Consider the following 230,686-nt stretch of genomic DNA (forward strand, 5'->3'; position numbering starts at 1 on the left):
AAGAAAAATGCCGGAAAATTATACTTAGCTGTAAGCCACGGTATTTTTAATAAAGGATTTGAGGTTTTAGATTGTTTCGACAAAATATTTACCACGAATTCTTTTAAAGACTTTGATGACGAAAACGTCGAAGTCATAAAATTTGAATTATGAATAAAAATAACAGAATAGAAATAGCAGATAAGACCTTAGAAATCATAAAAAATGGTTTTTATGAATACAAAGGAAACAAGATTACACTAGAAAAAGAACTCAAAGAATCTAAAGAAAATACATTTACAATTGCACCGGACGATTGGGACACAATTTTAAAAGCACCAATTGAAAATAAGTTTGAAACAGAAATTGTTGTAAAAAATTGTTCGACAATTGAAGCAGTTGTTCAGGAGAAAAACGGAAAAATCTGTGTTTTGAACTTCGCTTCTGCAAAAAATCCCGGAGGCGGATTTTTAGGCGGCGCTTCGGCTCAGGAAGAAAGTCTGGCCAGATCTTCAAACCTTTATGAAACACAGATCAAAGATAAAACGATGTACGATTTTAACAAAAACCAATCTTCGTTTTTGTATTCAGATTACATGATTTATAGTCCGAATGTTTTGTTTTGGAATGATGATAACGGACATTATTTTGAAAAACCACTTATCGCAGATGTGATTACGGCACCTGCACCCAACAAAGGCGCAATGCTGCAGCACAACAGAAAAGAAGAAATTGCCAAAGCAGACGAGATTTTAAAAGCAAGAATAGATAAAGTATTCGCAATTGCGCTAAAACAAAAAAGTGATACATTGATTTTGGGAGCCTGGGGCTGCGGTGTTTTTAGAAATGAACCCAAAGATGTGGCTCGTTTGTTCAAAAAAGTTATCGACGAAAAATATGCAGGCGCCTTTAAAAAAATAGTGTTTGCCATATTTAGCAATTCTGAAAAGAAATCGAATTTAAAAGATTTCGAAGACGTATTTCAATAAGTTGAAATGTTTCAGGTTTCAGGTTTCAAGTTACTGTAATGAACCGGAAACAGAGAAAACCTGAAAAAAAAACTATTAACCGTTTCAAGTTTAAAACCAAATTTCAAGTTCAGTAAACAACCTGAAACTTGAAACAAGAAAAACCTGAAACAAAAATCTATTAACTGTTTCAAGTTTAAAGTTCCAGGTTTCAAGTTTGTGCACAACCTGAAACGTGAAACAAAGAAAAACGTGAAACAAAATAAACCAAAATTATGAGCGACGATTTAAAACCAAGATTTATTGAATCTTTAAAAAGAAACAATGATCAGATAAGAGAAGACAGAGCCAAAGTAATTGGTGAAGATTCTGAATTAATTTACAGAAGAAGAGTCGAAGACATCGAATTAAAAATCAAAAGACTCGAAAGAGAACAAGAAGGATTAATTGATATTAGTCCGCTGGATAAAAACAGTTTGACTTTTGCCGATTTTCAGCCGGAAGCTTTTGTTCAAAAAGACATGGAACTTTCGCTGACCATCAGAAATTTAAACATCCAGTTTGAGGTTACAAAAAAGAGATTTGAATATTTATTTGGTAAAAAATATTAATCATGGGAGGTACAAGATATGATTTCGGAGCTCGCGAAAGCAGAGCAAAAAAAGTAGGTTATGCCAGCAAATCAGCTGGTGAGATTTTTACACAGAATGCATTACGGATGGCACATGAATCTATGAATCCAAACGGAGTGCTTTTTAGAGAAGCAAGAGATTCAGATGTTCATCCAAACACCGTTCCGATTATTCTAGGACTGGACGTTACAGGAAGTATGGGGCATATTCCACACGAATTGATAAAAGACGGACTTCCAAAATTAATGGGCGGCATTATTCAGGGAGGCGTTCCGGATCCGGCACTTTTATTCTTAGGAATCGGCGATCACGAATGCGACAGATATCCGCTTCAGGTAGGCCAGTTTGAATCTGGCGACGAAGAACTGGATATGTGGTTAACAAGAACCTACATCGAAGGCGGAGGCGGAGGAAACGCAGGCGAAAGTTATCTTTTAGCGTGGTATTTTGCAGCTTTTCATACCAGAACCGATGCATTTGAAAAAAGAGGACAAAAAGGATTGTTGTTTACAGTGGGCGATGAACCAGGTTTAAAAACACTTCCAGCTTCGGCAATTAAAGAAATTATGGGTCAGGGACAACAGACTTATACGCATCTTGAATTATTAGCAGAAGCGCAAAAAAGATACGATGTATATCATATCAGTGTATTGCATTCAGGACAAGCAATCAATGCTGATGTTGAGTGGAAAGAATTACTAGGACAAAACTGTTTGTCTATCGAAGATCACAGAGAAATTCCAAACGTAATTAAAAAGATCATCTGCGATAAACATAAAGGTTCTGGTTTAGGGACAATACCAGTTTCTGGTGCAAGTGACAGCAGTTTGGATAATATAGAAATGCTTTAATTTTTAAACACATAGAGACATAGATTTTTCTTTTGATTCTGAAAGAATAAAGAAAGAAACCAGTTTCTAACACATAGTTATGTGAATTGAAACAAGTGAAACGCCTTTTTCAAGATTCCAATAAGCTATGATTCTATGTGTTAAAAATAATTGACCAACAATTTAGTAAAATGAAAACAGCGAAAATAGTTATAGGTTTAGGATTTGGTGATGAAGGAAAAGGCATAACAACAGATTTTCTGGCAAAACAAAACCCTGAATCTATAGTTATTCGCTTTTCGGGAGGACAACAAGCAGCGCACACCGTTATGATCGGCGATAGAAAACACGTGCATTCAAGTTTTGCAAGCGGTGCACTTCGTGGACTTCCGTCGTATTACAGCGAGCATTGTACGATTCATCCGCTTTTTCTTTATAACGAAAGAGAAGAATTAAAAGAAAAAGAAGCTAATCTGGATTTGTATATTCATCCTTTAGCAAAAGTTACCACTCCTTTTGATGTCTGGCACAACAGAGGAAATGTGCGAAACATTGAAAACGGAACCTGCGGAAAAGGCATTGGTTCAACTATGAAAAGAAATGAAGGTCCGTATAAATTGTTTGCCATCGATTTGATTGCGCCCCGCGAAATGCTTTTAGAAAAACTAAACCAAATCGCCTATTATTATGGTTTTTTAAACGAAAACGGAATCGACGAAGAAGTAAATCTATATCTGGAAGCAATCGACAAACTAAAATGGAATATTGTCGATTATACGTTTCTTTTAAAATACGAAAATCTCATTTTTGAAGGCAGTCAGGGAATTCTGCTCGATATGGATCACGGCGTTTTCCCGAATGTTACGTATGCTAATACCACTTCAAAAAATGCGATTGAAATTTGTAATAAACTAAAGATTGAAGATGTAGCCGTTTATTACGTAACCCGAAGTTATTCAACCCGCCACGGACACGGCTGGATGGCAAACGAAGGAGAAATTAAATTAAAAAACAACGAAGAAGAAACCTGTGTTTTTAACGAATATCAAAAACATTTACGTTTTGGAAGTCTGAATTACGAGCTTCTTAATTATGCTCTAAAACTCGATGCAGCCTACAGCCCAATGGCAAAACGAAATTTGGTTGTAACTTGTATGGATCAGCTGGAGCAGGATTATGAGTTCGAAAGTCTCACAACAGAATTCAATGAAATCTACGGATCATTTTCACCCGATTCAAAAGATTTCAAAATCATTACTTCTTTGTTTCAATAAACAGAAAAATGAAATACAATATAGATACCATAGCTACGGAAAGTAAATTTTTATTTTTCTGGGGACATCAGCCTGACAAAAGCGGTAAAATTACCAAAACCTGTTTCAGCCAATGGTGGTTAAGTTCTTTTAAAGTTGATAAAGTAACTTATAAAACCGCAGAACATTGGATGATGGCGAAGAAAGCAGAATTATTCAACGATCAGGAAATTTTAGAAAAAATCCTCGAAGCCGATTCTCCTGCAGAAGCAAAGAAATTGGGTAGAGAAGTTAAAAATTACAACGATAAAATCTGGTTAGAAAACCGATACGAAATTGTAAAACAAGGAAACTTTCACAAATTCAGTCAAAATGCTGATTTGAAAACCTTCTTACTAAACACGAAAGAACGAGTTATTGTCGAAGCAAGTCCCGTAGATCCAATCTGGGGAATTGGAATGGCGGGCGATCATAAAGATGTTTTAAACCCGGAAGCCTGGAAAGGATTAAATCTTTTAGGTTTTGCGTTGATGGAAGTTCGGGATGAATTAAGATAAATGATTATGGAAACAACAAGATTATACCGTCCGGTTGGATTGAAAGAAATGGAATTAATTGCAGATTCCGGTTACAAAGCATTTCCGCCAAGATTAGAATGGCAGCCTATTTTTTATCCGGTAACGAATCAGCAGTATGCTGACCAGATTGCTTTTGAATGGAATACCGTTGATGAATTTTCCGGATTTATTGGAATAGTGACGACTTTTGAAGTGAAAACAGATTTTCTTGAAAAATATGAAATTCAAAATGTTGGCGATAAAAACCATAATGAGCTTTGGATTCCTTCAGAAGATTTGTCTGATTTTAATTCTAATATAGTCAACGGAATTGAGATTATAAATGTTCACTTTACAGACCATTCTTTGAGAAGTGAAAATAAAGAACTTAATGACAAATTAGATAGTTTTAGAAAATGATTTTAGAATTACTAAAAGCGGATATTACAGAAATTCAGGTTGATGCAATTGTAAATGCAGCGAATACTTCTTTGCTTGGAGGCGGTGGTGTAGATGGAGCGATTCATCGTAAAGGAGGAAAAGGAATTTTGGACGAATGCATTCAAATCCGCAACAAACAAGGCGGCTGTAAAACAGGAGAAGCTGTTATTACAACAGGCGGATATCTGCCTTCTAAATATGTTATTCATACAGTTGGTCCGGTTTGGAATGGTGATAAAAATGAAAAATCGAAACTTCTGGCAGATTGTTATCAAAACAGTTTAAAACTTGCTGTCGAAAACGGAATAAAAACAATTGCTTTTCCAAATATCAGTACGGGAATTTATCATTTTCCCAAAGACAAAGCAGCAGAGATTGCGGTAAAAGCAGTAAAGGAGTTTGAAAGAATTTCAGAAATAGAAAAGGTCATATTTGTCTGCTTTGATGATGAAAATTATCAGATTTATAAAAGTATTTTGTAAATATTCCGGAGGAACGTTTGAATTAAAACAAATAAAAAAATGAAAGACATTCAATATATAAAAGGCGATGCAACATCTCCTCAAACATTACAAAACAAAATAATAGTTCACGTTTGCAATGACATTGGCGGATGGGGAAAAGGATTTGTAATGGCAATTTCAAAAAGATGGAAAGAACCAGAAAAGCAATATCGCGAATGGTTCAAATCTAAAAATGATTTCGAATTAGGAAAAGTACAGTTTGTTCAGGTTGAAGAAGATTTATGGGTGGCGAATTTAATCGGGCAGCATAAAATCAATAAAGATGAAAACGGCGGCGCTCCAATTCGTTACAATGCAATTGAAGAAGGACTAAAAGTAGTTTCTGATTTTGCAAAAACAAACAATGCATCCGTTCACATGCCCAGAATTGGATGCGGATTAGCCGGCGGAAAATGGGAAATGATCGAGCCGATTATTCTTAAAACCCTGTCTGATCAGGATATAGAAGTTGTGGTTTACGATTTTTAAACCACAAAGAAACAATTAAAGTAAACACAATCAAGTTGTTGTGTTCTAATAAAATGAAAATAGAATTAAAAAAATATGATGAGCAATTACAAGAATGGCCTCAAACGGGTTATCATATAATGGCTCAGTATGACGATGAAAAAATAATAGTATATCAGTCATACCGCAAAGAAATAGGAGAGTTTGCCGTAAAGAACCAGTTTTTTGGAGGTGCTTTCAGCCTTGACCGAATGACGTGGATAAAACCCAATTTTCTGTGGATGATGTACAGAAATGGCTGGGGAACAAAAGAAGGTCAGGAAGTTGTTCTGGCAATCCATCTCAAAAGAGAAGCATTCGAAAAATACCTTCAAAATGCCGTTTATTCCTCTTACGCTGCAGAACTGGAAGTGAGTTACGAAGAATGGCAGTCGCAGGTAAAATCGTCTTCAGTTCGATTACAATGGGATCCGGATCACGATCCTTACGGAGGAAAACTGGACAGAAGAGCCATTCAGATTGGTTTACGCGATGAATTTACAAGATCGTATGCAAAAGAAGATATTCTGTTAATCGAAGATATTTCGGATTTTGTAAAAGAACAATATGAATTTGTTCAAAAGAAAGAATTGGACAATCTGCTGATTCCGGCGGAGAAGCCTTTTCTTTTTAAAGATGAAAAATTGAATAAAAAATTAAGACTTACATAGAAAAGATGAATGAAAAAACAGCAAAAAGCGTCAGCAAATTTTTGAGTCTGGTGCTTAGACATTCGCCTGAAACTATCGGATTAAAATTAGACGAAAACGGATGGGCAGATGTTGCCGAATTAATTATAAAATGCAATAAAAAAGGAAGCCAGAATCAAATGACGGCCGAACTTTTGGATTACGTTGTAGAAAATAACGATAAAAAACGTTTTGCTTATAATGAAGATAAAAGCAAAATTCGTGCAAGTCAGGGACATTCCATTTCAGTTGAACTGAATCTGGAAGAAACTGAACCTTTAGAATATTTGTACCACGGAACGGTTGGGAAATTTATGGAAAACATTCGTAAAGAAGGTTTGAAAAAAATGAGCCGTCAGCATGTGCATTTGAGTAAAGACAAAGAAACAGCCGCAAAAGTAGGAAGCAGAAGAGGAGTGCCTCAAATTTTAACCGTTAGAAGCGGCGCTATGCACAGAGACGGGTATAAATTTTATTTATCCGAAAACAACGTCTGGCTGACAGATGAGGTTCCGGCGAAATACATTGAATTTTAAAATGAAAAGAACATTAGTTTTTGGAGATATTCACGGCGGATTAAAAGCTTTGATTCAGTTACTTACCCGAGTTACTGTATCCGCAAATGACCGGCTGATTTTTTTAGGCGATTATGTAGACGGCTGGAGCGAATCGGCACAGGTAATTGAGTTTCTTATCGCGTTATCCCAAAAGCACGAATGCATTTTCATAAAAGGAAATCACGATGCGTGGTGTCAGGAATGGTTAGAAAAAGATGTCATAAACGACATCTGGTTTTTGCACGGCGGAAAATCGACTATAGAAAGTTATCAGAATATGGAACTTTCGACAAAAGAGAAACATCTGGATTTTTTTAATCAAATGAAAGATTATTTTGTAGATGAAAACAATAATCTTTTCATTCACGCCGGATTTTCATCAATGCACGGACCGGAAAAAGAGCATTATCAAACCAATTTTTCGTGGGACAGAACGTTATGGGAAATGGCGCTGACAATGGATAAGCGAATTCAAAAAGATTCTCTTTTGTATCCAAAAAGATTATTGCTTTATAATGAAGTTTATATCGGGCATACGCCAACGCTTCATTACGATGTAGAAATCCCAATGCAGGGCTGTAATATCTGGAATATAGATACCGGAGCGGCTTTTTATGGAAAATTAACCTGTATTGAGATTGAAACAAAAGAATTCTGGCAGAGCGATGTAGTGCAGACATTGTATCCTAACGAAAATGGAAGAAATAAATGATGAAGAATAAAATAGAATCAGCTTTGTTTGGTCTTGCAATTGGTGATGCGTTAGGAGTTCCTGTTGAATTTGAGTCGAGAACTTATTTAAAGCAAAATCCGGTTACTGATATGTTTGGTTTTGGAACACATCATCAGCCAGCAGGAACGTGGAGCGACGATAGTTCACTTGCTTTTTGTCTGGCAGAAAGTTTATGTTCAGGATATGATTTAAATGACATCGCAAGGAATTTTGTGAAATGGTACAGCGGTAATTTATGGACACCACACGGAAGAGTTTTTGATATTGGAATCGCAACCCAACATGCTGTTCTTAATATTGCAAAAGGACATCAGCCTGATTTATGCGGCGGTTTTTCTGAAAGTGATAACGGAAATGGTTCTTTAATGCGTATTCTGCCTTTACTTTTTTATCTTCAAAATGAAAAAGATATTGAAGTGATTTACCAAAAAGTAAAAGAAGTTTCCTCAATAACGCACGCACATTTCAGATCGGTATTTGCCTGTTTTATTTACATGGTATATTGTTTGGAAATTTTAAAAGATAAGGATAAATTCGAAGCTTATAAAAACATGCAGTTTGTTCTTTCTGAATTTCTGCAAGGTAAAAGTTTTAATCCTCGAGAGATTGGATTGTTCGATAAGATTCTAAAAAATGATATTTCAAAATATGAAGAAACCGATATTCAATCTTCGGGTTATGTGCTTCATAGTTTAGAAGCGAGTTTTTGGTGTTTTTTAAATTCTGATTCTTACGAAGAAACCGTTTTAAAAGCAGTTAACTTAGGAGAAGATACAGATACAACCGGAGCAATTGCAGGAGGACTGGCAGGAATGTATTACGGAATTGATGCTATTCCGAAAAAATGGATTGACAAGTTAGTGAGAACAAATGATATAAAAGATTTGGCAGAACGCCTTTCAAATAGAATATAAAAACCTAAATATGAACCCACTATTATTAACCGATGGTTACAAAGTTGACCACAGAAGACAATATCCGGACGGAACGACTATCGTATATTCTAACTGGACACCAAGAAAATCGAGAATTGAAACAGTTGATGAGGTAATCTTTTTTGGGCTGCAGTATTTCATCAAAAAATATATCATTCACGACTTTGAAGAGGAATTCTTCAAAAAGCCGAAGGAAGAAGTAATAAAAAAATATTCCCGCAGAATCAACAATTATTTAGGTGAAAACCTAGTTGGAACAAAACATATCGAAGATTTACACGATTTAGGATATATTCCGATGGTGTTTAAAGCTTTGCCAGAAGGAGCGAGCGTTCCGTTGCGAGTTCCAATGTTTACGATGTACAATACGATTCCGGAATTTTTCTGGCTGACAAATTATTTTGAAACCTTACTTTCTGCGGTAATCTGGCTCCCATGTAACTCAGCAACCATTGCAAAAGAATATAGAAAAGTGCTGGATAAGTTCGCAACAGAAACTTCTTCTGTTCCGGAATTCGTAGACTGGCAGGCACACGATTTCTCAATGAGAGGAATGGGCGGAATTGAAGCTTCTTTAACTTCTGCAGCCGGACATTTATTAAGCTTTACAGGATCAGATACCATTCCGGCAATTGATTTCTTAGAAGAATATTACAATGCCAATTCAGATCAGGAATTGGTGGCAGGTTCCGTAGCAGCAACAGAACATTCTGTTATGTGCATGGGAACTACAGAAGGCGAGTACGAGACTTTCAAAAGATTAATTACAGAAGTTTATCCAAAAGGAATCGTTTCTATAGTTTCGGATACTTGGGATTTATGGAAAGTTCTAACGGATTATCTTCCAAGATTAAAAGAAGAAATCGTTTCAAGAGAAGGTAAAGTGGTAATTCGTCCTGACAGTGGTGACCCTGTAGATATTATTTGCGGAAATCCAAACGGAAAAACAGAGCAGGAGAAAAAAGGTGTTATCGAATTACTTTGGGATGTTTTCGGTGGAACTACAAATGCTAAAGGGTTTAAAGAATTGGTTCCGCAAATCGGAGCTATTTACGGAGATAGTATTACTGTAGCAAGAGCAACTCAAATCTGCGAAAGATTAAAAGAAAAAGGATTTGCTTCTACAAACGTTGTTTTAGGAATCGGATCTTTCACATATCAATACAACACCAGAGATACTTTCGGTTTTGCGATGAAAGCAACATACGGAGAAGTAAACGGAGAGGGAAGAGCCATCTTCAAAGATCCTATTACAGATGACGGAACTAAAAAATCGGCTAAAGGATTGATGAAAATTGATTTAATCAACGGGAAGTATCATTTGACAGATAATGTTTCTTGGGAAGAAGAAAAACAAGGCGAATTGAAGGAAGTTTTCAGAGATGGAAAACTTTTAGTTGATCAATCGCTGAGTGAAATTAGAACAAGAGTAAAAAGCGACGTAAATATCGAAGCTTAATTATAAATAGAAAGCCTGAATTTTAAATTCAGGCTTTTTTATTGGGTTCTTTTGTCATTTCGACGAAGGAGAAATCACACTAGGAACTCTATAAAGATTGGAAAATTCCTGTGCGGAAATTCTAGTGTGATTCCTCGTTCCTCGGAATGACAAGATTGTGTATAATTAGGATGAATTGCCTCCAGTTTTAACTGGAGGCAATTCAATTTTTTTACTTCTTATAAAAATTATTATGATCAATATATTCCCAAACCTTCGGAGGAAGTAATGGCTGAATATTTTTGCCTTCTTTAATATTGTTTCGAATAAAAGTCGAAGAAATCTCTACAATAGGCGCATCGATCACATGAATTTTTGGATGCGATTTTAACTCTACATTTTCAGGTTCATCAGAAATTCTAGGATATACATAAATATCATGATTTTCCAGAATCACTTCGTAGTTTTTCCATTTATGAAGCGTTTTCAGATTGTCTTCGCCCATAATTAACGAAAACTCATGATTTGGATATTTCTCCTGTAAATGTGCGAGCGTGATAACGGTATAACTCGGCTGAGGTAATTTAAACTCAATATCAGACGGTTTTATCTTCGGGTAATCTTCTGTTGCCAGAAAAACCATTTGCAGCCGCTGTTGATCGTCTAATAAAGTCGATTTTTTCTTTAACGGATTATGAGGCGTAACCACCATCCAAATCTGATCTAAATCGGCATATTCTGCCATGTGATTGGCAATGATTAAATGACCAACATGTATAGGATTATAAGTTCCGAAATAAAGACCTATTTTCATAGTTTTTGGTAACTAGTGATTGGTGACTAGTGATTGGTTATTAGTTTTTTAGTGTTTTTGAAAAAGCGTTAATCATTTTTGATTCTTCTTCAATTTGATTTAAAATTTCTTTATAAAGAGCTTGATTGTTTATAAAGCCAAGATCATTGGCAATTAGTAATTGTGTCTCGATTTCGAACAATGAACCTCGCGATATGTTTAGAAAATGACTAAAAGATTTATCGGTATTTCGTCCATAGCCTTCTGCTATATTCGATGGGATCGAAACAGAAGCTCTTTTTAACTGACTCGTTAAAGCATATAATTCTTCAGGAGGAAATGATTTTACTAACTGATAAACTAAAGAAACTATTTTAACTCCTTTTTGCCAAACCAATAAATCTTTATAAGACTTTATCATACTTGCCTTTTAAGCTAATGACTAATTACTATTCACCAATTACTACTTAGAAATAAAATCTTTTACCAATTGATGAGCTTCTTCAAGGGCAACTTCTAAATCATAATTTTTGATAATTACATCAAACTGAGGCGCTGTCGCCAATTCTACAGAAGCTTTTGCGATACGCATATTGATCTTGTCTTCGCTTTCTGTAGAACGTTGTTTTAATCTGCGTTTTAATTCGTCAACACTTGGAGGTTTCACGAAAACCGCTAAAGTTTCTTCAGGAAATTTATGTTTAATACGAAGACCGCCAACTACGTCAATATCAAAAATGACATTTTTTCCTAAAGCCCAGATTCTTTCAATCTCTGATTTTAAAGTTCCGTAGAAGTTATCACGATATACTTCTTCCCATTCCAGGAAATCTTCAGCTTTAATGTGTTTTTTGAATTCTTCCAACGAAATGAAATAATAATCTTTTCCGTGTACTTCTTCACCACGCGGCGCACGCGATGCTGCCGAAATCGAAAATTCAAGATTTAAATCTTCCTGACCTAATAAATGTTTTACGATAGTTGTTTTTCCTGATCCGGAAGGTGCTGAAAAAACAATTAATTTTCCTTTGTTCATTGTGTGTGCTTTAGGCTTTAGGCAATACGCCTTAAGCTTTTATTCGAAGTCTCTTTAATTGCCTATAGCTTAAAGCTTATTGCTTATAGCTATTACAAGACGTTTAATACCTGTTCTTTAATCTTCTCTAATTCATCTTTCATCAAAACCACCAATTTCTGCATTTGAGCATGATTGGATTTTGACCCCATAGTGTTGATTTCGCGACCCATTTCCTGAGTGATAAAGCCAAGTTTTCTACCGTTGGCTTCAGAACCCTTTAAAGTTTCTAGGAAATAATCTAAATGATTCGTTAAGCGTACTTTTTCTTCGGTTATATCCAGTTTTTCTAAATAATAGATCAATTCCTGCTCGAAACGATTTTCATCAACGTTAACTTGTAATTCTGAAATGGCAGTGTGCAGACGTTCTTTTATCGCCTGAACTCGTTCCGGATCCAGGGCCAGTGCGTCTGTCATATATTGGCGGATGTTGCCAATTCTTAAATTGAATTCTTTTTCCAGAGATTCGCCTTCGTCTTTTCTGAAATTTAAAATATTCTGCAAGGCTTCATCAATAATAACCTGAATCTGCTCCCAGTCATTTTCGTCGATTTCTTCGCGTTCCGTTTTTAAGGTATCCGGCATGCGAACAGCCATTTTCATTAATTCAGTTTCATCGGCATCTGCGTAAACCTCTCTTAATTGAGCGATGTAGCTTTTTACAACAGGTACGTTTACTTTGGTTGAAGTCTGCTCGGCAGTGCTTTCTACGTAAATTGCAAAATCAATTTTTCCTCTTTCGAGTCTGGTAGAAATTTGAGTTCGTAAACCTAATTCCATTTCGCGGTAAACAGACGGCATTCTTACGTTTAGATCTAAACCTTTACTGTTTAGAGATTTTACTTCAACGGTAATTTTTTTTGTAGGCAATTGCAAAGAAGCTTTGCCAAACCCTGTCATAGATTGTATCATATAATTGAGTATAAAGGCGCAAAGATAAATAAAAAGTTGCAGTGTTGCGCTGTAATTCAGTAATCTGTGAAATCTTGGTTGTTAGAAGTTTTTTTGGCCGCGAATTGCACAAATCTGCCTTTACAAAATTGCTTCACAAAGGGTTTCAGTTGAAGCTGATTGGCAGAAATTCGTGTAATTCGCAGGAAATATATTAACTCAAAGCCTCAATAACTGCTTCAACATTTTTTTGGCTGTTGCCAATGTAAATTTTTCCGTCGATAATAAAAACTGGACGGCTTAAGAAGGTATAATGTTCTAAAATGTATTTTTTAAAATCAGCTTCGGTTAAAGATTGGTCTTTAAGACCCATTGACTTATATAATTGTGCTTTTTTACTAAACAAAGCTTCGTAACTTCCAGCTAGTTTATGCATTTCTTCCAGTTCAGCTTCTGTAATAGGATTTTGCTTGATGTCGTGTAAAACAAGATTGTTTTCAGGAAGGCTTTTGATGATTTTACGGCAAGTGTCGCAAGACGATAAGTGATATATTTTATTCATTATTTTATCAATTTGTTAGAATGCAAAGAAAATCCATTTGAATCTTAAAATTGCCTAATTTTAGAAAAAAATAAATTATGAATTCAGTTTTTGATGTACAGAAAACCATTAGAGAAATTCTTTTGAAAATTTTAGACAGCCACTCACTAGAACAACTGAACAAAATTCCCGAAGGATTTAATAACAACATTATTTGGAATGCAGCACATTGTATTGCGGCACAGCAGTCCTTAGTTTACAAATTATCCGGAATTCCGGCAGTAGTTTCGGATGAATTTATTTCAAAATACCGAAAAGGAACCAAACCGGAAGCAGATGTTTCGCAGGCTGAGGTTGATGAAATAAAAGAACTTCTTTTATCAACATTAGAAAAAACAGAGAAGGATTTTGAAAGCGGTCTTTTTGTAGAGTATAACGAATACACCACAAGTATGGGATTTACACTTCGTAATGTTCAAGATGCCTTAAATTTTAATAATTATCATGAAGGAACCCATACGGGGATTATGATGGCGCTTAGGAAATTGGTATAAAAAAAAGAAATCCCGCTCACAGAGCGGGATTTCTTTTTTATTCTATTATAGTTTCAATTGTAACTTTCATAGCGCCGGCACCTTTATTTTTGGTGATGTCCATAAAAGCTCGTTTTGAAAGATCTATTTCGCGCGTTTTTACGAATGGACCGCGGTCAGTAATTTTTACAATTACAAATTTTCCGTTGGCTTCGTTAGTGACTTTAACTCTTGTTCCAAAAGGAAGTTTTTTATGTGCAGCGGTGTATTTACTGTTGTTGAAACGGCTTCCGCTTGCGGTTTTTCTACCGTTAAATTTATCTGAGTAATACGAGGCGTGTGCGTTTTTTTTGTAAGGTTTTAGTTTTAATCCTTTGTCAGTGAATATTGAATCTTCTACAGGTAAAGGTATAATGTTTGGCCTTATGATTTTTGCAGTATCCTGAATTTTAGGTTCAGTGGTAGGTTTGGTTTGGCTTGTAACTGTAAAACAACTAATTAAAATTGTTGTAAGCGTGTAGAGAATAAGGTGTTTTTTCTTTTTCATGGGTTATTTTTTTCAGACTTGGGGAGTTTGTACAAATAATATGCCATTATAAAAAAAGTCCTACAATTTTAGGACTTTTTTAGTTTTTTAGAACCAAAGGTTCCAAGGAATTCTACTTAAAATAAGTAATAATCCTAATCCGTAAAAAATAGCGAATGTTTTAAATTTAGCTTCGCTGTTGATTAGTTTTTTATGTTTAGACCATCCAATAGTAATTAAAACGATGGCAATAAGGTTAATAAGCGGGTGCTCTAAAGAAGTTAATCTTAACGCTGCGTTTGACATTTGTCCTAAAGAATCTTTTCCCAACGGAGAAACAAAATAAAGGATCAAACCAATTAGTAATTGCGTGTGTGTTCCGATTAAAGCAAACAAAGCTATTTTGCGGTCTTTAGCTGTAAACTCTTTTTTTGAAGTAAAACCGAGAATGGCATTTATAACGGCGAACGCTAAAAGAAGTAATGCTAAATACGCCCAGCCCGAATGAAACTCTTTTATAAAATTATACATAAACTGTGTTTTTTTGTTAAAAACAAATATAGCAAAAAGGACCAAAAAAAAACGGCATTGGACTTAAAAGTCAATGCCGTTTTTACTATTTATTTAGATTCTAAATTTTAGAAGTTGAATCTCATGCTGAAATTCCATGTTCTTCCGAATCCAAAGTATACCTGGTTTCCTGTTGCAATACCACGGTACATTTGTCCGTTTGAAGCATATGTTCCAAGAGCAGGGTTTGCAGCGTTTATATTATCATCTGCAAAGATGTTTGTTTTTGATTCAGAGATGTAAACCTCATTTAAAACGTTGTTTACGTTAAGTCTGAAACTTAAAGACGTTTTGTTTGAGTTTCCAATTAACCATTTGTAAGAAACACCAGCATCCATTAATCCGTAAGATGGAAGCTCTAAAGTTCCTTTGTGGTTTTCAGCTGAGAATCTTCCTGGCTCAATTGCAGCATAAAGCTGATCTGTGTATCTGTAGTTTGCATCTACACTGAAACGCTCGATAATTTCGTAAGCAGCACCTAAACTTGCAGTTGTTTGTGCAGCATCACCAACTTTTACACCATCAAGATATAAAGTTCCTGATTCTAAAGGAGCATTGTTTTGGTCGAATTTATTGTAAGTAGCATTACCTTCATATTTCCATTGTCCAACAGAAACCATTGCGTTTAAGCTTAATTGTGGAGTTGGTTTTGCATTTACCTCAAGTTCGATACCTGTATGAAGCTCATTTACTCCTAACGCATCAAAATATCCATTTCTGTTAGTACTGCTTGGATCTGTAGATCTTTGGTATCTGTCTTTCCAAGATGTGTAGTAAGCATTTAAGTTAGCGTTTACTTTAGCAGATCTAAATCCGTATCCAGCCTCAAGTCCTAAAACTTTTTCATTTGGAGTATCGAATGCAACTGATTGGTTGTTACGATAAACTGCATTGAAGAATGGTTGTTTAGAGTAGTATCCAGCGTTTACAAATACATTGTGGTATTCGTTGATGTTGTAGTTTGCACCCCCTTTAACGTTTCCTCCTGTAATGTTTTTAGTATCTGTTTTGTATAACGGATCTGATTGCAGGTAAAGGAAAGTATCTTGTCTTTGGAAAGCCTGGTTTGAGATTGCTCCCTGAACGAAAGCAGATAAGTTTTCTCCAGAATACTCTAATTGAGTAAATGCTCCGTACCAGTTAACGTAACCATTGTTATCATATTCAATTTTCTCCTGATCTTTTACGTTAGTGAAAGGGTTGAAACTTGGACTAGCAGAATATGTTTCGTATAAATATCTTCCGTCTGGTTTGTAAGTAGCACTTTTGTTATCGAAATATACATCAGCACCTAATCTGTCAGTTACATTTCTAAAGTGGTATCCTGTATATGTTCTTGCATCAATACCAAAATCAAGAGTTAATGTCTTTGATAATTTTTGGTTTAAGTTGATTACAGCACCGTACCAGTCATGAGAGTTGATAGAAGCTCTTCTTGTAAATCCTGTAGTACTGTTTACTACATATTCACCGTTAGCATTTGGAGTTAATGGTGCTCCAATTGTGTTTGGTTGTCCTGTATTGTATTTTACGAATTCATCAAAAGGAACTAAACCGTCTTCTGTTTTAAAAGCGAAAGGACTTCTTCCAATGTTTCCTGTTCCTCCACCTCTTCCCCATGAAGCGTATAATACTGATGATAATTTTGTGTTTTCAGAGATTGTGTAATCGTAGTTAAGAGACATTACAGGTTTGCTGTAGAAGTTTCTTGCCCAAGAATACTCTTCACCGTTTTTGTACCCCCAGTCTGAGTTGTATTTAATGTTTGGTTTGTTTTCAGCAGGATTACCATACTGAATGTATGAAGCTAAAGTATTAGCGAAACTTCTTTGGTGGTGCCATTGAGGAGCCCCTGTAAAAGTAAATTGGAAATCGTGTTTGTTATTTTTTGAAGCATAACCAATTCCAATAAAGTAGTTTTGACCTGAGAATTTAGTTCCGTCTACATATCCGTCACCAATAGTGTTGCTGAATAAAACAGAAGCAGAAAGACCATTGCTTAATTTTCCTGTAGAGTAAGAAACAAGGCTTTTAAAGTAATTGTCATTACCAGTTGTAAGCGCTACTGTTCCTCCTTCTTTCATATCTGCAGATCTTGTAACAACGTTAATAGTTCCACCTACAGATGATATAGCTAATTTAGAAGATCCAAGACCTCTTTGAACCTGCATTGCAGAAGTTACGTCTGATAAACCAGCCCAGTTACTCCAGTAAACAGAACTGTTTTCCATATCGTTAACAGGAACCCCGTTAATCATTACGGCAATGTTTCTTTGGTCAAATCCTCTAATGTTAATTCTTGAATCTCCAAATCCACCACCACCTTTTGTAGCGTATACCGAAGGAGTGTTAGCAAGAATTTCAGGGAATTCCTGAGATCCTAATTTTGCCTGAATTTCAGCTGCTTTAATAGTTGAAACTGCTACAGGAGTTTTTCTGTCCTTTGCAATATCGACTACTGTACTTTTAACAACTATCTCACTTAATTCATTAGAATTAGAAGATAAAGCAATAGTTCCTACGTTTGTAGATGAACCATTTGAAACTGTAAATTTTACAGTTTGGTCTTGATAACCCAAGTAAGAAATAATAATTTCTCCTGAATTTGTTGTTGAATTGAGGGTAAATTTACCATCAAAATCGGTAGAAGTTGCCGTAGACGATCCTTTGATGACTACGTTAGCGCCTGGTAGTGCTCCCGTTCCGTCGGTGATTGTACCAGTCACTTTACCTTGAGAAAATACGGTCGAAACTATCATAAAAAATAGTCCAGTCAGTAACCAATTTTTCATTTTCTTCATTTTGTTATTAAGTTTATTGTTTTTGGCAAAATTATAACATTAAAATCAGTTAATGTTATCAAAATGTTAAGAATAAATCGTTTTGCGTATAGTATTGAATATTAAAATGATTATTTGATTTTTTGTTAAACAAAATAGCGATTTGTTGATTTTTTTTGCTTCAAAATTGTTAAATATGTAATTTTATGAATTGATTTGTAGTGTAAAACCTGCAATTATCGTTAAATTTTGTAATTTTTGAGATGCGTTTATACGAAAAAACGCCTTATTTAAAGTTAAAATAAGGCGTTTTAGTCTGTTACAGAATTGTAAACTATTTATTATTTAAAAAATGATTAAGTAAAAATGAAGTTGAGCTGTCATGGTTCTTAACCTTTTTAGAATTGATTTCGTCTAAGATTGAATTTGCTAACTGCTTACCTAATTCAACTCCCCACTGGTCAAAGCTGAAAATATTCCAGATCACGCCCTGAACAAAAATCTTATGTTCGTACAAAGCAATTAACGATCCTAAACTTTTTGGAGTTAGTTTTTGGATTAAAATTGTATTGGTTGGTTTGTTTCCTGTAAATACTTTAAAAGGTAATAAATAAGAAGCTTTTTCTGCAGCAAGACCTTGTTTGTCAAATTCGGCCTGAACCTGTGCAGGTGTTTTTCCGTTCATTAAAGCTTCTGTCTGTGCGAAGAAATTTGACATTAGTTTATCATGATGATCTTCGTTTCCGTAAAGAGGTTTTACAAATCCGATAAAATCTGTCGGGATCAATTTTGTTCCCTGGTGAATTAACTGAAAGAAAGCATGTTGTGAATTCGTTCCCGGCTCTCCCCAGATAATAGTCCCGGTTTGGTAGTTTACCGGCTTCCCGTCACGGCCAACGCTTTTTCCGTTACTTTCCATCGTTGCCTGCTGTAAGTACGGAGCTAGTTTTGATAAATACTGAGTGTAAGGAATTAAAGCTTCACTTTCGGCACCATAAAAATTATTGTACCAAACACTTAGTAAAGCTAAAATTACCGGAATGTTCTGGTCAAATTCAGCCGATTTAAAATGCTCGTCCATTTCATTTGCTCCAACTAATAACTGGTTGTAATTGTCAAAACCAATTGCAAGAGCAATGCTTAAACCAACGGCGCTCCATAAAGAGAATCTTCCGCCAACCCAGTCCCACATTGGGAAAATGTTGTCAGGATTGATTCCAAATTCAGTTACTTTTTGAATGTTAGTTGAAACCGCTACGAAATGTTTTGCGATATCTTCCTGAGAAGCTGATTTTAAAAACCATTCTCTGATAGTTTCAGAATTTGAAAGTGTTTCCTGAGTAGTAAAAGTTTTAGAAACAATTAAAAATAGAGTAGTCTCCGGATTTAATTTTTTGATTATTTCGTTTACGTGATCCCCGTCAACATTAGAAACGAAATGTGTATTTAGGTGATTTTTGTAAAATTGTAAAGCTTCAACAGCCATAACCGGACCAAGATCTGAACCTCCAATTCCAATATTTACAATATCAGTAAAAGCTTTTCCTGTGTATCCTTTTCTTTCACCCGAAATCACTTCGTTTGTAAAATTCCTGATTTTGTTTTTTACTTCGTAAACTTCTTTAATTACATTTTCTCCGTCTACATTAATAACTGCCGTTTCCGGAGCACGTAAAGCGGTGTGAAGAACTGCACGGTTTTCTGTCTTGTTGATTAATTCTCCTCCAAAATAATCAGCAATTGCATTTTTTAATCCAACTGAATTAGCAAGCTCTAGTAATAAAGAAACTGTTTCCTTACTGATATTGTTTTTAGAATAATCAACTAAAAAGTCATTCCATTGTAAGTGAAATTTTTCAGCACGTGCATTATCTTGTTGAAATAATTCCTGTATAGTAGTTCCGTGATTTGCGTTAAAATGATTTTGCAGATTTTTCCACGCTTCAGTCCCGGTTGGGTTTGTAGTGTTTAAAGCCATTTTTATTTTAATTATTTGATTGTTGTTTTTAGATACACAAAAATACTGAAATAACTTTTTAAAAGCTTACAGGTTCATGATTATATAACAATAAGTTGCGAAAACGATTAAGCCTATAAGCCGGATAGATTTAAGATTTTAATTAAGACAACAAATGGAAAAATAATTGAACCGATGATAAATATAGTCTTGCCATGTTTGCGGTCATTTTCATTGTACGAATAGATGCGTTCTCCATTTGGAAGTGTTTTTTTAGATTTCCAAAGCGAATATCCTATAACAATTCCAATTCCGCCTCCCAAAAGTGAAAATAGATAACCCGCAATTATCCAAGGTTTCTGATTTTCTTCTGGTTTAGCCAGAATTTGTAAGCGTTCTTTTTTGAGGGCAGCCAACATTTCAGGATCAATAGCTTTGCCTCGTTCGGTAAGTATTTTTTGAGCTAACTTATAATCAAAAACATTCCATTCGTCAGACTTTAAAAGAACTTCGTATAATTCTTCATCTGAAAAACTCAGGAGATAGTAATCTTTGTCTATTTCGTTAAGGATATTTTCTGTGTCTTTTTCCAGAATGTTTTCGGCTTTTTCAAAATCAGCCGCTTCAATTTTTACTTCATATTGATTTTGTAAGGTGCTTCCTGAAAAAGTAACGTCAACGGGTGGTAAATTATCGGCTAAGAATGTTTTGATATTGTTTTTGTTTAATAATATTTCAAGTTCTTTTGCCTGATCTAATGTTGGAAATTTTCTAAAAGTAGTAAAGTTTTCGGTCATGTGTTTTTAGAGTTGATCGGTTCAATTGATAGAATTAAGTTTTACCAAACCTTCCACCACGGCTTTTTAACTTCCTCGGTTTTTCCTGCTTTATTGATTTCTATTCTTTTTAAAGATTCGAATTTTATTTTAGAATCATCAAAAAACAGTTCGCCTGTTTCACTCATCCCAATTGGCAGATGGGTTCTTTGTTTCCAGTCTTCTGTCTGAAGTTCCGGAATCAAAGCAGCATCGATTTTTTCGCGAAAGCGTTTTTTTGCTTTTTCAATAATTTCTTCTTCAATATTTGAAGTTGAGTTCTTAAAAAGAGGAATAGAATTTTCAGGAATATGTAAAAGAAAAATCTGTGTTTTATGGTCATCTTCCCGAATGTCCAAAACTTTAAAAAATGTATTTGAAGACAAAAGGTAATGCCCGATTTTTGCCGAGTTAGGATTGAAGACCGATAAATCTTTGGCGTCGGCACTGGCAATTAAGTATCTCAAATTACCGGAAATTCCTCCGCCCAAACGCGTCATATCTGTAAAAGCTCTTTCCTTTATTATTTGACCAACTTTGTAATTTGCGATTAAGTTTTCAGGAAGAGTCGTGTCTCTGTAAAATAATTTTAAGCCTGAAAATGTCTCATTAAAAATTGATTCAATTCTTGAATTTTTCATGACTTCTTAATTTTTAAAATTTAAAGTTTACAAATAATCTGATGCAATTAAAGATTTCCAATACTGTCTAACTCTCTTTTTAAAGGCTCCATTTGTTTTAAGAAACGGGTTTTGTCATTTCCGGTTAAAGATTCTCCGGTTGGTAAATTTAGTCGGAGTGCATCTACCTGAACGCCGTTTTTCCAGAATCGGTAACAAACGTGAGGACCGGATGCCAGACCTGTACTGCCGACTAATCCAATAGTTTGTCCTTGTGTAACACGCTGACCGCGCTTTACTAAAATTCTGGACATATGTAGATATTGGGTAGAGTAGGTTCCGTTGTGTTTTACTTTAACAAAATTTCCGTTTCCTGCCGTATATCCGGTTGTTTCTACAACTCCGGATGCTGTTGTTGAGATTGGAGTTCCTGTTGGAGCGGCATAATCTGTACCTTTGTGCGCTTTCCAGGTATGCTGCACAGGATGGAATCTGTTCATGGTAAATCTCGAAGTGATTCGGCTGAATTTAATAGGTGTTTTTAAGAAGAAATTTTTAAGTGTTTTTCCTTCATCATCATAATATTCTACTTTTCCGGAAAGTGTGTCTTTTTCAAAAGGAAAAGCGTAAACTATTTTTCCTTTATATTCAAAAAAGGCGGCTTGCAGGTCTTCAACGCCGTCATACGTTTTTCCATTTATAAACCGTTCCGTGAAAATTAATCCGTAACGATCGCCTTTTTTTAGTTTAAAGAAGTCAATAGACCACGAAAATACTTTTGTAATTCGGCTGGCCAATGCGGTTTCGACACTTTCGTTTCCTAAGGTTTCAGATAATGAACTTTTTAAAACACCTCCAATAATTTTTCTTTTTAAAGTAACCGGTTTTGTTTTTTTATAAGCTTTCGCAATACTGTCGCGCAAATCGACAACGTAATACGTTAAAGCATCCGGCTGATAAATAAAAACCTGAAGTTTATTGGTTTTGTTTTTTGAACGAAGTAAAGTGAAGGGTTTGTTGTAACGAATAGACCGAACATTAAAGGAGTCTTTAACCTGTTCTACAATATTGTGCACTTTTTTGTCTCCAATATTCTGGCTTTGTAAAATAGATCCAAATGAATCTCCTTTTGATATGGTGTCATTAACAATATTAAAATCAGCGTAATTAAAACCGAACTCTATTTTTTTGGTTTTGGGTTTGGTAATTTTGTTTTCAACTATTTTTTCTTCCTTTTTATTACATGAGAAAATAGAAAACAAGACTATTAAAATTACGACTGCTTTTTTCAAACTTTTAATTTTTTTTCTGGGGAATTAAGTGGGTTAATCATTCCCCCAATTGGACAATTCTTCTTCGGTCCACAATTTAGGAAAAAAGATGCGTCTTTGGTATTTTGGATGCATATATTTTTGCCAGTCGCTTCCGCCGGTTGCTTCGCCGTTGCCTTTTCCGCTTTCTAAAATGTATTTAATAGCGGTATTCAGGTGCTGCATAACCCATGTAATGTTCACAGTATGATCATAATGGCGCATAGCTTTGATCAATTCAGGATTTTGCTGGTCTTCAATTGGCAGTTGTGTAAATTTCTGCCAGATATTTTTTGTTTTAAAAGAAGCCATTTGCCGCAAGAACTGATCTTTGTATTTTTTTTCAAACTCATTTAATAAGTATGATTTTTCGCCGGTGTGATAATCTTTTCCGGCAGCCTGCCAGTACAAATGTTCAAAACTGGTTTCAAGATCTGTATTTTCGTCAAAATTTGCTTTGTATCTGCGGTCTGTTAAATTGATGACATCCGTCGAAGCAAATTCGATCATTCTGTATTGTGCGCTTTGAAATCCGCTTGCAGGTGTAAGGGTGTTTCTGAATTTCATGTATTGCTCAACTTCCATTCCGTTTTCCATAATACTGAATGAATTCGTCAGCATATCAAAATAGCGTGTAATTCTTGAAAGTCTTTCGCTGAAAAAATCAACCTGAATATTTTGTGTGTCTGCAATCTGGTCGATTTCCCACAAAATCATTTTAAAGAGTAATTCATTTACCTGATGATACATAATAAATACCATTTCATCAGGAAGTGTTGTGCGTTGTGTTTGTAAATTTAGAAGAGCATCAGTCTGGATATAATCCCAATAGGTAATAGGTTTTGACCAAAGCAATCCTTCTAACTGAACTTCAGTTTTTTGATTTATAGCTTTAAATTTAAGATCAATTTCATTTAAAATTGATTCTGAATGATCGGTTAGATTCATTTACTTTTAACTTTTAACGGATTTTTCAATCCTTTATATTCATCAAGGTCTGCTTTCAGGGATCCTACGGCAAGATCTGCTTTGATTCTAATAGGGACTTTGTTGTCGTCGTCTGTAATCCAAAGCGTTAAACTTTCTTTTTCTTTAAAAACCCTTCCTGTTTGTACAAGTGGTTTAAAAATCATGGTAGAAACCTTTCCAAATTTAGTTGTAATATCTTCACGACCTACATATTTTAACTTAAATTTTGTGATTTCATCGTCAAAGAACATGTCGATGGTAATGGATTCTCCTGATTTTAATTTATCGATATTTGGATGATTCCTTAAAAAGTAAAAAGACGAAACGATATCCTGTACATTATCAGTAGTTACAATTGTTTTTTCCGTCTTTCGTTTGTAATCCTTAACCAGAACTTTGTTGTCGCTTTGATTAAAAAAGCCTTCCTGATTTTTGGTATAACCGCCTTCGTCAATTTTCCTGACGAATCGGTACGGGTTTCCATTTTCTTTGTCAAAATAACTCTCGTAAAGATCTTCTACTTTAAAGAAGAATTTAGACATTCCGGTTGTGTAGCCTTTACCAACCGCATGATGAACTTTTTTGTTGTTTATAGTGGCGTCTTTAATTTCAAGTGTTGCATATCCTGCATTTACGATCCCGTAATGGATCCTGAACTTAAAATATTCTCCTGTTCCAAAGGCGTCTTCTTTCTGCGAATCGAAGCCAAAGGCCGTTAAAACTAGTATGATGAGGACAAGCTTTTTCATAGTACAATTTTTACATTTCATTATAAAGGTAAATAAATGCAAATTCTATTCCAAATGTACCTAAACAAAAAAACTCAGTCAAAGATGACTGAGTTTTTATGCTATTAACTAACCAAAAAACTATAAATTATGAAATTTATATCAATTCAGAAGGAAACCACCCCTTCTTGATTTGCGAGTGCAAAGATAGATAGAAAGTCGAGAAATAAAATAGCAAATAGTAAGTTTAACATAACATTTGCATATAAATCATCAGTTTACAGAGTTTTTTTTAGCATAATGTAAAAATATCGCATTTTTATAAAGTTCCTCTCAATTCCTGTTCTCTCTCAATTGACTCAAACAGAGCTTTAAAGTTCCCTGCTCCAAATCCTTTTGCCCCCATTCTTTGGATAATTTCAAAAAATAGAGTAGGTCTGTCCTGAACGGGTTTTGTAAATATTTGTAAAAGATAACCGTCTTCATCGGCATCTACCATAATGGCCAGTTTTTCGATTTCGTTCAAATCTTCTTTCATCATATCCATATGAACTCCCAGTCTTTCCGGAATTGCTTCATAATAAGTATGCGGAGGAGCAGATAAAAATTCTACGCCGCGTGCTCTTAGTTGAGAAACTGTTTTAATAATATCATCTGTTGCAATAGCGATATGCTGAATTCCGGGTCCGCCATAGAAATCTAAATATTCTTCGATCTGAGATTTTTTCTTTCCTTCGGCTGGTTCATTAATTGGGAATTTAATTCTTCCGTTTCCGTTTGACATTACTTTACTCATCAATGCAGAATATTCTGTGGTAATTTGTTTGTCATCAAAAGATAAAAAGTTTACAAATCCCATAACATCTTCGTAGAATTTTACCCAGGTATTCATTTCATTCCAGCCTACATTTCCAACCATGTGGTCGATGTATTTTAATCCTGTTGATTCCGGGTTAAAGTCAGATTTCCATTCTCTGTAACCTGGAAGAAAAACACCATTATAGTTTTTTCTTTCTACAAAAATGTGAACCGTTTCTCCGTAAGTGTAAATTCCGGAACGAACTACCTGACCAAATTCATCTTCCTCAACGGTTGGTTCCATAAAAGATCGTGCCCCGCGTTTCATGGTTTCTTCGTAAGACTTTGTTGCGTCTTCAACCCAAAGTGCGGCAACTTTTACTCCGTCACCATGTTTTTTTAAATGTTCGTTGATTGGAGAATCAGCCGTTAAAGGCGTTGTCAAAACAATTCTTATTTTATCTTGTTTGATAACATAAGACGCTCTGTCTTTTACTCCGGTTTCCAGCCCGGCGTATGCCAATGACTGGTATCCAAATGCAGATTTATAATAATGTGCAGCTTGTTTGGCATTACCTACATAAAATTCTACATAATCGGTTCCTAATAACGGAAGGAAATCCTGCGCTCCTTCGAATATTTTTTCTAATCCGTATTCTACTGATTTTACTTCTTTGCTCATGATTTTTTAATTAGAAAATGTGTCAATTAGATAATTATTTACGCAATGTTGAAATTGGTACATTGACAAATTATCTCATTATCTAGTTGAACTCATCTTTGATGTTGATATTATTTTATTTAAAATTTCTGATAACTGTTCTATAAGTTCTTTGCAATTAGGATATTCTTTATATGCATCATACAAAAACAACCAATATTCAGTTTCGTCTGCTTCTTTAATTGTAATTTTTAATTTATGAATAAAATCAGCTTTACTTTCTGCATTTTGAGACTCTTTTGAATTTGCTCCAATTGATGTACCGCTTTTTAATAATTGATTCGTAATAACAAACTTTTTTTGTTCTTGAAGTTCTGTTGTATAATAAATAATGTTTAATGCGAAATTGAAAGTTTTAATTAAAAGAGCGTTGTCTTTATATTTTTCGTTAAAAGTGATTTGGCTTAATTAGATAATTTGAGAATGGTGTCAATGAGATAATTTATTTTGTAAGTTTAAAATCACACATTTAGTTATTTAATTCTCAAATTGGCATATTTTCTAATTGACACATTTACTAATTAAGACTCAGTCCATGACTTGTAGTATTGACCATCATCCAATCCCATAGCTTCTTCGGTAATCATTAATGGGCGGAACGTATCCACCATTACGGCTAATTCCTGAGTTTCTTTGTGACCAATGCTTCGTTCCATTGCTCCCGGTGCTGGTCCGTGAGGAATTCCTTTTGGGTGTAAAGTAATATGTCCCTGCTCAATGTTATTACGGCTCATAAAATCGCCATCAACATAATATATGACTTCGTCAGAATCTATATTACTGTGATTGTATGGTGCTGGAATAGCTTTTGGGTGATAATCATAAAGTCTAGGGCAGAAAGAACAAACAACAAATGTTGCTGTTTCAAATGTTTGATGTACCGGAGGCGGTTGATGAACACGTCCCGTTATAGGTTCGAAATTATGAATTGAAAATCCGTATGGGAAATTATATCCGTCCCAACCCACAACGTCAAAAGGATGAGTTGCATAAACCACTTCGTGAAGCATGCCTTCTTTTTTAATTTTCATTAAAAAATCACCTTTTTCATCGTGCGTTTCCAGTTCATTTGGTAAAATAAAATCACGCTCGCAAAACGGAGAATGTTCTAAATGCTGGCCTGACTGATTTTTATATCGTTTTGGAGTATAAAAAGGAGTGTAAGATTCGACATAAAACAGACGGTTTTCTTCTGTTTCAAATTCTATCTGATAAATAATACCGCGTGGAATAATTAAATAATCACCATATTCAAATGGAATATTTCCTAACATGGTTCTTAACTTTCCTTTTCCTTTATGGATGAAAAGCATTTCATCGGCATCGGCGTTTTTGTAGAAATAACTTCTAAGGGATTCTTTTGGTGCAGCAAGACCAATAATACAGTCTTTATTGACAAGCATGGCTTTACGGCTGTCCAGAAAATCATTTTCGGGTTTTAATTCGAAACCTTTAAAAAGAAGCGATTTTATGTTTTTGCCAATTGCAATTTTGGGTTCAACCGAATATGAGTTTAAAATTTCTTTAACCTGCGTTGGTCTGTGAACGTGATAAGAAAGAGAAGAATGTCCGTGAAAACCTTCTGTCCCAAACAATTGTTCATAGTAAAATCCGCCGTTTGGTTTTTCGAACTGGGTGTGTCTTTTTTGAGGGAAATCCCCAAGTTTATGATATAGTGGCATGGCTTTTCAATTAGATAATTTGTAAATTAGATAATTCGAAAATTTGAATTGCATAGGCAGACAATCGGTTCAATTTAAATTGACCTATTTATCTCAATTCGATAGAAGCACTATTCCGGATTTCTCTTAATGAGAAATTGAAGATACTCTAATAAACCTGTCCATTTTGTTTTCATCACAGCAAATATCGTAATTTTTATTAATTAAAATTACATATCGTATTTTTTTAGCATTAAATTATTTTTAAATACTTTGAGATAAAGCCAATATACTGCGAAAAATAATTCTTTGTAAAAATAGAAAAAGTACGGGAAAGAAAGCGTTAAAATAAAAATCCGATGCTGAACCAGGTAAAACTTTTAGACATTTCCGGCGACCATGACTGCTTAATTTCAATTGGGCCAATTATAGTTTCCAGACCGTAACCCACAGCATAACCTGTATATTTAGGCATCGATAACCAGTCTACAGAACTAAAAATATCATCGCCCAGATTGGCAAAATTAGCAGAAAGGTTGATATGGTTCTTTTTGAAAATTTCGTAATCAAGCGAAATATCGGCTTTAATAAAACTATTTCCTGCAATACTTAAAAAGTCATACCCATAGAAGTAGTTGAAGTTATTGATTTTGTTATAACCATAGCCTCCTAATATAAAATCGAAAAACGGTACACTGTCGCTTCCTATATTAAAACCGGCATCGGCACCAAATTTTACTGTTGTTTTATCAAATATGGTTCTCACAAAACCAAGTTCGGCTTTGGCGATAGAAAAAGGTTTGAATTTATTGGTATAATCAGATGAAGCAAGGTACGTCTGTAGATCTGTAGAAAAATATACCCCGGAACTTGGGTAATATTTATCGTCAAACGAGTCGTATTTTAAATAAGCAAAGGCACTCATATAACTGCTTTTATCAATTATATTTTCTACGTTAGAAAGTGTAGGGGAGTTTATTTTCAGATACTTATAATCTAAACCACCGCCCATTAAGAACTTCTGAACAAAAATAGTCTGAAAGTAGGCCTGATTACTTATATCCATAAAGTCAACATTAATTAAATTGAAATTTGGATTCTGTCCGATAAGATTACTCAGACTTGTCGTTACGTTTCGGTTAAACTGATTTAATCTGGAACGGAAACCAAAACTGATATTGAAACCATTTTCGACATAATAATTAAAGTCGTATCTAAAATTATCTCCTAAAATAATATCAAGAGAAGTGACATCGTTTTTTAAAAATGTTTTGTTGTGCGTAAGATTTAGCAAAACAGCACTTTTGTATAGTCCGTCGTAATGAAGGCCCAGTTTTAAATAAGTCTGCGTTGGATTTTCCTTTAAAACCAGGTCAAGATCGTCCTTACCGCCGTCCGGCTGCAGACAATAGGAGATTGTGCTGAAATTTTTAGTAGCATCCAGATTATTAATTCCGGCTTTAAGATCATCATAAGTAATGGTGCTTCCCGGTTTAAAACGAAGTTTACCGCGAATGTATTCTTTAGTATAATTATCTAAACGGTCTGTGTTTATTTTCTGTATTTGAATCGTATCAGACGCAACTTTTAATTTTGGTTTTTTATAATAATTGTCTTCGTTTACCAGCGTTTTAATTTTTTCGTATACAGCAAAAGCGGCTTCTTCTCCTTTTCTGATGATTTCTTCTCCTTTATCAAAAGAAATTACACCGTAATCGCGAATATCCGGTTTAATATAAACATCAGTATCCTTGATTTTGCTTTTCATTTTATCGATAGACTGCAGGTTGGTAATCTGAACCAGAATTCTTGTCGCGTTTTTTAGATTTTTTCGCTTCATTAAGTCATCCTGAACGTCTACACCAATGATAATATCGGCACCCAGATTGCGGACTTCTTTTATTGGATAATTGTTTACAACGCCGCCGTCGACCAATAAATTACCGTCGATTTCAACAGGAGTAAATAAGGATGGAAAAGCGGCACTTGCCATCATGGCCTGAACCAGATTTCCTTTGTTCAGCAAAACTTCTTCGCCGGTTTCAATATTAGTTCCAATACATAAAAACGGAGTAGGAAGTTTGTTAAAATCACGAATATGACGAACATTTCGGGTCAGGCTGCTCAATAAGTTATAGTTGTACATTCCTTTTGAAAGTGCTTCAGGGATACCAACTCTGAATTTACTGAACGGTAAAACAATTGCATACAATTCGTCATTTTTCTTTCCGTAGAAGTTTTTAGACGAACGTGGAATATAATCGTTTATTAAATCGTCGAAATTGGTTTTTTTGAAAATAGAATCAATTTGAGAAGCATTGTAACCGGAAGCGTAAAGGCCGCCAATTACAGATCCCATACTTGTACCGCCAATGTAGTCGATTTTGACTCCTGCTTCTTCGAGAACTTTCAAAACCCCAATATGTGCAAAACCTTTCGCACCGCCGCCACTTAAAACCAAGCCGATTTTAGGTCTTTTTACACTGTCCTGTTTGATTTCCTGACAGAAAGATTTTTCAGGAAAAAGGACCAAAAGAGAAAAAAGCACAAATGCTTTACCCCAAACGGAACGTAGAAAAAATCCTGTTGAGAGGATATTTGAAATGGAAAGCTTAATCAGGCGCATAAAAATTTGCTAGTTGGTTTTGTAAAAGTCGACAATTTTTTTGGCTTTTGACACACCAATGACAGCAGATATTTCTTTTTCTGATGCTAATTTCAATCTTTTAACACTTTTAAAATGTTGTATTAACGTGAGCATGGTTTTTTCGCCTATTCCGGGAATGCTTTCTACAGATGAATTAAGGGCTGCTTTGCTTCGTTTATCACGGTGAAACGTGATCCCGAAACGGTGCGCTTCATTTCGCAGCTGCTGGATAACTTTAAGGGTTTCGGATTTTTTATCGAGATATAACGGGATTGAATCGCCCGGATAAAAAAGTTCTTCAAGACGTTTTGCGATTCCTATAATAGCTACTTTACCACGTAAGCCGAGTTCGTCGATGCTTTTTAAAGCAGCAGATAATTGTCCTTTCCCGCCGTCAATAATAATTAATTGCGGTAAAGGTTCATTTTCATCCAGTAATCTTTTGTAACGGCGGTATACAATTTCGGTCATCGAAGCAAAATCGTCAGGACCTTCAACCGTTTTTACATTAAAATGACGGTAATCTTTTTTGCTGGCTTTTCCGTCTTTAAAAACGACACAGGCCGCAACAGGATTTGTTCCCTGGATATTCGAGTTGTCAAAACATTCTATATGGCGAGGCTCAGCCGGAAGACGTAAATCTTTCTGCATCTGCGCCATGATTCGGTTAACGTGGCGATCCGGATCTACAATCTGCAATTGTTTCAACTGTTCGATTCGGTAGAATTTGGCATTTCGGATGGACAAATCCAATATCTGTTTTTTATCTCCAAGCTGTGGAACGGTTGTTTTTATTTTTTCGCCCAAATCAATTTCAAACGGAACAATAATTTCTTTTGATAATAAGTGAAAACGCTCGCGAAGTTCTACAATTGCCAGTTCTAATAATTCTTCGTCGCTTTCGTCCAGTTTTTTCTTCATTTCCAGAGTATGCGAACGAATGATTGAACCATGCGATATTTGTAGAAAGTTTACATAAGCGGCACTTTCATCAGATACAATCGAAAATACATCGATATTGGTAATCTTTGGATTTACAATGGTCGATCTTGACTGATAATTTTCAAGTACTTCAATTTTTTCTTTGATTTTTTGTGCCTCTTCAAAACGTAAATCTTCGGCATATTTTACCATTAAACGCTTGAAATCTTTCATGCTTTCTTTAAAATTTCCTTTCAGGATTTCGCGGATCGCATCAACCTGGCGCTGGTATTCTTCCAGTGGTTCCATGCCTTCGCACGGACCTTTGCAGTTGCCGATATGATATTCAAGGCAGACTTTAAATTTGCCCGAGTCTATATTCGATTTGCTTAAATCGTAATTGCAGGTTCGTAACGGATATAATTCTTTAATTAAATCCAGTATAGTATGCACGGTTTTGAAACTGGTGTAGGGTCCAAAATATTCAGAACCGTCTTTGACCATTCTTCGGGTTGAAAATATTCTCGAAAAAGGTTCTTTTTTGATACAAATCCAGGGATAACTTTTGTCATCGCGCAAAAGCACGTTGTACCTTGGCTGCAAAGTTTTTATTAGATTGTTTTCTAATAAAAGCGCATCACTTTCGGTAGGAACAACAATATGTTTGATGGTCACGATTTTTCGAACCAGAACATTCGTTTTTGCCGTATCGTGAATTTTATTGAAGTAGGAGGAAACCCTTTTTTTTAAATTTTTGGCCTTCCCCACATACAAGATTTTCCCGTCTTTATCGTAATACTGATATACGCCGGGATTATCCGGTAAGGTGAGAATTTGAAGATCTAAGGACGGTTTTTGCATTCTGTTTTATTTCTGAAGATAACTTGATAAGCGGTTTCAAAAACCATTCTGATTCCTGAAAAAAAAGCTTAACACTGATTTAGTTTCAAATTTACGAAATCAAAAGAATAATTTCTATATTTAGATTTTATAATTCTGCATGAAAAATAGTAAGCCCCTGGTTATTTTCGGCGAATCAATTCTGCCGGGAGAACATAAGACCATAAATGTCGAAATTGCCCGATTACACACAACAACCAAACTCAATATTCCGGTCATTGTACGTCGTTCCAAACACGAAGGTCCGGTTGTTTTATTTTCGGCAGGAATTCATGGTGATGAAATTAATGGTGTCGAAGTTGTCCGCCAGATTATCAGCAAGAAAATCAACCGCCCCGAAAGAGGAACTATTATTTGTATTCCAATTATCAATATGTATGGTTTTGTGAATAAATCCAGAGAATTTCCTGACGGTCGTGACTTAAATCGTGTTTTTCCCGGAAGTAAAAAAGGATCGCTGGCAAGCCGCTTTGCCTATCATATCGTCGAGCAGATTTTACCAATTATAGATTATGCAGTCGATTTTCATGCCGGAGGCGCCAGCCGTTTTAATGTTCCCCAGATCCGGATTACCGAAAATAACATGGAATTAAAATTGCTGGCAGATATTTTTAATGCGCCGTTTACTTTATACTCTAAAAATATTGGCGGTTCTTTTCGAAATACCTGCGAAAAAGCCAACATAAAAATGCTGCTTTTTGAAGGCGGAAAATCATTGGATATAAATGATGCGGTTGCCAATGAAGGTGTAAAAGGAGTAAAGCGGCTGCTGCATTACCTGAATATGCTGGATCCAAAACATATTGTTGAGCCTGCTTTAGAAACTTCTATTTATATTAAATATTCAGTCTGGCTTCGCGCAAAATGTTCCGGACTGCTTCATGATTACAATATGGTTGGTAAATTTGTAACCAAAGGAACTATACTGGCCATTATTACAGATCCGTTTGGAAAGTTTGAACAAAAAGTAAAAGCACCGCATGATGGGTATGTTATTAATGCCAATCATTCGCCAATTGTATACGAAGGCGATGCGATTTATCATTTATCTAAAAATTCTCCCATAAATGCCGACGAATAAAAAAGAATTACGACTTCATTATAAAAATCTTCGCGCAGCACTTTCTGAAAGTGATATCGAAGAAAAAAGTCTGGCTATTGCCAATAGTCTGATTCAGCTGCCTATTTGGGACAAAACTTATTACCATGTTTTTCTTCCAATTGTGGAGCATAAAGAAATCGACACCGAATTTATCCTGCATTTACTTTCCGGAAAAGATAAAGAAATCGTGATTTCGAAAAGCGATTTTGAAACCCGTGAAATGACGCATTTTTTATTGACCGATAATACCAAAATTAAAAAAAACGAGTATAATATTCCCGAACCAATAAACGGACTTCAGGTTCCGGTTCAAAATATTGATGTGGTTTTTGTGCCTCTTCTTGCTTTTGATATTTTTGGCAATCGCATTGGCTACGGAAAAGGTTTTTACGATAAATTTCTTGCCGGTTGTAAACCCGAAACGATAAAAATTGGACTTTCTTTCTTCGAATCTGTAAAAATGATTGATGACGTCTTTGAATCTGATGTAAAATTAGATTATTGCATTACGCCCTTGAAAATCTACACCTTCTGATTTTCTTTTTTTATAATAAAAATATTCTGATAATCAATATTTTATATATGATTCGTAATGTATCTACGCAGCTTTTGTCGATATTAATGACGTAGATGCACTGCGGTGCGTCTGTATATATATTTGCCGGAAAACCCCGTATGATATAAATTAACATTTGTGCAAATTTAACAAATGACTTAATTTTACTTATATCACTTAAATGATTCAAAAACGACTTTAAAAATTTTGGCATCAATTTTGGATTGGCGCAAATCGCAGATAATTTTCTTAGTAAATCCGGAATGCTGATTATTATTTGAGATCAAAACCAATTATTAATCCTAAAATTTTTTAAATGAAAAATACACCTTTTTATTTGCTGGCATTCCTTTTACTTGTTTTAATAAGTTGTAAAAAACAAGATGCGTCTGCCTACGAAACAGTTGATTTAACTGCTGTAGCTTCGGATGAAATTCCGGAAGAATATGTTTCAGATTCCAATACTGAAAGTTATGCCGGACTCGAAGAAAATCCTTTTGAGTCTCCAAAAAAATCTCCTCTTTCTACTTTTTCCATAGATGTTGACAATGCTTCTTATACCAATATCCGTCGTTTTATAAACGAAGGCCAGCCGGTTCCTAAAGATGCTGTTCGTGTAGAAGAAATGATGAACTTCTTTAAATATAAATATCCGCAGCCTAAAGGTGAGAATCCGTTTTCGATAAATACGGAGTTAAGCGACTGTCCGTGGAATAAAAATTCGCAGTTACTGAAAATAGGTTTACAGGGAAAGAATATTCCAATGACCAATCTTCCGGCATCTAACCTTGTTTTTTTAATTGATGTTTCGGGTTCGATGAATGATTCGAATAAACTGCCTTTGCTGAAGGAATCGATGAAAATTCTAGTGAAAGAATTACGTGCCAAGGATAAAGTTTCAATTGTAGTGTATGCCGGTTCTGCAGGTGTTGTTTTAGAGCCGACTTCCGGCGACGAAAAAGATGAAATTATGAATGCTTTTAACCAACTGAGCGCAGGCGGAAGTACAGCAGGAGGGGAAGGAATTGAACTGGCATATAAATTAGCGCAGGAAAATTTTATTAAAGAAGGAAATAACAGAGTAGTTATTGCAACCGATGGTGATTTTAATGTTGGTGCATCTTCTGATCTGGATATGGAAAAACTAATCGAAGAAAAAAGAAAATCAGGTGTGTTTTTAACTGTTTTAGGATTTGGAATGGGGAATTACAAAGACAGTAAAATGGAAATTCTGGCTGATAAAGGAAACGGAAATTATGCTTATATCGATAATATCCAGGAGGCCAATCGTTTTTTAGGAAAAGAATTTAAAGGATCAATGTTTGCCATTGCCAAAGATGTAAAAATCCAGATTGAATTTAATCCAAAACACGTTCAGGCGTATCGATTAATTGGTTATGAAAACCGAAAGTTAAAAGACGAAGATTTTAAAAATGATGCGGTCGATGCAGGAGAATTAGGAAGCGGCCATACGGTAACAGCTCTTTATGAGATTATTCCGCCGGGTGTCGAAAGTAATTATGTTCCGTCAGATTTAAAATATACCAAAGTAAAGACCGATGAAACAGCTTACAGCGATGAACTGGCCACGATTAAATTCCGTTATAAAAAACCGGATGGCGATAAAAGTATTGAAATCGTGAATACAATTGCAAACAAAAAAACAGCATTGAACAATAGTTCTGAAGATTTTAAATTTACAACTGCTGTTGCCTGGTTTGGTTTAAAATTGAGAGATTCAAAGTTTATCACAAATTCATCAAGTGCCGATATTAAGAAACTGGCCAAATCAGGATTATCATACGATGATGAAGGTTACAGAGCAGAGTTTGTCCGATTGGTAGAGGCTGTGAATTAATATTAAATTCCAGTATAGAAATTGCTTCGCCTGTTCGCTGTCGTTCAGGTACAAATTTTAAATCTCAAAATAAAAAATTCCAAATCCCAGGTCAGATAGACATTGGGATTTGGAATTTTTTTATTGAAATTTTATACCGTTATTTTACTTCCTTAATTGTTGTTCCGTCGATCCAGCCTTCGGTACCGTCTGTTAATTCGACTTTTTTCCATTTTCCAAGGCTTTCCATTACATATACTTTTGCACCTTCATGAAGTAAAATAATCGCAGCACCACCTTTTTGAGGCTCGCTTCTTACTTCGCTTAATTCGGCAAAAACAATCGCCGGACGATCGTTGTCAAAATGATCTTTTTCAGACATTCCCGCAGAAACGCTTAAAGCCAGAGCAACCAAAAAAATAAACATTGCAACAAAATAGATTCGTTTCGTAATAGTACGTTGTGAAAAGTAATACCCGATAAAACCAAGTAAAAACAAAAAAGCAATTCCAACCGAAATTTTTGCCCACATGTTGTAATCGAAAATTGAAGTAAAATTCTGGATCAGTTTTGCAAAACCTACTTTCGGTACTTCTTTTATTTCATCGATAGTTAGTTTTTTGGCAAATTTTAAGTTGTTTAGAGTCTCCGGATCGTTTGGTTTTAATACCAGAGCCTTTTCATAATTGTAAATTGAAGGAGCAACTTTGTTCAGTTTATAATAACTGTTTGCCAGATTAAAATACAATTCAGCCGACTCCAGTTTATCTTCTTTGATAATATCTTCATAAACCTGAACCGCTTCTTTATATTGTCCCTTTTGGTACAAAGCATTTCCTTTTTCAAAGCTGCTTTGAGCAAAGAAAACCTGCGAGATTAATAAAAAGAGATATAGTATGTTTTTCATTTTATTTTCTTTAAACCCGACAGTTTTTTTAATCTGCCAGGTTTGATTTATAACGTTTAAACAATCTGTTTTTCTAATTCGGAAATAATCAAAACAGCTTTATCATAATCCTGCTGAATCGAAGCACTCGATGCCGGAGCATAACGTGCAAACTCACAGTTTTCGGTTAGATTAATAAAATTTTGAACCGTTTCAGGATTTGCATTTCTTGACAGCAGCAATTCGCGGATATTGTCTTTACTCATTTCTGAGGTTTCAATATGCAGTTTTGCTTTTAAGAAATTATGCATTGCTTTTTCAAGAGCAATATAAAAGGCTTCTTTATTGCCAAGCTGTTTTTTAGCCTGCGACAGGTATTTCTTTGCCAGCTTGTTGTTCATTCTGATTCGGTTTCCTTTTACATCACTGTCAATAGCTTCTTTTTTCTTCTTAGCCAAAATAATAATCGGGATAATGGCAAATGGGAAAAATATCAAAATGTAATACAAATCAGAGCCGTAGAAATCGTTTTTAGCTGTTCCGGTTAAGATCGTTTTTGATTTATTATATTTAAACTGTTCTGCTTTTTCAACAACATTTTTAGATGCAGTCGACGGATTGGCTTCTGCTAATGTAGGGCCGTCCAGAACATCCACCATAATTTCCTTAGAGGTTATGGTTTTATAAGAACCGGAGCTCAGGTCAAAATACGAGAACGAGATTGGTTTTATTGCATATTTGCCTTTGTACTGCGGAATGATCGTGTACTTGTCGGTTATTTTTCCGGACATTCCGGATAATGTTGTATTTATTCTTTCATCATGAACCGGGTCATACATTTCCAATGCATTTGGCACAACCGGTTTTGGCAGCGTAAATAATTTTAGATTACCGCTTCCTGCAGCGCTGACAACCAAATCAAGACTTTCACCGCTTTTAAGAGTAGTTCTTGATGGTGTCACTGTAAAGTTAAAATTACCTACTGCACCTGTAAACCCTTCCGGTTTTCCTGCTTCCGGAAGTGGTCTTACGGTAATTGTTTTTGCTCCTGTTGAAACTGTTTTATTATCTTCAGCAATAATCATCTGTCCAAACATATCACGGCGATTGGTTGGCAGCTGTACGCCAATGTCTAATGAAAGCGGCTCAATAGTAAGTCTGCCGCTTTTTTGCGGATATAATATTGTTTTCTTTAAAACCACATAATAACATCTTTCGCCTCTGTAGCTTCCTTCAACGGGATTAAGCTGTTTTATTTCGATATTCTGATTCCAGAAATCATTGTATTTTGGTTTGGTAAGTTCCTTAAAACCAGTAACACCAATGTTACCAAAGTATAATTTGTAAACTACCGTAATAGGCTCATTTAAATATGGCGTTGTTTTAGAAACTTCTGCTTCCAGATGCAGCAATTCATTTGAAGACCCCTGCTGTTGTTGTCTGTCATAAGGATCTCGTTCCTGCGCTACAGCATTTGTCACGGTAATTTTTACCGGAGCCGTTTTATAAATCTGACCGTTGTATTCTATTGCAGCTGGTTTGATTGTAAAAGTCCCTTTTTTTTGCGGCTGCAAAATATAGGAATATACTTTTTGAAAAGAACTTCGTCCGTTTATCCAGGACTGGCTTATCTGCTGGCTTGGTCCGCCTACAAGCGTAAATCCTTCAAATGACGGCTGGTCAAAATTATCGCCGTCGACATTCATAACAAAATCAATACGAAATCTTTCGTTAAGTCCGAGCGTGTTTTTGCTCACTTTTGCCTCAAACTGAACCTGAGCCAAAAGGCCTTGAAAAGTGAATAATAATAGAATTAAATATCTTTTCATTACTGTGTTTAAATCGTTTTTTAATGATTAAATCGTTTAATCGTTTATTGAATATTTAAAATATACAGAATAACGATTAAACGAATCAACTTATTTTTCTACCAGTCTTTTTCTGGTTTTCTTGGACTTCCTTTTTCTTTCTGGGCGTTTACTTTATCCTGAATTTTCTTTTCTTCATTGTTTACAGCATCTAACAGATTCTGAACACGTTCTTTTGAAATACCGCCGGGCTGTGGTTTTGGTTCTCCTTTATTGTCAGACTTGTCGTCTTTTTTAGGATCATTTTTACCATCTTTTTTGTCTTTGTCTTTATCGCCCTTGTCGTCTTTTTTATCCTGATCTTTGTCTTTATTCTGATCCTTGTTTTTATCTTTGTTTTTATCCTTGTCTTTGTCCTTATCCTTATTCTTGTCTTTGTTCTGATCGTTTTTAGGAGGATTTTCTTTTAGCTTTTGTTTGGCATAAGCATAATTATAACGTGTTTCGTCATCGGCTGGATTGTTGCGTAAGGCTTCTTTATAAGCTTCAACTGCCTGCGAATAATTTTTTTCTTTCATCAAAACGTTTCCAAGATTGTGAAATGCTTTGTGCTTTTCAGGTCTAGTTTTGGCGTTTTTGATAGCATTTGCATAGGCATATTTTGCTTCCGAAACCTGATTTTGTTTGTAAATCGAGTTTCCTAAGTTATAAGAAGCAGCTGCTTTTTTTGGAAATTTTGAGGCCGAAATTCTGTAATCAGCTTCAGCATCAGTAAATTTATTCTGCTTATATTCTTCATTGGCGCCAGGCAATACTTTGTCTTTTTCCTGAGCAGAAACTGCAAAAGAAAGCGATAGTAAAATATAAAGAAGTAAATTTTTCATTCTGATTTTTATGTTTTTTATTTTACCGCAAATTCATGTAATCAGCGGGTAAATAGTATTATTTCTTTTCGTTAAATAAATTCAGCTCTTTAATCCAGTTTGTTTTCCTTTCTAAAAGGAAAATGTCAACAAATAACAACAGGAATCCAAAGCCAAGGAACCACTGAAACTGCGATTGATAATCTGCCATTTGAGTCGATTCGAATTCGGTTTTCTGAATATTGTTCAAAGCATTTTTGATATACTCTAAAACTTCTTTTGTGTTTCCGCCGTAAACATAACCGCCTTTTGTTGCTTTAGCAATCGTTCTTAAACCTTCCTGATTTAGTTTTGTGATAACGGTTTGTCCGTTTTGATCTTTTTGAAAATTTCTCACAATACCGTTTTCTTTCAGCGGAATTGTTCCTCCTTTTTCTGTACCAACTCCAATCGTGATAATTTTCATGCCTATTTTGTTGGCTTCTTCTGCAGCAACAGAAGCTCCTTCAGAGTGATCTTCTCCATCAGAAATTAGGATAAGAAGTTTGCTGGTTTTGCTTTTTTCATCAAAATATTTAGCTGATAACCGGATAGCTTCGTCAAGAGAAGTTCCCTGCGATGAAACCATATCAGGACTCATTCCTTGAAGGAACATTTTGGCCACGCTGTAATCTGACGTGATTGGCAGTACCGGAAATGCACTTCCAGCATAAGCCACAATCCCAATTCGGTCGCTTCCCAATGAGTTTATGATCTGAGAAACTAATTGTTTGCTTTTTTCAAGACGGCTTGGTGCAACATCTTCTGCAAGCATACTTTTTGAAACATCGACCGCAAAAACAATATCAATACCTTCACGTTTTACGGTTTCCATTTTGGTACCGATTTTCGGATTCACTAATCCTATAATAATAAACGCAAGTGCCAGAAGCAGGATCGATAATTTTAGTACAGGTTTAAAAACAGAACTTTCCGGACTCAGTTTTTTAACCATTTCCAAATCACCAAATTCACGCTGTTTTTTTCTTTTCCAATACATAGTGAAAAGAAAAACAGCCGCCACAATTGGCAGTAATATAAGGAGATATAAATATTTTTTTTCGTCTAATTCCATTTCTTAATTCTAGTGTTCAGTTCTCTGCCGCAGTTTTCAAGTTGTTAACTGTAAACTGTGACCGCAACTAAAATATTAAATAAAGCTTCTGTAAACTGTATTTCTTAAACCTACTTCCAGCAAGATCATAAACAGTGCAATCATGACAAAAAGCCTGTATTTTTCGTCGTAATCGTAGAATTTCAGTTCCTGTATTTCGGTTGTTTCCAGTTTATTGATCGAGTTATAGATTTCGGCTAATTTATCGTTGCTTGTTGCTCTAAAATACGTTCCGTCAGTTTTACGAGCGATATTTTTCATGAGTGTTTCATCGATTTCAACCTTCTGCATTTTGAATAAAAAACCTCCATTTGGTGCATATGCATAAGGCGATTCGGCCATTCCGTTTGTTCCAAGACCAATTGTATACACTTTTATTCCGTATTGTTTGGCAATGTCTGCTGCAGTTTCCGGTTCTATAAATCCGGCATTGTTTACACCATCTGTCAACAGAATAATTACACGGCTTTTTGCTTTACTGTCTTTTAAACGATTTACAGCAGTTGCAAGCCCCATTCCAATTCCGGTTCCATCTTGTAAAACCGTGTCGTATCGAATACCCTTTATCGCTTCCAGAATAATAGGTTTGTCACTTGTAACCGGTGTTTTGGTATAAGCCTCAGAAGCGTATAAAACCAATCCGATCCTATCGTTTGGTCTTTCTTCAACAAAGTCGGCAGCTACTCTTTTTAAAGCTTCCATACGGTTTGGCTTTAAATCTTTTGCCAGCATACTTCCTGAAACGTCGATTGCCATTACAATATCAATTCCTTTTGTTGTTTTGGTCTGATTGCTTATGTCTACTGTTCTGGGTCTTGCCAAAGCAATAATCAGGGAACTTAAAGCAATAATCCTGAAAACATATAAACTTGGTTTTAATTTCGTTAATAACGATTCGCTGTTTTTAAAACCTGCTGTCGAACTCATTTTTAAAGAAGCCGACTGCTGGTTTCTTTTCCAGAAAAACCAAATAACAGCAATTGGAATTAAAAGAAACAGCCAAAAGAATTCCGGATTTAAAAAAGAAATCTGATTATTCATTAGTTACTTGCTTTTTTAAGTTCAACAGAATTTAGGATTCGAGAGGTGATATCATTTGCATAAGTGTCGCCTTCTTCATGCAAAATCATAATTTGCTGTAATCCTTGATCTTGTTTGAAAAGAAGGATTTCATAATAGGCTTTTATACTTGTTTTATCAACTGGATTTAAAATGGTCATCGTTCCGTAACCTTTTACTCCCTGAATGCCCTGATTCGTTTGGAAATCTTCCTGTTTTACAATAATATTTTGTCCGCCCTGCAGTTCAATTATTTTTAAACTTCCTTCAAGGGCTTTTGACAAATCAATTTCGGTAGGGTTTTTAAACTGGCTGGTAGAAACTGTTATGTAAAAATTCTCAAGCATGCTTCCGTAAGCAAAAAACTGCATTTCTTTAAGTAATGCCATGGCTTCTTTTGGAAGTACTTTTTGAGTATCCATACGTTTTAAAACTTTTGGAGTTTCAATTAAAACGCCCGGATTTCCATATTCACTTTTTACCCATTCGCCTTCTAAAAGTTCTTTAGACTGGTTGCCAAAAACATTGTCGATTACAAATTTAAATCCTTTGGTTGCAATAAAGAATGTAGTTACGGCAAACACTAAAAACACAACAGAAGCTGCTGCAATAGTGATTCGTTTGTTTCTTTGTTTCTTTAACTGAAGCTGGATTTGTTTTTGTCTCTGCGCTTCGTTTAATAATTCATTTTCTTCCTCAGCTGTAACTTCCGTCGGAATTGCATTATCAAGCGTTAGAATTACTCGCTGGATTTTATTTCTGTCTTCGGTAATCTCAAATTCAAGCGGTTTCGATTTTGCAAATTTTACCAAATCGGCCTGGCGTAAAACACGCTCTAAGTTTTCAACCGTTTCCGGCGTTAAAGTCATTTTCTTTTTATTCGAAGCCGTTCTGATGGCCTGAATTAATTCAGAAGTGGTGCTTTCCATTGCCGGAATATGAATGGCTTCTTCGATATAATTACGGGCAATATCAGTAAGTTCACTATAGTATTCTTTTATTTCTCCTTTTTGAACCAGTTCTTTCTGCTCCAGGTTGTTTAAAAGACTTGTTGCTTTTTCAATAGGCGTTTTATAAACTTCTTCTTCAATTTTTTTCTTCTGATTTTTTTTGACAAACCAATAAACGCCTCCGCCAATTGCTAAAAGTACAACAACAGCCAATAGATATTTCCACCAGTCGCCAAGTCCTTCTTCGGCAGGTGTAATATCTTTAATGTCATACATTTTTTGCTGTAAAGTATCTACTTTAACATTTGCTACTTCAACTCTAATTGAATCCGTTAAGTACGGTTTTTTGTCAATTAAAATTTTAATACTTGGAATTACATATTTTCCAGAATCAAACTGGGTTAATCCATATTTCTTGATTAGTTCGTAAGTGTCGTCTTTTTTTACGGTATCAACAGGATAGGACTGAATTACCTCTAGAGCTCCAATGTTTTTAAGTTTAGGAAAAACAACTTTAGATTTTGAACTTACAACCGTTTTAAGTGTCAGCTTAAACTCGGCACCAATTTTATTTTTTGTTGTATCAATACTTGTTTCTACTTGTTTCTGCTGAGCAAAAATCATAGTAGAAAAGAGCAGTAAAAATATATAAAGTTTAAATTTCATTTGATTAACGATTGAAGATTAACGATTTTTGATTTTTGATTTTTCCAAGGATTGTCAATAGTTTTCTAAAATTGTAATCTTTAATTTTTATGAATTATTTTTTGATGTTTTAATACTGGAAACAAAGATTGAAATTAATTGATTTGCTTCTATTTTTTACTTGCATTAAACTTTCTCGGTCTGTTGATAGATTTGCTTTTTCTATTATTTTTAAGCAAACAAATGTTTCTCTTAATTCTTTCAGACAAATTCCCATTTTATGAATAAAATCCTTTTTACTCTCTGCACTTTGCGCTTCACCATAATTTAAAGCTGGTGATGTTCCTGATCTAATTATTTGTCCTGACAAATGATTTCCTGCATAATTTTTCTCAAACTTACTTGCTATAATTATAATTGTTGCAGCAAAATCAATCAATCTGTTTTCTAATTCTTGTTTAGTCATTCTAAAATATTCCCTATTAATCACAAATCTCAAACATCATAAATCAAAAATCGTTAATCAAAAATCAAAAATTTTTACCTCGATTTGAAATAGCCTAATAATTTAGTTACGTAATTCTCGTCGACTCTTGTATGTACAATTCCCGCTCCGGATTTACGAAATGTATCTTTGAAATAGTTGATTCTTTCCTGATAATGTTTTTCGTAATTCAGGCGGACTGTTTTTGAGCTGGTGTCTACTAGCTGCGTTTTGCCGGTCTCGGCATCAAGCATGGTCACCATTCCTAAATTTGGAATTTTTTCTTCACGGATGTCATACACGCGAACGCCGGTAAGGTCATGTTTTTTTGAAGCAATTTTTAAAGTCTGTTCATAATTATCAGACATAAAATCTGAAATCATAAAAACAATTGCTTTCTTTTTTTGTGTCCCCGATAAGAATTTTAAAGCCTGTGCAATATCTGTTTTGTGGCTTTTTGGTTCAAATTCGATCAATTCGCGAATGATTCTCAAAACATGCGAACGGCCTTTTTTGGGCGGAATGTATAATTCGACGTTATCAGAAAATAAGATTAACCCAATCTTATCATTGTTTTGTGTAGCCGAAAAAGCCATCGTTGCCGCGATTTCGGTTACGATGTCTTTTTTAAACTGGCTTTTTGAACCAAAACCTTCAGAACCAGAAATATCGACCATTAATACCATGGTCAATTCGCGTTCTTCTTCAAAAACTTTTACGTGAGCTTCGTTATAGCGTGCGGTTACATTCCAATCGATGTTACGAATATCATCTCCGTATTGGTATTGACGCACCTCGCTAAACGTCATTCCTCGTCCTTTAAATGAAGAGTGGTATTCTCCCGAAAAGATATGATTGCTCAGTCTTTTGGTTTTGATTTCTATTTTCCGTACTTTTTTTAAAAGCTCTTTTGTATCCATTTTTTCGGATTGCAGATTTTAGATTTTAGATTTCAGATTATTTTTAGATTGCAGAATTTAATCTAAAATCTGCAATCTAAAATCTAAAATTTTTTAAGGTACTTCAATCTCGTTTACGATTTTGTTGATAATGTCTACAGAAGTAATGTTTTCGGCTTCAGCCTCATACGTGATTCCAACTCTGTGACGTAATACATCATGTACAACAGCACGAACATCTTCTGGAATTACATAACCGCGGCGTTTGATAAAAGCATAACATTTAGCGGCATTTGCCAGGTTGATACTTCCACGCGGAGAAGCTCCGAAACTGATAAGTGGTTTTAAATCGGCTAATTTGTATTTTTCAGGATAACGTGTAGCAAAGATGATATCCAGGATATATTTCTCAATTTTTTCATCCATATAAACTTCACGAACGGCTTCCTGCGCACGTAAAATCTGATCTACAGAAACTACAGGATTTACTTTTTCGTAAGTTCCTTTTAAGTTCTGGCGTATTACGAAACGCTCTTCGTCAATTTTAGGATAATCGATAACAGTTTTCAGCATAAAACGGTCAACCTGAGCTTCAGGAAGCGCATATGTTCCTTCCTGCTCAACAGGGTTTTGAGTTGCTAATACTAAAAACGGACGGTCTAATTTGAAAGTAGAATCACCAATTGTAACCTGTTTTTCCTGCATCGCCTCAAGAAGTGCTGACTGTACTTTGGCAGGAGCACGGTTGATCTCATCAGCAAGTACGAAGTTGGCAAAAATAGGTCCTTTTTTAATAGAGAATTCGTTTGCTTTAATATTGTAAATCATGGTTCCGATAACATCGGCAGGTAATAAATCCGGCGTAAACTGGATACGGCTGAAAGAACCCTGAACTGCCTGCGATAAAGTATTAATCGCTAATGTTTTTGCTAACCCCGGAACACCTTCAAGTAAAATGTGACCCTGACCCAAAAGACCGATTAATAAACGCTCGACCATATGTTTCTGGCCCACAATAACTTTGTTCATTTCCATTGTAAGAAGGTCTATAAAAGCACTTTCTCTCTCAATTTTTTCATTTATCGCTCTAATGTCTAAAGTCGTTGTATTTTCTTCCATATAGATATTTTTATAAACCTTGATTTGTACGCCTAATTTTTGAGAGTGCAAATTGACTATTTTTTGAGAAGTAAGATGTTAAAGAATGGTTAAAACTTCGACCAATCGCTTAATTTTAAGGACGAATTGTGATTCTATTTTTATATTTTTAAGAACTTTGGTGATTATGCTTTACAAAGGCATAAATAGTATCAAAAATAATGCAATATACCATGAGCAAAACAACGTTATCGCCTGTAATTTCAGGCACTATGAATTGGGGAGTCTGGGATAAAAACCTGACGACTAAAGAAATGGAAAACCTGATACAAGTTTGTATCGAAAACAAAATTACTACTTTTGATCACGCCGATATTTACGGGGATTATACAACGGAAGCAGATTTTGGAAAAGCTTTTAAAGCAAGTAAAATTTCGCGCGAAAAATTACAATTAATTACCAAATGCGGTATCCAGCTGGTTGCCGAGGGACGTAATAACAAAATCAAACATTACGATTATTCCAAAGATTACATTATATGGTCTGTTGAAGAATCTTTGAAAAAACTTAAAACAGATTATGTTGATGTTTTTTTACTGCACAGACCAAGTCCGCTAATGCAGGCCGATGAAATTGCAGAAGCAGTTGAGAAATTAAAAACAGAAGGAAAAATTATAGATTTCGGACTTTCAAACTTTACAAGTTCACAAACCGAATTAATTCGTCAAAAAACAGAAGTAAGCTTTAACCAGGTACATTTTTCGGCAACTAATTTTGAACCAATGGTTGATGGAAGTTTAGATTATATGCAGACACACGGAATCCGTCCGTTGTCATGGAATCCGCTTGGAACTGTTTTTAGAGAAGATACAAAGCAGACACGTCGATTAAAACAATTGTTTTCGACATTGTTAGAGAAATACCATTTAGGAGCTGATACACTTTTATTATCATGGATCTTAAAACACCCGGCCGGAATTATTCCGATTGCAGGAACGGTTAACGTTGCCAGAATCCAGTCATTAGTAAAAGCGGCAGAACTGGATATGGACAAAGAAGACTGGTTTGCAATCTGGAAAGAGAGCATGGGCAATGATGTGCCTTAATTTTTAGTGTTCAGTCGCAGTCTCTGGTATTGCGTCAATGCAGGATCTTTGATGCCGATGCTTCAAATTTGCTGCAGATTATTATAAGATTAGTTTCGATTTTTTAGTTTGTTAAAATCTTGTAATCTGCGGCAAAAAATCTTAAAAAGAAAGTAGAATGAAAAAAACAGTTTTAATTACGGGCGCTACAAGCGGAATAGGAAAAGCAGCTGCTCAGATACTGGCAAAAAACAATTATAAAGTAGTTCTCTGCGGCAGACGTAAAGAACGTTTGGAAGAGCTGGAAAAAGAACTTTCTGCCTTTACGGAAATATATTCATTAGCTTTTGATGTTCGTAATAAAAATGAAGTTACTGAAAAAATAAATTCTCTTCCGGATGTATTTTCAGATATTGATATATTGATTAATAACGCCGGAAATGCCCACGGTCTTGATCCTATTCAGACAGGAGATTTAGAAGACTGGGATGCGATGATTGATATTAATGTAAAAGGACTTTTATATGTTTCGAAAGTAGTGATCCCTAAAATGACTGCAAAAAATTCCGGACATATAATCAATATTGGTTCAACGGCCGCAAAAGAAGTGTATCCAAACGGAAATGTGTACTGCGGTACCAAACATGCAGTCGATGCCATTACAGCCGGAATGCGAATTGACTTAAATCCATTCGGAATAAGAGTAGGGGCAATTCATCCCGGAATGGTGGCAACAGAATTTAGTGAAGTACGATTTAAAGGAGATGTAGAAAGAGCTTCAAATGTGTATAAAGGATTTGATCCTCTTCAGGCAGAAGATATTGCCGATATTATTCATTTTGTGGTTTCAAGACCGTATCATGTCAATATAGCCGATTTAGTTGTAATGAGTACAGCGCAGGCATCTTCGACGATTGTCAAGAGAAATATTTAAAAATAGATATATAAAGACGCACAGTTGTGCGTCTTTTTTTTTGGATTCAGGGTACGAACTTCGGAGTGTTTTAAAATTAGTGAGATTATTATAATTCGCTGCCAAATAAACAAAGCTATGATCAATAAACGCCTTTTAATAAAGAATCTCCTTGCTCATAATGACGAGAACAGTTTTTATGACAAAAAAAGACAGTTGAATCTGCATTCGCGAGAAGGAAAAGCAAAATTCCTCAAACATATCTGTGCGCTTTCTAATTCAAATCCGGCCAATAATTCCTATATCGTAGTCGGGGTCGAAGATCAGGATAATGAAATTGTAGGCGATGATTTCTTCGACGACAGCCGAATCCAGAATCTTGTGAATGCTTTTCTTGAAAACCCGCCTAAAATTCAGTACGAAAACGTGCCCTTTCCCAATCTTCCAAAAGACAGGGTAATTGGTCTGGTAACCATTAAACCCAAAAGCCAGATTTCACATTTCAAAAAAGGAATACACACTATTTTAGCGAATAGCACATTTATTAGGATAGGAAGTAATTCTGTCCCTGTTGAAGAGTGGCAGGAAATCGAAAAAAACTATCAAAATACAGAGGCTGTTATTGGTATTGAAAACAGTTCCAGAAACAGCATTCAGTATACACTCGACGGGGTTATTGATTTTATGAATTTCAGGCATAAAGACATGGCGCCAAAATACCGTGTTTTTAAGGAACTGTTTGTAATCTGTTGGGCTGGTGTTCCTAAAAAATCCCGCGAAAAAACCTTTTTATCCCGTGTTGATATTGAATTAATCAACGAACAGGTTAAGCTTTTTTATTCGGCTCAGGATGTGGTTACTATTGTATATAACGATGACAGCTTTACCATTACCGAATATGTACCGTTGGGGTTAAATGACAAAACGAGTTATTATCCTTTAGAAGAACAAACTATTCATTTTTTTGACAACGGTTATTATAAAATTGACCGACAGATACTTTTTCAGCCTCCTGAATTTAATAGAAAAATGCTGTTTCATATCTATAATTCAAACTTGGCTCTTCTTCAAAAACTGGAAAAAGGAATCGCATTGTCTGACCGTGAATTAAAAGATCTGGGTAATCTGCCTTCGACTTTTATGATTTGTTACCTGAATGGTTTCGACGATGCCAGACAAAGATTAATTGATGCTAAATTACTTTTAAAGCCTTTCGGACAGGTGTATTTGTCGTTTAAAGAAGCTTTGAGAGTTTTGCGAAAAATGAAGTATGATGTTTAGAGGAAGGTTCTGAGGTGCTAAGTTACTAAGGTTCTGAGGTTTTTTTAATCCCTATTCATTCCGGAGGAATGTCTTATTGGTAAAAAAAAATAAATTTGCGTTTTGGTTATACGTTTCGGAGAAACGTTTGATTGATGTTGTTTCTGTAGAGATGCATCGTAACATTATCGAAATTTCAAATATTTCGCGACTTTCTCATATGGAAACAAAATTTCTTTCGGGCCATCTGCATACGACGCGGCTTCATAAGAGTTGTAATATAAAAGCAAACCTTCAGAGGTGTAAAAAATATTCTGGGGCAGTTGAAACTGATCGTTTTCAAACATTAATCCGGTGGCATTGATATTGGCTTTTTGCGGAATTTTATATTTAGCCCGGAATTCCTTTTCGGCGAAAGCCTTAAATTCCTTTTCGTTTTTAAACAACTGATCGTTAAAAATGGTTTTTCCGTTTTTTTTATCAAACAATAAAGAGCGGAAACCCTGATAACCGTGAGCACCTCCTGTAAAGGTATAATGATCTAGTTTGATGTTTAAAACCTGATCCGATTCAAACTCAATATTTCCTGTTACTTTTCCTTCCCATCCAAAAGTATCGTGAGGGAATTTTTTGTGCATTTCTTCATAAGAGGCAATAAAAGCTTTCGTCAAAGACTTATAATCATTGACCTGAGTTGAATCATCACCAAAATAAAGAATATCCTTTATAACAGCAAAAACCTTTTTGTTGATACTGTCGGCGACAATTTTTTTATTTTTAGCAATTGGGACTTCTATTATGATATTCGGGCAATCATTCTTGCACGGAATTGTGGATTTTTCTTCAAACGCTTCATTGTCAAATGAAAGCTCTTTTTTGCAACTTGTAAAAATCAAACACAATAAGATTGTAAATATGTAATTTTTCATATCAAAAAGTGTTAATTATCTACAAAGGTAAGAAGTTGTATCCCGATAAAATAAATTAAAAGGTAAATTTGTAAAAGAATTAAGGATTTAAAAAATATAACTATATGAAATTCAATACAAAAGTAATACACGGTGGCCAGCATCATGATCCAAGTACAGGAGCTGTTATGCCTCCGGTGTATCAAACTTCAACTTTTATTCAGACGAGCCCGGGGAAACCTTTGGCGGATTACGAATACAGCCGCGCTTCAAATCCAACCCGTACGGCTTTAGAAAATGCTTTGGCAAGTATTGAAAACGGAACACGAGGACTGGCTTTTTCATCTGGTCTTGCGGCGACCGATTGTATCTTAAGGTCATTTAAAGCCGGCGATGAAGTAATCGCTATGGATGATTTATACGGAGGAACGTACCGTATGTTCTCAAGAATATATAAGGATTCGGGAATCAAATTCCATTTTGTTGATATGACCGATATTGCGAAACTTAAGTCGCTTATTAATGAAAATACAAAACTGGTCTGGGTCGAAACGCCTACAAATCCGTTAATGAAACTGGCTGATATAGCCGAAGTGGCTAAAATTACCAAAGAACATAAAATATGGTTTGCGGTTGATAATACTTTTGCAACACCTTATTTGCAAAAACCGCTTGATTTAGGTGCCGATATCGTAATGCACTCAGCAACAAAATATTTAGGCGGACATTCTGATGTTATTGCCGGAGCTTTAATTGTAAAAGATGAAGCACTGGGCGAACAATTACATTTTCAGCAGTTTGCAACCGGAGCGACTTTAGGTCCAATGGACAGTTTTTTAGTTTTAAGAGGAATCAAAACGCTGGCATTACGTGTACAGAGACATTGTGAAAATGGAGAAAAAGTAGTGGAGTTTTTAAATAAACATCCCAAAATTAATACAGTTTATTATCCGGGACTAGAAAATCATCCGTTTCATGAAATTGCAAAGAAACAAATGAAAGCTTTTGGCGGTATGGTTTCTTTTACTTTTAAATCGGGTAAAAAAGAAGATGCTGTAGCGTTTTTAGAAAAAGTAAAAGTGTTTACACTGGCAGAATCTTTGGGGGGAGTGGAATCATTGGCAAATCATCCGGCATTAATGACGCATGCCTCTATTCCTGCTGATAAAAGAGCCGAAGTTGGAATTACCGATGATTTAGTGAGATTAAGTGTTGGTATTGAAGATGCTGAAGATTTAATTGCAGATCTGGAACAAGCTCTGGCTTAAAGAATCCAAATATAAAAAATCCCAAATTCCAGTTTTTTCAACATTCGGAATTTGGGATTTTTTAATTGGAGTTTATTTTGTTTTAGAACTCTAAATAATGGATATATCCAAAGTTAAACCAAACCTGCCAGTCATTCGACTTATTTTCTTTGTAAAGGTCTTTGTTAGGATTTAATCCGTCAATCCAGTCAGAATTGTACATTTGGAATTTTGTTTCAAACATTAAATCACTCATTGTAGTGAGTTTGTAATGCACACCAAGACCTGCTGTTGCAGAAAGTACTACTCCGTTTTCATTAGAAAAACCGTGAGGACGTCCGTCTGATGGAGTTAAATATTTTTCAGGAATAATGGCCGGATGCAATACATTCCCCAGTCTTGACCCGATACTGGTAGAAAAATAACTAACCATAAATCCGGCACTTAAATAGGGACTTAACGACCCAACTGAATTTTCAAAATCATGTATTTTTATAAAAGAGAACTCTAACTGAGATCCTAATCCAATAATGGTAGTATTGGCGTACATGTTTTTTAGCTGCTGAGCAAATAGTCCGTTTGGTTTTCTTTCAACCCACTCTCCGTAATGTTTAAGATTAGTTCTGTTGAAAGATAGTTCAGATCTCACTTTAAAATGTTCAGCAAAGAAACGATCTCTGTTGTTAGCAGCGGAAAAATTTAACCAATGAGCGAATCCAATACCAAAACCTGCATTTCCGGAATTTGTGTCAAAGTTATTTCTTTCCCCAAAATCAGACTGTAAAGTTACCGGACCTGCAAAAATTCCAATCTCATGTGCAAGATTAGATTGGGCTGTAGCAATTGTAGAGACGCCCAGTAAGGCGAAAATTCTGATATATAGGTGTTTAAACATGTTTTGGCTTTGAAAATATTGGCAAATATATAAAAAACCTTATCCAAACAAAATATAAAATTCCTCTATTAAACAATTAGTAACAAAACACTTAATTTTCTGACTTTAAGTATACTGTTTAGATGTAATTTCGGAAGTGTGAAATTGTATTTTTAGGTTTGTTTAAAAATAACACAATTCTATCTTAAAAACAAAAAAAAATAACAAAACATATCCATTTTAATATATCTTTGCCTGTTATAACGAAAACGTTTTCTTAAGCGTATTTTCTTGTTATAATTAGTTGATTTAAAAACGATTATTTGAATAATTTATTTAAAAATGGAACAGAAAATAAATGAATTTATGGCTCTGGTTGAGTCAAAAAATCCAAACGAGCCAGAATTTCTTCAAGCAGTAAGAGAATTTGCAGAAACAGTAATTCCATTTATCGCTGAGAGAAAAAAATACGACGGAAAAAATTTACTATTGAGAATAGCCGAACCGGAAAGATCGGTGATTTTCAGAGTTCCGTGGGTAGATGATAAAGGCGAAATAGTTGTAAACAGAGGTTTTAGAATTCAAATGAATTCAGCAATTGGTCCGTACAAAGGCGGTATCAGATTTCATCATACTGTGAATTTATCAGTTTTAAAATTCCTGGCTTTCGAGCAAGTATTCAAAAATAGTTTGACAACACTGCCAATGGGAGGCGGAAAAGGAGGTTCTGATTTTGATCCTGAAGGAAAATCTGATGGAGAAATTATGCGTTTCTGCCAGTCGTTTATGACTGAATTATGCCGTCATATTGGTCCTGATCTTGACGTTCCTGCCGGAGATATCGGGGTAGGAGCCAGAGAAATCGGATACTTATTCGGGCAGTATAAAAGAATCAGAAATGAATTTACAGGAGTTTTAACCGGAAAAGGTCTTGCTTACGGTGGTTCATTAATCAGACCTGAAGCTACCGGTTACGGGGTGGTTTATTTTACAGACCAGATGCTTCGTACAATCGGACATGAAATTAAAGGCAAAAGAGTAGCGATTTCGGGATTTGGAAACGTTGCGTGGGGAGTAGCCTTAAAAGTAAATGAACTGGGAGGAAAACTTGTTACTATTTCAGGTCCTGATGGTTATATTTATGATGAAGAAGGGATCTCTGGCGAAAAAATCGATCATATGGTCGAAATGAGAGCAAGTGGAGATAACAGAGCAGAAAGATATTTAGAGAAATATCCAAATGCCGTATTCCATAAAGGAAAAAGCCCTTGGGAAGTAAAAGTAGATATCGCAATTCCGTGTGCAACTCAAAATGAGTTAAATGGAGAAGATGCAAAGAAATTAATTGATAATGGTGTTTTATGTGTAACAGAAGCCGCTAATATGCCTTCTACTCTGGATGCCATTAAATTATTCCTGGATAATAAAGTTCTTTTTGCTCCCGGAAAAGCAGCAAATGCAGGAGGTGTGGCAGCATCTGGATTAGAAATGACACAAAACTCTATTCGTTTAAACTGGACGAGCGAGGAAGTAGATCTAAGATTAAAAGAAATCATGGTTGGAATTCACAACCAGTGTAAAAAATACGGTGCAGAAGAAGATGGTTATGTTAACTACGTAAAAGGAGCGAACATTGCCGGATTTGTAAAAGTGGCCGATGCTATGCTTGCTCAGGGTGTAGTATAAGATTAATTACAATTGAAAAATGCTCTCATTTGTCTCTAAAAAGATAAATCGGGAGCATTTTTTTATTTACCACAGAACAAAAATCTATTACTTTCGTTTGTAGTATATTTGTCTATCCGAGAATGTATTTTATGATGAAGAACAACTTTTGGTTTATTACCTGCTTATTGCTTTTTCAATTTGGTTCTGCCCAAAACCAGTTGTCATGGCAGGGGCATTTTTCGTTTAATGAAATAAAAGATATTTCAGAATCTCCAACTACGGTTTTCGCAGCATCTGAAAATGCCTTGTTTTCTAAGAATGCAGCATCAAATACTTTAAAAACAATTACAACAGTCGAAGGACTTTCGGGACAAACCATATCGGCAATATATTACAGCGCCGCTTTCAAAAAAACAATTATAGGTTACGAAAATGGTTTGATGATTCTGGTGAATGATGCAGATAATGGTATTGTAAAAAAAGTAGATATTATCAATAAACAGCTGCAGCCAAGCCTGAAGAAAATAAATCATATAATGGAACATAATGGTTTCTTATATGTTTCGTGCGATTTTGGAATCGTACAGTTTAATTTGTCAACATCACAATTTGGCGATACGTACTTTATAGGCGATACCGGAAATGAAATTAGTGTACGGCAAACTGCTCTTTACAACGGATTTATTTTTGCCGCAACTTCGAGCGGGATCAAGAGAGCTGATATTACCAACGCAAACCTGAATGATTATAGTCAATGGGCGATCTTAAATACAGGTGACTGGAGAGGAATTGCAGCTTTGGATACTGAACTTGCTGCAATTAATTCAGGCGGAAATATTCATCGTTACAATTCAAATTCATTTGTGAGTATTATGCAGCTGCCAAGAGCAGCATCGGCTTTTCATGCGGCGAATCATAATTTATTTGTAACAACGGCAGAGTCGGTTTATGTTTTTAATAATCAATTGGTCCTAAGCCGTCAGGCTTCAAACTCACAGCTTCCGGAACCTGATTTAACTTTAACCTGTGCATCTGCTGCCGGCGATGTGTTTTATATCGGAACCAAAGAAAAAGGGCTTTTTTCCGGCAGTCTTTCCAATATGAGTGTTTTTGAAAATTCTACTCCGCCGGGTCCTCTTAAAAATAATATTTTTTCGATTGATGTTACGCCAAATTCACTTTGGGCTGTTTACGGAGATTATACTGCCAATTATGATCCGTACAGTTTAGACAGCTACGGCATTAGTAAATACAACGGTTCGGGCTGGTTGAATATTCCGTATTCAGAAGTTTTAGGGGCAAAATCGATTACCCGTATTTTGGTTAATCCAAATAATGAGCGACAAGTTTATGCAAGTTCTTTCTTTTCGGGATTATTAAAAATAGAAGACAATGTTCCGGGTTTATTGTACAATGATAAAAACAGCGGTTTAGAAAGTTTAACAACCAGCGATCCTAATTATGTCGACATTCGTATAAACGCAAATGCATTCGATAAAGCAGGAAATTTATGGGTAACCAACAGCCGTATCAAAAACGGGCTCAAAGTTTTAAAAACTAACGGACAATGGCAGACATATTCTATAAGCACCGTTTTAAATAATCCTACAGAACTAAATTATGCGGCTATTGTTATTGACAAAAACAACACAAAATGGATGGCAACCAGCAGCGACGGTGTAATTGCTTTTAATGAAAGTAACAATATCTTCAAAAAAATAACGGTTGGAGCAGATGCCGGAAATTTACCATTTGCAGATGTGAGATCGCTTGCGCTGGATACTAAAAATCAGTTATGGATTGGTACAACACGAGGTCTGCGTGTTTTGTCTAATGTAGGCAATTTTCAAACCGAAAGCCAGCTCAAAGCAAATCCAATTATTATTATGGATGATAATCTGGCGCAGGAATTAATGTACGAGCAGTCTGTTACTTCGATTGCAGTTGACGGCGCCAATAATAAATGGATTGGTACAGCAGATTCGGGTGTTTTTATGGTGTCGCCAAACGGACAGGAAACAAAATATCATTTTACGATCAATAATTCGCCTCTGCCAAGTAATACCATAAACGATATTAAAATTAACAGTGCCAGCGGTGAGGTTTTTATTGTGACTAACAAAGGAATGATTTCTTTTAAAGGAATTGCGACCGGAGCAAATGACAATTTGAATGATGTGTATGTATATCCAAATCCCGTCAGGCCAAATTTTACAGGAACAGTAAAAGTGGCCGGATTGTTAGATAAAGCAAATGTAAAAATAACTGATATCGAAGGAAATCTGGTTCATGAAACCACTTCAGAAGGCGGAACAATCGAATGGGATACTACAGCCTTTGGGCGTTATAAAGTCTCCTCAGGCGTGTATATGATTTTTATCTCAGCACAAGACGGCGGCGAAACGAAGGTTAAGAAAGTTATGATTATTCGTTAGTTTATTGGTATCAGTTTTAAGTTCTCGAGCTTGAAAGTTGAACCTCAAACAAAAAACACACAAATTTTGTTAGTCAAAACCAAAGCAATAGTAATTTCATCTTTAAAATTTCAAGAGAAAAGTCTTGTAGTTAAGTGTTTTACGCTTTCAAACGGATTGAAGTCTTATTTTGTAAGGGATGCTTTTTCGAGTCGGAAAGCCAGCCAGAAAATTGCTTACTTTCAGCCATTGTCGATTTTAGAGATTGAAGCCGTTCATAAAAACAAAGGCACATTAGAAAACTTTAAAGAAATTAAAACCGCAGTTCCGTTTCGGACTATTCATACCGATATTTTTAAAAGCACAATCGTAATGTTTTTGTCGGAGATGCTTCATTATTCTATACAGGAAGAAGAAAAAAACGAATCTCTTTTTTTGTTTTTAGAAACAGCACTTACCTGGCTTGATACACACAATGAAATTGCCAACTTTCATTTGATTTTACTTCTGGAAGCAACAAAGTATTTAGGCTTTTATCCGGATGTATCCGAAATAGATTTGCCGTACTTCGAAATGAAAGAAGGTATTTTTACTTTGTTCCATACTTCAACGGCTCTTTCTGAGCACGAAACCAATTTGTTAAAAAAACTAATCGATTTAAAGTTCGATACCTCGCAGAAAATCTTTCATGTAATTGAAAGGCAAATACTACTTAAGGTTTTGATTGATTTTTACAGCTCTCATTTAGAGGGTTTTAAGCGTCCTAAGTCACTCGATATTTTGAAGGAAATTTTTTCATAACCGCATTGCTATTTTTATATATTTGCTCAGTAATTTTTTATTAAAAAAGATCCCCCGTTTACCTTTTTTAGTAGGATGCAAATTCTCATAAATACGTAATAACCAACAATTAAAAAAAATCTACCATGAAGAAAATTACCTTTTCGATTATTTTACTTCTGACGGTTTCGATTTCGTCTTTTGCACAGCGAAAGTATGATGAAATAGTTACTACAGAAAACACTGTCCAGGATATGGTTCAGAATGGAATCACCGGAATTGTTGTCTTTAAAGAAGGCGGAACAATTAAAGGTCTGGATCCTGAAACCAAAAAAGTGGTTTGGACATTAACAAAAGATGATTTTGGAACAGCATCTGCAGGAGACATTTTAACAGATCCTGATTTTGGAAAAGTTTTCAAAGAAAAAAGTGCTTTGACAACCGTTCCGGGAAGCCCTTACGTTGAGGCTTATATCAACAGCAAATACATCATTATCAATACTGACAGCGGTAAAGTGGTGTACAATTCATCAAAAGAATCTTTTTGGGTAACGCAATCAGATTTTATTCCTGAAACAGATGAGTATCTGCTTACTTTGAAAAAAGACGGAGATATGGCTATCGCTTTACTGGATATGAAAACAGGTGAATTAAAATGGAATACAACTGTAGATAAAGCAAAATCATTATTCAGCTTTTCTTTCAAAGAATCTGCAAACACTAATATTGCAACCGTTCACGGATCTGTAATTTATTATTTATTGTACGGAAAACTATACTCTTTCGACAGAAATTCGGGAAAATTAAACTGGAAAGGTGAAGAAGATTATTCTAAATTCTATTTAACTCAAAACGACAAAAACATTGTTGTAGTTAATAATGCCGGAACTTTTTCAAGCAAACAATACTTAAATGTATTGAACACAGAAAACGGAAAAAGTATCTGGAAAGAATCTATCAAAACTAAAAGAGTTGTTTACCTTGAAGACTGGGGAACAAAGTTATTAGTTGCACACTACAGCGGATTTAACTTTTATGACTTAAATTCTGGAGAAAAAATCTGGAAAAAAGACGCTCGCGGGGACGGATTGAAAAGAGTTATTCCAATCGATCAGGATTTCTTATATGTTGCTGAAAACGAAATGATGTTAATCAACAAAGACGGAGAAAAACTTTGGAAAAAATTCATCGAAATTTCAGATGATAAAGAAGACCCAATCTATTACTTAGGAAAAGTTGGTGAAAAAGTAATGTATCTTACAGGTACTTACGGAAACATGGTTGACTACAAAACGGGAGTTAAACTTTGGAAACGTAACATCAATTTTGATAAAAACCGTCCGGTACTGCCAACTTACGATGAGTCTACAAACTCTTACTTAGTTTACAACGACGAGAAATTATACAAATTCGATCCAAGCATCAGCGACAAACCGGATCCGTTTGCTAAAGTAAATGTTAAAAAAGAGAAAGAATTAAACAGCATCGAATTATTCCCTTGGGGAGTTGTTCTTTCAGGACCGGTTGAGGTAATGGGAGTTAACATGGATGGAACAATTAAATACCATTTAACATACAGCCAGCCAGGTGAAACAGGAAGACGTTTACTTAAAAGTGCCGCTATTGCAGGAAGTATTGGTTTAGGTGTTGGTTCTGCAGTAAGTTCAGTTAAAGGTGCTGATCTAACTATGACATATCGCGATTCTGATGGTAACATGAGAACTGCAGTTGCAAAAGGAGATCAAACAAATAAGGATCAGGCAAAAACATACGCGGCAGGATCTGCAGCACTTGGAATCGTTGCAGCTAAGTTTAATTCTCGTTTCAACGCTATGAAACAAAACAGAGACTTCTCTTATATTTTTGCAAAAGCAGATTCAGGAGAAAAAGTTTTGGTTAAAGTAAGTAAAACGGATGGAAAAGAAATTGATAAAATCATCTTCACTAACAACCAGCCAGTTTACGAAATTGACCCGGCAACTCAGAATATTTTTTATGTTTCTGATAAGTCAATTCAGATTTTTAATAAAAAATAAAAATTTAAAAAAATCAATGGCCATCAGGATCTGATTCTGATGGCTTTTTTTTGCCTATGAAAAAAATACTACTCCTAATAGCTTTGCTTGTAGCTGCTTCAAATCAGGCACAAGAAAAAATAAGCTCCAAGAAGAAGAAATTCTATATACCGGTAATCGAATATCCGGAATTTCCTGTTCTGGATAATGTTTTAACTCAGACTGCTTTTTATCAGATAGATAAATCCCTGCAGGAAGAAGAATCGAATTTAAAAAAGCATTTTTTTGATATTAAAGGATTTATAAAAGATCCGGTAAACGGAAAGGTTAAAATTTACCTGACTTTTGCAACGCCCAGATATACAGAGATGCAGATAGACAGTACGTATGATAAAGAAAAAAGTAAGTGGAGTTACAGCGCACGTTCCAACTATATTACGAATGTAAAAGTGGATGTCAAATACGGAGACAAACTATTACTTACAAAGGATTTTGGCGGTTCAGAATCTTATTCTATGAGCGTGGGAAATAGTCTGGGAGCTGTGAAGATTGCAGCATCTGAACATGATAAAAAAATAAGAACTGCAGTTAAAAATTCTGATTACAGTGATGTAGGTCTTGGAATTGACAATGTGGTGTATAAAACCGCAGACAGAATTCAGGATTTTCTAAATTATAAACTTGGATATTCGAAACGTGAAGCAACAGTGCGGTTTCAGTTTGTAACTTCAAAGGGACATTCAGAATATGCTCAAATGCAGGCTTTTGAAAATGAAATTACGGCTCAGATGCAAAAAATAACTCTTGAAAAAGGATTAGATGAAAAACTGCTTACGCCGCATTTGCAATACTTGGAAAGTTTACTGGTAAAATATCCGCCTTCACCGCAAAACGTAAACATTCGTTTTATTGTGACCAATAATTTAGCCGAAACCTATTTTTTACTTGAAAACAAAGAAAAAGCATTAATGTACGCTAATCTGCTTATCGAAAACGATAAACAAGATTCAAGAGGCGAAGCAATTGTTCAAAAAGTAAACGAAGTTGTTTTTGCTGATAAAAGATTAAGAGCCCACAATTCGCGATTTGTAGAACTTAAAAAACTGGGACTTAAAATGGAAGAAGAAAAAGAAGAAAAAAGACTGGCCTTTTTTGAAAAAATACAACAGCAGGAAGCTGACTGGGAAATTGAAAAATCGAACCGTGAAGCAAAACTGGAAAAATCAAAAACGAACAGACATAATCTTCTGGATTCGATTCCGTACCAGTTAAACGCAAGTCTTCTGGCAAAAGTGGTGGATAATCTTGGCGGCAGCCAGGCTTTGAAAAAAGTAGAAAAAGCACATGTATTATCTAAACTTTCGATAGAAGGAACCAATATTCCGCAGACAGAAGAAAGATGGGCAACTCACACGAATTATCTTCTAAAGAAAAAAATGCCTGAAAACTATTATGAAATCGTAAACGGTGCAGAAGCATGGAATCACGATGACCGCGAAACAGGTGTAAATGCAAAATGGAACAAATTATCAGCCTATGATTACGGGAACTTATCCAAGAATGTTGATTTAGTAAACTTTTTAACCGATTTAAGACTGGATCTCTGGAATAATTTCGAAATGTTAAACGACGAAATGTACGAAGGCAGATTGTGTTATCATTTAAATTATTTTGAAAAAACATTAAGTTCAGGTAACAGAAGTATTCCGAAAACAGATTTTCATGTTTTTATTGATAAAGAGAATTTTAATATCGTTTCGACCGAAAAAACCGAATTTGATAACGGTAACAAAAGCTTTTTCGAAAGAAAACTTTTCAGCGATTATCGTCCGCTTGTCGGATTAAATTCCGGAAAGGTTCCGCATAAAATCAATTACGAAATTGAAGACTTTAACGGAGAAACGTTCTATCAGGAAATCCGTGAAAAGGTTGAAGTAAATCCGGTTTTTGGAAATAGAATTTTCATGAAAGAAGTCTATTTTGGAGGATTTAAATAAGAAATAAACTTTTTGAATAAACCATTTGAAGAATTGGTTGCTTTTTGATTTCTCAACTCAAAAAAATGAGAATAATATCAAGAAGTAACCAATTCTTCTGTTTTTGTATCTATTATCCCAACAAAAGTTTGTGAAATTTAAAGAAATTGATGGACAATAGGGCAAAATTCCTTACTTTCGCACCTCGTTTAAGAAAAGGATAAAATGAGTACAAAATTTACTGAATACAAAGGACTTGACTTACCAACAGTAGCGTCTGAAGTTCTTGATTTTTGGAAGAAAGAAAATATATTTGAAAAGAGTGTTACAACTCGCGAAGGTGCTGAGCCTTTCGTATTTTTTGAAGGTCCGCCTTCAGCAAACGGATTACCAGGAATTCACCACGTAATGGCACGTGCGATTAAAGATATTTTTTGCAGATATAAAACTCAAAAAGGTTTTCAGGTTAAAAGAAAAGCCGGATGGGATACTCACGGTTTGCCTGTAGAATTGGGTACCGAAAAAGAATTAGGAATTACAAAAGAAGATATTGGTAAAACGATTTCTATCGAAGAATATAACGAAGCGTGTAAAAAAACCGTTATGCGTTATACCGACGTATGGAATGATTTGACCGAAAAAATGGGATATTGGGTTGATATGGAAGATCCGTATGTGACTTATAAACCAAAATATATGGAGTCTGTTTGGTGGCTTTTGAAACAAATCTACGATAAAGGTTTGTTGTACAAAGGATACACAATTCAGCCATATTCTCCAAAAGCAGGAACGGGATTGTCTTCTCACGAGGTAAACCAGCCTGGAGCTTACCGTGATGTTACGGATACTACAATTGTGGCGCAGTTTAAAACGCTTCCGGAAACTTTGCCTTCATTTTTGCAAGGTTTTGGAGATATCCACATTTTAGCTTGGACGACAACTCCTTGGACACTTCCGTCAAACACCGCTTTGACAGTGGGTCCAAAAATTGATTATGTTTTAGTTAAAACTTTCAATCAATATACTTTTGAGCCAATCAATGTTGTTTTGGCTAAAAACTTAGTTGGAAAACAATTCGGAAAAGGATTTTTCTTAAGTGAAGACGACGCTGATTTTGATAATGTGAAAAATGGCGACAAAAAACTTCCGTACAAAATCTTAACCGAAGCAAAAGGAGCAGATTTAGTAGAAATCCGTTATGAGCAATTATTGCCTTACGTATTGCCTTATGAAAATGCTGAAAACGCATTTAGAGTGATCTCTGGCGATTTCGTTACAACCGAAGACGGAACCGGAATTGTGCATACAGCTCCAACTTTTGGTGCAGATGATGCTAAAGTAGCAAAAGAAGCAAAGCCAGAAGTTCCGCCAATGTTGGTTTTAGACGAAAACGGAACTCCGGTTCCATTAGTAGATTTACAAGGAAAATTCACTTCTCATTTAGGTGATTTGGCTGGTAAATATGTTAAAAATGAATATTATGATGCAGGACAAGCTCCAGAGAAATCTGTAGATGTTGAAATCGCTATTCGTTTAAAAGAAGAAAATAAAGCATTTAAAGTTGAAAAATACGTGCACAGTTATCCACACAGCTGGAGAACAGACGAGCCGTTATTATACTATCCTCTAGATTCATGGTTCATCAAAGTAACCGATGTAAAAGATAGAATGTTCGACCTGAACGAAACTATCAATTGGAAACCTAAATCTACTGGTGAAGGACGTTTTGGGAATTGGCTTAAAAATGCCAACGATTGGAACTTATCTCGTTCTAGATATTGGGGAATTCCGTTGCCAATTTGGAGAACAGAAGATAAAACAGAAGAAGTTATTATCGGTTCTGTTGAAGAATTGTACAATGCAATCGAAAAATCGATCGAAGCAGGTTTCCAAAAAGAAAATCCGTTTAAAGGATTTGAGATCGGAAACATGTCTGAGACTAATTACGATTTAATCGATTTACACAAAAATGTGGTTGATGGACTTACTTTAGTTTCGGCTTCAGGGAAACCAATGAAGCGCGAAAGTGATCTAATCGACGTTTGGTTTGATTCTGGAGCAATGCCGTATGCACAATGGCATTATCCTTTTGAAAACAAAGAAAAAATTGATGACAACAAAGATTTTCCAGCAAATTTCATTGCAGAAGGAGTAGACCAGACTCGTGGATGGTTCTATACCTTGCATGCAATCGGAACTTTGGTTTTTGATAAAATAGCATACAAAAACGTAGTTTCAAACGGTCTTGTTTTGGATAAAAATGGAATTAAAATGTCTAAGAGTAAAGGAAATACGATAGACCCATTTAAAACCATTGCAGAAAACGGTCCAGATGCTACACGCTGGTATATGATTATGAATGCAAATCCGTGGGATAACTTGAAGTTTGACCTTGAAGGAATTGCTGAGGTGAAACGGAAATTCTTCGGAACACTTTACAATACCTATTCATTCTTCTCGTTATATGCTAACATCGACGGATTTAAATACGCAGAAGCTGAAATTCCGTTAAACGAAAGACCTGAAATCGATCAGTGGATTATTTCTGAATTACATTCGCTAATAAAATTTGTTGACGAATGCTACGAAGATTACGAGCCTACAAAAGCAACAAGAGCGATTTCTGACTTCGTTCAGGAGAATTTAAGTAACTGGTACGTTCGTTTATGCCGTCGTCGTTTCTGGAAAGGCGAATATGCAAAAGATAAAATTGCCGCTTACCAAACGCTTTATACTTGTTTGCTTACAATCAGTAAATTGAGTGCTCCGGTAGCTCCATTTTTTATGGATAAATTGTACCGCGATTTAACAACTTCTACGGGAAGTGAGGATTTTGCTAGTGTTCACTTGGCAGAATTTCCAAAATTTGTCGAAAACTTTGTTAATAAAACGTTGGAAAGCAAAATGCAGAAGGCGCAAACGATCTCTTCTTTAGTTTTATCACTGCGTAAAAAAGAGATGATAAAAGTTCGTCAGCCTCTGCAAAAGGTAATGATTCCGGTACTTGACGAGAATCAGCGTGCCGAAATCGAAGCTATTTCTGACTTGGTAAAAGCGGAAGTAAACGTAAAAGAAATTGAACTTTTAGACGATGCTTCGGGTATTTTGGTAAAGCAGATTAAACCTAATTTTAAAGCATTAGGGCCACGTTTTGGAAAGGATATGGGCTTGATTTCTAAAGAGATACAAGGTTTTTCTGCAGATCAGATTAATCAGTTGGACAAGCAGGGAACGCTGGATATTGTTATTGCCGGAAATAATGTAACTTTATCATTAGAAGACGTCGAAATTACATCGCAGGATATCGAAGGATGGTTAGTTGCGAATTCAAACGGAATAACAGTTGCGCTTGATATTACACTTACCGAAGAATTAAAAAATGAAGGTATCGCAAGAGAATTAGTAAACAGAATTCAGAACATTCGTAAAGATTCAGGATTTGAAGTTACGGATAAGATTAAAGTTCAAATAAAAAGAGACGGTATTTTAGAAGAAGCTGTTTCAAAAAATGAAGACTATATTAAGTCTGAGACACTAACAGATAGCTTAACTTTTGCTGACGCTCTGGAAAACGGCACAGAAATTGAGTTTGATGATATTAAAACAATGATATTAATTTCAAAATAGTTATAAAATGATAGATGAAATTACAAGGTACTCTGATGCAGATTTAGCAGAGTTCAAAGAAATAATCCAGGCAAAAATAAAAAAAGCACAGGAAGATCTTGATTTGATCAAAAGTGCCTATATGAACGATTTGAATAACGGAACTGACGATACTTCTCCAACTTTTAAAGCTTTTGAAGAAGGAAGTGAGACCATGTCAAAAGAAGCAAACTCACAGTTGGCTATCAGACAAGAGAAATTCATTCGTGACTTAAAAAATGCCTTATTCCGTGTTGAAAATAAAACATACGGTATCTGCAAAGTAACGGGTAAATTAATCAGCAAAGAAAGGCTTAAAATCGTTCCTCATGCTACAATGAGTATCGAAGCTAAAAACTTGCAGAGATAATAAAAAAAATACTCAAAATAAGCGCTCCTTTCAGGGGCGTTTTTTTGTTTAATGTTTTAGTGATTCAGGTATTGGCGCGAACGATGCTGTTTTGGGAGAATTTGATTACAAAGTAACAGCCGTCCTGAAAAAAGAAGTTTTTCTTTTTGTAAGAAAGGTAAAAGGAGGAAATAAGTGAGAATAAAATAAATTAAATTAGAACTGCCCGTTTTCAGGCAGTTCTAATTTAAATGAAAAATTTAAGCAAGATTTTTTTCCAGATCAGCTTTGTGCTTTCTTAATACAGCTCTTGTCATTCCAAGATTTGCTTTAGCAGAATCTGCTGCAAGGTAAATCATGAATTTTTTGTTTGGCGAAATGTCAATAATGTGAATTTGATTTGAAAGCGTAATCAGGATATCTTCGATGTCCTGGTTTAAGTTCAAAGCTTTTACGGCATTCAGTTTTGCTTTTACAACTTCTAAGTTATAAGCCGCTGCCAGCTCAGGATCAAAGGCAGGATCGATGGTTATATTTCCAAAGCTCAATCCTGATTCAATTTCTGTTACTGCTACTGCTATAAAGCCGTTTACGTTTGTTTTCATTTCATTCAAAAACACGTTTAAAAAGTCGTTGCTCATAGTTTTTGGAATTAGGGTGGTTAAAAGATTATGTTATTTTAAAAGGGAATTTTTGCTGAGTTCAGTCGACAGTTCTTCTGTTGAATGCATTAGCAGGCCTAAATTACTGCCTTCTTTTGAAAAAACAATAACAAAATTAGAACCGCTTATTTTATTGCCAATTATAACACCTTCAGAACTTTTTAAATAAAGTTGTTTCAAGGAGCCTTTTTCAAGGTCAATTAAAAATTTTTCGCTCATGGATAAAATTGCGGCACTCATAGCGGCAATGCTGTCGCCGTAGTCAAGGTTCAGAGAAGTGATTAATTTTCCTTTTCCATTTAAGATTAAAGCAGCGCTTGCTTTAGTGTTGACCAAAAAGTTGTTTAGAATAGTAGTTATTTCATTCATATTTGTAGGATTAGGGAAAGTGTTAAAATTAATTCATTTTTAGCAGTGTTTCTGGGTTTTGTTGTGTTTTGCTCTAAACAAGTGTTAATTTTTATTAACAAATATAATTTAAAATATGTATTATTGTAAAAGCAAATCGTTAAATATTTAATTTTTTTACTTAAAAAACTTACACAATGGCTAAAGTATTGAAATTCAAAGATGTGAATTCTGATGTTGAACACAGAATGAAAGAATTCGAAAAATTACGCGTCAGGTTCAAAGCTGATGTAAAGAAGGCTGAAGCCAAAAGAGCAGCAGCCGGAAAAGAAAGTAAAGGCATCTTTAAATCCATTTCGGATTTCTTTTCAGACAGCCCTGCAAACGATGCCAAAAAGAAATAATTCCATAACAGCTTCAAACGAAATACATTCGCATATTTAAATTACAAAACAATTAACGCTCCCTCGGGGGCTTTTTTGTTGATTAAATTATTACTTTTGCGCATCCAAAAAAATTATAAAATGTCATTACGAAAAGCGTATCTCCTTATATTTTTAGTATTAATTATCGATCAACTCTCAAAAATCTACGTAAAAACAAATTTTGTTTTGGGTGATGAAGTTGTAATTTTTGACTGGTTTAGAATTCATTTTATCGAAAATGAAGGCATGGCCTGGGGAACAAAAATTCCGGGAGCATACGGAAAATTAATTTTGACTGTTTTTAGAATCTTTGCCGTATTCGGAATTGGGTATTGGTTGGCAGATGCTGTAAAAAAACGTCATTCAGCTTATTTGATTGTTTCAATAGCTTTGATACTCGCCGGAGCAGCAGGAAATATTATTGATTCTGTTTTTTATGGTGTAATTTTCGACGACAGTACACATAATCTTGCAACACTATTTTCTTCGGAGCCTTACGGAACATGGTTTCATGGTCTAGTTGTAGATATGTTTTACTTTCCTATCTGGGAAGGTGAGCTTCCGTCATGGATGCCCTTTTTTGGAGGAAAACATTTTATGTTCTTTAATGCTATTTTTAATGTTGCCGATATGGCAATTTCTACCGGAGTCGGAATTTTATTAGTATTTAATAAACGAGCGTTTCCAAAACATTAATAAAAATTTAGAATCGATAAAATTTTAAATTCCAAATACCAATATTCTTTGCAATAAAAGAGAAGATGCTGGTATTTGGAATTTTTATTTTTTAGAATTTGAAAGTTTCACATTATTGGGATTTGATATTATTGTACTATTTTTACAATACAAAAACCAAAGCTTATGCAAAGTCCGTCTTTCTCTATTTATGATGCTTCTGCAGGATCAGGAAAGACCTATACTCTGGTAAAAGAATATCTGAAAATTATTCTTTCGTCTCCCAAAAACGATGCGTACCGGAATATTTTAGCAATAACCTTTACCAATAAAGCGGTTCACGAAATGAAAAGCCGTATTGTGGGAAGTTTGTCTGAATTTGCCAAAGACGAACCTTCGGCAAAAGCAGTGGATTTAATGGAGGATTTGTCGCGCGATACAGGTCTTTCGGTTATACAGCTAAAAGTAAAATCCCAAAACATCATCAAGCACTTAATTCATAATTATGCAGCTTTTGATATTTCGACCATTGATAAATTTACGCATAAAGTTATCAGGGCTTTTGCTCATGATCTGAATCTTCCTATGACTTTTGACGTTACGCTGGATACTGAAAATCTTTTGGTAGAGGCCGTAGATGCTATTATTGCTCAGGCAGGCCAGGATGAAACACTGACCAAACTGCTGATCGATTTTACAATGGAGAAAACCGATGACGATAAAAGCTGGGATGTTTCGAGAGAAATCTTAGAAACAGGACGTTTGGTTTTGAATGAAAATAACCGAAATGAAATTCTTCATTTTAATGATAAAACAATTGAAGAATTTGTCGAGATAAAAAAGAAAATGCTGGTTTTGTGCAAGGACCTCGAAGCCGAAAATGAGCAGTTTGCAATTGAAGCACTTTCGTTGATAGATCAAAACGGAATTGATTTGAAATCTTTTTCGAGAGGTACATTTCCAAATCACCTGGAAAATATTCGTGACGGTAAATTTAATCCAAGAAATAAAACTTTTCATGAATTCGATGATATTGCGATAAATAAAACGGCCAAAGACCGCGCGATTATTGAAAGTATTATTCCTGAGTTACTCCAGATGTTAGTGAAGATTTATAAGAATTTTGAAAAAAGAGATTTTTATAAAGCCTTTCTCAAAAATATTACACCGCTCTCTTTATTAAATACAGTCAGCAACGAACTTGCTAAAATTCAGTCAGAACAAAATGTTCTTTCTATATCAGAGTTTAATGCTATTATTCACCGCGAAATTCAGAACCAGCCTGCACCTTTCATTTATGAGCGTCTGGGCGAGCGTTACCGGCACTTTTTTATAGATGAATTTCAGGATACGTCCGAAATGCAGTGGCATAACCTGATTCCGCTTATCGATAACTCTCTTTCAGGTTTGGATGATTTTGGAAATAAAGGAACTCTAATGATTGTAGGCGATCCAAAGCAGTCTATTTACAGATGGCGCGGCGGAAAAGCGGAGCAGTTTATCGAATTAAGCAAAGATGTGAATCCGTTTGTAAATCCGGATAAAGTCATTAAACATTTAAATACCAATTACAGAAGTTACAGTGAAGTAATTGAATTTAATAATGCGTTTTTTAAACTGATTTCTTCTGAATTTTCAAACGATGATTATAAAGATTTATACGAGAATCATAGTTTTCAGAATACCAATTCAAAAAAAGGCGGTTATGTAAATATTTCATTTCTTCCCATTATAGAAAAAAATGAAGCTGACGATGAAGATCCGGTTGAAAAATCAGATTTGTACGTTTTAGCAACGCTGAATACGATTCAAAAAGTTCTCAGGGAAGGTTTTGAATATAAAGATATCGTAATTCTGACCCGAAAAAGAGGGCAGGGAGTCGCGATCGCTAATTATTTAACCGAACAGAATATTCCGCTTTTGTCTTCAGAAACATTAATGATTCAGAATGCGACAGAAGTGCGACTTATAATTCATCTTCTGAAATATTTAAATAACGGTGCCGATTTAGAATCCAAGGCTTATTTTTTAAATTCCCTCGCTAATAGCTTAAAACCCGAAATTCCGGTACATGATTTTATTGCGCTTGGAATGTCGCATAAAATTGAAGAAGAATTTGAAAAATGGCTTCAGACTTTTGATGTTTCGCTTTCTTTTGAAAATGTCCGCAAAAAATCACTTTACGAAGCTGTTGAAATTATTATTTCAAAATTCATACTTCCGTCAGAAGGAAATGCTTATGTGCAGTTTTTTCTTGATATTGTTTTGGAGCGCGATATGAGAAACCAGGCCGGAATTGCCGACTTTTTGGTGTATTGGGATAAGAATTCGGAAAAATTCAGCATTCCGTCGCCCGAAGGCAATAATGCAGTTCGTATTATGACCATTCACAAATCAAAAGGTTTGGAATTTCCGGTTGTAATTATGCCTTTTGCAGAAGAAGATTATAATAGAAAGCCAAAAGATAAACTCTGGCTGGATACAGAAGAATCAGATCTTGGTGTTCCAAAAGCATTAATTGATAACAGCAGTGCAGTGGAAGGTTTTGGCGAAAGTGCCGCAGTTGTTTTTAATTCAAAAAAGCAGGAAGAATTACTGGATAATATAAATGTTTTATACGTAGCACTAACCCGTGCAGAAGAACAGCTTTACATTATTTCGCAAGCTTTAAAAGAAAGAAAAGATGGAGAACTGCCTAATAATATGGCTTCTTATTTTATTAAATATCTGATCCACAAAGGAAATTATGAGCCTGAAATTTTAGAATACGAATTTGGGAATAAAACCCGGCTTTCAAAATCAGAAAAAACAGTTGATCTGGTAAAAACAATTCCTGTTGTAAAAGAAGTGCTTGATCCTAAAAATATAAAAATTGCCCAGCGTGAAGCTCTTATGTGGGGAACACATCAGCAGGAGGCAATTTCGTATGGTAACATTGTGCATGAAATTCTGGCTTTTGTAAAAGATGAATCAGATGTAGATCTGGCACTCACAAAAGCATTGGAAAACGGATTGATTACTATGGAACAGTCTGAAAAAGTATTGAAAACACTCCGGGATATAGTAACACATCCTGAACTGAATATATGTTTTAATGGAAAGTATAAAATTTTGAACGAACAGACAATAGTTCAAAAAGAAGGCAAGATTCTAAAACCGGACCGGGTTGTATTGACAGATAGTAAAGAAGCTTATCTGCTGGATTATAAAACTGGTGCCATAAATCCAAAATACAAACAGCAAATTCAGGAATATCAAGATGCTGTTGAGGATTTAGGATATAAAGTGTTAAAAAGGGTTTTGGTATATATAGGATCGGAAATTGAAGTGGTAAATTTGTGAAAAAATTAATCAGATGTTAAAGGAATAACGAAGCTTTTTTATGGTTAAGTTGTTAATATTTAACGTTTTAAATAGTTAAAAATGTACGGTAAAATTAAAGAACATCTGCAAAGTGAGCTGCAGACAATTGAAGAAAATGGAATTTTCAAAAAAGAGCGAATTATAACATCAGCTCAGGGTGCCGAAATTACGATTTCGACAGGCGAAACAGTTTTAAACTTTTGTGCTAATAATTATTTAGGTCTTTCATCTCATCCTGAAGTAGTTCAGGCAGCTAAAGATGCAATGGATACACATGGCTTCGGGATGTCGTCTGTACGTTTTATCTGCGGGACTCAGGATATTCATAAAACATTAGAAAAAAAGATAGCTGACTTTTATGGTACAGAAGATACTATATTATATGCTGCAGCTTTTGACGCGAACGGAGGGGTTTTTGAACCTTTATTAGGGGAGAACGATGCCATAATTTCAGACAGTTTAAACCATGCTTCTATTATTGATGGAGTTCGTTTGTGTAAAGCAGCGCGCTACCGCTACGAAAACAGCAATATGGAAGATCTGGAACAGCAGTTGATAAAAGCTAATGAAGCCGGTGCCCGTTTTAAACTTATTGTGACAGATGGTGTATTTTCAATGGATGGTTTAGTAGCACCGTTGGATAAAATCTGTGATCTTGCTGATAAATACGATGCCATGGTGATGGTTGACGAATGCCATGCTGCTGGATTTATTGGTGCAACCGGAAAAGGAACTCTTGAGGCAAAAGGGGTTATGGGGCGTGTTGATATTATTACAGGAACTCTTGGTAAAGCTTTAGGCGGTGCAATGGGAGGATATACAACAGCCAAAAAAGAAATCATTGAAATACTTCGCCAGCGTTCAAGACCTTATTTATTTTCAAATTCACTTGCACCGTCTATTGTAGGGGCTTCTATTAAAGTTTTTGAATTGCTGGAAAAAGATACTGCTCTTAGAGATAAGTTAGAGTGGAATACGAACTACTTTAAGGAAGGAATGAAAAAAGCAGGTTTCGATATTATCGATGGAGATTCAGCTATTGTACCGGTTATGCTGTACGATGCAAAGTTGTCTCAGGTAATGGCAAATGAACTTTTAAAGCAGGGTATATACGTGATTGGATTTTTCTTTCCTGTGGTTCCAAAGGATAAAGCGAGAATCAGAGTACAGTTGTCTGCAGCCCATACCAAAGAACATTTAGACAAGGCAATCGAAGCATTTATATTAACAGGTAAAATGTTAAAAGTTATATAATTACCACGTTTAGTGCTTTTTTGTAGGTTTTTTTTAACATTTGATTTTGTATTTAAAAAATTTGGTGTTACTTTTGCTTGTAATTAACTAAATTGTAATTAAAAAAATTAAGTATGAAACATCTTAACAAACTTTTAGTTGCTGTGATGATGGCGATGGGTTTAAGTTCTCACGCGCAAGACAGTAACAATCCATGGGCGATCTCTTTTGGGGTTAATGCCGTGGATACAAGGACTAGTGCAAGTCCAGAGCATGTAGATTTTTTCCCGGCACACTTTTCTCAGCCATTTGATGTAAAAGGAAACTGGAATATCCTTCCTTCTTTATCTTACATTGGTGTGTCTAGATACGTTGGAAGCGGTTTCTCTGTAGGTTTACAGGGGTCTGTTAACAAAATCGACAAATTTGTTGTTTTTGACCCAACTGCTGCTGGTCATGATGCAAGAGGTATGGTTGTAGAGAATCCAGGTGACTTAATGTACTACGGAATTGATGCTACTATCAAATACAGCTTCAAAGAATTAATCAAATCTAAAGTGATTGATCCTTCGTTATCTGTAGGTGGTGGTTATACTTTCTTCGGAGATAGCAGCTACGGAACTGTTAACCCAGGTGCTGGATTAACTTTCTGGTTTACTGATGCTATTGGTCTTGAATTAGCTACAAGATACAAATGGTCAGTTAGTGGAGACAGAGTAGATGCAGCTGGTGTTCCAGACGCTCCATCTCACTTCCAACACACTGCTGGTTTAGTTTTCAAATTCGGAGGTAAAGATACTGACGGAGACGGAATCTATGACAAAGATGATGCTTGTCCAGATGTTGCTGGTCTAAAACAATTCAACGGATGTCCTGATACTGACGGTGACGGAATCGTTGATGCTTCAGATGCTTGTCCAAACGAATTTGGTTTAGCTGCATTAAACGGATGTCCTGATAGAGACGGAGACGGTGTTGCTGACAAAGATGACGCTTGTCCAGATGTTGCTGGTTTACCTGCTTTAAAAGGTTGTCCTGATACTGACGGTGACGGAATCGCTGACAAAGATGACAAATGTCCTACAGTTGCTGGTCCTAAAGAAAATGGTGGTTGTCCTTTCTTAGACGCTGATAAAGATGGTGTTTTAGATAAAGATGATGACTGTCCTACAGTTCCAGGTCCTGCAAGTAACAGAGGATGTCCAGAAGTAACTTCTCAAGCATTAGAAGATCTTAAAGTTCAAGCTAGAGCAATCTACTTCAACTCTGGAAAAGCTACTTTCAAAACTGGTGACAAAGAAACTCCAGCTAGATTAGACGCTATTAAAGAAATCCTTAAAAACTACCCTAACGCTAAATTCAGCATCGAAGGACACACAGATAGTACAGGTTCTGCTAAAGTAAACCAAAAACTTTCTGAAGATAGAGCTAACGCTGTATTAAACGCTTTAGTTGAAAGAGGTGTTAACGCTGAAAACTTAGAAGCTAAAGGATTTGGATCTTCTCAACCAGTTGCAAGTAACAAAACTGCTGCAGGTAAAGCACAAAACAGAAGAACTGAAATTAAACACGTAGGTTCTAAATTCCAAGGTAAACTATAATTTACTTTGTAAATAATATTGAAAAGCCATTCTTAATTGAATGGCTTTTTTTATTTTTATCAAATGATAGATAATTCTTTTTTAGGGAAAATTGCAAAAGTTGTAATCGAAAATTATTCAGAGAAACTTACTGAAACTACGATCATTCTGCCAAATAAAAGAGCAAAGGTTTTTTTAATTGAAGAGCTTAAAAAAGAAACAAATAAAACTATTATTTCTCCAAACATTATAAGTATTGAAGACTTTGTACAGGATGTTGCATCAATACGATCTATAGATTCGATTGAACTGTTGTTTGAGTTTTACGAAGTTTATTTATCTGTAACAGAAAAACAGCATCAGCAGACTTTTGAATTATTTGCCAATTGGGCAAAAACACTGCTTCAGGATTTTAATGAAATTGACCGCTATCTTCTTGAACCAAATCACGTTTTATCTTACCTGAAAGATATTGAGGATATAAAAAAATGGGGAATAGAAGTAGAAAACAAAACAAAACTTCTTGAAAATTATATCGACTTCTGGAAACTGCTTCCGCTTTATTATACTTCCTTATACGAGCATTTACTGAATAAAGGAATTGGTTATCAGGGATTAATTTACAGGGAAGCCGTAAATAACCTGAATCATTTTTCGAATACTATTTCGGGGCTGAATTTTATTTTTGCCGGATTTAATGCGTTGAATGCAGCCGAGGAAAGAATTGTGCAGCATCTTTTGGCATTGGATCAGGCTAAAATCTATTGGGATTCTGATCAGGTATTTTTAAATGACCCTTATCATGATGCGGGGCTTTTTGTACGCCGATTTAAAGAAAGCTGGAAACATTATAAATCACATCCTTTTGAGTGGATTGTAGATGATTTTTCGCAGTCAAAAAATATTCAGGTAATCGGTACGCCAAAAACCATAGGTCAGGCTAAACTTGCTGGAAGTATAATTGAAAATTTAATTAATGAAAATCCCGCAGAATCTCTGGATAAAGTTGCGGTTGTTTTAGGAGAGGAAAATTTATTAATTCCTGTTTTATATTCGCTTCCGTCTTCGGTTGGGGCACTTAATATTACGATGGGATATTCCGGAAAAAATAACCCTTCTCAAATATTGGTGGCGAAGTTTTTTAAAATGCATACCAACGCGCTTTCACGTGCGGGAGAAAGTTATGTGTTTTATTATAAAGATGTTTTGGATATTCTGACACATCCTTTGGTAGAGCCGTATGCGAACTGCAGTCATCTGGTGAGGATAATAAAAGAGAATAATTATACTTTTATTACACTGAATAAGATTTTGGAGCTTAATCCGGATCCTTCCAGAATGTTTTCTTTATTATTTCAGAAATGGGACAAAGGATCGATCGCGGTTCTTGAAACTATTTCGGCGCTTTTACTTTTAATAAAAGAAAATTTCAGCAATGATAATCAGGAAGAAAAAATAGCTAAGACTTTTGTTTATGCTGTTTTTAAAGTGATAAACAAGCTCATTAATTATTATTCACAGCACAATCATATTGATAATATTAATACACTCCATGCGATTTATAAACAAATCATAGATGTGGCCGAAGTTTCGTTTGAAGGAGAACCGTTACGGGGGCTTCAGATTATGGGGGTTCTGGAAAGCCGTGTGCTTGATTTTGAAACCGTGATTGTAACTTCGATGAATGAAGGCAAATTTCCGGCAGGAAAATCTCAGAATTCATTTATTCCGTATGATGTTAAAAAAGAATTAGGACTGCCGACTTTCAAGGAGAAGGATGCTATTTATACCTATCATTTTTATCATCTGCTGCAAAGGGCGAAAAACATTTACCTTGTTTATAACACCGAAAACGACGGGCTTGATGCCGGGGAACGAAGCCGTTTTATAACGCAGCTTGAAGTTGAAAAACAAAAAAATCACAATCTCACTTTTGATATTTATAATCCTGTTTTGCCTGCAACAGCTTATCAGCCTATGGTGATTCCGAAATCGGAGGCTGTTTTGGAAAGACTGCGCGAAATAGCGGCTGCAGGATTTTCTCCATCGGCATTAACGAGTTATATCCGAAACCCGATCGATTTTTATTTTCAAAAAATTCTCCGAATACGTGAAGTAGAGGAAGTAGAAGAAAATATTGCTTTGAATACACTCGGGACGATTATTCACGAAACATTAAAAGCTTTATATGAGCCTTTTATTGGCAGGTTTATTTCGGAAACAGATCTTTTAAATTGTTTCAAATTACTCGATGATGAAGTTTTGAAACAATTCAGGTTGGTTTACAAAGAAGGAGAAATTAAAAAAGGCCGTAATCTTTTGGCTTTTGAAGTTGCAAAACGTAACGTTTTTAACTTTTTAAAAATGGAGCTGGATTCTTTGAAAAACGGCGATGCTGTTAAAATCATTGCATTGGAACAGACTTACCAGAGAGAACTCGAACATCCCGGTCTGCCTTTTCCGGTTTTAATTAAAGGAAATGTTGACAGAATCGAACTTAGAAACGGCAGAATCAGAATTATCGATTATAAGACCGGAAAAGTCGAAAAAACAAACGTAGTTCTTAAATCCTGGACCGGATTAACTCAGGAGCTTAAAAACGACAAAATAATTCAGGTTTTAGCTTATGCTTATATGTTCGAAAATGAAGCAGGAGATGTACCTGTTGAAGTTGGAATTATTTCGTTTAAAAATCTTAAGTCAGGATTTCTTCCTTTTGGTTTTAAAGAAGAAAAAGACATGGAAGTTATTGTAAGTAAGGTAATTCTGAAAAGTTATCTGGAAGAAATTGTCTTGCTTTTAAGTGAAATATTCAATCCTGAAATTCCATTTGAAGAAAAAATCTAACCGGGATCTGCTTTTTAAAAAGCGGTAATTTTTTCACCGATAAACAAAACAGCACTTTTTTTAGTTTAAATTGGAGTATTCAATCTGTTTCAGATTAAAAAATTACCTGTTTGTTTAATGGGAAATGAAGCTCTGCAATAGCAGAAAGGATTTTTTAGATTGAAAAAAGGGAATGTTACATTGAATATTTTTACGACTTACCGATTTAACTGACTCTTGAAATTTTATCTGAATAATTGAAAAATCTTGTAGAGAATATAAAATAAGTTATCTGTTAAAATTGTAATCCTGATTTGGAAAGAATCTATTTACAGATAAAAATATAATTGGCATAACATAAAGGAAAAAGGTGCAATAATTAATCTATAATTATTGCACCTTTTTGTAAGTGGTTTTTAACTAAATATTTTTTTGAAGAAGCCTTTTTTAACTTGTTCCGGAGAATTCGGATTGTTAATTGGTCCGTTTTCAAATCGAAATCTTCTAAACTTCATCAGCTTTACATTTAAGTCAAAGCGTAATTCATCAACTGTTTTCATCGGAAAATTTTTTGCAAATTTACGAAAAACATCCAGCAAAATAAGGGAATGGCAAATGTTAATTTAAATATTGAGTTTTATGGATCAAAATGTTTGAATTTTGATAATATATCTTTTTTCTGTTAAATTTTTTTAAATATTTTCTTTTAAAAAACGGGATTAATTGTACTATAAATAAAAGTGATTCAGCTAGTTGTGTCTTGAGTTTTTTTTAACAAGTGTTTAGGGATCATTTTTATTTTTTACAAATAACTTTGATCTTTTAGAATAAAATTAATGTATATGGTTGATTTAAATACGCTGGTAGAAGAAACAGGGGCAGAGTCGGGAATTACTTTTAATATTGACGGAATTTTAATGGAATCTGTTAATTTAGAATACGATGGAAACGTGGCTGCAATGATTGGGATGATTTTGAAAATGTGTCTTGAAATGTCAGAAGATGTTAATAATGGAGATTTGAAGCAGGTAATGATCAAAAACAACGACGGAATTGTGGTGGCAAACAAAGATCAGGATGATAACTGTGTGGCGCTTCTTTCTAAAGATATTAGCAAAATGGGACTTTTGCTTAGAAAAATGGATACGATTTTTAATAATTAATTTTAAACCAAATTTTATATATAAAACATGTCAGATTTTTTACAGAATTTTCAAAATGATTTAAGAGAGAATGTTAGCGGATTTATTGCGGTTTCAGTAACTGAAGTTGAGACAGGAATGTCTTACTGTTCGCTTTCTGTAAATCCGGATTTTGACCCGGAACTAGCTTCTGCTTATAATTTAGAAGTTGTAAAAGCAAAATTAAACGCTATTAAAGCTTTGGGATTAACTCAAAAAATCAACGATATTTTAATTACATTGACAGATCAAATACATATTTTAGATGTTTCTGAAGATGGAAAATACTTTATTTATTTAGCAGTTGACAGTAATAAAGCAAATCTTGGATTAACAAGAGCTACTTTGTCTAAATTCAAAAAAGACATTATTACGAAACTATAATTTTTGCCCCCAAAATGAAGAAAAGGCTGTTCCACTTATGCGGAATGGCCTTTTCTGCTTTTATGAATTATCTTTTTATTTGAAGAATTCTAATAATACGGCTTTTAGTTCTTCTTTGTTTTCGATCTGGCTCATATGGCCGTCATCAAAAGAAGCTAATTGAACGGAAGTCCCTTTAATTTGCGGCAGACTTTCTTCGTAGTTTAAAACCGTATCTTTTTTGCCTAAAATTAAAAGTACAGGAAATAAATCTTTGCGCAGCAGTTCTTCTCTGTCTTTTCTTATTTTCATTCCTTCCAGCGAGGCTATAATTCCCTGTAAAGGTGTTTTTAAGGCTTCGGCTTTTGCTTTTTCAATTTCTGAGGCTAAACGTGTTCTGTTGTTTTCGCTGAACAAATTGCCAATAGCAAGACTCACGAAGTTTGTATAATTCTGTTTGACAGCCTTTATGGCTCTTGTTCTGTTTGTTTTTTTCTCTTCACTGTCTTCTTTAGAAGTAGAATTGAGCAGAACCAGTTTTTGGATTTTCTTCGGGAATAATTCGGCGAAAGCCAAACCAACATAACCGCCCATTGAATGCCCCAGAATGATTGCTTTTTCGATATTTAAGTTTTCCAGAACTTTGTTAACTGCTTTGGCATTGTCTTCCATTTCATGAACATAACCCAGAGAATCTGATTCGCCATGACCTAATAAATCGACGGTAATAACACGGTATTTTTTTGAAAATAAATCAACATAGTCTGTCCACATTTTTTTGTTTTCTAAAAAACCGTGCAGTAATACGATTGCTGTTCCTTCACCAGAATCGGTAAAAGATATTTTGGTGTTTTTGTAAAGTACTTGATTCAAAATGGAAAATTTAAATAACAAAAATACGCTATTTTATCAGCCAGATGAAATATAAGATAAAATTTAAGAAGGAGCTTTTTTGAGATTCTCTCAAGGATGCATACGCTCTTTTCATTTGAGTTTTTACCGTGTTTATTGAGATATTCTGGTTTTCTGCAATTTCGGCATAGCTTAATCCTTCAACAACATGGGATATAAAAATTTCTCTTCTGGCCTGCGGAATCTTTTCGACTAAAGTCTGAATTTTAGGCTTTTTGTTTTCTTCGATGTTTTCAAATGCAATTTGTTCTTCGGCTTTTGGAACAGCTATTTTTTTGGTTTGTAAACTGATGGTTTTGTTTTTTTCTACATATTGAAGGCTTAAATTTTTTACTGCTTTTGCTCCGTAAGCTTTAAATGAAACGGTAAAGTTTATGGCTTCTTCTTTTTCCCATAAATAAATAAAAAAATCCTGAACAATATCTTTCGCTGTGTGTTTGTCCTTGACTATGCTAAAGGCAGTCAAAGAAAAAAACACAAAATGCTCTTTGTATAAGGCTTCAAATATTTTTAAATCTTTATGATTTACCATCTAAAAAATAACATTTATTGTTTTGTAATGGATTGTATAGTGTCAAATGTAAAATAAAAACTTAATTTTTTTTCATAATGTGTAAAAAAAATCAAAATATATTGATTTGTTGTCACCCTAAAAAAAAGTTTTCCCAACATAATAAAAACCACTATATAAAAAACAATGATTCCAAACACAAAATTGATTAATGTTCTAAAGGAAATAACGTCCGATGGAACTTTTGATGTTTCTAAAATAGCATCATTACCTCCTGAAGATCAGGAATTAATAAAAAACCTCCAGAACAGCGGCCTGCTCGAAGAAGCACTGCTGTATGCAGAATCTGTGGATGTTGATGAAAATTGGGAAGAATTGCAGGAGAAATTAAATAGTGATGAAAAATCAATTCTGGTAAATTGGAAAAGTATTTTTCAGTATGCAGCGGTCTTTTTGTGCCTTTTGAGTTTGGTTTATCTTTTTCAATACAAAAATGATAGACACAATGAAGCAAAAATACCTTCTGATGCAATTCAGCTGATTTTAGAAAATGGAGATATTCAGGTTTTAAATGCTGAAGGAGAACAGCAAATAATAAAAAAAGACGGAGAAGTGGTTGCTTCTCAAAAGGATAACACAATTAATTATCAGTCGGATAATTTGAGAGGTAAATTGGTTTACAACGAAATTAAAATTCCCAATGGCAAAACTTTTAAAGTAACGCTGTCTGACGGGACTGTTGTAAATATTAATGCGGGATCTTCATTAAAATATCCGGTTCAATTTGTTAAAGGACACAGCAGAGAAGTTGTCTTAGAGGGCGAAGCTTTTTTTGATGTTGCAAAAGATAAAGCTCATCCGTTTATTGTAAAAACAAGAGGGGTAGATGTGAAGGTTTTAGGAACAAAGTTTAATGTGAGTTCATATAAAGAAGATTTAGATATTTATACCGTGCTGGTTGAAGGTTCGGTTAGTTTATCTGACAAGGTGAATCAAAAAGCAATACTGGTTCCCGGTGAAAAAGGAACCTGGAATAATAAAAATGCAGAAATAGCTGTAGATAAAGTCGATACTCGTTTTTATACAGAGTGGGTAAATGGCGAAATTGTTTTTAGAAAAACAGCTTTTAGAGACATCATCATAAAACTGGAGAGAACTTATGACGTTACAATTGAAAATAACAGGAAAGATATTTTAGATAAAAAATTTAATGCCAGTTTCAATAAAAATATTGAAAGCATAGAAAAGGTATTAGAAACAATGAGTAAGATTCAAGGCTTTACTTATAAGAAAGAAGGAAGGCTTATAAAAATTAACTAACTAATTTACTAACCAACTAAAAACCAATTTTTTTATGAAGTGATAATGTAATTCTTTTTGAGAAATACAAGAAAGAAAATCGGAAAATAGGACGAGTATTTCCCGATTTAGTATTGTGTTTTAAACGACGTATCGAAATTAAATCATTTAAAATCAATCCAAAATTATGAAAAAAATAATTAAGAGGAATTGGCCTGGCCGCTATATGCCTAAAATTAGTCTTAGAATGAAATTAACTACATTTTTTTTGATGCTTTCTTTGATGAAAATTCAAGCTGGTGTCTATTCGCAAAATACAAAGCTGACATTAAACTTAAATAATGTTCCTGTCGAAAAGCTGTTTAACAAAGTAGAATCTGTTTCTCAATACAGGTTTCTTTTTGAAAGCAGTGCAATTGACTTAAATAGAAAAGTAACCATTAATGTTAAGAAAAAAGGAATAGCTGAAATACTGGAAGAAGTATTTAAGAATACCGATATCTCTTATAGTATAAATGACCGCCAGATTATATTGGTCAGGAAAAAACAACAGATAAATTTAACAGAAAAACATTCTGCTGAAAAATTAGCAGTAGAACAAGGTATAGAAATTACAGGGGTAGTGACGGACTCCCAAAACATGCCTGTTCCCGGAGCTAATGTTAACGAAAAAGGAACAAAAAATGGTGTGTCGACCGACTTAGACGGAAAGTTTGCCATTCGCGTAAGCGGATCAAGCAGTGTATTGGTTTTTTCCTTTATCGGATTTGAGAATAAAGAGGTAACAGTTGGTCAGAGTAAGTCTTTAAGTGTAATTCTAAGCGAACAAAATTCGGCATTAAACGAAGTTATAGTGGTGGGTTACGGATCTGTAAAGAAAAAAGACTTGACAGGAGCTGTGGCAACAGTTAAATCATCAGATATTCTTTTGAGTCCTGTGGCTAGTCCAATGGAGGCCCTTCAAGGAAGAGTTTCAGGTATGGATATTCAGCGTGGATCTGGAAAAGCAGGCACTTCTCCAAAGGTATTAGTAAGAGGAAACAGATCTTTAACAGCAAGTCAGGACCCGTTGTATATTGTTGACGGAATTCCTTCGAGTATTGATAATTTAAATACAAATGATATTGAGAGTATTGATGTTTTAAAAGACGCTTCGTCTACAGCAATATACGGTTCTTCAGGAGCTAACGGAGTTATTATAGTTACGACTAAAAAGGCAAAAGCAGGAAAGACACAAATAGATTTTAACAGCTATTTTGGATTAAATGGTTTCTCCTCTTTTCCGGCTCCGCTTACTGGAGAGAGATGGCTGAATTATAAAAAAGACAGATTTTATCTGGACAACGGCTACGAAGCAACAAATTTAACCGATTTAGGTTTGAACGCATCGGCAGTTGCAGCAATCGAAAAAGGGCAATATGTAAATTGGATTGATGAAAGTCTGCAGGTCGGAATACAGCAAAATCATAATCTTTTTATGAGAGGAGGATCAGAAAAAGTTCAGGGTTATTTTTCTTTAGGATATGTGGGAGAAGAAGGGATTTATCAAAATGATAAAATGAACAAATTTAACTCGAGAGGAGGAATTGATCTTAAATTCAGCGATAAATTCAAGACTGGTTTTCAATTGATTTTAAATTATAGCAAAGGAAGCACAACAAATAGCAGAATTAACAAAGCCTACAGCGTTTACCCGTTAGGAGTGCCATTTGATGAAGATGGAGTTGTAAATCTTTATCCGTTAGAAGGAGATCCTAATAACATTAGCATTCTGGCAAATAATTATCCAGGGGCTTTTGCAGATGAAACTATAGGTTATAATGTGCAATTTAACCCTTATCTTGAATTTGAATTTGCCAAAAATTTTAAACTGAGATCTAATCTGGGAACTAAATTTTCTGGAAACAGAGCCGGTACTTTTCAAAATAAAAATTCATACAATTTACTGACAGAAGGAAGAACGGCAAGTGAGGCAACTTACAACATAGAACTGGCTTACAGTTATATTTGGGAAAATATATTGAATTACAATTTTAAACTTGGAAAAGATCATGAGTTTACTGCAACAGGAATCACTTCCTGGGCAGATAGCAGAGAAGAAGGATCTTATATGGGAGGGAATGGTTTAGATTACGATGATTTCTTGTTCTACAATATGGGCGCTGTAAAAAATCTTACTACGAGAATGAATACCTACAGCCAGTTTAACAGAATGTCATTTGCTGGACGTCTTAACTATAGTTTTAAAGGGAAGTATCTTTTTCAATTAACCAATAGATGGGACGGAGTTTCTCCCTTGGCAGAGGGTAACAAATGGTCCTCTTTCCCTTCGGCATCGGTAGCCTGGCGCATCAGCGATGAAGGTTTTATGCAGGGAACAAGTTCATGGCTTAATAATCTAAAACTAAGACTTGGTTATGGTGTTTCAGGATCGGCAAATATTGACCCGTATTCTAGTTTAACACGTACATCGACCAAAACCAGCAATCTTTCTCTTGGCGGTGGTACAGTTTTGCCTTTGTATGTTCCTACTGAGCATATTTCAAATCCAGATTTAACATGGGAACGCTCTACAAATACGAATTTAGGTTTAGATGTTTCTGTATTGCGTAATAAAATAGATCTTGTGGCCGAATACTACTGGACCAATACAGATGGTATTTTGTGGGATCGCCGTCTGCCTACTAGTTCAGGAGGTTATGATGCTAAAACACCTTATAAAAAGACGTCTAATATTGCGGCTTCTAAAAATGAAGGATTCGAATTGGCTATAAATACTAAAAATATCGAAACTGAAAACTTCAAATGGAGCACTTCATTTACGTATACCCACGCAAAAGAAAAGCTTACAAATATTGATTTGGGGAATTTAAGTGTCAGCCAGTTAATTTCTGAAGGTCTTTTCATCGGACAAACTCCTGCAGCAGGAGGGGTGTTTTATGATTATAAAAAAATAGGAATCTGGCAATTAGGACAAGAAGCAGAAGCGGCCTTGTACGGAGCGAAACCGGGAGATATTAAACTGCAGACTGTAGAGCAATTTGATGCCAACGGAGTATCTGATAATGGTGTGCATGTTTATTCTACAAAAGACAGAATGATTGTTGGTAACAATGTTCCGGACTATTTTTTTGGATTACAAAACACCTTAAAATATAAAAATTTTGATTTTACGGTATTTGTAAACGGAAGATACGGCGGTATGATGCGTGCGCAGGTACTTGGATATTGGAACAAAGAAGCACAGCCGTCTACATACGATTACTGGACACAAGATAACCCTACAAACGATTTTCCGAGACCCGGAGGAACTTTCAATACGCAATTTCAGTCGGCATTAGAATTGGTAGATGCATCTTATATCAAAATCAAAAATATTACGATTGGCTACTCTATGCCGGAAGATTTTCTTAAAAAAAGCGGCCTGAATTCTTTAAGGCTGTATGCAACAGCTTACAATCCTTTTGTTTTTAGCCGCAGCCATTTATTAAAAGATGTTGATCCGGAAAACGGAGGGTCAGATTCTTTCCCATTATTTAAACAAGTTATTTTCGGTCTTAATTTATCATTGTAATATGAAAAAGTATATAAAATTAAAAATAGTAATCGCAGCGTTTTTTCTGGTTGGTTTAATTCAGTCATGCAGTTTAGATGAAAAGAATTTAACCACTGTTTCTTTGGATAAATCATACGGTGAAAGAGCCGGATTTGAAGGGTTGATTAATAGTTGCTATGAGAATCTGTATTATTTGCACGGAAAAGTCGATTACATTGCGCCAACAGAAGCAGGAACTGATTCATGGGAAAATATTGGCACGAGCGGAATTGGTTATGCGCAATATGCAAGCCAGCTAAATCCGGACGACGGAAATATTAAAGTAATCTGGGGAACTTCGTATGCGACTATAAATCTTTGTAACACGGCTATTTATTACTCAAAAGATGTGAAAGGCTATTCTTCTGAAGACGAAATGAATGCGGTATTGGCAGAAGCATATTTCCTGAGAGCATTTTGCAATTTTGTTTTAGTAGAGCAATTTGGAGGTGTAGTTTTAAGAACAGAATCATCAATTATTGAAGGAGCAGACAATGCGCCGGTTCGCAGTTCTGAAAAAGAATTCTATGATTTAATTATCGGAGATTTAAAATTTGCCTGTACACATCTTCCTGTTCAGCAGACTTTACAAGGCCGAGTGGCTAAAAAAGCCGCTTACGGTTTACTGGCAAAAGTATATTTGCAAAGAACAAGATTAGGCGATGCTGCACAGTATTCTAAACTAGCTTTGGATACTGCCGAAGAATTAATTAATAATGCGGCAAAATACAATACAGCTTTATATTTGAGCGATAATACTTCATCGGGATTTAAAAAACTGTGGGACGGCAGCAATAATAAGAAAAACACAGAATTTTTGTTTACACAGGGAATTGATCCCGGAGGTCTTAACCCCGAGGGATTTAACAGAGGAAGAACAAGACAATATTATTTACCGGATTTAGCAACAAGAGGAGCCGAGTGGGGAGCCGGGGCAACCAGTATCCTGTACGGAAGAGCCAACAGCCGTATGCTGAAACCAAGTAAATATTTATTGACAGAAGTATTTTCTCCGGTACCATCGCCGGCAGATACACGTTTTGCAGAAACATTTACGTTTAAATTTTATGCGGCGGCCAATAAAACAATTACACAAGCTATGGCAGATGCTTACAAAAAAGACGCTTCGGTAGTGGGTTACACCATTAAAAACACATTAGCTCAGGCACTTCCATCGGTTAACTTTTATTCTCAAAGAATAGAAGAGCAGATTAATATGAATAATGATGAAGGTCTGGCTGTCTTTACTCCTAACTGGAATATTGATCCGGTTGTTAAAAGTAAAATGCCAGTGCTTGTTGCTGATCCAAGTGATGTTTTCGAACCCGGAACGAATAAATATAAAGATCCGGCAATGTATCCAAACGATCCAAATTTAATTAATATGTTTCCGGCCATGCGAAAATTCTCTGCCGCATTGTATTGCCAGAGCAATCAGTATTGGTTAGGCGATATTCCTATTATTCGTTTGGGCGAAATTTATCTGGTTGCAGCAGAAGCCGCTATTTTAAGCGACAATCAGGCTAAAGCTCTGGTTTATGTAAATACTTTAAGAAAAAGAGCGGCCATAACTTCGAGAGAAAATGAAATGTTAGCGACGAGCGGAGATATGAATATCGATTTTATTTTGAAAGAAAGAGCAAGGGAGTTATCTGGCGAGCACACACGATGGACGGATCTTAAACGTACCGGAAAGCTGAATAAAACCTACTTAGATCAAACAAATCCTATTGCAGGAGCTAATTTTATTAACGAGAAACATATCGTAAGGCCAATTCCGAGATCATTTTTGGATGCAATTTCAAATGCCAAAGAATTTGGTACTAATGGATATTAATTCTTTTTTGGTTAGTCATCAAAGGCAGGTCGAAAGATCTGCCTTTACTAATCTATTTCGTGTGTCTGCTTTAAATAGATTTGCTTTTAAAATCAATCGATCATACTTAAGATTACTAGAGTTTTTGTTCTTCAGAAGAGATTAAAAAATAAAAAATGAATTTGTTATTTTAAATTAGTCTTAATTACGTGTTTAATTGCTTGAAATTCTATATTTTTGCACCGTTATAATTTTATTAGAATGGCTTTAGTTAGTGATTTAACCACCACAGTATTATTTGAAACCGAAAAAGGATACAGTTATCAATGTGATTTGACCAATAGTATCGTTATCAATTTTGTTGATACAGTGTCAAGTTATAAAATTCAGGATTTTTTGATTTTTCAAAGAAAAGTCAATAACGTTGATATTCTTAATATGCTTTATGACTTATCTGATAAGTCAGATGCACAGCTGATTGAAACCACAAAAAGAAATTTTTCCAGAAATCTTACCATCTGCGAAATAGTGCAGCTGAGAGAATTATTAAACGGAACTAAATTTACTCTCAACTTACATTCTATGCTTTGTAATATTGGAAACGTAACACTTATTTAGATTCTTACTTAGATTAAATCCAAATTTTCAGACATTTAGGGCTGCTTTCTTAAGTTTTTGTAATTTTACATTCTAAAAATTACTGTTATGAAAGATTTACTAAGAACAAGCACGTCATTAACTGAAGGCGTAGAAAATATATTGAATTTACAGGCGAAATTAGAAAGTGATGCTTCTAACAAATATTTAGCTATGGCTGCATGGCTTGATAGAAATGGTTATGCAAATACAGCAGGATATTTGTATAAGCAGGCAGAAGAAGAAAGAGAGCATTTTCTAAAAATCTTCAAATTCATTACAGATATGGGAGGGATTGCTATTACGCCATCGGTTCCTGAAGTACAGCAGGAGTTTGCTTCTTTTAGAGAAGTATTCGAAATTGCTTTACAAAACGAAATTGCAGTTACTCAGGCAATCAATAAAGTAATCGCTAAATGTAGAGCTGAAAATGATTATGCTACAGAAGATTTTATGATGTGGTATGTAGCTGAGCAAAGAGAAGAAGAGAAAAATGCAAGAAGAGCATTAGAACTTTTCGAACTAATTAACGGAAACGAAGCTGACGGTAAATTCCAATTGGATGTTCAGATTTCAAAAATCGGATAATAACCGATTATAAAAATTAAAGCCCTTAATAATCCAGATTATTAAGGGCTTTTTCTATTTTACTCATTCATCAAAGTTTCAATTTCATCTGCTTCAACCGGAATGTTGCGCATTAAATTGAAAGGTTCTCCTTTTTCCTGAACCACAACGTTGTCTTCTAAACGGATTCCGAATTTTTCTCCCGGAATATAAATTCCCGGCTCAACCGTAAAAACCATGTTTGGTTTCATTGGTTCGTGAAGCAATCCGTAATCGTGCGTGTCAAGTCCCATGTGGTGAGAAGTTCCGTGCATGAAATATTTTTTGTAAGCCGGCCATTCCGGATTTTCGTTCTGAACATCGGCTTTGTCTAATAAACCTAAACCAAGTAATTCCGAAGTCATGATTTTACCCACTTCAATATGGTATTGTTTCCAAAGTGTTCCCGGAGTAAGCATTTTTGTAGCTTCGTTTTTAACTCTTAAAACAGCATTGTAAACCGCTTTTTGACGATCTGTAAAACGTCCCGAAACCGGAATTGTTCTTGTCATGTCGCTTGAATAATTGGCATATTCGGCAGCAACGTCAAGTAATAATAAATCACCTTCTTTACATTGCTGATTGTTTTCGATATAATGCAAAACATTCGCATTGTTTCCCGAAGCGATAATTGGTGTATAAGCAAAACCTTTAGAACGGTTACGAATAAATTCGTGCGCCAGTTCGGCTTCAACTTCATATTCTGTAACATTTGGTTTTACGAATCCTAATAATCTGCGGAAACCTTTCTCGGTAATATCACAGGCGTGCTGAATAAGGTCGATTTCTTCGCTTTCTTTTACAGAACGAAGTCTTTGCAGGATTGGATTACTTTTTGCAACATTGTGAGCCGGATAACGTTCTTTCCACCATTTTACAAAACGAGCTTCGCGGGTTTCTGTTTCTACAGATGCGCGGTAATGTTCGTTGGTATTAATGTACATCGTATCGGCATACGTCATCATTTCGTTCAAAACTTTATGAAAATCCTGTAACCAATAAACAGTTCTGATTCCCGAAACCTGAAAAGCACGTTCTTTAGTCAGTTTTTCACCTTCCCAAACCGCGATATGATCGTTGGTTTCTCTCAAAAAAAGAATTTCTCTCTGGCTTTCGTAAGGCGCATCCGGAAATAAAAGCAAAACACTTTCTTCCTGATCTACACCACTTAGATAAAAAATATCTCTGTGTTGTGCAAACGGCAGCGTACTGTCGGCACTAATTGGGTAAATGTCATTTGAATTGAACACGGCAACCGAATTAGGTTTCATTTCGGCCATGAATTTTCTGCGGTTTTTTACAAAAAGAGCGCTGTTTATTTGATGATATTTCATAATTATTTCGTTTTTGAACTTCGAATTTCAAAATTACGTTTTTTAACCAAACAGCATGAAATTGATTTATTAAAGTTTTCTTATTTGTTTTGAGTTTTGATTCGTATTAAGTTTAACTGCATCCCGATAGCTATCGGGAGCAAAGATTTGACACAAGTTTGTCATTTCGACGTAAGGAGAAATCACACGCGAAACTCTAAAAAAAAAGTTGATTCGTTTCACGCAGATTTTTACAGGTTTAAATTTCATAATCTTTAAAACGATTTTGTATTTTGGCTGATAATATTCTAAACCTAGAAGCGGAATGAAAAATCTTCTTATTTTTCTATTTATCTCAAATATTTCATTTTCACAGACAGCTGTCTTAAAATTGAAATTTCCAAAAGAACCAAAGATTTCTCAAAAATTCCAAAATGCAATTGATGAACAAAAAAATGAAGTTTATTGGGTTTATAAAAGCAACAAAGAAGAGATTAAAAATTATACAGTAGAATTTATTTTAGACAAAATCGACAATAATCCAGAGTATTCATATTTATTTAATGCTGAATATTGGATAGCATTTAATTATCAAAATGTAATTCTACAATTAATTGAGCGAATAACAAATAAAAAAGAAATTGGTCTTGTGAATAGTGCCGATTTAATGATATTGGAAAGAATAGAAAGTGGAGATTTAAAAAAATACGGACATGGATTTATTGTGGATGATGATTTGTTTACAATTGCAGGCAGAGCAAATAGATTGTTGACAGTAGTAACAGGAGAAAATTTTGGTTCGGTTTCAATGAAATCAACTAAAGAAGATTTAAGAATTCTTCAGGATAAATGGGTGATGTGGTTGAAGAAACTTTAAATTCTCATACTTAAAATTAATTATGCATTTTAATTCAAATAATAATTATTTAAAAATGAAGTTAGCTTTTAAAAAGAAGAAATATGAAGTTTTTTAAAGTAATTCTAATCTTGATCTTAATGGTTTCTTGTAATAAAAAGAACGAAGACAAAAGGGATGAAAGCAATAATGATGTTCTTATTGTTTATAATGTTGACGAATTCTTTAAAAACAGGGAACGAAAAAATATAAAAGTAATTGATACCTCTTGCCTAAACGAAGAGAAGAGAGCCTTACAAGATATAAAAAGAGGGAAATTGGTATATTTCTATTATATGGGAATGACAACAAGATATAGAAGTAATAAGGAAATGAAGCAGATTCTTTCAAGATATAATATTCAAATGGACTCTGCTCTAACTTACTGTATTGCTATGCCGAAAGGCTTTAGAAGAAATTGTTATTCAACTTTAATGGATAAAGAAATTGAAAAGAAATATGGAAGTAAATTTATTGATTCTCTGAGAAATATTGCAGAGAAACAATTTGTTATTAATAATCCCGATTTTGTATTTCCTTTTGATGAATGTGATACAATCTCCAGATATCCCGGAACGAAAAATTACGATGATTTTTTTAAAAAACCCGACGACGATTTTTCAAAACAGTTTATTTATCCTAAAGGGTATTATTATAAAAATGAGAAAGATTTCTCAAGTACTAATGTGAGTTTTGTTTTGAATAAAAATGGGACATTAACAGATATTGAAACTGATTGCTCATTTGCAAATTCACAAAATGAGAAATTTGAAGAATATTTTAAACTTAAGGCAGAAAATTTTGTAAAACACGTAAAATGGATTCCTGCAAAACACAACGGTATAAACGTTAATAGTGAGATGCGGTTTCTATATTTTCATAAGTAGACAGAACCAATTCCATAAAAAAAACCGAAGCTTAATTTCAGCGTCGGTTTTTTCTTTTTATATCGTAAATTCTATTTTTTATCAAGTAACTTCTCCAAATAAGCAGCTTTTTCTCTTTCAACTTGAATCAATCTTTCATAAAGATTTTCATTCTTTTCAATAGTTTCAAGAAGTTTATCTAACGGATTGAAAGTGCATCCATAACTTATTACAGAGGAGCCAGTATTATTTTCTATTTCGATAGTATTCCCAATAATATTAAAAACCGCTTCTTCAGAAAAGTTTCTTATTACTTCGGCAGGAACTCCCAAAGCTTCTGCAATTCTATTTAACTTTTCGTCGTCAACGCTTTCGCTTCCTTCAATAATAGAGATTGATTGCTGTGTTGTGCCAATTGCCTGTGCAAGCGCTTCCTGCTTCATGTCTTTCAGTTCTCTAATTCGGCTAATGTTTCTGCCGATGTGTCTGGGTTTTGGTGCTGTGCTCATAATTCAAAGATATTTAAAAATCTTTTACATTTTTAGTTTCGGTACAAAACAAGGCTTTGCTTGTGAGATACATTTCTAAAAATATTTTGATGCGGTAAAAATACAATTTTTCTGACTATCGAATTGGTTTTGAATTTAGAATTGTGTAATCTTGGAGTGAGAAAGATTGTTTTGCAAATATGAATACAGAAAATATAAAACTACTTCGAAGTAAAATCTCAATTCCTTTAGATAAAGCAATGCAACTTCTTAAAAAGAATAATGACGATGTTGCACTTTCGGAACTTGATTTTCATAACGAGAATATCATCGAAATTTGTCAAAAGACAGATTGCGAAGAAGAAACGGCAAGAAAGGAATATCAAATCTGTAATTATGATGTAACAAAAACCATTGAAAGAATCAATCAAAAAGTGGTTGTAATCGCGACAGGAAATAATCTGGATTCAAAAATTGGGTTTATTTTATGGCCTCAGAATAAAGAAGGTGAATTTTATAAAACAGAGAAAAGAAATGATGCTTTTATTTCGGCAGAAGATTTTGAGATTGTTTTAAAGGTGTTTCAATCTGTTTTTCCTTTGCAAAATCTTTGGAATAATGAAGTTGAAAATAGATTCGATGAGATTGGACATAACTTTTTCGATGCTGAAACCAGCAGATTAATTGTAGAAAAGATAAAACTTCTGCACACAAATGACGAAAAAGAAAAAGCTTTTCTTTTGCAAATAATCAACTGGTTAAACGATAAATTAATCTACGCAGATTGTATCGTCGTTTATGGAAATTTATAAATATAAAATAATATGGTCGAGAGAGAAAAAATAATCAAAAATTACCTTGAAGGTTACAATGAATTTAATGTCGATAAAATGACAACGGATTTTAACGACGCTATTATTTTCGAAAATGTAACAAATGGCGAAGTAAACCTGTCTTTAAAGGGAGTAAAAGAATTTAAAGAACAGGCTGAGCAGACTAAAAGTTATTTCTCAAGCCGAAGACAAACGATTACAGCTTTCAATCATTTAGAATCTCAAACCGAAATAGAAATCGATTATCACGCTGTTCTGGCAATGGATTTCCCAAACGGAATGAAAAAAGGAGACGAATTAAATTTAAAAGGAAAATCTGTTTTTGAATTTTTAGATAATAAAATTATAAAGCTGACTGATATTAGTTAGAAAATTTAAAACAAATTATGAAAGTAAAAAATCGCTGCTTGATAGGATTAGTATTTTTTCTAATCAGTTATTTATTCTTTTCCAAAGTTTTGCCGAGTTTAAGCGAATCGATAGATTTTGCGCATTGGTTTAATTTAATCGGAGCCTGTTTTTTATTATCGTTTAATGATGCTTTTCCAAAAACAAAGATCAATAAAGTGGCTTCTGTTTTAACAACCATAGGCGTAATTGCGCATATTGGTCTTTGTACAATCGATTTTATAATGTCAGATTACGGAAATAACGAAATCGCAAAAGAACAGTTAAGTCAGCATATCGGCAATTCACCCTTGATTTTTTATCCGTTTATAGCGGTTGGACCGTCTTTGCTTTTTCTTGGTTTGGCGTTGCATGCATTCGCTTTTATAAAGACGGAAACTGTAAAATCTTTAATGGTAATTGTTGGTTCAATTGCCGTTGGAATTTCTTTTTTTGCTTTAAAGAACGGAGTTTTGATGCTTTTGAGTTGTGTCGTTTTTGTTTTAGGATTGGGATTGTTGCTTTTTAATGAGGAAAAGAAAAGTATTAAACTATAACCACAAAGTTTGTCATTCCGAGGAACGAGGAATCACACTCGGAACTCCGCAAAGTAAATCGCCAATCTTTGTCGAATTACTAGTGTGATTCCTCGTTCCTCGGAATGACAAACCTTAAGAAATAAAAAAAAGCCGAAGCTATTTAAACTTCGGCTTTTATTGGAATTTAACTAGTCGATCCATTTATAATAACGAGCTCCAATTAAAACAGGGATTTCTTTTTCGATTCTGTCTAAAACCCATTCGTTTTTCGGAGTTCTTACGCTTTGTTTTTGTTCTTTTTTATGAAGACTTTCGTAAGTGTTGAAATCAATTTCTACACTTTCTGCTAAATTTTCAAAAAGTTTCACGTTTGCCAAAGCCGATTGCCATTCCGGTTGAATTGTTCCTTCAAAAACTTTCGATTTAGAACCGCTTCCGTAAGCTAAGAAACCAAATTTAGTTCCGGCAACTTCTTTTTTAGTATCGTAGAAATGAGCCAAAGTCGACAATAATCCCATGAAAATAGAACCTGTATAAAGGTTTCCAATTAAAGAAGATGCTAATTCAGCAGGCTGTAATTTCTCTGTTACAAATGTTTTGTAGTTATCAGATTTTGCTACTTCTTTAATTTTTGTCTGATAATCTGCAGGTGCAATATCATCGGCAATAATTTTTTCGGCACTGTCTAAAGCATAAATTTCAGACAACATTCGTCGCCCTTGAAAAGAATACGGAAGGTGCATGATAATACTTGTCCAGGTATTATATAGAGTTTCGGTAGTGTTTTTTAATTTTTTGAATGAAAAGTAAGCATTACGCGTACGATCCATATAACATTGATTCGAATATTGTCCGTCAAAAACAGGCTGGTCTTTGTGGATTTCAATTTCGGCTTCTAAATTATCAAACCAGGAATCGTTGTTGGTGTTTTTAGTGATTTCTTCTTTAGAAATAGTTCTGTATGGTTTAAAGAAATCAAAAACACCTTTTGTGCTTGTTGCCCAATTGTCATCAAAAGCAATAATTTTTGGGTTTGCAGTAATCAGCATAGCGACAGCTCCGGCACCTTGAGTGTATTCTCCGCCAGAATTTAAATCGTATTTCGCAAAATCGCTTGTTACGACAATTGCTTTTTTCGCCGGATTTATTTTTACAAAATCAAGGCAGTTTTGCATGGCATCTACGCCGCCAATACAAGCAAAAGTAAAGTCAACAACATCGCATTCTGCCAAAACGTCTTCGCCAAATTTTTGCTCCATTAAACTAATTAAATAAGAAGCAATTGGTTTTGAGCTGTCTACGCTGCTTTCGGTACCAACATAGATTCGGCTTATTTCGTTTAGGTTAATTTTATTATCAGTAATAAGTTTTGTTAAAGCATTTGCTCCAAAAACAACTGCATCCTGATGAACGTCAGGGAAAGTCATTTTAAGTAATCCAAGACCTTTTTCTAGTTTTTCTGGTTCAATATTTCTGGCAACTGCCAATGTTTTTATGGGTAAGTGTATGTTTGCGACATCAAACGCGATGGCATCAATTCCTGTTTTCATTCTTGAAATTTTAAGCCGCTAAAGGTAAAACTATGATACGGAATGACAACTTTTTGTCTAAATAAAATTTCTGACGAAATACACTTTTGAAGAAAACAAATCAAAAGTTTGAATAAAATAACAATATGATAAAAATTTAATAATAGCACTACGTACTCGATTTTGCTCAGAACCACTGTAAAGCAGTTTTTTAGATTTTTCTATAGTAAATTAATTATTACGAATTTAAATTTTATACGTAAATATACGTATACGTAGTCTATTTTAAAATCATTATAAATAAGAGCGAAATGGTTGTAGTTCTTTTGTAATTGAGTTATTTTTGTCTAATTTTTTAAAACAAACTACTTAAACACTTATGGCACAATCTGCACTATTGAATGCTTCCATCTTAAAGAAAGTAGCTATGGCTCTTTCGGGAATATTCTTAATCACGTTTTTAGCGCTGCATGTTTCCTTAAATTTTATTTCTATTTTGAGTGAAGACGTTTTCAACGAAGCTTCTCACTTTATGGGATACAATCCGCTGATTCAGTATGTAATGCAGCCAGTTTTGGCATTTGGGGTAATTTTCCACTTTGTAATGGGATTTATTCTTACGGCTCAGAACAGCGCGGCACGACCAATTGCATACGCTAAATACAACGGAGCTGCAAACGCTTCTTGGAGTTCTAGAAATATGATTATTTCTGGATTGGTTATTTTGGCTTTCTTAGGATTGCACTTTTATGATTTCTGGTTTCCTGAAGTTAGCTACAAATATATAGCTGGAACAGCACCGGATGCTACAAGATATTATGGTGAGTTAGTTCACAAATTTCAAGACCCAATTCGTACAGGTTTATACTGTATTTCTTTTATCCTTTTAGGATTTCACTTATGGCACGGGTTTGCATCTTCTCTTCAATCTGTAGGGATGCACAACAAATACTCGAGATTTTTAGCAAAAGTAGGTTACTGGTTCGCAGTTGTAGTTCCGGCTCTTTTCGTAATTATCGCCTTATTTCATCATTTCAAACAATAATTAATATCAATTATAATGGCATTAGATTCAAAAATTCCAAATGGTCCTATAGCGGACAAATGGACAAATTATAAAGATCATATTAATTTAGTAAACCCGGCTAACAAACGTAACTTAGATATTATCGTTGTTGGTACAGGTTTGGCTGGAGGTTCGGCTGCGGCTACTCTGGCAGAGTTAGGATATAACGTAAAAGCATTTTGCTTCCAGGATTCTCCACGTCGTGCGCACTCTATTGCAGCACAAGGGGGTATCAATGCGGCAAAAAACTATAAAGGAGACGGTGACTCAGTTTACAGATTGTTCTACGATACTGTAAAAGGAGGTGACTACCGTGCACGTGAGGCAAACGTTCACCGTTTGGCTGAGGTTTCTGCAAATATTATTGACCAATGTGTGGCTCAAGGGGTGCCATTGGCTCGTGAATACGGCGGATTATTAGATAACCGTTCTTTTGGAGGAACTTTGGTTTCTCGTACATTCTACGCACAAGGACAAACCGGACAACAGTTATTGTTAGGAGCTTATTCTGCAATGAACCGTCAGATTGGTCGTGGAAAAATTAAAATGTACAACCGTCACGAAATGCTGGATTTAGTAATCGTAAACGGAAAAGCGAGAGGTATTATCGCTCGTAACTTAATTACAGGAGAAATAGAAAGACATTCTGCTCACGCGGTAGTAATTGGTTCTGGAGGATACGGAAACGTATTTTTCCTTTCAACAAATGCTATGGGAAGTAACGCAACAGCAGCTTGGAAAATTCATAAAAAAGGAGCGTTTTTCGCAAATCCTTGCTATACACAAATTCACCCAACATGTATTCCGGTTTCAGGAGATCATCAGTCTAAATTGACTTTGATGTCTGAATCTTTACGTAATGACGGTCGTATTTGGGTTCCTAAAAAATTAGAAGATGCTCAGGCAATCCGTGAAGGAAAGAAAAAAGCAACTGATTTATCTGAAGACGAAAGAGATTATTTCTTAGAAAGAAGATACCCTGCTTTTGGTAACTTAGTACCTCGTGACGTTGCATCTCGTGCGGCTAAAGAAAGATGTGATGCTGGTTTTGGAGTTAACAAAACAGGAGAAGCAGTTTACTTAGATTTCGCAGCAGCAATCAAACGTTACGGAACTGAAGATGCTTACGTAAAAGGTTTAGATGATAAAGATACTGCTTTGGTAACTAAATTAGGAGCTGCAATCGTAAAAAGTAAATACGGAAACTTATTCCAGATGTACTACAAAATCGTCGATGAGGATCCTTATACGACACCAATGATGATTTACCCTGCGGTTCACTACACAATGGGTGGAACCTGGGTTGATTATAACTTAATGACTACAATTCCTGGATGTTTCTCAATTGGAGAATCTAACTTCTCTGATCACGGAGCAAACAGACTTGGAGCTTCTGCTTTAATGCAAGGTTTAGCTGATGGATATTTCGTATTACCTTATACTATTGGAGATTATTTAGCTCCGGATATTAAAATGGGACCAATTTCTACAGATTTACCAGAATTTATTGAAGCTGAAAAAGCAGTAAAAGATCAAATCGAGAAATTTATCAATAACAACGGTAAACACTCAGTAGATTACTTCCACAAAAAATTAGGAAAAATTATGTGGAATAAAGTAGGTATGGCTCGTAATGCTAAAGGTTTAACTGAAGCTATCGAAGAAATTGCTACTTTACGTGAAGAGTTTTATAAAGATGTAAAAGTACCGGGAAGCGCTAACGAATTTAATCAGGAATTAGAAAAAGCGACTCGTGTTGCCGATTTCTTAGAATTAGGAGAATTGTTCGCGAAAGATGCTTTACACCGTAATGAATCTTGTGGTGGTCACTTCCGTGAGGAATACCAGACAGAAGAAGGAGAAGCACTTCGTGACGATGATAACTTTGCATACGTTGCAGCTTGGGAATACAAAGGAAAACCAAGTGATGCAGTATTACACAAAGAACCTCTGAATTACGAAAATATTAAATTAGTTCAAAGAAGTTATAAATAAGAATTTGGTCGAAAGCCCAAAGTCTTAAAGTCAAAAGGCAAAATGTGCCAAGCGACTTTCGACTTTCGACTTTATGACTTTCAAACGAAAAAGGTATGAAACTTACATTAAAAATATGGCGTCAAAAAAACGCCCAAGATAAAGGAGGGATTGTAGAATATCCTATCGACGGAATCGAACCGGATATGTCTTTCCTTGAAATGTTAGATGTTCTTAACGAAGATCTAATTAACAAAGGAGATGAGCCTGTAGCATTTGATCACGATTGTCGTGAAGGAATCTGCGGAATGTGTTCTTTATTCATTAATGGTGAAGCACACGGACCAGACAGAGGTGTTACAACTTGTCAGTTACACATGCGTATGTTTAAAGATGGTGATACCATTTTTATCGAGCCATTTAGAGCAAAAGCTTTCCCGGTAATTAAAGATTTAGTTGTTGACAGAAGTTCTTTTGACAGAATTCAACACGCAGGAGGATTTATCTCTGTAAATACTTCAGGAAATACAATCGATGCTAATACTATTCCAGTTCCAAAAGACGATGCAGATAAATCATTTGATGCGGCTGCTTGTATTGGATGCGGAGCTTGTGTGGCAACTTGTAAAAACTCTTCAGCAATGTTATTCGTTGCTGCAAAAGTTTCTCAATACGCCTTATTGCCGCAAGGTAAAGTTGAAGCAACTGATCGTGTATTAAACATGGTTCACCAAATGGATTTGGAAGGTTTTGGAAACTGTACCAATACAGGAGCATGCGAAATTGAATGTCCAAAAGGAATTTCATTAGAAAATATTGCACGTATGAACCGTGAGTATTTAGCAGCAAGCTTGAAAGGCTAAAAAAAGAGTACAATTTAGTATATTTAAAAAACGCATCAGCCATTGGTTGATGCGTTTTTTTGTACTACTTTTATCACTAAATAATAACCAAAAAACAAAAATATTTAATGAAAAGAATTTTACTTTTTGCAATGCTTGCGTTAAGCATTCAAAATTTTGCTCAGGTTGCCGTTACCTCTTCTGATCGTGGAGCAAACGATGAATTTAAGAAAGGAGAACTGGAAAAATTTAAAAGCACTACAACTGTTTTTATACTTCCGGAATTAAATACAAAAGAAGAATATGAAAAAATCTTAAAAGATGTCTGGACTGTAACTCCGTTTAAGGTTGTAGGATATCAGGATTTTAAAGTCTTGGATTATGCAGATGGAAAGCACTCTATAGCCAATTTTATTGGAGATATAACGACATCTTCAAAAGGTACAGTTTACATTCATACTAATTTAGCTGTACGTATTTTAAATAAAGAAAAATTTGATAAAGGTCTGGCTAAGCTTAAAACAGATGATAAAAAATACAACAGCAAATTAATTGGGCTTTTTGAACAAAACCTGTCTTTTATTGCAAGAGCACCGTTAAGCGTTAATAATAAATTTTTGGTAGACGCAATGAAAGCAAAATCTGAAGAAAAAAGAGGAGATCTTTACCACAGAATGTACGCAGATGAAAGTTTTACAAATACCAATTTAGGAATGCTGAAAAACTATTTCCAACTGATAAATCAGCTTATCAGCAAAGGAGAACACTGCGGTTTGTATGATGATTTTGTAAAACCGGAAATCACAAATCTTAAAGACAACACGCTTTACATTCCGGAAGCCTATATGATGGAATACAATCCGTGGAAGGGAAGTGAAAAACTGAGAGACGAAAAAGATCTTAAAAAACTCGTTGAAGATTATAAATTCAAATATCAGTTTATTAAAGATGAAGATCTTAAAAAGAAGATTCTAAACAACGATGAAATCTATTATATGCGATATGTAAGTATGAACGGAAACAAATATATAGATGTTGTAAATGCTAAAACCGGAAATCCCGCCTATTATTTTTACGGCGCCGGATTTGCCTATAACTTAAAAGACGACGATTTTAAAAAGATCAGTAAAGCTGCAGAAGGTAAAAAATAAGCATAAAAAACGCATCCATCATAACGGATGCGTTTTTTGTATATATGCATGTATTAGATTAATTTTATATAAAGCTCAGATTTATTACCTGAAAGCCTCGGAAATGTATAATTTACGATTTCCGGCACGAAAGGGTATCTGTTGAATTTTTAACCGAAACAGGCGCTGTTTTGACTTTTAATTTTTACTGCTGATTTTCTTTTTAAAATTCTATGGAAATTAGTTTTAAAATACTAAAGTCCGAATCTGTTAAAACCTGAAATTTGATAATTAAGAGGATTTATTGTCAATGCCGCTTTTGGTTTCGGGTAATTTCTTTTGAAATGTTTATTTTTGTAAATAGAAAAAACAATCCGGATGAGTACTGAAAATGAAGTTTTAAATTACAGTAAGGAAGAGCGTAAAAATCATATCCTGAAAGAGATCAATCTGCACACTCGTGTCAGCTTTGAAACGCTTTCGGGTAAGCTGGGCGTTTCAGAAGATACTGTGCGACGTGATATTAACGAACTTGACGCCGAATCGCTTTTAATAAAAGTAAAAGGCGGCGCCATGACAAAAGGATATCACTATTCTTCGACTAACCAGACATATGCTGTCGAGGCAAAACAGGTTATTGCACAAAAAGCCGTTGGTCTTCTGCATGACGGAATGGTTTTAATTGTCGACGGCGGAACCACAATTCGCGAGTTTATACGATTAATCCCCAACGATCTCAATTTAACCGTTTTTACTATTACAGCTTTGACTGCGGTGCAGCTTTTAGATAAACCAAATATCAAAACAATCATGGTTGGCGGCAGTATTTCGTCTTACAGTCAGATGTGCGTAAGCGGCGAAGTCTTTCATCAGTTAGCCAATATTAAGGCAGATCTGTTGGTTTTGGGAACCAATGCACTGGATGTTCAGGGCGGTTATTCAGATTCTGACTGGGAAACGGTTCAGGTAAAAAAAGCAATGATTCAGGCTTCGAGAAAAACAGCTGTTTTAACTATTTCAGAAAAATTAAACACGATTCTAAAAATGAAAATAGCCGGTTTATCTGAGATTAGTTATGTAATTACAGAAGTTGAACCCTCTCACGAAAAATTGCAGCCCTATAAAAAAGAAGTTTCGGATTTGATTATTATGTAATTAGTAATAATCTTCTTTTTAATTAAAACTATTCAAATGAAAATTGCACTAATTCAGTCCAGTCTTATTTGGGAAGATGCTTTTCAAAACAGAAAAAACTTCGAATCGAAAATAAATAATATCGATCCCGAAGTAAATTTGATTGTACTTCCTGAAATGTTTTCTACTGGTTTTACCATGAATCCGTCCAGCATTGCTGAAACTATGGAAGGTGAAACCGTAAAATGGATGCAGTTTATCGCAAAACAAAAAAATAGTGCCGTTACAGGAAGTGCAGTGATAACCGAAAACGGAAAATATTACAACCGCATGCTGTTCGTTTTTCCTTCGGGAGAAATAAAGTATTATGACAAGCGTCATTTGTTTTCTCTGGCCGGGGAAGATAAATTTTACACTGCCGGAAACCAAAAAGTAATCGTTGATTATTTAGGATGGAACATCTGCCTTCAGGTTTGTTACGATTTGCGTTTTCCGGTATTTGTGCGCAATGTCGAGAATTACGATTTGCTGCTGTATGTTGCCAATTGGCCAAAAGTCCGCACAAACGCCTGGGACGCTTTGCTGAAAGCGCGTGCCATCGAAAACTTAACTTATGTTGCGGGTGTTAACAGGGTAGGACCGGATGCTCATGATTATGAACATACAGGCCATTCTCAGGTTGTTGATTTTTTAGGTAATTATATCCTCGAACCACAAGAAACAGAAGGTGTTTTTGTAGTTGAATTGGATAAAAATGAAATGCTGGAAACCCGTAAAAAGCTTGATTTTTTAAGTGATAAAGATACTTTCGAGATTAAATTTTAAAAAGCTTTCCGTTTCTTTTCGGCATCTTTTTTCTTTTTTTCGTCCATTTTCTTCTCGACTTCAGGATTAAACGGAATACTTAAATCAACAGTTTGATCCACATCCCAATTGGCCCGTACATCAAATTCCTGCTGGTTGTAGAACACTTCTTCGGCATATCGTTTTTCTAAAAAGCTTCCGGTGTCGTATTTCCTGTTTTTATTGTCGTCATAAATAACACGAACTGTAAAAGCTTCAGGTACAACCAGATTAAAATCTATTTTGGTTTCACCTTCAGAATAGGCGCTGGCCAGAACAACATCTCCTTTTTTGTTCGTTAGTTCAACAATAATCGGGAAACGTTTTATATTCTTAAGATTAAGAATAATATTTCCGTAATCAGCATGCTCTTTTGTTGTTAGTTTATACGAAAGCGTATCATTGGTTTTTTCGTAAAAATCCGTGAGCGCACCCGGGAAAAAGGTGAAATTATATTTCTCTAAAGGTTCTTTTTTAAAATCAACATACAGCTTTTGGTCAAACTCATCATATTCTGTTGTAAAATCTACCGCAACAGAATCTTTATTAACCAGCTTGATTAGTGATTTGTCAAATTTAACCAGCGGAGTTTCGGTTTCTAAAGTAAAACGATCCCTGAAGTTTATTATGCCGTTTTGAACTGCTTTAATGTTCAAAGTGTCTTTCTTTTGATCTTTTATTCTAATTGTAAAACTTTTTTCATATTTGTCATTACTCACCTTCAGCGATAAAGAATCTACTTTTAAGGGTTTGTACCAAATTTGCAGCGAATCCTTTTTTGGGAACTGTGTTACAATAGTTTCAAGAACCTCGTTATTGTTTTTCAGGACAATATTAGGTTTGTTGTTTTTAAAATTTTGTTTTCCTTCGTACGGAAGCAGTAATCGGTTTCCTGAAACTTGTATAGGTTTAAAAGTTTTTAAAGGCAGTGTTTCCTTAAATAATTCTAACTCATAAATAGTGTCAGAAGGAACCGTAACATAACTTTTTAAGAAACCAATTTTATCATCCTTCGGATTAAATTTATTGTTTGAACCTTTGTCTTTCATGGCAACCAGAAGATATTTTCCGGCCTTTAAATTTTCAAATTTAAAAGTCCTCATACTATCCAGCGTATTGGTAATATATCGCGGATAATCTTTGTAAATAGTCGAATCCTTAAAAGTATCATTTACTTCGTACAGCATGACAGACACAAAATTGTCTACGTTTTTCTCGTAAGCATCTTTAATTTTTCCGCCCAGAGTCAGTGAATCAATATACGATCCTGTCGAAAACACATATTTAAACTGGTTCAGCGCATTACCTTCATTATTATCGGTAATACTCTGTCCAAAGTTCATACTGTAAGTAGTATTGGGCTGTAAAGTATCTTTAATCTGAATCTTGATAAACCGGCTTACGTTCGTTGGGGTAATCAACGGTTCGTGTTTCATTGGAGGTGAAATAATAAGCTGTTTATTAAGGTTTTTTAGTTTAATATATTCGTCAAAGTACAACGTAATTTCATTTCCTGTAAAATTTGTGCTGAAATTTTTAGGTGTGCTTGACACTAAAACAGGAGCAAGAGTGTCTTTTAATCCGCCGGTAATACTGCCTCTTTTGGCGCAGCTCATCATTAATAAAACAAATAAAAATGAAAGATATTTCAGTGTGCTTTTAAACATAGCGGTTTTTAAATTTGATTGCACAAAATAACAATTATATTTTCTTTAATTTAAATTTTTTAGCCATTTATTAGGATTTACGCTTTTCATCAATTTTGTTGTTTTTTAAAATTTGAAAGAAACACTAAGCTATAATTTCTTACTTTTGAGTTCAATTATAATTTCCGCACTGTTTTGATTAAAAGATTTTTTTGGATTTTTCTATTTGTTTTGCTCTCAGCATGCAGTAAAACCAGCAAACCAATAATTGCTTTTTATTATTGGAAAACCAATCTAAAATTTTCCGAAACAGAAAAAGAAGCCTTAAAAGACAACGATGTCAGTAAGCTTTATGTGCGGTATTTTGACATTGGACTTCATTCTCAAACACAGGCACCGCTGCCAATAAGTCCGGTTCATTTTCAGGAAAAAGTTCAGAATTTCGAAATTGTTCCGGTAGTTTTTATTCAGAACAAAGTTATGCTGCAGTCTAATCTTGATATTCAGGATTTAGCCGAAAAAACATTGAAACTCATTTCAGAAATCAATAAAAAAAATGGTGTTTCGTGCAAAGAAATTCAAATTGACTGCGACTGGACTTTAGCGAGTAAAGATAACTACCTTAAATTTATTGAACAGATTAAGAAGCTTTCTCAGAAAAAACTTTCGGCAACCATCAGGCTTCATCAGGTAAAATATTTTAAAAGAACAAAAATCCCGAATGTCGATAATGGTGTTTTGATGTTTTATAATATGGGAAGCATCGCACCGGATTCGCTTAACTCGATTTACAGCAGAAAAATTTCTGAAAAGTATCTCGAAAGTTTAAAAAAATATCCGCTGCATCTGGATTATGCGCTGCCTGTTTATTCATGGGCGATTCATATCAGGAATCAGAAAGTTATGGGGCTTCGTTCTAAACTCAATGTCAGCGAACTAAAAAAAGATAAAAACTTTGAACAAATCAGTCCGATTTTTTTCAGAGTAAAACAATCAAATTACAAAAACGGTGTTTATTATCTGGAAAATGATCTGCTGAAAACAGAGTCAATCCAAGCAGACGATTTAAAACAAATGGCCGGAGATCTGGATAAAAATACAGCACAGCCGCCAAAAGAAATTATATTTTACGACTTAGACGAATTCAATTTAAATAATTATGAAAAGAATATTTTTAAACAAGTTATTTCTTGTTTTTAGTGTTGGTTTACTTTCGGTTTACGGAATTATTTATGCCTGTGCCGGCGGAGACGATTGGGATTTTTTTGGATATAATTCGAATTTTACTCCCGAAACGTTTGCAGATAAATCGTATTCACCGCTGTTTTTATCAGGTGGAATTTTCTACGGAATTGGTTTTGATACCCAGCATAATTCCCGTTTCAATAAAAATATAAAATCAGACTGGGCTTCATATTTAAAAGGCAAAGCAGATACTACAACGGTTAATTATTTCCTGATTGGAGATGAGCGCCCGAGATACTATTCTGACAATAAAGATGCTGTAAAAAATAAAGAAGAAATCACAAATCTTCATGTGTATTATAAAAACAAAAAAGACAATTCATCATCTTTAAAATGGGGAAAAAAGCTCAATTTGAAAGATGAAAAAGTAAAAAACTTTGTCGAGTTTTTATATCTGGCACAAAAAATAGAAACTGTTTCAATTAACGAAGATTATTGGAGTTATGATCCCGTTGTGGCAAAAACTTTTAACGATGCCAAAATGATTCAGTCAATCGAGAACGTTTACAATACCACTTCAGATCCGTTCTTAAAAAACCGTTACTGGTTTCTTACCATGAAAGCCCGTTTTTACAGCAATGACAAACAAAAAGCAATTGACTTTTTTAATAAAACAGAAAGTTCGGTTCCTAAAAATGTTTTGTATTACCGCGCACTTTCGTATGTGGCCGGAATTAATTATAAACAAAAGAAATATGCTGTTTCAAATTATTTATATGCACAGGTTTTTGACAAATGTCCGGAATTGCGTGTGGTAACAGCTTATAGTTTTAGTCCCAAAAACGAAGCAGACTGGAATAAAGCTTTGACAATGGCAAAAAATAATGACGAAAAAGCAGCACTTTGGGCTATTCACGGTTATTATAAAGATGAAAAGCAGGCTATTGAAAAAATTTATGGATTAAATCCCAAAAGCGAACATTTAAATTATCTGGCAACACGATTGGTAAACAAACTTGAACAAGACCTTAATAATTCTTTCAGTAAAAAGAATGAAGATTATACTAAGCCTGCCATTAAACAAAGTGTAAGCGAAAATAAAACACTCAACCAATCTAAAATAGATAAAAATGCTTTGGATTTAATTGCTAAAATTTCTGCAGCAGGAAATACAGACAGGCCTTATTTATGGGATTTATCTCTTGGGTATTTACAGACCTTAAAAGGAGATTATGCTAATGCAGATAAAAACTTAGATAAAGCGGTAAAAACACTTCCAAAAACAGAACTGGCAGGAATGCAGCTTCGTTTACTTCGATTTGTAAATAACCTAAGCAAAATTGATAAACTGACAGATAAAAACGAAAAAACAATTCTCGCAGATTTGAATTGGCTGTACTACGAACTTCCTAAAACTTATAAAGGACAGGAATTTCGTTATCAAAACGCTTCTTCCTGGAGCAGAAGTTATTTGTCGACTCTTTACAGAGAAAAAGGAAATTTAGTAATGGCCGAAATTTTTGGCGAATCACGTTATTATTGGAACGACGGAAATTCATTTTATGATAACGAAAAAGCTTTGCTTGACATGAAAGCGTTTTTGTCTAAGACAAATAAAACCGAAATTGAAAATATCGGAGCCGGAATTTACAGCTTAAAACTAAAAGACATCAATAACTTTCAGGCAGTTCAGGCGACTTTTAAAAATAAAATTCCGGAGGCAATTGAATTCATAAAGCAAGCAGATTCTGTTCAGTACTATAAATTTTTAGGAAATCCGTTTAACGGAAATATTAAAGACTGTCATGACTGCGATCATACGGCGTATCAAAAAAGAAAATACACGCAGCTGGATTTCCTTACTACGATAAAAGAAATGCAGGACAAACTGGCTCAAAAAGAAGATGTATATACGAATAGTTTGTTGTTAGGAAATGCATTTTACAATATTACCCATTTTGGAAACGGAAGAACTTTTTACGAAATAAGCATTGTGGGTTACGGTTCAAGTCCGTATTCGTTTAGAGACCCAATGAAAAAAATGATTACCAATTGTGATCTTCCTAAAATGTATTACCAAAAAGCGCTTGAAGCAGCCACGACAAAAGAGCAGAAAGCCAAATGTGTTTACATGATAGCCAAATGCGAACGAAACGAATATTACAATAAAAAATACAGCGATGTAAGAAGCTGGTGGGAAATTCAGGAAGGGAAAGAACATTTTATCGCCTTTAATGCGTTTAAAACACTTCAGAAATCCTATTCTGATACCCAATATTATCGGGATGTAATTGCAGAATGCGGTTATTTTAATAGTTATGTTACTCAATTAAGATAAAATCAAATGGTTAATAAAATTGAACATATCGGGATTGCGGTTAAAAACATGGAAGAATCCAATGTTTTATTCGAAAAACTATTAGGCGTTCCGTCTTATAAAGAAGAAATTGTAGAAAGCGAAGGCGTTCTGACGTCTTTTTTTCAAACCGGAACCAATAAAATTGAACTTTTGATGGCCACAAATCCCGAAAGTCCCATTGCAAAATTCTTAGAAAAGAAAGGCGAAGGCATTCATCATATCGCTTTTGATGTTGATGATATCGAAGCCGAGATTTTCCGCTTAAAAAATGAAGGTTTTGTACTGATAAATGAAGTTCCGAAGAAAGGCGCCGATAATAAACTGGTGGTTTTTCTGCATCCGAAGAACACAAATGGCGTTTTGGTCGAACTTTGTCAGGAAATAAGATAAAAAAATCAGAAAATTATTTTTGAATAAAGGGTTGAAAATCAATTTGATTTTTCGAACTTGGGTTTCAAATTAAAATTAAATCGAAATCATATCAAAAAATATTTGGTGTGAACGAAAAATAGTAGTAATATTGCAACCTCTAAACCGGTCCTATAGCTCAGCTGGTTAGAGCACCTGACTCATAATCAGGTGGTCCCTGGTTCGAGCCCAGGTGGGACCACTTCTTTAGAACAAAGCCTTTGCAGAAATGTAGAGGCTTTTTTGTTTTCTTACGACAAGAATTTGCACAATCTGTCAAAAGTTTAATTCTCTTTAAAAAACAAATCTATTTAAAATATGAATAATATCTTACAAAAGAATGTTTTGCAGGATATTTTTCTATCTTTGAAAATCAGATCCGCGTGGCTTTATCTTTGAGTCTTAAGGGAAATTAATATCATTATGGAACAGAAAATACATCAGGGAAGAAACGTAAAACGTTTTAGAGAAATGCTTAACATAAAGCAAGAAGCATTGGCTTATGATTTGGGAGAAGATTGGAATCAGAAGAAAATTTCGATGCTGGAGCAGAAAGATGTAATCGAAGATGATCTTCTGAAACAAATTTCTGCTGTATTAAAGATTCCTGTTGAAGCTTTTCAGAATTTTGATGAAGAGCAGGCGGTAAATGTAATTGCGAATACTTTTGGAAATAATGGTATTGGATATCAGAGAAATGATAATCCTATTTTTAATCCGATAGAGCAAGTTTTAAAAATGCACGAAGAGAAAATTGAGTTGTACGAACGCATGCTGAAAGAGAAAGAAGAAATGATGACAATGCTTCAAAAACTAATAAATAAATGATTTTAAAAAATCATTCATTCAAAAAATGCTCAGCTAATAAGTTGAGCTTTTTTTGATCTGCTCTTTTTATTGTAGTATTATTCTGTTATAAAATATTTACTTTTATATTTTTCTTTTAAAGATTATGAATAAAAGCAAATCATGAAATTAGATCAAAAGAACAACAGTTATTTCATCACTTCAAAAAAAGCATTTGAAGAAAAACCTGTTGGTGCCGCTTTTGTAAAACAATCTTTTGATTTTGCTTATGAAATGGTTTATGGAGAAGGATTTCACAGAATTAAAAGATCAGGCGGACAGTTAAACCGAACACCGCTGGAAATTTTCCAAAATACTTTTCAGGGAAAATTAGCAGAAATAGTTTTGTATGAAAATCTAAAACTTCATGAGATTGATGTCGAAGAACCGGATTTCAGCATTCACGGAAAAGGAGTTTGGGATGAAACCGATTTAAAAGCAAACGGGAAATTTATATGCGTAAAGTCGGCTGCTTTTTTCTCTAATCTTTTGCTTTTAGAAACCAAAGACTGGAATTCAGAAGGAATGTATATTCCAAATTATGATCTTTCAAAAACGGCAGTTTATGATTATTTTGTTTTGGTTAGAATTAAGCCTGATATAAAAAATATTTTACATGATATTTCTGAAGTTAAAGAAAATTTATGGCAGGAAATCAAAAACGCAATCTGGACTTATGATATTCCTGGCTGCTGTTCGATTAAAACGATTCAGTATATAATTAAAAATCAATATAGTATTCCTAAAAATGCTTTGCTAAATGGAAGAACCAAAATGGATGCAGAGAATTTTTATCTTCAATCTGGAGATTTGCGGGATTTAAGTATTTTGTATTCGGCTTTAAAGAAAAAATAGATTAAATTTATCCTTCAAAGACAAATTTAATCTTTAAAAACGATGGATAATTTAACTCCCGAACAAAGGAGGAAAAATATGCAGGCCATAAAAAGCACTGCTACAAAAGATGAAGTCCGACTTGCAAAAGCTTTGTGGAAATTAGGTTTTCGATACAGGAAAAACAATAAAAAAATATTCGGAAAACCGGACTTGACTTTTGCCAGTTATAAGATTGCTATTTTTATCGACAGCGAATTTTTTCACGGAAAAAATTGGGAAACACAACAGCTTCGGATTAAGTCGAACCGCGAATACTGGATTCCTAAAATCGAACGTAATATGAAACGTGATATCGAAGTCAATGAATATTTACTTTCTAACAATTGGAAAGTTTTACGGTTTTGGAGCAAAGAAATCCAAAAAGAATTAGAATCTTGCATCGAAAAAATTAGACAGGAAATCGAACTTTCAAAATAATGTTTCTAAAAACTCAAACAAATCAAAAAATCGAAAATTATACAAGCGCTTTAAAAGCAATTGGAGCATTTTCGAATTTGTTTAGTTCTTCAGATAAACCTTTTATTCAGTACCGGGCTGCAGAAAATGCCTTTTGTAAAGCATTTGATGCCGATAATCTGGCGCGCGCCGATGTGGCTTATGATGCCATAATTGACGGTTACGGAATTGGGATTAAAACTTTTGTACTGACCGGAAATTCTAAAACAGAAAAAGTCGCCGAGTTTAATTCGCTCAGTTCAGAATTGCGATTGCTGAAAGGTTTTGAACTGGCAAATAAACTGGCTGATTTTAGAAATGAAAGAATTGGATTTGCAGACCGAATCTATAATACACAAAACAGGGTGTATCATATCATTGGGCGTGATAAGTTTTTGATTAAAATTTTTGAAAGCTCTTATGATTTAATCGATAAAGCGTCAATTGAAATAATTGAAGAAACAAAGAGTTCACTAAAATTCAAAGATGCTTTAAACGAATATAATTTCAACTTTTCTAAAAGTGTTTTAATGAAACGCTTTCTGGTTCCGGACGACTGTATTGAAATTGATATCGAAATTCTCGAAGATCCAATCAATGTGCTTTTAAACGTAACCGAACCTGGATTTAAAAATGAGAAGCTTTCTGTAAATAAAAACAAACCAAAAAGTGCTGTTTCGTTATTGAGACAAGAAGAACTGATTCCGTTAATCGATTATGTAATTCTGCCGCTATATTCTCCCGAAGCCAAAAAGAAAGGATTAGAACCTATTGTACCTGTAAAAAGCCAGCTTAATCAATGGAATGCCGGAGGAAGAAAAAGAGATCCGGGAGAAGTGTATATTTCGATACCGTCAAAAATAAGAAACAACGCTCCGGATTTTTTTCCGGATAAAGATTTGCCTTTTAATCTTAAAATGCCAAATGGCGAAAATCTATCGGCAAAAGTATGTCAGGAAGGAAGTAAAGCTTTAATGACAAATCCCAATAAGGCCATGGCCGACTGGATGCTGCGCAGGGTTTTAATGCTTCAGGAAGGCGAACTCCTAACGTATGGGAAGCTTAAAGAAATAGGGTATGACAGTGTGAAAATAACAAAGTCAATAAATGAATACTTTATTGACTTTGCTAAATTGGATGAATATGAATCTTTTGTTGAAAAAATAACAGAAAATCAAAGCAGGCAGTTTAAGCTTTTTCTTTAGCTTTTTTCTTTTCCTTTGCTTCTGCTTTTTCAATTACTTTTGCGATTTCGGCAGCTAATCTTTGGATAACCGGCATACTTACCGAATTTCCGGCTTGTTTATATAAATGCGAGTTTGAAATAGCAGGCAGTTTAAAACTATCCGGAAAACCCTGAAATCTGAAACATTCTCTTGGAGTTAATTTTCTAAAACCAAAATCTGTTGTAATAATAGGAACATTATGGCCTCCAGTGCCCATGTTTGCTGTTAAAGTAGGACATACGCTGGATTTATTTTCGCGGACATATTGTCTTCTAAACTGATAAATACGATTTTTGTTTACAATAGATTCCTTCAGCATATTGTACATGTATTTATCTTCGTGATAATAAAATTTGTCGTCTACCTTTTCTTCGATAATTAAATCAGTAATAGATTTCGTTAAATCTTCTTTTTCAGGAAAATGAAATTCAAAATTGTCGTCTTTGATGAAATCTTTATCAAATGCGATAATAAAAATCCTTTCTCTGTTATGCGGAATGTTTCCAAAATCTTTGGTATTTAAAACCTGACTATCAAAAGTGTAATTTCTTTTTTTGATTTCGCTTTCGATCACTTTCATGGTGTTTCCTTTGTCGTGGCCTTTTAGGTTTTTAACATTCTCTAGAAATATAACCTTTGGTCTCATTTCGTCAATAAAATCCAGGATTTTAAAAAAATGGTTTCCTCTGCTGTCTTCAAAACCTTTGCGATATCCCGCAACCGAAAAAGGCTGGCAGGGAAATCCGCCCGTCAGGATATCTATTTTTTCAATAGCGCTTACGTCCAGCTGCATTACATCGCCCTCGATAAGGTTATGTTCGAAATTGTTTTTGTACGTTATACAAGCATTTTTGTCAAATTCATTAGCCCATTTAAGCTCAAAACCGGCTTTTTCAAAACCCATACAAATACCGCCTACACCCGCATATAAACTTCCTACTGTATATTTATTCTTCATTTTTAATTTAGTCGATATGTGTTTTTGAGTTTTCTTTTAATTATGCAAATATAAATATTAATTAGCAGTGTATTTATACTTTTGGCAGGTAATAAAAATTACAGAGCTTTCTGATTTATTGTATTTCGAATGAAATTTTTTAAATAATCTTTTTTTATTTTTTCTTCAGAATATCGATCACAAAACAGAACTTGTTTTTTTACAGATTTTTTGTGTTTTGTATGAGAAATGCCACTTACAATGTTTGTAAAGATGGTTTTTGAGTTTTTGATATAAGAAAGTTCCTTAATGCCATTTTTTAAGATAGATTTTTTTGCTCCTTTTAAAACCTTAGATTTAGAAAATGCGTATGTTGCTTAAGGCGGTCTTTTTGATTTAAAAGTTGTTTTTCTCTAAAAAACATATATTTTTGCCAAAGAATTTCTCTAAGAAAGTCGCTTTTATGAGAATTTTCTATTAAAAAAGTATTTGCCCGTAACGTATTGTATTTGTATTCAACGCATTGGAATTTATGAAAATAATAAGGATCTTTTTTTTAGCAGTTTTTTTGATTGTATCAAATGTTGTTTTAGCCGATTCACATCAGCTTCCTCCTCCAGATCAATCAAATGGAACGATGGGAACAGCAGGTGTAGATGAGGATGGAATTCCTCCGATAGCCGACGTTCCAATTAACGAAGATCTTCCTTATTTAATTTTAAGCGGGTTAATTTTAGGAACCGTAATTATATATCGAAATAAATTAAAAAAAGCTTCAGTGTAAACTGAAGCTTTTTTTTTGTGAAGTTTTATATCTTATTTGTTGATAGCGTACAATCTAGAAATGTACTTACCGACAACATCAAATTCCAGATTTATTTTAGTTCCCACTTTAAAATCCTTAAAGTTCGTGTTCTCGAAAGTGTAAGGAATGATAGAAACGCTAAATTCATTGGTTTTGGAATTTACAACTGTTAAGCTGACACCATTTACAGTAATTGATCCTTTTTCGATCGTAATATTATTAAGGCTGCTGTCGTATTCAAAAGTATAATTCCAGCTTCCGTTTGCTTCTTCAATTTTTGTGCAGACTCCTGTTTGGTCAACGTGCCCCTGTACAATATGTCCGTCAAGACGGTCACCTAGTTTCATTCCTCTTTCCAGATTAACGATGTCGTTTACTTTCCAGTCCCCAATATTGGTTTTTAAAATAGTCTCTTCTATAGCGGTTACGGTATACAACGAATCTTTAACAGCGACTACTGTAAGGCAGATTCCATTGTGCGAAACACTCTGGTCAATTTTTAATTCGTGGGTAATAGATGAATCTACAGTTACGTGCAGATTGTTTTGGTCTTTTTGTATTTCGTGAATCCTTCCAAGGGTTTCGATAATTCCTGTAAACATTGTAGTTTTATTTTACTAAATTTGCACATCAAAATTAGTAATAAATAAGCTGAGCTCATGAATAAAAAAGCAGAAAATATAATTGTTGGAATTTCAGTAGGAGATTTAAACGGTATTGGAAGCGAAGTGATACTAAAAACATTCGAAGATTCAAGAATGTTAGAATTGTGTACACCTGTTATTTTCGCAAATGCTAAAATACTTTCTTTTGTAAAAAAGAGTTTTACATCGACAGTTCAGTTTCATGGTGTAGATAAATTAGACCAGATCATTCCCGGAAAAGTAAATGTTTTTAACCTTTGGAGAGAAGGAGTTGATATTAACTTTGGTACTAATGATGAAAAAATTGGAACATATGCCATAAAATCGTTTGTTGCGGCAACCAAAGCTTTAAAAGAAGATTTAATAGATGTTTTGGTTACGGCGCCAATAAATAAATACAATATTCAGTCAGATGAATTTAAATTTCCCGGACATACAGATTATTTAGATCAGGAGCTCGAAGGAAATGCACTCATGATGATGGTTCAGGATAATTTAAGAGTAGGTCTGCTTACAGATCATGTTCCTTTAAGTGAAGTATCGTCGCATTTGACAGAAGAGTTAATTACAAGAAAAATCGAAACCATAAGGAAATCTTTAATTCAGGATTTTAGTATCGTGAAGCCAAAGATTGCCGTTTTAGGTTTAAATCCGCACTGCGGCGACGGAGGTGTGATTGGTAAAGAAGATGATTTGGTTTTAAAACCGGTTCTAAAAAAAATATTTGACAGCGGTACTATGGTTTTCGGACCTTTTTCTGCCGATGGTTTTTTTGGAAGCGGGCAGTACGAAAAATATGACGCAGTTGTGGCGGCATATCACGATCAGGGATTAATTCCGTTTAAAACCCTCTCTTTTGGTAAAGGAGTGAATTACACTGCGGGATTAAACAGAGTAAGAACTTCTCCTGATCACGGTACAGGTTATGATATCGCCGGAAAAGACATGGCAGACTTCAACTCGTTTAAGGAAGCCGTTTATCTTGCCCTGGATATTTTTCGCTCGCGTAATCAGTATGAGGAGATTAGCCAAAAACCTCTTAAAATAAAAGAAAAACAGATATAAACAAAAAAAGATAGATAAGATTATTAGATTTACAATAATTTTATATCTTTGCACCCCAATTCGAATATTGTAGTTTTGTATTCGAATTACACAAATTGATGTTGAAATGAGCAAAACAAAAGAATTTTTAATTCCTTTTATAGGATTAAAGCTGGGAAAACACCATTTTGAGTATCAAATAAATAACACGTTCTTTAAGGACTTTGAGTACGATGAGTTTCAGAGTTCAGATATTAAAGTGAATTTGCTTTTTGAAAAGAAGAGCAATATGTTAGAGTTAGAATTCAAACACAAAGGAACTGTAAATGTGCCTTGTGATTTAACCGGCGAAGATTTTGATTTACCAATTAAAGGTAAAATGAAGCTGATTGTTCGGTTTGGAGAAGAATTTAATGATGATAACGAAGAATTGTTGATTTTGCCGCATGGAGAACATGAATTAGATGTGTCACAATACATTTATGAAATGATTGTACTTTCGGTGCCCCCGAAAAGAATTCATCCGGGAGTTAAAGACGGAACATTACAAACCGAAGCTTTAACAAAACTGAATGAATTAAGCGTAAAAGAACAAAAGGAAGAGAGTAATAAAGAAGAAGATATTGACCCGCGTTGGGAAAAATTAAAGAAACTATTAACGGATAAATAATATAGTAAAATGGCACATCCTAAGAGAAAAACCTCGAAAACAAGAAGAGATAAGAGAAGAACACATTATAAAGCTACTGTAGCTCAAATCGCTACATGTCCTATTACAGGAGAGGCGCATTTATACCACAGAGCTTACTGGCACGAAGGTAAAATGTATTACAGAGGGCAAGTTGTTATCGATAAATCTGAAGCGGTTGCTTAATACGTTTTTGTAAATTATACCGGAACTCTCACATCGTGAGAGTTTTTTTTGTTGGTTATAATTTTCGATTTTTAAGAAAATATAGACAAATTCGCTTCGATTTTTTTTGTAATTTTCGAGTCTTTAAAAAAATTTTTCAAACACCAATGTTTGAAAGGAAATAATAGAATATAATGAGTACAATCACAGCCGCAATTACCGCTGTTGGAGCTTACGTTCCAGACTTTGTTCTTTCTAATAAGGTATTGGAAACAATGGTCGATACTAATGACGAATGGATTACCACTCGTACAGGTATTAAAGAAAGAAGAATTCTTAAAGATGCTGACAAAGGAACATCGTACCTTGCAATAAAAGCAGCACAGGATTTAATAGCAAAAGCTAACATTGATCCGTTAGAGATTGATATGATTATTATGGCAACTGCAACACCGGATATGCTGGTGGCTTCTACGGGAGTGTTTGTTGCAACAGAAATTGGAGCAACAAATGCATTTGCTTACGATTTACAGGCGGCCTGCTCAAGTTTTCTATACGGAATGTCAACTGCTGCGGCATATGTACAATCTGGAAGATACAAAAAAGTATTATTAATTGGTGCAGATAAAATGTCATCAATTGTAGATTATACAGACAGAGCAACCTGTATTATTTTTGGAGATGGTGCCGGAGCTGTATTATTCGAACCAAATTATGAAGGCCTTGGTTTACAAGACGAATATTTAAGAAGTGATGGTGTTGGACGCGATTTTCTTAAAATACCAGCCGGAGGATCTCTAATCCCGGCTTCTGAAGACACTGTTAAAAACAGACAGCACAATATCATGCAGGATGGTAAAACAGTATTTAAATATGCTGTTACTAATATGGCAGATGCCAGTGAACTAATTTTGCAAAGAAACAATTTAACTAATCAGGATGTTGATTGGTTAGTGCCGCATCAGGCAAACAAACGCATCATCGATGCTACTGCAGGAAGACTCGAACTTGAAGAGTCTAAAGTACTGGTAAATATCGAGAGATACGGTAATACAACTTCAGGAACATTACCTTTGGTACTTAGCGATTTTGAACATCAATTCAAAAAAGGAGATAATATTATTTTAGCAGCATTTGGAGGAGGATTCACTTGGGGATCTATTTACCTTAAATGGGCTTACGATAAAAAATAAATTAAAACTAAAAACGAATCATTATGGATTTAAAAGAAATTCAAAACCTAATCAAATTTGTAGCAAATTCGGGTGTTGCAGAGGTAAAGTTAGAAATGGATGATGTAAAAATCACGATCAGAACAACTTTAGAAGGAAATACAACAGAAACTACTTATGTACAGCAATTGCCGGCTCAGGCTGCCTTGCCACAAGTTACGGCTGCACAGCAGACAGCTCCGATTATTGTAAATACAGTTCCTGAAACTCAGGCTCCTGCTGCTGAAAATTCTAAATATGTTACTATTAAGTCTCCAATCATTGGAACATTCTATAGAAAACCATCTCCGGACAAACCTGTTTTTACAGAAGTAGGAAGCACAGTTTCTAAAGGTGACGTTCTATGTGTAATTGAAGCAATGAAATTATTCAACGAAATCGAATCAGAAGTTTCAGGTAAAATTGTAAAAATTCTTGTAGACGATATGTCTCCTGTAGAATTTGACCAGCCATTATTCTTAGTAGATCCATCATAAATAAATTTAGATTTTAGATTTTAGGTTTTAGATTGATTTGCATTATGAACTTTGTTAATCATCTAAAATTATCTAATTATCAAATTGTCTAATTATTTAATTAAAATAAGATGTTTAAAAAAATATTAATTGCGAATAGAGGAGAAATTGCACTACGTGTAATTCGTACATGTAAGGAAATGGGAATCAAAACTGTTGCAGTTTACTCTACAGCCGATGCAGAAAGTTTACATGTTAAATTTGCTGACGAAGCGGTTTGTATTGGTCCTCCTCCGAGTAACTTGTCGTATTTGAAAATGTCAAATATTATTGCCGCTGCAGAAATTACAAATGCAGATGCAATACACCCGGGATACGGTTTCCTTTCTGAGAATGCTAAATTCTCAAAAATTTGTCAGGAACACGGAATCAAATTTATTGGTGCCGCGCCTGAAATGATCGACAGAATGGGAGATAAAGCTTCTGCAAAAGCTACAATGAAAGCAGCAGGAGTACCATGCGTGCCAGGTTCAGACGGATTATTAGAATCTTACGAACATGCACAAAAAGTAGCCAAAGAAATTGGATATCCGGTTATGATGAAAGCTACTGCAGGTGGTGGTGGAAAAGGAATGCGTGCTATTTGGAAAGAAGAAGAGCTTTTAAAAGCTTGGGAAAGCGCACGTCAGGAAGCTGATGATCGCATTTGGAAACGACGGAATGTATATGGAGAAACTTATTGAAGAGCCTCGTCATATCGAAATTCAGGTTGTTGGAGATTCTTACGGAAAGGCGTGTCACCTTTCTGAAAGAGACTGTTCTGTACAGCGTCGCCACCAAAAACTTACTGAAGAAACGCCTTCGCCATTCATGACAGACGATTTACGTACAAGAATGGGTGAAGCAGCTGTAAAAGCAGCTGAGTTTATTAAATATGAAGGAGCAGGAACTGTTGAATTCTTGGTAGACAAGCACAGAAACTTCTATTTCATGGAAATGAATACACGTATTCAGGTAGAGCATCCAATTACTGAACAGGTAATTGATTACGATTTAATTCGTGAGCAGATTATGGTTGCTGCAGGAATTCCAATTTCTGGCAGAAACTACCTTCCTGAATTACACGCTATCGAATGCCGTATTAATGCCGAAGATCCTTATAACGATTTTCGTCCTTCACCGGGAAAAATTACTACGCTTCATATGCCGGGAGGTCACGGAGTACGTTTAGATACTCACGTATACTCAGGTTACAGTATTCCGCCAAACTACGATTCTATGATTGCAAAGTTAATTACAACAGCGCAGTCTCGTGAAGAAGCAATCAGTAAAATGAGAAGAGCTCTTGACGAATTTGTAATCGAAGGGGTGAAAACTACAATTCCATTCCACAGACAATTAATGGATGATCCAAAATATATTGCAGGAGATTATACAACTGCATTTATGGATACTTTCAAAATGAATAGTCCAGAATAATATAAAGGCCGTCGGAAGACGGCCTTTTTTATTGTATTAATTTAATACGAACCAGACAGGTTTTGTGAATCAGCTCTGAGACCTGTCTGACTGCAAAATCATACCTTTAGTCAATTATACTCTATTGTTTGTATGACAGTAACCGCCTTAAAGTCTCTCTTTACTCTAAAAAACAGATAGAGTCTGTTTTTGTCAATTGTTTTTTGAGGCATTTTATCAAAGTAAACACAATTTATGTATACTTTTTACACACTTGCGAAACGAATTATACACTTTTAAACTATTTCGTTTTTTTGGCACGATTGCATAAAACCTTTAATTTATAGGGTTTTACATAGATTTGATGATGATTATTTCATTTCGGCATAATAGTTTCTTTACCTAAAGCGTAAAACAAACTATTAACTATAAAAGATATATACATTATGAAAAATTTATTTTTATCAGCCGCGATCATTTTAGGAGGATTGACCTCATTTGCTTCAACTTCTCCAATTTCAAACACTATTGTAAAAATTGCTTCTGTAGAAGACGAGTACACTGAAATTAAATTAGAAGAGTTACCTGCTCCTATTACAGAGTCTTTGAAAAAAGCATATCCAACAGCAGTTATTACAAAAGCATATAAAAACGAAAAATCAGAGTATAAGCTAGACGTTACCGTAGGTGACAAAGTAGGAAATCTTTTTGCTAACGCAGACGGAACCTGGATTAAAAAGTAATTTGGTATTCCCGTGAAAATTCAGATAAAGAATACCAAGATTAAATTAACAACTTTAAAATATAATTATCATGAAAAATTTATTTCTATCAGCCGCAATCGTTTTGGGAGGTTTAACATCATTTGCTTCAACTTCGCCAATTTCAAATACAATCGTAAAAACAGTATCATTTCAAGATGATTATGCTGAAATCAATGTGACAGAAGTACCTGCCGCAGTAACAGATGCTCTTAAAAAAGCATATCCGGACGCAGTTCTTAACAAAGCTTACAAAAACAGTGCTTCTCAATACAAATTAGAAGTTACCGTTGGAGACAAAGTAGGAGCTCTTTATGCTAACGCAGACGGATCTTGGGTAAAAAAATAAGTAAAAACTAACCCTAAAAAACTATTATTATGAAAAAGCTAATATTATCGGCAGCTATTCTATTGGGTAGTTTGTCAATACAGGCAGAAAATACTGTTTTAACCACCACTACAGTAAATTCAGTTAACTATCAGGATGAGTATAAAGAAGTTGATGCCGTTCCGGCAGCAATTAAAACATCTCTTGATAATGCTTATCCTGGTGTTAAATTAGAAAAAGCATATGTAAACGACAAAAAAGAGTATAAAATTGAGATCACTGTAAGAGGTGAAAAATCAATTGTGTACACTGATGCGTCAGGAAACATTATTAAAAAATAACCATAAAAACGAAGCACTATGAAAAAGTTAATCTTATCAGCAGCGATTATTTTGGGAGGTTTGTCTGTTCATGCAGCAGTTCCTTCAGAATCAGTTTTAATGACTCAGTCAGTAAACATTCAGGATGCATATACTGAAGTTGCTGCCGATGCAGTTCCGGCTGCAGTAAAGTCTACAGTTGAGAAATCGTTTCCAGGTACAAAACTTGAAAAAGCGTACAAAAACGACAAGGACGAGTACAAACTTGAAATATCAAGTGGAGATAAAAAGTATACTGTTTTCACAGATGCTTCAGGAAATATCATTAAAAAATAAATTAAATACAGAGCAAAATGAAAAAGTCAGCCATTATCACAGCCATTCTTTTAGGCAGCATGTCAATTCCCGTAAATGCGGCGACAGCTCCAAATAAAGTAAAAACCACTATTTCTGTTCAGGCAGAATACACGGAAATTACTACAGATGCTGTACCGGCGGCTGTAAAAACTGCTCTGCAAACCGCTTATCCAAACGCAAAATTGGTGAAAGCATTTGTTAATGATAAAAAAGAATATAAACTCGAAATATCAGTTGGTGACCAAAAGGCTACTGTGTATTCAGATGTCAATGGAAACTGGTTAAAGATATAATTAGGTGAAATTAGATTTATGTTTTTGGTGAAAAAGAGATTGCATCGTGCAATCTCTTTTTTTTTACATAATTTTATGAGATTACAAGTTTAATAGTATTATTTTAGCAAAAAAGTCACAAAATCCAAATGCCAAAGATATTAGTTATAGAAGATGATATTTCGTTTTGCAAGTTATTAGAACGGTTTCTGATAAAAAATGCATTCGATGTAACCGTAGCATTCTCTGCTGCAGAAGCCAGATCAGCAATCAAAAATGAATCTTTCGATTTGATTTTGACTGACCTGCGTCTGCCTGATTCTGATGGTATTGGACTTATGTCTGAAATTAAAGATTCCTTTCCGCAGGTTCCGGTTATTCTTATGACCGGATATTCGGATGTAAATACTGCCGTAAAAGCAATTAAAAACGGTGCTGCCGATTATATCTCAAAACCCTTCAATCCGGATGAGGTGCTGCTTGTTATTACAAATGCGCTCCAGACGCCTGATACAGAAGAAGAGGAGGTTCCGGTTAAACAGAAAAAAACAGCTAAAAAACCGGTATCATCAGAAAATGAATTTGTAAAAGGAATTTCGGCAGCTTCAAAAAAACTACAAGGCCATATTCAACTGGTAAGCCCTACAGATATGTCGGTTTTAATTATCGGCGAAAGCGGAACAGGAAAAGAAATTATAGCCAAAAGTATTCATCAGCAAAGCAACAGAAAAAATAACAACTTTATTGCTGTAGACTGCGGTGCGATTCCAAAGGAATTGGCAGCAAGTGAATTCTTCGGACACTTAAAAGGATCTTTTACCGGAGCAATAAGCGATAAAATGGGCTATTTTGAAGCCGCAAACGGAGGGACGCTTTTTCTGGACGAAATAGGAAACCTTTCATATGAAAATCAAATTCAGTTATTGCGTGCGCTTCAGGAAAGAAAAATAAAACCTGTTGGAAGTAATAAAGAAATAGACGTCGATATCCGCATTATTACCGCTACAAACGAAGATTTGCGCGAAGCAGTAAAAAACGGCGATTTTAGAGAAGATTTATATCATAGAATCAACGAATTCTCGATTCAGTCTCCATCTTTAAAAGACCGTGACGAAGATTTAATGGTTTTTGCCGACTATTTCCTCGAAAAAGCCAATCAGCAGTTAAATAAAGATATTATCGGATTTTCTCCTGAAGTGGTTTCAATCTTTCAAAATTACAATTGGCCCGGAAATTTACGTGAACTTCAAAACTGCGTTAAACGATCTACACTTTTAACTCAGGGAGATTTTATAGAAAGTGATGTTCTTCCGGTTGAATTTTTTCAGGTTCAGAAACAACAGCAAAGTTTCAGCGGAAATTTTTCATTATCAGAAAATGAAAAAGAAGCTATTATTAATGCGCTGAACAGAACTCAGAATAACAAATCTGAAGCAGCCAAACTTCTTAAAATTACCAGAAAAACGCTTTACAATAAATTAAAGCAATACAATATAGATTAAACCCGCTGGGTGAAATATTTTTCAGCACATATTTAACCTAAAAGAGATTAAACGATTTCTTGCTGTAAAGCAGAAAAAAGCTGGCTCATTTTTACTTTTAAATCTGAATAAATCGCTTTTAGATCCGAAATTTGAAGATGATCCTGTTCAAGCGTTTTTAAAATCACAGCAATTTCACGAGCTTCAATTTGTCTGAACATTGGCGCAATGCGATGCGCAATCGAATTGATCTCAGGGATATTTTCTTCTGCTATCGCATTCTCGAGCAAAACTATATTTTCATTTGTGCTGCTTATAAAAGCTTTCAGGACATCGTTTAAAGCCTCATTATCATTACCCAAAAACTCTTTTAAAGTTTCCAGAGAATATAATTGGGTTGAAATGGTTTCTTCCTCATCTGTCATTTCTGTTTTAGGAAGCGCGTCATTATCAAGTATATGCTGAATGGTTTCGAGCAGCATTTTTGGCGAATACGGTTTTCTTACTACTGTTGTAAAACCGGCATCGGTGTAAACAGATGAATCAAGGTCGGTTCTTCCTGTTAAGGCAATTACGGGCTGATTGCTGAAAATGCTTTTTTCAGAATCCCGAAGGCTTTTCAAAAACATAAAACCATCCATTTCCGGCATTTGAATATCAGTAATGACAAAATCAAAGCGAGTATTTTGAATAGACTGCAACGCTTTTACTGCACTGGTGAAAGACAATACCTCGTGGCCTTCCTGTTTTAAAACGCCGCTTGTTAAGTTTAAAAGATTAATGTCGTCATCAATAACAATAAAAGTTTGTTTTCTTGTATTTCTGGCAAGATTTCTTTTGGTTTCTTCAACCGTAATCGGGCTGTAATCGAAAACCAGCGGAATTTTAATCTCAAAGGTACTTCCTTTTCCGTAGGTACTTTCCAGACTTAAATTTCCTCCCAAAAATGAAATGATTTTTTTGCAGATTGCCAGTCCTAAACCGGTTCCTCCGTATTTTTTTTCAATGTTCTCATTTGCCTGAGCAAACTCTTCAAAAACTATTTTTTGGTTGCCTTTTTCAATTCCAATTCCGGTGTCTTCAATTGTAATTACAAAGAAATTTTCATTTTCGGTAGCATACGAACTGATTTTAATATGACCTTCTTCAGTAAATTTATAAGCATTTCCAATAATGTTAGATAATATTTGTTTCAGTCGAAACGGATCGCCTACAATTCTGGTTTGTAATTTTTCGTCAATATTAATAATCAGCCTAATGTTCTTTTGCTTGTAAACCGTCTGAATGTTTTTGGCAGTGTCTTCAATAATTTCAGGCAGATAAAACGGCACTTTTTCAACTGTAATTTTTCCGGCTTCTATTCTGGAGAAATCCAATAGATCCTGAACCAGCTGTGTAATATATTCAGATGAATTCTTAATATTTTTAATAAAGTAAGATTGTTTTGTCGTAATATCAGAATTGCCCAAAAGTTCAGAATATCCTACAATCGTGCTAAGTGGTGTTTTCAAATCGTGGCTCACAGTCGAAATTAACTGTTCGCGGCTTTTTAATAAATTTTTAGTTTTAAAATTCGCAATTTCAAGCTGTTTCTTGTAAAGCTGCGATTTGGAATAATCACTTACAATTAAAACAGAGAAAAACAAAGTCAGAATCAATCCTGCAATTGCCGAAGCCGTTACAATCTCGTTGACTTTTTTAAGGGATTTTTCTTTTAATGAATTGTTCTTAATAGAGTTATTAATAATTTCGCGTTCAATAATTCGGAGTACTTTTCGAAGCTGTTCCGAAATTGCGATTTCATTTTTCAGCAGTTTGTTTTCTTCAAAATTCAGGGTTTCCTTTTTCTTTTCGGCTTTCAGTTTTACGTTGCTCAGTAATTTTTTAGAATTAGCCAGAATAGAATCTGAAGCTTTTTTACTAAGCGTATTGGTGCTGTCGTCAGGGATATTCTGATTGAGATAATCTACATATTTTTGAAGCACATTTCGCTGATAATTTCCAAGTTCATTTGGGTTCTTGGTGAAATCCTGAAGTTCCAGTTTTCTCAGGTTAAACTCCATTTTGGTAATCTCGTCAATCGCGTTGTTGACAGAAACTTCGTCTTCGGCCTGATTTTTTATGGTTTTTAATTGTCGGATATTTTCTGTTTTTTCAGACAATAAATAATTCACACTATCCAGAAGCATTTTTTGATATTCGGTAGTAACGATTTGTTTTAGGGTGTCGATTCTGGCCTTAAGAGAATCAGTTTCGGTAAGGTAATTTTTAAAATCACTTTCAGAGTTGGTCTGAATAGTTTGTCGTGCTAAACTTTCTGTTTTATACACATTCGAAAACAATTTGCTGACTCTTAAAATTTTGGTTTTTTCGTGTGCAATTTTATCTTCAAGCTTCTTGTAAACGACATTTTCGGAGTATAAAAACCATCCCACGGTAACCACAAGAGCCAACAGTGCAACATAGCTGAATAAAACTTTGAGGGCTGTGTAACTTTTTTTACTCTCCATAAATAGCGGCGGGGGTTGAGGAAGGTTCTTACTATTGAATTCAGTGCAATTTATCTAAAAAATCTATTTAAGAAAAGGAAAAACTTTTGAAATGTTTACATAATTCAAATGTCTGATAAACAAAACAGCCTCAGATTATGTAACAAATCTAAGGCTGTTTTAATATTTATATTTTAGTTATAGCGTTTCATCTAACCATTTAAAGAATTCGCCCTGCCAAACCTGAGCATTCTGTGGTTTTAAAACCCAGTGATTTTCATCAGGGAAATACACAAATCGGCTTTTGATTCCTCTTAACTGCGCAGCCTGAAAAGCTTCCTGTCCCTGCCCAATTGGCACACGGTAATCTTTTCCGCCCTGGAAAATCAAAATAGGTTTGTTCCAGTTCTGAACTAAAGTTGCCGGGTTGAAAACAGTATAAGCTTTTTGAGCCACAGCATTGTCTTTTTCCCAATATGGTCCGCCAAAGTCCCAGTTGTTAAAGAAAACCTCCTCTGTAGTTCCTAACATACTCACTGTATTGAAAACCCCATCGTGAGCGATGAAAGTTTTGAAACGGTTTTTGTGGATTCCTGCTAAGTAAAATACAGAATATCCTCCGTAACTCGCGCCAACGCATCCTAAACGACTTTTATCAACATAGCTTTCTTTAGCAACATCATCAATTGCCGAAAGGTAATCGTCCATAACCTGTCCGCCCCAGTCTTTACTAATTTGTTCGTTCCATTCAACACCATGCCCCGGCATACCGCGGCGATTTGGCGCCACTACTACGTAACCTTTCGCAGCCATTAAAGAGAAATTCCAGCGGAAAGAATACGATTGTGTCAACGGACTCTGTGGTCCTCCCTGACAAAACAATAAGGTTGGGTATTTTTTTGAAGCATCAAAATTTGGAGGAAGGATCACCCAAACCAGCATTTTTTTACCATCTGTTGTGGTAACATAACGTTTTTCTGTTTTGCTTAAAGTTAAAGTTTTATATGTATCTGTATTTACATTTGAAATTTGCTTCCAGCTGTTTTTCTTCAAATTAAAAGAATAAATTTCAGCTGCATGATTCATGTCAGTTCTGGTTACGATGATGTCGTCTCCAACAAATCCAACTAAATCATTTACGTCAAAATCTCCGCTTGTTAACTGGCGAACCGTAATTGCAATTCTCGTTACACCAGGAAAGTTAACTGTAAAAAGCTGTTTTGTTCCGTCAACCGGAGCCACAAAAAACACATTTTTTCCGTCTTTGCTCCAGATAAAATTATCTACAGTTCCGTCCCAGCCGGCAGTTAAATTTTGTTTTATCCCTTTAAACTCAACAATAATGTCATTTTTGTCTGATTCGTAACCATCACGTTTCATTTGCAGCCATGATAAATTTCCAGTTGGTGAAAACTGAGGAGCTGTATCGTAACCTAAATTATCTTCGGTTTTATTGGTTGTTTTTTGAGTTTCTAAATTATACTCATAAATATTAGTGTTGGTAGAAATCGCATAATCTGTTCCGGCTTTTTTCTTGCAGACATAAAAAATGCTTTTGCTGTCCGGCGACCAGATATAATCTTCGTCACCGCCAAAAGGTTTTTGCGGCGAGTCAAAAGTCTCACCCTTCAAAATATCGATCCCTTTTGCACCGTCTTTGTTTTCTTTATAAAAAACGTGATTGTATTTTCCTTCGTTCCAGGTATCCCAATGACGGTAATCTAAACCATCGTAAATTTGAGCATCAGATTTGTCAAGACCTGGGTAAAAATCTTTACCTAAAACTTTCTCGATCTTTACTTCATCATTGTAAACCACAAACTTCCCGTCAGGTGAAATGTTTTTGTCTTTTAAAATATCTTTTGTGTCTTTAATTTCTGTGGCTTTTCCTCCGTTTACCGGAATGGTATAAAGTTTAGAAGTCGATTTATTATCGGCTACAGAAGGCGTTGAAACCTTATAAACCACATTTTTTTCATCTTTCGAAAGTCCAAGTACAGATACTCGTCCTAATTTCCATAACAATTCCGGCGACATTACATTCTGTCCGATAGCGTTTAAACTCATCATTATTAAGGTTGTTACTACTACTTTTTTCATAATAAAAATTCTAATTATTGTGCGCTAAAAATACAACAATTAAATTCCAATTAGTTAAAATTCAAATTCCAAAAATTGTTAAAGTTCAGGTAAAAGCTTTTCTGCCGTAAATTACTTCGTCTATTCGTCCCATGTTCTCTAGTCACAAATTTCTATCTTAAAAATTGTCAAAAAAAAATGTGAATTGCTTTTGCCTATTCGCTGTCACTCGAGTCGCGGCTGTCAAAAAATCATTATTTTTATAAAAACTCTAAAAAATGGAACTAAGCTATTGGGAACTAAAAAACTGGTTTACAAATGTCGATTATACCATTGTAGGAAGCGGGATCGTAGGACTGCATACGGCATTACGCTTACGCGAAAGATTTCCTGCGTCTAAAATTCTGGTTTTAGAGCGCGGCATGTTGCCACAAGGAGCAAGTACCAAAAATGCCGGTTTTGCCTGTTTTGGAAGTATCTCTGAAATTCTGGATGATTTAAAAACACATTCAGAAGAGGATGTTACGGCACTTATCGAAAAACGTTGGAAGGGATTACAGTTACTCCGAAAAAGATTAGGTGATCAGGCCATCGATTTTAAACCTCATGGCGGGTATGAATTATTTTTGAAAGAAGATGAATTTGGTTTTAGCGAATGCGTTTCTAAAATTCCGTTTATTAATGAAGTTTTAAGACCGCTTTTTAAAGCCGATGTTTTTTCGAAAGAAGTTGACCGATTTGGGTTTGAGAATATTCAGGACTATTTGGTTTTTAATCCGTTTGAAGCTCAGATTGATACCGGAAATATGATGCAGGAACTATTGAAACAAGTGGTTTCGGCGGGTATTTTAATTTTAAATCAGCAGACAGTGACTTCTTATCTTGATTCCGGAAGTCACGTAGAAGTGGTTTTAAATGACTTTAGTTTTAAAACCAAAAAAATACTTTTTGCAACAAATGGTTTTGCGGGATCTTTGACCCATAATGCCGTTAAACCTGCAAGGGCACAAGTGTTAATTACAGAACCTATTAAAAATTTAGACATAAAAGGCACGTTTCATTTAGACCGAGGTTATTATTATTTCAGGAATATCGAAAACCGGATTTTGTTGGGCGGCGGTCGAAATCTCGATTTTGAAGGTGAAACCACGACCGAATTTGGACAGACGAAAATTATTCAAAATAAATTGGAAGAATTACTGAAAAATGTAATTTTACCAAATCAGGATTTTCAGATTGCGCATCGTTGGAGCGGCATCATGGGAATCGGGAATAGTAAGAATCCTGTTGTAACCCAACTTTCTGAAAATGTGTTCTGCGGAGTACGTTTAGGCGGTATGGGAGTTGCGATAGGAAGTTTAATAGGAACAGATTTAGCAGAATTAATATAATGGCAGTATCTAAAAAACCAGCACCAAAAAAGACAACCGCAGCAAAACCAAAAACCAAGACCTCTTCTAAAAAAGGAAATCGCTCCTTTGGCGAAAAAGTAAAATGGTTTTTTATAAAAGCAGCTTTGTGGTTTTTTGGACTTTCAATAGGATCGGTTATATTTTTTAAATATGTTCCGGTGCCTTTTACACCGCTTATGTTAATTCGTGCCATCGAAAATAAACTCGACGGAAAAGAAGTCTATTTTGACCACGATTGGGAACCAATCGAAAAAATATCCATGAACCTTCAAAAAGCCGTAATCGCAAGTGAAGACGGAACTTTTTTAACGCATAATGGTTTCGATTTTAAAGCACTTCAAAAAGCGTATAAAAGCAATGAACGCGGACGTCGAATCCGCGGGGGCAGCACCATTTCACAGCAAACAGCCAAAAATGTTTTTTTATGGCAGGGCAAAAGTTATTTCCGTAAAGGTCTTGAAGCCTATTTTACGGTTTTAATCGAGATTATCTGGGGCAAAGAGCGTATCATGGAAGTATATTTAAACAGTATCGAAATGGGAGACGGAGTTTATGGTGCGTATGCGGCAACAGAACATTGGTACAGACGCGATGCTTCGAGTTTAACGCCAATGCAGGCGGCCGGTATTGCTGCAATTCTGCCAAATCCAAGAAAATTTAAAGCAACAGGTTCGTCAAGTTATATTAACAGAAGAAAAGAAAGAATTGTGCGTGAGATGCGTTTTGTGGGAAAAATAAATTATGATGGCAAAGAAAAGTAAAAAAACGCTTTTTGCTTTTCTGATATTGACTGTTACGTTAACTTTTGGACAAGGAAAAACCACTGAAATAGGTTTTATAAGCGATAATGATTTATATACGTCGTCTAAGTACGATATGTATTATACCAATGGACTGGAACTTTTTTATCGGTTTTTATCAAAAAATGATAATCCGAAAATCAATAAAAAAATTACCGAGTTTAGAATAGGACAATATCTCTATAATCCGAGGTTTATAAACGAAGAAGCAGTTGAGGTAAACGACCGTCCTTTTGCCGGATATCTTTTTGCCGAGGCCGGAAGAGGCTTTTTCTATCAAAGCGAATCTGTTTTAAGGACGGATTTTCAGGTTGGTTTTCTGGGCCCTAATTCTCTTGGCGAACAATTGCAAAAAGGGTTTCATAATTTAATTGGTTATAAAAAAGTATATGGCTGGGAAAACCAGATTCAGAATACTTTGGGGCTGCAGGCGCATGTAATGTATTCTAAAAAAATGTTTCCTTCAAAACATAATGATTTTATAGATCTTCATTTTCAGTCAGAAGCCAATTTAGGAACTATTTTTTCTGGTGTTTCAACGGGATTTATGAGCAGAATTGGTTTTAAAAAACTGCTTCCGGTTTACGATTCGAATATGCACGAGGCCTCTGTAAGTTCTGAAATTCAAACCAATATCAGGGAGTTTTATTTCTATATTATGCCAGTTGTTAACTATCAGTTTTATGACGCCACGATCGAAGGAAGTATGTTTAGCAATTCTAGCCCTATCACATACGACTTGGTCCCGCTTCGTTTTAATGGCGAAGCAGGTTTAAAATACCGTCACAACAATTTTAATATGTCGTATTCTTTTATTTACCGGGGCAAGGAATTAAAAGGCGATGTTAACGATACAAATACCGGATATTTTTACGGCTCGATTAGAATGGGTTTTCTGCTTAAGTGATTTTGTTCCGAAGCAACTAAGAAACAAAGTTTTATGTTTTAGTGAAGATTTTTACCACTAGGATATTCACAAAATTCTTTTGAGTTTTAGTTTAATACTCCGGCAGGTTTATTTATTAGAAAATTTTCTTCTTTTACAGGATTATTATTTACGGGTTTTGTAATTATCTGCGGCGTTTGGTTAGTGATTTGATTATGAATTATTTTCTTTAATTCTTTAAGGTCAAAATCTAGTTTTGCGGTGTTTAGCCATAACAAAGTTTCTTCTTCTTTGTTGCTTAATTTGATAAATTTTTTGCGTTTGGATTTATTTGTTATTTGATCGATGTAAATTTCACGATCCTTGACATCAATAAAAAGAAAACGTTCGTTTTTCCATCCTATTTTGAAGACAGCACAAGAGTTAATATCTTTCCATTTTACAATTCCCAATTCGCTAAAGTATTTTCCGTAAAAGAAAATCCCTTCCTGATATAAACGAATGAGTGGTTTTTTCTTTTTAAGACCTGCTAAATCTTTAATTATAGTAAAAACCATAACTGTAAAACACACGATTAATAGTGTGCGGAAATGAGAATGAAATTCAACCGGAACGACTATTGTGTCAATGTTTTTCCAGATTGCCCATGCAAAAAGAGACAGTAAAAATGAGCAAAGAAGGATTCTTAAATAAGTACTTTTTTTAGTCGCGTAAATGTATTTTGGTAATTGCATTTTTTACTTCTATTAAATGTGTTTCTTAAGAAGCAAAATTATCAGGGCAGCTAAGCTAAAATGCCTTGTATAGGGTAAAAATGTATTAAAATAGGCTTAAGAGTTTTGTAATCAGGACTTTTTAAAATTTACTTTTAGAAAATTTTCTCATTTTTCTCTATGTTATAGTGATGAAAAAGAAAAATTAATTAAAACTCATTTTAAGCTTTAGCCATTATATTCTTCAATATTAAAAACCACCTGTTTTAGTTGGAGGAAAAGGAGGTGCTTACATCGAAAGGGCTTTAGCCGAGAAATGACGTTAAGTTAAAGGCATGGTTCATTCAGGTATAAATACTTAATATCTTGTGCTGGTAATATGATATTTTTGAATCGAAATGTTCATGCTTTTATAAGTATGGTTTTCCATAAAAGACTGCGTAATTAAATCAAGATATTTGTTTTTATAATCAATGTTTTATGTCGTTGATTTTTAAGATAATATTGCTTTATTTCTTAGTTTTGATTTATCTAATTGTCTAACTAACCACTAACCAAAATGACTACAAACATCCCTAAACAATCTGTTAATCAGTTAAGAAAAACACTTGAGAACTTTAAAATTAATGATGCAATTGAATTATGCACAAATGAAGCTCAAACTCGTAAATTTTTAATTGAACCCTTTTTTCATCTTCTAAATTATATTTCTAATGATTTAATTCCGGAATTCAATGCAGACTTTGGAGAAAGAGTAAGCCAGAAAATAGATTATGCTATTTTTCTAAACAAAAAAGAAACTATTTTAATCGAAGCTAAAAAATACAACAGCCGTCTTAGTGATAAAGAGGCTGGACAGCTAAACGGATATTTTAGCAATACCAAAAGTTCCAGAATTGCAGTGTTGACAAATGGTATTGAGTATCGATTTTATTCGGATATTTTATTGCCAAATGTTATCGATTCCAAACCATTTTTTGTTTTTAATTTGTCTAATTATTCAGATAAAGATCTCGAAACTTTAATCAAATTTGATAAAAGATATGTAGTCATTGCAGAAATTATAAAAACGGCACAAGATTGTGTTTTTGCAGAAGATTTTGAAGCAAGTCTGCTAAAAGAATTTATTGCACCATCAAAAGATCTGTTAAAGATTATTCATAGAAATATGAATTTTAAAACAAAATTTACCGAAGAAACACAAGGTAAAATGATATCAATGATTAATTCTGCTTTGCTAAAATCTTTGTACGATAAAAAGGTTCTTGCAGAATCGAATTCAAATACAGGCGGTATAATAACTACAGAAACCGAAATACAGGCTTATCATACTATTAGAACTTTATTGATTCAGAATAGAAAGATTCCAAGTCAGAGAATTTTCTTCAAAGATTTTAAAAGTTTTTTTAATATCAGCGTGGATGATAATTTAAAGAAAGTGATTTGTAAATTGGTATTTACAGATACAAAACTGAAAATTGTTATCGAAAATAATGAGTATTTACTAAGCAGTGTTGATGATGTTTTAAAGTATAAAAATGAATTGATAAACAGGACTTTACTTTTGCTGGAATAAAGATGTCATTTTTAATGAAGTTTAATTTTCTTCAATTGCCTCCGGCTTTAGCTGGAGGAAAAGAAGATTTTACATCGAAAAGGCTTTAGCCGAATATTCCCAAATAGTTAAATTATATCAGAAATGACAAACTTCGAGGTTAAACATAAAAAAGCCATTCCGGAAATTTTTCAGGAATGGCTTTTTTGATGAAATAGATTTTTGCTTATTCATACAATTTAAACGGGTTAATCCAAATCCATTTCTTTAGACAGATCGTCCCATTTTTTATTTAGGTATTCTGTTGTTTTGTTCATTAAATCTGGATTTACATCAGCGGTCGATTGTACTTTTGGGCTTAATAAGGCTTTTCCGTTTTCAAAATAAATATAAGCAGAAACATCATTGTCGCCCCAAAAGAAAGGAAAAACAATCGCCATGTTTTCCGGGCTTTCGGTTACGTATTTTTCAAGACTGATGATAAAAGAAAACATCGGCAGCATTTCGGTATAATTTTCACTGAAAAACATCATTCCCCAATGCCATTCTTCGGTGGTTTCATCATAATCAGAAAATGCCATTGCTTGTTTGTATTCTATCCAGCCATCTATAATTTCCTGATTAGTATTGTCGTTATATGCCCGAAGTAATTCGGAAGTTAGTTCCATTTTTGAGTACATTCTGCGGCTGTCCCACCAGTCGAGCCAGTTTTTATTTAACTGAGGTTTTTCGAGAGGACTTTTTAGAAATTCCTCAAGCTGTGATTTCTTGATTTTTACTTTGCAGTATAATGAGCTTAATTCAGACATAATTTAATGCGTGGTTTTTTATAATGAAAATGAAATATGGTATTATAGCCCCGATGGAAACGGCATCCTTTTATGCCGAGCTGATAAGCGGGGCATAAAAGATACAGTGTACAGCGGGATGGGAGTTCTTTTGAAAACGAAAATTGCTGCTCCTTATTTTAATTACTAAATTAATGACGATTGTCGCATTGAAGGTAAATTTCTTCGTTTGATTTGTCGATGATAGAAATTCCCGGGCAGCCAAAAGAAACGTATTCGAAACCAAAAACAACCGGCGGTTTGTTTTTAAAAAGTTTTCCTGTCCATTGGTTTACTACATGGTCGCCTTCTTCAAAATTTAATGGAGAAGGAGAGGTGCCTTCGCTTTGAGAATATAGTTTTTCGATGACAATTTCGTTGGTTTTTGAATTGGTTACCAAAAGACGTCTGGCATAAATTATTTTATGACTATCTAAATAATCTTGTAAAAAATAATTATAACTATTTGTTTTAAAAGAATGCGTAGTGCCTGTTAATGTGTTTTTTAGCAGTTTTTTGTGTTCGCCGCTTAATTCTTTAGCCGGAAACTCTTTTGAGGTTATTTTTTTCCATAAAATAGGAGTCAGGCGCTCTTTTGCAAATGGATTTTCCGGACCTACATAAACCAAAGCATCCTGGTAATATTCGCTGAATCCGTCTAGGTATTTTTTGTTGATTTCGAAACCAATCATGTAATCAAAATGCTGGTACGGCCAGTCTTCTGTCGAAGAATATCCGTTGATCATCGCGGCTGTTTTGAGATTTTTTACTGCCAGGGAAACCGATTTGTTTTTGGCATAATCATAAATAAAAACCGAATCGTTTTCGGAGATATTGGTTCTGGTAAAGAATCTTTTTCGGTAGGGTTTTTCAAAAGTAAAATACGCAGCCGATATGATATCCATAGTTTCAATTGGCGGTAAAGTTAGTGTGTCTTTTTCATCGGCGGGGCCATAAATATCAGAAAGGGAAACAAAAGCGACATTGCTGCTGTCTTTTGGGGTAAGGGTAAACAAATTGATGCTTTCTTTTCTTGGTGTTTGTTCTTCGCTGCCTTCTGCAATCGAATCGGCAGCTGTATTTTCGATTAAAGATTCTTCTTCTGTTTTTGTTTCCTGTTTTTTATTGCAAGATGCCAAAAAGAGAAACGAAGCGGTAAAAAGGATGTAAAATTTATGATTCATAAAATAGGGATTAGTTGAAAATGGGGGTAATCAGTTATTTTTTATCTCGATAATATTTCCTGTTTTTTTGTCGAATGTTATGGTTCTGTTTGGACCTCCGTAAAAAAGGGTCAGTGTTAAAGTGTTGTCGGTTTCATTTTGAAAAATAATATCTTTCGTTGTTCTTATTTTTAAATCAGGATTGTTATTGATGAACTGCAGATCGGTGCATTTGATTACTCTTTTCTCAAAAAGACCTTTTTTCTCGATTACTTCAAGCCAAGGGCTGGCCAATGGACCATAACTGACGATCTGTGCTCTGTAATTTTTGTTTAAATCGGAGTGAATATACAATCCTAACGAAGTAGTGGAAAGTGCTAATGCATAAAACGGTATCATCATAGGGATAATACTGAATGCTAAAGTTACCAGTAAACCTGCCAAAAGAAGTTTAGCCATAATTTTTTTCCAGAAAACCACAATTACCACAAAACTGCAGATAAGCCAGAGCCAGAATAAAACAACATCGCTGTAATAACCACGAAGACTGATCTCTGTAAAATAATATAATCCGCAGTTTATTACCAGAAAAGCGCTTATAAGCAGATATATTTGAAGGAATATTTTTTTATTTCGACTCATAATTTTTTAAGATTGAATTATTTTCTTTTCCTATATTTTTTCGGACTAGTTTTATTAATGATGTTTGTGTATTCTGATCTTGTTTTTCCAATTTTGAAACAGGAATACTGTGAGTATTTTTAATTCCTATTTCGTTTTTAAGGGGCTGTGATAGCTTTTTTTCGCATTAAGGAATAACAGATAAAATTTTGAAAAAGAAACGCGGTATTCATTGTTTTCTTTTTATGATTAACACAAAAATAAGAAAACCTTTCCTAAAGAAATATCGTTCAAAATTTATAATTAGAAAAAAGAAGGGATATCTGTTTACAGATCGTCGGGTTTGTATTTAAAAACACTTTTATAAAAAGTCTTCCTTTCCTTAATCTCACGGCGGAGAGTTAGAAGTTTTCTTGGAAGAAGAGACATGTTATTGGTGCATAAATCGTAGAGTTCTATTGCCTTATGTGTTAAACGATATTTTTGAATATACGTCCACAAAAAATAAGCCTGCACGGTTTGATTTTCGGCATCACAGATTTTTAAATAATCGCAGACAAGTTTGTGGTGTTTTTCGTCTTCCAAACCCAGGGCAAATACAGCAAAGGTGCCCGGCATGGCAGAACCTTCATTCTCCCGATCATTATAAAATGCCGATTCTTTCATGGCAAGCCGGGCATATTTTTCGATTTGTTCGTGTAAAGAGGGCCATTGAACAGCTTTTGCAAAAAAATGATTTGCATCTTTTTTAGGCAGGTTTGAAATAGGAAGGAATTTCAGTTTACGACTCTTGAAAGTAAAAGTATAAGAAGATGGAAATCCGTATTTTAATAATTGACACAAAAACAACAGTGCTTTACAAAATGCTTCTTCTTTTTCTTCTTTAAAAATAATTGTTATCTCGGCCAGCACATCATTTGCCTTGCAAGAAACGAGGCTGTCCTGGTAATACATTATTTCTTCAGGCAGGCTGCCGCTTCCGTGTTTTTGGAGTTCATTAGGAAGATCAGATCCCAAACGGGTTATCATCGAGAATATCTGATTTGCAATATGTTTTCCCTGGCTGCTTTCGTGCTTGATATGCGAAATGGCAATGTAGCAGGCAAATAGAAAATAATCTTCAGTTATGGGCTGTTTAGGTTCTCCGGGTTTTAACAGCCAGAAAGAATTTTGCTGTTGAAAAAAGTACGGATTCTGAATGAACTTTTTTATCCATAGTTGAAAAGGATGATGCATATGGAATCCCCATCCGCATAATTTATAAAATGCATCTGCAAAAATCTTAATCTTTGTATAACAGAAACCCTCATTTTCGAGCCTGAATAAATAGTATTTAAGAATGTCGTTGATGAAAATTTCCTTTCCTTTTATTTTAAAGCACTGATACGAGGGGTAGCCGGCTCCTTCTCTTGTTCTGGAAACCAGGATGTTTTGTTGTAGAACAGATTCACAACAGATAGTAAAATATTCTTCTAGGGACGGATTTAGTATAATGTCATCAAAAAGTACATAATTTCTATTGGTCAGCATGATCTCTTTTCCTTTTGGCGTTTAAACTGATTTTGATAAAAATAATTAATTAAGCCAAAATTATTTTGAAAGAATAAAATTACATAGAAAAGTCAGGCTTAACATTTTGATAATATGATGAATAGTTTTAATATTTACTTTTATTCAAAATTTAAGCTATGGAAATTAACTGGGTTGTAATAGGAATCGTCGCAGTATTGGTTATTATTTTGGTTGTACTTACTTTAAGAAAAAATCAAAAAGAGAAAAAGAAACTAACAGATCTTTTGAATAATGACTTCAGAAAAACAGAAAAAGAGGATGTCGATGCTGAGGATTCAGCAAACGAGAAATAATTATTTTTTTAAAATACGGATTTTTCCGAGTGATTTGTCATTTTGTTAAAATGATAAGACTATTGGAATCGAGATCTTAAAAAGAACAAAACCCTTGTAAAACAGAGTTTACAAGGGTTTTTATTTGTGGAGAATACCGGATTCGAACCGGTCGCCTCTACGCTGCCAGCGTAGCGCTCTAGCCAAATGAGCTAATCCCCCTTTTTTGGCGTTAAAATGCACATTCCAACTGTTGCCTTCCCGATTTTCATCGGGACGCTCCAACCAAATGAGCGAATCCCAAAGTTGCAGCAAATAAAGTCAATTAATTCTCAAAAAACAAATTTAAAGGACTTTCGACTGAATTATTTTTCAAAACCGTAACTTTACGTTTAAATCTATTTTTATGAAATTAGAAAATTCACAAGGAAGTTTAGAAACTTCTTTTCAAAATACAATTGCAACAATTCAGTTTGGGCATCCTGCAAGTAATTCATTTCCACGTCAGTTATTAGATCGTCTTACGACAGAAATTAACGAACTGAGCCGAAACGAAAATGTCTCGGTTATTATTTTAAAAAGCGAAGGAGATAAGACTTTTTGCTCCGGTGCATCTTTTGATGAACTGCTGCAAGTGCAGAATGAAGAGCAGGGAACCGAATTTTTCTCCGGTTTTGCCCATTTGCTTAATGCCATGCGAAATTGCAATAAACTTATCATTGGCAGAGTGCAGGGTAAAGCTGTTGGCGGCGGTGTGGGAATTATTTCGGCCTGCGATTATGTTTTTGCCACGCATCAAAGCGATGTGAAATTGTCTGAACTTGCAATCGGGATAGGGCCGTTTGTGATTGAACCCGCTGTTTCCCGCAAAATAGGAAAAACGGCAATGTCTGAAATGACACTGGCCGGACACGAATGGAAACCGGCAGAATGGGCATTTCAAAAAGGACTTTTTTCGGTTTTATGCGACGCTTCTTCTTTGGATGAAAATGTAGAAAGCTTTGCGCAAAAGTTAAGTTCGTATAATCCAGAAGCTTTATTCGAAATGAAAAAGATTATCTGGGAAGGAACGGAAACCTGGGAATCGCTGCTTTTTGAGCGTGCGGCAATTACAGGAAAACTGGTTTTGTCTGATTTTACAAAATCGGCATTGCTTCAGTTCAAAAAATAATTTCGCAGATTAAGAAATCTCTTTATTCCTGTAGTCTGCGGCAGAATAAATAATACTAAATACTTTTAAAATGAAACTGATTTCATTATTTCAAAATGTCGATGTTGCTGAAAAACTAAAAAATGCACCCGACAGCGGTTACCAGATTGGCGTTGTAATAGGCTCCTTTATTCCTTTTGTTATTTTAGTGGGAATTGCCTACTGGATGTATAACCGAGCTAAAAAAAGAGATGAAAACGGTTATTAATTTGTAAATTTGCAAGCTTAAAATTAAAAACCGATGAGTAATATCAGAATTACAAAACAATTTAGTTTCGAAACCGGACATGCCTTGTATGGTTACGACGGAAAATGCAAGAATGTTCACGGACACAGTTATAAATTATCGGTAACGGTTATTGGTTCGCCAATTACAGACCGATCGAATGTGAAATTCGGAATGGTGATTGATTTTTCGGATCTAAAGAAGATTGTAAAAGAAGAAATCGTCGATCAGTTTGATCATGCTACTGTTTTCAATCAGACAACACCGCATGTTGAACTGGCAAATGAACTGAAAAACCGCGGACACCACGTTATTTTAGTAGATTATCAGCCAACAAGTGAAAATATGGTGGTAGATTTTGCCGAAAGGATAGTGGCAAGACTCCCAAAAGGGATTTCGCTGTTCTCTCTTAAACTTCAGGAAACCGAATCGTCGTTTGCAGAATGGTACGCTTCTGATAACCTATAAAAAGTTAAAAGTAAAATGTGAAATGGTTTTCTGTTCAGCATTTTACATCTCACAATTCACATTCAATGAAAAAAATATATTTTGCTTCAGATCAGCATTTTGGTGCGCCGACACCGGAATTGAGTCTGCCTCGTGAAAAGAAATTCGTGGCCTGGTTAGATGAGGTAAAACAAGATGCCGAAGCTATTTTTTTGCTGGGAGATTTATTCGATTTTTGGTTTGAATACAAAACAGTTGTGCCAAAAGGTTTTGTGCGTATTCTTGGAAAACTGGCCGAAATTCGCGACAGCGGTATTCCGGTTTATTTTTTCGTGGGAAACCATGATTTATGGATGAATGATTATTTTGAAACCGAATTGGATATTCCGGTTTATCACGATAATAAAGAATTTACTTTTAACGGGAAGACTTTTTTAATTGGCCACGGCGATGGAAAAGGTCCCGGAGATAAAGGCTATAAAAGGATGAAAAAGGTTTTTACAAATCCATTTTCAAAATGGTTTTTCCGCTGGCTTCATCCGGATGTAGGGGTAAGTCTGGCTCAATATTTATCGGTTAAAAATAAACTGATTTCCGGAGATGAAGATATTAAGTTTTTAGGTGAAGAAAAAGAATGGCTTATTTTGTATGCCAAACGTAAACTCGAAAGCAAACATTATAATTATTTTGTTTTTGGGCATCGCCATCTGCCAATGATACGATCTGTTGGCGAAAATTCAGAATATGTTAATCTTGGCGACTGGATAGGGTACTTTACATATGGCGTTTTTGATGGTGAAAAATTTGAACTTAAAAAATTCGAACAATAATTTACCTTTTTTCTTTAGGATATATTCCAATTTTGTGTGTTCGCAGTGAATAACTCGTTACCGGAGCCGTATTGGACTGCTGAAATTTGATTGCTTTTGAATCTTGTTTCGGCATATGACATTCTACACAATTATTTGCCATAATTGCCTTGGATGTGCTTTTAATAGTTTCCGGACTGTGTTTTGGTTCCTTATGGCAGCTCATACAGATTTTAGAATAAACAGCCATGCTTTTATAAGAATCCTGATGCGGATTATGGCAGGACATACAATCCATTTTTTCACTTTTTATAAAACACTTGCTCTGCGAAAGTAATCCGAGCTGATTACCGTGTACATCAAAATTAAGGCTGTCTTTTAATCTGGTATTTTGTCTAAAGTAGGAATTTAAACTTTCTCCTGGTTTGTATTGAAATCTCGACTTTATCTTCATTTGATCGTTTCCGGAATGACACAAAGCACAAGCATCGATTCTTTGCTGTCGGCTCATGTTTTTAAATGAAGCAATATTCTGAGCCTGCTTTAAATCCGGAAATTTTAAATGTGTCTGAACATGCTTTTTTGCCGGAGCATGACAGCGCTCACAATCAATCCCGTAAACCAGCGTGTTTTTATTCATAAAATCTTCTACTTCCATGGTCAGGAAAGTAATGCTGTCAGAACTGGTCGTAATATAACGGCTGGCAATATTCGAACTATGACAGGCATAACATTCCTTGTCTATTTTTCGTTCGAAATTAAGCGTAGTGGCCGAGTAACCCGGACTTGTACCCCAGGTATTTATTGATTTGTAATACGATACAGGCAGTTCGTAAGTATAGTGGTTTTTCCAGTACGCACTCGTTTGTGCATGTTTTATGCCGAAAAGAATTTCAAAAGGATACGCTTCAACTTCTTTTCCGTCTTTGTACACAACTTGATAAAGAGAATCATTTCGATTTTCCATTACCAATTTGAGGTTTTTAGAATAAACAAAAGTGTTTTTTCCGTTAACAAAATGTCCCAGAATATTTTCTTTTGTTCCGGGAGAAGTCGCTTTGTAATGTGAAGTATGAACAGCCAATTCGTGTTGCGGCTGATGGCACTGAATACAGCTTTCAGAACCGGCGTAGTCTGTACCGCGCGGATCTATATAGTCATCAGATTTGCTGTTGCAGCCAGTAAAAATAAAAACTGTTACAGCAATTGTAAGAAAAACGCAGATTTTTTTCATTATTGTAAATATACTTTTTTTTGAATTGAATCAAAATATATTTAAATAATGAAAAATTGTTGTTAAAATATTTAGAATGTTTCTAGTTTAATCCCGGACCGTAAACATATTCATCAAGCTCGATTTTGAATAAAGAACCTTCTACCAAATCCTTAATCGATTTTAATTCGGTCATAGAAACAGCCAGATCAATTGATGAGCAAGGTGTTTTCAATAAAAATTTATGACAGGAATATTTCATTTCACAAGCTTCGCAACACGTATTTTCGATAATGCTGTCTTCGATTAAATCACAAAACTGATTCAATTCTGATACGGTAAAATAAAAACCGGTTTCCTTAAAAACCAGCTGTACTTTATCAAGAAGCGGTTTGCTGTTCTGCTTCCAGTAAAATGCTATGCCAAAATTGTTATGATAGATTTGTTCTATTTCTCTCATCGTAAATCCTTTTAATTCAACAAATATAAATATTATTTATATTAATTCTAAATAAATAATTCTTAAAAATTTAAAAATGTTTTAATCCATTTAGTGATAAAAGTTCATGTTAAGTCTCTCTGTATATGTTTTCTGGGAATTATGCATAAAAAAACTCCGGATTTCCGGAGCTTAATTTGTTAAATGAACTTATATTACTTATATGGTTTAATCAAAATTTAATGTTTGGTAGGATTTCGGCAGTCCCCATTTAGAATTCGCTGTTATATGAAAAAATATTACTCTAATTTATGATGTTCATCCATGTCTCTTTTCAAATCCAGATTTCTAAAAGTTGGTGATTTTAATGCCGTTACAACGACTGTCAAAAGTGTAACGCTTCCTCCAAAAATAACAGATGTTACAGCTCCCATTAATTTAGCCGTTGCACCGCTTTCAAAAGCACCTAATTCGTTTGAAGATCCAACAAAAATAGAATTTACAGCACCAACACGTCCGCGCATATGATCCGGAGTTTTTAACTGTAAAATAGTCTGACGGATTACAACTGAAATTCCATCTGCCAATCCGCTTAAAAATAACGCGAAAACCGAAAGCCAGAAATAGGTTGAGAATCCAAACAAAATGATAGATAAACCAAAAACAAAAATAGCGATCAAAAGTTTCTTTCCGGCATTTTCATACAGAGGCACATAAGCCGAAACAAGCATTGTGATAAAAGCACCCACAGCAGGAGCGGCTCTTAGAATTCCGAAACCTTCAGAACCTACTTTTAAAATGTCTTGTGCAAAGACTGGTAATAATGCTACGGCGCCTCCAAAAAGTACGGCAATCATGTCAAGCGATAATGCACCCAGAACAATTTTATTTTTAAATACAAATGTTAAACCTTCGGTAAGACTGTCTTTGATCGATTCTCCTACTTTTGGGTTTATGATTGGTTTTTTACTGATTTGTGATAAAGCTGTTAATGAAAGGACAGAGAATCCAAAAACCAGACACATAGACCAGTGAACACCAATCCAGTTGATTGAAAAACCAGCCAGCGCAGGTCCCATTACAGCTCCAATCTGCCATACAGAACTGCTCCAGGTTGCCGCATTTGGATATACTTTTTTAGGTATAATTAAAGACAAAAGTGAGAAGATTGTCGGTCCCATAAAAGAACGAACGATTCCCCCAAAAAACACTAAAGCATAAATCGAATATAAAATAACATGCGTAGACCAGCCGCCAATTACTTTTGGCCAGGTCAGTAAGAAAAGTCCAAAACTAATTACTGAAAATCCTAAGATACATTTGACCAATAATCCCTTTTTCTCTCTTTGGTCTACAATATGACCGGCAAACAATGCCATAGAAACGGCTGGAATAATTTCCATTAAACCAATAATGCCTAACGAAAGCGGGTTTTTGGTTAAGCTGTAAACTTCCCATTCAATTACAATAAACTGCATCGACCAGGCAAAAACCATGGCAAAACGTAATAATAAAAATACGTTGAATTCTTTATAGCGAAGCGCCTGATAAGGATCGGGCTTATTCGGTTTAATTTTCTCCATTTGTTCTGATGTCTTTCAGCATAAGCTGTGTTGATACCGTTCCGTTCCATTCATTTTCAGCAATACCGTAAGCGAGCTGAAACGGATTTTGATTTTTTGCTATATCTATTTTCTTTCCTAAACCAAAGCCAATAGCGGCAATTCCGTCTGAATCATGCTGTTTTACAAAAAGTCTTAAATGTTCATCTTCAGAACCTAAAGTTTTGGCGTAACCCGTATCTTTTGCATCCGAAGTCATAAAAACCGGAGTCATATTCTGCGGACCAAAAGGTTCAAATTGTTTCAGAATCCGAATGAATTTTGGGGTTATATCCGAAAAATTTATTTCGGCATCGATCTCAATTTCAGGAGTTCGCATTTCCGGTAAAATAGTTTCTTGTACACATTTTTCAAATGCATCTTTAAAATTACGATAATTTTCGGCTTTTAACGTCATTCCGGCTGCATACATATGTCCGCCAAATTGTTCTAAATGTTCTGCGCAGGCATCAAGCGCATTGTAAACATCAAATCCTTTTACAGATCGGGCAGAGGCTGCGTATTTGTCACCACTTTTAGTAAAAACCAAAGTAGGACGATAATAGGTTTCAATTAATCGTGAAGCCACAATTCCGATCACGCCTTTGTGCCAGTCTTCCTGAAAAACTACGGTCGAAAATCGTTCTTCTTCGTTATTGTCCAAAATCTGCTGAAAAGCTTCTTTTGTTATTTTTTTGTCCAGATCTTTTCTGTCTGCATTGTACTTTTCAATATCCGAAGCAAACTGCTGTGCTTGTTCAAAGTTAAATTCTGTCAATAATTCAACCGCATGATTTCCGTGTTTGATTCTTCCGGCTGCATTAATTCGCGGCGAAATGATAAAAACAACATCGCTAATATCAAGAACTTTCTTTTTTACCTGATGTACCAGTGCTTTAATTCCCGGTCTTGGTTCGCTATTAATTACCTTTAATCCAAAATAAGCCAAGACTCGATTTTCTCCTGTAATCGGCACAATATCGGCAGCAATTGCAGTAGCAACCAAATCCAGATATGGAACCAAATCTTCAATCGTTTCATTTCGATTTTTACCCAAAGCCTGAATCAGTTTAAAACCAACCCCGCAGCCGCACAATTCGTCATAAGGGTAGGAGCAGTCTTCTCTTTTTGGATCTAAAACGGCAGCAGCATCCGGAAGAACTTCTCCGGGTCTGTGGTGATCGCAAACAATGAAGTCAATGTTTTTTGCTTTTGCGTAAGCGATATGATCGATCGATTTTATACCGCAGTCAAGGGCAATAATTAACGAAATTCCGTTATCATCGGCATAATCAATTCCTTTATATGAAATTCCGTAACCTTCGTCATATCGATCCGGAATATAAGTGGCAATATGAGGATAATACGATTTTAAGTAAGAGGAAACCAATGAAACGGCAGTCGTTCCGTCAACATCATAATCGCCAAAAACCAGTATGTTTTCCTGATTTTCGATGGCTTTTTCTATTCGTGCGACAGCTTTGTCCATATCTTTCATCAGATACGGGTCGTGTAAATGTTCTAAAGACGGTCTAAAGAAGTTTTTTGCTTCTTCGAATGTTTCAATACCGCGCTGAATCAAAAGTGAGGCTACAAAATCTTCTACATTTAAAGCTTTGGCCAAATGCTTGATTTTATCTTCAGAAGGTTTAGGTTTTAATGTCCAGCGCATTTTATTGATTGTAGATTTTTGATTTTAGATTTTTGAAATCGTTTAATCAGGATGGTAATTTTTTTAAACACATAGAATCATAGCTCATAGGAAACTTTAAAAAGGCTTTTTACTTGTATCAATAAACATAGTTCTCTATGTGTTTAATTTTTCTCACACAGTTTTTTGATTTTTTTAATCTGTGGCAGAATATTCGTTTTCAACTTTGTTAAAGTTTGCTGAGTTCAGGATGTGGAGTTTGGGAATCCAAAATCTACAATCTGAAATCTAAAATTATTTTAATTCAAGTGCATTTCCTTCAAAGGTAATTCCGTCCCAGCCTAAGTTGATGAAATTTCTAATGTTTTGGTGATTTGTTCCGTTTGGATCGCCTAAAACTTCTTCAAAATAAAAAGCACCAAAACAAGCTAATGTTTCTTCTTTGCTTAAGTTTTGAAGTTTTGCAAAAGAAAATAATTTGCAAGAACCTGAATTTTCGCCTGCTGCGTTATGTTGAGTTCCGTTTTGAAAAGCCGTTGGAGTAAAGTTGTAGTTTTCTTCAATTACGGCAATAGTTTCAGGAAATGTGATTTGTGTTGGTGTTTGTTTTACTTTTTCTAAAAAGGCTTGGATGCTCATGATTATGGTTTGATTTTTTTTGCAGGCAGCTTACAGGTTTTAAAAGGATTTTTTAATCTGTATTAATCTGTGAAATCTGCGGCAAAAATTATTTTAAATTATTCTTCTTCTTCGTCTTTTGAAAATTTACTTTTCTTAGGCTCTTTTGTTATGGTTTTTCCGGCAACAACCACAACGATTTCTCCTCGGGGTGCTGTTTTTTCGAAATGGGCTAAAACTTCTTTGGCAGTTCCACGGACGTTTTCTTCGTGTAGTTTTGATAATTCACGAGAAACGCAGACTTGTCTGTCTTCGCCAAAATACTGAATAAATTCGCTTAAAGTTTTTACCAGTTTATGAGGCGAAACATATAAAATTATTGTTCTTGTTTCTTCGGCTAAAGCCAAAAAACGAGTCTGACGTCCTTTTTTATCAGGCAGGAAGCCTTCAAAAACAAATTTGTCATTTGGGAGTCCACTGTTTACCAATGCCGGGACAAAAGCTGTTGCCCCCGGAAGACATTCTACTTCTATATTATTTTCAACGCAGGCACGTGTTAATAAAAAACCGGGATCTGAAATGGCGGGAGTTCCTGCATCCGAAATCAAAGCGATGGTTTCGCCGGCTTTCAAACGAGCAATTAAGTTTTCAGTCGTTTTATGTTCGTTGTGCATATGATGGCTGTGCATGTGTGTGCCAATTTCAAAATGCTTCAACAGTTTTCCGCTGGTTCGGGTGTCCTCGGCCAAAATCAAATCGACTTCTTTCAAAACCCTTATGGCTCTAAAAGTCATGTCTTCAAGATTGCCAATTGGCGTTGGGACGATATATAATTTTGACATATTTTTTTATTCGTGAAAAAGTGAAATGTGAAAAATGAAATGTTACAGGAATTTTTTCTCGATAATTCCAAGAAAACGATCTACATATTCGTCTTTTCCTTCCCAGTTATTATAGTCGGGTTTCACCATTGTTTCAATAAATTCTTTTACTTCTGCAAAAGAGTCAAAAGTTAAAAGCTGATTCAAAACGCGGCTATAATCTTCGGTGCTGTTTCCAAAAAGATTTTTGGTAAAAGCGATTCGGTCGTTTAAGTCAATATGGAAACCTCTTGATAATTTTTCGTTTAAACTTACCGCTTTAGATTCTTTTGGAGCAGCCGGAGTTTCGAAAGTTTTTGTTTCTATCAGATCGTTTACAGATGAGGCCGAAAGAGGTTTCGAATCATCTACTGCCACAAATTGCGCATCGGCATAATTAATTCCGAAATCTTCAAACGCAATAGGAATTGGTGATGCTTTTATTTCCGGTTTAAGTTCTTCTTTTATTTCTTCTGTAATAGCTTCCTGGTCCAATTCGAAAGCAGGTTTAAAGCCCGGAATTGGTTTTAAATCACTTATGGTTGTAAACGAAAGCTCTTCCTGAGCATTTTGCGGTTCTTCTTGTTTGGCAGTTTCTTTTACAGTTTCAGGTTCAGAAGCGGCTATAATTTGTTCTGGTTCTTCTGTGGCTGGTTCTGCTGGTTCTGCTGTTTCTGCAATTGGTTCCGGTGTTTCTTCTATAATTATTTCCGGAATTTCATCTGCTATTGGTTCATCGGTAATCTCCGCAGAAGGTTCATTAATTTCTGCAGCAATTGGTTCTGTTTTTTCTTCAGTAACCGACTCAGTAATTTCAGGAGTTTCAACAGGAGTTTCTTCCGTATCAGGTTTGTAAGATTCTTCAGGAGCTGTTATTTTTTCAACAGTCGGTGCTTCTGCTTTTTGAATTTCAGGAATTTCCGTTTCTTCTTTGTTAAAAATAGTTTCTATTTCAGCGGTAATTTCGTTCTGTCCGATAGTCGGTTTCAGAGTATCGAAATTATCCTCTACAAATTTTAAAACCGTTAATTTTTCATATAGTTTCTGCGTTTCAATATATAATTGATTGATATCGGATTTATTCCTGAGCTTTAAAATTCGATGTGCAATGCTGATTAAATCAGCTTCCAATTTTTTTTTCATGACTGTTGAAATTATAGTGAATACGGTATTTTAGTGAATTTATTGTATGAATAGTTTTTGGAAAGAAATCAGACGGCTTATTTTTTTATTTCTGTTAATAAGCGTTTCCCAATTTTCGATTTGATAAAAATTGTCTACTTTTGAAAATCTAAAAAACAGCAGTTTTTAACATCAATTTATTACCAGTACAAAGTAATAAAAACTATTCATTTTAAAAGGCAGAAAAATACAAAATGTTTCTCGAAAATACAGTAAATCACAAAGAACAATTTGGTTGGATTGAAGTTATTTGTGGGTCAATGTTTTCGGGTAAAACCGAGGAATTAATCCGCAGATTAAAGCGTGCGCAGTTTGCCAAACAAAGAGTCGAAATATTTAAACCCGCTATAGATACCCGTTATCATGAAGAGATGGTAGTGTCGCACGATGCTAATGAAATTCGTTCTACACCGGTTCCTGCAGCGGCAAATATTTCTATTCTGGCACAAGGCTGTGATGTTGTAGGGATCGATGAAGCGCAGTTTTTTGATGATGAAATTGTAACTGTATGCAATGATCTTGCAAATCGCGGTGTGAGGGTAATTGTAGCCGGACTGGATATGGATTTTAAAGGGAATCCTTTTGGTCCAATGCCAGCGCTGATGGCAACTGCTGAATATGTTACTAAAGTTCATGCTGTTTGCACCAGAACTGGAAATTTAGCCAATTATAGTTTTAGAAAAACTGCCAGCGATAAATTAGTAATGCTTGGAGAAACAGAAGAATATGAGCCGCTTAGCCGCGCAGCGTATTTTAATGCCATGAAAAAAAATCAGGAAAAATAAAAAAATGAGAAAACAGAATATTCTAGTTTTAGCTTTAATTATAATTGCTTTGGGTCTGGCAGGCTGCTTTTATTTTTTTCTTGCCGAAAATGCCGAAGAAGTAAATACTGAAGTAGTTGAATTGGTTGAAAAGTACAATAAAAATTGTCCGTTAACCATTCAGGAAGGTATTCGTTTGGATAGTGTGAGTCTGCATGAAGAAAGAACGGTGAAGTATAATTTAACATTACTTAATGTAGAAAAACAAACTGCTGAGGTTGAAGTAATAAAGGAAGAAATTGAAAAGAGCTTACTGAGTACAGCAAAAGCAAATCCGGGACTTCAGGTTTTTAGAGACAATGATTATACTTTAATTTATAATTACAGCGATAAAAACAAAACGTTTTTGTTTAATGTCAAGATTTTACCAGATCAGTATAAATAAAAATTTATCAATATAAATAATAAAACCCGACAGTTTTTAAAAACTTGTCGGGTTTTGTTTTTTAACTATTAGCTTATTGAGACAGCTAAGATGTTTTTATTGTGTTTTTACTTTTTTCTCAAATACTTTAAAGCGTTTGGTATAGCAAATGGAGCTTCTCCATGAGTTCCGTTTGGGATCTGAAAAGCTGCGATTTTATTGTTAGTAATGAAGTCATTTTCGTCATTTTCTGTTGCTCCAAGAGCTTCATCTTTTCCAGATAATAAATATACCGTTTTTGGCAGCATAGGATTATTTGCCAACAAACTGATATAATTTTTCATGTGGTTCAGTTGTAGTTTAGACATTGCATTAAAATAAGGTAATTCATTGGCCGGAATTTGTGTTATAACTGGGGTTATTCCATTAGGAAATGAAAAATCATTGTTTTTAGCATATGTATCAAAAATTACCTGAACTGGTTTAAGCCTCGTTGCAGAGATAATATAAGCATCTGCTTTTGTATTATTTGTAGTCATATAATCCTGAACGATAAAACTACCATTTGAATGACCGTATAAATAAACAACTTTACGGTTAGATTTCAACCAGCTTATTACAGTTTTTAATATTTCATTTGTTTTATCGTTTACCTGCTGAGCGTTGGCATTAGTAAATGAGCTGCCGCTTCCAAATACGGTTGGGTTCATATTATGCGCTTGTCTTACTGCTACTACAGAATAATTTGGATATTCTGAAGGAGTAATAATGGATTCAAGATTTGTAAGGGCATCTGTTGAAGCGATATGTGTTGGTCCCCCTTCGATGAAAACAACTACAGTATCTTTAATGGTAGAAATCGAAACGTCTTTTAGCTTTGAATCATATATAAGTTTTTGAGGTTCAGTTGTAAGCTTAATATTTACGTAAGGAACCTGTTTTGTCAGGATAGGATAGCCCCCTTCTTTTGGATTGTTTTGATAAACAGGTAACTCATAATATTCATTCTTGTCATCATTAGTGCTGCATGATGTTAAACTGCTTAATGTAATTACAGTAATAAGTAAAATGAAATACTGCTGTATTTTAAATGTACTTTTTTTAATTTTTTTCATGGATTTTTTTCTTTCGTTTTTTTAAATTATTTTTTTGTGTTTTTACACTACATTTTAATTATCCCGAAGAAAATTTTAAGGATTTTTTACTTTTGTATACGAGATAACTAACCCTGATTTATGCCCAAATTATTTAGGATTGATCGCACTAAAATACTCTCGGAGTTTGATGTTGTCTCCGTGTATTTGCAATGAATTTAAATTTTAAAATGGGTAAAAAAGGGATTAATTTTTCGATATACAGCAAGATATAAAAAGTAGTATATTGCTTACAAAAATAGAAATAAATCTAATGAATATCCAAATTTTATATTGACAAAAAAAGATGAAAAAAGTTAAGTTCTATGTTGTTGATGTAGAGAGTGTTTTTATAAAAAATCAAATTAATAATTTTTTGAACTGATTTTTTTTTTACATAACTGAAGACTTTGCATTATTTAGAACGCTTGCTGTAAGCCATAAAAAAACCTAACAAGTTTTTTAAACATGTTAGGTTTGATATAATTTTAGATAAAAAAACTAAATTTTCTTTCTCATTCTCGCCACCGGAATATCGAGCTGCTCGCGATATTTAGCAATAGTTCTTCTGGCAATTGGATAACCTTTTTCTTTTAAGATTTCTGCCAGTTGATCGTCCGGAAGTGGTTTTTTCTTATCTTCTTCTTCAATTGTGTTTTGAAGAATTTTTTTGATTTCAAGAGTTGAAACATCTTCTCCCTGATCATTTTTCATAGCTTCAGAGAAGAATTCCTTAATCAATTTTGTTCCGTAAGGAGTTTCAACATATTTACTGTTTGCGACACGTGAGATTGTCGAAATATCCAAACCAACCATGTCGGCAATATCTTTTAAGATCATTGGTTTTAGTTTGGTTTCGTCGCCGTCTAAGAAATATTCTTCCTGATAATGCATAATGGCATTCATGGTTACAAAAAGAGTTTCCTGACGCTGTCTAATCGCATCGATAAACCATTTTGCCGAATCTAGTTTTTGTTTGATAAATTGAACTGCATCTTTCTGCGCAGTCGATTTATCACGAGAATCTTTATATGTCTGCATCATTTCCTGATAATCTTTAGAAACGTGCAGGGAAGGAGCATTTCTTCCGTTTAAAGTCAATTCCAGTTCGCCGTCAATAATTCTAATAGCAAAATCAGGAACAATATTTTCAGTAACTTTATTATTTCCTGTAAAAGAACCGCCCGGTTTTGGATTCAGGCGTTCGATTTCATGGATCGCTTTTTTAAGCTGTTCGTTCGAAACGCTGTATTTCTGTAATAATTTATCGTAATGTTTTTTGGTAAAAGCATCAAACTGATTTTCGATAATGTCAATGGCTAAATCAACATATTCGGTTGGTGTTTTGTGCTTTAATTGAAGCAATAAACATTCCTGTAAATCACGCGCGCCAACTCCCGAAGGTTCCAGTTCGTGAATCACCGTCATCATTTTTTCGACCATAGCCTCATCAGTATAAATTCCCTGAGTAAAAGCCATATCGTCTACTATATCCGGAATGCTTCTTCGGATGTAACCCATATCGTCAATACTTCCTACTAAGAATTCAGCGATTTCACGCTCTTCATCATTCAAAATAAAAGTATTCAATTGATTGATTAAATCCTGATGAAAACTAATTGGCGAAGCAAAAGGTGTTTCGCGTTCCTCGTCATCACTATAATTATTTACCTGAGTTTTGTAATCAGGAGTATCGTCGTCGCTTAAATATTCGTCAATGTTAATGTCGTCTGCTTCAATTCTGTCAGATTCATTGTCATCATAATCGTCGTAGTCGTCATTTGCGAATTCATCAGCTTCGTATTCGTCTTCTTTTCCAGCTTCCAGCGCTGGATTTTCGTTCATTTCTTCTAATAAACGCTGTTCAAAAGCTTGCGTAGGCAATTGAATTAACTTCATCAGCTGAATTTGCTGTGGAGATAATTTTTGAGATAATTTTAAATTTAAAAATTGCTTTAGCATCTGTTTTTGTTAAAAGTTTCAAGTTTCAAGTTTCAAGTTGAAGAACGAACCGCAACTTGAAACTTGAAACCTGAAACCAATATTATTATTTTAGTTCAAGTTCCAATAACTTGAAACCTGAAACTTGAAACATTTTAAACTAATCGATTAAAATTCCGCACTTCCAGGAGTTCTTGGGAAAGGAATTACGTCTCTAATGTTTGTCATTCCTGTTACAAACAATACTAAACGCTCAAATCCTAAACCGAAACCTGCGTGCGTTGCAGAACCAAATCTTCTTGTATCTAAGTACCAGTATAGTTCTTCTTTGTCAATTCCAAGTGCTTCCATTTTCTGAACCAGAACATCGTAACGCTCTTCTCTCTCAGAACCACCAACGATTTCTCCAATTCCAGGGAAAAGGATGTCCATGGCACGAACCGTTTCTCTTCCTGGTTCTGTGTTGTCGTTCAAACGCATGTAAAACGCTTTAATGTTTGCTGGGTAATCGTATAAAATTACTGGGCATTTAAAGTGTTTTTCTACTAAATAACGCTCGTGTTCTGATTGTAAATCAGCTCCCCATTCTGTAATAAGGTATTGGAATTTCTTCTTTTTATTTGGAGTTGAATCTCTTAAAATGTCAATTGCTTCAGTATAAGAAACACGTTTGAAGTTGTTTTCTAAAACAAAGTTTAGTTTTTCCAACAACGCCATTTCGCTTCTTTCTGCCTGTGGTTTTGATTTTTCCTCTTCTAAAAGTCTTCCTTCTAAGAAAGCCAAATCATCTTTACAGTTGTCTAAAGCATATTTAATTACATACTGAATAAAATCTTCAGCCAAATCCATGTTGTCATCAAGGTCGTTGAAAGCAACTTCAGGCTCGATCATCCAGAATTCTGCCAAGTGACGAGAAGTGTTTGAGTTTTCTGCTCTAAACGTTGGTCCAAAAGTATAAATCTGACCCAAAGCCATTGCAAAAGTTTCTCCTTCTAATTGTCCAGAAACGGTTAAGTTTGTATGTTTTCCGAAGAAATCTTTTTTGAAATCGATGTTTCCTTCTTCATTTTTTGGCAAGTTGTCAAGTGGTAAAGATGTTACTTGGAACATTTCTCCAGCACCTTCAGCATCTGCTCCAGTAATAATTGGCGTGTTTACATACACGAAACCTTTTTGTTGGAAATAGCTGTGAACTGCATAAGACAATACCGAACGCACACGCATAATTGCACCAAAAGCATTTGTACGTACTCGCAAGTGAGCGTTTTCACGTAAAAATTCTAAAGAGTGTTTTTTAGGCTGCATTGGGAATTTCTCTGCATCAGAATCTCCAAGAATTTCAAGTTTGTTAACCTGAATTTCGTATTTCTGACCAGCACCTTTACTTTCAACCAAAGTTCCAATTACAGAAACCGCAGCTCCAGTCGTGATTCTTTTTAAAGTTTCTTCTGGTGTATTTTCAAAATCAACAACACATTGAATATTATTAATTGTAGAACCGTCATTTAAAGCGATGAACTGATTATTTCTAAAAGTTCTCACCCAACCTTTTGCATTCACTTCCTGTAACGTCGTCGTACTGTTTAATAAGTCTCTAACTTTTGTGTGTTTCATTTTTATATATAATTGATATTAAATAATATTCGTTTTGAACAACTGCAAATATAATCGATATTAATTAATTTGAGAAGTTGAATTTTTTATAGACTTTGTATTATTCCCATTTTTGTCATTTCGACGAAGGAGAAATCTCCGTAAGAAACTCGACAAAGTTAGGAATTAGTGTGCGGAGCTACTTGCGGAGATTTCTCCTTCGTCGAAATGACATACTTTGAGATCAATTTCTATTTTTTGTATTTTTTAAGATTCTCATTTAAAATTTTCATGAGTTCAGCATGATTTATTTCCATAGAAATTGCTGAAAGGCAAAATGGAGAACCATATTCATTTAAATTGTATTGAGTCAATTTTTTTCTTATTAGATTGGTTTCATTTTCAATCCAAAAATCAGGGTTATTGACTTTAATTAACACCATTTTTTGGCTTTGTATTTTTATTTCTGAGAAGCCTTTAATATTATTCCAATTTATAATTTTAGATGAATTCTTTTTCGGATCAACATTAATTCCATAATTATCAATAATTAGAAAAAGTTTGTTTTTGATTAATTGTTTGATTGCTAAACAAAATCCTAATCCAAAGAACAAAACTGAAATAATTCCAATACCTTTTAATAACATTGGACTTCTTGATCGAAAGCCAGTTAAATTTTCGGCATCCATAAACATCCAAATTCCGCCAATAACAAAAAGTAGCGAGCCTATTAATAATAAGAATGATTTTTTCTTACTTGAATAGATTTCGATTTTATCCATTACTTTTAATTCGCGTCAATTCGTAAAATTCCTATAAAAAAAACTCTATTTCTGCAAATTCTCCAAATCCTCTTTCTTAGTTTTCTTTTTCTCGAAAGTTAAAACTAATGAAGGCAATACAACCAAATTAGCAAACATAGCAAAAACCAAAGTACAAGAAATTAATCCTCCTAAAGCAATCGTTCCGCTGAAACTTGATAAAGTAAAAGTAGCAAAACCTAAAATCAAAACTACAGAAGTATAGAAAGTACTTACTCCGGTTTCTCTTAAGGCGCTGAAAACAGATTTCTTCACTTTTCCTTTGTTCTGAATCAGGTCGTGTTTGTATTTCGCCATAAATTGAATCGCATTATCAACCGAGATTCCGAAAGCGATACTGAATACCAGAATCGTTGATGGTTTTAGCGGAATTCCGAAATAACCCATTAATCCAGAAGTAATACAAAGTGGTAAAATATTTGTAATCAAAGAAGCCATTACCATTTTGAAAGAACGGAATAAATACAACATCAAAATTGCAATAGTTGCAATTGCAAAAAGCAACGATTCGATTAAGTTGTGTGCCAAATACGTTGTTCCTTTCTGGAAAACCAATGCTTTTCCTGTAATGGTAACTTCAAAACGGTCTTTCGGAAAAATTTCATCGATTTTTTTACGAATTTTCCCTTCAACTTTCGCCATTTCATCAGTTCCGATATCTTTCATGAAAGTGGTAATTCTGGCATATTGTCCAGTCGAATCAACGTAAGCTTTCATTAAATTTTCTTTGCTGTTTTTTGTCGCATTTTTAGCATAACTCAAAATAAAAGTCTGCTCTTGCGAAGTTGGTAATTGGTAATATTCCGGGTTTCCGTTGTAGAAAGCCTGCTTAGAATATTTTACCAAATTTACTACAGAAACTGGTTTTGCCAATTCTGGAATTTCAGCAATTGTATTCTGCAATTCATCCATTTTACGAATAGTCGAAGCCTTCATAACACCTTTTTTCTTTTTGGTATCAATCATGATTTCCAATGGCATTACACCATTAAATTCTTTTTCGTAAAATAAAATATCTTTAAAGAAAGAAGCGCTTTTTGGCATTTCACCAATCAAACTTCCCGAAACTTTCATTTGTCTCACTCCATTTAAACTAACAATAAAAAGGACAGCATAAATAATATAAACTATTGTTTTTTTGCCTTTAACTATAGTAGTAACTGTGTTTAAAAGTGTAGAAATATAGGTTTTGTCTAAATGATATAAATGTTTTGCTTTTGGCAAAGGCATAAAACTGTAAATAATTGGCACGATAAAAAGTGTCAAAGTATAAACAGAAAGTACATTGATTGAAGTTACTAATCCAAATTCAAATAATAATTCGTTTCCTGTAATCATTAAGGTTGCAAAACCAATTGCTGCGGTTAAATTGGTCATTAAAGTTGACGACCCGATTTTTGAAATCACACGCTGTAATGCTTTTGCCTGATTGTTGTGTATTTTAATTTCCTGCTGGTATTTGTTAATCAGGAAAATACAGTTTGTAATTCCGATTACGATAATCAGCGGCGGAATAATGGCTGTTAAAATTGTGATTTTATATCCAAATAATCCAAGTGTTCCAAACGACCACGTTACGCCTATAATTAAAATACAAATCGAAATAAACGTAGCTCTAAACGAACGGAAAAAGAAAAAGAAAATCAATGAAACAGTCAATAAAGATGCTCCAATAAAAAGTCCGATTTCGCCTTTCATATTATCCGCATTGATCGTCCTGATGTATGGCATTCCAGAAACTTTTAAGTCAATTCCGGTTGTTTTTTCGAACTTATTGATTTTCGGAACCAGATTTTCAAGAATAAAAGTCTTTCTGTTTGCAGTGTTTACTAATTCTTTATTGATGTAAACCGCAGAACGAATACTTCCGCTTTCTTTATTGAACAATAATCCTTCGTAAAAAGGCAGATTATTAAATAATTCATTTTGAACGCCTTTTAAATATTCAGGATCCAAAACTTTAGTTTCATCGATAAATGGCGATAAAACAAATTTTTCGTTAATGGTGTCTTTTTCAAGTTTTTTTAAATCGTTTAAAGAAACGACCAAATCAACTTCTTTAGATTTTTTTAAACCAGTCATTAATTCGTTCCAGGCAGCATAATTTTTTGGAGTAAAGAATTTCTTGTCCTGAAAACCTATAACGACAAGGTTTCCTTCTTCACCAAATTTATCTAGGAATTTTTGATAATCTTTATTCGCAATATGATCTTTCGGAAGCAGGTTTGCCTCTGTATAAGTCATAGAAAGATTTTTCCACTGATAGCCAAAGAAAAGCGTTAAAGCAGAAAGTATAACCAGAATCGTAATTCTGTTTTTAAGTATGATTCGGGCTAATTTTTCCCAAAATCCAACCTGGATAGTGTTTTTCATAAAATCTTTAAAAATGGATGCAAATGTAGTGAAAAGTGCTAGAAATCATAAATATTCCATTCTATTTTACTTAATGTTAACACAAATTTGAACGCCTTGTAATTATGATAATTTTCTTGGTTTTTATAATTTAATCATTAGCTTTTCTCATATTTGTGGTAAAAATAGAAACGTAACACAAAGTCGTACTGTAAGAACTTTATTAAAAGAATGGATTCTGGAAAAAATAAAATGTTCATTATTATTTTAAGTCTATCATTGTTTGGAGCTTCCTTAACTCAAAATGCGATTACTTTTAATTACAATAATGAAATAAAAGAGGCTTCGTCTATTGATTATTTTTTCATGGGATCAATTGCTTTTTTTGGCGGGGGGCTGTTGGAACAAATTATTTGGATGGCAAATCCTTTGAGCTTATTTGCACTTATTCATTTTATTAAGAATAATGATAAAAAAGCTGTCCTTTCCAGTTTTTCAGCCTGTTGCTTAGCAATTTCTTTTTCTTTTTGGAATGAAATATTAGGAGCAGAAAGTGGCGCAATGGCTGATTTTCATTAGATTTAGGTTATTATCTTTGGTTATCTAGTTTTTTGGTTTTAACAATTGGAATTTTTATCTATTATAGAGGATCATTAAAAAAAATTTGGGAGTCTTAAAAAATGCAGCAAAACGATACACTTATTTATATTTTCTTAGCAATTCTCTTGCTTTTAATTGTCATAATTTGCTTTATGCTGTATCAATTAATGCAGACTAAAAAAGCAAAAGACAATGCTGAAAAGAGTTTTTATGCTTTAGAATCTAAGGTAAACGATTTACAGCTGGAGAATCTGGAGTCGAAACTGAACCCGCATTTGTTTAAGAATATCTTGAATTCCATTCAGTCACACGCCTATCAGACGTACTTTGCCCTGGATAAACTTGCCAATGTTCTGGATTATATTTTATACGAAAGCAAAAAGAAATTCGTGACGGCAAAGGAAGAAATTGATTTTGCACTGAATCTCATCGAAATCAATAAAATAAAAATCAGTCCGCTTTTTGAATTAAAGGTTAAAACAAATCTTAATCAGGAAGATAAATTGTATGAACAGCCTTTGCTGGCACCGCTTATTTCTATTGATTTAATCGAAAATGCATTTAAACATGCGGATCTTCAAAGTGCCGACGCTTTTATTTCGGTAGTTTTCGAATTTAAAGACAATGCGTTTTTTATGACGGTTTCGAATAAAATCTCGGATAAAAAAGTATTGAAAAAGGAGCGAAGCGGTTTTGGACATGCCACTCTGGAGCATCGTCTGCGTATTATTTACAAAAATCATTTCAAATTGGACCGTTTTATAGAAAACGATGTTTATATTGCTCATCTAAAAATAGATTTACTTGAATACAAAACTGAAATGCTTGCTTCTGGACGATGAGATTCCGGGATTAACGTACCTGAAAATGCTCTGCGAACAAATTCCGGAACTGGAAATCGTAAAAACGTACAACAATCCTGAGAAGCTTTTATCTGATGTTTCTGATCTGGATTTCGATTTACTGATTTCAGATATAGAAATGCCGGGTATTGACGGACTTCATCTGGTCGAAAAACTGCAGGATAAACTAGTGATTTTTTGTACTGCATATAAAGAATATGCCGCCGAAGCTTTTAATATTGATGCTGTTGATTATATTACAAAACCGGTAAAACTGGAACGTCTGCAAAAAGCGATTTCAAAAGCTTTTGAGCGTTTTAATAAATCAGATTCGGCTAAAAAATTCATTCAGCTTAATACAGATAAAGGAAAAACACTGTTGTATTTTAATAAAATCCAATACATAAAAACAGCTGTAAGCGACAGCCGTGACAAAACGGTTTTACTTGCCGATGGAAGTTTCCTGAACCTAAAAAACGTAAAATTTGATACCCTCCTGAATGAACTGCCAGATGCCGATTTCTGCCGTATTAATAAAAAAGAGATTGTAGCCGTAAAGGCTATCAAGTTTTTTAATCACAACGAAATTGTCCTTCATCATGTAGAGGAGAATAATAAAAATGCCTCCTTAATTTTGAGCGAAACTTACCGCGCCGATTTCCTGAAGAAAGTTAAGATCTAACTTGTTACAAAATTTTTCAGACTTATTACATACATTTAAAATTAGCTTGAGAATTACTTTTTCGCTACATTCACAGTTAAGATATTTGCTGCAATAAATCTAAAGATCGAGTTATGAATAGTATTAAGAACTCTCTGTTTTATGTTACCATTATTGGTGGTTTTACAGCACTGATATATTGGGTGATTTCAAAAGGTGTTTCGTTAGAAGCAGGACGTAATATTGTAAAGAAAAGTGTAGAAAGTAATCATTGGAAAGACTTTCTGCATTCGATGGGCGAAAACCTGCAGCATCCTTTGGCCATTTTACTGGCGCAGATCGTAACCATAATTTTAGTTGCCCGTTTGTTTGGATGGTTCTTTAGAAAAATAGGACAGCCATCAGTAATTGGCGAAATGATTGCAGGAATTGTATTAGGACCGTCTTTGGTAGGGATGTACTTTCCGGAATTTTCGGCCGCTTTGTTCCCAAAAGAATCTTTAGGAAACCTGCAGTTTTTGAGCCAGATTGGTTTAATTCTCTTCATGTTTGTTATCGGAATGGAACTGGATTTGAAAGTGCTGAAAAACAAAGCGCATGATGCTGTTGTTATCAGTCACGCCAGTATCGTAATTCCGTTTGCTTTAGGTTTATCCCTGGCTTTTTTTATTTATGAAACGTATGCTCCATTGGGTGTTGAGTTTTCTTCTTTCGGATTGTTTATGGGAATTGCCATGAGTATTACCGCTTTTCCCGTTTTGGCCAGAATTGTGCAGGAACGCGGCATGCAGAAAACCAAATTGGGAACAATTGCCATAACCTGCGCAGCGGCAGATGATATTACAGCCTGGTGTATACTGGCAGTTGTTATTGCGATTGTAAAAGCAGGTTCTCTTTCGAGTTCTTTATATGTGATCGGGATGGCAATTTTGTATGTAATAATCATGCTGAAGGTTGTTCGTCCGTTCCTGAAACGTGTCGGCGATTTAAACTCAACACGCGAAAGTTTGAATAAACCAGTAGTGGCAATTTTCTTTCTAACACTTTTGTTTTCGGCTTATGCATCAGAATTAATCGGAATTCACGCTTTATTCGGGGCTTTCCTGGCAGGAGCTATTATGCCTGAAAACAATAAATTCAGAAATATATTTATCGAAAAAGTCGAAGACGTTTCTATTATCATGTTGCTGCCGTTATTCTTCGTTTTTACGGGACTTCGCACGCAAATAGGATTGCTGAATGATCCGGACCTTTGGAAAATTACAGGTTTAATTATTCTGGTGGCTGTAGTGGGTAAATTCTTTGGGAGTGCTTTGGCAGCCAGATTTATGGGACAAAACTGGAAAGACAGTTTAGCAATAGGTGCTCTTATGAATACACGCGGTTTAATGGAACTCGTAGTATTAAATATTGGGTATGATCTGGGCGTTTTGTCTACAGAAATATTTACCATGATGGTAATTATGGCGCTGGTAACCACTTTTATGACGGGGCCTGCTTTAGACTTTATCGGATTTGTTTTTAAGGATAAAATAACCGCAATTCCTCAGGAAATAGGGAATAAAAGCAAATATAAAATCCTGCTTTCGTTTGCTGCTCCGGAAAGAGGAAAAAAACTGCTTAAAATTGCCAGCAGTTTAGTAAAAAAACAGCAGGATAATTCGATCGTAACGGCCATGCACTTGTCCTTAAGCACCGAAATACATTCGTTTGATGTAAAAGAGTATGAACGCAAAATGCTGGTTCCGGTTGTAGATGAATCGCATAAACTGAACCAGAACATGGTAAGTCTTTTTAAAGTTTCGAATGATATTGATACGGATATTATAGATACTGCAAATCAGGGAGAATATGATTTGTTACTGGTTGGTCTGGGACAATCGATTTTTGACGGAACACTGCTTGGAAAGATTCTTGGTTTTACAACCCGGATCGTAAATCCCGATCGTCTAATTGATAAGTTTACCGGAAAAGAGGGATTGTTCGAGAATTCTCCTTTTGATGAAAGAACCCGTCACATTATTACCAAAACCAAAATGCCTGTGGGTATTTTTATAGATAAAGATCTTGAAGAGGTGAATCAGGTTTTTATTCCGATATTCAGTAAAGAGGATGCGTTTTTAATTGAATATGCTAAAAAGCTTATCAATAATAATGGTTCACAGATTATAGTTCTTGATGCCGGCGGAGAAGTAAAAAACACGCGTGAGATTCAGGAAACGATTCGTTCTATCGAACAAATTGCTCCAAATCATATTATGATTATGCACGATAAAATACTCAAAAAAGAATTTTTGGAAAGCCAGAATTTAATGATCATTAGTTTAGACAGCTGGAAAAAATTAATCGAATCGCAAAGTACATGGCTGAATAATACACCTTCTGTCTTGATTCTTAAACCTTAATTTAGAATATTAAAGTTTCAAACCATACTCTAATTTGTTATTTTTTTCTTATTGATTTGTAGGATTAGTTTTATAATATAAGTTTATTCTTATATTTGCAGCTTAATTAAAATCTGATAAATGAAAATGAAAAAAATCTTTTTATTGCTGGTGTCGTTATTGTTCTTGTCTTGTTCTCAGAATACTGAGGATATAAATTTTATAAAATCTCCTTCTTGGCTGCAGGGAAGTTGGAGAGAGAATATTACGGGTGCGGAATTAATAATTACAAAAGGTGATATCAGCTACAATGGTTACTCTTTCGGTAAAGAATCACAAAAATCTAATTTTAAAAATTTAAATAAGGTTCAGGTAATTACCGATAATTCTACTAGTTATATTTTTGATTATTATGGTGTTAATGGAGGCGTTCCGCTAAGATTCATTTTTATAAATAAAAATAATAAGCAACTGGAATCAAAAGGCCATATTCCGGGACTTTACACTAAAAAATAGGATTCAAAATTCCTGATTTAAGTGTGTCTGTTTTAAGCCCTGTTGGAGTTTTAAAAGGCTTTGACAGGGTTTTTGTTGTAAAAAAATTAGATCTCTTATAAAAGGCGCCCAAATTATAATTCCTAAAGTCCCAAGTCAAGCACATAAGAAATCTTAACTGCAATATTATCATCAAATCCCGGTAATTGATTTGGACCGTAACGATAGAAACCGCCAAGTCCGAAGCCTTTGTAGATTTTGTTTAATTCGATTCCCGATTCAAAGAAACCTTTGTCAAGCGTTTTGTACACTGGTCCAACGTGCTGTTCCGGTTTATTCATATTTCCCCACGCCATTCGGGTTACTAAAACCACAGAAGGACGTACTTTTTTCAGGATTTGAAGTCGTTTAAAACCGTGTTTTGCCTGAAAGAAAACATACTGGCTTGAGAAAAACTCATTAAAAAACATCGTTTCGAAACTGTTTCTTCCCGCAAAAGTAATACGCTGTATAATTGTTTCTTTATTTAAGTTGTTGGGCATTGTATTGTACAAATGCGTCAGCGGCACATCGCCCATGGCATATCCGCCTTGTAAAAGAAGACTCGTTTTCTGACCGTTTAGGTATTTCTTTTCATATTCGGTTTTGAAATCTATTTTTCCAAAACTAAAATCATTATCCAAAACACCCGGCAGTGTCTGCGTGTACTGAAAAGTAAATCTTGGGAATCTTTTATCGGACTCTGTTCTTCCCGTCGGTGTTTGCATAAAGTCGCTGAATGGTGCCCAGACAAGCGAAATCATCGCCGTTGTCATAATATAACTTGAGTACAACTGATCGTTGTAATAAAAAAGATAATCGAACTTAGGTTCAACATACGTTCTGGCGAGCTCAATTACAGCTTCGGTCTTTGGAATAATCTTCGTCTGAACATTTGCTTTCCAGCCGGTGTAATGATAAAAAGTACTAATGTTGATGGGACGCGGATCGTAGATTTTAAAGACACGCTTGTCAACAGCAAAAAGTGTACTCGCAATCTCCCGCACATCATCTGTATATGAACCGTTCAGCCAGGTATTGGTATATCTGTCCAATAATACTCCGGCGCCTATATTGTATTTTAAATTGCCGTCTTTTGTACCGTAAGCCGTATAACTTTCCAATCTGAAATGCTTAGAAAATTTTTCGTTGGTTACACCGCCAAGCCCCAGACGAAAACCTTCGTAATTATTATAACTGATAATTTTCTTTAAATCGATATCAACCGGACCAACGGGAATATAACCGTTAATGATTTTTCGGCCAAATCCCAGCTTTTTTTCAATTCGGTTGCTTACTGATATACTGTCCAGAAGCTGATATGTTTTCTGACTTTTATAATCTAATGCTTCTTTCCTGTTCTTGATCCAGAAATATTCCGGTTTCTCGCCTGCATCATCTTTAATTTCAATGTAAAGCGAAGGATTGCTTATAACAGCCGGATTGTTGTAATGAATATCAAAATTGTTGCTTTCAGAAATCAGGTAGGTGAAGTCTGATGCTGTTTTTTTTCTCGGTTCAAAATCCTCCGAAATATCCCCGTCAAACTGAATCGTTCCTCCTAAAATCTTAATATCATCGTCATTTTTTCCTTTTACAATCTTAAAAGTCGTGTTGCTCTGAAACCAGATTTTTTCATTCGGCACATAATCAAATTCATGAATACCGCTGATGTCCAAAACGCCTTTTATACGCATGACCGCTTTTGCAATAGCAAAGTTTTCTTTGTCAATGTACAAAACACCTTCAAGTCCGGACGCTTTTCTTTTATGCTTATTTTTAAAATAGATCATAAAAGTTTCGCGGCCTTTTATGGTTACGGTATCGAGTAATTTATAATTATAAGAAGAAGGAGCTGTATTTGAAATAGGATTTTCATACTTTGTTTCAAAAAGCTCGTATTTGTTGTCGTAAATTGAAATCGACTGAAGGTTAAAGGCAATAACTTCATAAATAGGGTTTTTAAAACCGGCTATTTTTGTGCCCAGAACCGTTTCTTTTAGTTTGTTGTTTCCAAACTGATACTGTGATACTTTTTCGGTCTGGAACAAATGCTGTCTGCTGATTATTTCTTTGAACTTATAATCAGATGAATCGATGTTTATTTTCTTTTTATTTAAATCTTTATAAACGGCAGACGAATCAATTCGGCCCTGAATCGAATCGGGATTAGCAGTTACAATAAGTTTGTTGTATGTTTTGTATTCGAAAGTGCTGAGTTTTTTCTGCGGATTATTATTGTGCTTGCTGGCAATAACTTTTTTGATGATTGTTAAAGCCGGATTTTCATTTGAAACAATCACTTCTTGTAAATCATCTGTTTTTTGAACAAGAGAAACCGGATAAAACTTTTTAGCTTCCTGTAAAGAAATTACAACACTATGAAACCCAATATAGGACACCTTGAAAACACCGGATTTTGAAGTGACATTGAGAATAAATTTACCGTCAACATCAGTGATAGTATTGTTCGTTTCAGAAGTCGTAATTGTGGCAAAAGGAAGGGGCTTGTTTTCTGAATCAGTGACAATTCCATTTATTTGAAACTGCGCCTGAATACTAAGCGTAAAGAATAAAGTCAGTAAACAAAATAGCCTCATAGAGAATTATATAGATTCGGAAACCGGAAAAAATTGATTTTGGTATGCAAAAATAACAATAAAAAAATCCGTTTAGTATAAAAATAACTAAACGGATTCTAAAAATTATTTTAAAAAAAATTAAACTTTCATGATTTCTGCCTCTTTTAAAGCCAGTAATTCGTCAATTTTTTTAATATATGCATTTGTTAAATTCTGAACTTCTTCCTCGGCAGATTTGCAGATATCTTCAGAAGTTCCTTCTTTTTCTAATTTTTTAATGTCAGTGTTCGCATCTTTACGAGAGTTACGAATACCAATTTTTGCATCTTCAGCTTCAACTTTTGCCTGTTTTGCCAAATCACGACGGCGCTCTTCTGTTAAAGGCGGTACACTTATGATAATCATATCTCCGTTGTTCATTGGGTTAAAACCAATATTGGCAATCAAAATAGCTTTTTCGATTGTTTGAAGCATATTTTTTTCAAAAGGCTGCAATGTAATTGTTCTTGCATCAGGAACACTGATTTTTGATACCTGAGAAAGTGGTGTTGCAGATCCGTAATAATCAACAAAAACACCTCCAAGCATTGCCGGAGAAGCTTTTCCTGCACGAATGTTTAGAAATTCTTTTTCTAAGTGTGCAATAGAACCGTTCATAGATTCTTCAGTACTTTCTAATATAAAATCGATTTCTTCAGTCATTTTTTTTTCGTTTTCGTTTTTTATTATCAGTTTCCGGTAAAAGCCAGCATTGTGACTGTAAACGGTTACTGATTACTATATATTTACTACAGTTCCGATGTTTTCGCCTTCGCAGATTTTTAAAAGATTTCCAATTTTGTTCATATCAAAAACAACGATTGGCAGTTTGTTTTCCTGACTTAAAGTAAAAGCAGTTGTGTCCATTACATTTAACCCTTTTTTCAGAACATCATCAAAAGAGATGAAATCAAATTTTACTGCTGCTGCATTTTTTTCAGGATCAGAGTCGTAAACGCCGTCAACGCGGGTTCCTTTAAGGATAACATCAGCATTGATTTCGATACCTCTTAAAACCGCTGCGGTATCTGTTGTAAAATAAGGATTTCCGGTTCCGGCTCCAAAAATTACGATTCTTCCTTTTTCAAGGTGGCGGTCTGCTCTTCTTTTAATATAAGGCTCTGCGATAGATTCCATTTTTAGAGCAGTCTGCAGTCTCGTTTTCATTCCTTTATCTTCAAGTGCGCCCTGCAAAGCCATTCCGTTAATAACAGTAGCAAGCATTCCCATGTAATCTCCTTGCACCCTGTCCATTCCCGCACTTGCTCCGGCAACTCCTCTAAAAATATTTCCTCCTCCAATAACGATCGCAATTTCTACTCCTTTGTCGTGAATCTGCTTAATTTCATCTGCATATTCGCCTAATCTTTTCGGGTCAATTCCGTACTGTAAATCACCCATTAAGGCCTCGCCGCTAAGCTTTAGAAGAATTCTTTTATATTTCATGTTTCGTGTTGCGTTAATTTGTGCAAATATAGACATATTCTGATTTTTAAAAATAATGTTTTCAAAAAATTAATGGAGCTTTGATTTTTTAATTTTATAAAGACTTTTATTATTTTTTGAATTGAATGTGATAAAAGTCATTGAGGCATCTTTCTTAAATCCGTACTTTTATATAAGCAAAAAAAAATATCTATGAAAAGTACTGTAGCTAAAGCATTATTCAACAGCCACTCGTATGCTGAATACAGAAAGTTAGTAACCGATTTGCTTTCTGAAGGAAAATCAACAGGAAGTGAGCAGTCTGAAAATCTTACCAATTATTCGAAACTTAACGAAGCCAGAATGAACCGTTTGGAAAAAACAATCACAATTTCTGATTCGATTACTGAAAAACTTCAAAACCTGAACAATCATTTTATATGGCTGGTAATTTCTGAGGGCTGGTGTGGTGATGCAGCCCAGATTCTTCCTGTTTTAAATAAAATGGCACTGGCTTCTGACAAGAAAATTGATCTTAGAATTGTCCTTCGCGACGAAAATGAAGCTTTAATGAATCAATACCTGACTAACAATGGAAAAGCAATTCCTAAAGTCATTATTATTTGCAAAGAAGCCGGAATTGTGCGTGCAGACTGGGGACCAAGACCTAAAGGGGCAGTACAGTTAATGGCAGAATATAAAAAGCAGTTTGGTGTAATTGATGAAAAAATTAAGACTGATCTTCAATTGTGGTATCTGGCCGATAAAGGGATTTCTATTCAGGAAGAGCTGATTGAAATTATGGAAAATATAAAATACAACCGATTATAAAAGTTTTGAATTTTATAAAATTATCTGCTGATAAATTTGGATAACAAGTTGATAATAAATGTAATAAAAGTTTAAAAAAAGTAAAGAAGTGTTTTTTGTAAAACAAAATTTTGTATCTTGCTTTCAAGATCCCACTTCTATTATAGATTTTTTGATTTACTCTTTGTACCGGTGTCTATTAATATTAACCATTAAAAAACACTATTATGAAAAAGTTATTCGAAAGGTTTTACGATTTTTTTTCGATGTATTTGTTTGGTGGAAAAAGTATTTCTCACTACTAATCAAAACAAATATGACGCAACATTATTTTAGAAGTTGGCACATTACCGCATACAGTAGTAATGTGCTTCTTTTTTTACTGTTGTTTAAAGCTGTCCTCAAATAAGGTTATATCTATTGCATTTTTTACATCATAATCGCCAATTTTAGTGCGGCGAAGAACCGTTAAATGCGAACCTGAATTCATTGCTTTTCCAAAATCGTAAGCAAGCGAACGTATATAAGTTCCTTTACTGCATACCACCCTAAAGTCAATTTCAGGCAATTCGATTCTGGTGATTTCAAATTCATGAATCGTGGTTTTTCTGCTTTCAATTTCTATTGTTTCTCCGGCACGTGCATGTTCATATAAACGTACACCGTCTTTTTTGATCGCTGAAAAAATAGGCGGTTTCTGGTCGATTTCGCCCAAAAATTGTTTCACTGTTTCGTAAATCAAAGCTTCATCAATATGCTCTGTTGGGAAAGTCCGGTCGATTTCGGTTTCAAGATCGTAAGACGGAGTAGTGGCTCCTATATAAAATGTTCCGGTATATTCTTTTGCCTGACCCTGGAGTTCAGAAATTTTCTTGGTAAATTTTCCGGTGCAGATTAATAATAAGCCTGTTGCCAGCGGATCTAAAGTTCCGGCATGGCCGATTTTGAACTTTTTTGGAAGCCCGGCTTTATTAATTAAAAGATATTTTAATTTATTGACAGCTTGAAACGAACTCCATTTTAAAGGTTTGTCTATCAATAAAACTTGTCCGTTTAAATATTCTTCAGGTGTCATTATATAATCGTAAGCGGGTGAATAAAAAAGTGGATCAGTAATAAAATGATTCCGGCAATGATTCGGTAATAACCAAAAACTTTAAAACCGTTTTTAGTCAGGAAACCAATAAAAGTTTTAATAGCTAAAAGAGCGACAATAAAAGCCACAATGTTCCCGATGATTAAAATGTTTATCTGATCGTGAGATAACTCAAATCCGGCTTTGTAATAGTCGTAGCATTTTTTTGCCGTTGCGCCTAACATAGTTGGTACAGCCAAAAAGAATGAAAACTCAGCTGCAGAAGTTCTTGTTAATTTCTGCGACATACCGCCCACAATACTGGCACCGCTTCGTGAAACTCCCGGAATCATGGCAAGGCATTGAAATAATCCAATTTTCAGGGCTTTTGCATATGTGATTTCAGTTGAAACTTCGGGATCGTTTGGTTTGTTGAACCATTCATCAACTTTTAATAAAATAATACCTCCCAGTAAAAGAGATACGGCAACAGTAACAGGATTTTCTAATAAACCGTCGATAAAATCGCTTAATAGCAGGCCTAAAACCACGGCAGGAATAAAAGCCACTAAAAGTTTAAAATAGAAATCAAATGTCTGAAAGAAACGTTTGAAATATAAAATGACAACGGATAGTATCGCGCCCAGCTGAATGACAATTGTAAAAAGTTTAGTGAAATCGTCATGAGCGATTCCGAAAAAAGAAGAGGCAATAATCATGTGGCCTGTTGAAGAAACCGGTAAAAATTCTGTTATTCCTTCAATAATGGCAAGAACGATAGCTTGTAATGTGTTCATTTAGGTTTTTAGATTTTAGATTTCAGATTTTAGATTTCCTTCGCTTTACTCAGGATTACTAAAACCTTTGATCTATTTATTTTGATTTTTTGAAGATAGAATAAATCGTGATTCCAAAACCAATTAAAACGGTGGTTGGAGCTAAACGAATACGTCTGAAACTAAATACATCTTCATTAAAAACATTTGGATCGTGGCTTCCTCCGCCAGACATCAGGATAAATCCTAAGGCGATAACCGCGATTCCAATTAATAAGATTTTATAGTTTATACCATCAAAAAGAAATTCGTGTTTTTGAGGCTGTTCTTCTTTAAAATTATTTTTCATTTTTATTTTTTTATCCCTAAAGCCCGAGCAAAGCAAAGAGTGATTTATTTAAATAGTAAATCTAAAATCAGCAGTTTGAAATTAGTAAAGATCGTCTGTTCTTAAGTTTAAGAAACGCTGCGTTGCAATGTGAGTGCTTATCCAGGTAATAAGGATTCCGAATCCAAAAACAGCCAGTAAAACCAATCCGATCAGTGCTTTTTCTTCTAAAATTCCTAATCCGGGGAAATTTGATTCAACATAGAATAAAAGACCAATTAAGGCAATGATTGCTAATAAAGCACCCAATATTCCTAATTTGATGCTTCTCATGACAAAAGGTTTACGGATAAACGATTTTGTAGCACCCACCATCTGCATGGTTTTAATGATAAAACGGTTGGAATGTATAGATAAACGTAGTGAGCTGTTGATTAATAAAACTGCAATTACAGTAAGGAAACCGCTGATAATCAAAATCCACATACTTACTTTTTTGATATTGTCGTTTACCAGATTTACCAATTGTTTGTCGTAAACAATATCTTCGATCATAGTATTTTTACGCAAAGCACTTTCGATTTTTAAAATACTGTCACGTTCAACATAATCAGCTTTTAAATGAATATCGTATGAATTCAATAATGGGTTTTCACCTAAAAAAGTCAGGAAATCTTCTCCAATAATATCAGTATGTTCTTTTGCCGCTTTTTCTTTAGTTACATAAACATGAGATAAGGCAAAAGGCGCTCTTTTAAGTTCAGTGTCAAAAGCTGTGATAATACTGTCATTTGCCTCATTTTTAAAGAAAACCGTCATAGCAATTTTTTCTTTAAAGTCGTCAGCCAGTTTATTAGAATTAATAATAAATAATCCCAGTACTCCTAAAAGGAATAAAACCAGAAATACACTTAAAACTACCGAAAAATAAGAGGAAATTAACCTGCGTTTTTGAAATTTATCAAAATTGGAACTCATACTGCGTTTAAATTTGTGGTAAAAATAATAAACAATTTCTTTATTTAAAGTTAATAACAAACTTTTATACTATAAATGTACGATTCCCTGTTGAATAAAAAGTTGATTTTTATTGTAAAAAATAATTTTAACCATAAAGTAAGCAAAGATTTTTAATGTTTAAAAAAATGCAAAGTTCGCAAAGCTTTGTTTTGAGAAAGCTTCGCGAACTTTGCGTTATTTAGATGCGTCCAGATTTAAAAATTAGAATCTTAGCGTCTTAGTGCCATTATTTAACTTTATAAACCTCGATGCTTTTCAGCCAGTAAACATGACGCGGCCCGGTTTTGATGTCGTTTTTGCAAATCGCTATCATTTCGCCGTTTTTAATTGGTTTTCCGTTTTCTTCAAAAAGAACAAAAGCATTTTCACCGGTAGGATTATTAAAAATTTCTGCCCATGAAAAAGTAGCTTTGTAATCGTCTGAAGCCCTTGCTACAATATAAAAATTTCGGTCTTTATGCCCATCCTGTTTTATTTTTGCTTTTTCTAAAATATCTTTCAAAAGCACACCTTTGCACACTTTATCATCTTTTTTTACCTGACCGCTCTGGCAGACTACTTTAAAATCGTCGATTGTTACGACTTTCATCTTTTTTAAAGAATCAACTGTAAGCTGTAATGGAAATTCAACATCTCCTTTTACTTCGATTTGATGGTTAACCATTTTTAAACTGTCCTCAGGAGTCAGCGGAATGTGTTTGTCAATATCGGTTTTTATTGTTTCTTCTGTAGAAGCTGTTTCTTCTTTTTCTTTTTTCGAAGAATTGCACATCGCACATGAAAATGCGATTAATAAAACAAGAATGTAATTTTGTGTTTTCATATAAAGTTTGTTTTTGAATTAATTCCAATTGAAAAAACGAAGTGTTACAAAAAAGTTGCGTCCTTCTTCGGGGTAACCTTCTACAATACTGTAGTTTTTGTCAAATATATTATTGATTCCGGCATCGAGACTGAAATTCTTAGTGATTTTGCCTGAACCGTATAAGTTTAAAAGCGTATAATCTGAAACCCTTGCGCCGTAGCTTGTACTGAAACGAGGCGAATTAAACTCAGAATTGGCAATTAATCGCAGGATCTTTATAGGGCTGTACTCTAAAGTTCCCATTACTTTTGTGTTTGGAACATCGGTAAAATGAATAGTTGGATTTGTAATGTTTTTTCTTTCCAGATACGTGTAATTAAAGTTAAGAGACAAATTATCTAAAACAGCATAATGCAGCTGGGCCTCGATTCCTTTATATTCAGCTTCACCAAAATTCTGCATCTGCGATTTTCCCGGCTCAACATTGCTCACACTTAAGATCGCATCCGAAAGTGAACTGTAGAAAACAGCCGTCTGGAATGTTACTTTTCCAAAAAGATTTGCCGTGTAATTCAATTCATAATTAACAGCTTTTTCAGGTTTCAGGTCCGGATTTGGAATTGCAGTTCCCATTCGGTATGAGTAACGGTCTTTTATAGTAGCAAATCGGGTTTTTTGAGAAACAGTTGCGCCCAGTTTGTTTTCGTTATTGAACTGATAAAATAGACCAATCTGAGCATTAAACGCATCACTTGCTCCGGCTTCAGGATAATCAGAAATTACTTTTGTCGTGCTGTTGTAATCTTCGGCTTCATTGTTTTTTCTGATGTTGTAACTAACACCCGGAATTACGGTAAATTTTGAAGTAACTTTATATATATCTTCAATTCCCACCAAAACGGTATTGTCTATAAAATGACGAACCGGCTCGCCAAGATTGTTTTCGCGGTGCACATCTTCTTTAAAGTGAAAAGCAATTTTCAGGTCGTTTTTTGGGATAATTTTAGTGTTGTACTCCAGATTTCCTCCAAAAGTATAATCGTTGTAAATACTTTCGAATGCATACGGTTTTGTTTGTGCTGAATACGAAGCATCGTCATAACTGTCGAGAGTATTTTTGAAACGGTCAAAATAAACTCTGGTTTTAAAACTGTTCTGGTCATCAAAAGCAGAATTCGAAATAAAATAAAAACTTTCTTTATCCCAGTTTGGCCACTGCCAGAAGCGCGGTTTCAGCAAAAGAGAATTTTGAGTATCGTTTCCGGTATAAACAGGGTTTGCTTTTTTGCCCTGCTGATTGATATAACCAATCGCATATTCGCTTTTTTCAGTCGGCGTCCATCCAATTTTAAAACTGATTTTTTGATCTTTTCTATATGAATTGTCTCTTTGGCCTCCGTTTTCATTGGCTGTTGGAACAAAGCTGGAAGACATTCTGTACGAATCACGGTCTAAATAAGAGAAACCTCCCTGAAAGTAGAATTTCCCAATATTCGAACCAATATTTACATTACCGCGGTATCCGTTGCTGTTGATCACTCCCAGTGATCCATCGTATTCCAGTTTTTTAGAAGGTTTTCTGGAAACTAAATTTATAGCGCCGCCAAGCGAATTTGGTCCGTAAAGAACAGATGAAAATCCTTTTGAAACATCAACCGCAGCCAAATCGAAAGTGGTAAATCTGGCAAGATCAACATAACCGTCATAAGGCACATAAACCGGAATCCCGTCCATATAAACCGGAACCTGTCTTAAATCAAAACCACGAACAGAAACCATCGATTCGTTTCTTGGTCCCGAAGCTGTCAGGCTGACCCCCGGAAGCATGTTCAGCGCTTTAGAAACTTCCATTTTGTTTTGGGATTCCATTGTTTTTGATGTTACCCTGTTCAAAGTGTCTTTGTTCTGATGGTTGGTAATAATAACTTCCCCAAGCATAAAAACATTCGAATTTTTTAAAGAATCAGCTGGTTTTGAATTGTTCTGCTGTGCCAGTCCAAATATTGGAAGAAGCAAAAGCGAGAGAAATTTTAGTTTCATATTTACGATATTTAGTTTCAGTATGTTTTAAAATGAATACTGCTATTTAAAAAAAATGATGTGAGTTAATTTTCTTTTTTCTCCGGCAAAAAAAAGCCTTTTAAAAAATATAGAGCATGACTGAAATCATAGTTTATTGGACAGCCGGCGTAACTATGCTTAAAATTAATGCTATAATTTTTAAAACTTTAAAAGTTGTGTTTCTTTTTGCGCGAATTCTTTTATACGTTTTTCAACTTCATAAAAAATAGCAATTGCTTTTTCTCCGGCCTCTGTTAGTTTTGCCCCGCCGCCGCCTTTTCCGCCCAGAAGTTTTTCGACCAGAGGAGATTCTGCACGCTGATTCATTTCTTCAACCATCTGCCAGGCTTGTCTGTACGCCATTTTCATTTCTTTAGCTGCATTGGTTATAGAACCTGTTTTTTGGATATTTTCTAAAAGCCAGATTTTTCCAATTCCCAGAAACGCCCCTTCAGTTTCTTCAATCCAAACCCGTACTTCGATATTGTATTTCTTATTTGCTGTCATTAAATTCAGTGTAAATAAGTATTTGTAATTGCAATAATACGTATTTTTACGTAACGTTGAATACGTAAAACGTTATTTTATTTGTTTGTCGGAGAAATAGCTTTGGAACAAAGAACAATAAATGTAAATTTGCGCCATAATTTAAAGTGGTAAAGCTTTGCAACTTTGCCTCTTTGCAACTTTGACCCTTTAAGATGAAATACAATCCAAACGAAATAGACGCCAAATGGCAGAAGTATTGGGCAGAAAATGAAACTTTTGCTGCCAAAAACAATTCTGAAAAACCGAAGCATTATGTTTTAGACATGTTTCCTTACCCGTCAGGAGCAGGACTGCACGTTGGGCATCCGCTGGGGTACATTGCTTCAGATGTTTATTCTCGTTTTAAAAGACATCAGGGATTTAATGTTTTGCATCCAATGGGATACGACAGTTTTGGATTGCCGGCTGAGCAGTATGCAATTCAGACAGGGCAGCGTCCGGAAGATACAACACGTGTAAACATTGATGGAGGAGTAGATAAAGAAGGAAAACAAATTGCCGGTTACAGAAAACAATTAGATAAAATTGGATTCTCTTTTGACTGGGGACGTGAAGTTCGTACCTCAAATCCGGATTACTACAAGCATACACAATGGATTTTTATTCAGTTGTTCAACTCATGGTACAATAAAAATTCTGATAAAGCCGAAGATATTGCAACATTGGTTTCTATTTTTGAAAAAGATGGAAATGCCAATGTAAATGCAGTTTCTGACGATAATATTGCTGTTTTCTCTGCAGCCGAATGGAATGCATTTTCATCTGACGAACAGGAAAAAATTCTTTTGCAGTACAGATTGACGTATTTGGCAGAAACAGAAGTAAACTGGTGTCCTGGTTTAGGAACGGTTCTGGCAAATGACGAAATCGTAAACGGAGTTTCTGAGCGTGGAGGCTTTCCTGTTATAAGAAAAAAAATGACACAATGGAGCATGCGAATTTCTGCTTATGCCGAACGTTTGCTTGATGGCTTAAATACAATTGATTGGAGTGAATCAATCAAAGAATCGCAAAGAAACTGGATTGGGAAAAGTGTTGGAGCTTTAGTTAAGTTTCAAGTTTCAAGTTTCAAGTCTCAGGTTGATCCACAAAGCGGAGAAACTTTAAACGTGAAACCTGAAACAAATTTTATTGAAGTTTTCACAACTCGTCCTGATACTATTTTTGGCGTAACATTTATGACTTTGGCACCGGAACATGATTTGGTAGCTAAAATTACAACTCCGGAACAAAAAGCAGAAGTTGAAGCCTATATCGAAAAAACATCAAAACGTTCTGAGCGTGAACGTATGGCCGATGTAAAGACGATTTCTGGTGTGTTTACAGGAGCTTATGCTGAACATCCTTTTACAAAAGAACCAATTCCGGTCTGGATTGGAGATTATGTTTTGGCAGGTTACGGAACAGGAGCAGTTATGGCAGTTCCTTGCGGAGACGAAAGAGATTATGCTTTTGCTAATTTCTTTAAAGGTCAAAACGGAATGCAGGAAATTAAAAACATTTTTGCGAATGTTCATATTTCTGAAGCGGCTTACGGGTCAAAAGACAACGTTGAAATCGCAAATTCTGATTTCTTAAACGGATTAAATTATAAAGAAGGAACTAAAAAAGCCATCGAAAAACTGGAAGAAATTGGTCAGGGAACAGGTAAAACCAATTACCGTTTGCGTGATGCTGTTTTCTCCCGTCAGCGTTATTGGGGTGAACCATTCCCGGTTTATTATGTGAATGGACTTCCAAAAATGATTGATTCTCAGCATCTGCCAATTATTTTGCCGGAAGTTGAGAAATATTTACCGACTGAAGACGGATTACCGCCATTAGGAAACGCTGCAGTTTGGGCTTGGGACACTGTTCAGTCTTCAGTAGTTAGTACGCAGTTGATTGATAATGTACATATTTTTCCTTTAGAATTAAATACAATGCCGGGCTGGGCTGGAAGTTCATGGTACTGGATGCGTTATATGGATGCGCACAATGAAAATGAATTTGCAAGCAAAGAAGCTTTGGCTTACTGGGAAAGTGTTGATTTATACATTGGAGGAAGCGAACACGCAACAGGTCACTTATTGTACTCTCGTTTCTGGAACAAATTCTTAAAAGACAAAGGTTTTGCTCCAACCGAAGAACCATTCAAAAAACTGATCAATCAGGGGATGATTTTAGGGACTACGGCTTATGTTTACAGATTAGAAGGAACAAATACTTTTGTGTCTAAAAATAAAATTGAAGATCAAAAAGTACAGCCAATTCGTGTCGATGTTAATTTCGTTAATTCTTCGGATGAATTGAATATCGAAAAGTTCAAAGCTTGGAGAGAAGATTTCAATACAGCTGAATTTATTTTTGATGAAAACGGAAAATACATTGTAGGTCGTGAGGTTGAGAAAATGTCGAAATCATACTATAATGTGGTAACTCCAGACGATATTTGTGCAGAATATGGTGCTGATACATTGCGTTTATACGAAATGTTCTTAGGGCCGTTAGAGCAGGCAAAACCTTGGAATACTGCCGGTATTTCAGGAGTTTTTGGTTTCCTTAAAAAATTATGGAGATTGTATTTTGATGACAATGGTTTAATTGTAAACAACGATGAACCAACAAAAGACAACTTGAAATCATTACACAAAACAATCAAAAAAGTGGCAGATGATATTGAGAATTTCTCTTTCAATACTTCGGTTTCTCAGTTTATGATTTGTGTTAACGAATTGTCTTCTCAAAATTGTCATTCAAGAGCAATTTTAGAACCGTTAGCCATTTTGGTTTCACCTTACGCACCGCATATCGCTGAGGAATTATGGTCGCAATTAGGACACACAACTTCAATTTCTGATGCTGCGTTCCCAATTTTTGAAGAAAAACATTTGGTTGAAACCAATAAAGAATATCCGGTTTCTTTCAACGGAAAAATGCGTTTTACAATCGAACTGCCTTTGGATTTAACAGCAGCGCAAATCGAAGAAATCGTAATGAAAGACGAAAGAACACAAAAACACTTAGACGGTAGAACACCAAATAAAGTGATTATCGTTCCTGGAAAGATTATCAATCTTGTAGGTTAAGAATCTTTAAATTTCAATATAAAAATTCCAAATTCCAATTCTCTGTTGGGGTTTGGATTTTTTTTGTGCTTTTTTTGACATGAATTCGCTGCGGAAAACTATCCGTAACAATTGGAATATGGAATTTAGTATTTAGAATTTTAAAAAATGTTGTAACATTTTGATAGTTCCCGTATCCAAACCACGGATCCGATTAGTAATAACGTAAAACTATTAAAATGAAAAAGACTTATTTTATACATTTAAAACGAGACAACAACTTGTATTCGGAACAGCTAAACACTTTTATAAAATCTTAAATGGAATTCGAAGAAATATATAAAACCTATTGGGATCGGATTTTCAGGCTTTGTATGGGTTTTGTAAACGATTATGATGCCGCTCAGGATCTCACACAGGAAACCTTTATAATTGTCTGGCAGAAACTTGAAACCTTTCGTAATGAGTCGGCAATTGGAACGTGGATTTTCAGGATTGCTTCAAACAACTGCCTGAGACAGATCGAAAAACAAAAGCGATTTCCAAAATCAGAACTTCCCGTTCATCTTTCAGAAGAAAAGCAATATTCATTAGAACCGCAGATTCAGTTTTTGTATAAATGCATTGCAGAATTGCCCGAAACAGAACGTATCATTATTTCATTGGAACTGGAAGATGTGAAACAGGCAGAAATAGCTAAAATTATAGGTCTTTCTGAAGCCAATGTACGGGTAAAAATCTACAGAATAAAAGAAAAACTGACTCAAAAATTTAAAGAAAATGGACAACGATAATACTATTGATTTTAAAAATTTATGGAGAAAACAAACCATAAATCAGCCTGATATGCAGGATTTACTGGCGAGAGTAAGTAAATTTAAAAAAGGTGCTTTACGCAGTTTGTGGATTATGAATGTACTTCTTTTTGCTACAAGTGCCTTTATAGTTTTTGTCTGGATGTATTATCAGCCGCAGTTTATTTCGACTAAAATTGGTATTATCATCACAATACTGGCGATGGTGATCTATTTGTTTAAACATAATAAACTAGCAGGCAGTTATAAAAATATAGATTCGACCCAAAGTAATCAGGAATACCTGCAGCGATTAATTACAATTAAAAAGAAACAGCAGTTTTTGCAAACCAAAATGCTCAGCCTTTACTTTTTGCTTCTAACTTCCGGTATTTGTTTGTATATATATGAATATGCGGCCAGAATGAGCTTGACGGGCGCTGCTTTGGCCTATGGAATAACTTTATTATGGATGTTGTTTAACTGGTTTTATCTCCGCCCGAAACAAATAAGAAAACAAGAAGAAAAGATAAACAATCTTATTCATGCTTTTGAAGAAATCAACAATCAATTTGATGTATAAAAAGAAAAGCTTCGTATTTCTACGAAGCTCTTTCTTTTTCCAAAAACAAAAAATTAAATCCTAACCTATTAAAATTGTCTAGGGAATATGTAGGTCTTCGGGTGAGCTACGATAATCCCTTCTGAGTTTGCAGTTGCTGTTAATTCAGAAACTACTTTTCCTCCAACATAAATTTTTGCAGTTAAAGTTTGTCCTGCTACACCGCCATAACCAGAGGAGTGAACTAATGCACCATCAGAATCTGCATCAGCTGTGAATTCCAAAACCCATGGAAGTGCCAAAATATCTCCTATTTGAGGAGAACCGCTTTTGTCCATATACGAGACATCCAGTTTTCCGGTAAAATTTCCGGTAACTTCATATTTTACATCTCTCGATACCACAACTGGTTCCTCAATAATTACCTCTTCGTTGTCGTTGTTGTCATCGCTGCTGCAAGACCCTGCTGTAAAAGCAAGAGTAAGCGCAAGTGCTATAGTTTTTAAAATAGATTTCATATACAAAACTTTTAATGATTAATTAATAAAGCAAAATTAACAGCTTATTAAAAGGAGGTCAATACCTGATAAAATGCATTTTATATTACCTGTAATCAGGTAAAAAAAACGAAAACCTTTTCCAGACGGGTTTTAATTTAATAAATTTGGGCAAATACCATTTTATGAAGAAAAATTACTTTCTTTTACTTTTACTCATTTTATCCGCCGCTTCATACTCACAGGTTATTCTTTCTCTGGATGACGATTCTGTTTATATTGACAGTATCGCCAGGGTTACTAAAAACACAAAATCAGATAGTATAAAATGTTTGTATAGTTTTAGATTGTCCAAACTCTACCTGATGGTTCAGGATGCCGAAAAATCCAAACACTATTTAGAACAAGGAAACAAACTCAAAGCTCAATTCCCGTTTTTAAACGACGCTGCTATTTATTATAACTCTTCCAGTTTTCTGCAGAAGGGAGATTTAGACGGTTTCGAAAAAGAACTTTTAAAAGCCAATCAGCAGCTGAAAAAATATTACGATACCGAGGCATTCCGTCTTCGGGCAATCATACTTCAGAATTACGGCATCATTCAGCAGCGCAAGAATAATGAAAAAGCGTACATGAAACTGCTGATTAACGAGGCGATCCCAATTGCCAAAAGAAGCCGTGATTACGAGCTTATCAGCGGATTGTATAAGTCGGTTGCTATAATTTTTATGAATACAAGCGAGCGCGAAAAAGCAAGCGAGTATCTCAGCGAAGCCCAAAAATATATTGAAAGAGCATTGAGGAAAACGCCTACGCTTGCAGAATCTAAAATGGAAACGTATATTATTTATGCTGAAAATCTGGTTGAGCTCAAACATTTTTATGATGCCAAAAAAGTGCTGGATAAAGCGTTTTCGACCTTAAAAGATTTCCCGGAATCGAACCTCAATGATTCATATTATTATTCGGAAGGGATTTATTACGCCAAGCAGAATAAAAGTGATAATGCTTTGGAGAGTTATGCCAAAGGAATTAAATCGGCAGAAAAACATCAGAACACGATTGCCTTAAACCGACTAAAATTTGCTGAATACGAAGTGCTTTTTAAATTGAAAAATTATGAGAAAGCCAAAATTAATATTGATTATCTGCTGCAGAACACGCCATTTATTGTAGAGAAAAAAGATTATTATAATGAAATGGCCAAACTTTATAATGCGACCAAAGAATATGATAAGGCCTATTATTATTCGCATAAATACAATATTATAAATGACAGTTTAAACAGCAGTAAGTTTAAAACCGAAATCGTAGAGCTGGAAGCCAAATACAAAAAAGCCGAAAGCGAGAAAAAAATCTCTTTGCTGCAGTCTGAAAATGAAAAAGCAGCTTTGATGGTTTACAACAATCATTTAAATACAATTCTTTTCGCGGTATTGTCTTTTTTGTTGTTTCTTACCGTTTTGTTTTTGTGGATTTTTAATAAAAATCAAAAGAAATTAAGTGCCCAGAAAGAAATTAACCTTAAACAGGAATTGAATGCGTTCGAAAGCCGTCATAAACTTTCGGTTTCCAAAGCCCTGATTCAGGGTGAAGAAGTAGAACGAAAGAGAATTGCGAGGGATTTACACGATGGCCTCGGGAGTATGTTATCGAGTTTGAAAATTCATTTAAATCTGGCACAGAAAGAAAAAGACGAAGCTATTACCGGAGTAAGTAATTTACTGGATAATTCGATTAAGGAACTTCGGAATATTTCGCAGAATTTAATGCCGGAAACTTTATTAGAACTCAGTCTTGAACATGCTCTACGGGATTTATGCGCCGCTAATTCGAATGTCGTTACGAAGATTGAATTTCAATATCTGATAAAAAAATCAAAATTATCCAAGACCGATGAGATCATGATTTACAGGATTATTCAGGAATTGCTCAATAATGCTTTAAAGTATGCAAATGCCTCCCAGGTTTTGGTTTCCTGTTCGCAGAATAAAGATGTCTTTTTTATTACCGTTGAAGATAACGGTTTAGGGTTCGATATGGCAGAATCTAAAAACAAAAAAGGAATGGGCTTAAAGAATATTATAAACCGTGTGGAATTTCTAAACGGAAAACTGGAAATAGATAGCAAAATAAACGAAGGAACTTCAATTTATATCGAATTGAAAGTGTTGAACGAAAATCAGGAAAATGAATAAAAAGTATAAAATGGTAGTGGTCGACGATCACCCAATTGTAATTTCGGGGATTACTGGACTGCTTTCGGATTTAGATAATGTCGAAATTGTGCAAAAAATGCATTCCGGTGTAACGCTTTTGGATTATATCGAAAATAATAAAGTCGATGTAATTTTAGTCGATATTTTTCTGCCGGTGATAACAGGAATTGATCTTTGTAAATCGATTAAACAAAAATTTCCTGAAATCGTAATTATTGGAATGAGCAGTCAGTCGGAGCGCAGTCTTGTGATGCAGTTTATACGAAACGGCGGTAACGGTTATATTTTGAAAAATGCCTCGTTTGAGGAATTTAAAAACTGTATTTATAAAGCCATTGAAGGTGAAATTGTGTTCAGCGATGAGGTAAAAACGATTGTAAGCCAGCCTTTGTCTGAAGACCTTGATGTGGTTCCGAGTTTAAGCAGACGAGAAAAAGACATTGCGATTTTGCTTTCTAAAGGAAAACAAACACAGGAAATTGCCGATGAATTATTCTTAAGCTTTTTGACCGTACAGACACACCGAAGAAATATTCTTCAGAAATACAAGACAAAAAATGTAGCTGAATTGATTACACTGCTCCTAAAAAACAATCTTTTGGACTAAAAATGGCTGAAAAAATGTCAAAATGGCATTTTGTTAAAATGGTTTATAATTTGATGTTTGTTTTGTAACTTTAAAAATCAATCAAAAAGTATAAAACATGGGAAGTGGATATTTAATTCTCGCCGGAGCAATTATGTTGTTCAGCTGGATGGTGAGTTCAAAACTTAAAAGTAAATTCGAATTATATTCTAAGCTGCAATTACGAAACGGAATGAGCGGCCGCGAAATAGCAGAAAAAATGCTTGCTGATAACGGAATCAGGGATGTTCGTGTTATTTCGACTCCGGGACAGTTAACAGATCATTATAACCCGTCAGACAAAACGGTAAATTTAAGTGAAGCAGTTTATAATCATCGTAATGCGGCAGCTGCAGCTGTAGCAGCTCACGAATGCGGACATGCGGTACAGCACGCTATTGGTTATGAATGGTTAACTATGCGTTCAAAATTAGTTCCTATTGTAAGTGTAGCTTCAAATTTCATGCAGTGGATTCTGCTGGCCGGAATTTTAATGATCAGAACCTTTCCGCAATTACTTTTAGTCGGAATCATCATTTTTGCTTTAACGACTTTGTTTTCTATTGTAACACTGCCGGTAGAATATGATGCGAGTAACAGAGCATTAGCATGGCTGGAAAACAAACATATGCTGACACAGGAAGAGCAGGCAGGAGCAAAAGATGCTTTAAAATGGGCGGCAAGAACCTATGTGGTAGCTGCCTTAGGATCGATAGCAACGCTGTTGTACTATATTTCGATTTATTCAAACAGGAGAAATTAATTGAGATAATTAGTCAATTAGATAATTTATAGTAAACCCGATTGGTTTTTTAAAACCAGTCGGGTTTTGTTTTTAGGTAGTTTTTGAAATTATCTAATTATCAAATTGCCGCATTATCTAATTTACAACTGTATCTGCCTGTCGATCTGTTGATCCAGCGAAATAAAAGTTTCGGTTCTGGAGACACCTTCAATTGCCTGTATTTTTGTATTTAAAAGCTGCATCAGGTGTTCGTTGTCCCGACAGATAATTTTAATTAAAACTGACCAGTTTCCTGTAGTGTAATGACATTCCAAAACTTCGGGGATTTTGCGTAATTCTTTTACGGCTTCTGAGTTTCGTGAAGCTTTGTCAAGATAAACACCAACAAAAGCCATTGTGTTATAACCTAAAACTTTTGGGTTAACCGTAAACTTTGATCCTGAGATTACACCGGATTGTTCCAGTTTTTTTAAACGCTGGTGAATGGCTGCTCCGGAGATTCCAATTTTATTGGCAATCTGAAGTATAGGTTTTCGGGCATCGTCCATCAGGTATCGAAGAATTTCTTTGTCGATACCGTCAATTTCAATTAAAAGGGAGTTGATTTTCATAACTTACAATTTGAAACTGTTTTTTGTGATTTGGGTTGAGAATAGAAATCAAATGTAGTTAAAATCAATTGCAAATCGAAACTCCAAAATTTTTAATTTCGATATTTTAAGAAAACATAGCTCAGTATTTCGGCTTTTGGAGACGTAGTTGAGATTGCTGTAAAAGAAAAAATTCCAAATCCCAAGTGATTAGTTTGGAATTTGGAATTTTAAAATTGTATATTCTGGGAAATTTATTTCCCTTTATTTGCCTCGGCAATATATTTTTCTAAAGCCATTGTCATAGAAGGTGTCTCAGGAGTTGGGGCAAGAATGTCGATTCGTAAACCGTGATCTAATGCCTCTTTTTGAGTTGTGCTTCCAAAAACAGCTATTCTGGTGTTGTTTTGTTTGAAGTCTGGGAAGTTTTTAAACAATGATTTAATTCCGGTTGGACTAAAAAATGCCAAAACATCGTAATAAACATCTGCAAGATCAGATAAGTCACTCATTACAGTTCTGTAAAAAATAGCTTGTGCCCAATCTACTTTAAGACCGTTTAATGTTACAGGAGCATCTGCATTTAATTGATCTGATGCTGGTAACAAAAATTTCTCGTCTTTGTACTTTTTAATTAGAGGAGATAAGTCTGCAAAATCTTTTGCTCCAACGTAAATTTTACGTTTTCTGTACACAACATACTTTTGCAGGTAAAATGCAACTGCTTCTGACTGACAAAAATATTTCAATCCTTCAGGAACTTTGTAACGCATTTCATCGGCCACTCTAAAAAAATGATCTACAGCATTTCGACTTGTTAAAATGATCGCAGTGTAATGATTAAGATCGATTTTTTGTAATCGAATCTCTTTTGCGCTAACCCCTTCCACATGAATAAATGGTCTGAAATCAATTTTTATTTTGTGTTTTTGTTGGAGCTCAAAGTAAGGAGAATTCTCCACTTTAGGTTCAGGCTGTGACACCAAAATTGTTTTCACTTTCATATTATAAACATTTTCTAAGCACTCCCTTTTGTAATCCAGTAATAAAGAAAATAATAAGGGGCTATTTCAAGAGCGCAAAGATACAAAATAAAATAAAATAACTTGCCGATAATTGCGTTTTGATATGTTTTAATTGAAATAAAATAAGAATACAGGCTGATACACAGTGAAATACCAATGATTGCAAGGGGTACAATCGTTGGAATATTATTGTAATAAAACAAAATTGCGTTGATTGGAAGGATTAAAACGCCAATGTACGTTCTGTAAGTAACTTTTTGCAAGTTAAAAAGCTCCACAAATTCCTCGATGTTGAAAGAAACTGCTACAATTTTTTCAATTAAATATTTAGCAAGAATAAAATAAAGAAGGAAAGTCGCAATCTGAATAAACAAAATCCAGTCTGTTTTAGAAATTACATCTGCCGTTTTTGAATTTGCTGAAAATATACTCATCGTAAGCTGAATAAAAAAAGCAAACGAAATTACCTGAACAAAAAATAAACCAACCGTAAAACTGCTTTTCATGTGGCTGTTGTCGCGGTAAATTTTAGCATATTTATCTGAGAAAATAAGCTTGCTGAATTCGGTAAAACGAGTTTCATAAGCTGATTTGGTCATGGCCACAACGGCAAACGTCAGGACAAACAAAGCTGTTGCCCAGTCTTTGTTTTCGATTATTCGTGGATTAAGATGTTCAATCATAGTGTCACAAAATTAGTAATTTTTTGTATCAATAGTTTTATTATGTATTTATTATGAACCGAATGCTATAAAAAGTTTACTTTTGCGATGAAATTACCGAGAAAAAAATGAGTGATAGTATTGTCATAATTCCTACTTATAACGAAATAGAAAACATAGAAAGTATAATAAGAGCAGTACTTTCGCAGCACAAACCTTTTCATCTTTTAATAATCGATGACAATTCTCCCGATCATACGGCAGATAAAGTAATCGCCTTGCAGGAAGAATTTGAAGGAAGGCTGTTTTTAGAAAAAAGAGCAAAAAAAGCAGGATTAGGAACCGCTTACGTTCATGGATTCAAATGGGCGCTGGAACGCAAATACGATTTCATTTTTGAAATGGATGCTGACTTTTCGCATAATCCAAGCGATCTTGAAAAATTATATGACGCCTGCCATTTTGGAGGTGCTGATCTGGCAATCGGTTCACGTTATGTAAAAGGCGTAAATGTGGTAAACTGGCCTTTGAGCCGCGTTTTAATGTCGTATTTTGCTTCGGTATATGTTAAGTTTATTACCGGAATGAAAATTCACGATGCAACCGCGGGTTTTGTCTGCTATAAAAGAGAGGTTTTAGAAAAAATCAATCTCAACAAAATTAAATTTGTAGGATATGCGTTTCAGATAGAAATGAAATACAGAACCTATTGCGCTAAATTTGAAATTAAAGAAGTTCCGATCATTTTTACGGACAGAACAAAAGGGGTTTCAAAAATGAGCAATGCTATTATTAAAGAAGCAATTCTGGGTGTAATAACGCTTCGATTAAAGAAATTAGTCAATTCATTATAAAAGAAGACAATGAATAGGATTTTAATAAAAAATGCCAAAATAGTAAACGAAGGAACTATTTTTGAAGGAGATGTCCTGATAGAAAACGATCTGATTGTTGAAGTTTCAGACAGCATAAGTCTAAAAACATCAGATTGTATTGTAATTGATGCCGAAGGAAATTATTTAATGCCGGGTGCAATTGATGATCAGGTTCATTTTAGAGAACCAGGATTAACCCACAAAGGCGATATAGAATCAGAATCGAGAGCTGCCGTTGCAGGAGGAATTACTTCTTTTATCGAACAGCCCAACACGGTTCCAAATGCGGTGACTCAGGAAATACTAGAAGATAAATATCAAATTGCTTCTCAAAAATCATTTGCGAACTATTCGTTTATGATGGGAGCAACCAATGATAATCTGGAAGAAGTTTTAAAAACGAATCCAAAGAATGTTGCCGGAATCAAGATTTTCCTTGGTTCTTCTACCGGAAATATGCTGGTTGATAATGAGGCAACTTTAGAACGAATTTTTTCAAGTACGCCAATGTTAATTGCCGTGCATTGTGAAGATGAAACTACGATCCAGAATAATTTAGCCGAATTTAAAGAGAAATACGGAGAAGATATTCCGGTAACGGCGCACAACTTAATCAGAAGTTCCGAGGCTTGTTATCTTTCTTCTTCAAAAGCAGTTGCGCTGGCGAAAAAGACAGGAGCGAGACTTCATATTTTTCACCTTTCGACAGCGAAAGAAATGGAATTATTTACGAATAAAATTCCGTTAGAAGATAAAAAAATCACGGCTGAGGTTTGCGTACACCATCTTTGGTTTACAGATGAAGATTATAAAACAAAAGGGAATTTCATAAAATGGAATCCAGCTGTAAAAACCGCAGCAGATCGTAAAGCGCTTTGGGAAGCTTTAAATGACGGACGTATCGATGTTATTGCAACAGATCATGCACCGCATACCAAAGAAGAAAAACAACAATCGTACTTGAAAGCACCTTCTGGAGGGCCGCTGGTACAGCATGCAGTTGTGGCAATGTTCGAGGCGCATCATCAGGGAAAAATCAGCGTGGAGAAAATTGTAGAGAAAATGTGCCACAATCCGGCTAAGATTTTTAAAATTGAAAAAAGAGGATTTATTAAAGAAGGCTATTTTGCCGATTTGGTAATTGTGAACCCAAGTCTGCCGTGGAGCGTAAACTCAGATAATATTTTATACAAATGCGGCTGGTCTCCGTTTGAAGGCACTACTTTCAAATCGAGAATTACGCATACTTTTGTAAACGGAGAATTGGTTTACAACAACTTTAAGGTGAAAGACAGCCGAGCAGGAAAGCGATTATTTTTTGACAGATAAAAAGTCCAAATGAAGAATTTTTTGATACTATTATTGGTTTTATTTCTTTTTGTAAGTTGTAAAGAAGAAGTGGTAAAACAGCCGGCAAAACTTATCGAGAAAGATAAAATGGTTGATATTATGTATGATTTGTCTCTTTTGGAGGCAATGAAATACCAGCATCAGCAAAAACTGGATTCGACAGAAACAGATCCAACCAAATTTATTTTAAAGAAATATAAAATAGACAGCCTTCAGTTTGCAGAGAATAATAAGTATTATGCAGCAGATTATGAGAACTACAAAGAATTGTTTGATGAAGTAGGGAAAAGGCTGGCCAAAAATCAGAGAGATACAGATTCTATTGTAACGCTTGAAGAGAAAAAAGCAAAGAAAGCTGCGAAAGATAAGAAAGATAAACCAAAAGCAGCAACTCCAAAAGATTCAGTTAAAAAACCTGGAAATAAAATAAACATTGATTCGATACGACGACAAATGATTATAAATCGTAAGAACAGTAAATAAATTACAGTTTTGAAACGTCTTTAATATACTGATGAACATCCTGAAAAACCGCTCCTAAGGCGGTTTTTATTTTTTCGTTTGAATATAAATTTTTAGAATATGAAGCTTTTGCAGTTGCTCTGGTAAGGCTTCTTTTCTGGAAAAATAAAGTCGAAAAAATGCCGTCTGCCATCCAGAGTAAATTCATTAAGAAAGGTTTTGCATGAATATGAGGTTTTTTTACATTTAAAGCTTCGGCTATGGTGTTTAGAATATCTCTGAAAACAATATTGTCAGCAATTAAGGTAAAACGTTCATTTTTAATGTTGCTTTTCATTAATTGGTAGGTTGTTTTGACAACATCATCAATCGAAATAAAACCGGTGCTTCCAAGGGTGTAAAACGAAAGTCCATTCGCAACTTTATTATACAATTCTGCACTTCCCTGCTGTTTATCTTTGTTTTTAGGAATTGGCCCTAGAATAACACCCGGATTTACAATAAGTACATCCAGACCTTCCTGATGTCCACGCCAGACTTCCATCTCGGAGCCATATTTAGAAATGGCATAATCGCTGTGCGGCTTTTCCGGATTCCAGTCGGTTTCTTCTGTAATATGCGTTTCGTGTGCGGCTAAATCGCCAAGTGCAGCAATTGAACTAACGAAGCAGAATTTTTTTACCTCTCTTGCAATAGCAAAATTGACGATATTGGCTGTTCCTTCAATGTTGGTTTTTCGAAGTTCTTCTTCATCTTTCGGGTCAAATGAAATTAAAGCAGCGCAGTGGTACACATAATCAATGCCGGTAAAAGCAGTTTCTAAGGAAGGAATGTCAAGAATATCGGCTTCAAGCCATTCTATTTTTTCAAATAAATCTGCTTTTTTGTACAATTCAAAAACCGATTTTGTTTTCTGAATGTTATTCTGGCTGCGGTAAATTGCCCGGACATTTTCTCCATTTTCAATTAAATGAAGCAATAAATGCGCGCCCACTAAACCAGTTCCTCCTGTTACTAATACCATTTTGTAAAGATAAGTTTTTTGGTTAAAGGTGCAAAGATCCAGAGGTTCAAAGGGACAAAGTTTTTATTGATTTTTTTGAAATTAATGTTGTTATTACCTTTTGTTATTGATATTGTACATTGCTTTTTGATATTGCCATTGTCATTGATTATATTTGCGCAAAATATTTTAAAAAATGAAGAATCTAGTTGAAGAATTAAAATGGCGCGGTTTGTACCATGATAGCATGCCAGGAACGGAAGAACAATTGCTAAAAGAGGTAACATCGGCCTATATTGGTTTTGATCCAACGGCAGATTCACTGCACATAGGCAGCATGGTTCAGATTATTTTACTGGTACATTTAAAGAATTTCGGGCATCAGCCAATTGCTTTGGTTGGAGGTGCAACCGGAATGATTGGTGATCCATCCGGTAAATCTGATGAAAGAAACCTGCTGAACGAAGAAACGCTGGCTAAAAACGTTGCGGGAATCAAAAGTGTCCTGTCTAGTTTCTTAGACTTTAATTCGAATGAAGCAAATGCTCCAATTATGGTAAATAACTACGATTGGATGAAAGAATTCTCGTTTATTGATTTTGCACGTGAGGTTGGAAAACGTATCACGGTAAATTATATGATGGCTAAGGATTCTGTTAAAAAGAGATTTAGCGGAGAAGGTGAGGGAATGTCGTTTACAGAATTTACGTATCAGTTAATTCAGGGATACGATTTTTATCACTTATATAAAAATAACAACTGCCTTCTGCAAATGGGAGGTTCTGATCAATGGGGAAATATCACTACGGGTACAGAATTAGTGCGCAGAATGGGAGGCGAGAATGCAAAAGCATTTGCGCTTACAACACCATTAATTACAAAAGCTGACGGATCTAAGTTTGGAAAATCTGAAGGTGGAAATGTTTGGTTAGATGCTGATAAAACTTCGGTTTACAAATTTTACCAGTTTTGGGTAAATGCTACAGATGCCGATGCAGAAAAATACATCAAAATCTTTACTTTCTTAGATAAAGAAACGATTGACTCCTTAATTGCTGAGCACCAGACAGCACCGCATTTAAGAATCCTTCAAAAGAAATTAGCAGAAGAAATTACGATTTTCGTTCATAGCAAGGAAGAATTAGAAAAAGCAATTCAGGCTTCTAATATCTTATTCGGAAACTCAACTGCCGAAGATTTAAAACAATTAGACGAAGCGACTTTCTTGGAAGTTTTCGACGGAGTGCCTCAAGCTGAAATTGCAAAAGCTGATTTAGAAAACGGATTGGATATTGTGACTGTTTTAAATGAAAAAACAGGTTTTTTTAAATCAAACGGTGAAGCCAGAAGAGCTTTAACAGCCAATTCAATTTCTGTAAACAGAGAAAAAATCAAAGAAGATTTTGTTTTAACTGCAAATGATTTAATTAATAATCAGTTTGTGTTATTACAAAGCGGTAAAAAGAATTATTTTGTGATTCGAGTGGTTTAATTCGCTTCATAATTTAAATACAATAAAAAAAGCATCCTGAATAAGGATGCTTTTCTATTTAATAGATGTTCTTATTTAAGAACTTTTCGGGTCTCATTTTTAGATTTAATAATGTAGATACCGCTTTTTAATGAATTTAAAGATCTGTTTTCTTCTTCTATAGATTTAACTTCTTTGGTTAGAACTTTTTGTCCTTCAAAATTGTAAACATTTATAGTATAAGGTTCTGCTGTTTTCTCAGTCGCTGCTTCAGGTGCTATTTTTCCAAAAGGGCTGTAAAAAGTCACAGGAATAACCGTTACATTGTTATTCTCGTTTGATTCTGCATTGGTTTTTGAATCGTCGATAACCATAAGGATATTCCAGTTTCCATTAAAAGAAGCACCGCTGTTGCTAAAATCAGAAGAAAAAATGGTAGCACCCGGTATAAAAGAAGTTTCTCCCGGATTAATAGCATTTACGGATATAGTCGTACCGTTTGATTTTAAATCGGCTGTATCCAACGTGGTGTTATTTGATAAATAAAATCTAACATCTGTTCTTGTAGAAACCCCGTTTCCGATGTTTTTGGCTGCCAGTGTTGCTATTCTCAGCATCCCTGATTGATTGTTTATCCTGTGTCTTCTTCCTTGTAAGTCACTTAATCCTGCTGGACAGTCAAAACAGTCACTAAAAACAACCGTATTGTTAGGATCGATAATTAAATCCGGTTTTCCTGTTGGGTTTGTTGGATTCGTTGGATTTGTCGGGTTTGTCGGATTCGTTGGGGCATTTGGATCAGTTGTTCCAACCACCGTTACTTTTCCTGCAGATGAAACAACATTATTATATACATTGAAATCTTCAGAATTAGATAATCTCATATTTAAATAATATTTGCGGCTTTCTACAGTATTTGGAATAGTTAAAACTTTACTTCCTGTATAACTTCCATTAGCACTTACTGGTGCTATTGTTTCAGTACCAATTTGAATATCATCTCCGCCGGCTATAAAGTTTCGGGATCTCGAAAGATAAAATGTAACAGTCGTTGTGCTGCTTTGAATATTTGAACCGATATTTCGAATGGTATAGGTTGCAGTTTTTTTCGTTCCGCGGTATAAAGTGTTATAATCGTACGGAGCTACAGATGCAGCTTGTAAATCCGGTTTTTGGCAGCTGAATGTAGCAGGGGAATATACAGCATTACCGCCTGTTGGATCTAATTGATATTCGCTGTCTCCTCTTTCTATATCGGCTGCAGTAATTAAATAATAATTAGCGCCTTTTCCATAGTCCATGTAATAGACATCCCCCATGTTTAAAGGCTTTTCTGTTTTAATATTTACCCTATCTCTAAGAGTGTTAGCAGTTAAATTAGAGCAGAAGTTGCTTTGAGCTTCCTGAATAGTTGAGCCTAATAAAATTGGCCTGATGTATTTCCATGATAAAGAATTACATAAATCCGGAATCAACTCAAAAGGAGCGGGGTCGTCTATATCACCTCCTCTATCTTGATAAGAGTCAGTAGCATATAATACTCTGTAATATCTGGCGCCTGTTCCTTTGATTATCTCAGATTTGTAAACTCTTCCAACTTCTAATTTGGTATTTTGCCAAAGATTCACATCTCTATTTGGACCTATCGTAACACTTTCGGCACATCCTGCAGATATAGCTATTTCAATATTTGTACCTAAATCCTGCAAAATGTGAAATTTGTAACCTTGAAGGCCCTGAGACCATCCTGTAATGCTTAAAAGAATAAACATTAATAATGTAATTTTTTTCATACTTATATATTTAAAATTAGTTGGTTAAAAGTAATTTTAAAATACAAAAGCAGTATTTTTCTTATATTAACTATAAGTTAATAAATTGTGTATATTCTTACTAATTATGTAAAATAGAAGAGAGGGTCAAAGGAACAAAAAAAGAATTGTTTATAGTACCATCAAGTTACAGCCGCGAATATCGGAATTATCAAAACGTCCTAATACCTCAAAAGAATTGTTGGGATTTTTTTTGCCTAAATCCTGAGTTGCAATAAATGAACAGGAATTGATATTAGCCAAATCAATAACATTGATGCCGCCGGTTTTCCCGTCCTGAATATACGTTAAAGCATCTTCGGGATCGCGAACGAGAATGTGCATCCATGACGGACATTCGAAAACACCTTCGCCTAAGGAATAAGCCTGGGCTAAAAGTTCGGTCATTCCGTATTCTGAGTGAATAGAAGAAACGCCAAAGCCTTTACATAGTATCTCGTGCAATTCTTCGCGAATCATTTCCTTGCGTTTTCCTTTCATTCCTCCAGTTTCCATAATGATGGTGTTTTGAAGGTTGAACTGATGTTTTTCGATTAAATCTAATAAAGCGTAAGTAACACCAATTAAAATTACATTTTGTCCGGATTCGTCTAATTCAGTAAGTTTTTTAATTAAATCGTCGTGATTGTGTAAATAAAACCCGCTTTCAGGCTGATTGGATAGTTTTATTAAATCTTCGACCATATAAATAAGCGAAGATCCCTCGCGTTCTAAATAAGACGGCAGAAGGGCTAAAACGACATAATCTTCGATATTGCCGTAAAACTGCGAAAATCCTTTTTGGTAACTTTCTTCATAAAGCGAAACATCAGTTACTAAATGACGGCTTGTAATCATTCCCGTTGTACCGCTGCTGGTAAAAGTGACCTGAGCAGGATCTGAATTTGAAACTACATTATGGCTCTTAAAAAACTGAATGGGTAAAAATGGGATGTGCTGCAGAGATTTTACCTGTTGCGGATTGACTTTTAGGAAGTCGCAGAAATCACGATATACAACATTATTCTCGTGCTGAAAACGAAAAACTTTTAAAGCTGTTTTCTCAAATTGTTTCTGACTCGAAATGGTAAATATATCGCTGGCTGTAATCAAAACTTTTTTTGTGCAAAGATATTGTTTTTTAGTTTTCAGTCGCATTTTTCAGTCTCAGTTCTGTAACTGCGGCTGAAAACTGTAGAATAAAAAAAGCTCCAGACGGAGCTTTTTTTTAAAGGTTATCGAATAATGAGTTTTCGTGTTGCCGTGGCATTCTGCTCGCTTATTCGTATAATATAAACGCCGGGAACTAAATCTGAGACGTTAAGTTCTTTTGTGGTCATATGGGCCTGCAGTACTTTTTTTCCTAGGATATCAAATACTACAACTTCTTTTTCTAAATCATTTTTAGATGAAATATATACTTTACCGTTAATAACCGGGTTAGGGTATAAGCTGAGTCCCTCAATAGTCGTATTGTCTTGAGGTTTTGGTAATTGCTTACTGTCCTGCGCCGAAACGCTAACAGAAAAGAAAAAAGCCAATATGAATGTAATATAAAAGTAGTTTTTTGCCATCGCGTATATTTGGATATTGTAAATATACAAAAAAAATGACAAAAACTAAGCCAAAAAAAAACATCACTAAGATTTAGGACGTTTTTAACATTTTGTTGGTGAAGTTATTACAACGAAACGTAACGATTTCGGGTAAAACCGCAGATATTAAACAAAAAAAACACCCTAATAAAATTAGAGTGTTTTTTGAGTATTATGTGTTTTAATTATAGACCTGTTGTCCATCCAGCAGTCCAAGTTGGAACTCCTGATCCGTTTCCAGCTCCAGTAGCATCTGCGTTTTCTGTAAATACTTTAGTTACATCAGCCTCTCCTCCTGCTGTAGTTTTTCCTACAGATTTTACATCAACATCTTCGAATTTCACGTTAGTTGCTAACAAGTCAGTTCCAGCATATCCGATAGTTTCGTTGTGCTCAACATCAAATCCAGTTTTCCAGCCTTTTATTACAACGTTGTCAAATTTACCTTTAGTACCAACTCTTAATTTGAAAGCTTGAGATTCTTTACTTGTATCATTAACTCCAGCTCCAATTAGAGTAAGGTTTTTGATAGTTGGGAAAGAAATTGGTGCAGCTAAGTGATTGTTTGAGTTGTTATCTGCTTCGATCCCTCTGTTACCAGCATTAGTTCTGATTCCGTAGAAGTTTTCACCTGTTCCACTCCATCCTTCAGTCCAGTCGAATAAATCATCACCAACTTTTTCTGCGTGTTTATTAGAAACTACTAAGTGAGATGCATTTACAGTTCCACCAAACCATTCGAATCCGTCATCAGAGCTTTCGTAAACTTGTACATAATCAACAACAGTTGCTTTTCCAACTCCGAAGAATGAAAGACCGTTGAATTCTTTTTCAGTACTATAAGAGTAACCAGGGTATTCAATTCTTAAATATTTGATTGATCCAGAATTATCATTAGCATCAGTTCCTCCGTATGCTAAATCAGAAACTTCAGCAGTAGCAGTACTACCTATGTTTTTGTTGATTGGTGCTTTTCCGCAAAGTACTAATCCTCCCCAAGCAGCTGGTATTTTTTCTTCAGAAGTCATAACAACCGGGCTGGTTGGAGTTCCTTGAACATCGATTTTTCCTCCTTGTGCAACTGCAATATATCTTACAGCTTCAAATTGATTTGCTCCTAATTTAGTAGCTTCAATGATTACTCCAGCTTTAATTGTAAGTTTTGCACCATTTTTAACGATTAACTTACCAGTAAGTTTGTAAGTTCCAGATTCTAAGATAACCTCACCTGAACCAATCTCTCCTTTAAGATTGTCTCTGGTTACAACAAAAGCAGAATCACCCCCTTTATTGTCATCATTGTTGTCGCTTGAACAAGAAGTTGTAAGTGTTACAAGCGATAATGCTGCTAAGCCTAAAATTGTTGAAATTGTTTTTTTCATTACTTATTTTTAATTAGTTTGTGTTTATGCAAAGGTTAGAACTTAAGTCTGAATGAAAGTTAAGCTGTTGTAATCTATTTGTTATATATTCCTTAATCGTATGTTAAGTAAATGCTAACTGGTTATTTTGTTGTTGATATTAAAATTGGTAATTCATTCCCAATCCAAACGTCATTCCTTTTTTATAGTTAAATACTAGAACGTCTCCTCCGGCATTTTCCTGAACTCTTTTAAATTCTGGATTTAAAAGGTTTCTTGCGCCAAAATCAATTCCAAAGTTTTTGTTGAGTTTAGTTTTAAAGATAAGATCTAAAGATCCCATCGCTTTATCTACTAAATTCCCTTTCCCTTCGTTTCCAATAGCATAAAGTTTGTCAGAATAATGGTTATAAGCTAATGTTGCCATAATTCCAGAATCGTTTCTAAAGTTTTTAGTGTACGATAGGTCAGTATTCAAGATCAAATCAGAAGCTCCTGTAAAACCAGAACTGGTGTCTGTAGTGTTAATAGCTAGTTGTCCTTTTGTTTCAGTGCTCACTTTATCACGATCAAGATCTTGATGTGTTTTCATTAAAGAAGCATTAAACCCGAAAGATAATTTGTTAGTGTATTCTCCTTCAATTTCGAAAATATTTTTTCTTGCTTCCAATTCAACTCCATAAGCATAACCTGTATCTCCAATATTCACAAAAGAAATATCATTTGTAGCAGAGGCAACAATGATTTGGTTAATAGGGTCTAAAATATACTTTCCGAAAGCAGTAACAGAGAATAACTCATCGCTTTTTGGGAACATCTCCCATTTTAAGTCAACATTGTAATTTTGTGAAGGGTATAAACTTGGATTACCAATTACAGATTCCATTACATCTTCATAAATGAACAAAGCACGTTCTTTAAATTGTGGCAGTGTATAGGTTTTACTACCCGCAAAACGAAGATTTTGTTTTTCGTTTAATGCATATTTTAAGATAATACTTGGTAAAAATTCATTTCTCTCGAAAGTATTTGTTCCTCCTTCTGCATCAAACTGTGTTCTCCAGTTAACTGTTTGAGAAATTCTTTCATATCTAACTCCAAGGACAGAGCTTAATTTGTCAGAGAATTTATATTCGATATTACCAAATCCTGCGTGTATATTTTGCTCACCTTCGTAAGTTTGCGGAGTCATTCCTGCAAAAGCAGAAATTGTGAATAAACCGTTACTGTAATTTGTCTGATTAAAAAATGCATCTAAATTATTTGGATCTACACTTGTATTTTGTCCAGTCTGACTTACGCTAAAGTTAAACTGAATCGCCTCGAATTCACGTTTTTTAAATCTACCATTATAACCGGCTGTTATTTTTCCTTTAGACTCACCGCTTTCTTTATCTCCCAGTTTGTAACTAAAGGCTAGATTAGCAGCAGTTTCATTTTCTGTAAGATCCTGGAAATACCTTTGGTTATCGGTGGCAGTTCTTTGAGCAATTGTATAAATATTTGTTGTAGGATCGTGGAACATTTTGTTTTGTATTCTGTCTGGCATATTACCTTTTACAGTGTTGTATGAAAGACCCCAGTCCAAATCAATTTTATCAGTTAATTTGTCATTTCCTAAAAGTTGATTGATATAAACGGTATTTTGCATGAATGTTCCTCTTTGAATGTATAGGTTCCCGTCTGCATTATCAAAATCACGATCACTTCCATAATAAGTATCCATAGTTTGTTCAGATGAATTAACGAACAAAAAGTTATAGCCGATTTTGTGGTTCTTGTTCAAACGATAATTAGCGTTGAACATTCCGGTAGTGTTTGTGTTATAAGTGAATTTTTCTTGTTGGAAAGATTTTAATGATGCATCCTGAGCATTTACGCTTCTGGTTAGTCCTTCTCTAAACTCGTAGCCATTTCCAAAACCTGCAGTAGCAAAAAGACTTAGTTTTCCTTCTTCGCCAATGTTGAAAGTTTTACCTGCTTTTAGGTTGAAGTTTCCTCCAAATGGAGCTTCTTTTTTTGGATTTAAACTGTTTTCAAAATTATAACCTGTTAATGGGTTGTTAGGAACTCCATAAGAAACAAAACCGGTTTTGTTAGGACCTTGCTGCAATATAAAGTTGCCGGCATTTTGTACAGCATTTGTGTTAACTTTAGATCCTAATGAGATTTCAAACATCCCGTTTCCACGGTAATCTTTAGATACGATATCTACATTTCCTCCTGCAAAATCACCATACATTTTTGAGCTGTATGATTTGTCAATAGAAATGTATTCTACAATGTCAGTAGAAAAAAGATCAAGCGCAATGTTCTTTTTTTGCGGGTCATTCGATGGAACCGGTAATCCGTTCATCGAAGTAGAGTTGTAACGGTCGCCTAATCCTCTTACAAAAACGTTGTTGCTTCCTTCCTGTTTAGAAACTCCCGATGTTTTAGCTACAGCAGCAGCTACGTCGCCAACACCTTTTCTTGATAATTCCTGCGCACCAATAGATTGTTTGATGTCAACCGCATTTTTTTGTTCCAATAATAATGCTGATTCTTTTTGTTTATTAACAGCAGATGATTTTACCACTACATCTTTTAAAGTAAAACTCCCTGAAGACAGTCCCTGGTTGACTACCACAGTTTCGTTTGCTTTTACGGTAACCGGAGCTTCTTTAGATTCATATCCTAAAAAGCTAAAAATCAAAGTATAGTTTCCCGGATTTACACTTAAAGAATATTTCCCGTCAACGTCGGTATTTACGCTAATGTTCGTACCTTTAACTAAAACATTTGCAAAAGGCAGCGGGTCGTTGTTCATTTCCTTGTCGGTTAAAACGCCAGAAATTGTACCTTTGTTTTGCGCGATCGAAATCGTACAAATAAATAATGCAATAAATAGAAATCTTAATTTGAATTTCATTAGTGTGTTGTGTTTAATTTATTTTTGTGCAAAGAAAGAACCGCGCTGTGAAGTCCATGTTACGTACTTGTTATGTTTTTGTGTTGTTAAGATTATCAAATTGTTACGAGATTAAATTACCGTTAACACTAATTTTTAAAGGTTCATTTGTTACTATATTTACCCCGTGAAATAAAAAACATCGGATAAATAATTCAGAATATTTGATGTAAAAATCTCAATTTTTGCTATTTATGAAAAAAACACAAACTAAGATTTTATTAGTTGACGACGAACCGGATATCTTAGAGATCGTTGGCTATAACCTTGCTCAGGAAGGCTACCAGATTGTTACAGCTTCTAATGGAAAAGATGCTATAGCAAAGGCTCAGAAGGAATTACCGGAATTAATTATTATGGACGTGATGATGGCAGAAATGGATGGAATGGAAGCTTGTGAACACATTAGAAAAATTCCTGAACTAAATAATGTTATCATAACATTCCTTACAGCGAGAAGCGAGGATTATTCGCAAGTAGCTGGTTTTGACGCTGGTGCTGATGACTATATTACCAAACCAATAAAACCAAAATTATTGGTATCCAAAGTAAAGGCTTTGTTAAGAAGGTTAAAAGAACAGGAAGTCGTTACAGATACTATAAATGTTGGCGGAATCGAGATTAACCGCGAAGAATATAAGATCATAAAAGGCAATGTAGAAATTGCACTTCCAAGAAAAGAATTCGAATTATTTTATTTGTTAGCTTCAAAACCGGGTAAAGTTTTTAAAAGAGACGAAATCCTTGATAAAGTATGGGGTAATGAAGTTGTAGTAGGAGGAAGAACAATTGATGTTCATATCAGAAAACTACGCGAAAAAATAGGAGAAGACCTTTTTAAAACCATAAAAGGAGTTGGTTACAAATTTGAAGTTTAAAGCGTTCCGTAAATTTTGAACATATAGTAAATAAGTTCATTTAATTTATAGTGCTTAATTTTATAAAAAAGCTCATTTTTGTCAAAGTTCAGAACTTTGATAAAGATGGGCTTTTCAAAATTATTATTTATTGCCAAAAAGAGTTATTTTTAAACAGACTTATATCACGGTATAGTCAGGAATAAATTCTTAACGGTTTTATTATTTTAGATATTTCATGAAAATTAATTTTAAAAAAACATACAAATTTGCGATCAAGTCGGCATTGTATATCAGTCTGTTCGCAACTGGATTTGTGCTGATGTTATTGTCTTTGTTTTATAAGGCTCAGGAACTGAAACATCAAATAGCATTTGGAATAGTTTTCATAATTATCATTTATATATTCTCGTTTTTGGTTTTACAGTACCGTGTAGAACGATTTATATACAGACGAGTAAAGAAAATTTACGATGAGGTTTCGCTTTTAGAATCTACAACCCTTATCAATCAGCCTATAAATACGGATATGGAAACGCTTTCGCGCGAAGTGAAAAAGTTTGCCACCGATAAAAAACTGGAAATCGAGATGCTCGAAATTCGTGAGCAGTATAGAAGAGAGTTTCTCGGAAACGTTTCGCACGAATTAAAAACACCGCTGTTTACCGTTCAGGGGTATGTTTCGACTTTGCTTGATGGTGCAATGGATGATAAACACATCCGAAAAAAATATTTAAAGCGTGCCGAAAAAGGAGTAGAGCGTCTTATATATATAGTAGAAGATCTTGATATGATTACGAAACTCGAATCTGGTGATTTGGATTTAGTAATGACTGACTTTGATATCGTGGAGCTGATTCAGAACGTTTTTGATTTATTGGAAATGAAAGCCGATAAAAAGAAAATCAGACTGGCCTTTGAAAGCAAAAATGTACAATCGGTTATTGTACGTGGTGATCAGGACAGAATCCAGCAGGTATTGGAAAACCTGGTTGTAAATTCTATTAAATACGGAAAAGAAGGCGGTTTAACAGAAGTAGGCGTAGTAAACCTTACCAAGAAAAAAGTCTTAATACGTATTAGCGATAACGGAGAAGGGGTTGAAAAACAAAATATCCCGAGACTTTTTGAGCGTTTTTACAGAGTTGATAAAAGCGGTACACGTTCAGAAGGAGGTTCCGGTCTTGGTCTGGCAATTGTAAAGCATATTATCGAAGCACATAAAGAGAAAGTATATGTAGAAAGTGAATTCGGAATAGGGTCAGAGTTCTCTTTTACACTCGAAAAAGCCTATAAAATTCAAAAACCCGAAGTTAAAAAATCGTAACCTGCTTTTTGCTATAAGGCTGAAAACAGGTGCTTTTAACAATAAATCAACTTACGGATTTTGTCCGTAACATTAAATTTTTATTATAGTAACATCTTGTTAATGATTTATTAACATAGGTGGTACATCTTTGCATCCTGAAATTAAGGGAATTCGAGAAAGAATGATAAAAAGATTAATATTAGCCGTTTTAATACTTAGTACTGCCGCTTTAAATGCGCAGGAATTAAATAAACAGGATGTAAAAAACGAAGTAATGCGTATTTTAGATTCTATTAATAAAGCAAAATTTCCAGATACCAATTCTGGAGTAAGTAATGTAGAAGAACATTGGTACGACAGGATTTCGCTTAGAGGTTATGGGCAGATTCGATACAACGGTTTGTTTTCTACAAATGATAAAGTTTCCTGCGAGCAATGTGATAAATCCTGGGGAACCACTTCGACAGCACCGGATGCGAAGGCAAATAATGGATTATTTATCCGTCGTGCACGTTTAATATTTTCGGGACAGGTTCACCCAAACGTATTCTTCTACTTCCAGCCCGATTTTGCCAGTTCTCCAAGTACAGGAGTTCAAAACTTTGTACAGATTCGCGACTTGTATTTTGATCTTTCTTTTGATAAGAAAAAAGAATACCGCCTTCGTGTGGGACAGAGTAAAATTCCGTATGGTTTTGAAAACATGCAGTCTAGCGGGCAGCGTCTGGCTTTAGACCGTAATGATGCCATGAATAGTGCGATATTAAACGAGCGTGATTTAGGTTTGTTTTTTTACTGGGCACCGGCCGAAATTAGAAAACGTTTTGAAATGTTAGTAAAAGACGGATTCAAAGGTTCTGGTGATTTTGGAGTTTTTGCTTTTGGAGTTTATAACGGGCAAATTGCCAATAAATTAGACGGAAACCGAGACTTAAATGTAGTAGCCAGAGTTACGTACCCTTTTGTTATAGGAAGCCAGATCATCGAGCCCGGAATTCAGGCTTATACCGGAAAATGGGCTTTTACGGGAGAAATCTCATCAGGCGTACAAGTCAATGACTCACAGTATGTAAAAGACCAGCGCGTAGGAGCAACCTTTGTTTTATACCCAAGACCATTCGGGATCCAGACAGAATATAACATTGGTACAGGACCGCGATACAATACGCTGACAAACCGTGTTGACGAAACTGACTTAAACGGTGGTTACGTTTTGTTAAACTACAAATGGGATATTAAAAAGCAGATTATTTATCCTTTTGCCAAATTTCAATATTATGACGGAGGGAAAAAATATGAAAAAGATGCCAGAAGTTATGTCGTAAGAGACTACGAATTTGGTATCGAATGGCAGCCAATCAAAGCTTTTGAATTGACTGCAGAATATGTAATTGCCGACAGGACTTTTGAAGACAGCGCGCTTCCGGTAAACAGACAACAGGGAAATTTACTGAGACTTCAGGCGCAGTTTAATTTCTAAGATTAGTCTTCAAATACAGTAAATAATGAATCCCAGTCGATTGTGTTTTCAAATTGGGATAATCCTTGAAACGACTTTACTTTTGATAAATCATCAATCGTAAAGTCGTCTTGCATTGCGTAAGGTACAAGGTTCTCTTCCTGAAGTTTTATCGCCAGATATTCCTGTTCATATTGTCCCGGAGTTGGTATAAAAAATGCTTTTTTGCCCAGTTTGGCCAAATCCATAACTGTGGTATAACCGGAACGGCAGAGTACAAATTCACTTTCGTTAAAAGTCTGCTCCAATTGTTTGGAGTTCATGAAATTATAATACGTAACATTTCCAGCCTGCCATTTTTCCTGTGTTTTTTCTACAATTCCCTGTACAAAAACGACTTTACCATTAAACCTGGCAGCTTCTTTTTGTAGTTTTTCATCCAGGAAAGTACGTTGCGGTTCAGGACCGGAAAGAATAATCATTAAATCATATACTATTGGCGTTTCCTTTTTCTTCATTCTGCTCAAAGGACCAATATACTTCAGATTCAGTTCATTGGTTTTAAGATGTCCCAGATTACCGGTAAGATTAACCTCTCCGTCAGTATCAGGAACCCAGCACTGATTGTATTTTTTTATAAAATATTGATGACATTTACTGGTAAACCAGGTGGTATTACCCGTCATGACATTCAACTGATGCGTCATAAATACAGAAGGCACTTTCTTGCTGAACACTCCCAGTCTGTTATCCGAAATTATGCCGTCAATTCCGTGTTTTTTGATCCACGAATTCACCATTTTTTTCTCGTCCAGAATGGCCGTGATCATTTTAGGAAGATTTTTAATAAGCTTCCATTTAAAGTTTTTGCCATTCTTGGCATATTCAATATGATAAGAAGGTAATTCTAATGTCTGAATATACGGAAATTCCTTTTTTAATAAAGCCAGCGCAACACCATCAGAAGCAATAATAGGAATAAAATTGTTTTCTTGAAGCGCCTTAATTATAGGAATACATCTTGTGGCATGGCCTAGCCCCCAATTTAATGGAGCAACTAAAATAGTTTTGTTAGCAGAATAGTCAATGCTCATAGTTTTTAACGCTTTTAAAAAAACGAAGATAAAGAAATATGCTTTTTATGTTATTTCGAACATATTACTAAATTATTAACTCTGAATACGCTCTAAGGCTTTGTTTTTCGTTAAAATCAATGTAGAAAAGTCAGTATTTGAAAATAAAGTTACTGATATGTTAAGGGCAATTTTGACTTGTTATTCTATTAAAACAAAAAAGGAACTAAAAAATTAGTTCCTCTTAGTAGTGTTGTAAAAACGCTTTTAATCCTGAATATAGGTTTTATTTCCGTTTTTGTTAATGTAATACTTCCCGCCTTTTGGTCCGGTGTATACTTTTTTACCGTTATATTCACCTGTAACTTTGTCAGCAGTTTTTGGTGCTTTTTCATTAGTTTCTTTTAAAGTCTTTGCAGCCGTTTTTTTAGTTGCTGTAGCATCTTTTTTAGCCGCTTTACTTGCTGCATCAGCTTTGGCCTCTGTCTTTTTTACATCTGCTTTTGTGCTGGCTTCTTTGGAATCTTTTTTTGCTTTGGCTGCATCACTTTTAGATTTCGCGGCATCTTTTGTGGCTTTCGCCGATGCGTCAGCTGCTTTATCGGCTGCTTTTTTCGATTTGTCAGCTTCCTTTTTGGCATCAGTTGCGGCTTTGTCTGCCTTAGCTTTTGCTTTTTTTGCTGCCGTTTCAGATTTTGCTTTTGTTTCTTTTGCTGTACTTTCCTGAGCATAGAAATTAGTAGAGAAAACTACTAAAAAACAGATTAATACGAATTTTTTCATGGTGGTTACAGTTTAAATTTCTTATTAAAAGTAATCAATTAATCAATATGTTGTTCGAGCCCGTTAAAAATAAGCACGCAGCTGCACATTTCCTGTATGGATAGTAGAACCTGTCTCGCTTTTTCTGCCCTGATAATTTAAATTAACATCCAAAAACTGGGTCAGGTTTTTTTGGAGCAGTAATTTCCAGACTAAATTTTTTCCGGCCTGAAGCCCTTCAAGCATCTGAAAACCAACAGACGAGAATTCATTTCCGTTAAATTTGTTTTCATAAAAAGAAAACTCCCCATTTAGCGTTATTTTGTTTTCGCCCGAATATGAAAACGAAGTTCCAAGGCGGTTTTGAACTAAAGTTTCAAAATTTCCAATTTGGTTTTCCTTATGTTGAATTTCATAAAAGAAGTCCAGACTGGTGTTTTTCGAAAACAAATAACTGATTTTGGGTGCCAGCTGGTATCCGGTTAAATCATAATTTTTTTCGACAAAATCTTCAGAAATTAAATTGTTTTTTATGGTTTTGGTGAAGAAGTTAAACAGCCAGCTTTTTGGGTATAAATGCGTGTATTGCAATTGATGCGAATTGTTTTTGACATTTTGCGATCCTACCGAAAGTAAATTTTTACCATTATTAATAAGGTAGGAATATGTAACTGAATGTTTCTGCTTACCGCGATTGTAAAACAGGCTGTTCCTGAAACTCGAATTCAGCCCCAGAATATTTTCATCAGAAGAATAAAAAGGATTCAGTTCCAGACGATCGCCGCTGCTTCGAACCTTTCGATCCATAATAAACGAAGTCTGGTTATAGAAATACGAAAGGAGCTTTTTGAAGCCTTTTTCGTTCTGCCATTGCAGCGGATTTAAAATAACCGACTGTGAAAATTTATTCTGATTGGTTTTAATATAAACCTGATTGGGAAGAAAGATCCTGATGAATTTTGCCTGATCCGGAAAAGCGGCAATTTCAAACTCTTCCAGTTCCTGAACCCCGTTTCCGTTGTAATCATTCCAGGCATAGACACCCTGTCCGGCGGGAACTTCAACATACGTGAATTCCTGCTGTGCAATAGTTCCCGAACTGGTTTCGTAGACAGAACCAATCTGCATAAACTGATTAAAAAAGCGGTCATTATATAAAATCCGCGAATTTAATGAAGGTTCGTTTTTTCTCGCCGGATCTGTAAAATCCAAATTTCGGTAACTGGCATAAACCGCTAAATCAGTAGTTTTGTTCTGAATTAGTTTGGACTTTACATAATATGTCTGCGAATTGTTTACGTGTTTTAAAAATCCGTTTTGTAAACTGTCATTTTTTCGCTGTAAAAAACCAAGTTCCACAAAAACTTTGGTGCTGTCACCTCTCCCAATAAAAGCACCGTATTCTGAGAATCTTTGGCTTAAAGCCGAAAACTGACCTGTTGTTTTATCTTTTTCCTGATTGTCTTCGATCTGCAGACTGCCGCCAATCCAGTTTTTTCCAAAGTGATATTTCACCCGGCTTTGATTTCGGATGAATTTTGAAGTTGAAATAGCGGCATCAGAACTCAGGAAACTGCCCTGATTTTGAATTGTCCAGTTCTTTAACTTAAACAAAGCCGTTGTAGTATGCCGTCCTCCCGAATAACTTTCACTGAAATCCAGTTTCTCAAACTGATAGGTAAACAAACCAATATTTGACGTTTCTTTTTTAGCGAACAAATCAAAATTAAAACCCGTAACGAGTAAACTCTGATTGCCCAAAAGTATAGTATTTAAATTCCAGTCACGGTTAAATTCGATGTTATACAAACGTTCGACTGATCTGAAATCGTTCTGAACAAACTGATAATTCGCAAAACCATCCAAAGTCCAGTCTCTGGTAAAAAGACGTTTTTTAATATTGGTTTTAAAAGCCACGCCTTCGTTATCAGAATCATCAATTCCGGAGAACAGGTTTTTATCATTATTACTTACAGCAATTTCAAAATCAACAAGCGTTTTTTCGTCCGGATTGTATTTTCCTAAAAAAGTTGCAACCTGAATTTTCATTGGGGCAACCAGCTGTACAATGGGTTCGTAATTTCCCTGCGCAATGCCGTTTACAGGCGAAACGTACTGATAAATTCTTTCGACCGCTGTTGTATTCTGAATAATATAATTTCCGAGATTATTCCCTACAAGACTAAAACGTACATTGTACAAAACATCATCGGGATTATTTGAATATTCAAAAACTTCAACAGCATTAATGACAATTTTTTTGTAGAGAATTTTATTTTCTGTATACGCTTCTTCGTAAGCAGAAGGTGCCGTCATTTTAGTTGTGTCATCACCTGCCTGACTTAAAATCTGAACCTGTTCCGGAGATAAATTTTGCTGTAAAGGCTGATTTTTCATGTCGTTTTCAGAATACACATAACCGCCAAAACTCCAGCTCTTGTTTTCGTGCGTTGCACCGGCGTAAGTAACCAGTCGGTTATAGCTTCTTTCAGAATATTGGTATTCAACATTGATTCTCATTTCGGAAGTAATAGGAAAAAGCGATGTAAAAACAATTTCTCCCGCATTGTAATCAATCACATAATCGTTGTTTTCGCCGCGTTTCAGCAAAGAACCGTTTACATAAACACGCTCTGAGCCCGAAATTACCAAAACATATAATTCGCCGTTTTGACCTTTCAGTTTATAAGGCCCCTGATTGCCTTCCTGGCCGGTAAAAGTGCTTTTTGCATATTGGCCTTTTACAAACGAAACCGATGCAAAAACATTGGTCTTGCTTTTTTCGGTATCAAAATCAACACTGGCTGAAAGTCCCTGCACTTTTTTATTGAAACTTAAAAATTGCGTTTTCCGGTTTTCCAGAAAAACATCTCCTGCCCGAATATTCCAGTCATCACTGAAAAGTTCCATAAATATATTATCAAACTGATCGAGTTTTTGCGAATAGCCGCCATCCTGAAGCGGAATATTACTGTCCTGAAGCGAAGCCCGAAGACTTACTTTATCGGATATTTTTCCGGTAATCTGCAAATCCAGATTGGAGTTTAAAACCGTGTTTTGATTATTCCCGACTGTTACACCTCTTGTAATACTTCCGGTTGTGTTTAAACCGTCAAAAGGTGCGGCTTTTTTTGAATTGTTTCTGTCAATTTTATATAATTTTTCGGTGCCAATGTCATTGCTTACAATCTGGCTGTCGTCGTAAAGACTGTATTCTCTGGTTAGGAAATCGGGGTATTTTAAATAATTGACAATTAAGGTATCTGAAACAGAAGTGAATTTTTCGTTTAAAAGTAATGTCCCTTTCCCAAAATCAATGGTATAAAAAGTTGAATCAACGGGCTGTTTTTCAGCATTCAGAAGTTTAAAGAATCCCGAGTTGATGCTCACATTTTCCAGGCGTATGGTGTCTCGCGTTGCCAGTACCTTTTTTGTTTTGTACAACGATTCTGTTTCCTGTGCCTGAAGCGCAGAAAACCAAAACAGCACCGCAAAAAACAGTAATTTTTTAAACATAAACACTTTAACTCCAAAAAGTCAAAAGTAGTATTTATAATTGGGAAATGATGTGAGGTATTTTTTTTAGATTTTGTAGTACAGATTTCAGTTTATTTTATAAATCTGCCTATTATTATAAGAACCGCAAGCAGAAGAATTAGGGCAAAAACAGAATTAGGATTTGCAAAATTAGTGGTATAACCAAACTCTTTTATTTTTTTGGGAGGAAACAATCTTTTGTCTTTCGGATTATAATAAAATATACCCCAAATCCAGTTCTTTGGATCATTCTGCCAATTGTTTTTTTCTTCTTCAGATGGTTCATTGTAATTCATAACTCAAAAATTAGAATTGACTTTGTCTTGTAAATATAATTAAATCATTTTTGAGTGAAGAAAATTCTTAAGAAAATAAACGGTTCTTTAAAATGTTGTTTTTGTCTTTTAAAGCTTAAAATTGAAATCTTTGCGATATTTTGAAATGTAATTCTCATCATAAATCAATCTTTTTTTTAGCTTTGTTAAGGATATAACAAGCTGACATTATGGATACCAGTAAAGAACTTTTATTCTTTTTTAGTGCTTTGGGATCTTTTAACGGAATTATTCTGGGCGTTTATTTTTTCTTTTTCACACGGAAAAAATACCTGACCAATTATTTCCTTGGCGCACTTTTGTTTGCTTTAAGCATCCGGATTGGGAAATCAGTATTCGTTTATTTTCATCCCGAACTTCCAAAAATGTATCTGCAGTTAGGGCTTACAGCCTGCTTTTTCATAGGACCTTGTTTGTATTATTTCATGCGTTCAGCAGTTGAAGAAATTAATATAATGCCAAATTCATGGAAACTCATCTTTGCTTTTTGGGGAACTTTAATTATAACAGTCGGAATTTTATATCCGTACGAAGTATATCCAAAACTCTGGGGATATTATCTAATAAGAATAATTTATTTTCAGTGGTTTGTTTACATTGCTTTTTCGGCATTTACTATTCGAAGGGTTTTGCAGAAAATTTTTGATAGAAAACAAAAAGCAATTCCGGCTGAAAAATGGTTCGGGATGCTTTTTCTGGGAAATTTTCTCTTGTTTCTTTTTTACTTTTTAGCCATTATGGGAGCTTCTGTTGCTACTTATATAGGTGGTGCTGTTGTTTTTTCCTTTATTTTGTACCTGATTATTTCCATTCTTTTATACCGAAAAAAAACCGACGATTTGTTTCTGCTGAATGGCCCAAAGGTTTCAGGTAAAAAAATAGAGACAGCCGAAGCTTTGATCTGGTCTGAAAAACTGGAAAATGTTATGAACGAAAAAGGCTTATATAAAAATCCGAATTTAACACTTCAGGATTTATCACAGGAAATTAATATTTCGAGCCATCAGTTGTCGCAGTTTCTGAATAACAATCTCGGAAAGAATTTTACCAGTTTTGTAAATGAATTCAGAATCAGCGCAGCGTGTAAAATTATTGCTTCGAATGATAAGTTAACGCTTGAATCTGTTGGTTATGATGTAGGATTTAATTCGAAATCGACTTTTTTTGCCGCCTTTAAAAAACATACTGGAACCACTCCCTTAAATTATCAAATTCAGGCTTTACATACCTAAAACCGGGTATCGATTTATAAATCCGTACTCCTGATTTCCCTTTTGATTACCTTTTATCGTGATTTAGAGAAGACTTTTGCTCAACAAAAAGTCAAATCTTAATCATGAAAAATTTATGAGGTTTTTAATTTTGGTTTTCATTTATGTGTATTGTTTTCTTCTAAGTGTAAATTCGTCACAGGCACAAACAATTCAAAAAATTTCAGGCAGGGTCATCAATTCCAATAATGAATTGATGATGGGAACGGCATCTGTATTGTCTATTACAGATTCAACTAGTATCAGACAGCAGGATTTTTTGGATGGTGTTTTTCAGATCTCGGCAATCAATCAAAAAGAAATTCTTTTAAAACTAACCTCGGCAGAATTTGCTGATCGGTTTCTGCGTGTCAGTTACAACGGAAATGAAACAGCAGATTTAGGTACTATTATGGTTTCCGCACACAACAATCAGTTAAATGAAGTAGTTGTAAAAAGCCAGTCCTCATTATTAAAATACGGGATTGACGGAAATATCGACGTGAATGTAAACGGAACCGTTTTGGCGGCAAGCAGTTCTGTAAACGAATTATTGAGCCGGGTTCCGAATGTAGTAGTGGCCGAAGGACAAATAAGTGTTCTGGGAAAAGGCGAAGCAATTATTTTCCTGAACGGAATATTGATTAATTACGAAAGATTTGCTGCGATTCCGGTTTCGCAGATTACCAAAATCGAAGTGATTTCGAACCCGTCTTCGAGATTCGATGCCGAAGGAAAAGCGGTTGTTAATATTATTACCAAACAAAACATCGAAAACGGTATCATGGGTACGACAAACCAGCACATAACGGTTTCTAAATTTGCGGGAACAAGCACCAATACACTTTTTGATTTTAATTATTCGAAAGGGAAATTTGCTTTTATTTCCAATTATGGACTACAGCTCGGAAAAGGACGCGAATTATTGTACACCACCAGGACACGCCCTAATCCGGATGAATACATGAAATCGGTTCTCACAACAGACTGGTTGAGGCAGTTTAATAATTATTCCAATTTCGGACTTGGACTTCAGTATACATTTTCTAAAAAGAATTATGTATCATTGGCATACAGCGGCAATATTGAAGATTTGGGCGGCAGGGTTATAAGCCGAAATTCAATTGACAATACTTCGGGAAACAGTTTTTATGCAACCGATGTAAATAAGAATGATGTACTGTTGAATCAGTTTATTAATCTCAATTATAATGTCATTACTGACAACAAAGGCTCATCATTATTTATTGGATCGCAATATTCGAATTATAATAGTACAATCAGGGATTTTATAGAAGAAAACAGTCAGGTTGATGAAAATTCAGGACAGAAATATTTAAAGAATAATGTGGGAAGTAAAATTAATATTGTAACCGCACAAGGAGATTACGTCAGAAATATAAGTGAGAAAACCAAACTCGAAATGGGAGTAAAGTTTAGTTACGCCAAAGTAAAATCCGGAACCGATTTTTTGATTGCAGATGCCGATGATATGAATTTTGAATTTAACGATGAACTGTCAAGTGACTTTAGATATAACGAAAATATTAATGCCGGCTATTTTACCTATAAAACTTCAATAGGAAAAAAACTGAACCTGTCTGCCGGAGCCAGAGCCGAATGGACAACTTATGATTTGTATACCAATGCAAACGGAATCAAGAATTTTAGTAAAAGCTACGGAAACTTTTTTCCGAATTTACTTTTGAACATGAATTTCTCCGAAGATTTTAAAGGACATTTCTCTTATGTTTCCAGAATTACCCGGCCGCGCTATCAGGCATTAAATCCGTATGTTGTCTATCAGGATCCTTTTACCACAATAGAAGGAAACCCAAATCTGGTTCCCGAAAAAATACAGGCTTTTGAAATTGGTGCAATGTATAAAAAGTTTGATTTTAAAGTTGGTTATACTTTTAAAGTTGATCCTATCAGCGGTGCTGCATTACGCGGTGATACGCCCAATAGTTATGTTTTAAAAGCCATAAACCTCGAAAAAGGACATGTGTTTTTTAGTTCGCTTTCGAGATCTTTTACTTTAAAGTGGTGGAACTCGGCTAATACCATCAATATGAATTTAACCAAATCAACAGATCATTTTTATTCGTATGTTTTTAGTCCTGTAAAACCACAGTTTTATTTCTATTCTAATAATACGTTTACAATCCCGAAGTTATTTAAACTTCAGCTTATGGCCTGGTATTTAGGAGACCGGGGCTACGGATTAGGAACCGACAACAGCCGTTCGACTGTAACTTTAGGAATCGAAAAAAACTTTTTTAAAGAGGCGCTAAAACTCAATTTTACAGCAAATGATATCTTTCATAAGTTTATGGTTTCGGGAGATTATAATGTAGGACAAACCCAGATTTATTATCACAGAACGTACACCAGTAATTACTTTAAATTAATAGCGGTTTATAGTTTTGGAAGTTCAAAAAAGACGGCTTATAAAAAAACTGAAATTGAACAGACGGAGAATAATAGGGCGAGATAGTATATTGAAATTATTCGTGTCATAAATTATTGTCTTTCCAATACTCGCTGTAAAAATTATCGGATTCCATTAGTTTATCATGACTGCCTGATTTTGTTATCGTTTTGTTTTCTAAAATATAAATTGTGTCGGCACTATTTTTAAGTTTATTAAGTCGATGCGAAATAAAAAATACAGCGCAATCTGGTTTTATTTTTTCAAGCAATTGCATTATGAAATTTTCAGTATTGCGATCCATAGCAGAAGTCGCCTCGTCAAGAATTAAAAAATGAGGTTTTTTATATAAAGCTCTTGCAAAAGCTATTAACTGTTTTTGCCCGCCGCTTAAGTTAATCCCTTCTTCACCTACAAGGGTCATAAGCCCCTGTGGGAGTAAATTAAAGTAAGAGCCAAAATTATATTCTTCAATAAAAGAAGATAAATTTTCAATCGTATCAGTTGTTCCAACAAGAATATTGTCAATTATATTTCCATTGAATATGGTTATTTCTTGTGGAATAACTGCTATTAGGTTTCTATAACTTTTAAGTTCTGTTTCCTTAATATGATAGTGGTCATTTAAAATAATATGCCCGTTTTCAAAACTGTAAAAGCGCTGCAGTATTTGTCCAAGAGTGCTTTTACCGGAGCCGCTTTCGCCCACAATTGCCGTGAATTTTCCTTTTTCTATTTTAAGATTTAGATTCTGAAAAAGCTCGCTTCGTCCGGGAAACCGGAAGGAAAGATTTTGAATTTCGATTTTCTGAATCTCATGAATTTTTGTACCATCTTCTTGTTCTTTTTCGACAGAAGCAAATTCATACATTCGGTTAAAGGCAATTTTAGCTTCATTTATAGGAATTGAAATTAAAGCTAAATTGGCGATTGATGGTAATAATGAACCTACAATGCCTAAAACCGCCATCAACTCACCAATTTTAATTTCGTTATTAAATACCTGAAGTGAAGTATAAATTAAAATACCTATTAAAAAAATAACACTCGCCAGTCCTGACTGCCATGACATGGTAATATTGATTTTTCCGAGATTAAATATTTTTTGCTGATATAGTCCAAAAATGGTTTGATTTAAATGATCGAATATCTCTTGTTTATTGTCGTTTTTTATCGTCGAAATTCCCTGAATTGAAGTGATGAAATTCCCTTCATTCATAGCAGCACTCTTCATGATTTCTTTTTGTGAAAGCATTATTTTTTTATTATGGCGATAAATTATCAAGAAATATAACGGCAGACTTAGTACAGAAATCAAACCTGCCTGCCAAGAGTAATAGAAAAGTAATACAGATGAAATTACAACAGCCAAAATGTCTATTATAAGTGAGCTTGTAACAATTTTAATTACGTTTTGTATACGCTGCGTATCATTTAATCGCGAAACAAGCTCTCCGGTTTTTCGGGTATCGAAAAAAGATTTTTGTAGATGCAGCAAAGAGGAAAAAAAATTGTTGTTAATCCGGTTATTAAAATCTTTAGACTGCCGAAGAATGAAATATTGTCTTAAAACGGATATTCCTACGCGCGCAAAAAGAAGAATGCTTAATAAAATAATCCCGGAAATTAATTTTTTGCTGTTGTGAGAAGGCAGAATATCATCGATTAGTTTTTGAGAAAAAAGTGCCATTGCCAATCCCAATCCTGCAACGAAAATTCCAAGCAGAATAGAATTCCAAATTAGTTTATAATCTTCTTTTATTAAATTTATAAACCAGTTTCTCTGATTATTCTTTGCCATTTTTTTAGTTGTAAAACTATCATTTGGCATAAGTGTTAAACAAGATTTCGAGAGCCATATTTTTTCTAATTCCTGTATAGATAGATTATAAATCCCTTTAGCCGGATCGCCTATCACAAAACCATCTTCTTTACTGTAGCGGTAACAAACGATATAATGTTCTAATTGATTTTCGATTAAAACATGAAGAATAACAGGGTTATCATGAGCAATTAATGATTCAATATCCGCCTCACAGCCGTCGGCGGTAAAACCCAGCTGATTCGCTGCCTGATATAAACCCAGTAAAGTAGTTCCCTGTCTGGTTGTGCCGCTTAATTCCCTTATTTTTTCTAATGAACTATTACCATTATATAATTTTATAAGAGACAATAAACAGGCGGGACCGCAATCTGACTGATCAAGTTGTAGAGTATGGGCTTTTAATAATTGCTTCATCACAAAGACTTTTGGTTATTCAGTTTTTTAAATAGATTCTCTGGCTTTACCTGTCCTTTTATTTTGTCAATTAGGTTATGGTTTTTGTCATACAGTATTATGCAGGGCAGTGACTGAGCATCAAATGCAGAAGCGAAAGCAGCTTGGCTGTCAAATAAAAAATGAACGTGATCATAATGATCTAATTTATAATGTTGAGAAAATTTTCTAATTTTTTCCGGTTTTTCAAATGAGATAAACAGTAGCTGAAAATCCTTAAATCGATCTCTGTATTGTTCTATCATACTAGCTTCTTCATGACAGTATTCGCATTCTGTATTAAAATAGATGAAGATTACAGGAATTCCTTTTTTCAAATTTTTATGTGTAAAAGGCTGTCCTTCTGAATTTAGAAAAGAGAATTCGGGAATGGTTTTGATATGCTTTTGAACTTCTTTTTTGTAATTTATTTTGGAGATTATACTATAACCAAGAAAAATACAAACACCAAAAAATAATAATAGGAGAATGATGCCAAGTGATTTTTTCATTTTTCTGGTTTCTCTTTTAACAATGATATGATAATTAGCAAGATCATTGGGAAGATTCCGGATAATGTTCGAAGTAAATCAGCATTGTAAAAAAAGTAATTGATTATGTAAGATATAATCATTATACAAGATAGAACGAATAGTACTTTTTTGAGTTTTGTCATTATTAAGTATAATTAAGAGTAAAAAACATAACAATTGTTATCCACAAGAATAATCCAGGCATATAACTAATACTGACAATTTTCAAACCATAATCTGTATCAGTTTTAGTTGCTTTACCAAGTTGATTTGCAAGATAAATTATATAGAAAAGTTCGAATACATTTAGGACCTGAAAAGGATAGATAAGCCAACTTTCTAATCCTTGATAGCCAATAATGTTTAGCGCAGATAAAGGATAGAAATTCTGAATATCATTTAAATCGTAATTAGGTTGAAAAAAATAAAACCATATGATTTTAAACACGGGCACTAGTAAAAAGATAAATTCAGCTTTGATGACAATATTCCAAAGAATTTTATAGTTTAAATCCTTATTACAAAAAAATGATCCTATATAAATTATTGCAGAGATTGTGACAGTTTTTATTAGATACAAAAAGGCTATAATTATATAGCTGAACCAGTGCCATTTATTTTTATAGCTTATAAAATTGTCAATCTGTTCTTGGGTTAATTTTTCAGATATTGAGCTATAAATTAATCTGTCAAAATTTAATAAGTTGCGAAATAATTCATTTAATAAAAATACAAGTAATATTAGAGTAATAAATAATGAGAAGTTTGTAGTTTTTTTAGATAGCAATACCCACACAAAATTTTAAAATTAGTTATTTGATTTGATCTTTTGTTTCGTAGAAAATGTTTAAAAACATCCTTAAAAATATTCAAGGATGTTTTAAGGATATTCTAGCAATCTCCACAGTGTGTCAATTGTTGTCTATTACCGCCACTGCCACCACCGCAACTTTGTACAAAATCAACACTTGAACCAACAAAGCTTCCCACAGCTACAGCAGTTAAAAAACCTCCAGTTGCTGCAGTTATCGATACTAAACCAATAAATGATCCGGCAAATAATGCCGCAGACAAAGCACAACCTCCTGCTTCAATAGATTCCATTTGATTTAATTCCATTTTTTTCATTTGTAATAGTTTTAAAGATTTAGTAAATAATGTAAAGGATATTTATAGTCAAGGATTTTTTTTTGATTCCTTAATTCTCTTGTTTCTTAAGTTTGTTATAGATAGTACACATAATAAAGTGGCCGAGACAACTCTAATACAAGCATATAATTTGCTTTTAGATGAAGCATTATCGTATACTATTTCGATTAGGGAATGAATACATAATGCTAAAATTACAATAGAGCAAAAGGCAAATAAACTGCTAAGATCAAGTTTGAATAGTTTTTCGTTTTTCATGAGTTTTCAATATTATTCTTTACAAAGCTATATAATATTTAAGAAAATTCTTAGTCTAAATTCGGGTATTAAAAATCTAAATTCGATTATTGTAAAATAATTCTTAATTTTATATTTGCTTAAAATGTTGTTATGAATAAAATCGTAGGAAATAATTTAAAAAAGATGCGTAAGGCTAAAAACATGACGCAGGAAGAAGTGGCTGATTTTTTGAAGATATCTCAATCTGCGTATGCAAGAATGGAACAAGGACAAAGTACTTCATGGACAATTCATTTTAATAAAATATGCAAGGTTTTTGAAGTCACGCCCGAAGAACTGGTTAGAAAAGAAATAGGAAATGAAGCGTATGAAAAACTTATGGGTAAAGTACGATTAACAGATATTGAAATGATGAGTGCGTACAGAAAAATAATAAAACATTATGAATTACAGATTGAAGATCTGAAAACCATTATTAAACATTTAAATAAAGGAAAGAATTGAATTGAAATCAAAAAAGGCTTCACTAAGGTGAAGCCTTTCTTAAAATAAGTTTGAATTGAATAATTACCTTTTATAAAGCAATATTAATTTAATTCTTTGGTAACAATCTGCATCGTTTCGCGGCTTACTTGTTTTAGTAAAACCTCTTTGTTTGCCTCAACAGTCTGCGCTGCATTTTCTGTAAAGTGACGGATTGTATATAAGGTTACATTTTCACTGTAATCTACTTTGAATTTTTTTGAAAGAATCGCATTCAGGTCGTTAAAGTTACCGAATTTATCTTCTACGCAAACAGAGAAACTAATAGCCGAATTCTGAATCAGGTTTACTTTGATTTTAAATTCGTGGAATAAACCAAAAATTTCACTAATGTTTTCTTCCATAATAAAAGAGAAATCAATGGATGAAAGTGAAATTAAAAGCTGTTCTCTTTTTACAATAAAACATGGATATTGCGGTTCTAAATCGACTCCTTTAGAAACACAGGTTCCTTTTAGCAGCGGATTCACGAACGATTTTACATATAAAGGAATTTCTTTTTTCTGTAACGGCTGTAACGTTTTTGGGTGAATAACCGTTGCACCATAAAACGCCAATTCGATTGCTTCACGATACGAAATCTGATTAAGCAGACTGGCATTTTCAAAATAACGCGGGTCGGCATTCATAACACCAGGAACGTCTTTCCAGATTGTTACGCTTTCGGCATTTAAGCAGTAAGCAAAAATTCCGGCAGTATAATCAGAACCTTCACGGCCCAAAGTAGTGGTAAAGTTATTTTCATCGGCCCCTAAAAATCCCTGCGTAATATTTAGTTGTTTTCTTGGTACATTTTTGCTGATGTTTTCCTGAGTAGCTTCCCAGTCCACTTCGGCATCTCTGTAATTGGCATTTGTCTTAATGAAATTACGAACATCAAGCCATTGTGTCTGAATGCCTCTGAAATTCATATAATGACTTAAGATATTAGTCGAGATCAATTCCCCGAAACTAACCACCTGATCGTAAACAAAATTATAATTAGGAGATTTATTGTGAGCCAGAAAATATTCCAGTTCAGCAAACTGAGCGTCTACAGCTGCAAAAACGTCATTATTTTCATCTTCAAATAAATCTAATAAGATTTGATTGTGATATTTTTTTATTTCCTGTACAGAAGAAGCTAACTCATCAGATTTGTCAAAATAATTCTTGATTACGACTTCAAGAGCATTTGTTGTCTTTCCCATAGCCGAAACTACCAGAATAACATCTTCATAACCTGCTTTTTGTAAAACGTCGTAAACGTTTTTAATTCCATCTGCATCTTTTACAGATGCTCCTCCAAATTTAAATACTCTCATTTTTAATTAATTAGATTTTAGTCCCGATAGCTATCGGGATAGATTTCAGGTTTAAACTGAAATCCGGTATTTTGTTTTTTTTACCACAGATTAAATATCCTTTTGATCCTGTAATCTGTGGCTGAATATTTTTATAACTTTTCTAAGAACGAATTAATTCCCGTTTCATCCATTTGTACCACTCGCCATTCTTCGAGAATTTTTGCGCCTGAGTTCTCGTAGAATTTTACAGCCGGGGTATTCCAGTCAAGGACATTCCACTCGATTCTGCGTACGTTGTCTCTTTTTCCCTGTTTCATGATTTCAGCATAAAGAGCAGATCCTAAACCAGTGCCACGCATTTTTTCTTTTACAATTAAATCTTCAAGATGTATGGTTTTTCCTTTCCAGGTCGAATAGCGATAGTAGAATAATGCGATACCTACTATTTCTTTTCCATTTTTACTGTCTTCAGAATCACTTTCAATCTCGGCCACAAAAACCTGAAAAAGCGGTTTTTCGCCAAATCCGTCACGTACTAAATCCTCTTCTGTAATCACTACAGCATCGGGTTCTTTTTCGAATATTGCCAGCTCCTGTATTAATCCCAAAACCGATTTCATGTCTTCGGGATTTCCTTTTCTAATATTCATATATTCGTATAATTAGTTGTTTATTAGCCAAAAAAGCAATGATTTATCTGGTACTTTTTGCCGATAATTAGCAAATATACAATAGTAACAAACTAACGAAATAATTTTTAATTCATTCTCACAAAATAAGCGATATTTGTGACTTAAAATTAAAACTATAACGATTTAGCAATGGAAGAACGCAATAAAACACTGGGAGAGTTTATTATTGAGAACCAAAAAGCATTTCAGTATTCGTCGGGAGAACTTTCCCGAATTATCAACTCTATACGTTTGGCTGCAAAAGTGGTCAACTATAAAGTAAACAAAGCCGGACTGGTGGATATTATCGGCGCTGCAGGCGAACAGAATATCCAGGGAGAAGACCAGCAGAAATTAGATGTCTATGCAAACGAAGTATTTATCCAGACGTTAATAAACCGTGAGATTGTCTGTGGTATTGCTTCTGAAGAAAACGACGATTTTATTACAGTTCAGGGGAGCGACAACTGTCATAATAATAAGTACGTGATCTTAATGGATCCGCTTGACGGATCTTCAAACATTGATGTGAATGTTTCTGTGGGAACTATTTTTTCTGTTTTTAGAAGAATTACCCCAATTGGAACTCCGGTAACAGCCGAAGATTTTTTACAACCGGGTATCAATCAGGTTGCTGCAGGTTATGTAATTTACGGAACCTCGACCATGCTGGTGTATACCACTGGTTATGGCGTAAACGGATTTACACTAAATCCGGCGATTGGCACCTTTTACCTTTCGCATCCTAATATGAAGTTTCCTGAAAACGGAAATATCTATTCGGTAAACGAAGGAAATTATGTTCACTTTCCGCAGGGAGTAAAAAATTACATTAAATACTGCCAGCGTGAAGAAGAGGACAGACCGTATACTTCAAGATATATAGGAAGTCTGGTTGCCGATTTTCATCGAAATATGATTAAAGGCGGTATTTATATTTATCCAACAAGTTCAAAAGCACCAAAAGGGAAACTGCGTTTGTTGTACGAATGTAATCCAATGGCATTTATTGCAGAACAAGCCGGAGGAAAAGCCACAGATGGTTTTGGAAGAATCATGGAAATTGAACCAACAGAACTGCACCAAAGAGTTCCGTTTTTCTGCGGAAGCAAAAGTATGGTAGAAAAAGCTGAGGAGTTTATGGCTGCCGAATAAGTATTCAGACTCAGTTTTCAATCTAAACTAAAAAAAAAATAACCCGACACGTTGTTAAAACTGTCGGGTTTGTTTTTTGTAAGTTTAATTTTAAGGCATCAGTTTAAGCTGTAAACTGCGACTGAAAACTTTTTATTTGTTCATATTTTCCATTTCAAATAAGAAAGTATCTAAATCTACTTTTTTATCTACTAAAGAAAGCGCTTTTGCCACAATATAGTTTACATTTCCCGGAGTAAATCCTAGAGCCAGTCCCATACGTCTTAACATTACCTCCTGAAGATCTCCTAAATGATGGTCAACATGTACCATTCTGGCCAAATCATACAAACGTTCCAAACGCTGTGTATATAAATACGGAGGGTTTATAGGATGTTTCCACGGATCAACAAGAATTTCTTTGTATTCGTCTTCTGAAATTTGTAATGTCGAAGCAATTTTATCCAAAAACTCCTGTTCCTGTGGATTTATTTTGCCGTCAGCAAAAGCTACGCGCACAATTGCAGAGAAATGCCCTCTGTTTCTCTGCTTGAATTCGTTGTCAAATAATTCTGAAAATGGCATAATTAATTAGATTTTATTAAACAAAGATAAATCTTATTTTAAATTATTATAAAATTTAACTTATTTTTTGCGCTTCCTTTTAGGAGCTTATGTTTACTGATTCTTCAAAATTAAATTGTAAGTTTACAACCCTTAATCAATTAATTTTTACTATCCCTATGTCACAATTTTGGATTTATTTTCAAATAGGATTGAAGCATGTTTTAGATATCAATGCCTACGATCACGTTCTTTTTTTAATAGCCTTAACTGTTCCGTATACTTTTAAAGACTGGAAACGCATTTTAATCTTAGTTTCGGTATTTACAATTGGGCATACCATTGCTTTAATACTTTCGGTTTTTGGCATCGTTACAATAAAAGTGAACCTGGTTGAGTTTTTAATTCCAATTACGATTTTAATAACAGCTCTTTATCACTTGTTTACGGCAGGAAAGACTTCTAAAAATGATAGTATAAATCTGGTATTTTTTATAACTTTATTCTTTGGAATTATTCACGGTTTAGGATTCTCTAATTATTTCAAAACAATTTTAGGAGGGTCTGCAACGTCAAAATTATTACCTTTGGGAGAGTTTGCCTTAGGGATAGAAGCCGCACAGCTGATAGTAGTTTTTATTGTACTGGTAATTTCATATATAGTGCAGACTGTTTTTCGTTTTTCAAAACGCGACTGGGCACTTGTAATGTCGGCTTTCATTATTGGAGTTGTAATTCCGATGATTATCGAAAGTCCGATCTGGAACAGATAAATTAAATGGAAGTAAAGAAATTAAACAAATACGATAAAGCGTATCTGCGGATTGCCAAAGAATGGAGTCTTCTATCGTATTGCAAACGCAAACAGGTAGGTGCCATTATTGTAAAAGACAGAATGATCATTTCTGACGGGTATAACGGAACGCCGTCGGGATTTGAAAATTGCTGTGAAGACGAAGACGGGTTAACGCGCTGGGATGTACTGCATGCCGAGGCAAACGCAATATTAAAAGTGGCAAGATCGACACAATCCTGCGAAGGAGCAACTTTATATATTACACTTTCGCCCTGCAAAGAATGCAGCAAGTTAATTCATCAATCAGGTATCAAACGCGTGGTATACCAACAGGGTTATCGCGATGATTCCGGAATACAATTTTTATTAAAAGCGGGTGTCGAAGTAGAACATATTCCTGTTTTAGAAGAGTAATGAAATTCAATTCAAAATATCTGCCAATCGTTATAGGAGCTACTTTTGCTCTGGGAACTGTAGCCGGAAGTTTTATGAACTCTCCGGGTAATGACCAGCTTTTGGCTAAAAATTATTCCAAAACCAAACTCAATAAACTAATTGATTTTATCAACACAGAATATGTTGACAGCATCAATACAGATTCTATTGTGAATTTAACGGTCGATAATATTCTTTCGAAACTTGATCCGCATTCGGTTTATATTCCGCCAAGCGAACAGGCAGAAGTTGCCGAAAGCATGAAAGGAGATTTCGTTGGAATCGGGATTAATTTTTATATGTATAAAGATTCGGTTGCGATTATTAAACCGGTAGAAAACGGCCCTTCGGCAAAAGCCGGACTAAAATCAGGAGACCGAATTTTGTTTGCCGGAAAAACGAAGCTTTACGGCAGAAAACTGCCTTCGGATAGTTTGTTTTCTAAATTAAAAGGAATCAAAGGATCAGAAATTGAGCTGACCGTTTTCAGGAAATCGGAACAAAAGAAATTAAAATTCAAAATAAAAAGAGATGTTATCCCGATAAAAAGTGTTGATGCCTCTTTATTAATCGATAATACTACAGGTTATATCAAAATCAACCGTTTTGCCGAAACGACTTTTAATGAATTTAAAACCGGCTTAACGAAATTAAAACAAAAAGGAATCCAGTCGCTGGTAATCGACCTTCGTGATAACGGCGGCGGTTATATGGAAGAAGCCATAGCGATTGCCGACGAATTCTTAAAAGACAAACAGCTGATTGTTTTTACCAAAAGCAAAAACGGAACAACAGAAAAAACATTTGCCACAAAAGCCGGAAGTTTTGAAACCGGAAAAATATATGTCCTCATTAATGAAAACAGCGCTTCTGCAAGTGAAATTCTGGCCGGAGCAATTCAGGATAATGACCGGGGTACAATTGTGGGACGTCGTTCTTTTGGAAAAGGTCTGGTGCAGCGGGAAATGGATTTTAACGATGGATCGGCCGTTCGCTTAACCGTTGCAAGGTACTACACGCCAACCGGACGTTCGATTCAGAAACCATATAAAAAAGGAAACGAGGAATATTTTAAAGAATCAGAATCAAGAATTGCAAGCGGCGAATTATACGCAAGAGACAGTATAAAAGTTGCCGATTCGCTGAAGTTTAAAACGCCAAAAGGTAAAATTGTTTACGGCGGAGGAGGTATTGTTCCGGATGTTTTTGTTCCGATGGAAGCAGAACACGGGAATGAAAATGTTGCCTATTTGCTGCAAACCGGAGTTGTAGGTCATTTCGTTTTTGAAGAATTAGATAAAAACCGAAATGCTTTTGTCGGACTTCATTTTAATGAGTTTCTGGCTAAAATCAAAACATCAGATGTATACTTTAAAAAGTTTAAAAACTACATTGCCTTAACCGGTTTAGATCTTAAATTAGATAAAACAAAAGGATTGGTAAACCGATATATTACGGCAGAATTTGCCCGACAATTATTTGGAGAAACCTATTATTATGATGTCATTTTAAAAGAAGACGCCATGATTAAAGTCATTACCAGTCCAAAGAAATAATCTTAAATCCAAACCTAATGGAAAAATCGGAAGTCGTAAATGCTGAAATCGAACTTTTAACAGCAATAAAAAAAGCAGATACTGCTGTTTTAGATCAATTGCTTCATGATGATTTACTTTTTAATATGCCGGACGGTCAAACCATAACAAAAGAATTTGATATGCAGTCCTATCGTTCCGGAAAAATGAAAATCGAAACTTTAGAAGCAACTGACCAAATTATCAATGTTATTGGCGATAATGCTGTTGTTGCTGTTACCATTTCATTAAAAGGAATTTACGATCAAAATCCAATTAAAGGAGTATTTAAATATGTTCGTGTCTGGAAACAATTTGATGGAAATTTAAAAGTTATTGCCGGAAGCTGTATACCGCTGGCATAAATTTTGAATCCCAAATAGTAATAATAACTCAAAACAAACCGGGCAGGCGCATTACAAATCGTAGCGTACTTAGCGGTTAAATCAAAATATATGAAAAATTTAAAAAAAGCAGGACTTCTTATTCTTTTAATGACTTTTATTGTCTCGTGTGCAGGTATGAAAACAAACAATGCTGTTTCCGGAACAATAGAATCAATAGAAAGAGGAAAAGACGGTTATACAGCAAAAATTAACACAGAGAAAAAAGAGGTTTATTTTGCCACCATCAGTATCGTGAATTTAGGCGGACCTCAAAATTACAAAGAATTAAAAACAGGAGATGTGGTTTCTGTAAAAGGAGAAATCTGGAAAACCGCTGATGAAAACCATATTAAGGTAACAGAGATTGTCTCGGTTAAATAAAACTGAAATTAAAAAGTAAACCATATAAGTTATATAAGTTCATATATGCCTTTTGCGCATAAATTAAAGGGACTTATATAACTTATATGGTTTTATATATTATCGAATACTGTCGTGCGAATGTGTCTGCACACCGTTATTCCATAAAGTAAGAATATCTGTAGCAACTGCGGCGCCGCTTCCGGCTGCAATGGCTAACTGGCTTCTCCAGCCTGCTAAAGTTCCAATTACATAAATACCGTTGGCAACTTTATGATCTTCATTTTTCAGCTGAATACGCTGTTTTTCCGGAAGAGCTTTTTTATGCGGTTCAACGTATTGCATCAAACCTTCTATGTCAAAAGTATTGGCAGAACCAATTCCCACCACGATATTTTTTGTTTGATAAGAATTTTTGTTGGTAACAACAGTAAATGAAGGAAAAGAACCTTCAATTCGTATTACTTTTTCATTTGCAATCTGTTCGATATGCGGATAAGTGGCTGCTAAATCCTGTGTGCTTTCTGTAAGCAGTTCAGAGCCCAATTTGCCTGGCGTAATGCCATAGGCATTGTAGAAAACAGCCTCTTGTAAAGAAGAGTTTTTCTGATGAGTAAAAATCCCGATTTTCTTGTCGGTTACAAAAGCTTTGTTTTTTGCAGATCCTAAAACTAAGGCGCAGGACATTCCTGATACACCGCCTCCAATTATTAAAACGTCAAACATAAATTATCTGCCGTTTGTTTTTTCCTCAATTCTTTTTGAAATTCTAAAAATCAAAAGAATCAATACGGCGCAAAAAGAAGCTGCGATTCCAATAAAAGCAATCATACTGTCACCCTGAAAAGGATTCTGAAAGTCTAATAGCGTAATATTAAAAACAATTAAAGCTAATGCCAGAAGCACTAAGATTGAAGTGAAGATTTTCATGTTGGTTTATTATTTGTCTAAAACAGCAAGTGAACTTTACGTAAAAAAATGGCGTAAAGTTGTATTTTATAATTTTTTATGAGGTAAAAGTATAAAAATAAATATTAGACAAACAAACCTTTAACATTAGCAGCGAATAATTTAACAGCAATTGCTAAAAGTATAACACCAAATGTCTTACGAACCACTCCAAGTCCGTTTTCTCCCAGTAAATTTTCGATTTTTTTGGATGACTTCAAAACGACGTAAACCAGTATGATATTTAGTAAAATTGCGATGATAATATTAATGGTATGAAACTGGGAACGCAGCGACAGCAAAGTTGTCATCGTTCCTGCTCCGGCAATCAAAGGAAAAGCCAGAGGAACAATAGAGGCAGAGCCCGGTTCTTCGTCACGGTAAATTCTGATTCCCAGAATCATTTCCAAAGCAAGAAAAAACAAAACGAACGATCCTGCAACTGCAAATGAGTGAACATCAATACCAATTAGGTTTAAGAGCCCTTCTCCAACAAAAAGAAAAACTATCATAATGGCTCCGGCTACGATAGAAGCTTTTTCAGATTCGATATGTCCTACCTTCGCTCGTAAATTCACAATAATAGGAATAGAACCTACAATATCAATTACGGCAAAAAGCACCATACTAACGGTAATGATTTCTTTAAAATCGATTTCTAACATATCGCTTTGATTTTTAAGGTTTAAAAAACTGCTGCAAAAGTAAATAATAAAGTTAGGTGTTTTTTCGACAGCTTGTATTTTTGTTATAAAAACATGGTTTATTGATTAAAAAAGTGATATTTGTAACAATAATGATTTTCTTTTGCATATACTGAAAAGTATAAAAGGTTTTACCGCAAGGCACGCAAAGACACTTTTGAAAGTTTCGCAAGATTAGGTTTGGATTTGTACAGACAAAAAATCTTCGAGAAGCTTTGCGTAAAAACCTGCGGACTTTGAGGTTGAATTTTTGGCAATGATTATCTGCTTTCTTTGACTATCTTTGCATTTTAAAAATACTATCATGTTTCAGTTAGGTAAAACTATAATTTCAGAGGATATTCTGGAAAAAGAATTTGTGTGCAACTTGTCTGCCTGTAAAGGAGCTTGCTGCGTTGATGGAGATGCGGGTGCGCCTTTAAATGAGGCTGAAACGAAAATCTTAGAAGAAATCTACCCAAAAGTAAAACCTTTTTTAAGAAAAGAAGGAATAGAAGCAATCGAAGCACAGGGGACCTGGTTAACCGGAACCGACGGTGATCTTGAAACACCGCTGATTGATAATAAGGATTGCGCTTATGTTATTTTTGACGGGAAAACAGCACTTTGCGGTATCGAGCAAGCGTATAATGAAGGAATTGTAGACTGGAAAAAACCGGTTTCGTGTCATTTATACCCAATCCGTGTAAAAGACTTTACCGAATTTGCGGCCGTTAATTATGACCGATGGGATATTTGTGATGATGCCTGTTCTCTGGGTAGAGAATTAGAAGTTCCGGTGTATAAATTTGTAAAAGAAGCACTCATTCGACGCTTTGGAGAAGACTGGTATATGGAACTCGAAAAAGTAGCCGAAGAACTTAAAAATTCCTAATAAAAAGAGCCTGATTTTTTAGGCTTTTTTTATGAGCTTTTTTGACTCAAAAAAAATGATTTTTAACTCAAAAAAACTTTTGCAAAAGTATTTGGAATTTCTTGTTTTTTATTCCAAAAATTCTATATTTTACGCAGGTTTTTAGCGTAATTAGTGTTGTTAATACACTCATTTGCAATTTGTTAATTATTGTGTGAGAAATATTCTGTTTTTTAAGCGTTGTTAAAAACTCAGTAAGATTGTGAATAAGTTTGACTTTTATTTTTGCGCTTAAATAACAATCTTTGTAGTCTACTGATTTGGGTAAAAAATCAGCACAGAAATTAAACAAAATTGTCATGTCGCAAATAGAGCCAATCTTACAAGAAAATAAAAATCGTTTCGTTATTTTTCCTATCAAACATCATGATATTTGGGAATGGTATAAAAAAATGGAAGCTAGTTTCTGGACTGCTGAAGAAATCGATTTGCATCAGGACTTGTCAGATTGGAACAACAAACTTAACGACGACGAAAGATATTTTATTAAACACATTTTGGCATTCTTTGCTGCTTCTGACGGAATCGTAAACGAAAACCTTGCTGAGAACTTTGTTAACGAAGTTCAATATGCAGAAGCAAAATTTTTCTACGGGTTCCAAATTATGATGGAGAATATTCATAGTGAGACATATTCTTTATTAATCGATACTTATGTAAAAGATGAAGCCGAAAAAGCAGAGTTGTTTAATGCTTTGGAAGTTTTTCCTGCAATTGGCAAAAAAGCAGAATGGGCTTTAAAATGGATCGAATCTGATTCGTTTGCAGAAAGACTTATTGCTTTTGCTGCAGTTGAAGGAATCTTTTTCTCGGGAGCTTTCTGTTCAATTTACTGGTTGAAAAAACGTGGTCTTATGCCAGGCTTAACCTTTTCAAATGAATTAATTTCCCGTGACGAAGGTGTACATTGTGATTTTGCGGTTCACCTGCACAATCATCATTTGGTAAACAAAGTACCAAAAGAAAGAATCAAAGAAATTATTGTCGATGCTTTAGATATCGAAAGACAATTCGTTACAGAATCTCTTCCGGTAAGTTTAATTGGTATGAATGCCGGGTTAATGACACAGTACCTGGAATTTGTTGCCGATAGATTATTGGTAGAATTAGGATGTGAACGTGTGTACGGATCCGCAAATCCATTCGATTTCATGGACATGATTTCGCTTCAGGGAAAAACTAATTTCTTTGAAAAACGTGTTGCAGAGTATCAAAAGTCTGGTGTAATGAACACAGACAGTGATGCTCAGAAAATTTCATTTGATGCAGATTTTTAGACAACAAAAATACTTTTAGCGTCTACTCCTCAAGAGACGCTGAAAAAAGATTACAGTATTATTTTTTAAGATTGAATCACTTTCCCCAAGTCGCCGATTCAACAGCAATTTTTGACGCATTTAAATTCGATTTTCGAATTTGAAACGAGTAACTATTGAGAATTTGGTAATTCTCAAAAAATAATTTAAAAACACGCAATGTTTAAGTGCTGGAGTTCGTTCTCTAGGTACTTTAATTTTTTCAATAAACTATAAAAGGTAAGCTTATGTATGTAGTAAAAAGAGATGGCCACAGAGAGCCCGTAATGTTTGATAAGATTACAGAAAGAATCAAAAAATTGTGTTACGGCTTAAATGAGCTCGTAGATCCTGTTAAGGTAGCTATGAGAGTTATCGAAGGATTGTATGATGGGGTTTCGACTTCTGAACTGGATAACCTTGCGGCAGAAACTGCAGCGTCTATGACTATTGCACACCCTGATTATGCTCAGTTGGCAGCTCGTATAGCTATTTCTAATTTACATTCAAATACTAAAAAATCTTTCTCGGAAACGATGAAAGATATGTATCACTACGTAAATCCAAGAAACGGACAAGATGCACCCTTAATTGCCGATGATGTATATAAAGTAATTCAGGAAAACGCTGCTTTTTTAGATTCTCATATCATTTACACAAGAGATTTTAATTACGATTACTTTGGTTTTAAAACTTTAGAACGTTCTTATCTTCTTAAAATAAACGGAAAAATCGTAGAGCGTCCGCAGCATATGTTAATGCGTGTTTCTGTTGGTATTCACTTAGACGATTTAAAATCGGTAATCGAAACTTACGATTTAATGTCTAAAAAGTTCTTTACACATGCAACGCCAACGTTGTTCAATGCAGGAACTCCAAAACCGCAAATGTCTTCTTGTTTCCTTTTGGCAATGCAGGATGATAGTATTGATGGTATTTATGATACATTAAAGCAAACAGCAAAAATCTCGCAGTCTGCGGGAGGAATTGGACTTTCTATTCACAACGTTCGTGCGACTGGATCGTATATCCGCGGAACGAACGGAACTTCAAACGGAATTGTTCCGATGCTTCGAGTTTTTAACGATACAGCTCGTTACGTAGATCAGGGGGGTGGAAAACGTAAAGGTAGTTTTGCGATTTACATCGAAACCTGGCATGCTGATATCTTTGAATTTTTGGATTTAAAGAAAAACACCGGAAAAGAAGAAATGCGTGCAAGAGATTTATTCTTCGCAATGTGGACTTCAGATTTATTCATGAAACGTGTTCAGGAAGATTCAACCTGGACTTTAATGTGTCCAAACGAATGTCCGGGATTATACGATGTTTACGGAGAAGAATTCGAAGCATTATATACCGATTATGAATTTAGAGGGAAAGGAAGAAAAACAATCCGTGCCCGTGAATTATGGGAGAAAATCCTTGAGTCTCAAATCGAGACAGGAACGCCGTATATGTTGTACAAAGACGCGGCAAACCGTAAGTCGAACCATAAGAATTTAGGAACAATCCGTTCTTCAAACTTATGTACAGAGATTATGGAGTTTACCTCTAAAGATGAAATTGCAGTTTGTAACTTAGCTTCAATCTCACTGCCAATGTTCATTGAAAACGGAGAATTCGATCACCAGTCACTTTACAATGTTACAAAACGTGTAACCCGTAACTTAAACAGAGTAATCGATAGAAATTATTATCCGGTACAAGAAGCAGAAAACTCAAACATGCGCCACCGTCCGGTTGGATTAGGAGTGCAGGGATTAGCAGATGCTTTCATCATGCTTCGTATGCCTTTTACAAGTGACGAAGCTAAAAAGTTAAACCAGGAAATTTTCGAAACTTTATACTTCGCTGCCGTAACCGCTTCTATGGAAATGGCAAAAGAAGAAGGACCTTATTCTACTTTCGAAGGTTCTCCAATGTCAAAAGGAGAATTTCAGTACAATATGTGGGGAATGAAAGATGAAGAGTTATCTGGCCGTTGGGACTGGGCTTCATTAAGAAAAGAAGTGATGGAACATGGAGTTCGTAACTCATTATTAGTTGCGCCAATGCCAACAGCTTCAACTTCTCAGATTCTTGGAAACAACGAGGCTTTCGAACCGTATACATCAAACATTTACACACGTCGTGTATTGTCTGGAGAGTTCATTGTAGTAAACAAACATTTACTGGAGGATTTAGTAAAATTAGGTTTATGGAACGAATCATTGAAACAGGAAATTATGCGTCATAACGGATCTGTTCAAAATATTGACATTATTCCGCAAGACTTAAAAGATCTTTACAAAACAGTTTGGGAAATGTCGATGAAAGATATTATCGATATGTCCCGTCAAAGAGGTTACTTTATCGATCAGTCTCAATCGTTGAACTTATTCATGCAGGATGCAAACTATTCTAAATTGACGTCAATGCACTTCTACGCTTGGCAGTCTGGTTTAAAAACAGGAATGTATTACCTAAGAACAAAAGCGGCTGTAGATGCGATTAAATTCACATTAAACAACGATAAAAAAGAAGAAGCTCCGGCTTTGGTACAGGAAACGGAATCTATAAGCGTTGAAGACTATAAAGCAATGCTTTTAAAAGCACAGGCAGCAGATCCTGAGGATTGCGAAATGTGCGGGTCTTAATCTTTTTTAGAAGAAAGAAAATAGAATAAAGAGATTTGTTCTTAATCATATAAAAAGCAGTTATTATTTTGATAACTGCTTTTTTTTTGGGAGCTGTTTCCCGCTTTACGTTACAATCTTTTTATTTTTAAAGAAAAAATAAAAAGGATTTCCACTTCAATCGAGGCTAGAGATTCTTAGGATATAAAATGAAAAATGAATTTATTAGAAACGACAATTAGAGATAAAGAAGAACTGTATACTCTTGCGGTTAAATATTTCAAAAATATAAATCCCGAAGAATATGAGAATGTCAAATTTGATACTATTATTCCAAAATCTATTTCTGTTTTAACAGATCACGATTTTATCCCGACTCCTTGCATTGGAATTAAATTGGAACTTCATCGACATGACAAGCTATATAATAGATGTAATTATTTCTTGTATGTTGATGAAAACATAGAATTTGTAGATGAGTTTTTGATTTTTGAATAAACTAAATTTTCCTAATTTGTAATTAGGATTTATAAAATTAAAACATAGAAATAAGGAAATTTCTGATAAATAAGAAAAAAACTAGATATTCGTATTCAAAATCTGGAAGAAAGAAAAACGGAACTATATTCTTGGGAGGAAGTTAAAGCTCATTTAAAATCACTAAGATGAAGTGTATAAACTTCGTTTTGTAAAAGAAGATTTGAGCTAATTTGAGAATTGCTTCACCTTTTCGCTATCGCTCGAGACATTGCGAGAAAACTCAGTTTCTTAGCGTCCCAGATCCTCAGAACCTCAATTCAATATTCTCATTTTAAGCCGATTTTTTTATATTATCATACAAAACCTGCTAAATTTGTTAAGAAATCCTCTTTTGTTTCATAAAATGCAATCTTTTTTTTGGTGCACTAAAAATAATTTATACATTCGCAGAGAATTTACAAAATAACACAAACAAAATGGCAAGTAACCGTTTTTATTTTAGCAACAATTTTTATTTCTTCTTTAGTAGAAGTCAGGATTGTGCTATGGTTATTTGAGATAAAATTTGAGACAAATAAAACTAATATACAATCCTGATGCAAATCAGGATTTTTTTTTGACTATATGACAACGAAAATTGCAATACAAGGTATTAAAGGATCATTTCATCATCAGGTTGTGAAAGAGTATTTCTCTGAAAATGTGGATATTGATGAGTGCTTGTCTTTTGAAGAACTGATCGACAGCCTTATTGCCGGAAAATCTGATCAGGCTGTAATGGCGATCGAAAATTCGATTGCGGGCCCGATTATCCCGAATTATGCCTTGATTGACAAGAATAATTTGCACATTATTGGAGAGCATTATTTAAACATTCAGCAAAATTTAATGGCTTTAAAAGGTCAGAAAATCGAAGATATCAGAGAAGTTCATTCGCACCCAATGGCACTTTTGCAGTGTATGGATTTCTTGAAACAATATCCAAATATCAAATTGGTTGAGGATAAAGATACAGCAGAAACAGCAAGAAGAATTCAGGAAAAACAATTAACCGGAATTGCTGCAATTGCAAGTCAAACAGCTGCTGAAATGTACGATCTTGATATTATTGTGTCGTCGATTCAAACAATTAAAAACAATATGACCCGTTTCGTAATCATTAAAAAGCAAAATTCATTTTTGCCGGAAAGCGAAATCAACAGAGCTTCTGTAAAATTTGAATTGGATCATAAAAGAGGAAGCTTAGCAGCGGTTTTGAATGTAATGAGCGACTGCAAACTGAATTTAACAAAAATCCAGTCGCTTCCAAAAATTGAAACACCTTGGAAATATTCCTTCTTCGTAGACGTAACATTCGAGAAATACGAAGATTTTGCAAAAGCCAAATCGTTATTAACCATTATGGCGGAATATTTTAAAGTGTTAGGAGAATATAAAAACACAAGACCATAAGTCATAAGTTGGAAAGTCGAAAGTCTTACAGCCCAAAAAGCCTAAAGCAGAAATAAAGTTTAAAAGAGCCTAAAGCCCAAAGCTTATGGCCTAAAGCAAATAAAAAATGATTACAACAGCAAAACGATTAGACACAGTTGAAGAATACTACTTCTCATCAAAACTAAGAGAAGTGAGACAACTAATGTCTGAAGGAAAATCGATCATCAATATGGGAATTGGAAGCCCTGATTTGAGTCCGTCGAAAGCAGTAATTGAAGCAGTAGCTTCAGCAATTCAGGACGAGAATGGGCATGGTTATCAGAGCTATCAGGGATTACCGGAAATGAGGCAGGCGATGGCAGATTTTTATCAAAATCAGTTTGGTGTTGAAGTGAATCCGAATAATGAGATTTTACCGCTCATGGGTTCAAAAGAAGGAATAATGCATATTTCGCTTGCATTTTTAAATCCGGGCGATCACGTTTTAATTCCAAATCCAGGTTATCCAACTTATACTTCGGTAACCAATTTGGTAGAAGCAGTTCCGGTTTATTATGATTTGAAAGAAGAAAATGCTTGGGAACCGGATTTTGAAGCTTTGGAAAAACTGGATCTTTCGAAAGTAAAAATTATGTGGTTGGGTTATCCGCACATGCCGACAGGAGCAAGAGGAAGTTTAGCGTTATTTGAAAAATTGGTTGCATTTGCTAAAAAACACAACATATTATTGATCAATGATAATCCGTATAGTTTTGTTTTGAATGATAATCCGATGAGTTTACTGCAGGTTGAAGGCGCAAAAGAAGTGGCTTTAGAATTAAACTCTTTAAGTAAAACATTCAACATGGCAGGCTGGAGAGTCGGAATGGTTTTAGGAAATCCTGAAATTATTGATGCGGTTTTAAAAGTAAAAAGCAACATGGACAGCGGCATGTTCTACGGAATTCAAAAAGGAGCAATTGCAGCTTTAAAATGCGATAAATCTTGGTTTGAAGATCAAAACAAAATTTACAAACGCCGTAGAGAATTGACTGAAAAACTAGCAGAAAAATTAAACTGCAAAGTATATAAAGAAGGAGTTGGGCTTTTTGTTTGGGCCAAACTTCCGGAAGGAATAGAATCAGCAGAGAAGTTCATTGACGAAATATTATATGAGAAACATATTTTCATTACACCGGGAACCATTTTTGGAAGCAACGGCGAAGGATATATCAGATTCTCATTGTGTGTAAAAGAAGAAAAAGTACAAGAAGCGATTGATCGATTTTAGATATTAGAATGTAGATTTTAGATTTCAGATTTTGCGAACCTGGCGTAAATTCTTTGCGAACTTTGCGGTTAAATAGGTTGGAATTTGGAATTTTAAAACTTGGAATTTTAAAAAATTATGAAAGTATACGTAATAGGAATAGGGTTAATAGGCGGTTCGATGGTGTTAGATATCAAAGGACGTTATCCTGATGCGGCTATTTTAGGAATCGACAGTAACGAACAGCATTTGCAGCAAGCGATTGATCTTGGGGTTATCGATGAAGCGGGAAGCTTTGAAGATTTACAAAAAGCAGATTTTGTAATTGTTTCGGTTCCGGTAGATGTAGCGCTGACGGTTTTACCTAAAGTTTTGGATGCAGTAGGAGATAAAACAATTGTTTTTGAAGTAGGATCGACTAAAAAGCCAATTTGTGAAGCAGTAGCTAATCACCCAAAAAGAAGAAATTTTATTGCAACGCATCCGATTGCAGGAACAGAGTTCTCGGGGCCATCGGCAGCAATAAGAGGTTTATTTCAGGGAAAAACAAATATTATCTGCGAAGTCGAAAAGACAGCTTTTAAATTACAGGAAAAAGCATTGAATCTTTTTACTTCAATTGGAATGAGAATTCGATACATGGATCCCGTTTCGCACGATAAACACATTGCTTACGTTTCGCATTTATCGCACATTAGTTCATTTATGCTCGGAAAAACGGTAATGAATAAAGAAAAAGACGAACAGGATATTTTTGATATGGCGGGAAGTGGATTTGAGAGTACCGTTCGTTTGGCAAAAAGTTCGCCGGCAATGTGGACGCCGATTTTTAAACAAAACAAAGAATATGTTTTGGAGACGTTAGAAGCTTATATTTCGAACCTGAGTCGGTTTAGAGATTTGTTGAAAGAAGAAGATTATAACGCCATTTTTGAAGAAATGGAAAGCACAAATAAAATAAAAGAAATACTAAACGGATTAACAACAACTAAAAAGTAAATTAGAATTAAGATGGAAAATAAGAAAGAAATGAGAAAGTGGTTAGAAGATTTCAATTTAAATCACCCACTTGTGATAGCTGGACCTTGTAGTGCAGAAACTGAAGATCAGGTTTTGAAAATCGCTCACGAATTAAAAGATTCAAAAGTTAGCGTATTCAGAGCTGGAATCTGGAAACCAAGAACGCGTCCGGGAGGATTTGAAGGTGTTGGTGAAATTGGATTAAAATGGTTGCAAAAAGCAAAAGCTGAAACTGGTTTATTAATGGGGACTGAGGTTGCAACTGCAGCTCACTGTAAACTAGCTTTAGAACACGATATCGACGTATTATGGGTTGGAGCACGTACAACAGCAAACCCTTTCGCAGTTCAGGAAATTGCTGATACATTAAAAGGAACTGATAAAATTGTTTTGGTAAAAAACCCAGTAAACCCAGATTTAGCTTTATGGTTAGGTGGTGTTGAGCGTTTACACATGGCAGGTATCGAGAAGTTAGGTGTTATTCACAGAGGTTTCTCTACTTACGAAAAAACAAAATACAGAAACATTCCAGAGTGGCAGATTGCTATCGAATTACAAAATAAATTCCCTGATTTACCATTAATCATCGATCCATCTCACATTACAGGAGATCGTAAAATGATTTTCGAAGTAACTCAAGAGGCTTTAGACTTGAACTACGACGGTATGATTATCGAAACGCACTTCGATCCGGATAACGCTTGGTCTGATGCTGCACAGCAGGTAACTCCGGATTCTTTGAAACAAATCATCAAAGATTTAACGATCAGAAAAACGGATGATACTACAGATGAGTACAGCCAAAAAATGACAAAACTAAGAGCAAACATCGACGTTTTAGATGCTAACTTATTAGAGTTGTTAGGAAAACGTATGAAAGTGGCTGACGAAATTGGTCAGGTGAAAAAAGATGCAAACGTGGCGATTCTTCAAAACAACCGTTGGAATGAAATCTTAGGAAAAATGATTCTTGAAGGTGAGAAAAAAGGCCTTACAGAAGAATTCGTTTTAAGAATGTTCAAAGCAATTCACCAGGAAAGTATTGGTCACCAGGAGAAAATCTTCAACGCATAATTTTTAAAATATATACGTGATATAAGCTGATTTAAGTTTTTGATAAACTCTGTTATCAGGTTTAATTATATCAACATATTAAGATAGATTGTTTTTTTAAAATCTCTGTCACTTCGAAAGAAGCGGCGG

Annotated in this window: 212 protein-coding genes, 2 tRNA genes and 1 pseudogene (1 of these 215 running past the window's edge); 121 read left to right on the forward strand and 94 right to left on the reverse strand. The window is 34.8% G+C overall.

The genetic code is table 11. The annotated features are described in order from the left end of the window. The 14 genes from prs to OZP11_RS15900 all read left to right on the forward strand — a co-directional run. Window positions 1-153, forward strand: the 3' end of a protein-coding gene (prs, locus tag OZP11_RS15835; protein ID WP_281231528.1) for a ribose-phosphate diphosphokinase. 675 nt of this gene lie to the left of the window's left edge; the window shows 153 of its 828 coding nt (coding positions 676-828); its start codon lies off the left edge, out of view; its stop codon occupies window positions 151-153. After that, window positions 150-968 (forward strand): TIGR02452 family protein, encoded by an 819-nt coding sequence (locus OZP11_RS15840; RefSeq protein WP_281231529.1) that lies wholly within the window; start codon window positions 150-152, stop codon window positions 966-968. Before prs ends, OZP11_RS15840 begins: the two co-directional genes overlap by 4 nt. Window positions 969-1,222: 254 nt before the next feature. Beyond that, window positions 1,223-1,558, forward strand: a complete 336-nt coding sequence (locus OZP11_RS15845; protein ID WP_095928446.1) for a hypothetical protein — start codon at window positions 1,223-1,225, stop codon at window positions 1,556-1,558. A 2-nt stretch (window positions 1,559-1,560) separates the two neighbouring features. Then, window positions 1,561-2,430, forward strand: a complete 870-nt coding sequence (locus tag OZP11_RS15850; protein WP_281231530.1) for a hypothetical protein — start codon at window positions 1,561-1,563, stop codon at window positions 2,428-2,430. A 170-nt stretch (window positions 2,431-2,600) separates the two neighbouring features. Then, window positions 2,601-3,683 carry an adenylosuccinate synthetase gene (locus OZP11_RS15855; RefSeq protein ID WP_281231531.1) on the forward strand — a complete coding sequence of 361 codons (1,083 nt, stop codon included), beginning with the start codon at window positions 2,601-2,603 and terminating at the stop codon, window positions 3,681-3,683. An 8-nt stretch (window positions 3,684-3,691) separates the two neighbouring features. Beyond that, the gene (gene ybiA, locus OZP11_RS15860) at window positions 3,692-4,219 is read left to right on the forward strand and encodes a riboflavin biosynthesis intermediates N-glycosidase (protein WP_281231532.1); all 528 of its coding nucleotides are present in this window, start codon (window positions 3,692-3,694) and stop codon (window positions 4,217-4,219) included. A 6-nt stretch (window positions 4,220-4,225) separates the two neighbouring features. After that, complete coding sequence (locus OZP11_RS15865; protein ID WP_281231533.1) at window positions 4,226-4,639, forward strand: ADP-ribosylation/crystallin J1; 414 nt, start codon at window positions 4,226-4,228, stop codon at window positions 4,637-4,639. After that, window positions 4,636-5,142 carry an O-acetyl-ADP-ribose deacetylase gene (locus OZP11_RS15870; protein ID WP_281231534.1) on the forward strand — a complete coding sequence of 169 codons (507 nt, stop codon included), beginning with the start codon at window positions 4,636-4,638 and terminating at the stop codon, window positions 5,140-5,142. Before OZP11_RS15865 ends, OZP11_RS15870 begins: the two co-directional genes overlap by 4 nt. A 39-nt stretch (window positions 5,143-5,181) precedes the next feature. Beyond that, window positions 5,182-5,652, forward strand: a complete 471-nt coding sequence (locus OZP11_RS15875) for a macro domain-containing protein (RefSeq protein WP_281231535.1) — start codon at window positions 5,182-5,184, stop codon at window positions 5,650-5,652. A 53-nt stretch (window positions 5,653-5,705) separates the two neighbouring features. Continuing rightward, window positions 5,706-6,341, forward strand: coding sequence for a DUF4291 domain-containing protein (locus OZP11_RS15880; RefSeq protein WP_281231536.1), 636 nt, complete (start codon window positions 5,706-5,708; stop codon window positions 6,339-6,341). A gap of 5 nt (window positions 6,342-6,346) precedes the next feature. Then, the gene (locus tag OZP11_RS15885; protein WP_281231537.1) at window positions 6,347-6,895 is read left to right on the forward strand and encodes an RNA 2'-phosphotransferase; all 549 of its coding nucleotides are present in this window, start codon (window positions 6,347-6,349) and stop codon (window positions 6,893-6,895) included. Window position 6,896: 1 nt separating this feature from the next. After that, entirely contained in the window at window positions 6,897-7,628 is a 732-nt protein-coding gene (locus OZP11_RS15890; protein ID WP_281231538.1) for a metallophosphoesterase family protein, read from the forward strand. After that, window positions 7,625-8,563 carry an ADP-ribosylglycohydrolase family protein gene (locus OZP11_RS15895; RefSeq protein WP_349293766.1) on the forward strand — a complete coding sequence of 313 codons (939 nt, stop codon included), beginning with the start codon at window positions 7,625-7,627 and terminating at the stop codon, window positions 8,561-8,563. Before OZP11_RS15890 ends, OZP11_RS15895 begins: the two co-directional genes overlap by 4 nt. 10 nt (window positions 8,564-8,573) lie before the next feature. Continuing rightward, window positions 8,574-10,043, forward strand: a complete 1,470-nt coding sequence (locus OZP11_RS15900) for a nicotinate phosphoribosyltransferase (protein ID WP_281231539.1) — start codon at window positions 8,574-8,576, stop codon at window positions 10,041-10,043. A 211-nt stretch (window positions 10,044-10,254) separates the two neighbouring features. Here OZP11_RS15900 and nadD read toward each other — a convergent pair whose 3' ends face one another. The 5 genes from nadD to OZP11_RS15925 all read right to left on the reverse strand — a co-directional run bounded on the left by nadD (window position 10,255) and on the right by OZP11_RS15925 (window position 13,345). Beyond that, complete coding sequence (nadD, locus tag OZP11_RS15905; RefSeq protein WP_281231540.1) at window positions 10,255-10,836, reverse strand: nicotinate (nicotinamide) nucleotide adenylyltransferase; 582 nt, start codon at window positions 10,834-10,836, stop codon at window positions 10,255-10,257. A gap of 40 nt (window positions 10,837-10,876) precedes the next feature. Continuing rightward, window positions 10,877-11,236, reverse strand: coding sequence for a four helix bundle protein (locus tag OZP11_RS15910; protein ID WP_281231541.1), 360 nt, complete (start codon window positions 11,234-11,236; stop codon window positions 10,877-10,879). 42 nt (window positions 11,237-11,278) lie between these two features. Beyond that, window positions 11,279-11,851, reverse strand: coding sequence for a guanylate kinase (gene gmk, locus OZP11_RS15915; RefSeq protein ID WP_125718070.1), 573 nt, complete (start codon window positions 11,849-11,851; stop codon window positions 11,279-11,281). A gap of 92 nt (window positions 11,852-11,943) precedes the next feature. Next, complete coding sequence (locus OZP11_RS15920) at window positions 11,944-12,804, reverse strand: YicC/YloC family endoribonuclease (protein ID WP_281231542.1); 861 nt, start codon at window positions 12,802-12,804, stop codon at window positions 11,944-11,946. Between the two features lie 193 nt (window positions 12,805-12,997). Further along, window positions 12,998-13,345 carry an arsenate reductase family protein gene (locus OZP11_RS15925; protein ID WP_281231543.1) on the reverse strand — a complete coding sequence of 116 codons (348 nt, stop codon included), beginning with the start codon at window positions 13,343-13,345 and terminating at the stop codon, window positions 12,998-13,000. A 77-nt stretch (window positions 13,346-13,422) separates the two neighbouring features. Here OZP11_RS15925 and OZP11_RS15930 point away from each other — a divergent pair, with 77 nt between their 5' ends. After that, complete coding sequence (locus tag OZP11_RS15930; protein ID WP_281231544.1) at window positions 13,423-13,878, forward strand: DinB family protein; 456 nt, start codon at window positions 13,423-13,425, stop codon at window positions 13,876-13,878. Between the two features lie 37 nt (window positions 13,879-13,915). Here the strand turns inward: OZP11_RS15930 and OZP11_RS15935 are convergent, their stop codons facing one another. The 14 genes from OZP11_RS15935 to uvrC all read right to left on the reverse strand — a co-directional run bounded on the left by OZP11_RS15935 (window position 13,916) and on the right by uvrC (window position 31,741). Beyond that, window positions 13,916-14,404, reverse strand: a complete 489-nt coding sequence (locus tag OZP11_RS15935) for a septal ring lytic transglycosylase RlpA family protein (RefSeq protein ID WP_281231545.1) — start codon at window positions 14,402-14,404, stop codon at window positions 13,916-13,918. An 87-nt stretch (window positions 14,405-14,491) separates the two neighbouring features. Next, window positions 14,492-14,914 carry a hypothetical protein gene (locus tag OZP11_RS15940; protein ID WP_281231546.1) on the reverse strand — a complete coding sequence of 141 codons (423 nt, stop codon included), beginning with the start codon at window positions 14,912-14,914 and terminating at the stop codon, window positions 14,492-14,494. 107 nt (window positions 14,915-15,021) lie between these two features. Further along, window positions 15,022-17,754, reverse strand: coding sequence for a TonB-dependent receptor (locus OZP11_RS15945; RefSeq protein WP_281231547.1), 2,733 nt, complete (start codon window positions 17,752-17,754; stop codon window positions 15,022-15,024). Between the two features lie 313 nt (window positions 17,755-18,067). Further along, entirely contained in the window at window positions 18,068-19,711 is a 1,644-nt protein-coding gene (gene pgi, locus OZP11_RS15950) for a glucose-6-phosphate isomerase (RefSeq protein ID WP_281231548.1), read from the reverse strand. Window positions 19,712-19,824: 113 nt separating this feature from the next. After that, window positions 19,825-20,487, reverse strand: a complete 663-nt coding sequence (locus OZP11_RS15955) for a hypothetical protein (protein WP_281231549.1) — start codon at window positions 20,485-20,487, stop codon at window positions 19,825-19,827. Between the two features lie 41 nt (window positions 20,488-20,528). Next, window positions 20,529-21,146, reverse strand: coding sequence for a hypothetical protein (locus OZP11_RS15960; RefSeq protein ID WP_281231550.1), 618 nt, complete (start codon window positions 21,144-21,146; stop codon window positions 20,529-20,531). Between the two features lie 47 nt (window positions 21,147-21,193). Then, on the reverse strand, window positions 21,194-22,417 hold the full coding sequence (locus tag OZP11_RS15965) for a peptidoglycan DD-metalloendopeptidase family protein (RefSeq protein ID WP_281231551.1): 1,224 nt from the start codon (window positions 22,415-22,417) through the stop codon (window positions 21,194-21,196). 33 nt (window positions 22,418-22,450) lie between these two features. After that, a complete protein-coding gene (locus OZP11_RS15970) occupies window positions 22,451-23,383 on the reverse strand; it encodes a tryptophan 2,3-dioxygenase family protein (protein ID WP_281231552.1) in 933 nt (310 codons plus the stop codon). Continuing rightward, on the reverse strand, window positions 23,380-24,153 hold the full coding sequence (locus tag OZP11_RS15975; protein WP_281231553.1) for a DUF3108 domain-containing protein: 774 nt from the start codon (window positions 24,151-24,153) through the stop codon (window positions 23,380-23,382). The genes OZP11_RS15970 and OZP11_RS15975 overlap by 4 nt, the downstream gene beginning before the upstream one ends. A 298-nt stretch (window positions 24,154-24,451) precedes the next feature. After that, complete coding sequence (gene hppD / locus OZP11_RS15980) at window positions 24,452-25,612, reverse strand: 4-hydroxyphenylpyruvate dioxygenase (RefSeq protein ID WP_281231554.1); 1,161 nt, start codon at window positions 25,610-25,612, stop codon at window positions 24,452-24,454. Window positions 25,613-25,690: 78 nt separating this feature from the next. Next, window positions 25,691-26,050, reverse strand: a complete 360-nt coding sequence (locus tag OZP11_RS15985; RefSeq protein ID WP_349293781.1) for a four helix bundle protein — start codon at window positions 26,048-26,050, stop codon at window positions 25,691-25,693. 122 nt (window positions 26,051-26,172) lie between these two features. Then, window positions 26,173-27,333: a homogentisate 1,2-dioxygenase gene (locus OZP11_RS15990; protein ID WP_281231555.1), complete on the reverse strand. Its 1,161-nt coding sequence runs from the start codon at window positions 27,331-27,333 to the stop codon at window positions 26,173-26,175. Window positions 27,334-27,655: 322 nt separating this feature from the next. Beyond that, window positions 27,656-29,938, reverse strand: a complete 2,283-nt coding sequence (locus tag OZP11_RS15995) for a patatin-like phospholipase family protein (RefSeq protein ID WP_281231556.1) — start codon at window positions 29,936-29,938, stop codon at window positions 27,656-27,658. Window positions 29,939-29,947: 9 nt separating this feature from the next. Beyond that, on the reverse strand, window positions 29,948-31,741 hold the full coding sequence (gene uvrC / locus OZP11_RS16000; RefSeq protein ID WP_281231557.1) for an excinuclease ABC subunit UvrC: 1,794 nt from the start codon (window positions 31,739-31,741) through the stop codon (window positions 29,948-29,950). 139 nt (window positions 31,742-31,880) lie between these two features. On the opposite strand from uvrC, the gene OZP11_RS16005 reads away from it, so the two are divergent. The 3 genes from OZP11_RS16005 to OZP11_RS16015 all read left to right on the forward strand — a co-directional run bounded on the left by OZP11_RS16005 (window position 31,881) and on the right by OZP11_RS16015 (window position 35,296). Further along, window positions 31,881-32,861, forward strand: a complete 981-nt coding sequence (locus OZP11_RS16005; RefSeq protein WP_281231558.1) for a succinylglutamate desuccinylase/aspartoacylase family protein — start codon at window positions 31,881-31,883, stop codon at window positions 32,859-32,861. Further along, on the forward strand, window positions 32,848-33,417 hold the full coding sequence (locus tag OZP11_RS16010) for a 5-formyltetrahydrofolate cyclo-ligase (RefSeq protein WP_281231559.1): 570 nt from the start codon (window positions 32,848-32,850) through the stop codon (window positions 33,415-33,417). Before OZP11_RS16005 ends, OZP11_RS16010 begins: the two co-directional genes overlap by 14 nt. Before the next feature lie 337 nt (window positions 33,418-33,754). Then, window positions 33,755-35,296 (forward strand): vWA domain-containing protein, encoded by a 1,542-nt coding sequence (locus OZP11_RS16015; RefSeq protein ID WP_281231560.1) that lies wholly within the window; start codon window positions 33,755-33,757, stop codon window positions 35,294-35,296. A gap of 139 nt (window positions 35,297-35,435) precedes the next feature. Here the strand turns inward: OZP11_RS16015 and OZP11_RS16020 are convergent, their stop codons facing one another. The 9 genes from OZP11_RS16020 to OZP11_RS16060 form a co-directional block, all read right to left on the reverse strand. After that, window positions 35,436-36,182, reverse strand: a complete 747-nt coding sequence (locus OZP11_RS16020) for a tetratricopeptide repeat protein (RefSeq protein WP_281231561.1) — start codon at window positions 36,180-36,182, stop codon at window positions 35,436-35,438. A 56-nt stretch (window positions 36,183-36,238) separates the two neighbouring features. Beyond that, the gene (locus OZP11_RS16025) at window positions 36,239-37,990 is read right to left on the reverse strand and encodes a BatD family protein (protein ID WP_281231562.1); all 1,752 of its coding nucleotides are present in this window, start codon (window positions 37,988-37,990) and stop codon (window positions 36,239-36,241) included. 98 nt (window positions 37,991-38,088) lie between these two features. Further along, window positions 38,089-38,853 (reverse strand): tetratricopeptide repeat protein, encoded by a 765-nt coding sequence (locus tag OZP11_RS16030; RefSeq protein WP_281231563.1) that lies wholly within the window; start codon window positions 38,851-38,853, stop codon window positions 38,089-38,091. 58 nt (window positions 38,854-38,911) lie between these two features. Continuing rightward, window positions 38,912-39,946 (reverse strand): VWA domain-containing protein, encoded by a 1,035-nt coding sequence (locus OZP11_RS16035; protein WP_281231564.1) that lies wholly within the window; start codon window positions 39,944-39,946, stop codon window positions 38,912-38,914. A 75-nt stretch (window positions 39,947-40,021) separates the two neighbouring features. Continuing rightward, window positions 40,022-41,026 carry a vWA domain-containing protein gene (locus OZP11_RS16040; protein WP_281231565.1) on the reverse strand — a complete coding sequence of 335 codons (1,005 nt, stop codon included), beginning with the start codon at window positions 41,024-41,026 and terminating at the stop codon, window positions 40,022-40,024. Next, entirely contained in the window at window positions 41,026-42,660 is a 1,635-nt protein-coding gene (locus tag OZP11_RS16045; RefSeq protein ID WP_281231566.1) for a hypothetical protein, read from the reverse strand. The genes OZP11_RS16040 and OZP11_RS16045 overlap by 1 nt, the downstream gene beginning before the upstream one ends. A 109-nt stretch (window positions 42,661-42,769) precedes the next feature. Next, a complete protein-coding gene (locus tag OZP11_RS16050) occupies window positions 42,770-43,105 on the reverse strand; it encodes a four helix bundle protein (RefSeq protein WP_281231567.1) in 336 nt (111 codons plus the stop codon). A gap of 74 nt (window positions 43,106-43,179) precedes the next feature. Beyond that, complete coding sequence (locus OZP11_RS16055) at window positions 43,180-44,043, reverse strand: DUF58 domain-containing protein (RefSeq protein ID WP_281231568.1); 864 nt, start codon at window positions 44,041-44,043, stop codon at window positions 43,180-43,182. Window positions 44,044-44,136: 93 nt separating this feature from the next. After that, window positions 44,137-45,141 (reverse strand): AAA family ATPase, encoded by a 1,005-nt coding sequence (locus OZP11_RS16060; protein ID WP_091494435.1) that lies wholly within the window; start codon window positions 45,139-45,141, stop codon window positions 44,137-44,139. A 212-nt stretch (window positions 45,142-45,353) separates the two neighbouring features. Here OZP11_RS16060 and OZP11_RS16065 point away from each other — a divergent pair, with 212 nt between their 5' ends. The 3 genes from OZP11_RS16065 to OZP11_RS16075 all read left to right on the forward strand — a co-directional run bounded on the left by OZP11_RS16065 (window position 45,354) and on the right by OZP11_RS16075 (window position 48,399). Then, on the forward strand, window positions 45,354-46,226 hold the full coding sequence (locus OZP11_RS16065; protein WP_281231569.1) for an aldo/keto reductase: 873 nt from the start codon (window positions 45,354-45,356) through the stop codon (window positions 46,224-46,226). A gap of 157 nt (window positions 46,227-46,383) precedes the next feature. Further along, the gene (locus OZP11_RS16070) at window positions 46,384-47,139 is read left to right on the forward strand and encodes an SDR family NAD(P)-dependent oxidoreductase (RefSeq protein ID WP_281231570.1); all 756 of its coding nucleotides are present in this window, start codon (window positions 46,384-46,386) and stop codon (window positions 47,137-47,139) included. Between the two features lie 117 nt (window positions 47,140-47,256). Beyond that, window positions 47,257-48,399: an ATP-binding protein gene (locus tag OZP11_RS16075; protein ID WP_281231571.1), complete on the forward strand. Its 1,143-nt coding sequence runs from the start codon at window positions 47,257-47,259 to the stop codon at window positions 48,397-48,399. Window positions 48,400-48,563: 164 nt separating this feature from the next. Here the strand turns inward: OZP11_RS16075 and OZP11_RS16080 are convergent, their stop codons facing one another. Next, window positions 48,564-49,307: a DUF3298 and DUF4163 domain-containing protein gene (locus OZP11_RS16080; RefSeq protein WP_281231572.1), complete on the reverse strand. Its 744-nt coding sequence runs from the start codon at window positions 49,305-49,307 to the stop codon at window positions 48,564-48,566. A gap of 104 nt (window positions 49,308-49,411) precedes the next feature. Between OZP11_RS16080 and OZP11_RS16085 the strand changes: the two genes are divergently transcribed. After that, a complete protein-coding gene (locus OZP11_RS16085; RefSeq protein ID WP_281231573.1) occupies window positions 49,412-50,554 on the forward strand; it encodes a cystathionine gamma-synthase in 1,143 nt (380 codons plus the stop codon). A gap of 82 nt (window positions 50,555-50,636) precedes the next feature. On the opposite strand, the gene OZP11_RS16090 is transcribed toward OZP11_RS16085, so the two are convergent. Continuing rightward, complete coding sequence (locus OZP11_RS16090) at window positions 50,637-51,428, reverse strand: THC0290_0291 family protein (RefSeq protein WP_281231574.1); 792 nt, start codon at window positions 51,426-51,428, stop codon at window positions 50,637-50,639. A gap of 321 nt (window positions 51,429-51,749) precedes the next feature. On the opposite strand from OZP11_RS16090, the gene gdhA reads away from it, so the two are divergent. From gdhA to OZP11_RS16125, 7 genes are all read left to right on the forward strand, one after another. Then, window positions 51,750-53,093: an NADP-specific glutamate dehydrogenase gene (gene gdhA, locus OZP11_RS16095; RefSeq protein WP_281231575.1), complete on the forward strand. Its 1,344-nt coding sequence runs from the start codon at window positions 51,750-51,752 to the stop codon at window positions 53,091-53,093. Window positions 53,094-53,224: 131 nt separating this feature from the next. Continuing rightward, on the forward strand, window positions 53,225-55,510 hold the full coding sequence (porZ, locus tag OZP11_RS16100) for a type IX secretion system anionic LPS delivery protein PorZ (RefSeq protein WP_489886118.1): 2,286 nt from the start codon (window positions 53,225-53,227) through the stop codon (window positions 55,508-55,510). Window positions 55,511-55,576: 66 nt separating this feature from the next. Then, complete coding sequence (gene recO, locus OZP11_RS16105; RefSeq protein WP_281231576.1) at window positions 55,577-56,290, forward strand: DNA repair protein RecO; 714 nt, start codon at window positions 55,577-55,579, stop codon at window positions 56,288-56,290. Window positions 56,291-56,415: 125 nt separating this feature from the next. After that, on the forward strand, window positions 56,416-58,305 hold the full coding sequence (locus tag OZP11_RS16110) for an outer membrane protein assembly factor BamB family protein (protein ID WP_281231577.1): 1,890 nt from the start codon (window positions 56,416-56,418) through the stop codon (window positions 58,303-58,305). 56 nt (window positions 58,306-58,361) lie between these two features. After that, window positions 58,362-60,281, forward strand: coding sequence for a hypothetical protein (locus OZP11_RS16115; protein ID WP_281231578.1), 1,920 nt, complete (start codon window positions 58,362-58,364; stop codon window positions 60,279-60,281). A gap of 204 nt (window positions 60,282-60,485) precedes the next feature. After that, window positions 60,486-63,887 (forward strand): isoleucine--tRNA ligase, encoded by a 3,402-nt coding sequence (gene ileS / locus OZP11_RS16120; RefSeq protein WP_281231579.1) that lies wholly within the window; start codon window positions 60,486-60,488, stop codon window positions 63,885-63,887. A gap of 7 nt (window positions 63,888-63,894) precedes the next feature. After that, window positions 63,895-64,275: a TraR/DksA family transcriptional regulator gene (locus OZP11_RS16125; RefSeq protein ID WP_012022792.1), complete on the forward strand. Its 381-nt coding sequence runs from the start codon at window positions 63,895-63,897 to the stop codon at window positions 64,273-64,275. 239 nt (window positions 64,276-64,514) lie between these two features. On the opposite strand, the gene OZP11_RS16130 is transcribed toward OZP11_RS16125, so the two are convergent. Together OZP11_RS16130 and OZP11_RS16135 are read right to left on the reverse strand one after the other, a co-directional pair. Further along, complete coding sequence (locus OZP11_RS16130) at window positions 64,515-64,895, reverse strand: hypothetical protein (protein WP_281231580.1); 381 nt, start codon at window positions 64,893-64,895, stop codon at window positions 64,515-64,517. Between the two features lie 33 nt (window positions 64,896-64,928). Further along, window positions 64,929-65,285: a roadblock/LC7 domain-containing protein gene (locus OZP11_RS16135; protein WP_281231581.1), complete on the reverse strand. Its 357-nt coding sequence runs from the start codon at window positions 65,283-65,285 to the stop codon at window positions 64,929-64,931. Between the two features lie 176 nt (window positions 65,286-65,461). On the opposite strand from OZP11_RS16135, the gene OZP11_RS16140 reads away from it, so the two are divergent. The 6 genes from OZP11_RS16140 to OZP11_RS16165 all read left to right on the forward strand — a co-directional run bounded on the left by OZP11_RS16140 (window position 65,462) and on the right by OZP11_RS16165 (window position 75,387). After that, window positions 65,462-65,668: a hypothetical protein gene (locus OZP11_RS16140; RefSeq protein ID WP_281231582.1), complete on the forward strand. Its 207-nt coding sequence runs from the start codon at window positions 65,462-65,464 to the stop codon at window positions 65,666-65,668. Window positions 65,669-65,788: 120 nt separating this feature from the next. Further along, a complete protein-coding gene (locus OZP11_RS16145) occupies window positions 65,789-66,385 on the forward strand; it encodes a lipoprotein signal peptidase (protein WP_281231583.1) in 597 nt (198 codons plus the stop codon). Window positions 66,386-66,550: 165 nt separating this feature from the next. After that, a complete protein-coding gene (locus OZP11_RS16150; protein ID WP_281231584.1) occupies window positions 66,551-69,706 on the forward strand; it encodes a UvrD-helicase domain-containing protein in 3,156 nt (1,051 codons plus the stop codon). A gap of 81 nt (window positions 69,707-69,787) precedes the next feature. Continuing rightward, a complete protein-coding gene (gene kbl, locus OZP11_RS16155; RefSeq protein WP_281231585.1) occupies window positions 69,788-70,981 on the forward strand; it encodes a glycine C-acetyltransferase in 1,194 nt (397 codons plus the stop codon). A gap of 113 nt (window positions 70,982-71,094) precedes the next feature. Next, window positions 71,095-72,561: an OmpA family protein gene (locus tag OZP11_RS16160; protein WP_281231586.1), complete on the forward strand. Its 1,467-nt coding sequence runs from the start codon at window positions 71,095-71,097 to the stop codon at window positions 72,559-72,561. Window positions 72,562-72,624: 63 nt separating this feature from the next. Beyond that, window positions 72,625-75,387, forward strand: coding sequence for a PD-(D/E)XK nuclease family protein (locus OZP11_RS16165; RefSeq protein ID WP_281231587.1), 2,763 nt, complete (start codon window positions 72,625-72,627; stop codon window positions 75,385-75,387). A 395-nt stretch (window positions 75,388-75,782) separates the two neighbouring features. On the opposite strand, the gene OZP11_RS16170 is transcribed toward OZP11_RS16165, so the two are convergent. Beyond that, entirely contained in the window at window positions 75,783-75,926 is a 144-nt protein-coding gene (locus tag OZP11_RS16170) for a hypothetical protein (protein WP_281231588.1), read from the reverse strand. Window positions 75,927-76,208: 282 nt separating this feature from the next. Between OZP11_RS16170 and OZP11_RS16175 the strand changes: the two genes are divergently transcribed. Both OZP11_RS16175 and OZP11_RS16180 read left to right on the forward strand, forming a co-directional pair. Continuing rightward, a complete protein-coding gene (locus OZP11_RS16175) occupies window positions 76,209-76,529 on the forward strand; it encodes a roadblock/LC7 domain-containing protein (RefSeq protein ID WP_281231589.1) in 321 nt (106 codons plus the stop codon). Between the two features lie 27 nt (window positions 76,530-76,556). After that, complete coding sequence (locus OZP11_RS16180; protein WP_281231590.1) at window positions 76,557-76,931, forward strand: hypothetical protein; 375 nt, start codon at window positions 76,557-76,559, stop codon at window positions 76,929-76,931. A gap of 75 nt (window positions 76,932-77,006) precedes the next feature. Here the strand turns inward: OZP11_RS16180 and OZP11_RS16185 are convergent, their stop codons facing one another. Further along, window positions 77,007-77,783: an alpha/beta fold hydrolase gene (locus OZP11_RS16185; protein ID WP_281231591.1), complete on the reverse strand. Its 777-nt coding sequence runs from the start codon at window positions 77,781-77,783 to the stop codon at window positions 77,007-77,009. A 28-nt stretch (window positions 77,784-77,811) separates the two neighbouring features. Continuing rightward, window positions 77,812-78,354: a sigma-70 family RNA polymerase sigma factor gene (locus OZP11_RS16190; RefSeq protein ID WP_281231592.1), complete on the reverse strand. Its 543-nt coding sequence runs from the start codon at window positions 78,352-78,354 to the stop codon at window positions 77,812-77,814. A gap of 165 nt (window positions 78,355-78,519) precedes the next feature. Here OZP11_RS16190 and OZP11_RS16195 point away from each other — a divergent pair, with 165 nt between their 5' ends. The 5 genes from OZP11_RS16195 to OZP11_RS16215 all read left to right on the forward strand — a co-directional run bounded on the left by OZP11_RS16195 (window position 78,520) and on the right by OZP11_RS16215 (window position 86,267). Then, entirely contained in the window at window positions 78,520-79,653 is a 1,134-nt protein-coding gene (locus OZP11_RS16195; protein WP_281231593.1) for a FecR family protein, read from the forward strand. Between the two features lie 226 nt (window positions 79,654-79,879). Beyond that, window positions 79,880-83,206 (forward strand): TonB-dependent receptor, encoded by a 3,327-nt coding sequence (locus OZP11_RS16200; protein WP_281231594.1) that lies wholly within the window; start codon window positions 79,880-79,882, stop codon window positions 83,204-83,206. A gap of 1 nt (window position 83,207) precedes the next feature. After that, a complete protein-coding gene (locus OZP11_RS16205; protein WP_281231595.1) occupies window positions 83,208-85,064 on the forward strand; it encodes a RagB/SusD family nutrient uptake outer membrane protein in 1,857 nt (618 codons plus the stop codon). A 240-nt stretch (window positions 85,065-85,304) separates the two neighbouring features. After that, window positions 85,305-85,661, forward strand: coding sequence for a hypothetical protein (locus OZP11_RS16210; protein ID WP_281231596.1), 357 nt, complete (start codon window positions 85,305-85,307; stop codon window positions 85,659-85,661). Window positions 85,662-85,748: 87 nt separating this feature from the next. Next, window positions 85,749-86,267 (forward strand): ferritin, encoded by a 519-nt coding sequence (locus tag OZP11_RS16215; protein WP_281231597.1) that lies wholly within the window; start codon window positions 85,749-85,751, stop codon window positions 86,265-86,267. 59 nt (window positions 86,268-86,326) lie between these two features. On the opposite strand, the gene OZP11_RS16220 is transcribed toward OZP11_RS16215, so the two are convergent. After that, on the reverse strand, window positions 86,327-87,619 hold the full coding sequence (locus tag OZP11_RS16220) for an aminopeptidase P family protein (RefSeq protein WP_281231598.1): 1,293 nt from the start codon (window positions 87,617-87,619) through the stop codon (window positions 86,327-86,329). Window positions 87,620-87,923: 304 nt separating this feature from the next. On the opposite strand from OZP11_RS16220, the gene OZP11_RS16225 reads away from it, so the two are divergent. Together OZP11_RS16225 and OZP11_RS16230 are read left to right on the forward strand one after the other, a co-directional pair. Continuing rightward, complete coding sequence (locus OZP11_RS16225; RefSeq protein ID WP_281231599.1) at window positions 87,924-88,475, forward strand: hypothetical protein; 552 nt, start codon at window positions 87,924-87,926, stop codon at window positions 88,473-88,475. A gap of 83 nt (window positions 88,476-88,558) precedes the next feature. Continuing rightward, on the forward strand, window positions 88,559-89,380 hold the full coding sequence (locus OZP11_RS16230; RefSeq protein ID WP_281231600.1) for a hypothetical protein: 822 nt from the start codon (window positions 88,559-88,561) through the stop codon (window positions 89,378-89,380). 71 nt (window positions 89,381-89,451) lie between these two features. Here the strand turns inward: OZP11_RS16230 and OZP11_RS16235 are convergent, their stop codons facing one another. Then, window positions 89,452-89,868: a helix-turn-helix domain-containing protein gene (locus OZP11_RS16235; protein ID WP_281231601.1), complete on the reverse strand. Its 417-nt coding sequence runs from the start codon at window positions 89,866-89,868 to the stop codon at window positions 89,452-89,454. 179 nt (window positions 89,869-90,047) lie between these two features. On the opposite strand from OZP11_RS16235, the gene OZP11_RS16240 reads away from it, so the two are divergent. From OZP11_RS16240 to OZP11_RS16250, 3 genes are read left to right on the forward strand one after another with little or no spacing between them, the layout of a single operon-like run. Beyond that, window positions 90,048-90,659, forward strand: a complete 612-nt coding sequence (locus OZP11_RS16240) for a hypothetical protein (RefSeq protein ID WP_281231602.1) — start codon at window positions 90,048-90,050, stop codon at window positions 90,657-90,659. Window positions 90,660-90,671: 12 nt separating this feature from the next. Continuing rightward, on the forward strand, window positions 90,672-91,049 hold the full coding sequence (locus OZP11_RS16245) for a nuclear transport factor 2 family protein (RefSeq protein ID WP_281231603.1): 378 nt from the start codon (window positions 90,672-90,674) through the stop codon (window positions 91,047-91,049). 17 nt (window positions 91,050-91,066) lie between these two features. Then, window positions 91,067-91,624 (forward strand): hypothetical protein, encoded by a 558-nt coding sequence (locus OZP11_RS16250; RefSeq protein ID WP_281231604.1) that lies wholly within the window; start codon window positions 91,067-91,069, stop codon window positions 91,622-91,624. 170 nt (window positions 91,625-91,794) lie between these two features. Here the strand turns inward: OZP11_RS16250 and OZP11_RS16255 are convergent, their stop codons facing one another. Continuing rightward, window positions 91,795-93,156: a hydroxymethylglutaryl-CoA synthase family protein gene (locus OZP11_RS16255; protein WP_281231605.1), complete on the reverse strand. Its 1,362-nt coding sequence runs from the start codon at window positions 93,154-93,156 to the stop codon at window positions 91,795-91,797. 358 nt (window positions 93,157-93,514) lie between these two features. Between OZP11_RS16255 and OZP11_RS16260 the strand changes: the two genes are divergently transcribed. The 6 genes from OZP11_RS16260 to OZP11_RS16285 all read left to right on the forward strand — a co-directional run bounded on the left by OZP11_RS16260 (window position 93,515) and on the right by OZP11_RS16285 (window position 100,106). Next, on the forward strand, window positions 93,515-94,180 hold the full coding sequence (locus OZP11_RS16260; protein WP_281231606.1) for a succinate dehydrogenase cytochrome b subunit: 666 nt from the start codon (window positions 93,515-93,517) through the stop codon (window positions 94,178-94,180). Window positions 94,181-94,195: 15 nt separating this feature from the next. Beyond that, window positions 94,196-96,196 carry a fumarate reductase/succinate dehydrogenase flavoprotein subunit gene (locus OZP11_RS16265; RefSeq protein WP_281231607.1) on the forward strand — a complete coding sequence of 667 codons (2,001 nt, stop codon included), beginning with the start codon at window positions 94,196-94,198 and terminating at the stop codon, window positions 96,194-96,196. 95 nt (window positions 96,197-96,291) lie between these two features. Then, window positions 96,292-97,038 (forward strand): succinate dehydrogenase/fumarate reductase iron-sulfur subunit, encoded by a 747-nt coding sequence (locus OZP11_RS16270; protein WP_281231608.1) that lies wholly within the window; start codon window positions 96,292-96,294, stop codon window positions 97,036-97,038. Between the two features lie 107 nt (window positions 97,039-97,145). After that, window positions 97,146-98,168: a hypothetical protein gene (locus tag OZP11_RS16275; RefSeq protein ID WP_281231609.1), complete on the forward strand. Its 1,023-nt coding sequence runs from the start codon at window positions 97,146-97,148 to the stop codon at window positions 98,166-98,168. 357 nt (window positions 98,169-98,525) lie between these two features. Next, window positions 98,526-99,302, forward strand: coding sequence for a DeoR/GlpR family DNA-binding transcription regulator (locus tag OZP11_RS16280; protein ID WP_281231610.1), 777 nt, complete (start codon window positions 98,526-98,528; stop codon window positions 99,300-99,302). Between the two features lie 36 nt (window positions 99,303-99,338). Next, window positions 99,339-100,106: an amidohydrolase gene (locus OZP11_RS16285; protein ID WP_281231611.1), complete on the forward strand. Its 768-nt coding sequence runs from the start codon at window positions 99,339-99,341 to the stop codon at window positions 100,104-100,106. On the opposite strand, the gene OZP11_RS16290 is transcribed toward OZP11_RS16285, so the two are convergent. After that, window positions 100,103-101,791: an Ig-like domain-containing domain gene (locus OZP11_RS16290; protein ID WP_281231612.1), complete on the reverse strand. Its 1,689-nt coding sequence runs from the start codon at window positions 101,789-101,791 to the stop codon at window positions 100,103-100,105. The two genes, OZP11_RS16285 and OZP11_RS16290, sit on opposite strands and share 4 nt — an antisense overlap. Before the next feature lie 174 nt (window positions 101,792-101,965). Between OZP11_RS16290 and OZP11_RS16295 the strand changes: the two genes are divergently transcribed. The 8 genes from OZP11_RS16295 to OZP11_RS16330 all read left to right on the forward strand — a co-directional run bounded on the left by OZP11_RS16295 (window position 101,966) and on the right by OZP11_RS16330 (window position 109,105). Continuing rightward, the gene (locus tag OZP11_RS16295; protein WP_281231613.1) at window positions 101,966-102,970 is read left to right on the forward strand and encodes a hypothetical protein; all 1,005 of its coding nucleotides are present in this window, start codon (window positions 101,966-101,968) and stop codon (window positions 102,968-102,970) included. Then, the gene (locus OZP11_RS16300) at window positions 102,930-105,293 is read left to right on the forward strand and encodes a hypothetical protein (RefSeq protein ID WP_281231614.1); all 2,364 of its coding nucleotides are present in this window, start codon (window positions 102,930-102,932) and stop codon (window positions 105,291-105,293) included. The genes OZP11_RS16295 and OZP11_RS16300 overlap by 41 nt, the downstream gene beginning before the upstream one ends. Before the next feature lie 6 nt (window positions 105,294-105,299). Further along, window positions 105,300-105,704, forward strand: a complete 405-nt coding sequence (gene mce / locus OZP11_RS16305) for a methylmalonyl-CoA epimerase (RefSeq protein WP_281231615.1) — start codon at window positions 105,300-105,302, stop codon at window positions 105,702-105,704. A 146-nt stretch (window positions 105,705-105,850) separates the two neighbouring features. After that, a tRNA-Ile gene (locus tag OZP11_RS16310) sits at window positions 105,851-105,924 on the forward strand. Window positions 105,925-106,145: 221 nt separating this feature from the next. Next, on the forward strand, window positions 106,146-106,550 hold the full coding sequence (locus OZP11_RS16315; protein WP_281231616.1) for a helix-turn-helix domain-containing protein: 405 nt from the start codon (window positions 106,146-106,148) through the stop codon (window positions 106,548-106,550). 141 nt (window positions 106,551-106,691) lie between these two features. Then, window positions 106,692-107,423 (forward strand): hypothetical protein, encoded by a 732-nt coding sequence (locus OZP11_RS16320; RefSeq protein WP_281231617.1) that lies wholly within the window; start codon window positions 106,692-106,694, stop codon window positions 107,421-107,423. A 42-nt stretch (window positions 107,424-107,465) separates the two neighbouring features. Continuing rightward, window positions 107,466-107,882 (forward strand): very short patch repair endonuclease, encoded by a 417-nt coding sequence (locus OZP11_RS16325; protein ID WP_281231618.1) that lies wholly within the window; start codon window positions 107,466-107,468, stop codon window positions 107,880-107,882. Continuing rightward, window positions 107,882-109,105 (forward strand): phospholipase D-like domain-containing protein, encoded by a 1,224-nt coding sequence (locus tag OZP11_RS16330; RefSeq protein WP_281231619.1) that lies wholly within the window; start codon window positions 107,882-107,884, stop codon window positions 109,103-109,105. Before OZP11_RS16325 ends, OZP11_RS16330 begins: the two co-directional genes overlap by 1 nt. Here the strand turns inward: OZP11_RS16330 and dcm are convergent. Beyond that, window positions 109,089-110,084, reverse strand: a complete 996-nt coding sequence (gene dcm, locus OZP11_RS16335) for a DNA (cytosine-5-)-methyltransferase (protein WP_281231620.1) — start codon at window positions 110,082-110,084, stop codon at window positions 109,089-109,091. The two genes, OZP11_RS16330 and dcm, sit on opposite strands and share 17 nt — an antisense overlap. 511 nt (window positions 110,085-110,595) lie before the next feature. Between dcm and OZP11_RS16340 the strand changes: the two genes are divergently transcribed. Beyond that, window positions 110,596-110,847: a hypothetical protein gene (locus OZP11_RS16340; RefSeq protein WP_281231621.1), complete on the forward strand. Its 252-nt coding sequence runs from the start codon at window positions 110,596-110,598 to the stop codon at window positions 110,845-110,847. 32 nt (window positions 110,848-110,879) lie between these two features. Here the strand turns inward: OZP11_RS16340 and OZP11_RS16345 are convergent, their stop codons facing one another. Beyond that, the gene (locus OZP11_RS16345; protein WP_281231622.1) at window positions 110,880-111,470 is read right to left on the reverse strand and encodes a riboflavin synthase; all 591 of its coding nucleotides are present in this window, start codon (window positions 111,468-111,470) and stop codon (window positions 110,880-110,882) included. Window positions 111,471-111,527: 57 nt separating this feature from the next. On the opposite strand from OZP11_RS16345, the gene pdxA reads away from it, so the two are divergent. From pdxA to OZP11_RS16405, 12 genes and pseudogenes are all read left to right on the forward strand, one after another. Next, window positions 111,528-112,577, forward strand: coding sequence for a 4-hydroxythreonine-4-phosphate dehydrogenase PdxA (gene pdxA / locus OZP11_RS16350; protein WP_281231623.1), 1,050 nt, complete (start codon window positions 111,528-111,530; stop codon window positions 112,575-112,577). 106 nt (window positions 112,578-112,683) lie between these two features. Further along, entirely contained in the window at window positions 112,684-113,226 is a 543-nt protein-coding gene (locus OZP11_RS16355) for a YceD family protein (RefSeq protein WP_281231624.1), read from the forward strand. Window positions 113,227-113,235: 9 nt separating this feature from the next. Continuing rightward, window positions 113,236-113,430 carry a 50S ribosomal protein L32 gene (gene rpmF, locus OZP11_RS16360; protein WP_008465217.1) on the forward strand — a complete coding sequence of 65 codons (195 nt, stop codon included), beginning with the start codon at window positions 113,236-113,238 and terminating at the stop codon, window positions 113,428-113,430. A gap of 173 nt (window positions 113,431-113,603) precedes the next feature. Beyond that, window positions 113,604-114,602, forward strand: a complete 999-nt coding sequence (locus OZP11_RS16365; RefSeq protein ID WP_281231625.1) for a beta-ketoacyl-ACP synthase III — start codon at window positions 113,604-113,606, stop codon at window positions 114,600-114,602. A 23-nt stretch (window positions 114,603-114,625) separates the two neighbouring features. Further along, complete coding sequence (gene accB / locus OZP11_RS16370; RefSeq protein WP_281231626.1) at window positions 114,626-115,117, forward strand: acetyl-CoA carboxylase biotin carboxyl carrier protein; 492 nt, start codon at window positions 114,626-114,628, stop codon at window positions 115,115-115,117. Window positions 115,118-115,227: 110 nt separating this feature from the next. Then, a pseudogene (accC, locus tag OZP11_RS16375) lies at window positions 115,228-116,575 on the forward strand (acetyl-CoA carboxylase biotin carboxylase subunit). 425 nt (window positions 116,576-117,000) lie between these two features. Next, window positions 117,001-117,297, forward strand: coding sequence for a hypothetical protein (locus tag OZP11_RS16380; protein WP_281231627.1), 297 nt, complete (start codon window positions 117,001-117,003; stop codon window positions 117,295-117,297). A gap of 70 nt (window positions 117,298-117,367) precedes the next feature. Then, window positions 117,368-117,664, forward strand: a complete 297-nt coding sequence (locus OZP11_RS16385; protein WP_281231628.1) for a hypothetical protein — start codon at window positions 117,368-117,370, stop codon at window positions 117,662-117,664. 29 nt (window positions 117,665-117,693) lie between these two features. Further along, window positions 117,694-117,984 (forward strand): hypothetical protein, encoded by a 291-nt coding sequence (locus OZP11_RS16390; protein ID WP_281231629.1) that lies wholly within the window; start codon window positions 117,694-117,696, stop codon window positions 117,982-117,984. A gap of 18 nt (window positions 117,985-118,002) precedes the next feature. Continuing rightward, window positions 118,003-118,299 carry a hypothetical protein gene (locus OZP11_RS16395; protein WP_281231630.1) on the forward strand — a complete coding sequence of 99 codons (297 nt, stop codon included), beginning with the start codon at window positions 118,003-118,005 and terminating at the stop codon, window positions 118,297-118,299. A 17-nt stretch (window positions 118,300-118,316) separates the two neighbouring features. Next, window positions 118,317-118,613 carry a PepSY-like domain-containing protein gene (locus OZP11_RS16400; protein ID WP_281231631.1) on the forward strand — a complete coding sequence of 99 codons (297 nt, stop codon included), beginning with the start codon at window positions 118,317-118,319 and terminating at the stop codon, window positions 118,611-118,613. A 128-nt stretch (window positions 118,614-118,741) separates the two neighbouring features. Then, entirely contained in the window at window positions 118,742-120,094 is a 1,353-nt protein-coding gene (locus OZP11_RS16405) for a sigma-54-dependent transcriptional regulator (RefSeq protein ID WP_281231632.1), read from the forward strand. 47 nt (window positions 120,095-120,141) lie between these two features. Here OZP11_RS16405 and OZP11_RS16410 read toward each other — a convergent pair whose 3' ends face one another. Then, window positions 120,142-122,583: a hybrid sensor histidine kinase/response regulator gene (locus OZP11_RS16410; RefSeq protein ID WP_281231633.1), complete on the reverse strand. Its 2,442-nt coding sequence runs from the start codon at window positions 122,581-122,583 to the stop codon at window positions 120,142-120,144. 177 nt (window positions 122,584-122,760) lie between these two features. After that, window positions 122,761-124,662, reverse strand: coding sequence for a S9 family peptidase (locus OZP11_RS16415; protein ID WP_281231634.1), 1,902 nt, complete (start codon window positions 124,660-124,662; stop codon window positions 122,761-122,763). A gap of 257 nt (window positions 124,663-124,919) precedes the next feature. Between OZP11_RS16415 and OZP11_RS16420 the strand changes: the two genes are divergently transcribed. From OZP11_RS16420 to OZP11_RS16430, 3 genes are read left to right on the forward strand one after another with little or no spacing between them, the layout of a single operon-like run. Continuing rightward, a complete protein-coding gene (locus tag OZP11_RS16420) occupies window positions 124,920-126,032 on the forward strand; it encodes an NAD(P)/FAD-dependent oxidoreductase (protein ID WP_281231635.1) in 1,113 nt (370 codons plus the stop codon). After that, window positions 126,032-126,814, forward strand: a complete 783-nt coding sequence (gene mtgA / locus OZP11_RS16425) for a monofunctional biosynthetic peptidoglycan transglycosylase (protein WP_281231636.1) — start codon at window positions 126,032-126,034, stop codon at window positions 126,812-126,814. The genes OZP11_RS16420 and mtgA overlap by 1 nt, the downstream gene beginning before the upstream one ends. Then, a complete protein-coding gene (locus tag OZP11_RS16430; protein ID WP_281231637.1) occupies window positions 126,795-127,760 on the forward strand; it encodes a lipid A deacylase LpxR family protein in 966 nt (321 codons plus the stop codon). Before mtgA ends, OZP11_RS16430 begins: the two co-directional genes overlap by 20 nt. A gap of 86 nt (window positions 127,761-127,846) precedes the next feature. Here OZP11_RS16430 and OZP11_RS16435 read toward each other — a convergent pair whose 3' ends face one another. Then, window positions 127,847-128,473 (reverse strand): STM3941 family protein, encoded by a 627-nt coding sequence (locus tag OZP11_RS16435; protein ID WP_281231638.1) that lies wholly within the window; start codon window positions 128,471-128,473, stop codon window positions 127,847-127,849. Window positions 128,474-129,011: 538 nt separating this feature from the next. Between OZP11_RS16435 and OZP11_RS16440 the strand changes: the two genes are divergently transcribed. Continuing rightward, window positions 129,012-130,028 carry a type I restriction enzyme HsdR N-terminal domain-containing protein gene (locus OZP11_RS16440; protein WP_281231639.1) on the forward strand — a complete coding sequence of 339 codons (1,017 nt, stop codon included), beginning with the start codon at window positions 129,012-129,014 and terminating at the stop codon, window positions 130,026-130,028. Between the two features lie 227 nt (window positions 130,029-130,255). On the opposite strand, the gene OZP11_RS16445 is transcribed toward OZP11_RS16440, so the two are convergent. The 4 genes from OZP11_RS16445 to OZP11_RS16460 form a co-directional block, all read right to left on the reverse strand. Next, window positions 130,256-130,816 (reverse strand): hypothetical protein, encoded by a 561-nt coding sequence (locus OZP11_RS16445; protein WP_281231640.1) that lies wholly within the window; start codon window positions 130,814-130,816, stop codon window positions 130,256-130,258. 170 nt (window positions 130,817-130,986) lie between these two features. Next, window positions 130,987-132,018, reverse strand: a complete 1,032-nt coding sequence (locus OZP11_RS16450) for an oxidoreductase (RefSeq protein ID WP_281231641.1) — start codon at window positions 132,016-132,018, stop codon at window positions 130,987-130,989. A gap of 30 nt (window positions 132,019-132,048) precedes the next feature. Continuing rightward, a complete protein-coding gene (locus OZP11_RS16455) occupies window positions 132,049-132,639 on the reverse strand; it encodes a hypothetical protein (protein WP_281231642.1) in 591 nt (196 codons plus the stop codon). Between the two features lie 306 nt (window positions 132,640-132,945). After that, window positions 132,946-134,148, reverse strand: a complete 1,203-nt coding sequence (locus OZP11_RS16460; RefSeq protein ID WP_281231643.1) for a DUF6138 family protein — start codon at window positions 134,146-134,148, stop codon at window positions 132,946-132,948. 158 nt (window positions 134,149-134,306) lie between these two features. Between OZP11_RS16460 and OZP11_RS16465 the strand changes: the two genes are divergently transcribed. Further along, window positions 134,307-134,483 (forward strand): hypothetical protein, encoded by a 177-nt coding sequence (locus tag OZP11_RS16465; protein ID WP_281231644.1) that lies wholly within the window; start codon window positions 134,307-134,309, stop codon window positions 134,481-134,483. 127 nt (window positions 134,484-134,610) lie between these two features. Here the strand turns inward: OZP11_RS16465 and OZP11_RS16470 are convergent. Next, window positions 134,611-134,684, reverse strand: a tRNA-Ala gene (locus OZP11_RS16470). 184 nt (window positions 134,685-134,868) lie between these two features. Between OZP11_RS16470 and OZP11_RS16475 the strand changes: the two genes are divergently transcribed. From OZP11_RS16475 to OZP11_RS16490, 4 genes are all read left to right on the forward strand, one after another. After that, window positions 134,869-135,633, forward strand: a complete 765-nt coding sequence (locus OZP11_RS16475; RefSeq protein WP_281231645.1) for an enoyl-CoA hydratase/isomerase family protein — start codon at window positions 134,869-134,871, stop codon at window positions 135,631-135,633. Window positions 135,634-135,703: 70 nt separating this feature from the next. Beyond that, window positions 135,704-135,880, forward strand: coding sequence for a hypothetical protein (locus OZP11_RS16480; protein ID WP_281231646.1), 177 nt, complete (start codon window positions 135,704-135,706; stop codon window positions 135,878-135,880). A gap of 33 nt (window positions 135,881-135,913) precedes the next feature. Then, window positions 135,914-136,366 (forward strand): 6-pyruvoyl trahydropterin synthase family protein, encoded by a 453-nt coding sequence (locus OZP11_RS16485; protein ID WP_281231647.1) that lies wholly within the window; start codon window positions 135,914-135,916, stop codon window positions 136,364-136,366. 65 nt (window positions 136,367-136,431) lie between these two features. After that, entirely contained in the window at window positions 136,432-137,175 is a 744-nt protein-coding gene (locus OZP11_RS16490) for a UDP-2,3-diacylglucosamine diphosphatase (protein ID WP_281231648.1), read from the forward strand. A 1-nt stretch (window position 137,176) separates the two neighbouring features. Here the strand turns inward: OZP11_RS16490 and OZP11_RS16495 are convergent, their stop codons facing one another. The 7 genes from OZP11_RS16495 to OZP11_RS16525 all read right to left on the reverse strand — a co-directional run bounded on the left by OZP11_RS16495 (window position 137,177) and on the right by OZP11_RS16525 (window position 144,679). Further along, window positions 137,177-138,388, reverse strand: coding sequence for a cytochrome c3 family protein (locus OZP11_RS16495; RefSeq protein ID WP_281231649.1), 1,212 nt, complete (start codon window positions 138,386-138,388; stop codon window positions 137,177-137,179). Between the two features lie 82 nt (window positions 138,389-138,470). Then, window positions 138,471-138,827, reverse strand: a complete 357-nt coding sequence (locus tag OZP11_RS16500) for a hypothetical protein (RefSeq protein WP_281231650.1) — start codon at window positions 138,825-138,827, stop codon at window positions 138,471-138,473. Between the two features lie 278 nt (window positions 138,828-139,105). Further along, entirely contained in the window at window positions 139,106-140,389 is a 1,284-nt protein-coding gene (locus OZP11_RS16505) for an MFS transporter (RefSeq protein ID WP_281231651.1), read from the reverse strand. Then, window positions 140,376-142,079 carry a single-stranded-DNA-specific exonuclease RecJ gene (gene recJ / locus OZP11_RS16510; protein ID WP_281231652.1) on the reverse strand — a complete coding sequence of 568 codons (1,704 nt, stop codon included), beginning with the start codon at window positions 142,077-142,079 and terminating at the stop codon, window positions 140,376-140,378. The genes OZP11_RS16505 and recJ overlap by 14 nt, the downstream gene beginning before the upstream one ends. A 273-nt stretch (window positions 142,080-142,352) precedes the next feature. Continuing rightward, window positions 142,353-142,697, reverse strand: a complete 345-nt coding sequence (locus OZP11_RS16515; RefSeq protein ID WP_281231653.1) for a HopJ type III effector protein — start codon at window positions 142,695-142,697, stop codon at window positions 142,353-142,355. A 98-nt stretch (window positions 142,698-142,795) separates the two neighbouring features. Next, a complete protein-coding gene (rsmI, locus tag OZP11_RS16520) occupies window positions 142,796-143,518 on the reverse strand; it encodes a 16S rRNA (cytidine(1402)-2'-O)-methyltransferase (protein WP_281231654.1) in 723 nt (240 codons plus the stop codon). 42 nt (window positions 143,519-143,560) lie between these two features. Then, window positions 143,561-144,679 carry a DUF8457 domain-containing protein gene (locus OZP11_RS16525; protein ID WP_281231655.1) on the reverse strand — a complete coding sequence of 373 codons (1,119 nt, stop codon included), beginning with the start codon at window positions 144,677-144,679 and terminating at the stop codon, window positions 143,561-143,563. A gap of 233 nt (window positions 144,680-144,912) precedes the next feature. Between OZP11_RS16525 and OZP11_RS16530 the strand changes: the two genes are divergently transcribed. Both OZP11_RS16530 and OZP11_RS16535 read left to right on the forward strand, forming a co-directional pair. Continuing rightward, window positions 144,913-145,503, forward strand: coding sequence for a thymidine kinase (locus tag OZP11_RS16530; protein WP_281231656.1), 591 nt, complete (start codon window positions 144,913-144,915; stop codon window positions 145,501-145,503). A 4-nt stretch (window positions 145,504-145,507) separates the two neighbouring features. After that, window positions 145,508-145,927: a DUF8479 domain-containing protein gene (locus tag OZP11_RS16535; RefSeq protein ID WP_281231657.1), complete on the forward strand. Its 420-nt coding sequence runs from the start codon at window positions 145,508-145,510 to the stop codon at window positions 145,925-145,927. A gap of 107 nt (window positions 145,928-146,034) precedes the next feature. Here the strand turns inward: OZP11_RS16535 and OZP11_RS16540 are convergent, their stop codons facing one another. The 5 genes from OZP11_RS16540 to OZP11_RS16560 all read right to left on the reverse strand — a co-directional run bounded on the left by OZP11_RS16540 (window position 146,035) and on the right by OZP11_RS16560 (window position 153,767). Further along, on the reverse strand, window positions 146,035-147,021 hold the full coding sequence (locus tag OZP11_RS16540; protein ID WP_281231658.1) for an alpha/beta fold hydrolase: 987 nt from the start codon (window positions 147,019-147,021) through the stop codon (window positions 146,035-146,037). A gap of 519 nt (window positions 147,022-147,540) precedes the next feature. After that, on the reverse strand, window positions 147,541-149,001 hold the full coding sequence (gene rpoN / locus OZP11_RS16545) for an RNA polymerase factor sigma-54 (RefSeq protein WP_281231659.1): 1,461 nt from the start codon (window positions 148,999-149,001) through the stop codon (window positions 147,541-147,543). A 147-nt stretch (window positions 149,002-149,148) separates the two neighbouring features. Beyond that, window positions 149,149-150,594, reverse strand: coding sequence for an asparagine--tRNA ligase (gene asnS, locus OZP11_RS16550; protein WP_281231660.1), 1,446 nt, complete (start codon window positions 150,592-150,594; stop codon window positions 149,149-149,151). A gap of 230 nt (window positions 150,595-150,824) precedes the next feature. After that, window positions 150,825-151,355 (reverse strand): STM3941 family protein, encoded by a 531-nt coding sequence (locus OZP11_RS16555; protein WP_281231661.1) that lies wholly within the window; start codon window positions 151,353-151,355, stop codon window positions 150,825-150,827. Between the two features lie 45 nt (window positions 151,356-151,400). Next, a complete protein-coding gene (locus tag OZP11_RS16560; protein WP_281231662.1) occupies window positions 151,401-153,767 on the reverse strand; it encodes an efflux RND transporter permease subunit in 2,367 nt (788 codons plus the stop codon). 210 nt (window positions 153,768-153,977) lie between these two features. Here OZP11_RS16560 and OZP11_RS16565 point away from each other — a divergent pair, with 210 nt between their 5' ends. The 5 genes from OZP11_RS16565 to OZP11_RS16585 all read left to right on the forward strand — a co-directional run bounded on the left by OZP11_RS16565 (window position 153,978) and on the right by OZP11_RS16585 (window position 158,749). Next, the gene (locus tag OZP11_RS16565) at window positions 153,978-154,325 is read left to right on the forward strand and encodes a hypothetical protein (protein ID WP_281231663.1); all 348 of its coding nucleotides are present in this window, start codon (window positions 153,978-153,980) and stop codon (window positions 154,323-154,325) included. 101 nt (window positions 154,326-154,426) lie between these two features. After that, entirely contained in the window at window positions 154,427-155,188 is a 762-nt protein-coding gene (locus OZP11_RS16570) for a histidine kinase (RefSeq protein ID WP_281231664.1), read from the forward strand. Continuing rightward, window positions 155,151-155,870, forward strand: coding sequence for a LytR/AlgR family response regulator transcription factor (locus tag OZP11_RS16575; RefSeq protein ID WP_281231665.1), 720 nt, complete (start codon window positions 155,151-155,153; stop codon window positions 155,868-155,870). Before OZP11_RS16570 ends, OZP11_RS16575 begins: the two co-directional genes overlap by 38 nt. A 113-nt stretch (window positions 155,871-155,983) precedes the next feature. Then, a complete protein-coding gene (locus tag OZP11_RS16580) occupies window positions 155,984-158,254 on the forward strand; it encodes a cation:proton antiporter (RefSeq protein WP_281231666.1) in 2,271 nt (756 codons plus the stop codon). Window positions 158,255-158,374: 120 nt separating this feature from the next. Then, entirely contained in the window at window positions 158,375-158,749 is a 375-nt protein-coding gene (locus tag OZP11_RS16585; protein ID WP_281231667.1) for a hypothetical protein, read from the forward strand. A 122-nt stretch (window positions 158,750-158,871) separates the two neighbouring features. Here OZP11_RS16585 and OZP11_RS16590 read toward each other — a convergent pair whose 3' ends face one another. From OZP11_RS16590 to pyrH, 3 genes are all read right to left on the reverse strand, one after another. Then, window positions 158,872-161,367, reverse strand: coding sequence for a DUF5686 family protein (locus OZP11_RS16590; protein WP_281231668.1), 2,496 nt, complete (start codon window positions 161,365-161,367; stop codon window positions 158,872-158,874). A 120-nt stretch (window positions 161,368-161,487) separates the two neighbouring features. After that, on the reverse strand, window positions 161,488-162,051 hold the full coding sequence (gene frr / locus OZP11_RS16595; RefSeq protein ID WP_281231669.1) for a ribosome recycling factor: 564 nt from the start codon (window positions 162,049-162,051) through the stop codon (window positions 161,488-161,490). Between the two features lie 75 nt (window positions 162,052-162,126). Then, the gene (gene pyrH / locus OZP11_RS16600; RefSeq protein WP_281235540.1) at window positions 162,127-162,834 is read right to left on the reverse strand and encodes a UMP kinase; all 708 of its coding nucleotides are present in this window, start codon (window positions 162,832-162,834) and stop codon (window positions 162,127-162,129) included. A 192-nt stretch (window positions 162,835-163,026) separates the two neighbouring features. Here pyrH and OZP11_RS16605 point away from each other — a divergent pair, with 192 nt between their 5' ends. Further along, window positions 163,027-163,644 (forward strand): thioredoxin family protein, encoded by a 618-nt coding sequence (locus tag OZP11_RS16605; RefSeq protein WP_281231670.1) that lies wholly within the window; start codon window positions 163,027-163,029, stop codon window positions 163,642-163,644. 358 nt (window positions 163,645-164,002) lie between these two features. Here OZP11_RS16605 and truB read toward each other — a convergent pair whose 3' ends face one another. From truB to OZP11_RS16640, 7 genes are all read right to left on the reverse strand, one after another. Continuing rightward, complete coding sequence (truB, locus tag OZP11_RS16610; RefSeq protein ID WP_281231671.1) at window positions 164,003-164,698, reverse strand: tRNA pseudouridine(55) synthase TruB; 696 nt, start codon at window positions 164,696-164,698, stop codon at window positions 164,003-164,005. Beyond that, a complete protein-coding gene (locus tag OZP11_RS16615; RefSeq protein WP_281231672.1) occupies window positions 164,698-165,495 on the reverse strand; it encodes an undecaprenyl-diphosphate phosphatase in 798 nt (265 codons plus the stop codon). Before OZP11_RS16615 ends, truB begins: the two co-directional genes overlap by 1 nt. A 76-nt stretch (window positions 165,496-165,571) precedes the next feature. Next, entirely contained in the window at window positions 165,572-165,823 is a 252-nt protein-coding gene (locus OZP11_RS16620; RefSeq protein WP_281231673.1) for a DUF3098 domain-containing protein, read from the reverse strand. Window positions 165,824-165,904: 81 nt separating this feature from the next. Continuing rightward, a complete protein-coding gene (locus OZP11_RS16625) occupies window positions 165,905-166,780 on the reverse strand; it encodes a cell division protein FtsX (protein ID WP_281231674.1) in 876 nt (291 codons plus the stop codon). A gap of 268 nt (window positions 166,781-167,048) precedes the next feature. Then, window positions 167,049-167,645, reverse strand: a complete 597-nt coding sequence (locus tag OZP11_RS16630) for a molybdopterin-dependent oxidoreductase (RefSeq protein WP_281231675.1) — start codon at window positions 167,643-167,645, stop codon at window positions 167,049-167,051. Between the two features lie 18 nt (window positions 167,646-167,663). Further along, window positions 167,664-169,667, reverse strand: a complete 2,004-nt coding sequence (locus tag OZP11_RS16635; RefSeq protein WP_281231676.1) for a TonB-dependent receptor plug domain-containing protein — start codon at window positions 169,665-169,667, stop codon at window positions 167,664-167,666. A 180-nt stretch (window positions 169,668-169,847) separates the two neighbouring features. After that, complete coding sequence (locus tag OZP11_RS16640) at window positions 169,848-170,195, reverse strand: winged helix-turn-helix domain-containing protein (protein ID WP_281231677.1); 348 nt, start codon at window positions 170,193-170,195, stop codon at window positions 169,848-169,850. 194 nt (window positions 170,196-170,389) lie between these two features. Here OZP11_RS16640 and leuS point away from each other — a divergent pair, with 194 nt between their 5' ends. The 3 genes from leuS to OZP11_RS16655 all read left to right on the forward strand — a co-directional run bounded on the left by leuS (window position 170,390) and on the right by OZP11_RS16655 (window position 174,661). Next, window positions 170,390-173,305, forward strand: a complete 2,916-nt coding sequence (gene leuS / locus OZP11_RS16645) for a leucine--tRNA ligase (RefSeq protein WP_281231678.1) — start codon at window positions 170,390-170,392, stop codon at window positions 173,303-173,305. 299 nt (window positions 173,306-173,604) lie between these two features. After that, window positions 173,605-174,078, forward strand: coding sequence for an RNA polymerase sigma factor (locus OZP11_RS16650; RefSeq protein WP_281231679.1), 474 nt, complete (start codon window positions 173,605-173,607; stop codon window positions 174,076-174,078). After that, the gene (locus tag OZP11_RS16655; RefSeq protein WP_281231680.1) at window positions 174,065-174,661 is read left to right on the forward strand and encodes a hypothetical protein; all 597 of its coding nucleotides are present in this window, start codon (window positions 174,065-174,067) and stop codon (window positions 174,659-174,661) included. Before OZP11_RS16650 ends, OZP11_RS16655 begins: the two co-directional genes overlap by 14 nt. 68 nt (window positions 174,662-174,729) lie before the next feature. Here OZP11_RS16655 and OZP11_RS16660 read toward each other — a convergent pair whose 3' ends face one another. Beyond that, the gene (locus OZP11_RS16660) at window positions 174,730-175,158 is read right to left on the reverse strand and encodes an MmpS family transport accessory protein (protein ID WP_281231681.1); all 429 of its coding nucleotides are present in this window, start codon (window positions 175,156-175,158) and stop codon (window positions 174,730-174,732) included. A 164-nt stretch (window positions 175,159-175,322) separates the two neighbouring features. Here OZP11_RS16660 and OZP11_RS16665 point away from each other — a divergent pair, with 164 nt between their 5' ends. The 3 genes from OZP11_RS16665 to OZP11_RS16675 all read left to right on the forward strand — a co-directional run bounded on the left by OZP11_RS16665 (window position 175,323) and on the right by OZP11_RS16675 (window position 178,744). Continuing rightward, window positions 175,323-177,335 (forward strand): tetratricopeptide repeat-containing sensor histidine kinase, encoded by a 2,013-nt coding sequence (locus OZP11_RS16665; protein ID WP_281231682.1) that lies wholly within the window; start codon window positions 175,323-175,325, stop codon window positions 177,333-177,335. Continuing rightward, window positions 177,328-177,963, forward strand: a complete 636-nt coding sequence (locus OZP11_RS16670; protein ID WP_281231683.1) for a response regulator transcription factor — start codon at window positions 177,328-177,330, stop codon at window positions 177,961-177,963. The genes OZP11_RS16665 and OZP11_RS16670 overlap by 8 nt, the downstream gene beginning before the upstream one ends. A 97-nt stretch (window positions 177,964-178,060) precedes the next feature. Then, window positions 178,061-178,744: a zinc metallopeptidase gene (locus OZP11_RS16675; protein ID WP_281231684.1), complete on the forward strand. Its 684-nt coding sequence runs from the start codon at window positions 178,061-178,063 to the stop codon at window positions 178,742-178,744. A gap of 122 nt (window positions 178,745-178,866) precedes the next feature. Here the strand turns inward: OZP11_RS16675 and OZP11_RS16680 are convergent, their stop codons facing one another. The 3 genes from OZP11_RS16680 to OZP11_RS16690 form a co-directional block, all read right to left on the reverse strand. Further along, entirely contained in the window at window positions 178,867-179,337 is a 471-nt protein-coding gene (locus OZP11_RS16680) for an Lrp/AsnC family transcriptional regulator (RefSeq protein WP_008465121.1), read from the reverse strand. Window positions 179,338-179,570: 233 nt separating this feature from the next. Then, window positions 179,571-180,320 carry a uroporphyrinogen-III synthase gene (locus tag OZP11_RS16685; protein ID WP_281231686.1) on the reverse strand — a complete coding sequence of 250 codons (750 nt, stop codon included), beginning with the start codon at window positions 180,318-180,320 and terminating at the stop codon, window positions 179,571-179,573. A gap of 14 nt (window positions 180,321-180,334) precedes the next feature. Then, entirely contained in the window at window positions 180,335-181,024 is a 690-nt protein-coding gene (locus OZP11_RS16690) for a DUF4271 domain-containing protein (protein ID WP_281231687.1), read from the reverse strand. A 107-nt stretch (window positions 181,025-181,131) separates the two neighbouring features. Here OZP11_RS16690 and OZP11_RS16695 point away from each other — a divergent pair, with 107 nt between their 5' ends. From OZP11_RS16695 to OZP11_RS16705, 3 genes are read left to right on the forward strand one after another with little or no spacing between them, the layout of a single operon-like run. Beyond that, window positions 181,132-181,857 (forward strand): polyprenol monophosphomannose synthase, encoded by a 726-nt coding sequence (locus tag OZP11_RS16695; protein WP_281231688.1) that lies wholly within the window; start codon window positions 181,132-181,134, stop codon window positions 181,855-181,857. A gap of 9 nt (window positions 181,858-181,866) precedes the next feature. Continuing rightward, window positions 181,867-183,207 carry a dihydroorotase gene (locus OZP11_RS16700; RefSeq protein ID WP_281231689.1) on the forward strand — a complete coding sequence of 447 codons (1,341 nt, stop codon included), beginning with the start codon at window positions 181,867-181,869 and terminating at the stop codon, window positions 183,205-183,207. A 9-nt stretch (window positions 183,208-183,216) separates the two neighbouring features. Then, window positions 183,217-183,711: a DUF4296 domain-containing protein gene (locus OZP11_RS16705; protein ID WP_281231690.1), complete on the forward strand. Its 495-nt coding sequence runs from the start codon at window positions 183,217-183,219 to the stop codon at window positions 183,709-183,711. 1 nt (window position 183,712) lies between these two features. Here the strand turns inward: OZP11_RS16705 and OZP11_RS16710 are convergent, their stop codons facing one another. Next, entirely contained in the window at window positions 183,713-184,714 is a 1,002-nt protein-coding gene (locus tag OZP11_RS16710) for an NAD-dependent epimerase/dehydratase family protein (protein ID WP_281231691.1), read from the reverse strand. Window positions 184,715-184,889: 175 nt separating this feature from the next. On the opposite strand from OZP11_RS16710, the gene tyrS reads away from it, so the two are divergent. Next, on the forward strand, window positions 184,890-186,185 hold the full coding sequence (gene tyrS / locus OZP11_RS16715; RefSeq protein ID WP_281231692.1) for a tyrosine--tRNA ligase: 1,296 nt from the start codon (window positions 184,890-184,892) through the stop codon (window positions 186,183-186,185). Between the two features lie 71 nt (window positions 186,186-186,256). Here the strand turns inward: tyrS and OZP11_RS16720 are convergent, their stop codons facing one another. The 5 genes from OZP11_RS16720 to OZP11_RS16740 form a co-directional block, all read right to left on the reverse strand. Continuing rightward, complete coding sequence (locus OZP11_RS16720) at window positions 186,257-187,957, reverse strand: T9SS type A sorting domain-containing protein (RefSeq protein WP_281231693.1); 1,701 nt, start codon at window positions 187,955-187,957, stop codon at window positions 186,257-186,259. Window positions 187,958-188,107: 150 nt separating this feature from the next. Further along, window positions 188,108-189,088 (reverse strand): LuxE/PaaK family acyltransferase, encoded by a 981-nt coding sequence (locus OZP11_RS16725; protein WP_281235541.1) that lies wholly within the window; start codon window positions 189,086-189,088, stop codon window positions 188,108-188,110. Between the two features lie 122 nt (window positions 189,089-189,210). Next, on the reverse strand, window positions 189,211-189,549 hold the full coding sequence (locus OZP11_RS16730) for a T9SS type A sorting domain-containing protein (RefSeq protein WP_281231694.1): 339 nt from the start codon (window positions 189,547-189,549) through the stop codon (window positions 189,211-189,213). Between the two features lie 206 nt (window positions 189,550-189,755). Next, window positions 189,756-190,952, reverse strand: coding sequence for a hypothetical protein (locus OZP11_RS16735; protein ID WP_281231695.1), 1,197 nt, complete (start codon window positions 190,950-190,952; stop codon window positions 189,756-189,758). 139 nt (window positions 190,953-191,091) lie between these two features. Continuing rightward, complete coding sequence (locus tag OZP11_RS16740) at window positions 191,092-193,842, reverse strand: TonB-dependent receptor (protein WP_281231696.1); 2,751 nt, start codon at window positions 193,840-193,842, stop codon at window positions 191,092-191,094. 233 nt (window positions 193,843-194,075) lie between these two features. Here OZP11_RS16740 and OZP11_RS16745 point away from each other — a divergent pair, with 233 nt between their 5' ends. The 3 genes from OZP11_RS16745 (at window position 194,076) to OZP11_RS16755 (ending at window position 197,527) form a co-directional block, all read left to right on the forward strand. Continuing rightward, the gene (locus tag OZP11_RS16745; protein ID WP_012022635.1) at window positions 194,076-194,759 is read left to right on the forward strand and encodes a response regulator transcription factor; all 684 of its coding nucleotides are present in this window, start codon (window positions 194,076-194,078) and stop codon (window positions 194,757-194,759) included. Between the two features lie 217 nt (window positions 194,760-194,976). Then, window positions 194,977-196,065, forward strand: a complete 1,089-nt coding sequence (locus tag OZP11_RS16750) for a sensor histidine kinase (RefSeq protein WP_281231697.1) — start codon at window positions 194,977-194,979, stop codon at window positions 196,063-196,065. Between the two features lie 163 nt (window positions 196,066-196,228). Next, on the forward strand, window positions 196,229-197,527 hold the full coding sequence (locus OZP11_RS16755; protein ID WP_281231698.1) for a porin: 1,299 nt from the start codon (window positions 196,229-196,231) through the stop codon (window positions 197,525-197,527). Between the two features lie 2 nt (window positions 197,528-197,529). Here OZP11_RS16755 and OZP11_RS16760 read toward each other — a convergent pair whose 3' ends face one another. The 4 genes from OZP11_RS16760 to OZP11_RS16775 form a co-directional block, all read right to left on the reverse strand. Next, window positions 197,530-198,600 (reverse strand): glycosyltransferase, encoded by a 1,071-nt coding sequence (locus OZP11_RS16760; protein WP_281231699.1) that lies wholly within the window; start codon window positions 198,598-198,600, stop codon window positions 197,530-197,532. 246 nt (window positions 198,601-198,846) lie between these two features. Then, window positions 198,847-199,362, reverse strand: a complete 516-nt coding sequence (locus tag OZP11_RS16765) for a hypothetical protein (RefSeq protein WP_281231700.1) — start codon at window positions 199,360-199,362, stop codon at window positions 198,847-198,849. A 63-nt stretch (window positions 199,363-199,425) separates the two neighbouring features. After that, window positions 199,426-202,857, reverse strand: coding sequence for a DUF8818 domain-containing protein (locus tag OZP11_RS16770; protein WP_281231701.1), 3,432 nt, complete (start codon window positions 202,855-202,857; stop codon window positions 199,426-199,428). 92 nt (window positions 202,858-202,949) lie between these two features. Continuing rightward, window positions 202,950-203,174, reverse strand: a complete 225-nt coding sequence (locus tag OZP11_RS16775) for a DUF5808 domain-containing protein (protein ID WP_281231702.1) — start codon at window positions 203,172-203,174, stop codon at window positions 202,950-202,952. Between the two features lie 209 nt (window positions 203,175-203,383). Here OZP11_RS16775 and OZP11_RS16780 point away from each other — a divergent pair, with 209 nt between their 5' ends. Both OZP11_RS16780 and OZP11_RS16785 read left to right on the forward strand, forming a co-directional pair. After that, window positions 203,384-204,445 carry a helix-turn-helix domain-containing protein gene (locus OZP11_RS16780; protein ID WP_281231703.1) on the forward strand — a complete coding sequence of 354 codons (1,062 nt, stop codon included), beginning with the start codon at window positions 203,384-203,386 and terminating at the stop codon, window positions 204,443-204,445. 115 nt (window positions 204,446-204,560) lie between these two features. Further along, a complete protein-coding gene (locus OZP11_RS16785; protein ID WP_281231704.1) occupies window positions 204,561-206,960 on the forward strand; it encodes a TonB-dependent receptor domain-containing protein in 2,400 nt (799 codons plus the stop codon). A 19-nt stretch (window positions 206,961-206,979) separates the two neighbouring features. Here OZP11_RS16785 and OZP11_RS16790 read toward each other — a convergent pair whose 3' ends face one another. From OZP11_RS16790 to OZP11_RS16800, 3 genes are all read right to left on the reverse strand, one after another. Further along, entirely contained in the window at window positions 206,980-209,133 is a 2,154-nt protein-coding gene (locus OZP11_RS16790) for a peptidase domain-containing ABC transporter (protein WP_281231705.1), read from the reverse strand. Next, complete coding sequence (locus tag OZP11_RS16795; protein ID WP_281231706.1) at window positions 209,133-209,663, reverse strand: TlpA family protein disulfide reductase; 531 nt, start codon at window positions 209,661-209,663, stop codon at window positions 209,133-209,135. The genes OZP11_RS16790 and OZP11_RS16795 overlap by 1 nt, the downstream gene beginning before the upstream one ends. A gap of 912 nt (window positions 209,664-210,575) precedes the next feature. After that, complete coding sequence (locus OZP11_RS16800) at window positions 210,576-210,812, reverse strand: hypothetical protein (RefSeq protein ID WP_281231707.1); 237 nt, start codon at window positions 210,810-210,812, stop codon at window positions 210,576-210,578. A gap of 411 nt (window positions 210,813-211,223) precedes the next feature. On the opposite strand from OZP11_RS16800, the gene OZP11_RS16805 reads away from it, so the two are divergent. After that, on the forward strand, window positions 211,224-211,577 hold the full coding sequence (locus OZP11_RS16805; protein WP_281231708.1) for a helix-turn-helix domain-containing protein: 354 nt from the start codon (window positions 211,224-211,226) through the stop codon (window positions 211,575-211,577). An 83-nt stretch (window positions 211,578-211,660) separates the two neighbouring features. Here the strand turns inward: OZP11_RS16805 and OZP11_RS16810 are convergent, their stop codons facing one another. Both OZP11_RS16810 and OZP11_RS16815 read right to left on the reverse strand, forming a co-directional pair. Next, the gene (locus OZP11_RS16810; protein WP_281231709.1) at window positions 211,661-212,920 is read right to left on the reverse strand and encodes an aspartate kinase; all 1,260 of its coding nucleotides are present in this window, start codon (window positions 212,918-212,920) and stop codon (window positions 211,661-211,663) included. A gap of 131 nt (window positions 212,921-213,051) precedes the next feature. Next, complete coding sequence (locus OZP11_RS16815) at window positions 213,052-213,552, reverse strand: GNAT family N-acetyltransferase (protein WP_281231710.1); 501 nt, start codon at window positions 213,550-213,552, stop codon at window positions 213,052-213,054. Between the two features lie 171 nt (window positions 213,553-213,723). Here OZP11_RS16815 and fbp point away from each other — a divergent pair, with 171 nt between their 5' ends. Further along, a complete protein-coding gene (fbp, locus tag OZP11_RS16820) occupies window positions 213,724-214,728 on the forward strand; it encodes a class 1 fructose-bisphosphatase (RefSeq protein WP_281231711.1) in 1,005 nt (334 codons plus the stop codon). 132 nt (window positions 214,729-214,860) lie between these two features. Here fbp and OZP11_RS16825 read toward each other — a convergent pair whose 3' ends face one another. Then, complete coding sequence (locus OZP11_RS16825) at window positions 214,861-215,292, reverse strand: TerB family tellurite resistance protein (RefSeq protein ID WP_281231712.1); 432 nt, start codon at window positions 215,290-215,292, stop codon at window positions 214,861-214,863. Between the two features lie 158 nt (window positions 215,293-215,450). On the opposite strand from OZP11_RS16825, the gene OZP11_RS16830 reads away from it, so the two are divergent. The 5 genes from OZP11_RS16830 to OZP11_RS16850 all read left to right on the forward strand — a co-directional run bounded on the left by OZP11_RS16830 (window position 215,451) and on the right by OZP11_RS16850 (window position 218,843). After that, entirely contained in the window at window positions 215,451-216,044 is a 594-nt protein-coding gene (locus tag OZP11_RS16830) for a HupE/UreJ family protein (RefSeq protein WP_281231713.1), read from the forward strand. Between the two features lie 5 nt (window positions 216,045-216,049). Beyond that, complete coding sequence (locus OZP11_RS16835) at window positions 216,050-216,481, forward strand: deoxycytidylate deaminase (protein ID WP_281231714.1); 432 nt, start codon at window positions 216,050-216,052, stop codon at window positions 216,479-216,481. After that, window positions 216,481-218,058 carry a S41 family peptidase gene (locus OZP11_RS16840; protein ID WP_281231715.1) on the forward strand — a complete coding sequence of 526 codons (1,578 nt, stop codon included), beginning with the start codon at window positions 216,481-216,483 and terminating at the stop codon, window positions 218,056-218,058. The genes OZP11_RS16835 and OZP11_RS16840 overlap by 1 nt, the downstream gene beginning before the upstream one ends. Before the next feature lie 17 nt (window positions 218,059-218,075). Next, complete coding sequence (locus OZP11_RS16845) at window positions 218,076-218,441, forward strand: nuclear transport factor 2 family protein (protein ID WP_281231716.1); 366 nt, start codon at window positions 218,076-218,078, stop codon at window positions 218,439-218,441. A gap of 90 nt (window positions 218,442-218,531) precedes the next feature. After that, window positions 218,532-218,843, forward strand: coding sequence for a hypothetical protein (locus tag OZP11_RS16850; protein WP_281231717.1), 312 nt, complete (start codon window positions 218,532-218,534; stop codon window positions 218,841-218,843). Between the two features lie 99 nt (window positions 218,844-218,942). Here the strand turns inward: OZP11_RS16850 and OZP11_RS16855 are convergent, their stop codons facing one another. From OZP11_RS16855 to OZP11_RS16865, 3 genes are all read right to left on the reverse strand, one after another. Then, the gene (locus OZP11_RS16855; protein WP_281231718.1) at window positions 218,943-219,548 is read right to left on the reverse strand and encodes an FAD-dependent oxidoreductase; all 606 of its coding nucleotides are present in this window, start codon (window positions 219,546-219,548) and stop codon (window positions 218,943-218,945) included. Window positions 219,549-219,551: 3 nt separating this feature from the next. Further along, window positions 219,552-219,752, reverse strand: coding sequence for a hypothetical protein (locus tag OZP11_RS16860; RefSeq protein WP_281231719.1), 201 nt, complete (start codon window positions 219,750-219,752; stop codon window positions 219,552-219,554). A gap of 104 nt (window positions 219,753-219,856) precedes the next feature. Beyond that, window positions 219,857-220,435 carry a MarC family protein gene (locus OZP11_RS16865; protein ID WP_056208369.1) on the reverse strand — a complete coding sequence of 193 codons (579 nt, stop codon included), beginning with the start codon at window positions 220,433-220,435 and terminating at the stop codon, window positions 219,857-219,859. A gap of 343 nt (window positions 220,436-220,778) precedes the next feature. Here OZP11_RS16865 and OZP11_RS16870 point away from each other — a divergent pair, with 343 nt between their 5' ends. The 8 genes from OZP11_RS16870 (at window position 220,779) to OZP11_RS16905 (ending at window position 230,557) form a co-directional block, all read left to right on the forward strand. After that, window positions 220,779-221,348, forward strand: a complete 570-nt coding sequence (locus tag OZP11_RS16870; RefSeq protein WP_281231720.1) for a DUF3109 family protein — start codon at window positions 220,779-220,781, stop codon at window positions 221,346-221,348. A 338-nt stretch (window positions 221,349-221,686) separates the two neighbouring features. Then, a complete protein-coding gene (locus OZP11_RS16875) occupies window positions 221,687-222,664 on the forward strand; it encodes a ribonucleotide-diphosphate reductase subunit beta (RefSeq protein ID WP_281231721.1) in 978 nt (325 codons plus the stop codon). A gap of 266 nt (window positions 222,665-222,930) precedes the next feature. Beyond that, window positions 222,931-225,321, forward strand: a complete 2,391-nt coding sequence (locus OZP11_RS16880) for a ribonucleoside-diphosphate reductase subunit alpha (RefSeq protein ID WP_281231722.1) — start codon at window positions 222,931-222,933, stop codon at window positions 225,319-225,321. Between the two features lie 195 nt (window positions 225,322-225,516). Beyond that, entirely contained in the window at window positions 225,517-225,798 is a 282-nt protein-coding gene (locus OZP11_RS16885) for a hypothetical protein (RefSeq protein WP_281231723.1), read from the forward strand. 606 nt (window positions 225,799-226,404) lie between these two features. After that, window positions 226,405-227,232, forward strand: coding sequence for a prephenate dehydratase (locus OZP11_RS16890; RefSeq protein WP_281231724.1), 828 nt, complete (start codon window positions 226,405-226,407; stop codon window positions 227,230-227,232). A 106-nt stretch (window positions 227,233-227,338) separates the two neighbouring features. After that, on the forward strand, window positions 227,339-228,484 hold the full coding sequence (locus OZP11_RS16895) for a pyridoxal phosphate-dependent aminotransferase (protein WP_281231725.1): 1,146 nt from the start codon (window positions 227,339-227,341) through the stop codon (window positions 228,482-228,484). Window positions 228,485-228,601: 117 nt separating this feature from the next. After that, entirely contained in the window at window positions 228,602-229,462 is an 861-nt protein-coding gene (locus tag OZP11_RS16900) for a prephenate dehydrogenase (protein ID WP_281231726.1), read from the forward strand. 12 nt (window positions 229,463-229,474) lie between these two features. After that, window positions 229,475-230,557, forward strand: a complete 1,083-nt coding sequence (locus tag OZP11_RS16905) for a bifunctional 3-deoxy-7-phosphoheptulonate synthase/chorismate mutase type II (protein WP_125717723.1) — start codon at window positions 229,475-229,477, stop codon at window positions 230,555-230,557. The last annotated feature ends 129 nt before the right edge of the window (window positions 230,558-230,686 follow it).

Source organism: Flavobacterium gelatinilyticum (assembly GCF_027111295.1).
GTDB classification, from domain to species: domain Bacteria; phylum Bacteroidota; class Bacteroidia; order Flavobacteriales; family Flavobacteriaceae; genus Flavobacterium; species Flavobacterium gelatinilyticum.

Excerpts from the sequence above, each read along its gene's own strand:
- OZP11_RS15840 (WP_281231529.1), top strand. The coding sequence starts at position 150 with ATGAATAAAAATAACAGAATAGAAATAGCAGATAAGACCTTAGAAATC.
- OZP11_RS15845 (WP_095928446.1), top strand. The coding sequence starts at position 1,223 with ATGAGCGACGATTTAAAACCAAGATTTATTGAATCTTTAAAAAGAAAC.
- OZP11_RS15850 (WP_281231530.1), top strand. The coding sequence starts at position 1,561 with ATGGGAGGTACAAGATATGATTTCGGAGCTCGCGAAAGCAGAGCAAAA.
- OZP11_RS15855 (WP_281231531.1), top strand. The coding sequence starts at position 2,601 with ATGAAAACAGCGAAAATAGTTATAGGTTTAGGATTTGGTGATGAAGGA.
- ybiA (WP_281231532.1), top strand. The coding sequence starts at position 3,692 with ATGAAATACAATATAGATACCATAGCTACGGAAAGTAAATTTTTATTT.
- OZP11_RS15865 (WP_281231533.1), top strand. The coding sequence starts at position 4,226 with ATGGAAACAACAAGATTATACCGTCCGGTTGGATTGAAAGAAATGGAA.
- OZP11_RS15870 (WP_281231534.1), top strand. The coding sequence starts at position 4,636 with ATGATTTTAGAATTACTAAAAGCGGATATTACAGAAATTCAGGTTGAT.
- OZP11_RS15875 (WP_281231535.1), top strand. The coding sequence starts at position 5,182 with ATGAAAGACATTCAATATATAAAAGGCGATGCAACATCTCCTCAAACA.
- OZP11_RS15880 (WP_281231536.1), top strand. The coding sequence starts at position 5,706 with ATGAAAATAGAATTAAAAAAATATGATGAGCAATTACAAGAATGGCCT.
- OZP11_RS15885 (WP_281231537.1), top strand. The coding sequence starts at position 6,347 with ATGAATGAAAAAACAGCAAAAAGCGTCAGCAAATTTTTGAGTCTGGTG.
- OZP11_RS15890 (WP_281231538.1), top strand. The coding sequence starts at position 6,897 with ATGAAAAGAACATTAGTTTTTGGAGATATTCACGGCGGATTAAAAGCT.
- OZP11_RS15895 (WP_349293766.1), top strand. The coding sequence starts at position 7,625 with ATGATGAAGAATAAAATAGAATCAGCTTTGTTTGGTCTTGCAATTGGT.
- OZP11_RS15900 (WP_281231539.1), top strand. The coding sequence starts at position 8,574 with ATGAACCCACTATTATTAACCGATGGTTACAAAGTTGACCACAGAAGA.
- nadD (WP_281231540.1), bottom strand. The coding sequence starts at position 10,836 with ATGAAAATAGGTCTTTATTTCGGAACTTATAATCCTATACATGTTGGT.
- OZP11_RS15910 (WP_281231541.1), bottom strand. The coding sequence starts at position 11,236 with ATGATAAAGTCTTATAAAGATTTATTGGTTTGGCAAAAAGGAGTTAAA.
- gmk (WP_125718070.1), bottom strand. The coding sequence starts at position 11,851 with ATGAACAAAGGAAAATTAATTGTTTTTTCAGCACCTTCCGGATCAGGA.
- OZP11_RS15920 (WP_281231542.1), bottom strand. The coding sequence starts at position 12,804 with ATGATACAATCTATGACAGGGTTTGGCAAAGCTTCTTTGCAATTGCCT.
- OZP11_RS15925 (WP_281231543.1), bottom strand. The coding sequence starts at position 13,345 with ATGAATAAAATATATCACTTATCGTCTTGCGACACTTGCCGTAAAATC.
- OZP11_RS15930 (WP_281231544.1), top strand. The coding sequence starts at position 13,423 with ATGAATTCAGTTTTTGATGTACAGAAAACCATTAGAGAAATTCTTTTG.
- OZP11_RS15935 (WP_281231545.1), bottom strand. The coding sequence starts at position 14,404 with ATGAAAAAGAAAAAACACCTTATTCTCTACACGCTTACAACAATTTTA.
- OZP11_RS15940 (WP_281231546.1), bottom strand. The coding sequence starts at position 14,914 with ATGTATAATTTTATAAAAGAGTTTCATTCGGGCTGGGCGTATTTAGCA.
- OZP11_RS15945 (WP_281231547.1), bottom strand. The coding sequence starts at position 17,754 with ATGAAGAAAATGAAAAATTGGTTACTGACTGGACTATTTTTTATGATA.
- pgi (WP_281231548.1), bottom strand. The coding sequence starts at position 19,711 with ATGGCTTTAAACACTACAAACCCAACCGGGACTGAAGCGTGGAAAAAT.
- OZP11_RS15955 (WP_281231549.1), bottom strand. The coding sequence starts at position 20,487 with ATGACCGAAAACTTTACTACTTTTAGAAAATTTCCAACATTAGATCAG.
- OZP11_RS15960 (WP_281231550.1), bottom strand. The coding sequence starts at position 21,146 with ATGAAAAATTCAAGAATTGAATCAATTTTTAATGAGACATTTTCAGGC.
- OZP11_RS15970 (WP_281231552.1), bottom strand. The coding sequence starts at position 23,383 with ATGAATCTAACCGATCATTCAGAATCAATTTTAAATGAAATTGATCTT.
- OZP11_RS15975 (WP_281231553.1), bottom strand. The coding sequence starts at position 24,153 with ATGAAAAAGCTTGTCCTCATCATACTAGTTTTAACGGCCTTTGGCTTC.
- hppD (WP_281231554.1), bottom strand. The coding sequence starts at position 25,612 with ATGAGCAAAGAAGTAAAATCAGTAGAATACGGATTAGAAAAAATATTC.
- OZP11_RS15990 (WP_281231555.1), bottom strand. The coding sequence starts at position 27,333 with ATGCCACTATATCATAAACTTGGGGATTTCCCTCAAAAAAGACACACC.
- OZP11_RS15995 (WP_281231556.1), bottom strand. The coding sequence starts at position 29,938 with ATGCGCCTGATTAAGCTTTCCATTTCAAATATCCTCTCAACAGGATTT.
- uvrC (WP_281231557.1), bottom strand. The coding sequence starts at position 31,741 with ATGCAAAAACCGTCCTTAGATCTTCAAATTCTCACCTTACCGGATAAT.
- OZP11_RS16005 (WP_281231558.1), top strand. The coding sequence starts at position 31,881 with ATGAAAAATAGTAAGCCCCTGGTTATTTTCGGCGAATCAATTCTGCCG.
- OZP11_RS16010 (WP_281231559.1), top strand. The coding sequence starts at position 32,848 with ATGCCGACGAATAAAAAAGAATTACGACTTCATTATAAAAATCTTCGC.
- OZP11_RS16015 (WP_281231560.1), top strand. The coding sequence starts at position 33,755 with ATGAAAAATACACCTTTTTATTTGCTGGCATTCCTTTTACTTGTTTTA.
- OZP11_RS16020 (WP_281231561.1), bottom strand. The coding sequence starts at position 36,182 with ATGAAAAACATACTATATCTCTTTTTATTAATCTCGCAGGTTTTCTTT.
- OZP11_RS16025 (WP_281231562.1), bottom strand. The coding sequence starts at position 37,990 with ATGAAAAGATATTTAATTCTATTATTATTCACTTTTCAAGGCCTTTTG.
- OZP11_RS16030 (WP_281231563.1), bottom strand. The coding sequence starts at position 38,853 with ATGAAAAATTTACTTCTTTATATTTTACTATCGCTTTCTTTTGCAGTT.
- OZP11_RS16035 (WP_281231564.1), bottom strand. The coding sequence starts at position 39,946 with ATGGAATTAGACGAAAAAAAATATTTATATCTCCTTATATTACTGCCA.
- OZP11_RS16040 (WP_281231565.1), bottom strand. The coding sequence starts at position 41,026 with ATGAATAATCAGATTTCTTTTTTAAATCCGGAATTCTTTTGGCTGTTT.
- OZP11_RS16045 (WP_281231566.1), bottom strand. The coding sequence starts at position 42,660 with ATGAAATTTAAACTTTATATATTTTTACTGCTCTTTTCTACTATGATT.
- OZP11_RS16050 (WP_281231567.1), bottom strand. The coding sequence starts at position 43,105 with ATGACTAAACAAGAATTAGAAAACAGATTGATTGATTTTGCTGCAACA.
- OZP11_RS16055 (WP_281231568.1), bottom strand. The coding sequence starts at position 44,043 with ATGGATACAAAAGAGCTTTTAAAAAAAGTACGGAAAATAGAAATCAAA.
- OZP11_RS16060 (WP_091494435.1), bottom strand. The coding sequence starts at position 45,141 with ATGGAAGAAAATACAACGACTTTAGACATTAGAGCGATAAATGAAAAA.
- OZP11_RS16065 (WP_281231569.1), top strand. The coding sequence starts at position 45,354 with ATGAGCAAAACAACGTTATCGCCTGTAATTTCAGGCACTATGAATTGG.
- OZP11_RS16070 (WP_281231570.1), top strand. The coding sequence starts at position 46,384 with ATGAAAAAAACAGTTTTAATTACGGGCGCTACAAGCGGAATAGGAAAA.
- OZP11_RS16075 (WP_281231571.1), top strand. The coding sequence starts at position 47,257 with ATGATCAATAAACGCCTTTTAATAAAGAATCTCCTTGCTCATAATGAC.
- OZP11_RS16080 (WP_281231572.1), bottom strand. The coding sequence starts at position 49,307 with ATGAAAAATTACATATTTACAATCTTATTGTGTTTGATTTTTACAAGT.
- OZP11_RS16085 (WP_281231573.1), top strand. The coding sequence starts at position 49,412 with ATGAAATTCAATACAAAAGTAATACACGGTGGCCAGCATCATGATCCA.
- OZP11_RS16090 (WP_281231574.1), bottom strand. The coding sequence starts at position 51,428 with ATGTTTAAACACCTATATATCAGAATTTTCGCCTTACTGGGCGTCTCT.
- gdhA (WP_281231575.1), top strand. The coding sequence starts at position 51,750 with ATGGAACAGAAAATAAATGAATTTATGGCTCTGGTTGAGTCAAAAAAT.
- porZ (WP_489886118.1), top strand. The coding sequence starts at position 53,225 with ATGATGAAGAACAACTTTTGGTTTATTACCTGCTTATTGCTTTTTCAA.
- OZP11_RS16110 (WP_281231577.1), top strand. The coding sequence starts at position 56,416 with ATGAAGAAAATTACCTTTTCGATTATTTTACTTCTGACGGTTTCGATT.
- OZP11_RS16115 (WP_281231578.1), top strand. The coding sequence starts at position 58,362 with ATGAAAAAAATACTACTCCTAATAGCTTTGCTTGTAGCTGCTTCAAAT.
- ileS (WP_281231579.1), top strand. The coding sequence starts at position 60,486 with ATGAGTACAAAATTTACTGAATACAAAGGACTTGACTTACCAACAGTA.
- OZP11_RS16125 (WP_012022792.1), top strand. The coding sequence starts at position 63,895 with ATGATAGATGAAATTACAAGGTACTCTGATGCAGATTTAGCAGAGTTC.
- OZP11_RS16130 (WP_281231580.1), bottom strand. The coding sequence starts at position 64,895 with ATGAGCAACGACTTTTTAAACGTGTTTTTGAATGAAATGAAAACAAAC.
- OZP11_RS16135 (WP_281231581.1), bottom strand. The coding sequence starts at position 65,285 with ATGAATGAAATAACTACTATTCTAAACAACTTTTTGGTCAACACTAAA.
- OZP11_RS16140 (WP_281231582.1), top strand. The coding sequence starts at position 65,462 with ATGGCTAAAGTATTGAAATTCAAAGATGTGAATTCTGATGTTGAACAC.
- OZP11_RS16145 (WP_281231583.1), top strand. The coding sequence starts at position 65,789 with ATGTCATTACGAAAAGCGTATCTCCTTATATTTTTAGTATTAATTATC.
- OZP11_RS16150 (WP_281231584.1), top strand. The coding sequence starts at position 66,551 with ATGCAAAGTCCGTCTTTCTCTATTTATGATGCTTCTGCAGGATCAGGA.
- kbl (WP_281231585.1), top strand. The coding sequence starts at position 69,788 with ATGTACGGTAAAATTAAAGAACATCTGCAAAGTGAGCTGCAGACAATT.
- OZP11_RS16160 (WP_281231586.1), top strand. The coding sequence starts at position 71,095 with ATGAAACATCTTAACAAACTTTTAGTTGCTGTGATGATGGCGATGGGT.
- OZP11_RS16165 (WP_281231587.1), top strand. The coding sequence starts at position 72,625 with ATGATAGATAATTCTTTTTTAGGGAAAATTGCAAAAGTTGTAATCGAA.
- OZP11_RS16170 (WP_281231588.1), bottom strand. The coding sequence starts at position 75,926 with ATGAAAACAGTTGATGAATTACGCTTTGACTTAAATGTAAAGCTGATG.
- OZP11_RS16175 (WP_281231589.1), top strand. The coding sequence starts at position 76,209 with ATGGTTGATTTAAATACGCTGGTAGAAGAAACAGGGGCAGAGTCGGGA.
- OZP11_RS16180 (WP_281231590.1), top strand. The coding sequence starts at position 76,557 with ATGTCAGATTTTTTACAGAATTTTCAAAATGATTTAAGAGAGAATGTT.
- OZP11_RS16190 (WP_281231592.1), bottom strand. The coding sequence starts at position 78,354 with ATGGTAAATCATAAAGATTTAAAAATATTTGAAGCCTTATACAAAGAG.
- OZP11_RS16195 (WP_281231593.1), top strand. The coding sequence starts at position 78,520 with ATGATTCCAAACACAAAATTGATTAATGTTCTAAAGGAAATAACGTCC.
- OZP11_RS16200 (WP_281231594.1), top strand. The coding sequence starts at position 79,880 with ATGAAATTAACTACATTTTTTTTGATGCTTTCTTTGATGAAAATTCAA.
- OZP11_RS16205 (WP_281231595.1), top strand. The coding sequence starts at position 83,208 with ATGAAAAAGTATATAAAATTAAAAATAGTAATCGCAGCGTTTTTTCTG.
- OZP11_RS16210 (WP_281231596.1), top strand. The coding sequence starts at position 85,305 with ATGGCTTTAGTTAGTGATTTAACCACCACAGTATTATTTGAAACCGAA.
- OZP11_RS16215 (WP_281231597.1), top strand. The coding sequence starts at position 85,749 with ATGAAAGATTTACTAAGAACAAGCACGTCATTAACTGAAGGCGTAGAA.
- OZP11_RS16220 (WP_281231598.1), bottom strand. The coding sequence starts at position 87,619 with ATGAAATATCATCAAATAAACAGCGCTCTTTTTGTAAAAAACCGCAGA.
- OZP11_RS16225 (WP_281231599.1), top strand. The coding sequence starts at position 87,924 with ATGAAAAATCTTCTTATTTTTCTATTTATCTCAAATATTTCATTTTCA.
- OZP11_RS16230 (WP_281231600.1), top strand. The coding sequence starts at position 88,559 with ATGAAGTTTTTTAAAGTAATTCTAATCTTGATCTTAATGGTTTCTTGT.
- OZP11_RS16235 (WP_281231601.1), bottom strand. The coding sequence starts at position 89,868 with ATGAGCACAGCACCAAAACCCAGACACATCGGCAGAAACATTAGCCGA.
- OZP11_RS16240 (WP_281231602.1), top strand. The coding sequence starts at position 90,048 with ATGAATACAGAAAATATAAAACTACTTCGAAGTAAAATCTCAATTCCT.
- OZP11_RS16245 (WP_281231603.1), top strand. The coding sequence starts at position 90,672 with ATGGTCGAGAGAGAAAAAATAATCAAAAATTACCTTGAAGGTTACAAT.
- OZP11_RS16250 (WP_281231604.1), top strand. The coding sequence starts at position 91,067 with ATGAAAGTAAAAAATCGCTGCTTGATAGGATTAGTATTTTTTCTAATC.
- OZP11_RS16255 (WP_281231605.1), bottom strand. The coding sequence starts at position 93,156 with ATGAAAACAGGAATTGATGCCATCGCGTTTGATGTCGCAAACATACAC.
- OZP11_RS16260 (WP_281231606.1), top strand. The coding sequence starts at position 93,515 with ATGGCACAATCTGCACTATTGAATGCTTCCATCTTAAAGAAAGTAGCT.
- OZP11_RS16265 (WP_281231607.1), top strand. The coding sequence starts at position 94,196 with ATGGCATTAGATTCAAAAATTCCAAATGGTCCTATAGCGGACAAATGG.
- OZP11_RS16270 (WP_281231608.1), top strand. The coding sequence starts at position 96,292 with ATGAAACTTACATTAAAAATATGGCGTCAAAAAAACGCCCAAGATAAA.
- OZP11_RS16275 (WP_281231609.1), top strand. The coding sequence starts at position 97,146 with ATGAAAAGAATTTTACTTTTTGCAATGCTTGCGTTAAGCATTCAAAAT.
- OZP11_RS16280 (WP_281231610.1), top strand. The coding sequence starts at position 98,526 with ATGAGTACTGAAAATGAAGTTTTAAATTACAGTAAGGAAGAGCGTAAA.
- OZP11_RS16285 (WP_281231611.1), top strand. The coding sequence starts at position 99,339 with ATGAAAATTGCACTAATTCAGTCCAGTCTTATTTGGGAAGATGCTTTT.
- OZP11_RS16290 (WP_281231612.1), bottom strand. The coding sequence starts at position 101,791 with ATGTTTAAAAGCACACTGAAATATCTTTCATTTTTATTTGTTTTATTA.
- OZP11_RS16300 (WP_281231614.1), top strand. The coding sequence starts at position 102,930 with ATGAAAAGAATATTTTTAAACAAGTTATTTCTTGTTTTTAGTGTTGGT.
- mce (WP_281231615.1), top strand. The coding sequence starts at position 105,300 with ATGGTTAATAAAATTGAACATATCGGGATTGCGGTTAAAAACATGGAA.
- OZP11_RS16315 (WP_281231616.1), top strand. The coding sequence starts at position 106,146 with ATGGAACAGAAAATACATCAGGGAAGAAACGTAAAACGTTTTAGAGAA.
- OZP11_RS16320 (WP_281231617.1), top strand. The coding sequence starts at position 106,692 with ATGAAATTAGATCAAAAGAACAACAGTTATTTCATCACTTCAAAAAAA.
- OZP11_RS16325 (WP_281231618.1), top strand. The coding sequence starts at position 107,466 with ATGGATAATTTAACTCCCGAACAAAGGAGGAAAAATATGCAGGCCATA.
- OZP11_RS16330 (WP_281231619.1), top strand. The coding sequence starts at position 107,882 with ATGTTTCTAAAAACTCAAACAAATCAAAAAATCGAAAATTATACAAGC.
- dcm (WP_281231620.1), bottom strand. The coding sequence starts at position 110,084 with ATGAAGAATAAATATACAGTAGGAAGTTTATATGCGGGTGTAGGCGGT.
- OZP11_RS16340 (WP_281231621.1), top strand. The coding sequence starts at position 110,596 with ATGAAAATAATAAGGATCTTTTTTTTAGCAGTTTTTTTGATTGTATCA.
- OZP11_RS16345 (WP_281231622.1), bottom strand. The coding sequence starts at position 111,470 with ATGTTTACAGGAATTATCGAAACCCTTGGAAGGATTCACGAAATACAA.
- pdxA (WP_281231623.1), top strand. The coding sequence starts at position 111,528 with ATGAATAAAAAAGCAGAAAATATAATTGTTGGAATTTCAGTAGGAGAT.
- OZP11_RS16355 (WP_281231624.1), top strand. The coding sequence starts at position 112,684 with ATGAGCAAAACAAAAGAATTTTTAATTCCTTTTATAGGATTAAAGCTG.
- rpmF (WP_008465217.1), top strand. The coding sequence starts at position 113,236 with ATGGCACATCCTAAGAGAAAAACCTCGAAAACAAGAAGAGATAAGAGA.
- OZP11_RS16365 (WP_281231625.1), top strand. The coding sequence starts at position 113,604 with ATGAGTACAATCACAGCCGCAATTACCGCTGTTGGAGCTTACGTTCCA.
- accB (WP_281231626.1), top strand. The coding sequence starts at position 114,626 with ATGGATTTAAAAGAAATTCAAAACCTAATCAAATTTGTAGCAAATTCG.
- OZP11_RS16380 (WP_281231627.1), top strand. The coding sequence starts at position 117,001 with ATGAAAAATTTATTTTTATCAGCCGCGATCATTTTAGGAGGATTGACC.
- OZP11_RS16385 (WP_281231628.1), top strand. The coding sequence starts at position 117,368 with ATGAAAAATTTATTTCTATCAGCCGCAATCGTTTTGGGAGGTTTAACA.
- OZP11_RS16390 (WP_281231629.1), top strand. The coding sequence starts at position 117,694 with ATGAAAAAGCTAATATTATCGGCAGCTATTCTATTGGGTAGTTTGTCA.
- OZP11_RS16395 (WP_281231630.1), top strand. The coding sequence starts at position 118,003 with ATGAAAAAGTTAATCTTATCAGCAGCGATTATTTTGGGAGGTTTGTCT.
- OZP11_RS16400 (WP_281231631.1), top strand. The coding sequence starts at position 118,317 with ATGAAAAAGTCAGCCATTATCACAGCCATTCTTTTAGGCAGCATGTCA.
- OZP11_RS16405 (WP_281231632.1), top strand. The coding sequence starts at position 118,742 with ATGCCAAAGATATTAGTTATAGAAGATGATATTTCGTTTTGCAAGTTA.
- OZP11_RS16410 (WP_281231633.1), bottom strand. The coding sequence starts at position 122,583 with ATGGAGAGTAAAAAAAGTTACACAGCCCTCAAAGTTTTATTCAGCTAT.
- OZP11_RS16415 (WP_281231634.1), bottom strand. The coding sequence starts at position 124,662 with ATGAAAAAAGTAGTAGTAACAACCTTAATAATGATGAGTTTAAACGCT.
- OZP11_RS16420 (WP_281231635.1), top strand. The coding sequence starts at position 124,920 with ATGGAACTAAGCTATTGGGAACTAAAAAACTGGTTTACAAATGTCGAT.
- mtgA (WP_281231636.1), top strand. The coding sequence starts at position 126,032 with ATGGCAGTATCTAAAAAACCAGCACCAAAAAAGACAACCGCAGCAAAA.
- OZP11_RS16430 (WP_281231637.1), top strand. The coding sequence starts at position 126,795 with ATGATGGCAAAGAAAAGTAAAAAAACGCTTTTTGCTTTTCTGATATTG.
- OZP11_RS16435 (WP_281231638.1), bottom strand. The coding sequence starts at position 128,473 with ATGCAATTACCAAAATACATTTACGCGACTAAAAAAAGTACTTATTTA.
- OZP11_RS16440 (WP_281231639.1), top strand. The coding sequence starts at position 129,012 with ATGACTACAAACATCCCTAAACAATCTGTTAATCAGTTAAGAAAAACA.
- OZP11_RS16445 (WP_281231640.1), bottom strand. The coding sequence starts at position 130,816 with ATGTCTGAATTAAGCTCATTATACTGCAAAGTAAAAATCAAGAAATCA.
- OZP11_RS16450 (WP_281231641.1), bottom strand. The coding sequence starts at position 132,018 with ATGAATCATAAATTTTACATCCTTTTTACCGCTTCGTTTCTCTTTTTG.
- OZP11_RS16455 (WP_281231642.1), bottom strand. The coding sequence starts at position 132,639 with ATGAGTCGAAATAAAAAAATATTCCTTCAAATATATCTGCTTATAAGC.
- OZP11_RS16460 (WP_281231643.1), bottom strand. The coding sequence starts at position 134,148 with ATGCTGACCAATAGAAATTATGTACTTTTTGATGACATTATACTAAAT.
- OZP11_RS16465 (WP_281231644.1), top strand. The coding sequence starts at position 134,307 with ATGGAAATTAACTGGGTTGTAATAGGAATCGTCGCAGTATTGGTTATT.
- OZP11_RS16475 (WP_281231645.1), top strand. The coding sequence starts at position 134,869 with ATGAAATTAGAAAATTCACAAGGAAGTTTAGAAACTTCTTTTCAAAAT.
- OZP11_RS16480 (WP_281231646.1), top strand. The coding sequence starts at position 135,704 with ATGAAACTGATTTCATTATTTCAAAATGTCGATGTTGCTGAAAAACTA.
- OZP11_RS16485 (WP_281231647.1), top strand. The coding sequence starts at position 135,914 with ATGAGTAATATCAGAATTACAAAACAATTTAGTTTCGAAACCGGACAT.
- OZP11_RS16490 (WP_281231648.1), top strand. The coding sequence starts at position 136,432 with ATGAAAAAAATATATTTTGCTTCAGATCAGCATTTTGGTGCGCCGACA.
- OZP11_RS16495 (WP_281231649.1), bottom strand. The coding sequence starts at position 138,388 with ATGAAAAAAATCTGCGTTTTTCTTACAATTGCTGTAACAGTTTTTATT.
- OZP11_RS16500 (WP_281231650.1), bottom strand. The coding sequence starts at position 138,827 with ATGAGAGAAATAGAACAAATCTATCATAACAATTTTGGCATAGCATTT.
- OZP11_RS16505 (WP_281231651.1), bottom strand. The coding sequence starts at position 140,389 with ATGGAGAAAATTAAACCGAATAAGCCCGATCCTTATCAGGCGCTTCGC.
- recJ (WP_281231652.1), bottom strand. The coding sequence starts at position 142,079 with ATGCGCTGGACATTAAAACCTAAACCTTCTGAAGATAAAATCAAGCAT.
- OZP11_RS16515 (WP_281231653.1), bottom strand. The coding sequence starts at position 142,697 with ATGAGCATCCAAGCCTTTTTAGAAAAAGTAAAACAAACACCAACACAA.
- rsmI (WP_281231654.1), bottom strand. The coding sequence starts at position 143,518 with ATGTCAAAATTATATATCGTCCCAACGCCAATTGGCAATCTTGAAGAC.
- OZP11_RS16525 (WP_281231655.1), bottom strand. The coding sequence starts at position 144,679 with ATGAAAAAAAAATTGGAAGCTGATTTAATCAGCATTGCACATCGAATT.
- OZP11_RS16530 (WP_281231656.1), top strand. The coding sequence starts at position 144,913 with ATGTTTCTCGAAAATACAGTAAATCACAAAGAACAATTTGGTTGGATT.
- OZP11_RS16535 (WP_281231657.1), top strand. The coding sequence starts at position 145,508 with ATGAGAAAACAGAATATTCTAGTTTTAGCTTTAATTATAATTGCTTTG.
- OZP11_RS16540 (WP_281231658.1), bottom strand. The coding sequence starts at position 147,021 with ATGAAAAAAATTAAAAAAAGTACATTTAAAATACAGCAGTATTTCATT.
- rpoN (WP_281231659.1), bottom strand. The coding sequence starts at position 149,001 with ATGCTAAAGCAATTTTTAAATTTAAAATTATCTCAAAAATTATCTCCA.
- asnS (WP_281231660.1), bottom strand. The coding sequence starts at position 150,594 with ATGAAACACACAAAAGTTAGAGACTTATTAAACAGTACGACGACGTTA.
- OZP11_RS16555 (WP_281231661.1), bottom strand. The coding sequence starts at position 151,355 with ATGGATAAAATCGAAATCTATTCAAGTAAGAAAAAATCATTCTTATTA.
- OZP11_RS16560 (WP_281231662.1), bottom strand. The coding sequence starts at position 153,767 with ATGAAAAACACTATCCAGGTTGGATTTTGGGAAAAATTAGCCCGAATC.
- OZP11_RS16565 (WP_281231663.1), top strand. The coding sequence starts at position 153,978 with ATGGATTCTGGAAAAAATAAAATGTTCATTATTATTTTAAGTCTATCA.
- OZP11_RS16570 (WP_281231664.1), top strand. The coding sequence starts at position 154,427 with ATGCAGCAAAACGATACACTTATTTATATTTTCTTAGCAATTCTCTTG.
- OZP11_RS16580 (WP_281231666.1), top strand. The coding sequence starts at position 155,984 with ATGAATAGTATTAAGAACTCTCTGTTTTATGTTACCATTATTGGTGGT.
- OZP11_RS16585 (WP_281231667.1), top strand. The coding sequence starts at position 158,375 with ATGAAAATGAAAAAAATCTTTTTATTGCTGGTGTCGTTATTGTTCTTG.
- OZP11_RS16590 (WP_281231668.1), bottom strand. The coding sequence starts at position 161,367 with ATGAGGCTATTTTGTTTACTGACTTTATTCTTTACGCTTAGTATTCAG.
- frr (WP_281231669.1), bottom strand. The coding sequence starts at position 162,051 with ATGACTGAAGAAATCGATTTTATATTAGAAAGTACTGAAGAATCTATG.
- pyrH (WP_281235540.1), bottom strand. The coding sequence starts at position 162,834 with ATGAAATATAAAAGAATTCTTCTAAAGCTTAGCGGCGAGGCCTTAATG.
- OZP11_RS16605 (WP_281231670.1), top strand. The coding sequence starts at position 163,027 with ATGAAAAGTACTGTAGCTAAAGCATTATTCAACAGCCACTCGTATGCT.
- truB (WP_281231671.1), bottom strand. The coding sequence starts at position 164,698 with ATGACACCTGAAGAATATTTAAACGGACAAGTTTTATTGATAGACAAA.
- OZP11_RS16615 (WP_281231672.1), bottom strand. The coding sequence starts at position 165,495 with ATGAACACATTACAAGCTATCGTTCTTGCCATTATTGAAGGAATAACA.
- OZP11_RS16620 (WP_281231673.1), bottom strand. The coding sequence starts at position 165,823 with ATGAAAAATAATTTTAAAGAAGAACAGCCTCAAAAACACGAATTTCTT.
- OZP11_RS16625 (WP_281231674.1), bottom strand. The coding sequence starts at position 166,780 with ATGAGTTCCAATTTTGATAAATTTCAAAAACGCAGGTTAATTTCCTCT.
- OZP11_RS16630 (WP_281231675.1), bottom strand. The coding sequence starts at position 167,645 with ATGAAAACACAAAATTACATTCTTGTTTTATTAATCGCATTTTCATGT.
- OZP11_RS16635 (WP_281231676.1), bottom strand. The coding sequence starts at position 169,667 with ATGAAACTAAAATTTCTCTCGCTTTTGCTTCTTCCAATATTTGGACTG.
- OZP11_RS16640 (WP_281231677.1), bottom strand. The coding sequence starts at position 170,195 with ATGACAGCAAATAAGAAATACAATATCGAAGTACGGGTTTGGATTGAA.
- leuS (WP_281231678.1), top strand. The coding sequence starts at position 170,390 with ATGAAATACAATCCAAACGAAATAGACGCCAAATGGCAGAAGTATTGG.
- OZP11_RS16650 (WP_281231679.1), top strand. The coding sequence starts at position 173,605 with ATGGAATTCGAAGAAATATATAAAACCTATTGGGATCGGATTTTCAGG.
- OZP11_RS16655 (WP_281231680.1), top strand. The coding sequence starts at position 174,065 with ATGGACAACGATAATACTATTGATTTTAAAAATTTATGGAGAAAACAA.
- OZP11_RS16660 (WP_281231681.1), bottom strand. The coding sequence starts at position 175,158 with ATGAAATCTATTTTAAAAACTATAGCACTTGCGCTTACTCTTGCTTTT.
- OZP11_RS16665 (WP_281231682.1), top strand. The coding sequence starts at position 175,323 with ATGAAGAAAAATTACTTTCTTTTACTTTTACTCATTTTATCCGCCGCT.
- OZP11_RS16670 (WP_281231683.1), top strand. The coding sequence starts at position 177,328 with ATGAATAAAAAGTATAAAATGGTAGTGGTCGACGATCACCCAATTGTA.
- OZP11_RS16675 (WP_281231684.1), top strand. The coding sequence starts at position 178,061 with ATGGGAAGTGGATATTTAATTCTCGCCGGAGCAATTATGTTGTTCAGC.
- OZP11_RS16680 (WP_008465121.1), bottom strand. The coding sequence starts at position 179,337 with ATGAAAATCAACTCCCTTTTAATTGAAATTGACGGTATCGACAAAGAA.
- OZP11_RS16685 (WP_281231686.1), bottom strand. The coding sequence starts at position 180,320 with ATGAAAGTGAAAACAATTTTGGTGTCACAGCCTGAACCTAAAGTGGAG.
- OZP11_RS16690 (WP_281231687.1), bottom strand. The coding sequence starts at position 181,024 with ATGATTGAACATCTTAATCCACGAATAATCGAAAACAAAGACTGGGCA.
- OZP11_RS16695 (WP_281231688.1), top strand. The coding sequence starts at position 181,132 with ATGAGTGATAGTATTGTCATAATTCCTACTTATAACGAAATAGAAAAC.
- OZP11_RS16700 (WP_281231689.1), top strand. The coding sequence starts at position 181,867 with ATGAATAGGATTTTAATAAAAAATGCCAAAATAGTAAACGAAGGAACT.
- OZP11_RS16705 (WP_281231690.1), top strand. The coding sequence starts at position 183,217 with ATGAAGAATTTTTTGATACTATTATTGGTTTTATTTCTTTTTGTAAGT.
- OZP11_RS16710 (WP_281231691.1), bottom strand. The coding sequence starts at position 184,714 with ATGGTATTAGTAACAGGAGGAACTGGTTTAGTGGGCGCGCATTTATTG.
- tyrS (WP_281231692.1), top strand. The coding sequence starts at position 184,890 with ATGAAGAATCTAGTTGAAGAATTAAAATGGCGCGGTTTGTACCATGAT.
- OZP11_RS16720 (WP_281231693.1), bottom strand. The coding sequence starts at position 187,957 with ATGAAAAAAATTACATTATTAATGTTTATTCTTTTAAGCATTACAGGA.
- OZP11_RS16730 (WP_281231694.1), bottom strand. The coding sequence starts at position 189,549 with ATGGCAAAAAACTACTTTTATATTACATTCATATTGGCTTTTTTCTTT.
- OZP11_RS16735 (WP_281231695.1), bottom strand. The coding sequence starts at position 190,952 with ATGAAAAAAACAATTTCAACAATTTTAGGCTTAGCAGCATTATCGCTT.
- OZP11_RS16740 (WP_281231696.1), bottom strand. The coding sequence starts at position 193,842 with ATGAAATTCAAATTAAGATTTCTATTTATTGCATTATTTATTTGTACG.
- OZP11_RS16745 (WP_012022635.1), top strand. The coding sequence starts at position 194,076 with ATGAAAAAAACACAAACTAAGATTTTATTAGTTGACGACGAACCGGAT.
- OZP11_RS16750 (WP_281231697.1), top strand. The coding sequence starts at position 194,977 with ATGAAAATTAATTTTAAAAAAACATACAAATTTGCGATCAAGTCGGCA.
- OZP11_RS16755 (WP_281231698.1), top strand. The coding sequence starts at position 196,229 with ATGATAAAAAGATTAATATTAGCCGTTTTAATACTTAGTACTGCCGCT.
- OZP11_RS16760 (WP_281231699.1), bottom strand. The coding sequence starts at position 198,600 with ATGAGCATTGACTATTCTGCTAACAAAACTATTTTAGTTGCTCCATTA.
- OZP11_RS16765 (WP_281231700.1), bottom strand. The coding sequence starts at position 199,362 with ATGAAAAAATTCGTATTAATCTGTTTTTTAGTAGTTTTCTCTACTAAT.
- OZP11_RS16770 (WP_281231701.1), bottom strand. The coding sequence starts at position 202,857 with ATGTTTAAAAAATTACTGTTTTTTGCGGTGCTGTTTTGGTTTTCTGCG.
- OZP11_RS16775 (WP_281231702.1), bottom strand. The coding sequence starts at position 203,174 with ATGAATTACAATGAACCATCTGAAGAAGAAAAAAACAATTGGCAGAAT.
- OZP11_RS16780 (WP_281231703.1), top strand. The coding sequence starts at position 203,384 with ATGGATACCAGTAAAGAACTTTTATTCTTTTTTAGTGCTTTGGGATCT.
- OZP11_RS16785 (WP_281231704.1), top strand. The coding sequence starts at position 204,561 with ATGAGGTTTTTAATTTTGGTTTTCATTTATGTGTATTGTTTTCTTCTA.
- OZP11_RS16790 (WP_281231705.1), bottom strand. The coding sequence starts at position 209,133 with ATGAAGCAATTATTAAAAGCCCATACTCTACAACTTGATCAGTCAGAT.
- OZP11_RS16795 (WP_281231706.1), bottom strand. The coding sequence starts at position 209,663 with ATGAAAAAATCACTTGGCATCATTCTCCTATTATTATTTTTTGGTGTT.
- OZP11_RS16800 (WP_281231707.1), bottom strand. The coding sequence starts at position 210,812 with ATGAAAAAAATGGAATTAAATCAAATGGAATCTATTGAAGCAGGAGGT.
- OZP11_RS16805 (WP_281231708.1), top strand. The coding sequence starts at position 211,224 with ATGAATAAAATCGTAGGAAATAATTTAAAAAAGATGCGTAAGGCTAAA.
- OZP11_RS16810 (WP_281231709.1), bottom strand. The coding sequence starts at position 212,920 with ATGAGAGTATTTAAATTTGGAGGAGCATCTGTAAAAGATGCAGATGGA.
- OZP11_RS16815 (WP_281231710.1), bottom strand. The coding sequence starts at position 213,552 with ATGAATATTAGAAAAGGAAATCCCGAAGACATGAAATCGGTTTTGGGA.
- fbp (WP_281231711.1), top strand. The coding sequence starts at position 213,724 with ATGGAAGAACGCAATAAAACACTGGGAGAGTTTATTATTGAGAACCAA.
- OZP11_RS16825 (WP_281231712.1), bottom strand. The coding sequence starts at position 215,292 with ATGCCATTTTCAGAATTATTTGACAACGAATTCAAGCAGAGAAACAGA.
- OZP11_RS16830 (WP_281231713.1), top strand. The coding sequence starts at position 215,451 with ATGTCACAATTTTGGATTTATTTTCAAATAGGATTGAAGCATGTTTTA.
- OZP11_RS16835 (WP_281231714.1), top strand. The coding sequence starts at position 216,050 with ATGGAAGTAAAGAAATTAAACAAATACGATAAAGCGTATCTGCGGATT.
- OZP11_RS16840 (WP_281231715.1), top strand. The coding sequence starts at position 216,481 with ATGAAATTCAATTCAAAATATCTGCCAATCGTTATAGGAGCTACTTTT.
- OZP11_RS16845 (WP_281231716.1), top strand. The coding sequence starts at position 218,076 with ATGGAAAAATCGGAAGTCGTAAATGCTGAAATCGAACTTTTAACAGCA.
- OZP11_RS16850 (WP_281231717.1), top strand. The coding sequence starts at position 218,532 with ATGAAAAATTTAAAAAAAGCAGGACTTCTTATTCTTTTAATGACTTTT.
- OZP11_RS16855 (WP_281231718.1), bottom strand. The coding sequence starts at position 219,548 with ATGTTTGACGTTTTAATAATTGGAGGCGGTGTATCAGGAATGTCCTGC.
- OZP11_RS16860 (WP_281231719.1), bottom strand. The coding sequence starts at position 219,752 with ATGAAAATCTTCACTTCAATCTTAGTGCTTCTGGCATTAGCTTTAATT.
- OZP11_RS16865 (WP_056208369.1), bottom strand. The coding sequence starts at position 220,435 with ATGTTAGAAATCGATTTTAAAGAAATCATTACCGTTAGTATGGTGCTT.
- OZP11_RS16870 (WP_281231720.1), top strand. The coding sequence starts at position 220,779 with ATGTTTCAGTTAGGTAAAACTATAATTTCAGAGGATATTCTGGAAAAA.
- OZP11_RS16875 (WP_281231721.1), top strand. The coding sequence starts at position 221,687 with ATGTCGCAAATAGAGCCAATCTTACAAGAAAATAAAAATCGTTTCGTT.
- OZP11_RS16880 (WP_281231722.1), top strand. The coding sequence starts at position 222,931 with ATGTATGTAGTAAAAAGAGATGGCCACAGAGAGCCCGTAATGTTTGAT.
- OZP11_RS16885 (WP_281231723.1), top strand. The coding sequence starts at position 225,517 with ATGAATTTATTAGAAACGACAATTAGAGATAAAGAAGAACTGTATACT.
- OZP11_RS16890 (WP_281231724.1), top strand. The coding sequence starts at position 226,405 with ATGACAACGAAAATTGCAATACAAGGTATTAAAGGATCATTTCATCAT.
- OZP11_RS16895 (WP_281231725.1), top strand. The coding sequence starts at position 227,339 with ATGATTACAACAGCAAAACGATTAGACACAGTTGAAGAATACTACTTC.
- OZP11_RS16900 (WP_281231726.1), top strand. The coding sequence starts at position 228,602 with ATGAAAGTATACGTAATAGGAATAGGGTTAATAGGCGGTTCGATGGTG.
- OZP11_RS16905 (WP_125717723.1), top strand. The coding sequence starts at position 229,475 with ATGGAAAATAAGAAAGAAATGAGAAAGTGGTTAGAAGATTTCAATTTA.